Annotated in this window: 143 protein-coding genes and 1 pseudogene; 69 read left to right on the forward strand and 75 right to left on the reverse strand. The window is 70.2% G+C overall.

All coding sequences use genetic code 11. The features are described 5' to 3' along the window. Positions 1-230 precede the first annotated feature (230 nt). From ABIC63_RS20545 to ABIC63_RS20565, 5 genes are all read right to left on the reverse strand, one after another. Positions 231-1,367, reverse strand: a complete 1,137-nt coding sequence (locus ABIC63_RS20545) for a metallophosphoesterase family protein (protein WP_354321150.1) — start codon at positions 1,365-1,367, stop codon at positions 231-233. After that, complete coding sequence (locus ABIC63_RS20550; RefSeq protein ID WP_354321151.1) at positions 1,364-2,692, reverse strand: MFS transporter; 1,329 nt, start codon at positions 2,690-2,692, stop codon at positions 1,364-1,366. The genes ABIC63_RS20545 and ABIC63_RS20550 overlap by 4 nt, the downstream gene beginning before the upstream one ends. A gap of 24 nt (positions 2,693-2,716) precedes the next feature. Then, a complete protein-coding gene (locus ABIC63_RS20555; protein ID WP_502935898.1) occupies positions 2,717-3,967 on the reverse strand; it encodes an arsenic transporter in 1,251 nt (416 codons plus the stop codon). Between the two features lie 10 nt (positions 3,968-3,977). After that, entirely contained in the window at positions 3,978-4,652 is a 675-nt protein-coding gene (locus ABIC63_RS20560) for a CHASE3 domain-containing protein (protein WP_294370854.1), read from the reverse strand. Between the two features lie 198 nt (positions 4,653-4,850). Next, on the reverse strand, positions 4,851-5,285 hold the full coding sequence (locus tag ABIC63_RS20565; protein WP_354321153.1) for a hypothetical protein: 435 nt from the start codon (positions 5,283-5,285) through the stop codon (positions 4,851-4,853). A gap of 284 nt (positions 5,286-5,569) precedes the next feature. Here ABIC63_RS20565 and ABIC63_RS20570 point away from each other — a divergent pair, with 284 nt between their 5' ends. After that, complete coding sequence (locus ABIC63_RS20570; protein ID WP_354321154.1) at positions 5,570-6,586, forward strand: CysB family HTH-type transcriptional regulator; 1,017 nt, start codon at positions 5,570-5,572, stop codon at positions 6,584-6,586. 79 nt (positions 6,587-6,665) lie between these two features. On the opposite strand, the gene ABIC63_RS20575 is transcribed toward ABIC63_RS20570, so the two are convergent. Genes ABIC63_RS20575 through ABIC63_RS20585 form a run of 3 tightly spaced genes read right to left on the reverse strand, consistent with a single transcriptional unit; the run spans position 6,666 to position 10,291 of the window. Further along, a complete protein-coding gene (locus tag ABIC63_RS20575) occupies positions 6,666-7,862 on the reverse strand; it encodes an alpha/beta fold hydrolase (protein ID WP_354321155.1) in 1,197 nt (398 codons plus the stop codon). Positions 7,863-7,884: 22 nt separating this feature from the next. After that, the gene (locus tag ABIC63_RS20580; RefSeq protein WP_354321156.1) at positions 7,885-9,282 is read right to left on the reverse strand and encodes a lyase family protein; all 1,398 of its coding nucleotides are present in this window, start codon (positions 9,280-9,282) and stop codon (positions 7,885-7,887) included. Positions 9,283-9,310: 28 nt separating this feature from the next. Beyond that, positions 9,311-10,291: a Bug family tripartite tricarboxylate transporter substrate binding protein gene (locus tag ABIC63_RS20585; protein WP_294370866.1), complete on the reverse strand. Its 981-nt coding sequence runs from the start codon at positions 10,289-10,291 to the stop codon at positions 9,311-9,313. Between the two features lie 101 nt (positions 10,292-10,392). On the opposite strand from ABIC63_RS20585, the gene ABIC63_RS20590 reads away from it, so the two are divergent. Then, positions 10,393-11,271: a LysR family transcriptional regulator gene (locus ABIC63_RS20590; protein ID WP_294370869.1), complete on the forward strand. Its 879-nt coding sequence runs from the start codon at positions 10,393-10,395 to the stop codon at positions 11,269-11,271. Positions 11,272-11,308: 37 nt separating this feature from the next. Here the strand turns inward: ABIC63_RS20590 and ABIC63_RS20595 are convergent, their stop codons facing one another. Together ABIC63_RS20595 and ABIC63_RS20600 are read right to left on the reverse strand one after the other, a co-directional pair. Beyond that, positions 11,309-11,536 (reverse strand): DUF1289 domain-containing protein, encoded by a 228-nt coding sequence (locus ABIC63_RS20595; protein WP_255697487.1) that lies wholly within the window; start codon positions 11,534-11,536, stop codon positions 11,309-11,311. Between the two features lie 323 nt (positions 11,537-11,859). Continuing rightward, positions 11,860-12,249 carry a RidA family protein gene (locus ABIC63_RS20600; RefSeq protein ID WP_295381474.1) on the reverse strand — a complete coding sequence of 130 codons (390 nt, stop codon included), beginning with the start codon at positions 12,247-12,249 and terminating at the stop codon, positions 11,860-11,862. A gap of 132 nt (positions 12,250-12,381) precedes the next feature. Between ABIC63_RS20600 and ABIC63_RS20605 the strand changes: the two genes are divergently transcribed. After that, complete coding sequence (locus ABIC63_RS20605) at positions 12,382-14,772, forward strand: acetamidase/formamidase family protein (protein ID WP_354321157.1); 2,391 nt, start codon at positions 12,382-12,384, stop codon at positions 14,770-14,772. 28 nt (positions 14,773-14,800) lie between these two features. Here ABIC63_RS20605 and ABIC63_RS29935 read toward each other — a convergent pair. The 17 genes and pseudogenes from ABIC63_RS29935 to ABIC63_RS20685 form a co-directional block, all read right to left on the reverse strand. Further along, positions 14,801-16,036, reverse strand: a pseudogene (locus ABIC63_RS29935) (acetamidase/formamidase family protein); the annotation flags it as partial. Positions 16,037-16,073: 37 nt separating this feature from the next. Next, complete coding sequence (locus ABIC63_RS29940; RefSeq protein ID WP_502935896.1) at positions 16,074-17,660, reverse strand: amino acid ABC transporter permease/ATP-binding protein; 1,587 nt, start codon at positions 17,658-17,660, stop codon at positions 16,074-16,076. Positions 17,661-17,704: 44 nt separating this feature from the next. Then, complete coding sequence (locus tag ABIC63_RS20615; protein ID WP_294370889.1) at positions 17,705-18,637, reverse strand: ABC transporter substrate-binding protein; 933 nt, start codon at positions 18,635-18,637, stop codon at positions 17,705-17,707. A gap of 166 nt (positions 18,638-18,803) precedes the next feature. Then, the gene (locus ABIC63_RS20620; RefSeq protein ID WP_354321158.1) at positions 18,804-20,855 is read right to left on the reverse strand and encodes a family 2A encapsulin nanocompartment cargo protein cysteine desulfurase; all 2,052 of its coding nucleotides are present in this window, start codon (positions 20,853-20,855) and stop codon (positions 18,804-18,806) included. Between the two features lie 15 nt (positions 20,856-20,870). Further along, the gene (locus ABIC63_RS20625) at positions 20,871-21,809 is read right to left on the reverse strand and encodes a family 2A encapsulin nanocompartment shell protein (RefSeq protein ID WP_354321159.1); all 939 of its coding nucleotides are present in this window, start codon (positions 21,807-21,809) and stop codon (positions 20,871-20,873) included. A gap of 117 nt (positions 21,810-21,926) precedes the next feature. Beyond that, positions 21,927-22,268 (reverse strand): helix-turn-helix domain-containing protein, encoded by a 342-nt coding sequence (locus ABIC63_RS20630; protein WP_502935897.1) that lies wholly within the window; start codon positions 22,266-22,268, stop codon positions 21,927-21,929. Further along, positions 22,265-23,173 carry a serine O-acetyltransferase EpsC gene (epsC, locus tag ABIC63_RS20635; protein ID WP_354321160.1) on the reverse strand — a complete coding sequence of 303 codons (909 nt, stop codon included), beginning with the start codon at positions 23,171-23,173 and terminating at the stop codon, positions 22,265-22,267. The genes ABIC63_RS20630 and epsC overlap by 4 nt, the downstream gene beginning before the upstream one ends. Positions 23,174-23,289: 116 nt before the next feature. After that, positions 23,290-23,775, reverse strand: a complete 486-nt coding sequence (locus ABIC63_RS20640) for a rhodanese-like domain-containing protein (protein ID WP_354321161.1) — start codon at positions 23,773-23,775, stop codon at positions 23,290-23,292. Between the two features lie 95 nt (positions 23,776-23,870). Then, positions 23,871-24,647 carry an ABC transporter ATP-binding protein gene (locus ABIC63_RS20645; protein WP_354321162.1) on the reverse strand — a complete coding sequence of 259 codons (777 nt, stop codon included), beginning with the start codon at positions 24,645-24,647 and terminating at the stop codon, positions 23,871-23,873. An 18-nt stretch (positions 24,648-24,665) separates the two neighbouring features. Then, positions 24,666-25,673, reverse strand: a complete 1,008-nt coding sequence (locus ABIC63_RS20650) for an ABC transporter substrate-binding protein (protein WP_354321163.1) — start codon at positions 25,671-25,673, stop codon at positions 24,666-24,668. A gap of 53 nt (positions 25,674-25,726) precedes the next feature. Beyond that, on the reverse strand, positions 25,727-26,593 hold the full coding sequence (locus ABIC63_RS20655) for an ABC transporter permease (protein WP_354321164.1): 867 nt from the start codon (positions 26,591-26,593) through the stop codon (positions 25,727-25,729). Next, positions 26,502-27,935 (reverse strand): NtaA/DmoA family FMN-dependent monooxygenase, encoded by a 1,434-nt coding sequence (locus ABIC63_RS20660; RefSeq protein WP_354321165.1) that lies wholly within the window; start codon positions 27,933-27,935, stop codon positions 26,502-26,504. Before ABIC63_RS20660 ends, ABIC63_RS20655 begins: the two co-directional genes overlap by 92 nt. A gap of 177 nt (positions 27,936-28,112) precedes the next feature. Next, positions 28,113-29,459, reverse strand: a complete 1,347-nt coding sequence (locus ABIC63_RS20665) for an LLM class flavin-dependent oxidoreductase (protein ID WP_354321166.1) — start codon at positions 29,457-29,459, stop codon at positions 28,113-28,115. 105 nt (positions 29,460-29,564) lie between these two features. Then, complete coding sequence (locus tag ABIC63_RS20670; protein ID WP_354321167.1) at positions 29,565-30,146, reverse strand: hypothetical protein; 582 nt, start codon at positions 30,144-30,146, stop codon at positions 29,565-29,567. Between the two features lie 38 nt (positions 30,147-30,184). Further along, positions 30,185-31,000, reverse strand: a complete 816-nt coding sequence (locus tag ABIC63_RS20675) for a MetQ/NlpA family ABC transporter substrate-binding protein (RefSeq protein ID WP_354321168.1) — start codon at positions 30,998-31,000, stop codon at positions 30,185-30,187. 41 nt (positions 31,001-31,041) lie between these two features. Continuing rightward, a complete protein-coding gene (locus tag ABIC63_RS20680; protein WP_294370892.1) occupies positions 31,042-31,704 on the reverse strand; it encodes a methionine ABC transporter permease in 663 nt (220 codons plus the stop codon). Beyond that, positions 31,697-32,626 carry a methionine ABC transporter ATP-binding protein gene (locus tag ABIC63_RS20685; RefSeq protein WP_354321169.1) on the reverse strand — a complete coding sequence of 310 codons (930 nt, stop codon included), beginning with the start codon at positions 32,624-32,626 and terminating at the stop codon, positions 31,697-31,699. The genes ABIC63_RS20680 and ABIC63_RS20685 overlap by 8 nt, the downstream gene beginning before the upstream one ends. A 280-nt stretch (positions 32,627-32,906) precedes the next feature. Between ABIC63_RS20685 and ABIC63_RS20690 the strand changes: the two genes are divergently transcribed. From ABIC63_RS20690 to ABIC63_RS20705, 4 genes are read left to right on the forward strand one after another with little or no spacing between them, the layout of a single operon-like run. Further along, the gene (locus ABIC63_RS20690) at positions 32,907-33,722 is read left to right on the forward strand and encodes a MetQ/NlpA family ABC transporter substrate-binding protein (RefSeq protein WP_354321170.1); all 816 of its coding nucleotides are present in this window, start codon (positions 32,907-32,909) and stop codon (positions 33,720-33,722) included. After that, positions 33,719-35,002 (forward strand): acyl-CoA dehydrogenase family protein, encoded by a 1,284-nt coding sequence (locus ABIC63_RS20695; protein WP_354321171.1) that lies wholly within the window; start codon positions 33,719-33,721, stop codon positions 35,000-35,002. Before ABIC63_RS20690 ends, ABIC63_RS20695 begins: the two co-directional genes overlap by 4 nt. Positions 35,003-35,037: 35 nt before the next feature. Further along, positions 35,038-36,270, forward strand: coding sequence for an acyl-CoA dehydrogenase family protein (locus tag ABIC63_RS20700; protein WP_354321172.1), 1,233 nt, complete (start codon positions 35,038-35,040; stop codon positions 36,268-36,270). Next, positions 36,267-37,610, forward strand: a complete 1,344-nt coding sequence (locus ABIC63_RS20705; RefSeq protein ID WP_354321173.1) for an LLM class flavin-dependent oxidoreductase — start codon at positions 36,267-36,269, stop codon at positions 37,608-37,610. Before ABIC63_RS20700 ends, ABIC63_RS20705 begins: the two co-directional genes overlap by 4 nt. 61 nt (positions 37,611-37,671) lie before the next feature. On the opposite strand, the gene ABIC63_RS20710 is transcribed toward ABIC63_RS20705, so the two are convergent. Then, a complete protein-coding gene (locus tag ABIC63_RS20710) occupies positions 37,672-38,640 on the reverse strand; it encodes a LysR substrate-binding domain-containing protein (RefSeq protein WP_354321174.1) in 969 nt (322 codons plus the stop codon). 55 nt (positions 38,641-38,695) lie between these two features. Between ABIC63_RS20710 and ABIC63_RS20715 the strand changes: the two genes are divergently transcribed. Next, positions 38,696-39,916: an MFS transporter gene (locus ABIC63_RS20715; protein WP_354321175.1), complete on the forward strand. Its 1,221-nt coding sequence runs from the start codon at positions 38,696-38,698 to the stop codon at positions 39,914-39,916. Positions 39,917-39,991: 75 nt separating this feature from the next. Here ABIC63_RS20715 and nikE read toward each other — a convergent pair whose 3' ends face one another. Genes nikE through ABIC63_RS20735 form a run of 4 tightly spaced genes read right to left on the reverse strand, consistent with a single transcriptional unit; the run spans position 39,992 to position 45,146 of the window. Beyond that, positions 39,992-41,686, reverse strand: a complete 1,695-nt coding sequence (gene nikE, locus ABIC63_RS20720) for a nickel ABC transporter ATP-binding protein NikE (RefSeq protein ID WP_354321176.1) — start codon at positions 41,684-41,686, stop codon at positions 39,992-39,994. Continuing rightward, positions 41,683-42,570, reverse strand: a complete 888-nt coding sequence (locus ABIC63_RS20725) for an ABC transporter permease (RefSeq protein WP_354321177.1) — start codon at positions 42,568-42,570, stop codon at positions 41,683-41,685. The genes nikE and ABIC63_RS20725 overlap by 4 nt, the downstream gene beginning before the upstream one ends. Continuing rightward, on the reverse strand, positions 42,567-43,487 hold the full coding sequence (locus ABIC63_RS20730) for an ABC transporter permease (protein WP_354321178.1): 921 nt from the start codon (positions 43,485-43,487) through the stop codon (positions 42,567-42,569). The genes ABIC63_RS20725 and ABIC63_RS20730 overlap by 4 nt, the downstream gene beginning before the upstream one ends. Positions 43,488-43,496: 9 nt before the next feature. After that, on the reverse strand, positions 43,497-45,146 hold the full coding sequence (locus tag ABIC63_RS20735; RefSeq protein WP_354321179.1) for an ABC transporter substrate-binding protein: 1,650 nt from the start codon (positions 45,144-45,146) through the stop codon (positions 43,497-43,499). 284 nt (positions 45,147-45,430) lie between these two features. On the opposite strand from ABIC63_RS20735, the gene ABIC63_RS20740 reads away from it, so the two are divergent. Continuing rightward, on the forward strand, positions 45,431-45,922 hold the full coding sequence (locus ABIC63_RS20740; RefSeq protein ID WP_354321180.1) for a hypothetical protein: 492 nt from the start codon (positions 45,431-45,433) through the stop codon (positions 45,920-45,922). 12 nt (positions 45,923-45,934) lie between these two features. On the opposite strand, the gene ABIC63_RS20745 is transcribed toward ABIC63_RS20740, so the two are convergent. Next, on the reverse strand, positions 45,935-47,227 hold the full coding sequence (locus ABIC63_RS20745; RefSeq protein ID WP_354321263.1) for an LLM class flavin-dependent oxidoreductase: 1,293 nt from the start codon (positions 47,225-47,227) through the stop codon (positions 45,935-45,937). A gap of 121 nt (positions 47,228-47,348) precedes the next feature. Further along, a complete protein-coding gene (locus ABIC63_RS20750; protein ID WP_354321181.1) occupies positions 47,349-47,573 on the reverse strand; it encodes a TOBE domain-containing protein in 225 nt (74 codons plus the stop codon). 306 nt (positions 47,574-47,879) lie between these two features. Here ABIC63_RS20750 and ABIC63_RS20755 point away from each other — a divergent pair, with 306 nt between their 5' ends. From ABIC63_RS20755 to ABIC63_RS20845, 19 genes are all read left to right on the forward strand, one after another. Then, positions 47,880-49,094 carry an acyl-CoA dehydrogenase family protein gene (locus ABIC63_RS20755; RefSeq protein ID WP_354321182.1) on the forward strand — a complete coding sequence of 405 codons (1,215 nt, stop codon included), beginning with the start codon at positions 47,880-47,882 and terminating at the stop codon, positions 49,092-49,094. A 9-nt stretch (positions 49,095-49,103) separates the two neighbouring features. Next, complete coding sequence (locus ABIC63_RS20760) at positions 49,104-50,015, forward strand: TauD/TfdA dioxygenase family protein (RefSeq protein WP_354321183.1); 912 nt, start codon at positions 49,104-49,106, stop codon at positions 50,013-50,015. Between the two features lie 72 nt (positions 50,016-50,087). Beyond that, positions 50,088-51,440: an LLM class flavin-dependent oxidoreductase gene (locus ABIC63_RS20765; protein ID WP_354321264.1), complete on the forward strand. Its 1,353-nt coding sequence runs from the start codon at positions 50,088-50,090 to the stop codon at positions 51,438-51,440. 3 nt (positions 51,441-51,443) lie between these two features. Beyond that, the gene (locus tag ABIC63_RS20770) at positions 51,444-52,661 is read left to right on the forward strand and encodes an SfnB family sulfur acquisition oxidoreductase (protein WP_354321184.1); all 1,218 of its coding nucleotides are present in this window, start codon (positions 51,444-51,446) and stop codon (positions 52,659-52,661) included. Positions 52,662-52,673: 12 nt separating this feature from the next. Further along, complete coding sequence (locus ABIC63_RS20775; protein WP_354321185.1) at positions 52,674-54,284, forward strand: ABC transporter substrate-binding protein; 1,611 nt, start codon at positions 52,674-52,676, stop codon at positions 54,282-54,284. Next, a complete protein-coding gene (locus ABIC63_RS20780) occupies positions 54,281-55,306 on the forward strand; it encodes an ABC transporter permease (protein WP_354321186.1) in 1,026 nt (341 codons plus the stop codon). Before ABIC63_RS20775 ends, ABIC63_RS20780 begins: the two co-directional genes overlap by 4 nt. Then, on the forward strand, positions 55,303-56,151 hold the full coding sequence (locus tag ABIC63_RS20785) for an ABC transporter permease (RefSeq protein WP_354321187.1): 849 nt from the start codon (positions 55,303-55,305) through the stop codon (positions 56,149-56,151). The genes ABIC63_RS20780 and ABIC63_RS20785 overlap by 4 nt, the downstream gene beginning before the upstream one ends. Beyond that, on the forward strand, positions 56,148-57,170 hold the full coding sequence (locus ABIC63_RS20790) for an ABC transporter ATP-binding protein (protein WP_354321188.1): 1,023 nt from the start codon (positions 56,148-56,150) through the stop codon (positions 57,168-57,170). Before ABIC63_RS20785 ends, ABIC63_RS20790 begins: the two co-directional genes overlap by 4 nt. Continuing rightward, entirely contained in the window at positions 57,164-57,997 is an 834-nt protein-coding gene (locus tag ABIC63_RS20795; protein WP_354321189.1) for an ABC transporter ATP-binding protein, read from the forward strand. Before ABIC63_RS20790 ends, ABIC63_RS20795 begins: the two co-directional genes overlap by 7 nt. Positions 57,998-58,182: 185 nt before the next feature. Then, entirely contained in the window at positions 58,183-59,439 is a 1,257-nt protein-coding gene (locus ABIC63_RS20800) for an acyl-CoA dehydrogenase family protein (RefSeq protein ID WP_294370927.1), read from the forward strand. Between the two features lie 92 nt (positions 59,440-59,531). After that, a complete protein-coding gene (locus ABIC63_RS20805; protein ID WP_354321190.1) occupies positions 59,532-61,145 on the forward strand; it encodes an ABC transporter substrate-binding protein in 1,614 nt (537 codons plus the stop codon). A gap of 172 nt (positions 61,146-61,317) precedes the next feature. Beyond that, positions 61,318-62,949, forward strand: coding sequence for an ABC transporter substrate-binding protein (locus tag ABIC63_RS20810; protein ID WP_354321191.1), 1,632 nt, complete (start codon positions 61,318-61,320; stop codon positions 62,947-62,949). Further along, complete coding sequence (locus tag ABIC63_RS20815) at positions 62,946-63,944, forward strand: ABC transporter permease (protein ID WP_294370932.1); 999 nt, start codon at positions 62,946-62,948, stop codon at positions 63,942-63,944. The genes ABIC63_RS20810 and ABIC63_RS20815 overlap by 4 nt, the downstream gene beginning before the upstream one ends. Continuing rightward, positions 63,941-64,840 (forward strand): ABC transporter permease, encoded by a 900-nt coding sequence (locus ABIC63_RS20820; protein ID WP_354321192.1) that lies wholly within the window; start codon positions 63,941-63,943, stop codon positions 64,838-64,840. The genes ABIC63_RS20815 and ABIC63_RS20820 overlap by 4 nt, the downstream gene beginning before the upstream one ends. 3 nt (positions 64,841-64,843) lie before the next feature. Further along, complete coding sequence (locus ABIC63_RS20825; RefSeq protein ID WP_354321193.1) at positions 64,844-65,845, forward strand: ABC transporter ATP-binding protein; 1,002 nt, start codon at positions 64,844-64,846, stop codon at positions 65,843-65,845. Continuing rightward, positions 65,842-66,822 carry an ABC transporter ATP-binding protein gene (locus ABIC63_RS20830; RefSeq protein WP_354321194.1) on the forward strand — a complete coding sequence of 327 codons (981 nt, stop codon included), beginning with the start codon at positions 65,842-65,844 and terminating at the stop codon, positions 66,820-66,822. Before ABIC63_RS20825 ends, ABIC63_RS20830 begins: the two co-directional genes overlap by 4 nt. Before the next feature lie 48 nt (positions 66,823-66,870). Next, complete coding sequence (gene mgrA / locus ABIC63_RS20835; RefSeq protein ID WP_354321195.1) at positions 66,871-67,911, forward strand: L-glyceraldehyde 3-phosphate reductase; 1,041 nt, start codon at positions 66,871-66,873, stop codon at positions 67,909-67,911. Between the two features lie 154 nt (positions 67,912-68,065). Then, a complete protein-coding gene (locus ABIC63_RS20840) occupies positions 68,066-68,881 on the forward strand; it encodes a MetQ/NlpA family ABC transporter substrate-binding protein (protein ID WP_354321196.1) in 816 nt (271 codons plus the stop codon). A gap of 88 nt (positions 68,882-68,969) precedes the next feature. Beyond that, positions 68,970-69,725 (forward strand): sulfite exporter TauE/SafE family protein, encoded by a 756-nt coding sequence (locus tag ABIC63_RS20845; protein WP_354321197.1) that lies wholly within the window; start codon positions 68,970-68,972, stop codon positions 69,723-69,725. 62 nt (positions 69,726-69,787) lie between these two features. On the opposite strand, the gene ABIC63_RS20850 is transcribed toward ABIC63_RS20845, so the two are convergent. Genes ABIC63_RS20850 through ABIC63_RS20880 form a run of 7 tightly spaced genes read right to left on the reverse strand, consistent with a single transcriptional unit; the run spans position 69,788 to position 76,735 of the window. Then, complete coding sequence (locus tag ABIC63_RS20850; protein WP_354321198.1) at positions 69,788-71,119, reverse strand: sulfatase family protein; 1,332 nt, start codon at positions 71,117-71,119, stop codon at positions 69,788-69,790. Further along, entirely contained in the window at positions 71,116-72,225 is a 1,110-nt protein-coding gene (locus tag ABIC63_RS20855; RefSeq protein WP_354321199.1) for an ABC transporter substrate-binding protein, read from the reverse strand. The genes ABIC63_RS20850 and ABIC63_RS20855 overlap by 4 nt, the downstream gene beginning before the upstream one ends. A gap of 43 nt (positions 72,226-72,268) precedes the next feature. Then, positions 72,269-73,210: a TauD/TfdA dioxygenase family protein gene (locus ABIC63_RS20860; protein ID WP_354321200.1), complete on the reverse strand. Its 942-nt coding sequence runs from the start codon at positions 73,208-73,210 to the stop codon at positions 72,269-72,271. A 25-nt stretch (positions 73,211-73,235) separates the two neighbouring features. Beyond that, positions 73,236-74,030: an ABC transporter ATP-binding protein gene (locus ABIC63_RS20865; RefSeq protein WP_354321201.1), complete on the reverse strand. Its 795-nt coding sequence runs from the start codon at positions 74,028-74,030 to the stop codon at positions 73,236-73,238. Positions 74,031-74,078: 48 nt separating this feature from the next. Beyond that, the gene (locus ABIC63_RS20870; protein WP_354321202.1) at positions 74,079-74,900 is read right to left on the reverse strand and encodes an ABC transporter permease; all 822 of its coding nucleotides are present in this window, start codon (positions 74,898-74,900) and stop codon (positions 74,079-74,081) included. Between the two features lie 3 nt (positions 74,901-74,903). After that, the gene (locus ABIC63_RS20875) at positions 74,904-75,737 is read right to left on the reverse strand and encodes an ABC transporter permease (protein WP_354321203.1); all 834 of its coding nucleotides are present in this window, start codon (positions 75,735-75,737) and stop codon (positions 74,904-74,906) included. 29 nt (positions 75,738-75,766) lie between these two features. Then, positions 75,767-76,735: a sulfonate ABC transporter substrate-binding protein gene (locus ABIC63_RS20880; protein WP_354321204.1), complete on the reverse strand. Its 969-nt coding sequence runs from the start codon at positions 76,733-76,735 to the stop codon at positions 75,767-75,769. A 297-nt stretch (positions 76,736-77,032) separates the two neighbouring features. Here ABIC63_RS20880 and ABIC63_RS20885 point away from each other — a divergent pair, with 297 nt between their 5' ends. The 10 genes from ABIC63_RS20885 to ABIC63_RS20930 all read left to right on the forward strand — a co-directional run bounded on the left by ABIC63_RS20885 (position 77,033) and on the right by ABIC63_RS20930 (position 87,451). Further along, complete coding sequence (locus ABIC63_RS20885) at positions 77,033-77,926, forward strand: TauD/TfdA dioxygenase family protein (protein ID WP_354321205.1); 894 nt, start codon at positions 77,033-77,035, stop codon at positions 77,924-77,926. Between the two features lie 111 nt (positions 77,927-78,037). Next, a complete protein-coding gene (locus tag ABIC63_RS20890; protein WP_017759169.1) occupies positions 78,038-79,048 on the forward strand; it encodes an ABC transporter substrate-binding protein in 1,011 nt (336 codons plus the stop codon). 67 nt (positions 79,049-79,115) lie between these two features. Beyond that, positions 79,116-80,066 (forward strand): ABC transporter substrate-binding protein, encoded by a 951-nt coding sequence (locus ABIC63_RS20895; protein ID WP_354321265.1) that lies wholly within the window; start codon positions 79,116-79,118, stop codon positions 80,064-80,066. A gap of 70 nt (positions 80,067-80,136) precedes the next feature. Continuing rightward, positions 80,137-81,036 carry an ABC transporter ATP-binding protein gene (locus tag ABIC63_RS20900; RefSeq protein WP_081682194.1) on the forward strand — a complete coding sequence of 300 codons (900 nt, stop codon included), beginning with the start codon at positions 80,137-80,139 and terminating at the stop codon, positions 81,034-81,036. After that, entirely contained in the window at positions 81,033-81,911 is an 879-nt protein-coding gene (locus ABIC63_RS20905) for an ABC transporter permease (protein WP_017759172.1), read from the forward strand. Before ABIC63_RS20900 ends, ABIC63_RS20905 begins: the two co-directional genes overlap by 4 nt. 157 nt (positions 81,912-82,068) lie before the next feature. Beyond that, on the forward strand, positions 82,069-82,560 hold the full coding sequence (locus ABIC63_RS20910; protein WP_354321206.1) for a MarR family winged helix-turn-helix transcriptional regulator: 492 nt from the start codon (positions 82,069-82,071) through the stop codon (positions 82,558-82,560). A 1-nt stretch (position 82,561) separates the two neighbouring features. Then, complete coding sequence (locus tag ABIC63_RS20915; protein WP_354321207.1) at positions 82,562-84,727, forward strand: FUSC family protein; 2,166 nt, start codon at positions 82,562-82,564, stop codon at positions 84,725-84,727. Continuing rightward, entirely contained in the window at positions 84,724-84,939 is a 216-nt protein-coding gene (locus ABIC63_RS20920; protein ID WP_017759557.1) for a DUF1656 domain-containing protein, read from the forward strand. The genes ABIC63_RS20915 and ABIC63_RS20920 overlap by 4 nt, the downstream gene beginning before the upstream one ends. After that, positions 84,936-85,988: an efflux RND transporter periplasmic adaptor subunit gene (locus ABIC63_RS20925; protein ID WP_354321208.1), complete on the forward strand. Its 1,053-nt coding sequence runs from the start codon at positions 84,936-84,938 to the stop codon at positions 85,986-85,988. Before ABIC63_RS20920 ends, ABIC63_RS20925 begins: the two co-directional genes overlap by 4 nt. Beyond that, a complete protein-coding gene (locus ABIC63_RS20930) occupies positions 85,985-87,451 on the forward strand; it encodes an efflux transporter outer membrane subunit (protein WP_354321209.1) in 1,467 nt (488 codons plus the stop codon). The genes ABIC63_RS20925 and ABIC63_RS20930 overlap by 4 nt, the downstream gene beginning before the upstream one ends. Positions 87,452-87,466: 15 nt before the next feature. On the opposite strand, the gene ABIC63_RS20935 is transcribed toward ABIC63_RS20930, so the two are convergent. Next, positions 87,467-87,820 carry a hypothetical protein gene (locus tag ABIC63_RS20935; RefSeq protein WP_354321210.1) on the reverse strand — a complete coding sequence of 118 codons (354 nt, stop codon included), beginning with the start codon at positions 87,818-87,820 and terminating at the stop codon, positions 87,467-87,469. Between the two features lie 230 nt (positions 87,821-88,050). On the opposite strand from ABIC63_RS20935, the gene ABIC63_RS20940 reads away from it, so the two are divergent. Continuing rightward, on the forward strand, positions 88,051-88,515 hold the full coding sequence (locus tag ABIC63_RS20940; RefSeq protein ID WP_354321211.1) for an antitoxin Xre/MbcA/ParS toxin-binding domain-containing protein: 465 nt from the start codon (positions 88,051-88,053) through the stop codon (positions 88,513-88,515). 96 nt (positions 88,516-88,611) lie between these two features. Here ABIC63_RS20940 and ABIC63_RS20945 read toward each other — a convergent pair whose 3' ends face one another. Beyond that, positions 88,612-89,430: an IclR family transcriptional regulator gene (locus tag ABIC63_RS20945; protein ID WP_354321212.1), complete on the reverse strand. Its 819-nt coding sequence runs from the start codon at positions 89,428-89,430 to the stop codon at positions 88,612-88,614. A gap of 100 nt (positions 89,431-89,530) precedes the next feature. Between ABIC63_RS20945 and ABIC63_RS20950 the strand changes: the two genes are divergently transcribed. From ABIC63_RS20950 to ABIC63_RS20965, 4 genes are all read left to right on the forward strand, one after another. Further along, positions 89,531-90,484, forward strand: a complete 954-nt coding sequence (locus ABIC63_RS20950) for an MBL fold metallo-hydrolase (protein ID WP_354321213.1) — start codon at positions 89,531-89,533, stop codon at positions 90,482-90,484. Positions 90,485-90,581: 97 nt separating this feature from the next. Further along, positions 90,582-92,231 carry an FAD-dependent oxidoreductase gene (locus tag ABIC63_RS20955; RefSeq protein WP_354321214.1) on the forward strand — a complete coding sequence of 550 codons (1,650 nt, stop codon included), beginning with the start codon at positions 90,582-90,584 and terminating at the stop codon, positions 92,229-92,231. Positions 92,232-92,246: 15 nt separating this feature from the next. Then, on the forward strand, positions 92,247-92,444 hold the full coding sequence (locus tag ABIC63_RS20960) for a DUF2783 domain-containing protein (RefSeq protein ID WP_017761266.1): 198 nt from the start codon (positions 92,247-92,249) through the stop codon (positions 92,442-92,444). 102 nt (positions 92,445-92,546) lie between these two features. Beyond that, positions 92,547-93,509, forward strand: coding sequence for a Bug family tripartite tricarboxylate transporter substrate binding protein (locus tag ABIC63_RS20965; protein WP_354321215.1), 963 nt, complete (start codon positions 92,547-92,549; stop codon positions 93,507-93,509). A gap of 182 nt (positions 93,510-93,691) precedes the next feature. Here the strand turns inward: ABIC63_RS20965 and ABIC63_RS20970 are convergent, their stop codons facing one another. Then, positions 93,692-94,657 (reverse strand): LysR family transcriptional regulator, encoded by a 966-nt coding sequence (locus ABIC63_RS20970; RefSeq protein ID WP_354321216.1) that lies wholly within the window; start codon positions 94,655-94,657, stop codon positions 93,692-93,694. A gap of 68 nt (positions 94,658-94,725) precedes the next feature. On the opposite strand from ABIC63_RS20970, the gene ABIC63_RS20975 reads away from it, so the two are divergent. Genes ABIC63_RS20975 through ABIC63_RS20985 form a run of 3 tightly spaced genes read left to right on the forward strand, consistent with a single transcriptional unit; the run spans position 94,726 to position 97,548 of the window. Continuing rightward, positions 94,726-95,712 carry a 3-hydroxyacyl-CoA dehydrogenase family protein gene (locus ABIC63_RS20975; RefSeq protein ID WP_354321217.1) on the forward strand — a complete coding sequence of 329 codons (987 nt, stop codon included), beginning with the start codon at positions 94,726-94,728 and terminating at the stop codon, positions 95,710-95,712. Further along, the gene (locus tag ABIC63_RS20980; protein ID WP_354321218.1) at positions 95,709-96,533 is read left to right on the forward strand and encodes a beta-keto acid cleavage family enzyme; all 825 of its coding nucleotides are present in this window, start codon (positions 95,709-95,711) and stop codon (positions 96,531-96,533) included. Before ABIC63_RS20975 ends, ABIC63_RS20980 begins: the two co-directional genes overlap by 4 nt. 37 nt (positions 96,534-96,570) lie before the next feature. Continuing rightward, positions 96,571-97,548: a tripartite tricarboxylate transporter substrate binding protein gene (locus ABIC63_RS20985; protein ID WP_354321219.1), complete on the forward strand. Its 978-nt coding sequence runs from the start codon at positions 96,571-96,573 to the stop codon at positions 97,546-97,548. Positions 97,549-97,632: 84 nt separating this feature from the next. Here ABIC63_RS20985 and ABIC63_RS20990 read toward each other — a convergent pair whose 3' ends face one another. The 11 genes from ABIC63_RS20990 to ABIC63_RS21040 all read right to left on the reverse strand — a co-directional run bounded on the left by ABIC63_RS20990 (position 97,633) and on the right by ABIC63_RS21040 (position 119,069). After that, positions 97,633-99,396: a ShlB/FhaC/HecB family hemolysin secretion/activation protein gene (locus ABIC63_RS20990; protein ID WP_354321220.1), complete on the reverse strand. Its 1,764-nt coding sequence runs from the start codon at positions 99,394-99,396 to the stop codon at positions 97,633-97,635. Positions 99,397-99,736: 340 nt separating this feature from the next. Further along, on the reverse strand, positions 99,737-100,315 hold the full coding sequence (locus ABIC63_RS20995) for a hypothetical protein (protein ID WP_354321221.1): 579 nt from the start codon (positions 100,313-100,315) through the stop codon (positions 99,737-99,739). Continuing rightward, on the reverse strand, positions 100,312-109,884 hold the full coding sequence (locus ABIC63_RS21000; RefSeq protein ID WP_354321222.1) for a two-partner secretion domain-containing protein: 9,573 nt from the start codon (positions 109,882-109,884) through the stop codon (positions 100,312-100,314). The genes ABIC63_RS20995 and ABIC63_RS21000 overlap by 4 nt, the downstream gene beginning before the upstream one ends. Positions 109,885-110,127: 243 nt before the next feature. Next, positions 110,128-111,528, reverse strand: coding sequence for an amidase (locus ABIC63_RS21005; protein WP_354321223.1), 1,401 nt, complete (start codon positions 111,526-111,528; stop codon positions 110,128-110,130). After that, positions 111,525-112,229 (reverse strand): ABC transporter ATP-binding protein, encoded by a 705-nt coding sequence (locus ABIC63_RS21010; RefSeq protein WP_354321224.1) that lies wholly within the window; start codon positions 112,227-112,229, stop codon positions 111,525-111,527. Before ABIC63_RS21010 ends, ABIC63_RS21005 begins: the two co-directional genes overlap by 4 nt. 16 nt (positions 112,230-112,245) lie before the next feature. After that, positions 112,246-112,962, reverse strand: coding sequence for an ATP-binding cassette domain-containing protein (locus ABIC63_RS21015; RefSeq protein WP_234195272.1), 717 nt, complete (start codon positions 112,960-112,962; stop codon positions 112,246-112,248). Continuing rightward, positions 112,959-114,056, reverse strand: coding sequence for a branched-chain amino acid ABC transporter permease (locus ABIC63_RS21020; protein ID WP_354321225.1), 1,098 nt, complete (start codon positions 114,054-114,056; stop codon positions 112,959-112,961). Before ABIC63_RS21020 ends, ABIC63_RS21015 begins: the two co-directional genes overlap by 4 nt. Further along, positions 114,053-114,919, reverse strand: a complete 867-nt coding sequence (locus tag ABIC63_RS21025) for an ABC transporter permease subunit (protein ID WP_234195274.1) — start codon at positions 114,917-114,919, stop codon at positions 114,053-114,055. The genes ABIC63_RS21020 and ABIC63_RS21025 overlap by 4 nt, the downstream gene beginning before the upstream one ends. Before the next feature lie 33 nt (positions 114,920-114,952). Then, entirely contained in the window at positions 114,953-116,179 is a 1,227-nt protein-coding gene (locus ABIC63_RS21030; RefSeq protein WP_354321226.1) for an urea ABC transporter substrate-binding protein, read from the reverse strand. 115 nt (positions 116,180-116,294) lie between these two features. Continuing rightward, the gene (locus ABIC63_RS21035; protein ID WP_354321227.1) at positions 116,295-117,812 is read right to left on the reverse strand and encodes an amidase; all 1,518 of its coding nucleotides are present in this window, start codon (positions 117,810-117,812) and stop codon (positions 116,295-116,297) included. A 144-nt stretch (positions 117,813-117,956) separates the two neighbouring features. Beyond that, positions 117,957-119,069 (reverse strand): substrate-binding domain-containing protein, encoded by a 1,113-nt coding sequence (locus ABIC63_RS21040; RefSeq protein ID WP_354321228.1) that lies wholly within the window; start codon positions 119,067-119,069, stop codon positions 117,957-117,959. A gap of 130 nt (positions 119,070-119,199) precedes the next feature. On the opposite strand from ABIC63_RS21040, the gene ABIC63_RS21045 reads away from it, so the two are divergent. The 10 genes from ABIC63_RS21045 (at position 119,200) to ABIC63_RS21090 (ending at position 135,338) form a co-directional block, all read left to right on the forward strand. After that, complete coding sequence (locus ABIC63_RS21045; protein ID WP_234195278.1) at positions 119,200-119,634, forward strand: MarR family winged helix-turn-helix transcriptional regulator; 435 nt, start codon at positions 119,200-119,202, stop codon at positions 119,632-119,634. 356 nt (positions 119,635-119,990) lie between these two features. Further along, positions 119,991-121,118, forward strand: a complete 1,128-nt coding sequence (locus ABIC63_RS21050) for an efflux RND transporter periplasmic adaptor subunit (protein ID WP_354321229.1) — start codon at positions 119,991-119,993, stop codon at positions 121,116-121,118. Next, a complete protein-coding gene (locus ABIC63_RS21055) occupies positions 121,111-124,227 on the forward strand; it encodes an efflux RND transporter permease subunit (RefSeq protein WP_294371047.1) in 3,117 nt (1,038 codons plus the stop codon). Before ABIC63_RS21050 ends, ABIC63_RS21055 begins: the two co-directional genes overlap by 8 nt. Continuing rightward, the gene (locus tag ABIC63_RS21060; RefSeq protein ID WP_354321230.1) at positions 124,224-125,705 is read left to right on the forward strand and encodes an efflux transporter outer membrane subunit; all 1,482 of its coding nucleotides are present in this window, start codon (positions 124,224-124,226) and stop codon (positions 125,703-125,705) included. The genes ABIC63_RS21055 and ABIC63_RS21060 overlap by 4 nt, the downstream gene beginning before the upstream one ends. A gap of 84 nt (positions 125,706-125,789) precedes the next feature. After that, positions 125,790-126,362, forward strand: coding sequence for a hypothetical protein (locus ABIC63_RS21065; RefSeq protein ID WP_294371053.1), 573 nt, complete (start codon positions 125,790-125,792; stop codon positions 126,360-126,362). Then, positions 126,359-127,756: a carbohydrate porin gene (locus ABIC63_RS21070; protein WP_354321231.1), complete on the forward strand. Its 1,398-nt coding sequence runs from the start codon at positions 126,359-126,361 to the stop codon at positions 127,754-127,756. The genes ABIC63_RS21065 and ABIC63_RS21070 overlap by 4 nt, the downstream gene beginning before the upstream one ends. A 254-nt stretch (positions 127,757-128,010) precedes the next feature. Next, positions 128,011-129,822, forward strand: coding sequence for a glycosyltransferase (locus tag ABIC63_RS21075; RefSeq protein ID WP_354321232.1), 1,812 nt, complete (start codon positions 128,011-128,013; stop codon positions 129,820-129,822). Positions 129,823-129,873: 51 nt separating this feature from the next. After that, entirely contained in the window at positions 129,874-133,452 is a 3,579-nt protein-coding gene (locus ABIC63_RS21080; protein ID WP_354321233.1) for a class I SAM-dependent methyltransferase, read from the forward strand. A 195-nt stretch (positions 133,453-133,647) separates the two neighbouring features. Next, positions 133,648-134,706, forward strand: coding sequence for a sensor histidine kinase (locus ABIC63_RS21085; protein WP_354321234.1), 1,059 nt, complete (start codon positions 133,648-133,650; stop codon positions 134,704-134,706). Next, positions 134,703-135,338 carry a response regulator transcription factor gene (locus tag ABIC63_RS21090; protein WP_354321235.1) on the forward strand — a complete coding sequence of 212 codons (636 nt, stop codon included), beginning with the start codon at positions 134,703-134,705 and terminating at the stop codon, positions 135,336-135,338. Before ABIC63_RS21085 ends, ABIC63_RS21090 begins: the two co-directional genes overlap by 4 nt. 70 nt (positions 135,339-135,408) lie before the next feature. On the opposite strand, the gene ABIC63_RS21095 is transcribed toward ABIC63_RS21090, so the two are convergent. Then, complete coding sequence (locus ABIC63_RS21095; RefSeq protein ID WP_354321236.1) at positions 135,409-136,146, reverse strand: transporter substrate-binding domain-containing protein; 738 nt, start codon at positions 136,144-136,146, stop codon at positions 135,409-135,411. 248 nt (positions 136,147-136,394) lie between these two features. Here ABIC63_RS21095 and ABIC63_RS21100 point away from each other — a divergent pair, with 248 nt between their 5' ends. The 4 genes from ABIC63_RS21100 to ABIC63_RS21115 are packed head-to-tail and all read left to right on the forward strand — an operon-like array spanning position 136,395 to position 140,660. Further along, the gene (locus ABIC63_RS21100; RefSeq protein WP_354321237.1) at positions 136,395-137,408 is read left to right on the forward strand and encodes a Bug family tripartite tricarboxylate transporter substrate binding protein; all 1,014 of its coding nucleotides are present in this window, start codon (positions 136,395-136,397) and stop codon (positions 137,406-137,408) included. A gap of 52 nt (positions 137,409-137,460) precedes the next feature. Next, positions 137,461-138,126, forward strand: coding sequence for a response regulator (locus ABIC63_RS21105; protein WP_354321238.1), 666 nt, complete (start codon positions 137,461-137,463; stop codon positions 138,124-138,126). Next, positions 138,107-139,621 (forward strand): sensor histidine kinase, encoded by a 1,515-nt coding sequence (locus tag ABIC63_RS21110; protein WP_354321239.1) that lies wholly within the window; start codon positions 138,107-138,109, stop codon positions 139,619-139,621. The genes ABIC63_RS21105 and ABIC63_RS21110 overlap by 20 nt, the downstream gene beginning before the upstream one ends. Continuing rightward, positions 139,590-140,660: a Bug family tripartite tricarboxylate transporter substrate binding protein gene (locus tag ABIC63_RS21115; protein ID WP_354321240.1), complete on the forward strand. Its 1,071-nt coding sequence runs from the start codon at positions 139,590-139,592 to the stop codon at positions 140,658-140,660. The genes ABIC63_RS21110 and ABIC63_RS21115 overlap by 32 nt, the downstream gene beginning before the upstream one ends. Positions 140,661-140,683: 23 nt before the next feature. On the opposite strand, the gene ABIC63_RS21120 is transcribed toward ABIC63_RS21115, so the two are convergent. The 4 genes from ABIC63_RS21120 to ABIC63_RS21135 form a co-directional block, all read right to left on the reverse strand. Further along, on the reverse strand, positions 140,684-141,616 hold the full coding sequence (locus tag ABIC63_RS21120) for a 2-hydroxyacid dehydrogenase (RefSeq protein WP_294371080.1): 933 nt from the start codon (positions 141,614-141,616) through the stop codon (positions 140,684-140,686). After that, a complete protein-coding gene (locus tag ABIC63_RS21125; RefSeq protein WP_354321241.1) occupies positions 141,616-142,602 on the reverse strand; it encodes a Bug family tripartite tricarboxylate transporter substrate binding protein in 987 nt (328 codons plus the stop codon). Before ABIC63_RS21125 ends, ABIC63_RS21120 begins: the two co-directional genes overlap by 1 nt. A gap of 20 nt (positions 142,603-142,622) precedes the next feature. Then, entirely contained in the window at positions 142,623-143,783 is a 1,161-nt protein-coding gene (locus ABIC63_RS21130; protein WP_354321242.1) for an alpha/beta hydrolase family protein, read from the reverse strand. Positions 143,784-144,197: 414 nt separating this feature from the next. Next, positions 144,198-144,857 (reverse strand): DUF1345 domain-containing protein, encoded by a 660-nt coding sequence (locus ABIC63_RS21135; RefSeq protein ID WP_354321243.1) that lies wholly within the window; start codon positions 144,855-144,857, stop codon positions 144,198-144,200. 125 nt (positions 144,858-144,982) lie between these two features. Between ABIC63_RS21135 and ABIC63_RS21140 the strand changes: the two genes are divergently transcribed. Both ABIC63_RS21140 and ABIC63_RS21145 read left to right on the forward strand, forming a co-directional pair. Next, complete coding sequence (locus ABIC63_RS21140) at positions 144,983-145,192, forward strand: hypervirulence associated TUDOR domain-containing protein (RefSeq protein ID WP_114803656.1); 210 nt, start codon at positions 144,983-144,985, stop codon at positions 145,190-145,192. A 4-nt stretch (positions 145,193-145,196) separates the two neighbouring features. Further along, on the forward strand, positions 145,197-145,544 hold the full coding sequence (locus ABIC63_RS21145; RefSeq protein WP_294371110.1) for a DUF3140 domain-containing protein: 348 nt from the start codon (positions 145,197-145,199) through the stop codon (positions 145,542-145,544). A 37-nt stretch (positions 145,545-145,581) separates the two neighbouring features. Here the strand turns inward: ABIC63_RS21145 and ABIC63_RS21150 are convergent, their stop codons facing one another. The 10 genes from ABIC63_RS21150 to ABIC63_RS21195 all read right to left on the reverse strand — a co-directional run bounded on the left by ABIC63_RS21150 (position 145,582) and on the right by ABIC63_RS21195 (position 155,054). After that, positions 145,582-146,187, reverse strand: coding sequence for a glutathione S-transferase (locus ABIC63_RS21150; RefSeq protein ID WP_354321244.1), 606 nt, complete (start codon positions 146,185-146,187; stop codon positions 145,582-145,584). Then, on the reverse strand, positions 146,184-147,911 hold the full coding sequence (locus ABIC63_RS21155) for an FAD-dependent oxidoreductase (RefSeq protein WP_354321245.1): 1,728 nt from the start codon (positions 147,909-147,911) through the stop codon (positions 146,184-146,186). Before ABIC63_RS21155 ends, ABIC63_RS21150 begins: the two co-directional genes overlap by 4 nt. Further along, a complete protein-coding gene (locus ABIC63_RS21160; RefSeq protein WP_354321246.1) occupies positions 147,908-148,645 on the reverse strand; it encodes an SDR family NAD(P)-dependent oxidoreductase in 738 nt (245 codons plus the stop codon). Before ABIC63_RS21160 ends, ABIC63_RS21155 begins: the two co-directional genes overlap by 4 nt. A 14-nt stretch (positions 148,646-148,659) precedes the next feature. After that, complete coding sequence (locus ABIC63_RS21165; RefSeq protein ID WP_354321247.1) at positions 148,660-149,412, reverse strand: SDR family NAD(P)-dependent oxidoreductase; 753 nt, start codon at positions 149,410-149,412, stop codon at positions 148,660-148,662. A 37-nt stretch (positions 149,413-149,449) separates the two neighbouring features. After that, positions 149,450-150,169, reverse strand: a complete 720-nt coding sequence (locus ABIC63_RS21170) for an ABC transporter ATP-binding protein (protein ID WP_294371126.1) — start codon at positions 150,167-150,169, stop codon at positions 149,450-149,452. Further along, positions 150,162-150,998 (reverse strand): ABC transporter ATP-binding protein, encoded by an 837-nt coding sequence (locus tag ABIC63_RS21175; protein WP_354321248.1) that lies wholly within the window; start codon positions 150,996-150,998, stop codon positions 150,162-150,164. The genes ABIC63_RS21170 and ABIC63_RS21175 overlap by 8 nt, the downstream gene beginning before the upstream one ends. After that, entirely contained in the window at positions 150,995-151,987 is a 993-nt protein-coding gene (locus ABIC63_RS21180; RefSeq protein WP_354321249.1) for a branched-chain amino acid ABC transporter permease, read from the reverse strand. The genes ABIC63_RS21175 and ABIC63_RS21180 overlap by 4 nt, the downstream gene beginning before the upstream one ends. Further along, positions 151,984-152,886, reverse strand: coding sequence for a branched-chain amino acid ABC transporter permease (locus ABIC63_RS21185; protein ID WP_294371134.1), 903 nt, complete (start codon positions 152,884-152,886; stop codon positions 151,984-151,986). Before ABIC63_RS21185 ends, ABIC63_RS21180 begins: the two co-directional genes overlap by 4 nt. A gap of 70 nt (positions 152,887-152,956) precedes the next feature. Then, on the reverse strand, positions 152,957-154,165 hold the full coding sequence (locus ABIC63_RS21190; RefSeq protein WP_354321250.1) for an ABC transporter substrate-binding protein: 1,209 nt from the start codon (positions 154,163-154,165) through the stop codon (positions 152,957-152,959). A 37-nt stretch (positions 154,166-154,202) separates the two neighbouring features. Further along, positions 154,203-155,054: an SDR family NAD(P)-dependent oxidoreductase gene (locus ABIC63_RS21195; RefSeq protein WP_354321251.1), complete on the reverse strand. Its 852-nt coding sequence runs from the start codon at positions 155,052-155,054 to the stop codon at positions 154,203-154,205. Between the two features lie 137 nt (positions 155,055-155,191). Here ABIC63_RS21195 and ABIC63_RS21200 point away from each other — a divergent pair, with 137 nt between their 5' ends. Further along, positions 155,192-155,923 (forward strand): GntR family transcriptional regulator, encoded by a 732-nt coding sequence (locus ABIC63_RS21200; RefSeq protein ID WP_294371142.1) that lies wholly within the window; start codon positions 155,192-155,194, stop codon positions 155,921-155,923. Here ABIC63_RS21200 and ABIC63_RS21205 read toward each other — a convergent pair. Together ABIC63_RS21205 and ABIC63_RS21210 are read right to left on the reverse strand one after the other, a co-directional pair. After that, on the reverse strand, positions 155,894-157,132 hold the full coding sequence (locus ABIC63_RS21205; protein ID WP_354321252.1) for a CaiB/BaiF CoA transferase family protein: 1,239 nt from the start codon (positions 157,130-157,132) through the stop codon (positions 155,894-155,896). The genes ABIC63_RS21200 and ABIC63_RS21205 overlap by 30 nt on opposite strands. 215 nt (positions 157,133-157,347) lie before the next feature. Further along, the gene (locus ABIC63_RS21210; RefSeq protein ID WP_354321253.1) at positions 157,348-158,256 is read right to left on the reverse strand and encodes a LysR family transcriptional regulator; all 909 of its coding nucleotides are present in this window, start codon (positions 158,254-158,256) and stop codon (positions 157,348-157,350) included. A 135-nt stretch (positions 158,257-158,391) separates the two neighbouring features. On the opposite strand from ABIC63_RS21210, the gene ABIC63_RS21215 reads away from it, so the two are divergent. The 6 genes from ABIC63_RS21215 to ABIC63_RS21240 all read left to right on the forward strand — a co-directional run bounded on the left by ABIC63_RS21215 (position 158,392) and on the right by ABIC63_RS21240 (position 163,260). Next, a complete protein-coding gene (locus tag ABIC63_RS21215; protein WP_354321254.1) occupies positions 158,392-159,153 on the forward strand; it encodes a glucose 1-dehydrogenase in 762 nt (253 codons plus the stop codon). After that, positions 159,153-159,983, forward strand: coding sequence for an HpcH/HpaI aldolase/citrate lyase family protein (locus ABIC63_RS21220; RefSeq protein WP_354321255.1), 831 nt, complete (start codon positions 159,153-159,155; stop codon positions 159,981-159,983). The genes ABIC63_RS21215 and ABIC63_RS21220 overlap by 1 nt, the downstream gene beginning before the upstream one ends. 210 nt (positions 159,984-160,193) lie before the next feature. Then, a complete protein-coding gene (hppD, locus tag ABIC63_RS21225; protein WP_354321256.1) occupies positions 160,194-161,303 on the forward strand; it encodes a 4-hydroxyphenylpyruvate dioxygenase in 1,110 nt (369 codons plus the stop codon). After that, complete coding sequence (locus ABIC63_RS21230) at positions 161,300-161,635, forward strand: 4a-hydroxytetrahydrobiopterin dehydratase (RefSeq protein WP_017757976.1); 336 nt, start codon at positions 161,300-161,302, stop codon at positions 161,633-161,635. Before hppD ends, ABIC63_RS21230 begins: the two co-directional genes overlap by 4 nt. 9 nt (positions 161,636-161,644) lie before the next feature. Continuing rightward, the gene (gene phhA, locus ABIC63_RS21235; protein WP_354321257.1) at positions 161,645-162,547 is read left to right on the forward strand and encodes a phenylalanine 4-monooxygenase; all 903 of its coding nucleotides are present in this window, start codon (positions 161,645-161,647) and stop codon (positions 162,545-162,547) included. Positions 162,548-162,561: 14 nt separating this feature from the next. After that, complete coding sequence (locus ABIC63_RS21240) at positions 162,562-163,260, forward strand: SDR family oxidoreductase (RefSeq protein WP_354321258.1); 699 nt, start codon at positions 162,562-162,564, stop codon at positions 163,258-163,260. 108 nt (positions 163,261-163,368) lie between these two features. Here the strand turns inward: ABIC63_RS21240 and ABIC63_RS21245 are convergent, their stop codons facing one another. The 3 genes from ABIC63_RS21245 to ABIC63_RS21255 are packed head-to-tail and all read right to left on the reverse strand — an operon-like array spanning position 163,369 to position 166,155. Then, positions 163,369-164,175: a shikimate dehydrogenase family protein gene (locus tag ABIC63_RS21245; RefSeq protein WP_354321259.1), complete on the reverse strand. Its 807-nt coding sequence runs from the start codon at positions 164,173-164,175 to the stop codon at positions 163,369-163,371. Next, positions 164,172-165,230 (reverse strand): transketolase family protein, encoded by a 1,059-nt coding sequence (locus tag ABIC63_RS21250; RefSeq protein ID WP_354321260.1) that lies wholly within the window; start codon positions 165,228-165,230, stop codon positions 164,172-164,174. Before ABIC63_RS21250 ends, ABIC63_RS21245 begins: the two co-directional genes overlap by 4 nt. Next, entirely contained in the window at positions 165,223-166,155 is a 933-nt protein-coding gene (locus tag ABIC63_RS21255) for a transketolase (protein ID WP_354321261.1), read from the reverse strand. Before ABIC63_RS21255 ends, ABIC63_RS21250 begins: the two co-directional genes overlap by 8 nt. Between the last annotated feature and the right edge of the window lie 87 nt (positions 166,156-166,242).

A 166,242-nucleotide genomic window follows, 5' to 3' on the forward strand; every position in this document is an offset into this window, starting at 1 on the left:
GGGTCTGAAGCTACCGCCGATGCCTGTCGATGTCCCTACATCCCGGCTCCTCGCCCTTTCTTACGGTTTGGTTGATGGAAACCAAACCATACAAGGCCTGGCGAAGCCAGTTCCTCGGGTGCCCTGGCATGGCCTGCTCCGCGGCAGTCTGATGCCCTGCGCGCCACCGGCTTCAAGCGATGCGCTTGGCACTCGACGTCATGAAGAGCGGGGTGTGGGCCTTTCCGCGATTACCAGTCGCCGCCGTTGCGATTGGGCCCCAGCTGCAGGCCGTCGATGCCGGCCACCGGCCAGGCACCGATCGCGTGGCAGGCATGGCCCGGCGCGACCAACGGTCCGCGCCGGGGCACGCCGTCGGACGCGCGCACCAGCACCTCGACGGAATCCGCCGCGCGGCCACAGCTCACATCGATGCGGTGCAGGCCCGGCGCGTCCACCGGCAGGTCGATCTCCCAGAAGCCCGGTGCGCCCGCGCGCATGGGGTGCGGGGCGGCATCGTCCAGCGCGGCCATCATGGGCGCGTCGGCAGCGCCGAAGCGTCGGGCCACCACGCGCATCACGCCCGGCCGCGGCACCTGCCGGGCCTGCGAGGCCCGCGTGACCAGCCGAAGATCGCAGGGCGCGACGATCTGCACATGCGGCCAGCACGCGCTCAGTGGCCGGAAGCGCCAGCTCGGCACGCCGTCGTGCACGCACACCACCGAGAAGCCGGGCGCGCCACCGCCCTCCTCGATCTGGGCCGTCGAGCGGGTGGCGCCGTAGACCACCGCGCCGTCATTGAGCAGCTCGTTGTAGTGGGTGTGGCCGGTGTCGACGAAGGGCACACGTGCATCGGCAAAGAGCCGGGCCAGCGCCTCGCCATCGGCGGCCATGTCGCCGGGATAGCAGTGCATGAACACCAGCGGCACCTCGCCCGCCGCCTCGGCCAGCGCCAGCTGGCGGGCGATGCGGTGGCGGTGGTGCGAGTTCAGTCGGAAGTCCGGGCCGCCCGCGCCGCTGCCGACCACGTCCACGAAGATGCAGCGGTGGCCGGCGATCACCTCGTGCTCCGGCCGCTGCGCCGGCGCGAAAGCGGCCTCGTAGGCGGCCAGGCTGCCGCCCTCGAAGTCATGGTCGCCCGGGATCACGCGCCAGGGCAGCGCGAGCGGGCCCAGCGCCTCGGTGATGGCGGCGTACTGCGCGGGCGTCGCATGGTTGGCGTTGTCGCCGGGCAGGTAGACGAAGTCGGCCGCACGCGCATGGGCGTTGAGCTCGTCGACGATGGCCTGCAGTCGCGGCCGGGCGGCCCAGCCGTCGGCCTCGTCCATGTGCAGGTCGCCGATGTGGATCCAGGCGATGGAGGAAGGATGAGCGGAAGAATCTTTCATGACGAAGCAACTCCCAAGGCGGGCTGGCCGGCATGCGGTTCGCACACGCCCGCGCAGGCCGGCCGCAGCATCGTGGCGAAGCCGATCCACAGCGCCAGCGACGCGAGCGCGAAGCCGCCCAGCACATAGAAGGCGACCTGGTAGCCGAAGAGCTGGGCCAGCCAGCCGCCGATGGCGGGCGACAGGCTGGCGCCCAGGCCCTGTACCGTCATCACCGCGCCCTGGCCCACGTTGACGCGGCCGGTGCCGTCGAGCAGGCAGGCCACGAGGCCCGGCACGGCCACGCTCTGCAGGCCGGCGCCGATGCCATCGAGCGCCTGCACGGGCCACACGCCCCAGCTGTCGATCACGCTGCCGGCGATCAGGCCGCGCAGTGGCAGCGAGGCGAAGGAGACCAGCATCACCAGCCAGTAGCCTCGCGAGGCCGACAGGCGCATGGCAGCCAGGGCGGTGACGATCATGACGGCCTGCGCCACCACCACCGTGAGCGCGGTGAACATGGCCGGGTTGCCCTTGCCGGCGCCGACCACCGCCAGGCCATACAGCGGCAGCATGGCGCCGTTGCCCAGATGGAAGCAGGCCAGCGCCGCGGCCAGGATCAGGAGCGGCCGGTTCTGCAGCAGCGTGCGCAGGCCCTGGGCCTGGCTGTCGTCGGCCGCGGCGGCCTTGCCGTCGTGTGGTCCTTCAAGACCGCGCGCGGCGCGGTGGTCGATGGTCCGCTCGGGAATGGCCAGCACCGAGAGGATGGCGAACACGCCGAACAGCGCCGCCAGGAAGAAGATGGCCGGCATGCCGTAGCGAAAGCCCAGCCAGCCCGACAGCGCCGCGCCCACCATGTTGCCCGCGTGGTTCCAGGCCTGGTTGCGGCCGTTCTGCGCATTGAAGCCGCGCTGGCGCACCACGCCCAGCGTGATGCCGGCCATCGCCGGGCCGATGGCCGCCCCGGCGATGGCCGTCGCCACCTGGCTGATCGTGACCACCCACCCCGCCTGCGACCAGAGGATGAGGAAGGAGGCCAGCACCGTGCAGATGCCGGTGATCACCACCACCCAGCGCTTGCGCGCCGTGTGGTCGATGAAGGCGCCCGCCGGCACCGTCATGAGCATGCCGGCCACGCCGCCGGCCGTCATCACCGAGCCGATGGCGCCCGGCTGCCAGCCGCGCTGCTGCAGGAAGACGCCGAGGAAGGGCCCGATGCCGGCCTGCATGTCGGCCATGAAGAAGTTGAGCGCGCACAGCGCGCGCGTGGCGCGGCGCTTGTCCCCGCCCGACGCATCCCCGACGGCTGCATTCGCGGAAGCCGCGAGGGTGGGCGAGCTGCTCATCGGGGAGGTCTCCGGTTGCGTGGGTCAGCCGATCAGGAGCCGCGCCCCGATGGCCAGGACGAGGGCGGGCGGCATGACCACCACGCCCACCTTCAGGAAGCGGAAGAAGCCCACGTCGTCGCCCTCGCGGCGGATGGCCGCCAGCCACAGGATGGTCGCGAGCGAGCCGGTGATCGACAGGTTGGGGCCCAGGTCCACGCCGATCAGCGTGGCGTCGATCACCACCTGCGGCGGCCTGGCCTGCTGCAGCACCGTGCTGGCCAGCAGGCCTGCCGGCAGGTTGTTGACGACGTTGGAACCCACGGCAAGCACGGTGCCGACCACCGCCGCGGCGCCATGCACACTGCTCTGCACGCCGGCCATGAGCCACTGGGCCAGGGCCGCGATCACGCCCGTCTGCCGCAACGCCTCCACCAGCACGAACAGGCCCGCCACCAGCGGAAGCACGCTCCACGAGATGTCCTTGACCAGCGGCCACGGGTTGGCCCGGTCGCGCACCAGCACCACGGCCGCCGTCAGCCCGCCCATGATGGCCGTGGGCAGGCCCAGGTCGATGCCCTTGAAGGACACCGTCATCAGCACGACGGCCGTCACCACCAGCGCGCCCAGCGCCGTCCAGCCGCCGGCATGCAGGGGCTCGACCTCGACGCGCGGCTCGCAGCCGCCGGCCAGTTCCTTGCGCATGACCAGGCGCAGGCAGACGTAGGTGGCACCGATGGCCAGCAGCGAGGGCAGGCCGAAGCTCTTGATCCATGGCCACAGCGAGGGCACATGCGCGCCATAGAGCACCAGGTTGGCCGGGTTGGAAATCGGCAGCACGAAGCTCGCCGCATTGGCGATGAAGGCGCAGATGAACAGGTACGGCAGCGCCGGTGTGCGGGCCTTGCGCGCCGCCGCATACACCGCCGGCGTCAGCACCACGGCCGTGGCGTCGTTGGAGAGGAAGGCGGTGATGACCGCGCCGATGGCGTAGACCAGCGTGAACAGCCGCATCTGCGAGCCACCGGCCATATTCACGGCATGGCCGGCCACCCAGTCGAACAGCCCCTCGCGCCGCGCCGTCTCGGACAACAGCATCATGCCGATCAGGAAGAGGTAGACGTCGTTGCCCTTGGCGACGGCGCCCAGCGCCTCGTGCGCCGGCAACAACCCGAGCACGACGACGAGGGCCGCGCCGGCCACGGCCCAGATGGCCTCGGGCAGCTTGAAGGGCCGGATCAGCACGCCGGCCGTGGTGGCAGCGGCGATGGCCCAGATGGTGAGGTGGGAAGACAGCATGAAGGATTCAAGAGGCGCCGGTAGCCGGAGCGGCCGGCAGCGCCGCACGCGAAACATGGAAGCGGGCGATCATCGCAAGCCCGAGCCGGGCCAATACCGACAGCGCCGTGCAGGCCAGCGTGATCGCCAGCAGCCAGCGCTCGGTGGCGTGGGCCTGGGCGTTGCGCTGGTCGAGCAGCTCGGATTCGGCGACGCGCATCTCGGCCACCACGGCGCGAACCTCGTCCATGGTGCGCTTGCCTTCGTCGCGCAGCACGAGGGCGCGGGCGGCCTCCAGGCCCTGGTTGCGGCGGGCCTGCACCGTCTCGTGCAGCTCGGCCAGCTTCAGGGCCACGGCGTATTCGAGCCGGTCCACGCGCCGCTGCTGCACGGCGCTGTCGCTCACCAGCGCGCGCAGCCGGTTGGCCAGCGGCCCGATCTGCGCCAGGGCGCGGTCATAGGGTTCGAGGTAGCGGTCTTCGCCGGTGATGATGAACCCGCGCTGGCCAGTCTCGGCATCGATGGCGTAAACGAGCGTGGATTCGAGCGTGGTCAGCACCTGGTAGGTGTGCTCGATGGAGGCGCGTTGCGACAGCAGCAGTTGGTGGTAGCGAAAGGACAGGATGCCGGCGACCACCAGCAGCGCGACGAAGGGCGCCGAGCGCAGCAGGCTGCGGAGATCGGGGTCGCCGGGAAGTCGCATGGCAGGAGGCTTGGGACGGGGTGTGACAGCAGAACGCCGTTGTCGCTCCAAGAAGCGTGCCAAAGGCGGGGACACGTCAGATCAAGCACTTGGCCGCGCGGGAGACTCGCCGATGCATGAAAGGCAGACGGCGGGCTGTCCATAAAACGGACAGCCCGCCGCCGAAGAACAGGCCGCACGCGGGCGTGCCCTGCAGGATCAGCGCTTGCTCAGCGCCTGACGACCCTGCTCCTCGTCCGCCTTCAGCGGCACGAAGATGCTCCATTCCTCTTCGGGATTCTTCTTGTAGCGCACATGCTTCTTGTCGAGGTCGAACTCGTAGTACGGGTAGACCTCGCGCAGGTTGAAGAAGGTGGCGGGCGCGAAGAACAGGATGTCCAGGGCCAGGTAGCCGCCGTTGAACTTGAGCGGCAGGATGCCGTAGAAGGGCTCCTTGCCGGGCGCCTCGGCCTTGAACTCGTAGTTGCCGAAGCTGGTGGTGGAGAAGCGCTCGGAGCGCGGGGTGGTGGTCTCCTTGGAGGTCGCGATGCTCACCTGGGCATCGGGCTGGACGGTCGTGATGTGGGTCATCGCGGTGCAGGCGGCCAGGGGCACGGTGGCCGCCAGCGCCAGCAGACGGGCTGCTTTCTTCATGGTTCTCGGGGTGTGTTGTCTTGACTCTTCCGGACACGCCTGGCGGCGCGCCGGCTCCTCGTGCCTCGGGCTCCCTCGCCTCGGGCGGCCGGCAGTTTAGGAGGCATGGCTGCTGCGCTGGCGCCCAAACGTCCTACGGCCGTGACATTGGCCACAGATGTTTGGCTCATGAAGAACCAACGATTCGGTCGTTCGTGCCGGGCCCCGTTCTTTCCACAATGGATGGCCCAGCGCCTTGACCCGCATCAGAAGCGCGAAGAACACAACCATAGGGCCCCGCCGCCATGAATTTCCAGCAACTGCGCTCGGTCCGCGAAGCCGTGCGCCGCAACTTCAACCTCACCGAGGTGGCCCAGGTGCTGCACACCTCCCAGCCCGGCGTGAGCCGGCAGATCCGCGAACTGGAACAGGAGCTGGGCATCGAGCTGTTCATCCGCGTCGGCAAGCGCCTGACCGGCCTGACCGAGCCCGGCAGCCATGTGCTGCCCATCATCGAACGGCTGCTGGTCGAGAGCGGCAACCTGCGCAAGGCCGGCGAGGAATTCGCCACCCAGAACGAAGGCCTGCTGTCCATCGCGGCCACGCATTCGCAGGCGCGCTACGCGCTGCCCGAGGCGGTGCAGGACTTCCGCCGCCAGTTCCCCTCGGTGCGGCTGCACATCCACCAGGGCTCGCCGCGGCAGATCGCGCAGATGCTGCTGGAGGGCGAGGCCGACGTGGGCATCGCCACCGAGGCGCTGGCCGACTATCCGCAACTGGCCGCGCTGCCCAGCTACCGCTGGACCCATGCCGTGATCGCGCCGCCGGGCCATCCGGTGCTGGCCGAGCCCCTCACGCTACAGTCGCTGGCGAAGCATCCGCTCATCACCTACGACAACGGCTTCACCGGCCGCCAGCGCATCGACGACGCCTTCGCCCAGGCGGGCGTGCAGGCCGACATCGCCCTGGCCGCGATGGACGCGGACGTCATCAAGACCTACGTGCAGCTGGGCATGGGCGTGGGCATCGTCGCCGGCGTGGCCTTCGAGGCCGAGCGCGACACCGGCCTGCGCGCGGTGGATGCCGGCGCCCTGTTCGGCATCAACCACACGCGGCTGGCCGTGCACCGGGGCAGCTACCTGCGGCGCTATGTGTATGCCTTCATCGAATCGTTCTCGCCGACGTTGACGCGCGAGGTGGTGGAGGCCGCCGTGCGCGGCGAGTCGGGCGAAACCACCGCCGTGGTGCCGCCGGGCGATGGTGCGGCCGATGCCCTGGAAGAGGCCTCGGGGCAGCGCCAACCCTGGCCCCTGGCCGCTTGAGTCGTACCTGCGAGCGCGCAGGGCACGCGCACCCGCGCCAGCGTCGGCCTGGCCCCGGCGCACGTCGCCGGTCGCGGTCTCAGGCCTGGCCGCGCTCCTTGAGGATGCCGCCTGCGATACCCATCGCATGGTTCGCGGTCGGCACGCCGCAGTAGATCGCAGCCATCAGGATCACTTCCTTGATCTCGTCCGGCGTGAGCCGCGAATCGTCCCGCCCGTCCAGCGCCGCGCGCACATGCAGCGCGAATTCCTCCCAGGCGTGCAGGCCCAGCATCATCGACAGCACCATGAAGCGCCGCGTGCGGTCGCCCAGGGCCGGACGGCCCCAGATGTCGTTCCACGCATGCCGCGTGATCAGTTCCTGGAACTCGGTGTTGAAGGCGGTGCGTCCGGTCAGCGAGCGGTCCACCCAGTCGTCGCCCAGCACGCGGCGCCGCTGCTGCAGGCCGCGCGCATAGCCGTCGCCTTGCTCGGCGGCCGGCTCGCCGGTACCGGGCGCCATGCAGCGGTCGCGCACGAAGGCCCGCAGCAGGCGGGCGAAGGCCTCGGGCTGCTCGACGGCACCGATGTGGGACGCCTGCGGCAGCACGGCCAGCTCGGCCCCGGGCACGGCCTGCGCGATGGCCTGCGACATGCCCAGCGGCGTGCCCTCGTCCCGCGCACCGGCGATCACCAGCACCGGACAGCCCACGGACGGCAGCCCATCGCGCCAGTCCACGTCGCGCACCGCCTCGCAGCAGGCCGCATAGCCGGCCGGCGAGGTCGCCAGCAGCGTGGCACGGGCCTGCGCCACGGCCTCGGGCCGGGCCGCCCGGAAGTCGGCGTGGAAGTAGCGGCCCATCACGGCGTCGGCGATGGCGGCCATGCCCTCGCGGCGCACGGTGGCGATGCGGGCATCCCAGAGCGCGCGTCCGGCGTCGGGATAGTGCGCGGTGCTGTGGGCCACCACCAGGCCGCGCAACAGCGACGGATGGCGAATGGCCAGCCCCATGCCGACCATGGCCCCCATCGAGATGCCGACCCACACCACGGGCTCGCGCGCCACCTCGCGCAGCAGGGCGGCGGCGGCCTCCACCAGCGCGTCCATGCTGCCGGGGCCCTGCAGCGGCGGCGAGCCGCCATGCCCCGGATGGTCGAAGGCCAGGATGCGGGCCTGCGGGCCGACCTGCGCGCGCAGGGGCGCCCAGGCCTCGCGGTCCATGCCCAGGGCATGGCTGAGCACCAGCAGCGGGCCGCTGCCGCCGTCGTGCAAGGTGTAGGAAAGCAGGGACGTCATGGTGTTCGGGGCAGTGCGAAGTTCAGGATGGGTCCTCGGGATCATCGCCGTCCTCGTGCAGCCATTGCAGGCATTGCCGCGCCGAGGCCTCGACGGCCCGCTCCAGGTCGCAGGCCGCATGCAGCGCCGCCTGCAGGGCCGCACGCTGTCCGGGCGGCAGCGCCAGCACGCAGGCGTCCGCGCACAGCAACTCAGGCAGGGGCGTCTTCGTGGCCATCGCCTGCGGCCCCAGCGACTGGATGCGCGCGCGGGCGGCCTGCGGGCCCAGCGCCTTCGCCAGCGCCTGCGTGAGCGATTCCGAATGCACCAGCCCCCAGGTGCGGCCGATGTTTTCGGCCATGCGGGACGCATCCACCCGCAGGCCGGCCAGGGCGTCGCGGATGGCGCTGGTGGCACCGAAGACCTGGATCCACAGCTGGGGCCACACGGCGACCTCGGCCTGCCATTCGCCCAGTGCACGTTCATGAGCATGCGCCATGGTGGCCAGCAGCGTGGCCGCGATGCCGGGCACGGGCGCGCAGGCCGCGATGGCCTGCATGCAGGCCACCGGATTGCGCTTGTGCGGCATGGCGCTGGAGCCACCGCGGGCCGAGCCCTGCGCTGCCTCGCCGGGGCCCGGTCCCTCGGCCACCTCGTCTATCTCGGCCTGCGAGAGCAGGGCCAGGTCTTTGGCGATCTTGGCCAGCGAGCCCGCCAGCACCGCGGCCTCCAGGCCCAGGCGCAACCAGGTGTCGCGCTGCGTGTGCCAGCTGCCCGCTGGCGCGGCCAGGCCCAGCAGCGCCGCCATGCGGGCCGCGACGCGCTCGCCCGCCTCACCCATGGCCGAGCGGTTGCCCACGGCGCCGCCGAGTTGCAGCGCCAGGGCCTGCACCGCCAGGGCCTGCAAGCGGACATGGCTGCGCTGCAGCGGCAGCAGCCAGCCGGCGCACTTGAGGCCCCAGCTGGTCACCTGGGCCGGCTGCAGCAGCGTGCGGGCCAGCATGGGCGTGCGCGCATGGTCCGCCGCCTGTTGCCGCAGCAGCGCGATGGCCTCCTCCAGCGCCGCGAGCAACGGCGCCAGCGCGGCGCGCGTCATCAGCACCTGGGCGGTGTCGACCACGTCCTGTGTGGTCGCACCCTTGTGCAGATGGCGGGCGGCATCGCCCGCGCCGCGCGCCTGCAGCGCCTGCGTCACCATGGCCACCAGCGGCACGGCCATGGCACCGCCGTGGCGGGCGGCGTCGGTCAGCGCCTGCGCGTCCAGCACGAGGCCGGCGCAGGCATCCGCAATGGCTTCGGCCGCGTCGGCGGGGATCAGGCCCTCCTCGGCCTGTGCCCGGGCCAGGGCCGACTCGAAGTCGAGCATGGCGCGGCACAGCGCCTCGTCATCGAACAGGCCGCGGGCAGCGGCGGGCAGGAGGGCATGGGCGAAGGCGTTCACGGGCAGGCGGTGCGGACGACGGAACCCGTCAGATGCTCGCGCCCGAGGCGCGGACCACGGCGGCCCACTTGCGCGACTCCTGCTGGATGCGCGCGGCGTACTGGGTGGCGTCGCCGAGCAGCGGCTCGGCGCCTTCGACGCCCAGCTTGGACTGGAAGGCCGGCGTGCCCGCCACCTGCAGGATCTGCCGGCCCAGCGCCGCCACCTGCGGTGCCGGCGTGGCGCGCGGCGCCAGCAGGCCATAGGTGAGCGTGCTCTCGAAGCCGGTCAGCGCCGCGATGCCCGATTCGGCCAGCGTGGGCACCTGGGGCAACTGGGCCAGGCGCCGGCTGCTGGTCACCGCCAGTGCGCGCAGCTTGCCGCCGGCCACCAGCGTCTGGGCGGGTGGGATCACGCTGAACATCATCTGCACCTGGCCGCCCACGAGGTCGGTCAAGGCGGGGCTGGTTCCCTTGTAAGGGATGTGGCTCATCTTCACGCCCAGGGCATCGGCCAGCATCTCGGCCGTGAGATGGCCGCCGGTGCCGGAGCCGCTGGAGGCGAAGGCGTACTGCCCGTTGGCCTGGCGGATCGCCTCCACCAACTGCGGCACCGTGCGCACCGGCGAGCTCTCGGGCACCACCAGCATCAGCGCCGAACTGGCGAACATCGCCACCGGCGCCAGGTCCTTCTGCACGTCGAACTTGAGGCCCTTGTAGAGCGCCGGGTTGATGGAGACCGTGCCGGTGTGCCCCAGGAGCAGCGTGGTGCCGTCGGCCGGCGCGCGCACCACGGCCTCGGTGCCGATGTTGCCGCCCGCGCCGGCCTTGTTGTCGACCAGCCAGGTGCGGCCGAAGGTCGAGCTCAACCCGTTGGCCAATTGCCGCGCCAGCACGTCGTTGCCGCCACCGGGCGCGAAGGGCACCACGATGCGCACGGGCCGGCCGCCCTCCTGGGCCCAGGCCGGGGCAGCGGCCAGGGCAGACAGGGCCAGCCACTGGCGGCGGGTGCAGGAAGGGATGGGGCGCATGGCGGTCTCCGGGTTCGTTCTAGGAAAGGAGCGAGTCTGCGCGGTTCGGAACAAAGAAAAAACCAGATATGGCGACTTTCACACCACACATAATGTTGGAGATGGAGACCGCCTTCCTGAACACCTTCCTGCTGGTCGCGCGCCGGGGCTCCATGTCCGAGGCCGCGCGGCAGCTGGACCTGAGCCCCACGGCCGTGGCGCAGCAGATGCGGGTGCTGGAGCGGGAGCTGGGCACGCCGCTGCTGCTGCGCGCCGGCCGCACGGTGCGCCCCACCGAGGCGGGCGACCGGCTCATCGAACGGGCCGAAGCGCTGGTGCGCGACGCCGGCCAGTTGCGCGCCTGGGTGCATGGCCAGGCACTGCAGCACGAGCTGCGCGTCGGCACCCTGGCCACCGTGCTGCACAGCGCACTGCCGGACATCCTGCAGGCCTTCGCGCAGCGCCATCCGCAAACCCGGGTGTCGATCCGCGCGGGGCTGGCGAGCCAGCTGTACGAGATGGTGGCCGAAGGCGGGGTGGACCTGGCCCTGACGCTGCGGCCGGCCTTCGACCTCGCCAAGCCCTTCTGCTGGCAGCCCCTGCGCGAGGAAGCGCTGGTCCTGCTCGCGCCCGCCGCGCTTGCGGGCCAGGACCCGATGCAGCTGCTGCGGGAAGAGCCGCTGATCCGCTACGACCGGACGCTGGGCGGCGGCAAGCTGGCGGACCAGTTCCTGCGCGATGCCGGCATCGCGCCCAGGGAGCGCTTCGAGCTGAACTCGCTGCTGGCCGTGGCCATGATGGTGGCCCGCGGGCTGGGCGTGTCGATGGTGCCGGACATCGACGCGCCCTTCATGCGCGAGCCGACCCTGGCCCGCATCGCGCTACCGCAGGCACGCACGCGTCGTGCCCTGGGCCTGCTGTGGCTGCGTGCCTCGCCGCGCCAGACGCTCGTATTGAACTTCGGCGAGTGCGCCACCGCAGCCATGCGGCCGGCGCCTTGAGACGGTGTGAGCGAACCCGCCATGTCCGCACGGTCGCTCATGGGCGCTTGCCGACGGACTTGGCAACCTCCCGCAGGATGCGCTTGCGCACCTTCTTGCCCTGGGTGACCAGCAGCCGGATGTTCACGTCATGGCGCTGCTCCGGCGCCATGGACTTCCAGGATTTGATTTCGGAGCGAAGGCGGCCGCATCCCAGGCATCGCGCCTTGTCCGGGCTCAGTTCGCATTGCCCGATGCAGGGCGTCGCCGTCAGAAGAATGGTCATTGCCGAACACGCTGCCACTGGGCGGCGGGCAGCGCAATCGGACACAGGCAAAAAAAAGACCCGCACGAGGCGGGTCCAAGGAGACAGCCGACTTTCGTCGGCCCCGCGAATTCGCGGCCCGCTCCCCAGCGAGTACCCCGAAGATCCCCGGCGGGCGCGAAGAGCACCCTGGAGAGCAATCTACCCGTGCGGGCGGTCAAGACCTACGAAGGAAAACGCGCTTGGTTATGCGGCAGATACCGGGGCCATCATGCGCGGGCAGTGTGCCGACGCACTGCGCCAGATCAAGGGTCGCCCATAGCGGCCATGGCCGCCGGCCCACCTCAGCGCCGCGCCACGAAGTCGATCTCGACCCGCGCGCCCTTGGCCAGCCCGGTCACGCCCACGCAGGTGCGCGCCGGCAGGCGGCCGGGCGGGAAGTGGCTGCGGTAGGCCTCGTTCATGCGCGCGTAGTCCTCGTCGAAGTGGGTCAGGAAGATGCGGGCCGACAGCACGTGGGCCAGGCCCAGGCCGCAGCCTTCGAGCACCGTCTTCAGGTTGGCCATCACCGCATGGGTCTGGGCCTCGATGCCCTCGGGATAGCCGCTGTCCAGGTCCGTGCCGGTGAAGGGCATCTGGCCCGTGACGAAGACCCAGCCGTCGCATTCGACGGCATGGCTGAAGGGCGCGACCGGGTCCGGCGCGCCACTGATCATGTGGAAGATGGGGTTCATGGGTCAGGCTCCTGAAAGTGAGTCGATGGAGGGAAGAGAAGGAATGGCATGCCCGCGCGGTGGAAGGCCGGCGCCAGGGTGCGTGGCATGTGTCTTGCGACGCGGTCGTGTTGCCTTGCAGGGATCCCGACGTTGCAGCTCGAACAGTTCACGACCGAGTCCTACCCGGTGCACCAGCGCCCGCAGGCGTGGCGTGCCGCACTCGAGCCGCACCAGCTTCGCGCCTGCGAGACGCCCTCGGCCGCGCCGCTGCACGGCCGGCTGGCAGCGGGTCGGACGGCGCGCGGCGTGGGCCTGGCGCGCGTGGCCTCCTCGCCGCAGACGCTGGAGCCGCTGCACGGCGACGCGGGCCATGTGTGGATCGCGCTGCTGCAGGCCGGCGAGGCGCATCTGCAGCCCGGCGACGGCCAGCCGGCCCTTGCCCTCGCCGCGGGCGATGTGGTGTGGGGCGCCACGCGCAGCGCGGCGCAGTTGGTGTTCCAGACGGACTTCCGCCAGTTCCACGTCTCGCTGCCCGCGCGTGCCTTCCCCGCCGGCCTGCGGGGCGGCCAGGGCACGGCCCTGGGCCACCTGCCCGGGCGCAGCGGCATGGGCCGCCTGCTGGCCGGCACCCTCGGCGCGCTGGAGGACGCTCTCGACAGCCTGGGCGACGACGACATCGCGCCGCTGGAACATTCGCTGTCCGAGCTCATCGCCGCACGCATGGCCGCGCGGCCGGGCGACGCCCCCGCCGGCATCAGCAACACGCAGGCCGCAACGTTCCGGCGCGTGTGCCAGTTCATCGAAGGGGCGCTGAGCGACCCCGCGCTCTCGCTGGCGGCGGTGGCCGCCCAGGAGCGCGTCTCCGAGCGCCTGGTGCAGAAGCTCTTCGAAGGCCAGGGCCTGACCTTCACCACCTACCTGCGCCAGCGCCGGCTGGAGCGCTGCCGCGCCGACCTGGCCAACCGCCAGTACGGCCACCTGTCGATCTCGGACATCTGCTTCCGCTGGGGCTTCAACGACGCGGCCCATTTCAGCCATGCCTTCCGCGACCGCTACCGCATGTCGCCGCGGCAGTACCGGCAGCAGGCCAACGAGGCCAGCCAGCAGAGCCTGCGCAAGCGCATCCAGCGCGGCTGGCCCTCGGGCTATTTCGAGTCGGGCGGCCGGTCCGAGCCGCAGGCCGATGCGCCACGCGGCGCGCCCGGCGGTGCGGCGAGCGCACAGGCACCGGCCCCCTCGGCCGCCGCCGGCCAGACCGGCCGCCACCACCACCTGCCGGCCACGCCCGAGACCATCCACTGGGGCTACTTCAGCCGCACCATCCCGCCGGTGCTCACCGTGGCCTCGGGCGACATCGTGACCATCGAGACGCTGACCCAGCATGCGTACGACGACCACGAGCGCATGATCAAGGGCGACTCGGGCGCCGAGCGCGTCTTCCACTGGACGCGCGAGCACAAGGCGGTGGACCGGCGCGGCGCCGGCCCCACCGACGCCTTCATCTACGGCCGCGGCAACGGCGAGGGTTTCGGCGTGCACATCTGCACCGGCCCCGTGGCGGTGCAGGGGGCCGAGCCGGGCGACGTGCTGGAGGTGCGCATCCTCGACCTCGCGCCCCGCCTGGCCGCCAATGCGCGCTACGAAGGCCGTGCCTTCGGCAGCAATGCGGCCGCCTGGTGGGGTTTCCATTACGACGACCTGATCGAGGAGCCCAGGCCGCGCGAGGTCATCACCATCTACGAGGTGGACTGCCACCCCGGGCGCATGTGTGCCCATGCCGTCTACAACTTCCGCTGGACGCCGCAGCGCGATCCGCACGGCGTGCTGCACACCACCATCGACTACCCCGGCGTGCCGATCGACCGCAGTGCCATCGTCGAGAACCACGGCGTGCTGGAGGGCGTGAAGATCCCGGTGCGGCCGCACTTCGGCGTCATCGCGCTGGCACCGGCCGAGACGGGGCTGGTGGATTCGATCCCGCCCTCCTCCTTCGGCGGCAACCTCGACAACTGGCGCATCGCCAAGGGCGCCACGGTGTACCTGCGGGTGGCGGTCGACGGTGGCCTGCTGTCGGTGGGCGATCCGCATGCGTCGCAGGGCGACAGCGAGCTGTGCGGCACCGCCATCGAATGCTCGCTGACCGGCGTGTTCCAGCTCGTCCTGCACAAGGCCAAAGATCTGCGCGATGAGCCCTATGCCGACATCGACTACCCGCTGGTCGAGACGGCCGACGAATGGGTGCTGCACGGCTTTTCGCATCCCAACTACCTGCAGGAGTTCGGCGACCGGGCGCGCAGCCTGGTGTACGAGAAGTCCTCGCTGGACCCGGCCATGCGCGACGCCTTCCGCAAGACACGGCGCTTCCTCATGACGGCCATGGGGCTGACGGAGGACGAGGCCATCTCGCTGATGTCGGTCGCCGTGGACTTCGGCGTCACGCAGGTGGTGGATGGCAACTGGGGGGTGCATGCCGTGATCCGCAAGGCCCTGTTCGCGGAGCGGCTGGCGAAGGCCCGGACCGGCGCCTCCTCCCGCGCCTGACCCTGGCGGCACGTCGCCGGCCGCGCGCTCAGCGCGGCCCGAAGACGCACTTGCGGATGGACCCGTGCACGCCCCAGTTGCCGTCCACCACCTGGGTCACGCCGAAGTCGGCCGCCACGGACATGAGGGCGATGGCCTCGTCCTCGCTGAGCTTGTGCACCGTCATCAGGAAGCGCCGCAGCTTGCGGAAGGCGTCGCGCATGGCCGGGTCGAGCGAGGCGGTTTCGGCCACCGTGGTCTGGCCCTCGGGGCCCAGCGTCGCCAGGTAGTTGGCATAGGTGAAGCCGTACACCGACCACAGCTCGTCGGTCTCCAGCAGCGGATGGTCCAGGCCTTCGAGCACGGTGCCGGGAAGGTCGGCCTTCTTGTGCAGCACCAGATCGAACTCGCCCGTCAGCGAGCATTCGATGGCCGTGCCGCCGAGTTCGCTGTCGCCCTGGGCCGCGTGTGGGTCGCCCACCGAGAAGTAGGCACCGGCCACTGCCACGGGGTAGTACATGCGCGCGCCCTTGCCCACGCGCCAGTCGTCGATGTTGCCGCCGCTGTAGCTGGGCGGGATGGAGCTGACGAAGTCGGCCTCGGCCGGCGCCAGCCCCATGGTGCCGAAATGCAGCCGGGCGGGCACCTGCACGTTGCGCAGGACGTCCTCGCGTCGGCGCACCGTGGCCGGGTCCACCTTCACGCCGGGATAGTCGATGGTGGGATGCACCACGCCGTCGGGGTCGGTCTGCGGCGTCCACACGTAGTTGTAGACGGCGCGTGCCGTGGGCTCGGCGGTGGTGTCCAGCTCGAAGATGGTGATCACCTCGCGCGGCTTGGGCTCCTCGATCAGGTCGCGGTACTGGAAACCCCAGGAGGCCGCCGCGTTGGAGCCGAAGCTGCGGCCCAGGAAGGCATGGTTGCAGCTGGGGCGCGGCATCACGTCGAGGATGCGCACCTCCAGCACGTCGCCCGGCTCGGCGCCTTCCACCACCACCGGACCGGTCAGCAGGTGCACGCCCACTCCCTCGCCTTCGCCATAGGTGAAGGGGCCGGTGGTGGGCCCGGCGCCGCGGCGCGGAACGGCCTTGTGCTCGCAGGTCCAGGCGAACACCGATTCGGCGCCCGGGTCGCCGGCCACCATGCGCTCGTGGTCGTCGTTGGCATGGTGGGTCAACGTCTCGATGGTGACGCGGTCGCCCGAGCGCACGGTGAGCGCGGGCGCCACGGCCTTGCTGAAGTAACCCCAGTGCACCGTTTGGGGAGAGACACGGAGAAGGTGATGCATCGTCGGTTCTGCAGGAAAGAAGGAGGATCGATGGTCAGCGCTCGGCCGCCATCACGTTGAGGAAGCGGGCCGTCTGCGGATGCTGTGGCCGGGTGAGGACCTCGCGCGCGGGCCCGCTCTCGACGATGCGGCCGCCCGCCAGGAAGACCACGCGGTCGGCCACGTCGGCCGCGAAATGCAGCTGGTGGGTGGAGATGACCAGCGCCAGCCCGCCGTCCTGCGCCAGGGAGCGGATCACCTCCAGCACCTCGTTGACCAGGGCCGGGTCGAGCGCGGAGGTGGGCTCGTCCATCAGCAGCACGCGCGGCCCGGGCGCGATGGCCCGTGCGATGGCGACGCGCTGCTGCTGGCCGCCCGACAGGTGCCGCGGCAGCGCATCGGCGCGGTGCGACAGGCCCACGCGTGCCAGCAGCTCGCGCGCCCGCTGCTCGGCCCGCTCGGCCGTCCAGCCATGCACCCAGCGCAGCGGCCCGGCGATGTTCTCGAGCGCCGACAGATGCGCGAACAGGTTGAACTGCTGGAACACCATGCCCACGCCCACCCGGGCCCGCTCGCGCGCCAGGTCGGCCGGGCTCATGCGCTCGCCGCCGGCCTGGTAGCCCAGGCGCTGGCCATCGACCACGATGTGGCCGGCGTCCCAGTCCTCCAGGTGGCTGATGCAGCGCAGCAGCGTGCTCTTGCCCGAGCCGCTGGGCCCGAGCAGGGCCACCACCTCGCCCACGGCGACGTCGAGCGCCAGGTCCGCCAGCACCGTCTGGCCGCCGTAGGTCTTGCTGAGCCCGCTGACGCGGACCACGGTCGGCGCCTGGGCCAGCACGGCCGCGCGCTCGGCACGGGCGGCGTCCGAGGCGCCGGTGGTCGTGCGCGGACTCTCATCGTCATGCCCGACTGACAGCTCCGGGGCCGGCGTGGCCGCCAGCACCGGCGCGCGCCGCCAGGGAAGCCAGCGCGCCAGGCCCTGCAGCGTGGCCTGCCGGTCGAGGTCGAAGCGTGCCTCCAGGCACAGCTGCACGAGGCTGATGCCGCCGGTCAGCACCAGGTACAGCAGGCCCGAGGCGAAGAAGACGGAGAAGAAGTCGAAGGTGGACGAGGCCAGCTGCGTGCTGCGCAGCGTCAGCTCCTGCACCGCGATGACCGAGGCCAGCGACGAGTTCTTGAGCGTGCTCACCGCCTCGTTGCCCATGGCCGGCAGCATGGCGCGCAGGGCCTGCGGCGCGATGATGCGGCGCATGAGCATGCGCGGCGTCAGGCCCAGCGCCTGCCCGGCCAGCACCTGGCCGCGCTCCACGCCGAGCACGCCCGAGCGCACCATCTCGGCGATGAAGGTGGCCTCGTTGAAGGCCAGCGCCAGCCCGGCCGCCACCAGGCCCGGCATGCGGATGCCCACGTGCGGCAGCGCGTCGTAGAAGAACACCATCTGCAGGATCAGCGGCGTGCCGCGGAAGATCACCGCATAGGCGCGGGCGAAGGCGGCCAGCGGGCGGAACCGGCTGAGCTGCATCGCCGCCAGCAGCAGCCCGATCAGGGCCCCGCCGGCCAGGCCGATGGCCGTCGCCGCGAGCGTGAATCCGATGCCCCACAGCAGGTAGGGCATCGTCAGGTAGTGAAGAAACAGGTCCATCGGGCCACTCCCGGGCGGCCGGGGCCGCCCGGGACCAGGTCATCTCACTTGGCCAGGACCAGGCGCGGGGCTTCGAGGTTCTCGACCGGCAGGCCGTTCTTCTTGAGCATCTCGGCGTGCGCGCCGGACTTCTGCAGCGCCACCAGCGCGGCCATCACGGCATCGCGGAAGTCGGTCTTGCCCTTGGGCACGGCGATGCCCACCGAGTAGGGAATGGTCACGGCCAGGGCCTTCTCCAGCTTGTCGGGATAGGCCTTGACGGCGCTGTCGACGGTGTTGACGTCGTTGATGTAGGTGTCGGCGCGGCCGGCCAGGATGGCCTGGATGCAGTTCTGGTTGTTGTCGTAGAGCTGGATCTGCGGCTCGGGCTTGCCCGCGGCCTTGCACTGCGCGGCCAGGGCCTGGATCAGCGGCACCTCCACATAGCCGGTGTTCTCGGCCGCGACGGTGCCGCACAGCGAGGTGTCGATGCCGGTGATCTTCTTGGGGTTGCCCTTGGCCACCAGCACGCCGTCGAACACCTTGGAATAGGTGATGAAGTCGGCCGCCTTGGCGCGCTCCTCGGTGGCGTAGATGTCGGAGATGACGATGTCGGCCTGGCCCGACTGAAGCGTGGTGAGCAGCGCCGCGAAGGTCACGGGCTTGTAGCTCACCTTGAAGCCCAGGCAGGCGCCGATCGTCTCGCCCAGGTCGATGTCGAAGCCGATGTAGCGCTCGGGATTCTTGGGGTCGATGGTCTCGTAGCCGGGCGTGTGCGGATTGATGGCGTTGACCAGCGTCTTGCCCTTGAACTGCGGGTACTTGGCCTGCAGCGCCGCGCATTCGCCGGGCGTGGGAAAGACCTCGGCATGGGCCGCGCCGGCGGCACCCAGCGCCAGGGCGACGGTGCCCAGGGCAGTGGCCAGCAGCCGGCGCAGGCGCACCGGCCAGGCAGGGCGGGACGGGCGCTGGCCCGGGACGACGAGGGGGCTGTTCATGGGACGGAAACTCCTGGTGAGGCGGCCCGGCCGGACACCATGTCCGGCTTTGCTGCACCGCGTCAAACCAGTTTAGGAACGGCCTCCCGTGCGCACTTGTCTGGGAGCGCACGAGTCCTTGTGTGGCGCACCTCCCGGTGCCGGGCCGTCCGACCCGACCGCCCCGCTACCCCGCCCGCCGCGCGTCCGCCAGCCGCCGCACCACCGCCACCAGCCGGTCCACCTCCTCCATCGTGTTGTAGAAGGCCAGCGAGGGCCGCACGGTGGTCTCCACGCCAAAACGACGCAGGATCGGCTGCGCACAGTGGTGGCCCGTGCGCACGGCGATGCCTTCCTCGTTGAGGGCGCGGCCGACCTCCTCGGTGCTGTAGCCGGCCAGCACGAAGGACATCACGCTGGCCTTGTCCGCCGCGGTGCCGATCAGGCGCACGCCGCGCACCTCGCCCAGTTGCTGCATGCCGTGGCACAGCAGCGCATGCTCCCAGTGGGCGATGTTCTCCATGCCCAGGCGCTGCACGTAGTCGATGGCGGCGCCCAGGCCCACCGCGTCGGCAATGTTGCCGGTGCCGGCCTCGAACGTGTTGGGCAGCGGCTGGAACACCGTCTTCTCGAAAGTGACGTCGGTAATCATGTTGCCGCCGCCCTGCCAGGGCGGCATGTCCTCCAGCACCTCGCGTTTGCCCCACAGGGCACCGATGCCGGTGGGCCCGAAGACCTTGTGGCCCGAGAAGACGAAGAAGTCGGCCCCGATGTCCTGCACATCCACCCGCATGTGCGACACCGACTGGGCGCCGTCCACCAGCGCCCTGGCACCCGCCCGGTGCGCGAGATCGACGATCTGCTTGACCGGCACCACGGTGCCCAGCGCGTTGGACACCTGCGTGACCGAGACGATCTTCGTGCGGTCGTTCAACAGCTTCTGGTACTCGTCCAGGCGCACCTGCCCACTGTCGTCCACCGGGATCACGCGCAGCTTCGCCCCCTTGGCCGCCGCAAGCTGCTGCCAGGGCACGATGTTGGCGTGGTGCTCCAGATGGCTGACGATGATCTCGTCGCCCTCGCCCACGTGCTGCCAGCCCCAGCTCTTGGCCACCAGGTTGATGGCCTCGGTGGTGCCGCGCACGAAGATCACCTCGTTCACGTCCGGCGCGTTGAGGAAGGCGCGCACCTTCTCGCGCGCCGCCTCGTAGGCGTCGGTGGCCCGCGCGGCGAGCGCATGCGCGGCGCGGTGGATGTTGGAGTTCTCGTGCTCGTAGAAGTACGAGAGCCGCTCGATCACCGACCGGGGCTTGTGCGTGGTGGCCGCGTTGTCCAGCCAGGCCAGCGGCCGGCCGTTGACGCGCTCGGCCAAGATGGGGAAGTCGCGCCGCACCGCATGCACGTCGAAAGGCGGATGCCGGTCGGCAGCGCCCGCGTGCGAAGGCTGGCGCGCGCCGGGCGTGGCGGGGGTGCGGTAGCCGCTGGGCAGCACGACCGGGTCCACGAAGTAGAAGCGCGGTTCGGCCGACGGCGGTGCCGGCGGCTGGGCGCCTGCCGCCGTGGCCGGCGTCGCACGCGGCACCTCGGGCGTGGCGAAGGGCAGTTGCGCCAGCGCATCCAGCGGATCGCCCGCGAGCGGCGCCTGCGCCGGCTGAGGCGCGCCGCCGGGCGAGGGATGCCCGTGCCCGTCGGCCAGGAAGTAGAAGGGTGCGCCGGCCGAAGCCAGCGGATGGCGCTGCGCCTGCGAGGCGGCCGCGGCGTGGCCTTCGGGCACACCCTGCACCCCGCTGCCCAGCCGCGGCTCGTAGCCGGGCACGGTGGTCAGCACCGTGTCGGGCACGCCGTTGCCGGCCGTCGCATGCGGGGCCAGCGCAGGTGCGCGATGCGCCAGCGAGAGCACCGGCGTGGGCGAGGCCGGCAGCAGGTTGCTGCCCGGCACCTGCCCCTGCGGAATCGGCGTGCCGGGCACCGAAGGCCCCAGCCCGGCAGGGCTGGCCAGCGGCGAGCCCGGTGGCGCGATGTTGACCGGTGCCTGCACGCCCGGCACGCTCAGCGGCAGGCTGGCCGCCGACAGGGCGGAGGACGGCGGCGTGGGCGACACGCCCGCCAGGCCGGGCGCCAAGGGCGAGCGCAACGCATCGCCCGCCTCGCCCGGCAAGGCGGCGAACAGCGCATTGGCCATGCGCGCCAGCACGGCTGGATCGATGGGTGCCTCGAAGGCGCCCGGGACTGCGGTCATGCCTGTCACCCGCCCTTACTTGTAGGTGTCCAGGACCGAGTAGTCGTGGTAGCGGTTGACTTCCACGTCGTCCAGCACGGCCAGCGCGTCGCGGGTGAGCACAGCCAGCGAGCAGTACTGCGAGATCAGGTAGGACGCGATGGCATGGTTGTTGATGCCCATGAAGCGCACCGACAGGCCGGGACCCTGCTCGCCGGGCACGCCGGGCTGGTACAGGCCGACGACGCCCTGGCGCTTGTCGCCCACGCGCAGCAGGATGAACTTGGTCTTGCCGTCGGCCACCGGCACCTTGTCCGAGGGGATCAGCGGGATGCCGCGCCAGGTGATGAACTGCGAGCCGAACAGGCTCACGGTGGGCGGCGGCGTGCCGCGGCGCGTGGCCTCGCGCGCGAAGGCCGCGATGCCCAGCGGATGGGTGAGGAAGAAGGCCGGCTCCTTCCAGACCTTGGTGAGCAGCTCGTCCAGGTCGTCGGGCGTGGGCGCGCCGCTGAGCGGAAAGATGCGCTGCTCGTCCGTCACCTGCGACAGCAGGCCGTAGTCCGGGTTGTTGATCAGCTCGCTTTCCTGGTTCTCCTTGATCGTCTCGATCGTCAGGCGAAGCTGTTCCTTGATCTGGTCATGCGGGCTGCTGTAGAGGTCGGAGACGCGGGTGTGCACGTCCAGCACGGTGCTGACGGCATTGAGGAAGTACTCGCGTGGATGCTCCTCGTAGTCCACCCAGGTGCGCGGCAGCTGGTTCTCGGACTCCTTGGCGGTGCAGGTGACCTTGATCGCCTCGGGGTTCTTGACCTTGTTCAGGCGGTAGATGCCCGCCTCCACCGGCACCCACTGCAGCAGGTGCGTCAGCCAGCGCGGGCTGATCGTCTCGAGCTGGGGAACGGTCTTGGTGGCATTGGCCAGCTGTCTTGCGGCGATGTCGCCCAATGCGGCGGTGCCGCCCACGGTTGCGCTCATGAAGGAACTCCGGTGCTCAGTGAAGAAAGAGGGAGGGCAGGTGGAACGGGCCGCTGTCCAACGCGGCCGCCACAGGCTGCTGACGGCGGGAAGTGTCTGTGCCGGTGCGTGGCGCCATCAACTGGCTATAGCCGCCAAGTTGATGCGTTGCGCGATGCGGTGCCGGCCGGTCTGCTCGCAGCGCACCAGCAGCGTGGCCAGGTTGAGCTCCAGCGCCGCGGCCAGCTTCTGCGCCGTGGCCAGCGAAGCCACCACGCGGCCGCGCTCGACCTCGCCCACATAGCTGCGATTGAGTTCGGAGCGGGCCGCCAGCTCTTCCTGCGACCAGTGCTGCTGCTCGCGCAGCTGGCGCACCGTCAGCCCGAACAGTTCCACCAGTTCGGCTACCGCGGCCTCGCGGATGGCCCGGGACGCCTCGGCAGGTGCCGCCCAGCCGTTGGACGATGGCAAGGTGCTCACGCCGCGGCTCCGTTGCGCAGCGTGGCCTGGGTGACGCTGGCGCCCGGCGGCACGTCGTCGATGACCCAGACGTTGCCGCCGATCACCGCCCCGCGGCCGATGGTGACCCGCCCGAGGATGGTGGCACCGGCATAGATGACGACGTCGTCCTCCACCACCGGATGCCGCGGCAGGCCCTTGCGCAGCGCGCCGTTCTCGTCGGTGGGAAAGCGCTTGGCCCCCAGCGTGACGGCCTGGTAGAGCCGCACCCGCTCGCCGATGATGGCCGTCTCGCCGATCACGACGCCCGTGCCGTGGTCGATGAAGAAGGCGGCCCCGATCTGCGCGCCCGGGTGGATGTCGATGCCGGTGGCCGCATGCGACTGCTCGGCCACGATGCGGGCGAGCAGCGGCAGCCCCAGGCCATACAGCGCATGGGCGAGCCGGTGGTGGATCAGTGCCAGCACGCCCGGATAGCACAGCAGCACCTCGTCCACGCTGCGCGCCGCCGGGTCGCCCTGAAAGGCCGCCTGCACGTCGGAATCCAGCAGGCGGCGAATCTGCGGCAACTGCGCGGCGAAAGCACGCACCGCGGACTCGGCGCGGCCCTGCACATCGGCGTGCGTGACGGTCTCGTCGTGCCGCAGCGCATGCGAGACCTCCAGCCGGGCCTGTTCCAGTAGCGCCTGCAGGGCGGTCTCGAGGGTGTAGCCGACGTAGAAATCCTCACCGTCGTGCCGCAGCTCGGGCGGCCCGAGCCGCATGGGAAACAGCGCGCCCTGCAACTGCTCCAGGATCGCCGCCAGCGCCGTGCGCGAGGGCAGCTCGCGGCCGCCGGGTTCACGCGAGCGTCGGTGCGTAGCGCGCCAGTCGGCGCGCGCCTCGTGCAGGGCGCGCACCACGCCCTCGATGTCGAACTCCGCCATGTGGCCTCCCTCATTCGTTCAATGCGCTGCTGCGTCTGCCGGCACTGGAGCGCGTGCGCGCGGGTTCGATGGCCCGGGCGTCACACGCGCAGCCGAAGCCGCCGGCGCTGGCGTGTTCAGTCCTGCACCCAGGGCAGGCCGTGGAAGCGCCACCCGTCCGCGTGCCCGCGCTGTTGCCGCGCGTCGAGCTCGCCCTCGAAGCCTTCGAGCACGTTGAACACATGCCGGAAGCCCGCCTTGGCCGCGGCCTCGGCCGCCTGCGCACTGCGCTTGCCGCTGCGGCACAGCAGCAGCACCGTGGCGTCCTTGCCGCCGACCTTGGCTTCGAGCTCGCGCACGAAGCGCGGGTTGCGGGTGAGCGATGTGCCGGTGGCCCAGGGCACATGCACGCTGCCTTCCACATGCCCGACGAACTTGCGCTCTTCGGCCGTGCGCACATCCACCAGTTGGGCCTGCCCGGCCTGAACCAGCGTCCAGGCCACGGGCGGCTGGACGCCGCCGGCGTAGGGAAGGTTGAGTTCGGCCGCCAGCGCCTGCGCCTGTTCCAGGGCGGCGGGCAGCGGCGGGGTCTGGCGAAGAGGGGCTTCGCTGTCGATCGGCATGGTCGCGGGTTCCTTGTCTGTGGTTGTCTGTCCGGTGGCGATGGCCATCACTCTAGGCGGCCGACCCCGGAACGCAAACGACGGAAAAGTGGGTTTCAAACAACTGCAGGCTCTAAACGCTCTGTCGACGGCGAATCGTGAAGAAGAGAATAAATTTGGGCTTCGATCTTCAACAAGTCCGCCTGGCCACGTACTCGGGCCCGGGGCGCGGGCACGTCGACGATGCACCGGATGCGACCGGGCCTGGGCGACAGCAGGACCACGCGATCGCCCAGGAAAACGGCTTCCCCCACGTCATGGGTCACAAACACCACGGTCTGCCTCTCGCGCTGCCAGAGCTCAAGAAGTTCTTCCTGAAGGGCGACGCGGGTCAGATGGTCCACGGCCCCGAAGGGCTCGTCCATGAGCAGCGCACGTGGCTGGTTGGCCAGAGCGCGCGCGATACCCGCACGCTGGCGCATGCCTCCCGACAGCTGGTGCGGATAGGCGCTGGCGAACCGTTCCAGCCCGACCCGTCCCAGCGCATCCAACGCCGCGGCTGCGCACGCCCGGCGCGACTCGCCACGCAGCTCCGGCCCGAGCGCCACGTTTTGCAACAACGTACGCCAAGGAAAGAGCGCTGGATCCTGGAACACGAGGCCGCGTGCAGGATCGGGGCCCTGGATGGGAGCGCCCGCATACTCCGCCACACCGCCCGTGGGCGCGAGCAGACCGGCCAGGATGTCCAGCAGCGTGCTCTTGCCGCATCCGCTTGCACCCAGCAGGCAAACGAACTCGCCGTCGCGCACGTGCAGGTCCACGTCCTGCAGCGTCTGGACGGGAACGGGCCCCTTGTGGACGTGGCTCACCGAGCGCAGGCGGAAGTCCGGCATGGCAGTGCAGCGCGCGGATCAGGGCGCCACGCTGGCGGGTGCCAGGCGGGTGTCGATGAACTTCGAGGCATCGTAGATCTCGGGCTGGAAGCCCAGTGCGTGCTGGATGCGCTGTGTCTCATCCACCGCCTCCAGCGACACCTGCGGGTCGTTGCTCCAGATCGGGAGCTCGCGTGCGACCGCCGCATCCACCACCTTGGGATCGACCTTCAATCGACTGGCGTAGAACGCCTTGTATTCGTCCAGGTGGGCTTTGGCGTAGGCATTCGCGCGGAAGTAGGCCCGCAGGAATTTGCGCACCGTGTCTGGCGACTGCGCCAGGAAGTCGTTGCGCACGACGATCACGCCGGTATGGAAGCGAGGCAGGTAGTCATAGCCGGCTGCAATCACCCGGCCCTTGCCGGTGGCCTCTGCCAGGGACGCGAACGGCTCGTGGATGATGGTGGCGCTCACCGCGCCGTTCTCCAGCGTGGCGAGGGCCGCGGCATTGACGCCGTTGGCGACAAAGCTCACCTGGTCTGCAGGCACGCCCTCTTTCGTCAGGATGGTCCGTGCGTAGACATCGAGGCCCGTACCGAAGGCGGCGGCGCCGACGGTCTTGCCCTTGAGCCGGGACACCTGGGCAATGTCGGGCGCGGCCACGAGGTAGAACGGACCGACGTGGCGGAACAGCGAAGACACGATGGTGAGCGGAACGCCTTTGCCCGCCGCGACGATGGCACCGGTGGTGTTCCAGTCCGCGATGTCGATGTCCTTGCTGGCCAGGCCTGAGATCGGGTCGCGGGTGTCGATGAATTCCAGCGCCAGGCCCTCTTCCTTGAAGAAGCCTTTTTCGATGCCCAGTTGCACCCCGAGCCCTGTCACGCCGCCGTAACCCGCGTAGCGGACGGCCTGCAGCGCGGACGGCGCAGCCGCTGCGGGCGGCGCGGCCTCGGTATCGCCGGTGCGAGAGCACGCACCCAGCAGCAGAGCGAGACCCAGCAGAAGCGAGCTGCCGGCGGCGCGGCGCGAAGAAAGAAGAGTCATGGATATCTCCAGGAAGCGATGGAAACCGGGAAGACGATGCGCGCGGGCGACCCTCAGGCCAGGCGCCAGCGCAGGAAGAACATCCGCTCGATCAGGTCCAGGGCCGCGACCATCGCAACGGCCAGGGCCGTCACCACGGTCACAAGGGCGAAGGTGGCGGGCGTATCCAGGGCGGCGGCAGACCGGGTCAGCAGATTGCCCAGGCCCGCCTTGGACGACAGCATCTCCGCGAACAGGGCGCCCACGAGCCCCACCGACGCCGACACGCGCAGTGCGGCGAACACCGTCGGTACCGCGGAAGGCAGCAGCACCTTCCGCACGACCTGCCCCCGAGAAGCACCGAAGGCCTGCGCCACGCGCAGGTGGTCCCGACGGGCCTGCTTCACGCCGGCCAGCGTGCTGTAGTGGATCTGGAAGACGGAGAACAGGAACACGATGGCCACCTTGTGGCCGAAGCCGATGCCAAGCCATAGCGCAAGCAGCGGAACGACGGCAACCTTCGGCACGGACATCAGTGCAGCCACATAAGGACTGGCGAAGCGCTCCAGTCCCGGCATCAGCGCGAGCACCACGCCGCCGGTCATGCCCGCCACCACGGCAGCCCCATAGCCAGCAGCGAATTCGCCCAGGGTGATGCCGGTGTGCCGGACCAGTGCGCCTTTCTGAAAGAGTTCCAGCATCGAAGCACCAATGGCCGATGGCGTCGGCAGGTAGAGCGGATTCACGCCGCCTGCGCGGACCGCGAACTCCCAGACTCCGAGCAGAAGACAAAGGGCCACCCACTGGGCAAGACGCAGGCGCCACGACCGGCGGTGCCCGCCCGCGCGTTCAAACACCCCGGCGCACCACGTCGTCGAGACGATGGTGGACCTCGGTGAGCGCGGCTGGCACTGCTGCCGGCGCCGCCAGCGGGGCGGCATAGCGGCTGGCGGGCGCAGGCTTCGCACCGAAATGCTCGCGAAAGGTCACGCCTGTGTATTCCGTCCGGAACAGTCCCCGTTCACGAAGAAGGGGCACCACCAGATCCACGAAATCGTCCAGCCCTCCCGGCAGATGGGGCGGACAGATGTTGAAGCCATCCGCGGCACCGTGCTCGAACCAGTGCTGCATCGTGTCTGCCACCTCCTGTGCACTGCCGATGGCCAGGAAATGCCCGCGACCGCGAGCGATACCGTAGGCAAAGACCTGCTGCACCGTGGGCGTCTGGGTCTGGTTGAGCAGTCGGGCCTGCGCCACGAAGTGGCGTGCCAGGGCAAGCCCAGGCACATGGGGATCGACGGCAGGAAACGGCGAATCCGCCTGCAGCCCCGCCAGCGGCACGCCCAGTTGCTGCTCCAGCGCCTCGATGTCGAGGGGGGTGGCGATCAGCTCGCTCAGCCGGCGATACAGGCTGAACGCCTCCTCGCGGGTACGGCCGACATAAGGCACCAGGCCGGGCAACACATGCACATCCTGCGGAAGGCGGCCCTGCGCGGCGGCGCCTGCCTTGATCTCGCGATAGAACGCCTGCGCCGATTCCAGCGTCGGAACGCCTGCAAAGACGACGGAGGAACGGGCAGCGCCGAATGCCCGTGACCTCGCGGAGGTGCCGGCGTTGACCAGCGGGATCTGGCCCTGAACCGGCCTGAGCACGTTCAGCGGGCCGCGGACCTGGAAATGCTCGCCCTCATGCCCGATCGTGTGCACCCGTTGCGGGTGAACGAGCACACCCGCGGCCTTGTCGCCCTGCAGGGCATCGTCCTCCCAGCTGTCCCACAGCTTCTGGACGACATCCACCAGTTCCTCGGCCCAGTCGTAGCGGCGCGGGTTGTCCCAGTGCTGCTCGCGGCTGAAGTTCGCCGCCGCGCGCGGGTCGGCGCCGGTGACCACGTTCCACGCAAGGCGCCCGCGGCTCAGGTGGTCCAACGACGCGGTCTGGCGCGCGATGTGGTACGGGTCGGCATACGTGGTGTTGGCTGTGGCGATCAGGCCGATGCGCTGAGTGACCGCCGCCACATAGCCCAGCATGGTGAAGGGCTCCAGCCTGACGGTCTGGGAGGGAAAGACGTATTGCTGCTCGGCGCTGGTGGCCAGGGCATCGCCCAGGAAGAAGAAATCGAACTTCGCCGCCTCGGCCTTGCGTGCGATGCCAGCAATGAAATCGGGGTCGTGCGAGGCCCGAGGGTCCACGTCGGGCAGGCGCCACGCGCCCGGGTGGTAACCGAGCGAAAAAAGGAAGATCCCGAGGTGGAGTTGTCGTTCAAGGTCGGCGGAGCCTGGCATTCGGCGCAGTGGGAAAAGGACGTAAGCCCTGCAGTCTCCTTCGGCGGGTGCCGGCGGCGAAGCACAAAGCGCGCAGCTTCTTATGCGGGAAACAGCTTTGCGGTCGATGCATGCGCGGGCAGTCTCCGCGCCCGAGGACGCTGCCGTCCGCGCACACCCGGCGACGGCACGCCAGCTTCAGTGCGCACCAGCTGCGGGATGCGCAGGTCGCGCCAGCCCCAGGTTGCCGCGCAGGGTGCGGTGCGCGTACTCGCGCCGGAACAGCCCGCGCCGCTGCAACTCGGGCACTACAAGCCGGGCAAAGTCCTCCAGCCCGTGCGGCAGCGTCGGCGCCAGAATGTTGAAGCCGTCGGCCGCCTCGTTGCGGAACCAGTGCTCGATCTGGTCGGCGATGGATTCGGGCGTTCCCACCACCGTCCAGTGCCCGCGCGCGCCGGCCACACGTTCGTAGAGCTGGCGGATGCTCAGGCTCTCACGCCGGGCCAGGTCGGCGAAAAGCGCCTGCCGGCTTTTCCAGCCTTCGGTGACGGGCAGGTCCTGCGGAAAGGGGTCGTCCACCGAATAGGCCGACAGGTCGACATTGCCCAGGAAGGTCGACAGCAGTCCCACGCCCAGCACCGGGTCGATGAGCGACTGCAGTTGCTCGAACTTCTCCTGCGCCTCCTGCGCGCTGCGGCCAATGAAGGGCGAGAGTCCGGGCAGGATCTTGAGCGAATCGGGTGCCCGTCCGAAGGCCGCGAGCCTGGCCTTGAGGCCGCGGTAGAAGGCCTGCGCCTGCTCCGGCGTCTGCTGGGCCGTGAACACGAGTTCGGCGGTGGCGGCCGCCAGGTCCTGGCCGTCATCGGAGGAGCCGGCCTGCACCACCACCGGCCGTCCTTGCGGCGAGCGCGGCGTCTGCAGGCCGCCGTGCACGCGGTAGTGGTCGCCGTCGACATCCACCCGGTGCAGCTTCGCCGGGTCGAAGAAGCGGTTGGCGGCGCGGTCGTGGATGAAGGCGTCGTCCTCCCAGGTGTCCCACAGGCCCTGGACGATGCGCACGTATTCACGGGCACGGGAATAGCGCTCGGCATGCGGAAGCTGCTGGGTCAGGCCGAAGCTGCGCGCCTCGAAGTCGCTGCCGGAGGTGACCAGGTTCCAGCCGCTGCGGCCACCACTGAGCTGGTCGAGGGTGGCGAACTTGCGCGCCAGCTGATAGGGCGGCAGGTAGGTGGACGAGACGGTGGCCACCAGGCCGATGTGCGTGGTGGCCTGCGACAGGGCGGCCAGCGTGAGCGTGGGCTCCATCGGATACCACAGCGCGTTGCGGGCGAGCACATCGTCGGGACCGCCGGGCAGGCCGACGTTGTCGGCGAAGAAGATGGCATCGAACTTCGCGTCCTCGGCGATGCGTGCCCACTGCCGCAGCGATTCGATGCGGCTGGCCGCACCCGCATCCAAGCGGGGATCGCGCCATGCGGCCAGATGGTGGCCGACGCCGAAGAAAAAGGCACCGAGGTGCAGCTGGCGAGACGTGGAACTGGGCATGGGGAGGATGCGGCGGGCGGCGAATGTGGCGAGGGTCGGCGTGCTCAGACGGTGTGAATGCGTCCGGCGTGGCCGAGCGGGCATGGCGGCTTCGTTCGCACCGTCTCATTCCCACTCGTCCAGCGCCTGGCCGCTGAGGCTGAGCAGTTGCACGGCGAAGTCGTCCAGCAGGGGCAGGCGCGGCCCCCTGGCGCCGGTCGGCCGGGCCACCCAGCCTTCGCTGCTGCCGAAGAGTCGCAGCGCATCGAAGTCGGGCTGCTCACCGCCGTCGAAGGTGTGGGCCATGCCGGCCGGCACGCTCACCCAGTCGCCGGCTTCGCACAGCAGGCCCACGAAGCCGTCGGCATGACGCAGATGGAACAGGCCGGTGCCGGACAGGAAAAGCCGGATCTCTGCCTCGGCATGCGTGTGCTCCGTCAGGAAGCTGCGGCGCAGCCGCGGCCAGTCGAAGTGGCCGGGCCGGAGCGTGATGCGGTCGATGCTGCGAACGTCCAGAACGCGTTGCAAGTCGGCCAGCTCGGCCGCGTAGACATTGCAGACGGCCTCGAGGCCCTCGCCCAGGTCCTCGTGCACCGGCACGCGGCCGCTGCGAAGGCCCAGCGCTGCGAGGGCGCCGGCGATGCGGTGCTCGCACACCAGGGTCTCGCCCCAGCGTCCCCGCTTGTCGAAATGCACCAGTGCCGCCATGCCGACGTCCCCGTTGCGGTGGCCTGGTGTGCGAGGCCCTACTGCAGCGCCGCCGGGCGCGCGTAGCCGGGGAAGTCGCGGTCCAGCACCTGCTTGAAGAACGGCGACCTGAAGGCCGCCTGCAGGTCGGCCACCCAGGGCGCGCCCTTGTCGGGCGTGCGCACGGCCGCCACCAGCAGGTAGTAGTCGGGCGTCTTCTCCAATGCCACCGCGTCGGTGAGCTTGAGGCCGGAGGAGATGGCGAAGTTGCCGTTGATGACCGAGAAGTCGGTGTCGTCCAGCGCTCGCGGCAGCTGGGCGGCTTCGAGCGGCACGAAGCGCAGCTTCTTCGGGTTGTCGGCGATGTCCTTCTCGGTCACCTTGAGCGGGTCGACGCCGGCCTTGGTCTTGACCAGGCCGTACTGCTCCAGGAAGACGAAGGTGCGGGCCAGGTTGGTGGGGTCGTTGGGCACGGCGATGCGGGCGCCCTCCTTCACCTCGGCCACGGTCTTGAACTTGCGCGAGTACAGGCCCAGGGGCGCGATGGGGCCCTGAACCACGTCCGCGAGGTCGAGCTTGTTCTTCTCGGCGAAGTTCCTGAGGTAGATGATGTGCTGGAAGTAGTTGGCGTCCAGCGAGCCCTGGGCCAGCGCATGGTTGGGCTGCACGTAGTCGCTGAACTCGACCAGCTTGACTTTGTAGCCCTTCTGTTCGAGCTGCGGCTGGATGCCCCGGCGCAGCACCTCGATGTTGGAGCCGGCCGTGGTGCCGATGACCAGCTCCTTCTTGGCGGCGGCAGGCTGCTGCGCCAGCGCGGGCAGGGCCAGGGAAGCGGCCAGGCTGGCCAGGACGACATGACGGCGGAACAGGGACATGGAAAGGAGCCGAGGGGAGAGGAAGGAAAGGAGAGAAGCGGTCAGCGCTTGTCCAGCCGGTGCGCGATGGCGTTGCCACCGAACTGGATGATCTGCACCAGCACCACGAGCAGCGCCACGGTCAGCAGCATCACGTCGGTCTGGAAGCGGTAGTAGCCGTAGCGGATGGCCAGGTCGCCGATGCCGCCGCCGCCCACCACGCCGGCCACGGCCGAGTACGACAGGAAGCTCACGGCCAGCACGGTGAGGGCCAGCACCAGGCCCGAGCGGGCCTCGCGCACCAGCACCCGCCACACGATCTGCAGCTCGGAGGCGCCCATGGCATGGGCTGCCTCTATGACGCCGCGCGGCACCTCGCGGATGCTCTGCTCCACCAGCCGCGCGAAGTAGGGAATGGCCGCCACCGACAGCGGCACGGCCGCCGCCAGCGGCCCGATGGAGGTGCCCGCGATCACCCGCGTGAATGGCACCAGCGCCACCAGCAGGATGATGAAGGGGAAGGAACGCACGGTGTTCACCACCCAGCTCAGCACCAGGTAGGACGGCCGGTGGTCCAGCGACTGCCCGGGCCCGAGCAGGAAGAGCAGCACGCCCAGGGGGCCGCCGAGCACGATGGCCGCACCGAGGCCGATGGCCAGCATCAGCAGGGTCTGCTGCGTGGCGGTCCACAGCTCGGGAAGGATGGCAACGATGTTCTCAGACATGGGCAAGACGGGCGGTGGAGAGGGAAGCCGTGGCAGCGTCGGCCGCAGGCGATGGGCGAGCGGCCGACGCCGTCGCAGCGGCTGTGGCGGCGTCGGCGGCGGCAGGAGACGCCGCAGCCGGGGGCGACCAGGGCCGCTGCGCGATCTGCTCGGCCAGCTCGCGGCCCAGGCTGCTGTGGCGCGGCTGGGCCGCCACCTGGTCGACGTCGAACTGCTCCACCAGTGCGCCCTGCTCCAGCACGGCGACGCGGCGGCACAGCTGCTGCACCACGGGCAGCTCGTGCGTGACGATGACGATGGTCACGCCCAGGCGCGCGTTGATCTCGCGCAGGGTGTGCAGCAGGGCGCGCGTGGTCTCGGCGTCGAGCGCCGAAGTGGGCTCGTCGCACAGCAGCACGTCGGGCCGCGGCGCCAGGGCGCGGGCGATGGCCACGCGCTGCTTCTGGCCGCCCGAGAGCTGCGCCGGATAGGCGCCCGCCTTGTCCGCCAGGCCGACGAGGGCGAGGCATTCCTGCACCCGCGCCTCGATGTCGGCGCGCGAATGGCGGCCGTGGATGCGCAGCGGAAAGGCCACGTTCTCGGCCACCGTCGCGTTCTGCAGCAGGTTGAACTGCTGGAAGATCATGCCGATGGACTGGCGGGTCTCGCGCAGCTCGCGACGCGACAGGCGGGTGAGGTCGCGGCCGTTGACCAGCACCCGGCCGCCATCGGGCCGCTCCAGCAGGTTGATGAGGCGCAGCAGCGTGGACTTGCCGGCGCCGCTCTTGCCGATCAGGCCGAAGACCTCGCCGCGGCCGATGGCCAGCTGCAGCGGCTGCACGGCGGTGAAGCGCCGGCCGTCGGGCAGGGCGAATTGCTTGTGCACGCCGTCGAGCCGGATCAAAGGCTCGTCGGTGGCGACGTTGTGGGGGACAAGGCTCATGGGGCTGGCAGGAAGGGCCGACGCGGCGAGGCACCGCATGGCACGGCATGGCGAAGGCCCCGACTGTGGGCCGGCGCGGTTCCAGAACAAACGAATGAATCCGGCGTTGCTCATGCGGAAAACGTCTTTGGCGCGCCACCGCACGCCACGCCGCTCAACGCAGCGCCGTTATGCGCCGCCCGGCTAAGCAATGGCGGAATGCTTCGTTCATGCCGGACGGCCGTCGACGCACAGTGCGCCTCCCAGGCTGCTCCAGGCCGCATTCCCGACGATTCGCGCCATGTCCTTTCCCCTCCGTCCCCGCCGCCTTGCGGCGCTCTCGCTCCTCGGCCTCGCGGCCTTCGCGACGCACGCGGCCGAACTGGCCGTGGGCTTCATGCCCGGCCCCTACCGAGACGCCTTCGCCAAGGGCATCGCGCCCCAGCTCGAAAAGAAGGGCTACCAGATCCGCTACGTCGAGTTCAGCCAGGGCGTGCAGCCCAACGACGCGGTGCAGCGCGGCCAGATCGACGCCAACATCTTCCAGCACACCCTCTACCTGCAGGCCACCAACAAGAGCCAGGGCTTCGACCTGGTGCCGGTGGTGCATGTACCGACCCCGCCCATGGGGCTGTATTCGCAGAAGCACAAGAAGCTGACCGATGTGCCCGACGGCGCGACCGTCACGCTGCCGGCCGATCCGGTCAATGCGGCGCGCGCGCTCAACATCCTGGCGGCGCTCGGCTGGGTGCAGCTCAAGCCGGGCGTGGACCCGATCAGCGTCTCCGAGCGCGACGTCGTCGCCAATCCCAAGCGGCTCAAGCTGGTGCCGCTGGACGCCGCGCAGGCGCCGCGCTCGCTGGCCGATGCCGACCTGGCGGCCGTGCAGGGCAACTTCGCCGTCGCCTCGGGGTTGAAGCTCACCGAGGCGCTCAAGCTCGAAGACATGACGCTGCCCTACGTGAACGTGGTGGCCGTCAAGCGCGGCAACGAGAACGCGGCCTTCGCCCGCGACATCGCCGAGGCCTACCGCTCGGTCGAGTTCCAGCGCTTCTTCCGCGCCAACCCGGTGTGGGCCGGCTACCGGCTGCCCGACTACTTCACCGCGGCCCAATGACCGCCCGCACCGAAGACGAAGCCCCGACCCGTTCGTCGAGCGCCAGCGCCCAGGCAGTGACCATGAGCACGCAAGCCTTCTTCGACGGGCCCACCGCCGACACCTGGCAGGCCCGCGCCCATGGGTTGCGACAGGCGCTGCAGGCGGACGCGCCCATGCGCGACCGGGCCGGCGGCCGGCCCGTGGCCGCGCAGGCACTGCTCAAGGGCAGCGGCCTGCTGCCGGCCCTGGTGCCCGTGCATCAGGGCGGCGGGGGCGCCGCGGTGTCCAGCCTGCTGCGCGCCGTGCGCGAGCTGGCCCGCACCGATGCCTCGGTCGCCTTGCTGTTGGGCCATCACATCGCGGCCGTGCTGGGCCTGGCGGTGCACGGCAGTGCACAGGCCCAGTCCCTGCTGAACGCCACGGCCCGGCAGCGCTGGCTGTGGACGCATCCGCTGGACACCGACCTGCCCACGCTGGGCGCCCGGCGCATCGGCGCGGGCTGGCTGCTCGACGGCCAGTTGCATGCCACGGCCGGCCTGCATGCCGCCGATCGCCTGCTGCTGAGCTGGCCCGACGTGCGCGGATCGCGCGTGACGGCCAGCCTGCGGCTGGACCATCCCGGCGTTGGCGAGGCCCTGCTGGACGATGGCTTCGGCCTGCGCCAGGCCGGCGGCGGCACGCTGCCCCTGTCGGCCGTGCAGTTGGGCGAGCCCGAACTGCTCGGCCCCGCGGTCCGTCCCACCTCGCCGCGCGCCGACCTGCCGGCCCTGCTGCAGCAGGCCGCCCAGCTGGAGGTCTTCATCGGCAGCGCCTGGGGTGCGCTGGACGAAGGCCGCGCCTACACCCTCACCGCCTCGCGGCCCTGGATCCATTCCGGCGTCGAGCGCCACGAGGACGATCCGTGGATCCAGCGCCGCTACGGCGAACTCGCGCTGCGCGTGCAGGCCGCCACCGAGCTGGCCGAGCGCGTAGCCCGGGACTTCGACCTGGCCCGGGCGGCCGGGGACGACCTGAATGCCGCCGCCCGCGATGCGCTGGCCGTGCAGATCGCCACCGCCCACCTGGAAGCCGCCGAGGCGGCCGACGCCGCCGGCAGCGGCATCTTCGAGCTGATGGGCGCACGCTCGGCCACCGTGGCCAACGGCTACGACCGCTTCTGGCGCGACACGCGCACGCTGCGCCTGCCTCAGCGCACCGACGCACGCCAGCGCGCCCTGGGCCGCTGGCTGCTGGGGGGCGCCGCGCCCCTGTCCACGCCGGCCACGCCCACGGCCGTCTTCGCGGCCCCATCGCCATGAGCGCCCGCCGCACAGCCCACGCCGGAGGTCTTCCCTTGAGCGCCGTCATCCTGCCCCACCCCACCTTGCAAGAACAGGCACCGCCCGCGCTCTTCGAGCCCGAAAGCGCCAACCCGTACATCACGCGCGCCGCCGCGCTGCGCCCGCTGTTCGCCCGCGACGCGGCCGAGCGCGACCGCGCCGGCGGCCGGCCCTCGGCGCAGATCGCCCTGCTGCGGCAGGAAGGCCTGCTTGCCCTGCTGCTGCCCACGGCCGTCGGCGGCGAGGCCCAACCCTGGTCGACGGCCCTGCGCATCACACGCCTGCTGTCGCAGGTGGACAGCTCCGTCGGCCACCTCTACGGCTACCACTACGTCAGCCTGCTCGGCCTGGGGCTGCGCCAGGTGCCGGCCCAGGTCGAGCCGCTGTGGCGCCGCTCCGCGCAGGCCCAATGGTTCTGGGGCAACACGGCCAACAGCTTCTCCAAGAGCCTGTTCGGCCGGCGCGAGGGCGACCACTTCGTGCTCGACGGCTTCCGGCCCTTCACCTCGGGCTCGCACGTGGCCGACTGGCTCTCCATCGCCTGGGAAGATCCGGCCACCGGCGAGCGCCGCGCCGCCGCCATCGAGGCTGGCCGCGCGGGCGTGGTGATCGAGGACGACTGGGACGGCATCGGCCAGCGGCAGACCGGCAGCGGCCGGGTCAGCTTCCATGGCGTGCGCGTGCATGCCGACGAAGTGCTGGGCCCGCCCGCGCCGCTGGACCCGACCCGCGCGCCGGCCGAGCCCTGGCGCACCGTCACGCCGCTGCTGCAGCAGAGCGTGCTGCTCAACGTCTTCGTCGGCGTGGCCCAGGGCGCCCTGCGCACGGCCCGCGACACGCTGCTGGACGCGCCCGCCTCGCGCCGGCTGCAGCACGACCCCGGCGTGCAGCGCCTGCTGGGCGAACTGTGGAGCCGCACCCGCGCCGCCATCGCGCTGGCCGACCGCGCCCTGCGCGCCCTGGACGCCGCCGCCGCGCGCGGCGTGCATCTCACGGCCGAAGAGCGCGGCGAAGCCGCCGTCGCCATCGCCGCGGCCAACGTGCTGGCCGGCGAGGTCGCGCTGCAGACCGCGGCCGGCCTGCTCGAAGCGCTCGGGCCCCTGGCCGCCGACCGCGGCGCCGGCTTCGACCGCTTCTGGCGCAACGTGCGCATCCACACCCTGCACAACCCGGCCGAATACAAGGTCCGCAACGTCGGCCGCCACTTTCTTTCGGGCCAGCCGCCCGCCCCTGGAACCTTCCAATGACCGCCCCACGTCCCCGTCAGCTGCACCTCAACATCAACGCCCTGCATTCGGGCTTCGTGCCCTCGGCCTGGCGCCTGCCCGAAAGCGCGCCCGACGCCTTCATCGACGTGCACCACTACGTGCGCCTCGCGCGCATCGCCGAGGCCGGCAAGCTCGACGCGATCTTCCTGGCCGACAACGCGGCCATCGTCGACCAGATCGACTTCCGCCCCATCACCGCGCTGGAGCCCACGGTGCTGCTCACCGCCGTGGCCGCCGCCACCAGGCACCTGGGCGTGATCGGCACCGCCTCCACCAGCTACAACGAGCCCTACAACATCGCCCGCCGCTTCGCCTCGCTGGATCTGGTGAGCGGCGGTCGCGCAGGCTGGAACGTGGTGACCACCGCCGATCTGCCCTCGGCCCGCAACTTCGGCCTGGAGGCCGTGCCCGACCATGCCCAGCGCTACCGCCGCGCCGACGAGTTCACCCAGCTGGTGAAGGACCTGTGGGACAGCTGGGAGGACGATGCCTTCATCGGCGACAAGGCCACCGGCCGCTTCGTGGACCTGGCCAAGGTGCATCCGGTGCGGCACCGCGGCGAGTTCTTCTCGGTGCAGGGCCCGCTCAACCTGCCGCGCTCGCCGCAGGGCCGGCCGGTGCTGGTGCAGGCCGGTGCCTCGGCCGATGGCCGCGAGCTGGCGGCGCGCCATGCGGAGGCCGTGTTCAGCGCCTCGCAGTCCTTCGAGGAATCGCTGGACTACGCCCGCGGCCTGAAGCAGCGGGCCGAGGCCCTGGGCCGCGGCCCCGACGCAGTCAAGGTGCTGGCCGGCCTGACCACCATCATCGGCAGCACCGAGGCCGAGGCCCGCCGCCGGCGCGACCAGCTGGTGGACCTGATCCCGTGGAACTACAGCCTGACCCGCCTGGCCGGGACGCTGGGCGTGCCCGTGGACCGGCTGAAGCTGGACGAGCGCCTGCCCGAGGATTTGGCCCTTCCGGGCGGCGGCAACGGCAACCACACCTTCTTCCATGCCACGCTGGCGCATGCGCGGCGCGGCCAGTTCACCGTGCGGCAGCTGATCCGCGAGCTGGCCGGCGGCGGCGGCCACCGCGTCATCGTCGGCACGCCCGAGCAGATCGCCGACGACATCGAGCACTGGTTCAGGGCCGGCGCGGCCGATGGCTTCAACCTGATGCCCGACCAGCTGCCGGGCGGACTGCAGGACTTCGTGGACGGCGTGGTGCCGATCCTGCAGCGCCGGGGCATCTTCCGCACGGCCTACGAGGGCCGCACGCTGCGCGAGCACCTGGGGCTTGCGCGGCCCGCCGGGCGCGAGGCGACGCGTCGGGCAGCCTGAGCGCTGGGGCAAGCACCCCGCTCGGCGCTGAGCCCTTCGGGCGCCCCGGCCGTGCACCCTTTCACCCCGAGGCCGGCTGGCCCTGCTCCTGCGCCGCCGCCTCCAGCATCCAGTCGCGCAGCGCGGAAACCGCGGCGTCGCCTTCGCGTTCGACGTTGAGCACCAGGGTGTAGTCGGGCGCACGCCAGGTGGTTGTGCGCAGCGGGCACACCAACCGGCCGGCCGCCAGATCGCGCTGGATCAGCGGCAGGGAGACCAGTGCCACGCCCAGGCCTTCCACCGCGGCAGCCTGCTGCAGGAACACATGCTCGAACTCCATCTGGCGCTGCGGCAGAAGCCGGGGAACGCCGGCCTGGCGCAGCCACTGCGTCCAGGCGCCCCGGGTGCTCGCGGAATGCAGAAGGGTGTGCTGGCGAAGATCCTCCACGCTGCCGATGGGACGGTCGCTCAGCAGCGCCGGACTGCAGGCCGGCAGCCGCTCGTCCGCCATGAGCCTGAGCGAGACGAGGCCGGCGCCCTGCTCAGGCCCCGACCGCACGCCGATGTCGAAGGCATCGCCCACGTAGCGCAGCTTGCGAGAGGTGGTCGACACCAGCACGTCGACCTCCGGAAAGCGCCGGTGAAAGTCGGGCAGTCGCGGCAGCAGCCAACTCAACGCGAAGCTGACCAGCACATTGACCTTGACCGTTCCCGACACGCGCGCGGCGGGCCTGCGCTCGCGCAGCCGGGCCGAGCCCGCGGCCAGCCGGTCGAAAGCGGCGCCGACATCGGCGAACAGAGTCGCGCCCTCGGCGGTCAACTGCACACCGCGCGCGCGGCGCTCGAACAAGGGCTTGCCGAACCACTGCTCCAGCAGGCGGATCTGCTTGCCGACCGCCCAATGGGTCACGTTCAGCGCCACCGCCGCGGCCGCAAAGCTTCCGTGCGTGGCCACCGCTTCAAAGCTGCGCAATGCGTTGAGGGGCGGCACCTGGCCACGGCCCGGTGCGCGCTCGGCAGGCTCAACGGAAGAGGGACTTTTTCTCCCCATAGGCGCGAGATTATGTCTGTGGTGAGGCAGACCACGCGGACTTAGCATCGAGCCCATGACGACACATCGCCTCCTCCCTGCCGACGTGGCCGAAGGACGGCGAACCCTGTCGCAGCCGAAGCGCGTGCTCTGGGTGTCGTGCGTCGCCCATGCGCTGCACGACGGCTACACCGACCTGATCTATGTGCTGCTGCCGCTCTGGCAGACCGAGTTCGGTCTGAGCTACGGCGCCCTGGCTGTTCTGCGTGCGGTCTATGGCGGCACCATGGCCAGTCTGCAGCTTTCGGCAGGTCGGCTGTCGCAATGGATCGGACGGCGCGCCACGCTCGCGCTGGGGACGCTGCTGGCCGCCCTGGGCTACGCGGTCGCCGGCCTGTCGGGCAGCCTGCTCGGCCTGTGCGTGGCACTGGCGATCTCGGGCGTCGGTTCGAGCACGCAGCACCCGTTGGCTTCCGCCGCCGTCTCCCAGGCGTACGGCGCGCGCGCCCGCGGTCCGCTGGGCATCTACAACTTCGCCGGCGATCTGGGCAAGGCTGCCCTGCCGGCCGCCATGTCCTTCCTTCTGGTCTGTATGCCCTGGCGCCATGCGCTGTGGACGGTGGCCGGGGCAGGCCTCGTGGCTGCCGTCGCCATTGCACTTCTTCTCCCGTCTCAGGCACGGCCTGCGCGGCCGAAGCAGGCGCAGGAGCACGGCCGCGGCCTTCCGGCATCGAACACGGGATTCCGGCTTCTGCTGTCCATCGGCGTGCTCGACACCGCCGTGCGCATGGGCATGCTGACCTTCCTGCCCTTCCTGCTGCAGAGGAAGGGCATCTCGCCAGCCATGCTGGGCACCGCCCTGGCACTCGTGTTCATCGGCGGCGCAGCGGGCAAGTTCCTCTGCGGCTGGCTCGGCGAGCGTCTGGGCCTGACCGGCACCGTGCTCGTCACCGAAGGCGGAACCGCGGCGTGCATCGTGGCCGTGATGCTGTGCCCGCTGTGGCCAGCCTTGGTCCTGCTGCCCTTGCTGGGGCTGATGCTCAACGGCACCTCGTCGGTGCTCTACGGCAGCGTGCCGGACATGGTCGCGCCGGATCGGACCGAGCGCGCCTTCGCGGTGTTCTACACCGGCACCATCGCCTCGGGTGCCGTGTCGCCCATCGCGTACGGCCTGCTGGGCGACCATGTGGGCGTCGTTGCGGCGACCTTCGCCACCGCGCTGACAGCCCTGGCGATCATTCCCCTGGCCTGGGTACAGCGCTCGCACATGCACCCTCCTGCACAAGCGCAGGTCTAGCGGCCCGGCGCGCGAGGGCTGCCTGTGTCGGCACGCCCCTGGCTCCTCCACGTCCGTGCGGGCGGAACGCCGGCCTCACCCCACCAGCGGCGCCGGCACGGCGGCCAGCAGGCTGCGCGTGTACGCATGCGAAGGATGCGCCAGCACCGCGTCCACCGGCCCCTGCTCCACCACGCGGCCCTGGTCCAGCACCACGACGCGGTCGGCCACGTGCCGCACCAGGTTGATGTCGTGCGAGATGAACAGCAGCGCCGTGCCCAGGCGCGACTGCAGCTCGCCGATGAGGTCGATCACCTGGGCCTGGATGCTGACGTCGAGCGCGGAGACCGGCTCGTCGCACACGATGAGCTGCGGCTCCGCTGCGAGCGCGCGGGCAATGGCGAGGCGCTGGCGCTGACCGCCGGAAAGCGTGCGCGGAAGGCGGTCGAGCAGGTCGGTCGCGAGACCCACCTGGGCCAGCAGGGCGCGCACGCGGGCGTCCCGCGCCTCGCCGCGCAGACCGGGCAGGTTCTGCGCCACCACATCGCGAACGCGGTAGCGTGGATCGAAGCTGCTGAGCGGATCCTGCGGGATGTACTGCAGCCGGGGCCGCAGGGCGCGCCGCGACGTCTCGGGCCGGCCCGACCAGGGCTGGCCCAGCAGCTGCACCTCGCCTTCGTCGGGCTCATCCAGCCCGAGCACGATGCGCGCGCAGGTGGACTTGCCCGAGCCCGAGGCACCGACCAGCCCCAGCACCTCGCCCGCCCGCACCTCGAAGGACACGTCCGCCAGCGCAACGAAGGGCGCCTGTGCGCGAAGGCCGCGCCGTCGGTAGCGCTTGCCGATGCCCTGCACGCGCAGCACCGGCTCGCCCGTCGGCGGCTGCCGGGGCGGCAATGGTTCGCGCTCGATGTGCACGCGCGCCTGGTCCTGCGCTTCTTCGCGAACGAAGCGGGCCGAGGCCAGCCGGCTGCCGCGCGACGACGCCGAGGGAACGGCGGCGATCAGTTGCCGCGTGTAGGCCTCGCGCGGCCAGGCCAGCACCTCGCGGGTGGGGCCCGACTCCACCACGCGACCGGCCCGCATCACGATCACCCGGTCGGCGATGCCGGCCACCGCCGACAGGTCGTGGCTGATCAGCAGCAGCCCCGCCCCGCTCGCACGCACGCGCTCGGCCAGCAGGCCGATCACCTGCTGCTGCAGCGCGGCGTCCAGTGCGGTGGTGGGCTCGTCGGCAATGATCAGGCGCGGGCCCGCGGCGATGGCCGCGGCGATCAGCGCACGCTGGCGCAGACCGCCGGAGAGCTCGTGCGCATGCTGGCGCAGGCGCTGTCCGGGCTCGGGCATGCCCACCTGCGACAGCGTGTCGATCACCCTGCGACGCACGGCCGCGCGGCTGCGCAGCAGGCGGTGCTGGGTCAGCACCTCGCCCACCTCGGCGCCGATGGGCCGCAGCGGGTCGAGCGAGACCAGCGCGTCCTGCATCACCAGCCCGGCGAAGGTGCCGCGCAGGCGGCGCCAGTCGGCTGCGGCGAAGGCGCGCGTGTCGGCGCCGTCGATCAGGAAGCGCTCGGCCTGCACCTGCGCGCCCGGGCCGGCCAGATCGATCAGGGCGCGGGCGGTGACGCTCTTGCCCGAACCCGACTCGCCCACCAGCGCGACGCACTCGCCGGCCTCGATGCGCAGGTCCAGCCCCTCCACGACGGTGCGCAGGCCGCCCGCGGCGGGAAAGCGCACCTGCAGGCCGCGCACATCCACCAGCGGCGTCGCCGCTTGTGCTGCCGCGCTCATGACGACCGCCCCTCGAAGCGCCGCTGCAGCGCCTGCCCCAGCACGGTGAAGGCCACCACGGTGAGCGTGATCGCCACGCCCGGGAACACGCCGGGCCACCAGGCCACGCGCAGCACGTCGCGGCTCTCGGCCAGCATCACACCCCATTCGGGCGTGGGCGGCTGTGGTCCCAGGCCAAGGAAGCTCAACCCCGAAGCCGCCAGGATGGCTGTACCGACGTGCACCGTGGCCGTCACGGGCACCGCCACCAGCACATTGGGCAGCAGATGGCCCAGGAACACCTGCCGGCGGCTGCGGCCGTAGATGACGGCCTGGGTCACATAGTCGGCGCGAAGCACGAGCTGCGTCTGCGCCCGCACCACGCGGCCGAACTTGGGGATGCCGGCGATGCCCACGGCGATGGCGATGTTGGCCAGGCCCGGACCCAGGAAGACCACCACCAGCATCGCCAGCAGCACGCCGGGAAAGGAGGAGATGACGTCGAACACGCGCGACAGCCCCTCGTTGACCAGGCGATGGCGCTGGCCGGCCAGCAGGCCCAGCAGCACGCCCGCGCCCACGGCCAGCGCGGTGCTGCCCAGGCCGATGGCCAGGGAGTAGCGGGCCCCATGGACGGTGCGCGCCAGCACGTCGCGGCCCAGCCGGTCGGTGCCGAAGGGATGCTCGGCCGAAGGCGGCTGCAGCACAGCCAGGAAGTCGCCCTCCAGCGGATCGTGCGGCGTGAGCCAGCGCGGCGCCAGTGCCGCCACCGCCAGCAGCATCAGGAACGCAGCCGACAGCAGCACGGCCACGGCCGTGGCGGAGGGACGGCGCAGCCGCCCGACGACACGCCGCGGCGCGTCCACACGGGCACGGGGCAGAAGAAGATCGGGAATCGCACTCATGGGGAAGACGCCAGACGGGGATCGATGAGCAGGGCCAGCAGGTCCAGCAGCGTGGAGGCCACCACATGGACGAAGGCCGCCAGCAGCACCACGGCCAGCACCACCGGCACGTCGTGGCTGAGCACCGCGTTGAGGGTGACGGTGCCCAGGCCGGGCCGGCCGAACACCTTCTCGGTGATCACGGCGCCGCCCAGCAGCCCGCCGATGATCCAGCCGCCCAGCGTGAGCAGCGGCAGCGCCGCATGTCGCAGCACATGACGAAGACGCACGGCCGCCTCGCCCAGGCCGCGGGCACGCACGGTGACGACGAAGGGCTGCTCCAGCGCCTTGTCCATGGCCTCGCGCAGCACCTGGGCCAGCAGGCCCGCCGTGGGCAGCGCCAGGGCCAGCGCCGGCAGCACCAGCGAACGCCAGCCCTCCGCGCCCGACACCGGGAACCACGGCAGCGTGAACGAGAAGCCGATCAGCAGCAGGATGCCCAGCCAGAACACCGGCGTGGAGGCGAAGGCCAGCTCCAGCGTGCCGGCCACGCGGCGGCCGCGGCGCCCCGGCCCGGCCGTCAGGCTGCCCACCAGCACGGCCAGCACCAGCGCGATGAGCCCGGCCGCCAGCGCCAGCTCGACGGTCGGACCGACCTGCGAGGCCACCAGACCAGCCACCGGCTGGCGCAGCGCGTACGAGGTGCCGAAGTCGCCCTGCACGATGCGACCGAGGAAGGCCAGGTACTGCGCGCCCATGCTGCGGTCCAGGCCCCATTCGGTCGCGATGGCCTCGCGCAGACCCGGATAGTCCAGGTCACCGGCCAGGATGTCCTGCACCTCGCCCGGCAGGGCATGCAGCGCAATGAAGGCCGCGGTGGTGCTGCCCCAGGCCACCAGCAGGCCGGCGGCCAGCCGTGAGAAGACGATGCGCCACATGGCGGTCACTCAGGGCGCCGCGGCCAGCCACACGTCGTGGAAGTTCGACGGCGAGTCGAGCTGCGTCTCGAACGACAGGCCGCGCACCGTGCTCTTGGCCGCCAGCTGGTAGTTGGCCGCGAACAGCGGCACGATGATGGCTTCGTCCACCGCATGGCGCTGGGCCTCGTCCACCAGCTTCTTCTTCTGCGCCGGGTCGGTGGAGGCCAGCGCATCGTTGATGTAGCCGAACAGCACCTTGTCGCCCTTGTCGGCCACGGCGCGGATGAAGCCGCCGTCGCCGATGTTGCCCTGCAGCTCCTGCGCCGCATCGGCCGGCAGGTAGGTGTTGGGATAGATGGTCCAGGTGCCCTTCTGCAGCTGCTGGGCCCATTCGCCCGCGGTGATGAAGCGCAGGCGCAGGTCCAGCCCCACGTTCTTGCGCAGCTGCGCCTGCAGGCCCTGGATCAGCACCTCGCGGTTGTCGCGCACGAAGGGTTGCGGATAGCCGACCTCGATGGCCAGGCGCTGCCCCTCCTTGTTGGTGCGGAAGCCCTCGGCATCGCGGCCCGTCCAGCCGGCCTCGTCCAGGGCGCGGTTGGCGGCCTTGGCATCGAAGCGCCAGCGGCCCTCCAGCGTCTTGTTGTAGAAGTAGTTGTCCGGCCCGATGTTGGACCAGGCGCGGCGGTAGGTGCCGCGGTAGACGCTCTTGACCAGCGCGTCGATGTCGGCGCCGTCGCGCAGCGCACGGCGCACCCGCACGTCGGTGGCCGGCGCGATGGTGTAGTTGATGTTGAGCGTGAAGGCCGTCTGCGCACCCGCCGGTCCCACCAGGAACTGAAAGCCCGGCTGGTCCTTGAACAGGCCGATGTCGGTGGGCTGAACGCCCTCGATCACGTCCACCTGGCCCGACTTGAGGGCGCCCGCGCGCACCGCGTATTCGGGCAGGAAGCGCACCGTCACCTTGTCGAGGTAGGCGGGCCCCTGGTGGGTCGCATAGCCCGGCGCCCAGTCGTAGCGCGGGTTGCGCACGAAGGTGGCCGACTGGCCGCGCGTGTAGTTCTCGAACACGAAGGGCCCGCTGCCGGCCAGGGCCGGGCCGCCGCCGCACAGCCCGTCGCCCGAGCGCAGCGACTTGGGCGAGATCAGGCCCAGCCGCACGCTGGCGATGGACTCCAGCAGGCTCGAATCGGGCCGGGACAGCTTCAGCTGCACCTCGGTGGGCGAGAGCACCTGCACCTCGTCCACCGCCCGCAGCAGCTCGCCCGAGCCGTTGGTGTTGCGCGTGTCGCGCACGAAGTCCAGGTTGAACTTCACGGCCTCGGCATCCAGCGGCGTGCCGTCGTGGAACACGATGCCCGGCTTGAGCTTGAAGCGGTAGGTGCGCCCATCGGCCGAGACCGACCATTCGCGCGCCAGCCAGGGCAGGAACTTGCCGCCCTGGCCCTTGGCCACCAGCGAGTCGACGTAGTTGCGGATCAGGATGTAGGAGTTCTGCTGCGAGGAGCGGTGCGGGTTGAAGCAGATGGGATCGGTGGTCACGCCGAAGGCGATCTCGCCGCCGCTGCGCGGCGCCTGGGCCTGGACAGCGGCCGTGCCGGACAGCAGCAGTGCCGCGCCGAGCGCGCGCCATGCGGGTGCGCCGCGGCGCCGGGTTGCGAAGGGGGAGGAAGAGAACATGAAGACCACCAGCGGAGCAGGAAGAAGTTCTGCAGACACGCAAGGCCTGCAGCGAAAGCCCGCGATTGTTGGAAGCGAACGCCGCGTCGCCAACGAAGGCTTTCGCAGAAGCATCCTCGCGCCGGGCAGAAGCAGACGAGGTGTGCCCAGCCGCCGTGGCCTGCGCGGCCGGCAGCGTCTATCGACCTGCGGATATCTTCTTTGCCGACGGCCATGGAGCCGGCGCAGCATCGGCGGCTTCCGCATTCGACGGCCATCAGCACATGCGGCCGCTTCCCTTTCCCATGACCGCCGCCCGCCTGTTCCCTGCCCTCGTCCTGTGCCTGGCATTGCCCCCCAGCGGCGCTGCCACCCTGGCCGACCTTCAGCCCCCCATCCGCAGGGACGACGGTGGCATGGAATACATGGCCGGCGGACAGGACGGCCGCCAGCGCGCTTTCCTTGAGCGCGTGGCGCCGCAGTGGGGCGCCACGCTGGAATTCGTGGCCCCGGCCGCCCTGACGCCGACGGACGCCCTGCCGGTGGAGGTGCGGATCGTGGATCGCTACCGCGGCGGACAGGTGCTGTCGGCCCGCGCGGAAGGCCCGCTGCTGCTGGCTCGCCTGCCGCCCGGCACGTACGAGGTGGAGGCGCGCATCGGCCCTCTGGCCACCACCCAGACCTTGACCGTCATGCTCGGAGTGCCGGGCCGCCTTCGCTTCGCGTGGCCGTCGAACGTGGACTTCGCCACCCTGGCCCAGCCGCGCCGCACCCTGGCGCAGGGCGGGCTGCCCTGAGGCACCTCGATCTCACGCGGGAAAGAAGCGGTTTGCCGGACGCGGCAGCCCCAGATGCTCGCGCAGCGTGCGGCCTTCGTAGCGGGTGCGGAACAGGCCGCGCCGCTGCAGCTCGGGCACCACCTGCTCCACGAAGTCCACCAGCCCGCCGGGCAGCCACGGGAACATGATGTTGAAGCCGTCGCAGGCCTCGCCTTCGAGCCAGGCCTGCATCTCGTCGGCAATCGACGCGGCGGTGCCGACGAAGGCCAGGCCCGCATAGCCGCCCAGCCGCTGGGCCAGCTGGCGCACGGTGAGCTGCTCGCGCCGGGCCAGCTCGATGGCCCGCTCGCGGCTGGTCTGGCTCGCGTTGGTCGGCGGTATCTCGGGCAGCGGCCCGTCGAGGTCGAAGCCGGACACATCGTGCCCCAGGGCGATGGACAGCGAGGCCAGCGCGCTCTGCTCGTGCACCAGCGAATCCAGCCGCGCGCGGATCTCGCGCGCCTGCGCCTGCGTCTCGCCCACCACCACGAAGGCGCCGGGCAGGATCTTGAGGTGCTGCGGCTCGCGCCCCGCGGCCGGCATCCGGCCCTTGACGTCGGCATAGAAGCGCTGCGCGTTCTCGAAGGTGCCCGGCGCCGCAAAGACCACCTCGGCCGTCTCGGCCGCCAGCTGGCGCCCGGGCTCGGAGGCGCCGGCCTGCACGATCACCGGCCAGCCCTGAACGGGCCGCGCGATGTGCAGCGGCCCCCGCACGGACAGGTAGCGGCCCTTGTGGCCCAGCACATGCAGCCGCGCCGGATCGAAGAAGCGGCCGCTGTCGGCGTCGCGCACGAAGGCATCGTCGGCCCAGCTGTCCCACAGGCCGGTGACCACGTCGTAGAACTCGCGCGCGCGGTCATAGCGCTCGTCGTGCGCCATGTGCTCCTCGCGGCCGAAGTTCAGCGCCGCGTCGGGATTGGAGGTGGTGACGATGTTCCAGCCGGCGCGCCCGCCGCTCAGGTGGTCCAGCGATGCGAAGCGGCGCGCGATGTGGAAGGGCTCGTCGAAGGTCGTCGAGGCCGTGGCGACCAGCCCCAGGTGCGTGGTGTGCTGCGACAGCGCCGACAGCAGGGTGAAGGGCTCGAAAGAGCTGACCGTGTGGCTGCGCTGCAGCGCCTCGACCGGCATGTTGAGCACGGCGAGATGGTCGGCCATGAAGAAGGCGTCGAAGCAGGCCGCCTCCAGCCGCTGCGCGAGCTCGCGCAGGCGCTCGAAGTTGAAGTTGGCATCGCGCCAGGCGCCGGGATAGCGCCAGGCCCCGGTGTGGATGCTGACGGGGCGCATGAATGCGCCCAGGTGGAGTTGGCGTCTGGGAGTGCTCACGGGTGGACCTGCGGGGCGGATGGAGGCGCCATGATGCGCAGGCCCGGCAACCCATGCCTGCGCATGGGCATGCGGGGCAACGTCAGCCGAGCAGCGCGACCGACACCTCGGTCGACTTCACCAGCGCCACCACGCTGGCGCCCGTGCGCAGCTGCAGATGGTCGAGGGAGCGCGTGGTGATGGTCGATGTGACCGTGCCCCACGAGGTCTCGACGTCGACCTCGCTGAGCACGTCGCCGCGCTTGATGGCACGGACGGTGCCGCGGAACTGGTTGCGCACGTTCACGGCCTTGGTTTCGATGGACATGGAAGCTCCTTTGTCGGGACTCGGAAATGCCGCTGCAGCAGCTGCACGGTCGCGAATGGTCAAGGCCGCGCCCTGGCCTGCGAACAAAGGCTTTGGCAGATGCTTACTCGCTGCGCACAGAAGCCAGGCCACCTGGGGACGAGGGCCGGCCTTATGCGCACCGGCAGCAAGCAAGCGCGAAAAACGTCGTTGGCGTCACCGGCTGCTCCACCTAGGCTTCGACGCTTTCCGCATCGCACGGATGCGCGGCACACGCCAACGCCCAAGCGCGGGGCCTGCGCCAGGCACCGGCCCTACTGTCTCCCCATGCCCTCCGCCCCTTCCGACGCCGGCGCCCTGGCGCAGCGCTTTCGCCCCCTCTTCCAGCAGATCGCCGAGGCCGCGCCGCAGCGCGAACACGAGCGCAGGCTGGCGCACGATGCCATCGACCTGCTCAGGCAGGCCGGCTTCGGCGCGCTGCGCGTGCCGCGCGCCCACGGTGGCCTGGGCGCCACGCCGGAGCAGCTGTTCGACCTGCTGATCGAACTGGCCGAGGCCGACTCGAACCTGCCGCAGGCCCTGCGCGCGCATTTCGGCTTCGTCGAGCGGCTGCAGGCCGAGATCGATGTCGAGCGGCGCGTGCCCTGGCTGCGACGCGTGGCCGACGGCGCCCTCTTCGGCAATGCCACCACCGAAGCGGGCGACGGCACGCTGGGCCGGCTGCAGACCCGGCTGTTCCGCGAGGACGGACGCTGGCTGCTCGAAGGCGAGAAGTTCTACAGCACCGGCACGCTCTACGCCGACTGGGTCAGCGTGACGGCGCAACGCGAGGGCAACGAGCCCGGCGCATACCGCACGCTGGCCGTGGTGCGCACCGACGCGGCAGGCGTGGAACGCCTGGACGACTGGCGCGGCTTCGGCCAGCGGCTGACGGCCTCGGGCACCACGCGGCTGCACCGCGTCGAGGTGCCCGAGGACCACATCCTCGAATTCCCGGCGCGCGAGGCCACCTCGCTGCCCGCCGTGTTCCAGCTCTTCCACGTGGCCACGCTGGCCGGCATCGCCCGCGCCATCGTGCGCGACGCGGCCGCCTTCGTGCAGGGCCGCAAGCGCGTCTTCAGCCATGGCAGCGGCACCGCGCCGCGCGAAGACCCGCTGGTGCAGCAGGTGATCGGCCAGCTCGAAGCCACGGCCTACCTCGCGCGGCTGGCCGTGCAGGACGTGGCCCGCGCGCTGGGCGACATCGACCGGCTGCGCCAGGCCGGCCAGCCTGTGCCCGAAGCCGCGCTGCTCGACGTCGAGCTGCGCGCCACCAAGGCGCAGGTGGTGACGACCGATGCCGTGCTGCAGGCCGCCACGCGGCTCTTCGACGTAGGCGGTGCCACCGCGCTGCAGGAAGACCGCCGCCTGGACCGCCACTGGCGCAATGCGCGCACGCTCGCCTCGCACAACCCGGTGATCTACAAGGCCCGCGTGCTGGGCGACCACACCCTCAACGCCAGCCGGCCCACCTTCTACTGGGCCGTCGGCACCACGGCCTGAACACGCGCCATGACCAACCTTGCCATCGCCCCCTCACCCGCCCGAACCGCCGCTGCCAGCACCTGGCGGATCACGCCCCTGGATGCGCCGCTGGGCGCGCGCGTCGAGGGCCTGGACGTGCGCCAGCCCTTGCGCGGCGAGCAGGTGTTCGCGCTCAAGGCTGCCCTGCGCGAGCACCGCATCCTGCTGCTGCCCGGCCAGTGGCCGGACGACGCGCAATACCTGCGCTTCGCGAGCCATTTCGGCACCGTGTTCGCCCCGCCGCGCAATGCACCGGTGCTGGGCTCGGACGCGCAGGGCATCCCGCCCGACATCGTGTGGGTCTCCAATGCCGACGAAGGCGGCGTGCTGGGCCATGCCGAGCTGAGCGCCCACGCCGATCACCACTGGACGCCGCAACCCTCCTCGGGGTCGATGCTGCACGCGCTGGAGGTGCCCTCCGTGGGCGGCGACACCACCTGGATCGACCTGGTGGCCGCCTACGAGGCCCTCGACGACGCCACACGGCACGAGATCGACGGCCTGCAGCTGATCACCTACAACCCCTTCCTGCGCCGCCTGCATCCGCTGCCCGGCACGGCACGCATCCCGCGCTACCGCACGCCCGACATCGAGCCGCTGACGCCGTGGGAAGCGCACCCGCTGGTGCGCACCCATCCCGACACCGGCCGGCGGCTGATCTTCCTGGGCGAGAGCACCGAGGTGGAGGTGGTCGGCTGGGGCCCGACCGAGGGCCAGGCGCTGGTGGAGCGGCTGCGCGCGCACATCCTGCAGCCGCGCTTCGCCTACACCCATCGCTGGCAGCCCGGCGACATCGTGTACTGGGACAACCAGGCCACCCTGCACAGCCGCACCGGCTTCGATGCGGCGCAGCGCCGCCGCCTGCGGCGCATCAGCCTCTCGGGCAGCCGCCCCTTCTGAGACACCGTGAGCGATTCCGCCCTGCCGCCGCATGAGCCTCTGTCGCAGCACCTGCAGATCAACGCCTTCGAGATGAATGCCGTGGGCCACCTGGCCCATGGGCTGTGGCGCCATCCGCGCGACCAGGCCCGCCGGCACAACGACGTCCACTACTGGCAGCAGCTGGCGCGCACGCTGGAGGAATGCCTGTTCGACGGCCTGTTCCTGGCCGACGTGACCGGCGTGTACGACGTGTTCGGCGGCAGCGCCGACGCGGCCGTTCGGCATGCGGTCCAGGTGCCGGTGGGCGATCCGGCGGTGCTGCTGCCGGCCATGGCCGCCGTCACGCGGCACCTGGGCTTCGGCCTCACCGTCAACCTGAGCGAGGAGCAGCCCCACCTGTTCGCGCGGCGCATGTCGACGCTGGACCACCTGTGCGGCGGCCGGCTGGGCTGGAACATCGTCACCGGCTTCCTGGACAGCGCGGCACGCGCCACGGGCGCCGCGGCGCAGACCGGCCACGACGAGCGCTACGACCGCGCCGAGGACTTCATGGCGGCCGTCTATCAGCTGTGGGAGGCCGGCTGGGATGATGGCGCCGTACTCGCCGACGCCGCGCACGGTGTCTATGCCGATCCCGCACGGGTACACCGCATCCGCCATGACGGGCCCTACTACCGCGTCGATGCGCTGCACCTGAGCGCGCCTTCGCCGCAGCGCACGCCGGTGCTGTTCCAGGCCGGCGCCTCGGCCCGCGGCATGGACTTCGCGGCCCGGCATGCCGAGGCCATCTTCATCCCCAACCTCGGCCTGCAGGCCACCGCCGCGCTGGTGCGCCGGCTGCGCGAACGGCTGTCGGCCGCAGGCCGGGCCGAGGCCCGGGTGCGCATCCTCACCACGGCGCAGGTCGTGGTGGCGGCCACCGAGCGCGAGGCGCATGCCCGCCTGGAGGAATACGCCCGCCATGCCCAGCCCGAGGCGGCCCTGGTGCAGCTGGCCAGCGCCACCGGCATCGACTTCGCCCGCTACGGCCCGGACGAGCCCATCGCCACCGAAGGCACGGCCGGCAACGGCATCCGCTCGATCCAGGAAGGGCTGGCACGCGGCGGCACGCCCACCGTGCGCGGACTGCTGCAGGGCATGCGCCTGGGCGGCAATTTCACGCCCACCGTGGGCAGTGGTGCGCAGGTGGCGCAGGCGCTGATCGACTTTGCAGACGCCACCGGCGTCGACGGCTTCAACCTCGCACGCACCGTGACGCCCGAGTGCTTCGAGGACTTCGCCCGCTGGGTGGTGCCCGAGCTGCAGGCCCGCGGGCGCTTCAAGACCGCCCATGCCCCGGGCACGCTGCGCGCGCGGCTGCGCGGCGACGGCCTGGACCATCTTCCTGCCGGCCACCCCGGCGCCGCGTGGCGCCGCACCGCCCCACCCACGACCCAGGCCTGACCGATGAGCGCCGTACCGACCGACCTTTCGTCCACCACCACCTCCGCCGACCGCATCCGCGACGACGCGCATGCCCTGGAGGTGGCCCGTGCCCTGGCCACCGAGTTCGCGGCCGGCGCCGCCGCGCGCGACCGCGAGCGCCGCCTGCCCGTGCAGGAGGTCGAGCGCTATTCGCGCAGCGGCCTGTGGGGCCTGACCGTGCCGCGCGAATTCGGCGGGCCGGGCGTCTCGCACGCCACGCTGTCGGAGGCGACGGCCCTGGTCGCCGAAGCCGACCCCTCGCTCGCCCAGATCCCGCAGAACCACCACTGCCTGGTGGATGCGCTGCGGCTCATCGGCTCGCCCGAGCAGCAGCGCTTCTTCTATGCCGAGGTGCTGGCCGGCCGGCGCTTCGGCAATGCCGTGTCCGAGCTGGGCACGCCCAACGCCAAGACGGTGACCACCCGCCTGTCGCGCACGCCACGCGGGTTGCGCCTGAACGGGCGCAAGGCCTATGCGACGGGCGCGCTGTTCGCCCACTGGGTGCCCGTGGCCGCCGTCGACGACGGCGGCCGGGCGGTGCTGGTCTACGTGGAACGCGATGCGCCCGGACTGGCCGTGGTGGACGACTGGGAGGGCTTCGGCCAGCGCACCACCGCCAGCGGCACCGTGGTGGCCGAGGACGTCGAGGTGACAACGCTGCAGGTGCTGCCCCGGCACCGCCTGTTCGAGCCGCCCACCATCCACGGCGCCTTCGCCCAGTTGCTGCACTCGGCCATCGACCTGGGCATCGCCCGCGCCGCGCTGGCCGAGCTGCGGCACTGGTTGCGCGAACGAACCCGGCCCTGGGCCGACAGCGGCGTGGACCATGCCGCGCGCGACCCGCTCACACTGGCCCGCGTGGGCGAACTGGTGATCCGCCTGCATGCCGCCGAGGCGCTGCAGACGCGCGCCGCCGGCTTTCTGGACGCGGCGCGCGACCGGCCGGGCCCCGAGGCGGTGACGGCGGCCTCCATCGCCAATGCGGAGGCCAAGGTGCTGACCACGCAGCTGAGCCTGGACGCGGCCAGCAGCCTGATCGAGCTGGCCGGCACGCAGTCCACGCTGAACCGCCACAACCTCGACCGCCACTGGCGCAACGCCCGCACGCACACCGTGCACGACCCCGTGCGCTGGAAGTTCCATGCCATCGGCGACCACTGGCTCAACGGCGCCGCGCCGCGACGCCATGCCTCCCTCTAAGGACACCGCACCATGCAACGACGACATCTCTTCCAGGCCGGTGCTGCTGCCGGACTGCTGGGCGGCCTGCCCGGCATGCTGCCCACCGCTGGCGCGCAGGCGCGCAAGGACGCCCTGCGCGTGCTGGCCGAAGGCGCGCCCAACTCGCGCGATCCGCATGGCGAGGGCGTGAGCCGCGAGTCGCTGGGCGTGTTCACCAATGTCTACGACCGCCTGATCGCCTTCGAGCGCCAGCCGCTGCCGGGCGGCATCTTCCGCTACGACTATTCGCGCTTCCGGGGCGAGCTGGCCGAGCGCTTCGAATCCACCGAGGGCGGCCGCGTGCTGACCTTCCACCTGCGCCGCGACGCGACCTTCCACGAAGGCCGGCCGGTGACGGCGGCCGACGTCAAGTGGTCGCTCGACCGGGCCGTGTCGCTGCCGGCCTCGAAGCGGCAGCTGGCCACCGGCTCGCTCACCAACCCCGCGCAGTTCGTGGTGGTGGATCCGCACACGCTGCGCATCACGCTGCCGCGCGCCGACCGCTACACCCTGCCCAACCTGGCCCTCACCTTCGCCTCGATCCTCGATGCCGAGCTGGTCAGGCGCCACGCCACCGAGCAGGACCCCTGGGGCGCGCAATGGGTGCGCAACAACGCGGCCGGCGGCGGGGCCTACCAGATCGAATCGTGGACGCCGGGCCAGCAGGTGGTCTACACCCGCTTCGATGCCTGGAAGAGCGGCCCGCTGCCCGCGCTGCGACGTGCGGTGTTCCAGACCGTGCCCTCGCCCGCCACCCGCGCCGCGGCGCTGCAGCGGGGCGATGCCGACGTGGCCCTGCAGCTGCCCCCGCGCGAGATCGATGCGCTGGCCGAGCGCAAGACGCTGCAGGTGCATTCCGTGCCGGTGACCAACGCCTTCCGCTTCGTGGCCTTCAACACGCGCACCAAACCCTTCGACGACGTGCGGGTGCGCCAGGCCATCGCCTATGCCCTGCCCTACACCAGCCTGTTCCGGGGCGCGAGCCTGGGCCATGGCCAGCCGCTGTTCGGTGCGGCCTCGGCGACGCCGTCGCGCAGCACCTTCCCGCAGCCCTATCCCTACGAGACGCAGCTGCAGAAGGCGCGCGAGCTGCTGGCCCAGGCCGGACATCCCGAGGGCTTCGAGACCCGCTTCAGCTTCAACGTGGGCGACGCCACCATCGGCGAGCCGGCGGCGCTGCTGATCCAGGAGTCGCTGGCGCGCATCGGCGTTCGCGTGACCATCGACAAGGTGGCCGGCGCCCAGTGGGGCACGCTGCAGACCGAGCGGCGGCTGCCCTTCTACATCGACAGCTCCAGCGCCTGGTTCAACGACCCCGACTACTTCTTCCGCATCTTCTTCCAGGGCGACTGGCGCTGGAACTTCGGCGCCTACGACAACCCCGAGCTGAATGCCCTGGTCGAGGCCGCCCGCTGGGAAAGCGACAAGGCCCGCTACGACACCGCGATCCGCCGCGCCATCGCCATCGCCTTCCGCGACGTGCCGCTGGTGCCGCTGTGGCTGCCTTCCTTCGACATCGCCCTGCAGCCGGACGTGGCCGGCTTCACCTACTACATCCACGGCCAGGTGGACTTCCGCCCCCTGGCGCGCACGGCCGCATGAGCGGACGCCGGGGTGCGCTGCTGCTGCGGCGGCTGGCCGCCGCGCCGCCGGTGCTGCTGGCGGCGGCGGTCTTCACCTTCCTGCTGATGCGCTGGCTGCCCGGCGACCCGGCCGCGGTGCTGGCCTCCGGACAGGCGACACCGCAGGATCTGGCGGCGCTGCGCACCCAGCTGGGCCTGGACCGGCCGCTGCCCGAGCAGCTGCTGCACTACCTGGCGGACCTGGCGCGGGGCGACTGGGGCCAGTCGCTGCTGACGGGGCAGCCGGTGCTGTCGGACCTGCTGGCGCGCCTGCCTGCCACGCTGGAGCTGACGGGCTTCGCCTTCGCCATCACCGTCGTCTTCGGCCTGCCCCTGGGCGTGGCCGCGGCGCTGCGGCCGCAGGGCTGGCCCGACCGGCTGTGCCGCTGGGTCACCACGGCCGGCGGATGCGCCCCCACCTTCGTCGTCGGCCTGCTGCTGATCCAGCTGTTCTACGTGCTGGCGGGATGGGCAGCCGAGCCCATCGGCCGCATCGACCCCGCCCTGGAGCTGCCGCCGCTGCGCAGCGGGCTGCTGCTGGTCGACGCGGCTTTGGCGGGCGACGCGGCGGCCTGGCGCTCGGCCCTGGGGCATCTGCTGCTGCCGGGCGTGTCGATGGCGCTGTTCTCGCTGGCCCCGCTGGCCCGCATCACGCGCTCGGCCATGCTCACGGCCCTGGCCAGCGACTATGTGCGCAGCGCCCGGGCGCTGGGCCTGCCCGCGCGGCAGGTGGTGCTGGACTATGCGCTGCGCGGTGCGCTGCTGCCGGTGCTCACCACGCTGGGCATGGTGTTCTCGTACATGCTGGGTGCCAACGTGGTGGTGGAGAAGCTCTTCGCCTGGCCCGGCATCGGCAGCTACGCCCTGGACGCCCTCATGGCCGCCGACCGCGCACCGCTGCAGGGCTTCGTGCTGCTGGTCGCGCTGCTGTTCACCGCGGTGAACCTGGCGGTCGATCTGCTGGCCCTGGCCGTCGACCCGCGCGCACGGGGGCTGGCATGAACACCCGCACCGGCAGCATCGGGCCGGGCATCCGTCTGCGCCTTCGTCTGCCACCTGCGCCGCTGCTGCCGTTGATCCTGCTGCTGGCCGTGGCGGCGCTGGGGCCGGCGCTGCTGCCCCACGACCCCCTGGCCACCGACGTGGCCCAGGCCCTGGCGCCGCCCTCGGCGTCGCACTGGTTCGGCACCGACGCGCTGGGCCGCGACGTCTTCAGCCGGGTGGTCGTGGCCGCGCGGCTGGACCTGGGCATCGCCGCTGCGGCCGTGGCGCTCTCGGCCACGGCGGGGTCGCTGCTCGGCGCGGCCTGCGGCTACGCGGGCGGCGCGCTGGACCGCTGGGTGGGCCGTGTGGTCGACGTGCTCATGGCCTTCCCGCTCTTCGTGGTCGCGATGGCGCTGGTGGCCGTGCTCGGCAATTCGGTGGGCAGCGTGGTGTGGGCCACGGCGCTCATCAACCTGCCCTTCTACATCCGGCTCGCCCGCGGCGAGGTGGCCATCAAACGGCACGCCCCCTATGTGCAGGCGGCGCAACTGGCCGGCGCCGGACCGACCGCGCTGCTGCTGCGCGTGCTGCTGCCCAACGCGCTGCCGGTGCTGGCGGTGCAGGCCTCCCTCAACCTGGGCTGGGCCATGCTCAATGGTGCCGGCCTGTCCTTCCTGGGCCTGGGGGTGCGGCCGCCCACGGCCGAATGGGGCGTGCTGGTCAACGAAGGGGCGCAGCACATCCTGGGCGGGCAATGGTGGGTGGCGCTGTTTCCCGGGCTGGCGCTGTTCGGCGCCGTGTATGCCTTCACCCTGGCCGGCGACGCCCTGCGCGACCGGCTCGATCCACGTCGTCGGGCATGAGCAGTTCGGCCTCTCCCTTGCCCACGGCGGCTGGGTCAGCGGGTGCGACTACCGCGCCGCTGCTGGACGTCGACGGCCTCAACGTGGAGTTCCGGCGCCGCGGCGCGCCGCCGGTGAAGGTGCTCGACGGCCTGAGCCTGCAGCTGCAGGCGGGCGAAACGGTGGCGCTGGTGGGCGAGTCCGGCTCGGGCAAGTCGGTGGCCGCGCTGGCGCTGCTCGGCCTGCTGCCGCCGACGGCCCACATCGACGCCGGCAGCCTGCGCCTGGACGGGCGGGAACTGCGCGGCGCGCCGGCCGCGCAGTGGCAGGCCCTGCGCGGCAGCAGCCTGTCCATGATCTTCCAGAACCCGCGCCGCGCCCTGCACCCGCTGCTGCCGGTGGGCCGCCAGCTGGAGCATGCGCTGCAGGCCCGTCGTGCCCGCCCCGCCGCGCAGGCGCGGCGCGATGCCCTGGCCCTGCTGGCGCAGGTGGGCATCGCCGATGCCGAGCAGCGCTGGCGCGCCCTGCCGGGTGAACTCTCGGGCGGCCTGTGCCAGCGGGTGATGATCGCATTGGCGCTCGGCGGCGAACCGCGGCTGCTGGTGGCCGACGAGCCCACCACGGGACTGGACGTGCGTACGCAGGCCGGCGTCATGGACCTGCTCGCCCGCCTCGTGCGCGAACGCGGCATGGCGCTGCTGCTCATCACGCACGACCTGGCCCTGGCGACCTCGCGCTGCGACCGCATCGCCCTCCTGCATGCGGGCCAGTTGCTGGAGGACGCGCCGGTGCTGCGGCTTCTGGCGGCGCCCGCCCATCCCTACACCCGGCACCTCATCGCCGCCACCCCGCGGCCTGGCGTGACCCTGGCCGGGCTGCAGGCGGTGCCCGGCCGCGTGCCGGACCTGGACCGCGCCGACCTGCCCGCCTGCCGCTTCGCCGAACGCTGCGAGCGGCGCCTGGCACAGCGCTGCGATGCACGGCCGCCGCTCGCGGCCCGCGAGGACGGGCACCGCGTGGCCTGCTGGAACCCATGCTGAGCGAGAAGCCGCCGCTGCTGCAGGTCCAAGGCCTGACCAAGCGCTTCGACGTGCCGGGTCGGGCGGCCCGCGTGGCCGTGGACGCGCTGGACTTCAGCCTGCGCGCCGGCGAGGCACTGGGCCTTGTCGGCGAATCCGGTTCGGGCAAGTCGACCACGGCCGCGCTGGTGGCCCGGCTCGCCGATGCCGACGCCGGCCGCATCCTGCTGCGCGGCACCGACATCGCCGCCGTGCCGGCGCGGTCGGCCGCACGCGCGCCCTGGCGCGGCGAGATCCAGATGGTCTTTCAGGACCCGCTGGACAGCCTGGACCCCCGCGCCACCGCGCGCGAAGCCATCGCCGACCCGCTGCGCCGGCTGCGCGGCCTGCGCGGCGCGGCGCTGGCCGCGGCGGTGCGCGATGCCGCCGACCGCAGCCAGATCGCCTCGACCCTGCTGGACCGCCGGCCGCACGAACTCTCCGGCGGCCAGGCCGCACGCGTGGGCATCGCCCGGGCCATCGCACCAGCGCCCGCACTGCTGATCCTGGACGAGCCCACCAGCGCTCTCGATGTCTCGGTGCAGGTCGGCGTGCTGCAGCTGCTCGAGCAGCTGCGCCGCGACAGCGGCATGGCCTACCTCTTCATCTCGCACGACTTGCAGGTGGTGCGCCTGCTGTGCGAGCGGGTGCTGGTGATGCACGAGGCCCACATCGTGGAGCAGGGCCCCACCGAGCAGGTGCTGGCGCGGCCCGCCCATCCCTACACCGCGGCCCTGGCGGCGGCGCTGCCGAAGCTGCCGCTACTGCCGGAGCACGCGCCCGCGCACCGCGTATCGGCCGTCCCCTGAACGACGCAGGCACGCCGGTGCCCGGCTCGTCCTTGCCGGCCTTATGCAGCGCCCGGCTATCGATGGACGCACAACTTCGTTCCCCGCCGCAGCCGCGCGCGCCATAGTCGCCGGCTGCCTGCGCTGGGCGATGTCCGCGCCGACCCCGGCGGACCTGCACCCGCGCCCTCTTCCGATCCACGCCCATGAGCACTGCCGCGACTCTCTCGCCCCCTCCACGCACCGCCCCGGTCCCCAGCCCCCACCCCGCCCCGCTGGGCCGCGCCCAGCCGCCCGCACGCGACGTGGCCGAGCTCTTCGCCCGCGCGCAGGCCCTGCTTCCCGACATCGCCGAAGGCGCGGCCCAGCGCGAGCTGCGGCGCGAACTGCCCTTTGCGCTGGTGCGCCGCATCGCCGAGGCTGGGCTGCTGACCTTCCGCATTCCCGCGGCCTACGGCGGTCCCGGTGGATCGGTGCGCGACCTCACCCGCTTCCTGATCGACCTGGCGGCGGTGGACTCCAACATCGCGCAGGCGCTGCGGCCCAACTTCGGCTTCATCGAGAGCCTTCTTTCCGGCCAGGACGAGGCCGCCCGCAAGCGCTGGTTCGACCGGCTGCTGGCCGGTCACATCCTGGGCAACGGCGGGCTGGAGCGCGGCGGCGCGCACGGCGCCACAGCCGCGCGCATCCTGCCCGAGGGCGACCACTTCCGCGTCAACGGCACCAAGTACTACAGCACCGGCGCCCTGTTCGCCGACTGGATCACCTCGCTCGCCCTGGACGAGAACGGCAAGGAGACCGCCTTCATCGTGCCCCGCGAGCGCGCGGGCGTCGAGCTGATCGACGACTTCGACAGCAGCGGCCAGCGCCTGACGGCCAGCGGCACCACCCGCTTCGTGGACACCGAGGTCGCCGCCGAGGAGGTGCGCGCCAGCCACTTCGCGCGCGACCGCCGCAACCCCGTGACGCCGCTCTACCAGCTGGTGCTGGCAGCGGTGGAGGCCGGCATCGCCCGCAACGCCCTGGACGACGCGGTGCACTACGCGCGCCACCATGCGCGCCCCATCCGCCACAGCAGCGCACAGGCCTCGGTGGACGACCCCTATGTGCGCGAGGCCGTGGGCCAGATCGCGGCCCAGGCCTTCGCCGCGGAGGCGGTGGTGCTGCGCGGTGCCGAGGCGCTGGACGCGGCCTGGGCCGCGCAGCTGGACGACGCGGCACTCAACCGCGCCTCGGTAGAGATCGCCCAGGCGCAGCACTTCGCCGTGGAGGCGGCACTCAAGGCCGCGGAACTGGCCTTCGATGTCGGCGGCGCCTCGGCCGCCGACCGCCGCTTCAACCTCGACCGCCACTGGCGCAACGCACGCACGGTGGCCAACCACAACCCGCGCCAATGGAAGGCCGCGGCGGTGGGAGCCTGGCTCCTCAAGGGCGAAGCACCGCCGACCACCGGCCTGTTCTGAGGACAGCCCCCGCGCAGCGCCGCACACACCCAGCCGCCCCGCCCATCGGCGCGCGGGCATTCATCCAGACGCCATCCGTTCTTTACGCTTCCATGTCCTCTCCCCTTTCCTCGCGCCGCCGCACCCTGCTGCAGGGCGGCCTTGCGCTGGGCGCACTGCCGCTGGCCGCGCCCTGGGCCGCAGCCCAGACCGGCGCCACGCCGAAGCGCGGCGGCACGCTGTCGATTTCGCTGGCGCCCGAGCCGCAGATCATCTCCGCCGCCTTCCTCACCACCATGCAGACCACCATGGTGGCCGGCAAGATCAGCGAGGGGCTGGTCTGGTTCGACGACAAGCTGCAGCCGCAGCCCGAGCTGGCCGAATCCTGGTCCTTCGCGCCCGACGGCCTGTCGCTCACGCTGAACCTGCGCCGCGGCGTGAAGTGGCATGACGGCCAGCCCTTCACCTCCGCCGACGTGGCCTTCTCGCTGCTGAACGTGTGGCAGAAGTTCCACCCGGGCGGACGCTTGGCCTATGCCTCGGTGACGGCCGTCGACACGCCCGATGCACACACGGCGGTGCTGCGCTTCTCGCGTCCCACGCCCTACCTGCTGAGCTTCATGAACGTGTACGGCGCCCAGGTGCTGCCGCGCCACATCTACGAAGGCACCGACCTGCAGAAGAACCCGGCCAACAACGCGCCCATCGGCACCGGCCCCTTCCGCTTCAAGGAATGGGTCAAGGGCAGCCACATCGCGCTGGAGCGCAATCCCGACTACTGGAAGCCCGGTCTGCCCTACCTGGACGGCGTCGTGTTCCGCTTCATCCCCGAGGCGGCGGCGCGCAGCGTGGTGCTGGCCAGCGGCGAGGTGCAGGTGGCGCTGGCTTCCAACATCCCGGTGTCCAACCTGAACCAGTTCTCCGATGCGAAGAAGTGGCGCATCAACACCACCGACGGCAACTACCTGGCGTCGATCAAGCTGATCCAGGTGAACACCCGCCGGCCGGCGCTGGCCGACCGCCGCGTGCGCCAGGCGCTGCTGTATGCGCTGGACCGCGAGGCGCTGCTGCGGGTGGTCTTCCGCGGCATCGGCCGCGTGGCCACCAGCCCCATCCCCTCCACCGTGCCGGCCTTCCACAGCAAGTCGGGTCGGCAGTACCGCCACGACCCGAAGCAGGCCGAGGCGCTGCTGGATGCGGCCGGCTTTGCGCGCAAGGGCAGCGCGCCGCGTCTGTCGCTCAACCTCGACCTGGGCGCCGGCTCGCTGGAGGACGTGCGCACGGCCGAGTTCTTCAAGCAGTCGCTGGCGCGTGTGGGCGTGGACGTGACACTGCGCGTCTCGGACGCCGGGGTCTACCTCAAGCGCGTGTTCGGCGACGCCGACTTCGACCTCTTCCTCACCAGCCTGCACAACCTGCCGGACCCCACGCTGGGCGTGCAGCGCTGGTACTGGAGCAAGAACATCGCCAAGGGCGTGCCCTGGAGCAACGGTTCGGGCTACGCCAATGCGGAGCTGGACCGCCTGATGGAAGCCGCGTCGTTCGAGGCCGATCCGGCCAAGCGCCGCGCGCTCATCGACCAGTGGCAGGCCTTCGTGCAGGAGGAGGTGCCCATCCTCGATCTGATCGAGATCGACTGGACCACCGTGTCGAGCACGCGCTTCCACAAGAAGACGCCGCAGGGCGATGGCCTCTATGCCTCCCTGGCTGACGCATGGCTGAATTGAAGAAGCACCCCCCATGCCGCTTCGCGGCTCCCCCCTCCCTGGCGCCTTCGGCTTGGAGGGGGGCGCACCCAGAGGCCTGGCGAAGCCAGTTCCTCGGGTGCCCTGGCATGGCCTGCTCCGCGGCCATTCGTTCCTCGTCATGGCGCATCACGCGCCGCCTTCCGACCTCATCATGAACCGACGCGACCTGATCACCTCCGCCGGCGCCCTGGGCGCCTTGTTCTCGCTCGACTTCGCGCTGGCGCCGACGGCCTATGCCCAGACCGTGGGCAAGACGCCCGTGCGCGGTGGCGTGCTCAACGTGGCCGTGGCGCCCGAGCCCACGCAGCTCACTTCGGCCAACCTCACCACCATGAACGTGGGCATGGTCTCCAGCAAGGTGCTGGAGGGCCTGGTGAGCTACGACCTGGATCTCAAGCCGGTGCCGGCGCTGGCCGAGTCCTGGCAGGTCGCGCCGGATGGCCTGGCGCTCACCTTCCGCCTGCGACCCAACGTCAAGTGGCATGACGGCAAGCCCTTCACCTCGGCCGACGTGGCATGGACGCTGGAAGAGGTGTGGCGCAAGCTGCATCCCTTCGGCCGCGCCGCCTTCGCCAACGTGGAGAAGGTGGAGACGCCGGACAAGCTCACCGTGGTGATCCGGCTGTCCTCGCCGGCGCCCTACATCCTCAACTACATCAACACCTACGGCGCGCAGATCCTGCCGAAGCACATCTACGAAGGGACGGATGTGCTCAAGAACCCCGCCAACAACGCGCCCATCGGCACCGGCCCCTTCGTCTTCAAGGAATGGGTGCGCGGCAGCCATGTGCGGCTGGAGCGCAACCCCGATTACTGGGGCCGCGGCCCGGGCGGCGAGCGCCAGCCCTACCTGGACGGCCTGCTCATCAAGTTCATTCCCGATTCGGCCGCACGCACCGTGGCCATCGAGGCCGGCGAGGTCGACGTGGCCCTGGGCTCGATCGTGCCGCTGACCAACCTCAACCGCTTCGCCGACAAGAAGAAGTACACGATCAACCTGGACGACGGCCGCTACCTCTCGACCATCTTCCTGCTGCAGTTCAACGTGCGCCGGCCGCAGTTCCAGGACAAGCGGGTGCGGCAGGCCTTCGCCCATGCCATCGACAAGAACGCGCTGCTCAAGGTGGTGTTCCTGGGCTACGGCAAGGCCGCGACGGGCCCGATCCCGTCCTCGGTCGTCAACTACTACAGCGACGACGTGCGCAAGTACCCCTACGACCCCAAGCGGGCCGAGGCGCTGCTGGAGGAGGCCGGCTTCAGGAAGGGTGCCGACGGAAAGCGCCTGAAGGTCACGCTGGACTACGACGGCTCGGGCGGGCCCATCGGCTCGCGCTCGTCCGAGTTCCTCAAGCAGTCGCTGGCGCGCGTCGGCGTGGACCTGGAACTGCGCTCGGGCGACACGGCCACCTACCTGCGCCGCATCTTCACCGACCAGGACTACGACCTGATGACCTCCAGCCTGCACCGCCTGCCCGACCCCACGCTGGGCGTGCAGCGGCTGTACTGGACCAAGAACATCGTCAAGGGCGCGCCCTGGACCAACGGCTCGGGCTATTCCAACCCGGTGCTCGACAAGGTGATGGAAGCCGCCGCCGCCGAACCCGACGAGACCAGGCGCAAGGCACTCATCAAGCAGTGGCAGCAGATCGTGCAGGAGGACGTGCCGCTGATCGAGCTGATCGAGCAGACCTGGGTCACCGTCTCCACCGCCCGCCTGCGCAAGCAGGCGCTGCAGGGCGACGGGCTGTTCGCGTCCTACGCCGACGCCTGGCTGGAGAAATGAGGGCGCTTCCCTTCCTGCGCTTCCTGCGCCGCCGGCTGCTGCTGGCGGTGCCGGTGGTGGTGGGCATCGCGCTGCTGAACTTCCTGATCCTGCAGGCCGCGCCCGGCGACGTGGTGGACGTGATGGCCGGCGAGGCCGGCGCGGCCACGCCCGAGTACATGGCCCAGCTGCGCCAGAGCTTCGGCCTGGACCAGCCGCTGGCCGTGCAGTTCTGGCACTACATGGTGCGCCTGGCGACGCTAGACCTGGGCTGGTCCTTCCGCCAGAACCTGCCGGTGTTCGACCTGATCGCCGAGCGCATCCCGGCCACGCTGCTGCTGATGGGCGCGGCCATCGCCGTCGCGCTGCTGCTGGGCGTGGTGTTGGGCGTGCTCTCGGCCCTGCGCGTGCACGGCTGGCTGGACGACGCGATCTCGGTGCTGGTGCTGGTGAGCTATGCCATGCCCACCTTCTGGCTGGGGCTGATGGCCATCGTCATGTTCTCGGCGCGGCTGGGCTGGCTGCCTTCGGGCGGCATGGTCGACCTGGGCGTGCGCCACGAAGGGCTGGCCCTGGCCTGGGACGTGGCACGCCATGCCCTCATGCCGGCGCTCACGCTGTCCACCTTCTACCTGGCGGTCTACACCAAGCTCGTGCGCACGGCCATGCTGGAGCTCTACGGCGCCGACTTCATCCGCACCGCCCGGGCCAAGGGCGCGGGCGAATGGCGCATCAACCTGGCCCATGCGCTGCGCAACGCGCTGCTGCCGCTGGTCACCATGGTGGGCTACCAGGTGGCCTCGCTGCTGTCGGGCGCGGTGCTGGTGGAATCGGTCTTCAACTGGCCGGGCATCGGCCGGCTCGCCTTCGAGGCCGTCATGGCCCGCGACTTCAACCTGCTGCTGGGCATCCTGCTGCTCAGCTCGATCCTGGTGACGCTGATCAACGTGGGGGTGGACCTGCTCTACGCCTGGCTGGACCCGCGGGTGCAGCTCGCCGGCGGGAGGCCCGCATGACGGCCGCCGCATCGCTGCTGCGCCGCCTGCGGTGGGCGCCACGCGCCGGCGCCACGGCGCAGCAGCCGTCCTTCGCACGGCGGGTGCTGCACAGCCGCGCGTCGGTGCTGGGGCTGGTGCTGCTGCTGCTCGTGGTCGCGGCCGGCACGCTGGGCCGGCTGTGGTTTCCCGGCGATCCCTGGGAGATGAGCGGCCCGCCCATGCTGTGGCCCGGCGAAGACCGCGCCTTTCCCCTGGGCACCGACTTCATGGGCCGCGACCTGGTCACCGGCCTCGTCGCCGGTGCCGGCGTCTCGCTGCTCATCGGCCTGGTCAGCACGCTGCTGTCGGCCACCCTGGGCGTGGCGATCGGCGCGCTGGCCGGCTACTTCCGCGGCGGCGTGGATGCGGTGCTGCTGCGGCTGATCGAGCTGTTCCAGACCGTGCCCAGCTTCGTGCTGGCCGTGGTGCTGGTCTCGCTGTTCAAGCCCTCGGTGGCCACGGCCGTGTTCGCCATCGGCATCGTCTCCTGGCCGCCGACGGCGCGGCTGGTGCGCTCCGAGTTCCTGCAGCTGCGCGAGCGCGAGTTCGTGCTGGCCGGCCGCACGCTGGGCATGGGCCATGCCCGGCTCATCCTCACGCAGATCCTGCCCAACGCACTGCCGCCGGTGGTGGTGGTCTCCACGCTGTCGGTGGCCCATGCCATCCAGACCGAGGCCGCCCTCGCCTTCCTGGGCCTGGGCGACCCCAACGTGATGAGCTGGGGCACGCTGATCGGCATCGGCCGCGAGCAGGTGGTGGACGCCTGGTACATCTGCGGCCTGCCGGGCCTGGCCATCATCGTCACGGTGCTGGGCTTCAGCCTGCTGGGCGAAGGCCTGAACGACGCGCTCAATCCCCACCTGCGCAAGAGATAAGCCATGGCCCTGCTCGACATCCAGCAACTGCAGACCACCTTCGACACCCGCGCCGGCCCGGTGCGCGCCGTGGACGGCGTCTCCCTGCGCGTGGAGCGCGGCGAGACCGTCGCCCTGGTGGGCGAAAGCGGCAGCGGCAAGTCCGTCACCGCCTATTCGGTCCTGCGGCTGCTGCCGCGCGGCCAGGGCCGCATCAGCGGCGGTCGCATCCTGTTCGACGGGCAGGACCTGACGACGCTGCCCGAGGCCGCCATGCGCGCGCTGCGCGGCAACCGCATCTCGATGATCTTCCAGGAGCCGCTGTCGGCCCTGAACCCCGTGCGCTCCGTCGGCTGGCAGATCGTGGAGGCCATCCGCCTGCACCGCCCCGTGCGCGAGCGCGAGGCCTGGGCCCGGGCGGTGGAGCTGCTGGCGCAGGTCGGCATCCCCTCGCCCGAGCGGCGGGTGCACGACTTCGCCCACCAGCTGTCGGGCGGCATGCGCCAGCGCGTGGTCATCGCCATCGCCCTGGCCTGCGAGCCCGACCTGCTGATCGCGGACGAGCCGACCACCGCGCTGGACGTGACCACCCAGGCGCAGATCCTGGCGCTGCTGCGCACGCTGCAGGCCGAGCACGGCATGGGCCTGCTGCTGATCTCCCACGACCTGGGCGTGGTGGCGGAGGTGGCCGACCGGGCCGCCGTGATGTACGCCGGCCGCGTGGTCGAGCAGGCGCCGGTGGATGTGCTGTTCGAGGCGCCGGCCCACCCGTACACCGCGGGCCTGCTGGCCTCGCTCGCCATCGAGCACCTGCCGCCGGGCTCGCGGCTGCCCGAGATCGGTGGCACCGTGCCGTCGCCCGCGAACATGCCGCCAGGTTGTGCCTTCGCGCCCCGCTGCAGCCGGGCCGTGGCACGCTGCCACGCCCAGGCGCCGGTGCTGCAGGACGCGGGCCACAGCGTCCATGTGGCCTGCCACCTGCCGCTGCCGGCTGGGCAGGCCGCACCGTGGGAGCAGGCGGCATGAGTGCCCTCCCAGTCACGCTGACCACCGCCGAAACGCCGCTGCTGCAGCTGAGCCGCGCGGTCAAGCACTACCCCACGGCCGGCGGCGTCGTGCACGCACTCGACGGCGTGGACCTGGCCGTGGGCCATGGCGAGACGCTGGGCCTGGTGGGCGAAAGCGGCTGCGGCAAGTCCACGGTCGCCCGTGTCGCCCTGCGCCTGGTGCCCCTGGACAGCGGCCAGCTGCACTTCGACGGCCAGGACCTGAGCCATGCCGGCGGCGCCGCCCTGCGCGACCTGCGCGCGCGGCTGCAGATGGTCTTCCAGGACCCGTACGCCTCGCTCAACCCGCGCGCCACCATCGGCCGCGTGCTGCGCGAGCCGCTGATCGTGCAGGGCCGTGCCGGCAGCGCGGCCGAGCAGCGCGAGCAGGTGGCCTGGGCGCTGGCGCGCGTGGGCCTGTCGCCCGACATGGCCGAGCGCCATCCGCACGAGTTCTCCGGCGGCCAGCGCCAGCGCATCGGCATCGCGCGGGCGCTGATGCTGCGGCCGGCCATGATCGTCTGCGACGAGGCCGTCTCCGCGCTCGACGTGTCGGTGCGGGCCCAGGTGCTGAACCTGCTGCTGGGTCTGCGCGAGGAATTCGGCGTGGCCTACCTGTTCATCTCGCACGACCTGGGCGTGGTGCGCCACATGGCCGACCGCATCGCCGTGATGTACCTGGGCCAGGTGGTGGAACAGGGGCCGCGCGACCGCGTGTGGGGCGCGCCCCTGCATCCCTACACGCGCGCCCTGATGGCCGCGATGCCCGTGGCGCGCCCGCAGGCCGTGCGCGCGCCGCGCGCCCTGCTCCAGGGCGATCCGCCGAACCCCATCGATCCGCCCGCGGGCTGCCGCTTCCATCCGCGCTGCCCGCTGGCCGCCGCGCAATGCCGCGCCGAGGCACCTCTGCTGCGCGATGCCGGCGACGGCCACCAGGTGGCCTGTCACCTGGCCTGAGGCACAGCCCTCGCGCCGTGCCGCCCTTGTTCTTAGACCCGCCCGACCATGACCTACCTCGCCAAGTCCGACCGCTACGAACGCATCCCCTACCGCCGGGTGGGCCGCAGCGGCCTCGTCCTGCCCGCCCTGTCCCTGGGCCTGTGGCACAACTTCGGCGACAGCACGCCGCTCACGCTGCAGCGAGCGCTGCTGCAAACCGCCTTCGACCTGGGCATCACCCACTTCGACCTGGCCAACAACTACGGCCCGCCCTACGGCAGCGCCGAGATCAACTTCGGGCGGCTGCTGCGTGAGGACTTCAAGGCCCACCGCGACGAGCTCGTCATCTCCACCAAGGCCGGGTGGGACATGTGGCCGGGGCCCTATGGCCGTGGGGGCGGCTCGCGCAAGCATGTGCTCGCCAGCCTCGACCAGAGCCTGCAGCGCCTGGGGCTGGACCATGTGGACATCTTCTATTCGCACCGCTTCGATGCCGATACGCCGCTGGAAGAAACGGCGGGTGCGCTCGCCCAGGCCGTGCGCCAGGGCAAGGCGCTCTACGTGGGCATCTCGTCGTACTCCGCCCGCAAGACGCGCGAGATCGCGGACCTGCTGGCGGCGTGGAAGGTGCCGCTGCTGATCCACCAGCCGGCCTACAACCTGTTCAATCGCTGGATCGAACCCGAGCTGCTGGCGACCACCGAATCGCTGGGCGCGGGCGTCATCGCCTTCACGCCGCTGGCCCAGGGCCTGCTGACGGACAAGTACCTGGACGGCGCGGCAGCCGATGCGCGCATCCACCGGCCCGGCGGCGGCTCGCTCAAGCCGGAGCACCTTTCCGAGGCCAACCTCGCGCGGGCGCGGGCGCTGCGCGAGATCGCCCGCCAGCGCGGGCAGAGCCTGGCGCAGCTCGCGCTGGCCTGGACGCTGCGGGATCCGCGGGTGAGCTCGGCCCTCGTCGGCGCCAGCCGGCCCGAGCAGCTGGTCGAGAACGTGCAGGCGCTGCAGCGGCTCGACTTCCAGCCCGAGGAGCTGGCCGAGATCGACCGTCACGCGGTGGACGGCGGCATCGACCTGTGGCGCAGGCCGGCGACGGACTGGCAGTGAGCGCGGGCCGGCGCGCCGCCGCGAGGCCGTCGCGACCGCAGGCCCTGGACATGCGGACACCGGATATCGACATGCACCATGCTTCGTTGTGGTGCAGCGGCTGGCCCGGCACAGTGGCGACCCCGTGTTCGCACACTCTGCTTTTCACTGCTTCATGCCTCTCTTCCTCCGCCGCCGTGCCGCCATCGCCGCGCTCTCGCTCCTCTCCCTCGGCGCCCTCGTGCCTGCCGCACATGCCCAGGACAAGGCGGCCATCAAGGTCGGCATCTCGATCGGCAACGCCGAGAAGATCTTCGAAGTGGTCAAGAAGGTCGCGGCCCGTGACGGCCTCGACGTGCAGGTGGTGGTGTTCAGCGACTACCAGCTGCCCAATGCGGCACTGGCCGCCGGCGACCTCGACGCCAACGCCTTCCAGCACCAGCCCTTCCTGGACAACCAGATCAAGTCGCGCGGCTACGACATCGTGCCCGTGGGCCTGACGATCACCGCGCCGCTGGGCTTCTACTCGCGCAAGATCAAGTCGGTGCAGGAGCTGCCCGAGGGCGCCTCGGTGGGCATCCAGAACGACCCGTCCAACGGCAACCGCGCGCTGCTGCTGCTGCAGTCCGCCGGCCTGCTCACACTCAAGCCCGAGGCCGTCAAGAACAACACCGCCACGCCGCTGGACGTGACGGCCAACCCCAGGAAGCTCAAGCTGGTGCCGCTGGACGCCGCGCAGCTGCCGCGCTCCCTGGACGACCTGACCCTCGCCTCGATCAACAACGACTACGCCGAGAAGGCGGGCCTGTCCTTCGTGCGCGATGCGGTCATCAAGGAGTCGCCGCAAAGCCCCTATGCCAACCTGATCGCGGTGCGCCGCGCAGACAAGGACAAGCCCTGGGCGAAGAAGCTGGTCGCGGCCTACCAGTCGGCCGAGGTGCGGCAGTTCATCGAGACCACCTTCAAGGGCGCGCTGATCCCGGCGTTCTGACGGCGGCAGGACAGCACCTGCCGCGCTGGACGCGGGCCTCGCCCCGGCGAAGGGTGCGCGCACCGCACATAGAACCGGAATTCGTCGCATGAGCTCCACGCTGTTCATCGTGGCCATGGGCGCCGCTGCAGGCGGCTTCGTGCAGGGCTTGTCCGGCTTCGCCTTCGGCCTGGTGGCCATGAGCGTCTGGGCCTGGACGCTGCCACCTCCGCTGGCTGCGGTGCTGGCGGTCTTCGGCTCCCTCGCCGGCCAGTTGATCGCGGCCACCGCGGCCGGCCGAAGGCCGGTTGACCTGCCGAGGCTGTGGCCTCTGCTGGCCGGAGGCCTGGCGGGCGTCCCGCTGGGCATGTGGTTGCTGCCCCGCATCGATGCGCCCCTCTTCAAGGCCGGACTCGGTCTGCTGCTCGTGGTCTGGTGCCCCGCGATGCTCATGGCCCGCCGCCTGCCGCGCGTGCGTGGCGGCCGCGCCGCAGATGGCCTGGTGGGACTGGCCGGCGGCGCCCTCGGCGCGCTGGGTGGCCTCACGGGCACGCTGCCGACGCTCTGGTGCCAGTTGCGTGGCATGGACCGCCAGGCGCAGCGTGCGCTGATCCAGAACTTCAACCTCATCATGCTGGCGGTCGCGGCCGCAGGATACGCAGCGCGGGGCGCCGTGACGGCTCCGATGCTGCCGCTGCTGGGTGTCGCCGCGGTGTCCATGCTCCTGCCGTCGCTGATCGGCGCGCGTCTCTATCACCGGCTGGACGAGGCACAGTTCCGCCGACTCGTGTTGGGCCTGCTGACGCTCTCGGGGCTCGCGTTGCTCGCGGGCGGCCTGCCTTCCCTGCTGGCGCGCTGGCACTGAGCGGGCTGCGTCCGGCGCCGGCTCGCTCTGGCAAAGGCCCCCGTGCATGGCCCGTCAGGCGCTCACAGCGCCCGCGTGGCCCGCTCCGGCACGTAGCGGTCCGCCTGCACGTCGGGCGTCACGCCGTGGGTGAACACCTCGTCGGTGATCGGCAGGAAGCCCTCGTTCCAGTCCAGCCACTGCTGCCGCAGCCGTGCGAACACCTCGGGCTGGCGCTCGCGCAGGTTGGCGCGCTCGCGTGGATCGGCCACCACATCGAACAGGAACTCGTTGTCGTTGATCTTGAGGTACTTCCAGTCGCCGTCGCGCACGGCGCGCTGGGCCTGCGCCTTGTAGCGCCAGTACAGCGTGCGCGGGTGCACGGGCGCCTGCCCTTCGAGCACGGGCAGCAGGTTCTCGCCGTCGCTCGGATAGTCGGCATGGGGCGCACCGCCGGCGGCGGCCAGCAGGGTCGGCAGCCAGTCGGCGGTGATGGCCACCTGCTCCTGCACCTGCGGCGCGATGCGGGCCGGCCAGCGCAACAAGGTGGGCACGCGCAGGCCGCCTTCGAGCAGCTCGGTCTTCTGGCCCACCAGCGGCCAGGTCTTGGAGAAGCGCTCGCCGCCGTTGTCGCTGGTGAAGACGACGATCGTGTCGCGCGCCTGGCCCGTCTGCTCCAGCGCCGCCAGCACCTGGCCGATGGCGGCGTCCAGCGCCTCGACGATCTCGCCGTACTTGCGCAGGCTGCCGCCGTCGTAGTGGAAGAGGTCGCGCAGCTCGCGCGACACCGCTTCGTCGCCCGGTCCTTCCCAGGGCCAGTGCGGGGCGGTGAAGTGCAGCGAGAGGAAGAAGGGCCGCGCCTGGCCGGCCCGGCCGCGCACATAGGCCTCGGCCTCGTCGGCCAGCACCTGGGTGTAGTAGCCCACGCGCTCGACCGGCACCTCGCCCTCCCACAGGTCGGTGGGCACGGCGTCGCCCACGCCCGGCTTGTGGGTGAAGTAGTCCACCGCGCCGCCCAGGTTGCCGAAGAAGCGGTCGTAGCCGCTGCGCAGCGGCCCGAAGGCCGGCGGATGGCCCAGGTGCCACTTGCCGATGAGCGCCGTGTCGTAGCCCTGGCCCTTGAGCAGCGAGGGCAGCGTGGGGTGCTCGGGCGGCAGCCCATGCACATGGCCGCTGCGGGCGATGGGCTCTTCGAGGCCGCCGCGCAGCCGGTACTGGTAGCGCCCCGTGATCAGCGCGAAGCGCGTCGCCGAGCACACGGCCGAGTTGGCATAGGCCTGGGTGAAGCGCACGCCCTCGCCAGCCAGGGCGTCCAGGTGCGGCGTGGCGAAGTCGGTGGCGCCATAGACGCCGAGGTCCGCCCAGCCCAGGTCGTCGGCCAGGATGAACAGGATGTTGGGCGCGGCGCGGCTCATCGGGACGCGGTCGTGGCAGCGCGCGCGCTGGCGGCGCTGGTGGGCGTCCAGAAGCCTTCGAGCTTCAGTTCCTTGAGTGCCTGGTTGACGAAACGCGCATCGGCCCAGGTCTTGGGGTCGAAGCTCTGGCGCACGATGCCGGCGGCCTTGGCGCCCTCGATCACGTCGTCGAAGTGCGCCACGTAGCCTTCGTCCAGCAGCGGCGAATAGCGGGACTTGATGTCGGTGCCCTCGAACTCGCTCGAGAAGAGCTGCACCGGCAGCCCGCTGATGTCGGCGAAGCGCTGGAACAGCGCGTCCCGGGCGATGGCGCCGCTGCTGGCCGCATGCGCCTGCTGCACCAGCACCTTGACGATGCGGGTCAGCGCCTCGGGATGCTGGGTGGCGAAGGCGTCCGTGGCGATCACGGTCGAGTGGATGGCGTACAGGTCGCCCCGGCCCTTGGTGCTGACCGGGATGTCGGCCGTGCCGGCCAGTTTGAGCAGTTGCAGGTCCGAGCCGCCGAAGGTGGCGTCGATGTCCTTGCTCACCAGGGCCGCCTTGGAGGTGGGCCAGTCGAGGTTGGTGAAGCGCACATCCTTCTCGGTCAGGCCCTCGGCCTTGAGCAGCCGGTCGAAGGGCAGCTGGTAGGCGGTGCCGCGCAGCACGGCCACGCGCTTGCCCTTCAGGTCCTTGAAGCCCTGGATGTTGCTGCCCAGCGCCGTCGCCAGGTAGCTGTTGGCGCCGCGGCCGGAGGCGGCCACCAGCCGGGTCTTGAGGCCGCTGGCGCGGCCGATGACGGCCGCCAGGTCGCCCAGGAACACCACGTCGAGCTGGCCGGTGGCGATGCCCTCGTTGATGGCGGGACCGGCGCCCTTGAAGAACTTCCACTCCACCTGCACGCCGTCCTTGGCGAATTCGGCCTCGATGGCCTTGGCCGCATAGGCGAGCGACACCGGGCCGGCGCCCGCGAAGGACTTGCCCTGGCTGCCCTGTTCGGGCGCAGCCAGGCGGATGACCTTGGGCAGGCCAGCGCCCTGGGCATGGGCGAGGGGCAGCGCCGTGGCGGCGATGGCGAAGGCGCCGGCGGCCAGGAGCGTTCGGCGGCGGGGGTAGGCAGCAGTCATGCGGGCAGGAGGAATGAAGGAGTCGGAATACGGAAGGGGGCGCTCAGGCGGTGGCCGTGCTCTCGTCCACCACCGCGGCGCGGGTGGTCTGGGTGGTGGGCGTGGTGCCGAAGGCATTGAAGGTCACGCGCTGCGTCACCCGGCGGTGCGGCCAGTAATCGGTCAGGGCGTAGTGCTGGGTGCTGCGGTTGTCCCACACGGCGATGCCGTGGGGCTCCCACTTGTGCTGGTAGACGAATTCGGGCTGCACGATCCATTCGCGCAGGAATTCGAGCAGCCCGCGCCCTTCGCGGAAGTGCACGCCATCGATGTGCCGGGTGAAGTTCTCGTTGACGAACAGCACCTTGCGCCCCGATTCGGGATGCACCTGCACCACCGGCCGCGACACCGGCGGGTACTTGCGCAGCGCATCGGTCAGGCCCTGCAGGCCGGCGTACTTCTCCAGCGCCTGGCGCCAGCCGCTGATCTCCCAGGTGTGGGTGGCCGTCAGGCCTTCGAGATAGGTCTGCAGGCCGGGCGACAGGGCCGCGAAGGCCTTGCTCAGGCTGGCCCAGGCGGTATTGCCACCCTGGGCCGGCAGCTCGGTGATCTGGATCACCGTGCCGTTGGGCGGCTGCGGCAGCCAGGTGAGGTCGCTGTGCCAGATGTTGATCTCGGGCGGACGCTTCTCGTCGAACTCGATCACCTCGACGAAGGGATGACCGTCCTTGCGCGGGAAGAAGGCGCCGGGCGCCAGCTCGCCGAAGACGGCGGCCAGTGCCACGTGCTGCTCGGGCGTGAGCGGCTGGGCCGGGAAGAACAGCACCTCGAAGTCCAGCAGTGCCTGCTGCAGTTCGGCCCGCACCTCGGGGCCGATGGGCTGCGTCAGGTCCACGCCCTCGATGCGAGCCGCGAAGTTGGGCTGTTGCGGCTGCGGCCGGATGTGGCGGTAGCGGCCGGCGATGTCGATGGGCTCGATGCGGACGGGAAATTTCTGGACGGACATGGACCTCTCCTGTTGACGAAACGAATCAGGCCGCGAGAGCGACTTCGCCTTCGACCTCGGCGGGACCGGTGAACTCGGCCAGCACGGCATCCTTGATCTGCACGAAGGCCTGGTCGGCGCGGCGCCGCGGATGGGCCAGCGGCACCGGCACCACGCGCTGGATGCGCCCGGGCCGCGGCGCCATCACCACCACGCGGTCGCCGAGGAAGACGGCCTCTTCCACGTCGTGCGTGACCAGCACGGTGGTGATGCCCTCGGCCTGCCAGATGCGCTGCAGCTCCTGCTGCAGGTGGGCGCGGGTCATGGCGTCGAGCGCGCCGAAGGGCTCGTCCAGCAGCAGCACCTCGGGCCGGCTGACCAGCGCGCGCGCAATGGCCACGCGCTGCGACATGCCGCCCGACAGCTGGTGCGGCCAGGCGCGCTCGAAGCCGCGCAGGCCCACCAGCGCGATGTGGTCGGCCACCTGCCGGGCCTTCTGGGCCTCGGTGAGCGGCGCGTTGATCAGGCCCAGCGCCACGTTGTCCTGCACCGTGAGCCAGGGAAAGAGCCGGTGCTCCTGGAACACGATGCCGCGCTCCAGGCCCGTGCCGGCGATGGGGCGGCCGTCGAGCAGAAGCTCGCCGTCGAAGCCGGCCTCCAGCCCCACGATGAGCCGCAGCAGCGTGGACTTGCCGCAGCCGCTGGTGCCGACGATGCTGACGAATTCGCCGGGCGCGATGTCCAGCGAGATGTCCTGCAGCACGGGCAGCGGCTGGCCCTCGACCTCGTACTGCTTGGAGAGATGGCGGATGGCCAGCGTGCCGGCCTCGGAATGGCTCATGGGGAACCCGGATCGAAGAAGAGGAATGGGAGCGAGGCCGTCACGCCGTCACTGGAAGCGCGCCACCGACTGCCCGCGCCAGGCCAGCAGGCGCCGCTCGATGCGGGTGGCGATCCAGTTCAGCGCGAAGCCGACCAGCCCGACCACCACCACGCCGAAAAGCACCAGGTCCATCTTGAAATGCTCGCGGCCATCGATCATGGTGTTACCGATGCCCTGGCCCGAGACCAGCAGGTACTCGGCGCCCAGCGTGGCCAGCCACGCATAGATGAGCGCCAGGTGGATGCCCGCGAAGATCGAGGGCGTCGCGCCCGGCAGCACCACGCGCCACAGCAGTTGCCAGCGGGTGAAGCGCAGCACCCGCGCCACCTCCACCAGCTCACGCGGCACGCTGCGGATGCCCTCGTAGGTGTTGAGCACCACCGGAAAGAAGGCCGCCAGCGACAGGAAGGCCACCTTGGCCGCATCGCCCAGGCCGAACCACACGGAGATCAGCGGGATCCAGGCGAACAGCGAGATCTGCTTGAGCGTGTGGAAGCTGGGGCCCAGCGCCCGCTCGGCCGGCCGCGACAGACCCAGCAGCAGTCCGAAAACGAGCCCGCCGCTGGCGCCGATGGCGAAGCCGGCCAGGTCGCGCCACAGGCTGGCGCCCAGCGCCACGCGCAGTTCGCCGCTGGCGGTGTAGGCGACGGCGCGCTGCCACACGGCCTGGGGCGACACGAGCAGCGGCGAGTCGATCCATTTGAACTGCACGGCGGCCCACCAGAGCAGCAGCAGGGCCAGGGGCAGCACCCAGCCGCGCAACGCGGCCGGCACGGGGTGGCGGTCGGCACGCGCGGTGGCGGCCTGGGTGTTCGACGGGGATGTCATGGCTCAGAACCCCGGGCGACGCCAGCGCGTGAGGCGGGATTCGACGGCCGCCAGCAACCGGTCGAGCGCGAAGCCCACCGCGCCGACCACCACCACGGCCGCCAGCACCACGTCGAGCTGGAACAGCTGGCGCCCATAGACGATCAGGAAGCCGATGCCCTCGCTGGAGGCCAGCAGTTCCACCACCACCAGCGCCAGCCAGGCATGGGTGAAGCCGTAGCGGATGCCGTTCCAGATGGGCGCGAAGGCCGCGGGAAACACCACCTTGGCGAGCAGCTGCCAGCGCGTGAAGCGCAGCACCCGCGCCACCTCGATGTAGCGGGTGGGCACGCCCTCGATGCCCTTGAAGGTGTTGAGCGCCACCGGCACCAGCGCCGCCTTGGCGATGAGCAGCACCTTGAGCGTCTCGTCGATGCCCACGAGCAGCATCAAAAGCGGCAGCCAGCCCAGCACGGGGATCTGGCTGAAGGCCTTGAAGAAGGGATAGACGTAGTCCTTGAAGCGTGGCCACAGACCCATCGCCACGCCCAGCGGCAGGCCGATGGCGGTGCCGGCGGCAAAGCCGGCCAGCACGCGCGCCAGGCTCACGCCCAGATGCGGCCACAGCTCGCCGGTGCGCACCAGGTCGACCAGCGTGGCCCAGACCGCGGCAGGAGCCGGCAGCACCTGCGGTGCCACCCAGGCCCGATCGGCCGCCACCCACCAGAGCAGCAGGACTGCCAGCGGAAAGGGCCAGCCGGCAAGGCGCAGCGCTGAAGCCTTCAGCCGCTGGCGCCATGCCGAAGGTGCCGGCACGGCACGCGCCGGCAGGGGAAGATGAAGGGCGGGTGTGCTCATCGCAGGCGGGGACGCAGGCAGAGCGCCGCTCACGCCAGGCCCGAGGCCGCGGCCTCCAGCACCTTGATCGGCTTCGGGATGAGCTTGAGCGCGTAGAAGGTGTCGGCGATCTGCTGCTGCTCGGCCAGGATGGCGCGGGTGATGGGACCGGTGCCGAACTGCACGCGAGCGAAGGTGGTGTCCACCACCGGCTTGGGCAGGCCCCAGATGGCCGCCAGCTCGGCCGAGAAGGCATCGCGGTTGGCCGCGCCCCAGCTGTCGATGCGGGAGATCTCCTCGATCAGCACCTTGGTGATGTCGCGGTTCTTCTCGGCATAGGGCAACGACGAGAAGTAGTAGGCCCGGTTGCCCACCACGCCCGTGGCATCGGCCAGGATGCGGCCGCCCAGCGTCTTCTCGGCGGCGGCGAGGAAGGGGTCCCAGATCACCCAGGCGTCGATGGAGCCCTTCTCGAAGGCCGCCCGCGCATCGGCCGGCGGGAGGAAGACCGACTGCACGTCGCCATAGGCCAGGCCGTTCTTCTCGAGCAGCTTGACCAGGAAGTAGTGGACGTTGCTGCCCTTGTTGTAGGCCACGCGCTTGCCCTTGAGGTCGGCCACGCTGCGGATGGGCGAATCCTTGGGCACCAGCACGGCCTCCGACGCGGGCCGTGGCACCGTGGCCGCCACATAGGCCAGCGGCGCACCGGCGGCCTGGGCAAAGATCGGCGGCGCCTCGCCGACATCGCCGAAGTCGATGGAACCGACGTTGAGCGCTTCCAGCTGCACGGGGCCGGCCGTGAACTCGGTCCAGCTCACCTTGACGCCCAGCGGCGCCAGCCGCTGCTCCAGCGTGCCGCGGGCCTTGAGCAGGCTCAGGATGCCCTTCTGGTTGCCGATGCGCAGCTCGCGCGAAGCGGACTGGGCGAAGGCGGGCGCACCCGCGAAGGCCACGCCGCCCGCAGCGGCAGTGCCCACCTGCAGCAGGCGACGACGGGAAAGGGGAAGCGGGAAAGTCATGTCGGAACAGGCGCTCGCAGCAAGGAAGGGATGCGGATTCTTGGGCCGCCTGCCTTGCATGGGAAACGCGCAGTTCGCAGGTCCTTATTCGCAAAGCGAGCAAGGCGGTGTGACGCCGAAGAGCCGGCTCCGCCCCTCGACGGCCTTGCTTGCTGGCCGCATAAGCAACGTCGTTTTCCGCCTTAGATGATTCCCTTGTTTACAAGCGAGAACTCTGTCGTTCCCGCTTCGAAGGCGCGTCCCTAGAGTCCTGTCCATCGCCACCACGCCGGTGGCGCCGACACCGACAGCCCCGCCATGACCGCTCACGCCCTTCTCGACGACGCCCACTCACTTCTCCAGGAATTCGACATCCGGCCCCTGCCCGGCAGCTTTGCCGCCGAGGTGGTGGGACTCGACCTCGGCCGGCCGCTGCTGGACGAGGACTTCGCCCGCCTGCGGCGCGCCCATCTGGCGCATCCGGTGCTCGTCTTCCGCGACCAGCGCATCACGCCGGCCCAGCACGTGGCGTTCAGCCGCCGCTTCGGGCCGCTGCAGATCCATGTGCAGAAGAAGTTCCAGCTCGCCGGCCATCCCGAGGTGCTGATCGTCTCCAACATCAAGGAGAACGGCGCGCCCATCGGGCTGGGCGATGCCGGCCACTTCTGGCACTCGGACCTGTCGTACAAGGAAAAGCCCAGCCTCGGCTCGCTGCTGCATGCGCAGGTGCTTCCGGCCGAAGGTGGCGACACGCTCTTCGCCGACCAGCATGCCGCCTGGGACACGCTGCCCGAGGCGCTGAAGGCCCGCGTGGCCACGCTGCAGGCCGAGCACAGCTACCTGGCCAAGTACGAGGAGCTGCGGGCCCGCAGCCCCTGGCGTCCGGCCCTCACGGCCGCACAACTCGAGGAAGTGAAGCCCGTGGTCCACCCGGTGGTCCGCACGCATCCCGAGACCGGCCGCAAGGCGCTGTTCGTCAGCGAGCACTTCACGACCCGCATCGTGGGCCTGCCCGAGGACGAGAGCCAGGCGCTGCTGGCCGAGCTGTTCGCGCACAGCACGCAGCCCGCCCTGCAGTACCGCCACCAGTGGCAACCGCATGACCTGGTGTTCTGGGACAACCGCTCGGTCACGCACCTGGCCGCGGGCACGCCCGACCACCTGCCACGCAAGCTCTACCGCACCACCATCGAGGGCGACCAGCCCTTCTGATCACCCCAGGCGGCCGAACAGCCGCCTCACTCGGCCGACAGGGACGGGAAGACGACCCCAGGTCGGCTTCCGAAAAAGACCCGCGCCCAACACATCCTGGAGAGGAAGCCCATGAAACCCATCGCCCGCCGCCTGGCCGCGCTGCTCACCGCCGCCGGCCTGGCCACCGCCTCGCTGGCCGCCCATGCCGAAGGCCAGATCCGCATCGCCCAGCAGTTCGGCATCGTCTACCTGCTGCTGAACGTGGCGCAGGAACAGAAGCTGATCGAGAAGCACGCCAAGGCCGCAGGCATCGACGCCAAGGTCGAGTTCCTGCAGCTGTCGGGCGGCTCGGCCGTCAACGACGCGTTGCTGTCGGGCAGCATCGACATCGCGGGCGCCGGCGTCGGCCCGCTGTTCACGCTGTGGGACCGCACCAAGGGGCGCCAGAACGTCAAGGGCGTGGCCTCGCTGGGCAACTTTCCCTACTACCTGGTCACCAACAACCCGAACGTGAAGTCCATTGCCGACTTCACCGACAAGGACCGCATCGCGCTGCCGGCCGTCGGCGTGTCGGTGCAGTCGCGCGTGCTGCAGCTGGCCTCGGCCAAGCTGTGGGGCGACAAGGACTTCGCGCGGCTGGACAAGATCAGCGTCGCGCTGCCGCACCCGGATGCCGCCGCGGCCATCATCAAGGGTGGCACCGAGATCACGGGCCACTTCGGCAACCCGCCCTTCCAGGAGCAGGAACTGGCCGGCAACCCCAACGCCCGGATCGTGCTCAATTCCTACGACGTGCTGGGCGGCCCCTCGTCGGCCACGGTGCTGTACGCCACCGAGAAATTTAGGGCCGAGAACCCCAAGACCTACAAGGCCTTCGTCGCCGCGCTGGACGAGGCGGCCCAGTTCATCCGCAGCCAGCCCGAGCAGGCGGCCGACATCTACCTCAAGGTCAGTGGCGCCAAGACCGACCGCGCGCTGCTGCTGAAGATCATCAAGAACCCCGAGGTGCAGTTCAAGACCGAGCCGCAGAACACGCTGGCGCTGGGCCAGTTCATGCACCGCGTGGGCGCCATCAAGAACCAGCCGCAGTCGGTGAAGGACTATTTCTTCGACGACGTGCTGAACGCGCAATCGAACTGAGATGGCCGTGCTGAATCGACGCGACATCCTGAAGACGGGCGCCGCCGCTGCGCTCGGCCTGGGCGCCATGGCGGCCCGCGCCGAAGGGCGCATCCGCATCGCCCAGCAGTTCGGCATCGGCTATCTGCTGCTGGACGTGGTGCGTGACCGCAAGCTGATCGAGAAACACGCCAAGGCACTGGGCGTGCCCGTGGTCGAGGTGGAGTGGTCCTCCATCTCCGGCGCCACGGCCATGAACGAGGCCCTGCTGGCCGGCTCGCTCGACATCGTCTCGGCCGGCGTGCCGCCCATGCTCACGATGTGGGACCGCACGAAGGGCCGCCAGAACGTCAAGGCCGTGGCCGCGCTGGGCGCGTTGCCCAACTACCTGCTGAGCAACAACCCGCAGGTGCGCACGCTGAAGGACCTGGGTCCCAAGGACCGTATCGCGGTGCCTGCGGCCGGCGTGGGCTTCCAGTCGCGCGTGCTGCAGATCGAGGCCGAGCGCGTCTTCGGCCGCGAGAACTTCAAGCGCCTGGACGACATCTCCGTGAGCCTGCCGCATCCGGATGCGACGGCCGCGCTCATCAAGGGCGGCTCGGAGGTCAACACCCATTTCTCCAGCGCGCCCTTCTACTACCAGGCCCTGGCCGCCAACCCGGCGGTGCACAAGGTGATCAGCAGCTACGAGATCCTGGGCGGGCCGGCCACCTTCAACGTGCTCTACACCACGCAGAAGTACCGCGACGAGAACCGCCTGGTCTACAAGGCCTTCTACAACGCGCTGGTGGAGGCCGAGCAGATCGTGAAGGCCGACAAGGCCGCCGCGGCCGACATCTTCATCCGCGTGCAGAACTCCCGGCTCGACCCGGCCCTGGTGCGCCGCATCGTGCAGGACCCGGAGAACGACTTCACCGTCTCGCCGCAGCGCAGCCAGGTCTATGCCGACGCGCTGTTCAAGCTGGGCGTGCTGCGCAACCAGGCGGCCTCGTGGAAGGACTTCTTCTTCGAGGAGGCGTGGAGCCGGCCGGGCAGTTGATGCTGCTGCCCACCCTGCCACCCAACCGCCCCCGGACGACCCGCGCCACCCTTTTCTCTTCATCCTTGCCATGACCGCCGCTGCCACAGCCACTCTGCGTGCCGCGCCCTCCCCGGCGCGTGCCGCTGCACCCCTGCCACGACGCCGGTCCGAGCCCCCCGCGGCCCACGCGGATGCCGCCCGCACCGCCCTGCTCCAGGTGCAGGGTGTGAGCCTGGAGTACCGCACGCCCGAGCACGTGGTGCGCGCGACCCACCAGGTCAGTTTCGACGTGCATCAGGCCGAGCGCTTCGTGCTGCTGGGGCCCTCGGGCTGCGGCAAGAGCACGCTGCTCAAGGCCATCGCCGGCTTCATCCCGCCCGCCGAGGGCGAGATCCACCTGGACGGCCGCCGCGTGCAGGGCCCGGGTCCGGACCGCATCGTCGTGTTCCAGGAGTTCGACCAGCTGCCCCCATGGAAGACGGTCAAGCAGAACGTGATGTTCCCGCTGCTGGCCTCGCGCACGCTGGGCCGGCGCGAAGCCGAGGAGCGCGCCCTGCACTGGCTGGACCGTGTGGGCCTGGCCCGCTTTGCCGACGTGCATCCGCACCAGCTGTCGGGCGGCATGAAGCAGCGGGTGGCCATCGCCCGCGCGCTGGCCATGCAGCCGCGTGTGCTGCTGATGGACGAGCCCTTCGCCGCCCTGGACGCGCTGACGCGCCGCCGCATGCAGGAAGAGCTGCTGGCCCTGTGGGAAGAGCTGCGCTTCACCCTGCTCTTCGTCACCCACTCCATCGAAGAGGCGCTGGTGGTGGGCAGCCGTATCGCGCTGCTGTCGCCGCACCCGGGCCGCATGCGGGCCGAGATCAACAGCCACGGCTTCGACCTCGCCAGCCAGGGCAGCCCCGAGTTCCAGGCCACCGCCCAGCGCATCCATCACCTGCTGTTCGACGCGCCGGCGCGCGGCGCCGACCAAGGCCCCACGCCATGAGTGCCATCCTTCCCCCGCTGCCGCCCGTGCGGCCCGAGTACGAACACGCGCTCGAACCCTTCACCGCCAGCGCCGTCGAGCGGCCCCTGCCGTGGTCCACGCGGCTGTGGCGCCAGACCTGGCTGCGCAAGGGCCTGATCCTGCTGGCGCTGGCGCTGCTGTGGGAGCTGCTGGCACGCTGGCAGGACAACGACCTGCTGCTGCCCACGGCCAGCGCCACCGCCCGCGCGCTCTTCGATGGGCTGGCCAGCGGCGAACTGATCGCCAAGACCGCCATCTCGCTGGGCGTGCTGGTGCAGGGCTATGCACTCGGGGTCGGGCTGGCCTTCCTGCTGACCTCGCTGGCGGTCTCCACCCAGCTGGGCCGCGACCTGCTGGGCACGCTCACCTCGATGTTCAACCCGTTGCCGGCCATCGCCCTGCTGCCGCTGGCGCTGCTGTGGTTCGGCCTGGGCCAGGGCAGCCTGATCTTCGTGCTGGTGCATTCGGTCCTCTGGCCGCTGGCGCTCAACACTTATGCCGGCTTCCAGGCCGTGCCCGAGACGCTGCGCATGGCGGGTCGCAACTACGGACTGGGCGGGCTGCGCTACGTGCTGCAGATCCTGGTGCCGGCCGCGCTGCCGGCCATCCTGTCGGGCCTGAAGATCGGCTGGGCCTTCGCCTGGCGCACGCTGATCGCGGCCGAACTGGTGTTCGGCGCCAGCTCGGGCAAGGGCGGGCTTGGCTGGTACATCTTCCAGAACCGCAACGAGCTCTACACCGACCGCGTGTTCGCCGGCCTGGCGCTGGTGGTGATCATCGGGCTGCTGGTGGAAGGGCTGGGCTTCGCCACCCTGGAGCGCCTGACGGTGCGCAAGTGGGGGCAGCAGCGCTGATGACGGGCGCACGCGCCGAACCGTCGGCAACCGGGCGGGACGACCGCCTTGTCGGTCTGCGTGCCGCGGGCCCGGCCCGCAGCGAAGACCGCCTCACGGACAAGGGTTAACCCTTGCTCGTCGGCAAATAGATAGCTAGCTAACTATATTGGAGGGCATGTCCGATGCCGCCCTCCCCGCTTCCGCCGCCGATCCCGCCGAGCTGCGCAACCTCACCTTCACGCTCAGCCTGCTGCAGCGCGCCTATCGCGCCGCAGCCGACCGGGCGGTGGCGCACCTGGGCATCTCGCAGGCGGCCGGCTGGGCGCTGGTGACCATTGGCCGGCAGGGCGACGGCACCCGCCAGGGCGTGATCGCCGACCTGCTGGGCATCGAAGGCCCCACGCTGATCCGCACGCTGGACCAACTGGTGGGCGCCGGCCTGGTAGAGCGGCGCGAGGACCCGACCGACCGCCGCGCCCGCACGCTGCACCTGACCGAGTCCGGCGCCGCGATCCAGGCCCGCATCGAGGAAGCGCTCAATGCCCTGCGCACCGAGCTGTTCCAGGACATTCCCGCCGAGGACGTGCGCGCCTGCCTGCGCGTGTTCGGCACGCTCTGGACCCGCCTGGGCAAGGCCGACCGGGGCGGCGCCGCCTCGGAGTCCTGACATGCGCCTGCCCCGCCAGTTGCCGCGCTTCAGCGCGGCCGAGATGCTTTTTTCCGCGAAATGCTTCGGCGCCGCCATGCTCGCGATGACGGTGGCGAGCTGGGCCGGCCTGCCCCGGCCCTTCTGGGCGCTGATGACCACCTACATCGTGGCCAATCCGCTGGCTGGCGCGGTGCGCTCCAAGGCGGTGTTCCGCCTGCTCGGCACCCTGCTCGGCTGCGCGGCCACGCTGCTGCTGGTGCCGGCGCTGGTCGACGCGCCCGAGCTGCTCACGCTGGCGCTGGCCCTGTGGGTGGCGCTGTGTCTGTTCGTCTCGCTGCTCGACCGCACGCCCCGCTCCTACCTCTTCATGCTGGCCGGCTACTCGGCGGCGCTGATCGGCTTTCCGTCGGTGGGCGCGCCGCTGGGCGTGTTCGACACGGCCTCGGCCCGCGTGCAGGAGATCGCCATCGGCATCGTCTGCGGCACGCTGGTGCACAGCCTGGTGTGGCCGGTGAGCATGGCGCCCACGCTGATCGGCCTGATGGACCGCACGCTGACCGATGCCGGCGCCTGGCTGCGCGGCATGGTGCAGGCCGCGCCGAACGCCGCCGCCGGCCGGCAGGCCGCGCGCCGCAAGCTGGCGGGCGATATCTCGCAGCTGCGCGTGATGGCCACGCATGTGCCCTTCGACACCAGCCACCTCAAGTGGACGGCGTCCGCCGTGCGGGCCCTGCAGCACGAGGTGGCGGCGCTCACGCCCTTCGCCTCGGCCGTGGACGACCGGCTGCAGGCCCTGCGCGATGCCGACGGGCGCCTGCCGGCCGACGTGGAACGCACCGTGGGCGAGGTGCTCGCCCGCCTGGCCGACAGCGGCCGCACGGCGCCCGGCAGCACGCCCACGCCCCTGCCCGACGCTGCGTTGGCCGAACTCCACGCCGCCGCCCGGAGCCTGGGCGCAACCGCAACCGCAACCGCGGCCGAGCCCGATGCCTGGAGGCTGGCCCTGCGCACCGGCCTGGCCGTGCGGCTGGAAGCCCTGATCGACGCCTGGGCCGCCTGCGTGCAGCTGCGCCAGCAGATCGACGCCGGTCTGGCCGGCCGCCCGGTGCCGCTGCCTGCGACCACCGGCCGCGCCGCACCGGCGGCGCGCGACGTGCTGCACCGCGACGTGGGCATGGCCGCCTGGTCCGCGCTGGCGGCGGCGCTGGCCATCTGCCTGTGCTCCGCCTTCTGGATCTTCACCGGCTGGCCCGGCGGCTCCGCCATGGCCATGATGGCGGCCGTCTTCTGCTCCTTCTTCGCGGGCATGGACGACCCGGCGCCGTCGATCTACGCCTTCCTCAAGGTGCTGCTGCTGTCGCTGCCGCTGGCGGCCCTGTACGTGCTGGTGCTGATGCCCCTGGTGGTGGACCTGCCCACGCTGGCCCTGGTGTGCGCCCCGGCCTTCCTGGTGCTGGGCGTCTACCTGGGCCGGCCGGCCACCTTCATGAAGGCGATGGCGCTGCTGCTGTCGGGCGTGATCGGCACGCTTTCGCTGCACGACACCGGCCAGGCCGACTTCGCCAGCTTCGTCAACGCCATGATCGGCCAGGTGCTGGGCGTGGCCGCGGCGGCCGTGGTGACGGCGCTGGTGCGTTCGGTGAGCGCCGACTGGGGCGCACGCCGCATCCAGCGCATGACCTGGCGCGAACTGGGCCGCCTGCCGCGGCAGGCCGACGACGCGCAGGCGCGGCTGCATGCGGCACGCGTGCTCGACCGCATCGGCCTGCTGGCGCCGCGCATCGCGCAGGCCGGCGGCACGGTGGACGGCGTGAATGCCGACGACGCGCTGGTGGACCTGCGCATCGGCACCGACCTGCATGCGCTGCGCCGCCATGCCGCGCTGCTGCCGGGCCGGCTGGGGCCGGACATCCTGGCGCAGGTGGCGCGGCTGTTCCGCGAGCATCCCGCCGGCCTGACCACCGGCCAGGCCGCGCAGGACCGCCCGGCCCTGGCCCGGCGCATCGACGAAGGCCTGCAGGCGCTGCTGCCTTCCGGCACGTCGCCCCCTGGGCCCGACCTGGCAGCCGATGCCGCCGACGGGCGCCGCGCGCTGCTGGCCGCCCTCGTCGGCCTGCGCCGCAACCTCTATCCCACGCGGCCCTGGCCGGCCGCGCCTTCAACCCTCCAGGAAGTCCCCGCATGACCGGCGAAGCCACGTTCTATGGCGTCTACGTCCCCTGGCTGCTGGTGCTGGCCGTGGTGGCCTGGGGCCTGTGCTGGGGCGCACGCCGCCTGCTCGGCGCCCTGGGCGTCTACCGCTGGGTCTGGCATGCCGCCCTGTTCGACACCGCGCTCTATGTGCTGATCCTCTTTCTGCTGAGCCGACTGACGGCCGCCCAAGGATTCCTCTCATGACAACGACTTCAACGACAACGACGACACGCAGCCGCGCCCTGGCGGCCCAATCCGCCCGGGTGCTACTGACACTCGGCATGGTGGCCCTGGCCGTCTGGGCCGGCCTGCGCCTGTGGGACCACTACGAACTCGCGCCCTGGACGCGCGACGGCCGCGTGCGCGCCAACGTCGTGCAGGTGGCGCCCGACGTGTCGGGCCTGGTGAGTGCCGTGCGCGTGCAGGACAACCAGGCCGTCAAGGCCGGCGAGGTGCTGTTCGAGATCGACCCGGCGCGCTTCGCCCTCGCCGTGCAGCAGGCGCGCGTGGGCGTGCAGTCGGCGCAGGTGAGCCTGGCGCAGGCCCGCCGCGAGGACGCCCGCAATGCCAGCCTGTCGGACCTGGTGCCGCGCGAGCTGCGCGAGCAGTCCCGCACCCGGGTCGATGCGGCGGCCGCCACCCTGGCACGCGCCGAGCTCGAGCTGCACACGGCCGAGCTCAACCTGCAGCGCGCCACGGTGCGGGCGCCGGTCGATGGCTGGGTCACCAACCTGGAGTTGCGCACCGGCGCCTACGCCGCCGCCGGCCGCGGCGCCATGGCCGTGGTGGACCGCGGCTCCTTCTACGTCGAAGGCTATTTCGAGGAGACCAAGCTGGCCCGCATCCACCCCGGCGACGCCGTGCGCGTGACGCCCATGGGCAGCCGCGTGCCGCTGGCCGGCCGGGTGCAGAGCATTGCCGCCGGCATCGCCGACCGCGACCGCTCCACCGGCGCCAACCTGCTGCCCAGCGTCAACCCCACCTTCAACTGGGTGCGGCTGGCGCAGCGTGTGCCGGTACGGGTGCAGCTGGACGCGCAGCCGGACGCAACGGGCCTGGTGGCGGGCCAGACCGTGCTGGTCGAGGTGGTGGCGCAAGGCGATGCCGCGGCGGCGCACGGCACGGCGACCCACGCGCGCGAACACGCCCCTGCGGCCGACGCCGGGGCCGCCCTGGCCGCCCCGCAGGACCAGGGCCATGCCGCTCCGGCCACGGCGGGCCACGGTGATCGCGCCCAAGGGGGACGGGCATGACCCGGCGCCCCGACCGTACGGCCGCCGCCTTCGGCCGACGCGCACCCGCCCTGCTGGGTGCGCTGCTGCTGGCCGGCTGCGGCAGCCTGGCCGTGGGCCCCGACTATCAAGTGCCGCCACAGGCCGCAGTGCAAAACCCGGCCGCGGCCCAGCCTTTCCAGGAGGCGCAGGCCCCGGGCGCCCAGGCCGCCGTCTCGGCCGAGCCGTTGCCGGCACGCTGGTGGCACCTGTTCCGCGACCCGACGCTCGACACGCTGGTGCAGGAAGCGCTCGCGCACAACACCGACCTGCGCGTGGCCGCCGCCAACCTGGAACGCCAGGAGGCCACCCTGGCCCAGGTGCGCGCCGAGGAACAGCCGCAGCTGTCGGTGTCCGGCGGGCCGGCCTTCGGCCATGTCTCGGGACTGTCGGAGCTGGCGCCCGGCGTCAGCCCACCCGACCAGTTCGCCTACAGCCTGGGCGCGGGCCTGTCGTACCAGGTCGACGTGGTCGGCGAGCTGCGCCGCGCGGCCGAGGCGGCGCACGCCGACACCGCGGCCGCCGCAGCCGCGGTGGACCTGGCCCGCGTCAATGCCGCGGCCGGTACCGCGCGCGCCTATGCGACCGCCTGCGCCACCGGCCAGCAGCTGAAGGTGGCCGAGCACTCCGTCGCCCTGCAGAAGGAACAGCTGGCCGTGGTGCAGCGGCTGCACGACGCCGGTCGTGCGGGCGCCACCGACCTCGCCCGCTCGCGCGCGCTGCTGGCCCAACTGCAGGCCGCGCCCCCCGCGCTGCGCGCGCAGCGCCAAGCCGCGCTGTACCAGCTGGCTGCCTGGCTGGGCCGCACGCCCGGTGCGCTGCCGGCCGAGGTGCAGCAGTGCGCCACCGTGCCCCAGGTGGCCGGCGCGCTGCCGGTGGGCGACGGCGCCGCCCTGCTGCGGCGCCGGCCCGACATCCGGCGCAGCGAACGGCAACTGGCCGCCGCCACGGCCCGCATCGGCGTGGCCACGGCCCAGCTCTATCCCAAGGTGTCGCTGGGCCTGTCGGCCAGCTCGTCCGGGCCGGCCGACGACTTCCTGGGCCGGGACACCTTCGCCTGGAACATCGGCCCGCTGATCCGCTGGAGCCTGCCCAACACCGGCGCCGCGCGCGCCCGCATCGCCGGGGCCGAGGCCTCGGCCCGGATGGCGCTGGCAAGCTTCGACGGCACCGTGCTGCAGGCGCTTCGCGAAACGGAGACCGCCCTGTCGGCCTACCGGCAGGAGCTGGTCGGCGTGGAGGCGCTCCAGCGGGCGCGCGACGACAGCGCGCAGGTCGCCAGCCAGGCACAGCGCCTGTACGTGGGCGGGCGCAGCGCCTACCTGGACACGCTGGATGCCCAGCGCTCGCTGGCCAGCGCCGAAGCCAGCCTGGCCGCCGCGCAGACGCGCGTGGCGCAGGAGCAGGTCGCCGTGTTCATGGCGCTGGGCGGTGGCTGGGAATGAGCCGGCCGGCGCCGCTCAGCGGACCGCCGCCATTTCCACGCCCAGGCGACGCATCGGGGAAGGAGCCAGCGGTGCAGTCCAGCCGACCTGCACAGAAGCGCCCATGGCCAACGGTGCCCCGGAGGAAGGGCGAACGGACCGATCCGACGTCGGCGCCCCCATGGGCGAGGGCCGCGGGTCGGCCGTGAACAAGGGGATGCGAACCGCGTCGCCAGCGGCGGCCTGAGGCGATTGCGCCGTCGGCGCCTGCGCCAATGCCGCCGCGCTCGCGCCCAGGGCCAGGGCGGCCAGCACACCGCTGCGCCATCGGACCGGCGACGCCCGCTCGCGCAGCAATGCAGTGCAATGGGTGGGAATGTCGAAGTGCATGGCGACCTCCTGAGGCATGGCTGCGGAAATCGGGATGGTCCCTCTTGCGGCCGTGCAGGCACTGTCGAGCGCATCCAGGCACGCCCATGTCGGCAGCCCCAGTGGCACCCTGTAGGCCGCCGGGAGACACGCCCTGTCGCCAAGTGCCAGGGCCGACGCCGGTCGCCAGGCATTTAGACTCGCCAGCTTCCCCTCACAACAAGGCGCCCCCGAGGCGCCCGTACTCCTCCATGACAGCACGTGCCTCGAGCGTCGAAGCACTGGAAGCCGAAATCGCGCGCCTCACCCAGGAGCGCCGCGACCTCGAACGCCAGCAGCGGCAATTGCGGGTCGACGAACTCAAGGCCCTGGTCGACCACTTCGCCCAGCAATTGGGCGCCGCCGGTTTCGGCCTGCAGGATGGCATCGACGCCCTGCAGGCGCGCGCCCGGCCGGCCCCCCCGCCTGTCGAACAACCCGTGCGGCACTCGGTCATCAAGCCGGCACCCTTCGTGACGGCACCCAAGTCGCAGCCGCGCCCGCCGATGGACGCCGTGCACCTGCGCGCCCAAAGCGTGCTGGGCAGCGATGCCATCGACTGGCTCCAGCGGGCGCATCCGCTGCTGGGTGGCATGACACCGACACAGATGGCCGCCACGCCGCGCGGCGAGGAAAAGGTGCTGGCCCTGCTGGCTGCCTACGCACGCGGCGCCTGAGGCACGCGTTTCGGCTTCCGGGCACCCGGGCCAGCAGCAGCCTGGCCCAGCTGGCGCAGCAGCTCGGCCCGCACGGCATCCGGCACCGCCGCGGCTTCAAGTGGAAAGCTGACCCGACAACCGCCGCGTCAGCTGTCCCGCCACCTCTGCCACCGCGCGCGCCGCGCTGTTTTCCCAAGCGCTGGACAGACGGTCCTGGTGATCTGTGACGGTGATTGCGAGCACCGGCCGGCCGTGCATGTCGAACACGGGGGCCGAAAAGGCATTCACCCCGGGGATGGGGCTGCCCACCGCGCGCGCCACCCCACGTTGCCGCATCTCTTCACGGATGCGCGCCAGTGCCGCCTCCCGCCCGTCGAAGCCCGTGGCATCCATCTTGCCCAATGGGCCCGCAATGGCCTGCCGAAGCGTCTCGTCCGGCATGGCAGAGGCGAATGCACGCCCGGTCGCGGTGTCGAACAGGGACAGCACGCTGCCCACCCGCAGCGCCACATGCAGGGGCTGCCGGGCCTCGATGAGCCGAACGACAGTCGGGCCGAAATTGCCCCACACCGAAAGCGCAACAGCATGGCCCGTCTGCGCCGCGAGCTGCAGGACCGCCGGCTCCGCGGCCTTGAGCGGATCCAGCCGCTGAAGGCATGCCAGCCCGATCTTCAGGGCCGCCGGCCCCAGGTCGTACCGCCCGCTTGCATCCTGCTCGACGAGACCCAGTCGTCCGTAGCTGACCAGGTACGGATGCGCACGCGACGGCGTGAGTCCGGCCAAGGCGGCCAGGTCTTTGAGGTTCATGGCGCCTTCGCCCTCGGCAAGCGTCAGTAGCAGCCGCCCGCCAACTTCGACGGATTGAACCGCGCGCTGGAGCTTGGCGTCGGGCTGTGCTTCAGAGGCGGGAGCCGCCAGCTTCTTCGTTCTCATGGAACAAACGAGTTTGACATACGCACACGACAACCGTACATTCTTTTCCAACAAATGAGTTCGCCCTTTGCGAATTCAAAGTCCTTTCAAGGAGACATCCGTGAGCAAGACCTTCGCATCCGCCGCCGACCTCGAAGAAAAGAAAGTCAGCTTCACCCAGCTCTCGGAGCACGCCTGGGCCTACACCGCCGAGGGCGACCCCAACACGGGCGTGATCATTGGCGACGACGCCGTGCTGGTGGCCGACACCCAGGCCACGCCCGCCATGGCACAGGACGTGATCCGCCGCATCCGCGAAGTCACGGACAAGCCGATCCAGTACGTGGTACTCACGCATTACCACGCCGTGCGCGTCCTTGGCGCCTCGGCCTACGGCGCGCAGCAGGTGATCGCCAGCCAGGACACGCGCGATCTGATCGTCGAACGCGGCGAGGCCGACAAGGCCAGCGAGATCGGGCGCTTCCCGCGCCTGTTCCGCGACGTCGAATCGGTGCCCGTGGGCATGACCTGGCCCACGATCACCTTCACCGGCCGCATGAGCCTGTGGCTCGGCAAGCTCGAGGTGCAGCTGCTGCAACTGGGCCGCGGCCACACCAAAGGGGACACGGTGGTCTGGCTGCCCGGCGAGAAGACGCTTCTGTCGGGCGACCTGGTGGAGTTCGACGCCACCCCCTATGCCGGCGACGCCTACTTCCGCGACTGGCCGGCCACGCTGGACAACATCGCCGCCCTTCAACCGCAGGCGCTGGTGCCGGGCCGCGGCCCGGCCTTGCTCGGGCAGGAACGGGTGCAGGCCGGCCTCGCGTCCACGCGCGACTTCATCCGCGACCTGTGGGCCAGCGTGCAGGAAGGCGTTGCCGCCGGCAAGGACCTGCGCGCCACCTACGAGCACAGCTTCGCCACGCTGCAGCCCAAGTACGGGCATTGGGTCATCTTCAACCACTGCATGCCCTTCGACGTGACGCGGGCCTACGACGAGGCCACGCAGCATGCCGATCCGCGCATCTGGACCGCAGAACGTGACCGTCAGATGTGGGAGGCGCTCGAAGGCTGAACAGAGCGCGACGAGCGTGCATTGCGCCCACCCCGGCTGGCGACGGGCACGCTCGATCGCCCCGCCGCGAAGACAAGAACGACAGGAGACATCGGCCATGAAGCCATCCGACATCCCGCCCCACCTCTTTCGCGGCACCGGCGAGCAGGTGCAGGCCATCCAGTTCGCCTACCGGCGCTCGCCGGACCAGGAGGCGCCCTCGCCCGTGCGCCACCCGGTCGTCATCGTGGGCGCCGGCCCCGTGGGCCTGACGCTGGCCATCGACCTGGCCCAGCGCGGCCAGCCCGTGCTGGTGGTGGACAACGACGACCGGCTGTCCACGGGCTCGCGTGCGCTGTGCTTTGCCAAGCGCACGCTGGAGATCTGGGACCGGCTGGGCGTCGGCGACGCCATGGTGGCCAAGGGCGTGTCCTGGAACCTGGGCAAGGTGTTCCTGCGCGACCAACAGCTCTACCAGTTCAACCTCCTCCCGGAGGACGGCCACGAGCGCCCCGCCTTCATCAACCTGCAGCAGTACTACTGCGAGGCCTACCTGGTGGAACGCGCGCTGCAGTTGCCCGGGCTGCAGATCCGCTGGAAGAACACGCTCGCTGGCATCGCACCCCGCCCGGACGGCGCCACCTTGACCCTGGACACGCCCGACGGCCCCTACCGCATCGAGGCCGACTGGGTCGTCGCCTGCGACGGCTCGCGCTCGCCGACGCGGCAGCGGATGGGCCTGGAGAGCCAGGGCCGCGTGTTCCGCGATCGATTCCTGATCGCCGATGTGCGCATGACGGCCGACTTTCCGACCGAGCGCTGGTTCTGGTTCGACCCGCCCTTCCATCCCAACCAGAGCGTGCTTCTGCATCGCGAGCCCGACAACGTCTGGCGCATCGACTTCCAGCTCGGCTGGGATGCCGATCCGCAGGCGGAGCGCCAGCCCGAGAAGGTCATCGCGCGCGTGCGTGCACTGCTCGGTCCCGACGCCGAGTTCAGCCTCGAATGGGCCAGCGTCTATACCTTCGCCTGCCAGCGGATGGAGCGCTTCGTGCATGGGCGGGTCGTCTTCGCCGGAGACAGTGCCCACGGCGTCTCGCCCTTCGGTGCGCGGGGCGCCAACAGCGGCGTGCAGGATGCGGACAACCTCGGCTGGAAGCTCGACCGCGTGCTGCGCGGCCAGGCGAGCGCCGCGCTCATCGACACCTATGGCAGCGAGCGCGAGGCGGCGGCGGACGAGAACATCCTCAACTCCAGCCGAGCCACCGACTTCATCACGCCCAAGAGCGAGATCAGCCGGCTCTTCCGCGACCAGGTGCTGGCCCTCGCCCGCTCGCACGAGTTCGCCCGCCGGCTGGTCAACAGCGGAAGGCTGTCCGTGCCCTGCGTGCTGCGGGCGTCGCCGCTGAACACACCCGACGTCGCGACCTTCGACAGTGCGATGGTGCCCGGCGCGCCGCTGTGCGATGCGCCCCTGCAGACACCCCAAGGCGACCCGGCCTGGCTGCTGCGCAGCCTGGGGCCGGACTTCACACTGCTCGTCTTCGGCGAGGCGCCGCATTGGGTTCGCGAACTGCCGGGGGTGGCCGTGCGCTGCCTGGGGCAGGACCTGATCGACGCGCAGGGCGTGCTCGCCCGCCGCCTCGATGCGCAGCCGGGCACCGCCTACCTCGTGCGGCCCGACCAGCACGTGTGCGCGCGGTGGCGTCGGCCATCGCTGGAGGCCGTGCGCGCCGCACTGCGCCTCGCCAATGGCCTGCGCGACTAAGGCCGGAGACCCACCATGCTCAACACGCAACCGAACATCGCCCGCTTCGACGACTTCTACGAAGCGCTGCTGGCCGCACACCAGGACCTGCCGCTCGACCAGAGCCACGCGCTGAACGCCCGTCTGGTGCTGCTGCTGGCCAACCACATTGGCGATCTCGACGTGCTGCGCGATGCGCTCGCGCGGGCCCGCGAATCTGCATCCACGCGCTGACCTCAAGGGCGCCGGACAGGCACATGGGGCCATGGCCGGCCACGGACGGGCCATGCCGTGGTGCCGCCACCTTTTTCACGACAACACAACGGAGACAAAACCATGATCAATCGCAAGCAGTTCCTCGGCCTCGCCGCGGCGGTCCTTGGTGCACCGGCCTGGTCGCAGAGCACGGGCAAGCCGGTCGAATGGGTGGTGGGCTATGCCGCCGGAGGCGGCTCCGACGTGGTGGCCCGCACCATTGCCGAAGCCATGGGCCGCACCCTCAACCGTCCCATCGTCATCAACAACAAGCCCGGCGCCGGCACCAACATCGCCGCCGACTACGTGGCCCGGTCGAAGGACTTCGGCAACATCCTCTTCACGGCCGACTTCGCCACGCTGGCCGCCAACCCCTTTCTCTTCAGCAAGCTGAGCTACGACGCGCAGAAGGCGTTCCAACCGGTCGGGCTGCTGGTGCGCTTTCCAATGTTCCTGGTGGTGGGCAGTGAGGTGCCGGCGGACAACCTGCAGCAGTTCACGGCCTGGGCCAAGGCGCAGAAGGATCCAGTGAGCTGGGGCTCTGCCGGCCCTGGCAGTCCGCACCACCTGGTCGGCGAACTCTTCCGCGAGCAAACCAGCCTGGCGATGCAGCACGTGCCTTACCGCGGCGCCGCGCCCGCCATGCAGGACGTGCTGGCAGGACAGATCCCTGCCATGTGGATCGACAGCGCCACCGTGCTGCCCTTCCTTGCCGGCAAAAAGGTAAAGATCATCGGCGTGGCATCGGCCAGGCGCCTGGATCTGTTGCCGGAGGTGCCCACCTTCGCCGAGCAGGGCCTCAAGGGTTTCGAGGGCTACGCGTGGCAGGGTCTGGTCGTGCCGACCGGCACCCCGGCCGAGGCCACGGCCGCCTTCGCCGATGCCTTGCAGAACGCGCTGGGTTCTACGCAGGTTCGCGCCCGCCTGCAGGCGCTGGGCGTCGAGCCGATGCCTGGCACGCCCGACCAGATGGCACGCTTCTCCGCCGCCGAACGGGACAAGTGGGGCGCGGTCATTCGGCGTGCCGGCGTCAGGCTGGACTGAGCGACTTCTTGCGTCGGTCGAACGAGTGACGCAAACCAGTAGAGGCCGCGCGCTGGGCCATGCCGCCGGAGAGCCGCCACGAGCAGAGATGCTGCGCACGACCGAGGCCGCTGACGCCCGACTCGCGCGCGGCACCCTGACGGGCCGCTTGACGAGGAAAAGGTGCTGGCCCTGCTGGCCGCCTACGCACGCGGCGCCTGAGGCGCGCGTTTCGGCTTCCGGGCACCCGGGCCAGCAGCAGCCTGGCCCAGCTGGCGCAGCAGCTCGGCGCGCAACGCCTCGGCCACTGCAGAAGCCGCCGTCGACAGGCTCCGCTCCTGCCGCATCACTTGGCCGATGGGCCGCTGCACATCCGGCGCGGTCAGCCGCCGCTGCACCACCGGCCCGCCCAGCGCCACCTGCGCCGCCAGCGCCGGCAGCACCGACACCCCCAGCCCCGCCGCCACCATGGCATTGATGGTGGCCAGGTGTTCCACCTCGAAGCGCGGTGCGAAGCGCTGCCCCAATGAGAGCAGCGCCGCCTCGGCGTACTGCCGCACGCTGGTGGGTGCGGGCATCGAGATGTGCGGCAGGCCCGCCACCTCGGCCCAGCGCAGCGGGCCGCGCCGCGCGGCCAGCGCATGGTCCGCGGGCAGCAGCAGCACCAGCGGATCGCTGGCCAGCGTCTCGTAGGCCAGGTCGGCATAGGCCGGGTTCTCGGCCGTGAGGGCGAAGTCGACCTGGCCCGCGCGCACCAGGTCGAAGGAAGCGCCCGACAGCGAATCGACCACGCCCAGCTGCACGCCCGGATGCGCCGCCATGAAGCGCGCGAACACCGGCGGCACCACCGTCGCCGCCAGCGAGGGCAGCGCCGCGATGCGCACCCGGCCCTCGCGCAGCTCGACCACGTCGCGCACCGCGCTGGCGGCCGTCTCGGCCTGGGCCCGCAGGATGCGCGCATGCGCCAGCAGCGCCTGCCCGGCATCGGTGAGCTGCACGCTGCGCGTGTTGCGGGCGAACAGGCGCGCGCCCAGCGTCTCCTCCAGCCGGCCGATCACGCCCGAGACGGCCGACTGCGACAGGTGCACCCGCGCCGCCGCGCGCCGGAAGTTCAGCGTCTCGGCCAGCTCGATGAAGACCTGCAGTTCGCGCAGCGAGAGATTGATCATGGCGGCCGATCAGTCTATCGGCCAATAGCGTTGGACCGATCAGTGCCATCTTCCTAGACTGCGCCGCCATGACGACCCTCTCCCTCTCCCGCGCCCCGGGCACCGCCGTGATCGGCGGCGGCACCATGGGCGCCGATGTCGCCGTGGTGCTCAGCCGCGGCGGCCTGCCCGTCACCGTGGTGGAACGCGACGCCGCCAAGGCGGCCCGCCTGCCGGCCTACATCGGCGCCCAGCTCGAAGCCGCCGGATGCGCCGCACACGCCGGGCCGATCGCCGTCGTGCAGCAGCTGGAGGACGTGGCCTGGGCCGGCATCGGGCTGGTGGTGGAATGCATCGTCGAGCAGCTGGCGCCCAAGCAGCAGCTCTTCGCGCGGCTGGTCGAGCTGGCGCCGCCCTCGGCCCTGCTGACCAGCAACAGCTCGGGCCTGCCCATCAGCCGCATCGCCGACGGCCTGCCCACGCGCGGGCGCATGTTCGGCCTGCACTTCTTCATGCCTGCGCATCTGGTGCCGCTGGTGGAGGTGGTGATGGGCCCGGACAGCGACGCCGACGCCGCCCAGGCCCTGATGCAGACGATGCGCCGCTGTGCCAGCGTGCCCGTGCTGGTGCGCAAGGACCGGCCGGGCTTCCTCGCCAACCGGCTGCAGCATGCGCTGGCGCGCGAGGCCTTCGCGCTGCTGGACGACGGCGTGGCCAGTGCCGAGGACATCGACGCCGCGGTGCGCTTCGGCTTCGGCTTCCGCTTCCTGGCGGCCGGGCCGATCCTGCAGCGCGACCATGCCGGGCTGGACGTGCACTGCGCCGCCGCCGCCACCATCTACCCCAGCCTGTGCAACGACGACCAACCCGCGAAGGTGCTGCAGCAGCAGGTGCAGGCCGGCCGCGTGGGCATGAAGGCCGGTGCCGGCTTCAGCGACTGGCCGGAGGCCGAGCGCGCTGCCGAACGGGCCCGCTACGACCGCCTGCTCCGCGCCGGTCTGCAGTTGCTGGCCGACGAACTGCCGCCGCTGCCGGGTGCCGCTGGCGCCCCTTCCTCCGACCGGAACCCGACGTGACCGCCGCCCCCCTCATCCTCACCGTGGCGCCCAACGGCGCCTACAAACAACACAGCGACCATCCCGCCGTGCCGCTGACGCCCCAGGCGCTGGCCGACACCGCCCGCCGCTGCCTGGACGCCGGCGCCGCCATGCTCCACCTGCACATCCGCGATGCGCAAGGCCGCCACAGCCTGGACGTCGAGGGCTACCGCGAAGCCCTGCGCGTGGTGCGCCAGGCCGTGGGCGATGCGATGGTGCTGCAGGTGACCAGCGAGGCGGCCCGCGTCTACCAGGCGCCGCAGCAGATCGCCATGGTGCGCGAGCTGCAGCCCGAGGCCGTCTCCATCGGCCTGCGCGAGGTGGATGTGCCCGCCGTCGGCGAGGCGGGGCTGGCCGCCTTCTTCGGCGAGCTGGCCGCGCGCGGCACCATGGTGCAGGTGATCCTCTACGACGCGGCCGACGTGGCGCGCTGGCAGGCGCTGCGCGCGGCGGGCACCATCCCCGATGCGCCCTGGTTCCTGCTCTTCGTGCTGGGCCGCTACAGCGCCGGCCAGACCTCCGACCCGCGCGACCTGCTGCCCTTCCTGGCCGCCCATGGCGACGGCCCCGAGCCCTGGGCCGTGTGCGCCTTCGGCCCTACCGAGCAGGCCTGCGTCACCGCCGCGGCGGCCTTCGGCGGCCACGCGCGCGTGGGCTTCGAGAACAACCTGCGGCTGCGCGACGGCAGCCTGGCGCCCGACAACACCGCCCTGGTGGCGCAGGCCGCCGAGGCCGCGGCCACGCTCGGCCGGCCGCTGGCGACCGCAGCGCAGATCCGCGCGCGCTTCCGGCCGCGCTGACGCCCCATCCCCCCGCCACAACAACCGGAGACTCCCCATGATCGATCGCCGCCAATGGCTGGCGGGCGCGGCCGCCGGCCTGCTCGCCCCCTCCTTCGCCTTTGCCCAGTCCGACGCCGCCAAGGGCCCGGTGCGCATCGTGGTGCCCTACCCGCCCGGCGGTCCCACCGACCTGATGGCGCGGCTGCTGCAGCCACAGCTGCAGCGCCGGCTGGGCACCACCGTCATCGTCGACAACCGCGGCGGCGCGGGCGGCAACCTGGGCAGCGCCTACGTGGCGCGGCAGGCGCCGGCCGACGGCCTGACGCTGCTGCTGGCGGCCAGCGGGCCGATGGCCGTCAATGCGGCGCTGTACAAGTCCATGCCCTTCAATGCGCAGGAGGACCTGCTGCCGGTGGTGCAGCTGTCGGCCTTTCCGCTGGTGCTGGAGGTGCATCCCTCGGTCAAGGCCCGCACCCTGAAGGAATTCATCGCCTATGCGGGCAGCCAGAAGGCGCCGCTCAACTTCGCCTCGGCCGGCAGCGGCACGCCGCAGCACCTGGCAGGCGAGCTGTTTGCCCGCGAGGCCAAGGTGCCGCTCACCCATGTGCCCTACCGCGGCGCCGGTCCGGCCCTCAACGACGTATTGGGCGGCCAGGTGCCGCTGATGTTCGACATCCTGGCCAGCTCGCTGCAGCACCTGCAGGCGGGCAAGCTGGTGCCCATCGCCGTCACCTCGGCCACGCGCAGCCCTGCGCTGCCGCAGGTGCCGACCATGGCCGAGGCCGGACTGCCCGGCTTCGAGGTGACCGCCTGGCACGGTATCGCCGTGCGCAGCGGCACGCCCGTGGCCACCGTGCAGCGGCTCAATGCCACCTTCCTGGACATCTTTGCCGACCCGGCCTTCCGCAAGTCCTGGGAGGCACTGGGCACGCCTGTGGTGGCCGGCTCGCCCGAGGCCTTCGGCCAGCTGATCCGCAGCGAGACAGCGCGGCTGGGGCGCATCGTGCGGGAGACGGGGGCGACGGCGGATTGAGGCGGCGCTTCGACACTGCCGTGAGCAAAAAAGATGGCACGGCAGCAGTCGATCGCATCGCCATCTTCCCTATCTCCAACCCCTTCAGAAGCTCACACTGGTGCTGAACCCCAGCGTGTACCGCCCCGTCCTGAAGCCCTCGGGCTTCCACAGCGGCGCACCAATGAACAGGTCGTAGTTCACCTTCTGCCAGGCGCCCCGCACGCCCACGGCCATACCGGCCAGGTGATTGCCCAGCAGGTACTGCGTACTCGGGCCGCCCACATGGCCGTAGTCCATGCCCAGGTACAGTTCCGCCCCGCTTTGGCCGACGGCCCAGCCCAGGTCGTTGCGCACGAACCAGCCGCGTTCGGCCATCAGGCTCGATTCGCCGTCGAAGCCGCGCACGCTGAAGCGCCCACCGATGGAAAAGCGGTCCTGGGGCAGCAGCGGCGTGCGGTTCCACTGCGCACGGATGAGGCTCGTGTAGCGCAGCTTCTCGTCGCCCAGCTTGAAGGGCACGTTGGCACTGACCTCGGCCGTGTACAGCCGCATGCGCGAGGTGCCTTCGTCGAAGGCGTCCTCCGGGGCGGGCTTGGATCCGAAGGCCCCCGTGCCGCGCCGGTAGGCCAGCGTGCCCTCCAGCGTCGCGTCGCCGATGAATTCCTTGTGATTGACGGCCAGTTCCCAGCCGCCGGTCACCCGGTGCTGCACGTCCAGTTCGGCGTCGTCCACGAAGTTGCGGGATTCTTTGCGCCAGCCCCGAATGCTCAGCAGCGTCTTGCGGTGCTGATCGCGCCAGACCATGCGCGAGAGCTTCACCTCGGCGTTGTTGGTCTTGCCCGCATAGATGTAGTCCTGCGAGTAGCCCTGCACCGTCTGGAAATACTGGCTGTTGGAGGCCGTGAAGCCCAGCGTCCACCAGCCATAGGGCAGCGAGTAATGAACGGTCTGGCCTTCTGTGCCCTTGCCGTCGTCGTTCAGGAAGCGCCCGCCGATGTTGTGGTTGGCGTTGACGTAGAAGAGGTCGTTGAGGCCCAGCGGGTTGTCCAGGGAGGCCGTGATGCCCGCCTGGTAGCGCCCGGTGGCCTCGGTGCCGCTGTCGTCCAGGCTCATCGCGACCCGCCACTTCTTGGCCTGCACGTACTTCACCACCAGATCGCTCTCCCCCGGACCCGCACCCGGCGCCATAGAAGGCTCGATCTGGATATCGGCTTCGGCCGTGGGCGAGCGCTTGAGGTTCTCCAGGCCCTGCTCTATCGCACGCAGGTTCAGCAGGTCTCCAGAGCGAACAGGAATCGCGGAAGCGAGAAAGGCACCTGAGCCCAGAAGCGGAACGCTGGAATCCGACGACAGGCGAATCGCAGCGATGCGCCCAGGCACGAGGGTCAAGGTCAGAACGCCACCTGTAAGGTCCTGCGGCCCGGCCAGCACACGGGTGGTAGTCCAGCCCCGGGCGATGACTTCCGCTTGGGCGCGAGACAGCACCGCATTGACGCCGCCGGTGCCGAGGCAGCGGCCAATGGGGGAATCGTCGCCAGCAGCACCCGACAGCACAGAAGGCGACACTGCCCACTGGAACGAATCAGCCTCGTCACCGACGAGCACCACGCGGTCTATGCGAAAGCATGGGGACTCGGAATAAGGAATGCGTGACACGGCAGCCGAAGCAGGCACCTTCAGCCGCTCATCCACACCGCGTTCATTGGCCTCACGGAGTGCCCGCTCTCGCTCCTGCAGACGCTGCTGCTCGTTGAACGATTGAGGACTGGTGGGTGATTGCTGCGCGAAGGCGAGCGAAGAAATGGTGGCGTATAAAAGCACCACCGAGCGTGACAGTTTATTCAATTTCCTCCCGGGCGACCTCATCGTTCGCGAGATCAACTTTTTTCTAGGCAACAAATAAATGGTCTAGATTTATATATTCTCTTAACGGAAAATCCGCTTTCCAAAACTCCACGTTGATGGTCTAAAAACGCTTGCCGGCTGACAGCCTGATTCATAATTAAGCCATCCGCATGAATAAGTCGCGCGTCTATATCGATAGTGATGGAAGAATCGTCGGCTGTAAGAATCTTTGTAGTTGTCAGAAGCCAATAATAATAGCGCCTTATTTAACTTTTAAGATGAATCAATGGGGGACATTAAAACTTAACAAATAGTTTGGCGCCATCCAGACACCAGCGCAACACAAAAAATTATAAATATTTTATAGAGAACTCAATATCAGCCTGACAGGAGTATGACTTTTCCCCCATTCATCTGTGGAAATATCTAATTCAGGCAAATACGCACACTCTCTTTTTTTCAAAATGGTAAAATCATAACTAAACCACCACGCCAATTCATTATTTTGAAGAATCTCTTCTGCCTTGACATTTATGATCTCCTCGGGCAGCTCTTCAAAATCTCCTCTATGGAATTCAATTGTCGCGACAGCAATCCAAGGCAGGTTGAGTAGAAGCTGGGAATTAGCTACTGCGCTTACAAGGCTAGAATAGCAGTCCGCAACTGCTTCGACTACTTTCGAGTAGCGCCTCGAGTCTGGGCTTGAAATTTTGTTATTAGAAAACTCCCATGCCATCTTGGCACAATCGATTTCTTTTATATTCATAAAATTAGCATATGCCTGTATATTGACTGCTCCTTTTTTAAGGGAAATAACGTCATCGTTGACTGCGTAAATATCCAGATGTTTGGCATGATTTTCAACGTGCACCAGATCTTCTATTCTAAGCCCAGATAAAGACATAATGTCTACCAATCCGCCAGAGAATGTTGCTTTCATTTGAAGTATGGCCTTTCACCAAGATAACGCAATGCCGTATTTATACCTCTTTGTACGCCTGGATTTTGCAGAAGCCGATTAACATAGTTAGGCACCGGGCCATCTGCTCCAGGCGCAGGCTCAAACAACCCTGTATTAGAATTGAAATAATATTTTTCTCCGTCAAGTTGAATATGAATTTGCCCTGCTCTTTGGCCCGGAGCGGGATTCTCAATATCAATTCGGACCCCGCTGTTATTGTACGTGGTTCGACTACTTATCCTTGGGCCATTTTCACCCAACAGCTCGCCATCAGAATTATATCTTCTATCATTATTGGGGTTCTTATCTCCGTCGCTCCCAGGAGGGGGAGAGGCCCCGTTAGGCGGCGTTCCATATGTATCGGCTCCAGGTACATTAGGGGTATTTTGAGCACTTGCGTTACCTCCATTTGAATTCTGCAAAGCAGAACTCATCATCGCGTCAACACCTAATATGATCGCCTGAACAACTGGCGGCAGGGATGTAAAAATATTATCAAGGCTGGCCGACGGTAGGCGGGGAGCGGATATGCTGATCTCCCCTGTGTCCGGGTCCACGGATATCGTACTTCCCGGCACTCCTGCAGCTGCAGGCGCCAAGCTCATGTTCCAGGCAGGGTTCAGCGGAATGAACTGAGTTCTCTCCACATTCGGATCCAGTTCGTCAGTGTACGTGTCGTATTGCGACCTGTACGCTTGGTAAAGCTGAATCAACACGTCTCGATACGCCGCAAGGGCGTTTTTCTGCTCTACCGAAAGATCCGATTCAGAAATTGCGCGATTAAACTCATCCAGTTGGTTATTGTAATTTTCAGCAGGAGTCTGGGACTCAGCGCCGATTGACGAGAACAGTTTTTTTCCTAGATCTTTAAGGATGTCTGGCGCAAGCTGAACAACATATCCAGTTGTGGTGGCAACTATTGACGCCTGCGCCTGAACATCCCTCAGGATGTTCTGCGTGTTCCAATCTTTGACAAGCGTCCCGACAGTCGAGTTGTCGCCCGTGCGAACCGACTGGCTGCCCGCAATTCCGCTGATACCGGCCACGGTTACGCTTTGAGTGGAACTGCTCGTGCTTCCAATGCCAGCACCTCCTCCGGGTGGCGCAGCCGACTGACCTTTCTTCGGATCCCAAGTCGGATTCGGATCGTCCTTGGTCGTGTATCCCAGGCTCAAGCTGCCATTCGCCGCATAACTGCTCCCGCTGGACTGACTCACGTTCTGCAAGTCCCGAATCGTCAGCGTGCCTCCGGTTTCGAAGCTGTTGCGGCCCTTGTCAATGGCAGCCTGCGTGCTCTCGATCACGCCACCCACCAGGGTCGTGTCCCCCTTCACGCTCACATCGAAGCCACCATCTCCTGCCTTCAGACCGGATTGCGTGTTCGGGCTGATGGTCACGCCATTGGCCTTGGCACCCGCGACGTTTGCGCTCACGGTCGCCACCGTCCCGACGCACCACGGCGGTATGCACAGGCTCACGTTCAGCCCGCTGCTGGACTGCTTGCTGTTGCCCACACTCACGTCCTGCGGCGTGTTGATCGTCAGGTTGCCGCCCACGTCGGCCTTGATGCGGTTCGCATCGACCACGGCGCCATTGAGCGTCAGATCGCCTCCACTCTGGATATTGACGGCATTGCCAGCGCTGACCTGCGAGGCGTTGTAGCGGGTGTCGTTCTGGTTGTCGCTGCCTTTGCTGCTGCTGACACCCAGTTGGATGCTGAAACCATTCTGGGCACCGACACCGTAGGTGACACCAACGCTCTCGCCGCTGCCCTTGCTCTGGCCCACCGACACGCTGGTGTCTTTGCTGGCCTGCAAGGTGATATCGCCGTCTGCCGACAGAGTCACGTTGTTCCCGGCCGCCACCGTGGAGCCGCTCACCAGGATGTCCGAGTCCTTGCCGCCGCCCGTTGCCACGATGTTCACATTGCCCGCACCCACCACGCTCGAGCCCACCGCCGTGCTGCTGTTGGTCGCGCTCGTGCTCTGGCTCGTGTTGCGGCTGACGTTGACGCTGACGCCATAGTTGAGCGAGCCCGACGGATTGGGTGACGTGGCCGCATCTGCCATCTGCTTGGCACCCATGGCGGTGGTCAATGCGCCCAATGCCTGCGCCCGTTTGTTGTCGGTTTCACCCATGGCCTGCAGCGCACTCAGAGGGCCCGTGGCCGAGACCTTGTTGCCGTCTGTGCTCACGCCCACACCAGCGAAATTCACATAGGCACTGCCGCCCACCAAGGTGCTGCTGTTGCGCTGCACCGAAAAGCTCTGTTCGGTGTTGTAGGCTTCCTCGATGCGGACGTTCTTCGCAAGGATGTTGACGTCCCCACCGGCCAGCGTTCCGTTCTGCCCCGCCGCCATGACCTGGCTGGCCGTCTGCTGGTAGTTGTTGCCAGCCACCAACGTGACATCACCGCCCAGGCTGACCACCTGACTGGGTGCCTGTGTCGTGCTGTTGCTGTTCTCGGCGCCAAAGCTCTTGACGTTGCCGATGGTGGGATTGGTCCACTTGCCCACCATGCCGCTGGCCGAGCTGCTGTTGGAGGTCTGGGTGCTGCTGGTGTTCTGGGCGCTCTGGATGGTCAGATCCTTGCCCGCCACCACAGTGATGTCGCCGTCTGCCAGCAGGGTGCTGCCGGTGATTGTCGTGTTCCTGCCACTCGCCACCATGAGGCTGCCCGCCGAGATGGTGGTCCCCACCGCCTGTGTGGTGTTCTCCACACTGGTCTGTGAGGACGACTTCTTGTTGCCAGCCGCAGCAATGGCCGTGGCGTCGGAGGAGAACATGGCGCCGGCCATCGCTTGCCCAAACGCGGTGCCGCTGCTGCGGCTTTGGCTGGCGCTCAGCCTTTGCGAGGTACTCGTCGCGGTACTCAGGTTCACGTCCCGGCCTGCGGACAGCGTGGCGGCGTCCAGGGCGCTGATCTGCGCCGCCTGAGCGTTGATGTCGTTGCCGGCCACGACCGAGACCGTGTCTGCGCTGAGCTGGCTCGAAAGGGCACTCGTTTCGCTCGTGCTGTCCAGGTTGGCCGAACTGGTCTCCTTGGTCAGCGTCCTGGTGCTGCCGACGACGCCCGTGGAGAGGGATGCGCTTCCCTGTCCGGCCGTGATGTTGATGTCGTGCTTGGCCGTAGCAACCAGTGCGCCCTCGCTGCTGGCGACGGCGCTTGCATGGATGTTGAGGTCATTGCCAGCGGCGATCCTCACGGAGTCCGTCGCCACGACCGCGGAGCCCACTTCGCGGCTGTTGCTTTCCACGAAGGCGCCCGCCGCGCGGTTCTTGCCCGTGCCGCCCGCCACGGCCATGGAACGGCTTGCCGATTCGGTGACGGTCCCGAGATTGACGTCGCGCACCGCCCCCAGTGCCGCACTGCCGGCGCTGCTGATGACGCCCCCAACGACGTTGAGGTCGCGCCCGGCCGAGGCCACCAGCACACCGTCGGGATTGCTGACGTACAGGCCCGCCACCCGGTCTATGTTCGTGCGACTGGCCGCTGCGCCGCTCGTGCTTTGCGTCGTGGTCTGCACATTGATGTCACGGCCGGCCGTCAGCAGTGCGCTGTTGGCCGCCGTAATGCTGCCGCCGATGTTGTTCAGGTCCGTCTGCGCCTTGATGCTGACATCGCCGCCCGCAATGCGACCGAGGTTGTTGACGTTGTCCGCGGTGATGGAGACCGCGGTGCGACCGGCTATCGTGCCGCCGTTGACGAGATTGCCCTCGCCGTGCATCACCATGGCGTCTGCGCTCAGGAGCGAGCCGCCGCCGGTGATGTCTCCGGGCTGCACGCGCACATAGACCTGGGGCACCAGCACCTTCCGGGTCGTCCCGTCGGGCAGTGTCACGGTCTTCTCCACCAGCCAGACGATGTCGCTGGTGAGCTGGGCCATCTGCTCGGCCGTCAGCGCGACGCCTGGGGTGAGGCCGTACTTCTGCGCGAACGTCATGCCCGCATTCATGAGGGCCGTGTACTGGTCCTCGTCGTTGTTGAATCCTTCCAGGAAGCGGTAGCCGGTGAGCTGCTGGACCTGGTCGCGGATGAGCTTCTGTTCGTAGAAGCCGTCGCCCAGTCGCTTGAGGGTGGTGTCGGGGTTCAGGCCCAGGTTGTTCAGCAGGTAGTCGCTGCTGAGCCAGTTGCGGTAGTTCGCAAACCGGGGATCCGTTTCGACCAGATAGTTGCGCCCAGCGCTGCCCGCCGTCGAGAACAGGCTGGCATTGGGCACCGTCGGTGCCGCCGCGCTGGTTCGCACGACCATGTCGACCGAACGCGATGAAGCCGCGCCGGTGGCGCCGCTGCCGGTACTCGATGAAGACACCTCTGCGCCATCAGCGCTGGCACCGCCCTTCACGGCAGAGGCGACTTCCACGATGGTCGGTGCGCGGGCACCTCCTGCCGTCTGCCCGGCGGCGCCCGCCTTGTCCGTGACGTTGCCGCTGGCGGCGGACCCTGGTGCAGTGCCCGACGCTGCGCTCACGAACTCGGCGCGCTCGCTGGTTCCGATGTCGACGGTATAGACGCCCTGCTGCGTCGGGATGATTCCCGGCACGAGGTTGTTGCCCTTGACGCCGGGCACCAGGATCATGGTGCCGCCCGATTCGACGATCCGCTGGCCCTGTGTGGGTGTGTTGTCCACGACGCCTGGGTCCACCGTCATCTTGCCGCCCGAAAGCACCTGGCTGTCACGGTTGCGAAGCAGACCGGTGTCGATGGTCATGTCGCCCCCCGAGACGATGCGCCCCGGGTCCGCAGGGTTGGCGGCCACGTCGGTGTAGGTGGTTTCGGTCCGCATCATGACGGTCCAGCCCTTGCCGCTGCGGTATTGACCGTTGTAGTTCACCGCCCAGTTGCGGTTGTCGTCCGTGTAGACGCTGGAATCCCAGGGAATCTCGACGCCCAGCCCCGTGGGAATGATGGTGGCGGGCTGCGCCACCGTTCCCGAGTCCACCCGTACCACCTGCATGTGCGCGTCGGTGTTGTAGATGGCGTTGGCGGCCAGTGCCATGTCGCCCAAGGACTCGATGGTCGCGCTGGCATTGTTGATCGTGCCTGCGCGTCCTGTGGCGTTGCTGGCTCCGTCCAGGCTGCCACCGATGGCCATGTCCCCCGCACTGAACACCAGCGCATGCTCCCGGTTGTTGAGGGTGCCCACGCCCAGGTCCAGGTCGGCACGGGCGGCAATGGTGGCCGCGCTGTTGCCCTCCTCCTGGTTGTTGAGCGTGCCCGCCGCAATGGCCACGTGGTCGCCGTAGATGCGGCCCGTGCCCACGTTGTTGACAGTGCCTGCGTCGATGCGGGTGAGGCCGTTGCTGTCGATCAGGCCCCGGTTGTCCAGCGTGCCCGCAGTGACCTGGGTGTCGGTGCCCGACATCTCGGCGCCGGCGGCGTTGGTGACCGTGCTGCCGCTCACCGTCAGTTGCTGGCCGGCCAGCAGCTTGCCGTTGTTGGTCAGGTTGCCGGTGGTGCCGTAGCTGAGGTTGCCGTTGGCAATCACCTCGGCGTTGTTCACGAGATCCTGCGAGGTGGAGAGGGCAAGGTCCTTGCCCGAGACCAACTTGCCGTCCCCACTGAACCTGGCGGCATCGACCACCACGCTCTGGTCCGCCACCAGCGTGCCACCCGTGTTGACCAGGTTCAGCGTCTTGGCGCCCGGATTCGCCGCATTCGGATCGGCCACCCTCAGCGTGTCGCCCGCCGACAGCAGCCCGCCCGTGTTGTCCACCATGCCGCCGCTGGTGACCGTGGTGTTGCCGTTGGCCCGCACCGCGCCCTGGGTGTTGTCCAGGCTGCCTGCGGTGATGGCGACGTTACTGCCCTCGATGCCCTGGTCGGTGCCCTGCGTGCCGCGGTTGCCCACGCTGCCGCTGGCCGTGACGGTGGTCGTCGCCCCCGAGCGCAGCAGGCCCGCGGTGTTGGTCACGCTGCCTGCCGTGAGGGAGAGGTTGCCCGCCGACTGGATCTGCCCGCCGCCGTTGTCGAAGCTCGCCGCGCCGGCCTGCCAGTCGATGGTGCTCCGGCCCAGCACCTGGCCCGCGGCGTTGGTCACTTCACCGGTGGTGGCGCTCATCGCTCCCTTGCTGCCGATGAAGCCACCGCTGTTGTCCACCGCGCCGGCGTGGAGCGTGAGCGTGTCGCCGCTGGCCAGGCCGCCCTGTCCGTTGGCATAGCCTGCCGCATGGGTGTTGCTCAGCGCCTGCCCATGGGTGTCGATGGTGAGCGCGCCACCGGCCTGGACGAGGCCGGCTTCGTTGCGCAGCGCGCCGGTCTGCAGCTCGACCGCATGCGTGGCCGCGATGGTGCCTTGCGCGTTGCCCAGTTCCTGGCCCTGGGTGTCGATGCGCAGGCGGTCGCCGAAGACCTTGCCGCCGCTGTTGTCCAGCCCGGCGTTGATGAGCGTGGCGCTGCCGCCCGCTTGCAAAGCGCCGCCTGCGTTGGTGGTGGCGCCCGAGGTGGTGACGGACAGGTCGCCCTGCACGGCGGCCACGGTGCCGCCGCTGTTGTTCAGGCTTGCCGCCGTGAGCGTGGTGTTGCCGTTGGCCGCCAAGGTGCCGCCCTGGTTGCTGGCCGCGCCCGAGACGGTGGCGTTCAGGTTCTGGACGGCCGTGATGCTGCCGCCGTCGTTGTTCAGGCTGGACGCGTTCACGGTGGTGTTGCCGCCCGCAGCGATCGTGCCCTGGTGGCTGTTGTCCAGCACACCCGTGGTGCTGACACTCAGGCTGGCGGTGTCGGCCGTGCGGATCTGGCCGCCGCCGTTGGTCAGCGTGCCGGCCGTCACTGCCGTCTGCCCATTGCTCGCGATGGCCCCATTCGTGTTGTCGAGGACCCCGCTGACGCCGATGTGGGTCGCACCCGCGCCGGTCTGCACGATCTGGCCGGCCTTGTTGCTCAGGCTGCCGGCGTCGATGCTGATCGCCGTGGCGCTGGTCGTGCCGCCATCCTGGTTGAAGGCTCCGGTGAGGCTCACGGCCAATGCGCCGTTGCTGGCCACCTCGCCGCCTGCGCCATTGAAGCTTCCGCCGCTCAAGGTGAGCGTGCCCGTGCCCGCGTGCGCGATCTGGCCACCCGCGTTCACCAGGCTTGTGGCCGACAAGCTCAGGTCCTGGCTGTTGGCGGCAATCACACCGCCGCTGTTGTCCAGCGTGCCGCTCACCGCAATCGCTGTTGCGGCCGTGCCGGTCTGCACGAGCTGGCCGCCTGCGGTGTTGGCGATGTTGGAGGCATTGATGTTCAGTTGCCCGCCGTTGAGGATGCCGGCCGTGTTGACCAGCGACTGGGCCGCGTTGGCATTGGCCGTGATGGTGAGGGTGCCGGGCGTGACCACCTTGGCGGCGCTCGTGTCCACGTTGCCGTTCGTGGCGATCAAGCTCACATTGCTGGCACTGGTGGTGCTGTGGGAGACGTCGACGTTGCTGCCCCGCAGTGCAAGGCTTCCAGCCGCCAGGTTCGAGCCATTGGCTGTCAGCGTGTTGGAAGCTGTGACGGTCAGATCACCGCTCGCGGCCAGCGTGCCGTCCTTGTTGATGCCTGCGCCCATGACACTGCTGGTGCCGGCGCTCACACTGCCTGCCGTGATTGCCGTGTTACCTGCGGCGGTGATGGTGCCCTCGTTGCTCAAGGCACCCGACGTGCTAAGTTGAAGACTGCCTTCTGCCCGCACGCTGCCGCCCTGGGCGTTGCTCAGGCTGCCGGACTGAATCTGCAGGCCTGTCCCCGCACCCAGACTGCCTTGGCCGTTGGTGATCGCCCCCGTCACGTTCAACTGGGTCAACCCATTGGCTGAGCCCACGCCGCCCTTGTCGTTACTTAGACTTGCCGCGCTCCAGCTCAGGCCGCTGTTGGCCGCCAGGGTGCCGCTCGTGTTGTCGGTGGCACCCGCGACGGCCCCCGTCATGGCGGCTCTGGCCGACAAGGTTCCTCGCGTGTTGTCCGCCTTGCCGCCGACCTGCAGGCTTGCATCGGTGTCGCTGGTCAAGGTGCCGTCGACGTTGATGAGGTCACCAGAGGTGGCAATGTCCAGGCTACCGGCGTGAAGCGTGCCGCCCGTGTTGTCCAGCGTACCCAGGTCTGCAGTGAAGGCGCCCGAGACATTGATGGTGCCGCCCTGGTTGCTGAAGCCCGGCTGCTTCAGGCTCATGCTCGCCACGCTCAGCGTGCCGCCGTTGTTGACCAGGTTCTGGGTCTGCAGGGTGATGGGGCCACCCGCATAGATCTTGCCGCCATCGTTGAGGATGGCGCCCGCCGCCGTGAGGGTGCCCGGCTCGGGCGCGGACGCGGCTCCCCCAGAAGAGGTGCCTGTGCTGCTGGACGAGCCGCCCGAGGAAGAACTCCCCGAGGACGTGCCCGATGAACCACCTGAAGACCCACCCGAGGTGGTCCCGCCAGAAGACCCTGAACTGCTCCCCGAGCTGCCCGACACCGGCTCGCTGCCGATCTGCCCGCCATTGGTGTTGGAGACCGTGGGTGCCGCGAGGGCCAAAGACGCCGAACTGGTCTGCCTGATCGTTCCCCCACGGTTGTCGATGTCGCTTGCGCTCGTGAGCTGGACGCTCTGACCTTCCAGGATGCCGGTGTTCTCCAGCCGCCCTGCCGAGGTCACCACCAGGCTGCCTGCACTCGCTCCGAGCTTGCCGGCATTGCGCACGCCCAGCCCGGCCTCCGTCCCCACCAAAACGATGTGCCCCGCGTACATTCCGCCCAAGGCAGCGACGTCCAGTGCATACGCAGGTGCAGGCCCATTGGCCGAGGCCGCCGTGACCTGGCTGTGGTCGGCACTGATCTGATTGGCACCTGTGACCACCTTGAGGTCATTCGCATAGATGGCCGCATTGACCTGCAAGGCCCGGCTGAGGATGGCGGCGTAGTCCGTGGTGCTCAGATCCAGCCCCTTGCCGTCCACGCTGACGGTGCCGCCATTGACCACATAGCCGTCCAGCGAGCCGCCCAGGCCGTACTGCGGGGTGCCGGTGGTCAGCGTGACGCGCGAGGCATTGATGAAGCCGCCGCCATTGACGCTGATGCCGCTGGGGTTGGCGATGATGACTTCGGCCCGCTGGCCAGCGACTTCGACGTAGCCATTGAGGTAGCTCGGGTTGCTGCTGGCGACCTGGTTGACGATGACGCGCGCCGGCCCCGTGGCGAGCCAGGGGTTGCCCTGGATATAGCCGCCAAGCTGACTTTGCACGGGCGTGCGGCTGTTGTTGAGGATGGCACCCGGCGTACCGACATCGAACTGGCTGTAGTGGTTGACGCTGACGCCACCCGCAGAAGGCGTGGTGATGTTGACCAAGGGCACCCCGTTGGGCGCTACCAATGTCTGGGGACGCTGCGAGGGCAGTGCCAAAGGGTTGGGCACGATCTGGGCATGCACGACAGGCAGCCAGCCGATCAATGCGAGGGCCGCGACCAACCCGCGAAGCACCCAGGGCCGTTGCCCTTCACCCGTCCCAGCCGAAGCGCCGTTGCGGCCCTTGCCTGTGCTCGTTGCCGTTTCCTGAACCACCATGCGCTGGCCACGCACGGCATTGAAGATGACTCGGTGGAAATTCTTGTTCATGTGCGCCCGAGCACTGGGCAAGCACATTCCCGCCCAGCGTCGCTCCCTGATTCATTGAGCGAAGAATTCTGGGCGCCGCCTTCAAAGGCGAGGCGGACTTATTCCACACCGACGACGGTTGATCGCGCCAAACACGAACACCGACGCGCAACCGCGTCGGATCTTTAATTTCTTGCGAACTGATCAGTCGAAGCCGAAACACCAGGCACGCTTACGGAGAAGCCAGGCCGATACCGCCCCGGCTCAAAGCGCCGGATGCCTCCGATGCCAATCCGTCATCTGCTGATAGGCCCAGCCCGCTCGCACCAGCAGCGCCTCGTCGAAATGGCGCGCCACGAACTGGAAGGCGATGGGCGTGCCCGCTTCGGTGAAGCCGCCGGGCAGCGTGATCGTGGGGCTGCCGGTCATGTCGAAGGGGCAGGTATAGCGCAGCATGGCCGACATCAGGTCGGCATCGGTGCCGAAAGTCAGCATGCGTTCCAGCGTGGGCGAGGCCACGCCCTGCGCGGGCACCAGCAGCAGGTCGATGTCCTGGAACAGGGCGCGGACCTTGCCGCTGAAGTCGTGCCGGTGCAGCACGATCTTCTGGTAGTCGGTGCCCGTCTGCGCATGGCCCAGGTCCAGCAGGCCCGAGAGCGCAGGACCGTACATGTTCTTGCGCGCCGGATAGGTGGACTCGTGCACCACGGCCGCCTCGACGGCGCACAGCGGAAACCAGTCGGCGATGGCCTGCGTGGGATCGGGGAAGACCACCTCGCGCAGCTCGCCGCCCAGATCGCGCACGGCGGCCAGCACGCCCACCATGACCTGGCGGGTGGCCTCGTCGACGCCCTCGCTGTTCCAGCGTGCATCGATGCCGATGCGCAGCCCCTGCAGGCCGCGCTCCATGCCGGCCAGGTAGTCGGGCACGGCCGCGAGGCTGGCGGTCGGGTCCTTCGGATCGGCCCCGGCAATGGCGCCCAGCATGGCGCCCGCGTCGGCCGCGCTGCGGGTCATCGGCCCGATGTGGTCCAGCGTGGCGGCGAGCTCGAAAGCGCCGTAGCGGCTGACGCGGCCCCAGGTGGGCTTGAGCCCCGTGAGGCCGTTGGCAGCAGAGGGGAAGCGGATCGACCCACCCGTGTCGGTGCCCAGCGAGCCGTAGCACAAACCCGCGGCCGTGGCCACGCCCGAGCCGCTGGACGAGGCGCCCGACCAATGCGCGGCGTTCCACGGATTGACGGGCGGCACCACCGTCGGATGGTGATCGGCGTAGGCACTCTCGGTGAGCTGCAGCTTGCCCAGGATCACGGCGCCGGCCTCGCGCAGCTTGCGCACCGCCGTGCCGTCCTCGCTCGGCACGAAGTCCTGATACAGCGTCATGCCCGCGGCCGTGGGCACGCCGGCGGTCCAGCACAGGTCCTTGACGGCCACCGGCACGCCATGCAGCGGGCCGCGGATCTCGCCGCGGCCGATCTCGGCCTCGGCCTGCCGTGCATCGGCCAGGGCCTGATCGGCCATCACGCGCACATAGCTTTGGAGCGCGCCGTCCTGCGCGGCGATCCGCGCGAGCTGGGCCTCGGTGACCTCCACCGGCGACAGCGCCTTGCGCTGGATCTGCTGGCCGACTTCGACCAGCCCGAGATAATGCAGTTCTTGGTTGCTCATCCATGGACTCCTGTGTATTGGCTCATGATTTCGAAATCGCCCAGGTGCTCGCGCGGCACTTCGCCGCCGATGTGGCCGCGCTTGATCACCAGCACCCGCTGCGAAACGGCGGCGATGAATTCGAGGTTCTGCTCGACCAGCACGATGGTCAGGCCCGTGCGGTCGCGCAGCGCGGCCAGGGTCTCGGCGATCTCCTCGATGATGGAAGGCTGGATGCCCTCGGTCGGCTCGTCGAGCAGCAGCAGCGTGGGCTTGCCCGCCAGTGCGCGCGCGAGGGCCAGCAGTTGCTGCTCGCCGCCGGAGAGCGAGCCGCCCGGCCGGTCGAGCAGTCGCTTGAGCCGCGGGAAGTGCTCCAGCAGTGCCTCGACCGTGTCCATGCTGCGCTCGCCGGTCTTGACCAGGCCCATGCGCAGGTTGTCCAGGGCGCTGAGCGTCGGGAAGATCTCCCGCCCCTGCGGCACATAGGCCATGCCCAGCCGCGCGCGGGCAAAGGGGGCCAGGCGCGTGATGTCTGTGCCATCGAAGCGCACCGTGCCCGCAGTGGGCCGGATCACGCCCATCAGCGTCTTGAGCAGCGTGGTCTTGCCCATGCCGTTGTGGCCCAGGATGCCCACCGACTCGCCGGCGGCGATGTGCAGCACAACGTCGTTGAGCACCGGGATGGCGCCGTACCCGGCATGCAGATTCGAGACTTCGAGCATCGGTCCGTCTCCGCACTCAGTGGGGCTTCTTGCCCAGGTAGATCTGCTGGATCAGCGGGTCGCTCATGATGCGATCGGGCGTGTCCTCGCGGATCACGGCGCCCTGGTGCAGCACCGTGACCTTGCGCGCGATCATGCGGATGAAGTTCATGTCGTGTTCCACCACCACCAGCGCATGCTGGCGGTTGATCTCCAGGATCAGCTCGGCCGTGCGGGCCACCTCGGCATCGCTCATGCCTGCGGCCGGCTCGTCCAGCAGGATCAGCGGCGGATCGGCCGCGATCACCACGCCGATCTCCACCCACTGGCGCAGGCCGTGCGCCAGCAGGCCGGCCTGCACGTCGCGGTAGGCCGACATGCCCACGCGCTCCAGTGTCTCGCGCGTGATGCGCTCGGCCTGCATGCTGCTGTTGAGCCGCCGGGCCGACAGCCAGACGTTCTCCCACACCGTCAGCCCGTTGAAGAGGCTGGGCACCTGTGTCTTGATGCCGATGCCCAGGCGCCCCGGCTCGTGCGGCTGCATGCGCGAGATGTCCTGGCCACGGAACAGGATCTGGCCCGAAGTGGGTTTGACCTGTCCGGTCAGCAGCTTGAAGAAGGTGCTCTTGCCGGCGCCGTTGGGACCGATCACGCAGCGCAGCTCGTTCTCGGCCAGGGTGAAGTTCACGTCGCGCGTCGCATGCACGCCGCCGAAGCGCACGTTGAGGTCGCGGGTCTCGATCAACGGCGTCATCGCGTGGGCTCCATGGGGGCCAGGGGGGAAGCACCTGCACCATCAGCAGCAGAGGCCGCCGAAGGCCGCGTCGCAGCAGGCACGGCAGGCCGGGAGCGCCGCAGCCTGCGCCATGCCGCTTCGATCAGTTGCCCGGCCGTGGGCACGATGCCCCTGGGCACCAGCAGCACGAAGACCACCAGGATGCCGCCGAGCACGAGGTTGGCGTTGAGCGTCTGCTGGGTGCCGATCTGCGTGGTCAGCCACTGGATGCCGACCGCACCCACCACCGGGCCGACCAGCGTCCCGAGCCCGCCGACGATGACCCAGATGATGATCTGCGCCGACTGGGCCAGGCCGAAGATCGTCGGGCTGGTGAAGGCGCCCCAGTTGGCGAACAGGCAACCCGCCAGGCCCGCAATGGCGCCGCCGAGCGTGAAGCTGAAGAGCTTGTAGGCCCGTGCGTCGTAGCCCAGCAGCAGCACGCGCTGCTCGTTCTCCTTGGCCGCCACGATCACCCGGCCGACCTTCGAGGCAAGCAGGGCACGCAGGCCGACGTAGACGACCAGCAGGCAGGCGAAGGCCAAGTAGAACAGGTCCTTGGGCGTGAGCACCTCGTCCTTCAGCCCGGGCCAGTTGAGCGTGGGGATGGCCGGGATGCCGTTGAAGCCGCCCAGCGGCGCATCGCCGATGCGCCATTCGGGCCCGGCCGTCGAATTGACCAGGTTGAACAGGATCAGCGTCACGGTGAGCGTGATCACGCCCATGTACACGTCCGACAGCCGGCCATAGAAGATGACGTAGCCCAGCAGCGCCGCGAAGAGCGCCGGCACCACGATGGCCAGCAGGAAGGGCAAGGTGCTGTCGCCCAGGTTCATCACCGCGATGGCATAGGTGTAGGCACCCAGCCCGAAGAAGGCCGCCTGCCCGAAGCACAGGATGCCGCCGTAGCCCCAGATGAAGGCCAGACTGACCGACAGGATGGCCATGACCACATAGATGGTGACTTCGATCAGCGTGTAGTCGTCGATCACGACGGGCAGCCCCAGCATCAGCAGCAGGCCGAGGGCCAGGCAGACGATGGCGCTCGCCCACGAATTGGCGAAACGGTTCACAGGGACCCCTTGAAGAAACGGCCGGTGATGCCCTGCGGCAACACGCGCAGAAGCACGATGGCGGCCACGAGCAGCGCCACCTCGCCCAGCACGGGCGTGGTGGCGAAGGTGGCGAGCTGGTTGATGGCACCGAACAGCGACGAGGCGCCCAGCAGCCCGGCGAGGATGGCCGGCCCGCCGCCGATCACCGTGATGAAGGCCTTGGCCACGAAGGCCGCGCCCATGGTCGGCACCACGCCCGTGAGTGGCGCCAGCAGCCCGCCCGCCAGCCCCGACAGCGCAGCGCCGACGGCGAAGGTGACCGAATACACCCGGCTCGGACTGATGCCCAGCGCATTGGCCATGTCAGGCTTCTGCATGGTGCCGCGCGCGATCAGTCCCCACTGGGTACGGGTGAGCACCCAGCGGATGGCCAAGGCCACCACCACCGCCACGGCGATGATGACCAGCGTATAGCCGCTGACCGAGTAGGCCCCCACCGAGAAGCTGCCCAGCGGCGCCGACACGCCCGCCGTGGTGTTGCCCGCGATGGAGGTCACGATGCCCACCAGCAGCAGCGACAGCCCCCAGGTGGCCAGCATGGTGTCGACCATGCGCCCATAGAGCCGCCGGATGACCAGCCGCTCCAGCACCACGCCGATGGCGCCGACCGCCACGGGCGCCACCACCAGCATGGCGACCCAGAGGTTGATGCCCAGCTTGAGCGCCAGGATGACCGCATAGGCCCCCAGCATCATGAACTCGCCATGCGCCAGGTTGATCACCTTCATCATGCCGAAGATGACGGCCAGCCCGGCCGAGACGATCACCAGGCCCGCCACGGCGTACAGCACCTGGATGACCACGATCAGCGCAAGATCCATGTCGATTGACTCCTCGGTCCGGGTCGTTCCACTTCAGGCTTTGATGACGTACTGCTGGTTGTCTTTCGGGTTCTTCTGGAGGTTGCACACCGCGCTGGTGTCCACCGGCGGCTGCTGCTGGAAGGTCTCGACGATGTTCAGCTGCTTGTTGCGCACCTCGGCGATGCTCACGTTCAGCACGCAGTGGTGGGTCTGGGCATCGACCGTGACCTTGCCGCTGGGCCCGTCGATGCTGATGCCGCTCTCCAGCGCGGTGATCATCTTCTCGCGGTCGATGGAGCCGGCCTTCTTCACCGCCTCGGCCCAGAGCTTGAAGCCCTGGTAGGTTCCCATGGCCAGCTCGGTGATGTTGGGATAGTCGCTGCCGAAGCGCTTGTAGAAGCGCTCCTTGAAGGCCTTGTTCTGCGGCGTGTCGAGGTTCTGGAAGTAGTTGTACGAGACCAGGAAGCCGTCGGTCTCCGCGGGTGAGAGCACGATGTGCTCGTTGCCGCCGGCGAAGGTGGTCGAGGCCAGCGGGATCTTCTTGGTCAGGCCGGCCGCCGCCCACTGGCGGTAGAAGGAGATGTGCGCGCCACCCACCAGGGCCGAGACGATCATGTCGGGCTTGGCGGCCTCGATCTTCGAGATGGTCGGGCCGAAGTTCGTCACATCCAGCGGGAAGAAGTCGATGGAGGCGACCGAGCCGCCGTTGTCCTGCACGAACTTCTTGACCCACTGCGAGGTGATCTGGCCGTAGTTGTAGTCGGCCGCCACCACGTAGACCTTCTTGCCCCACTTCTTCATGGCGTAGGGGATGAGCTTGGCCACCGTCTGGCCGGGCGTGACGCCGGTGCAGAAGGTGTTGCGGTCGCACACGCCCCCTTCGTACTGCGTGTTGTAGAAGTAGAGCGTCTTGTTGCGGGTGAGCACCGGCCGGATCACCTCGCGCGAAGCGGAGGTGATGCCGCCCATCACCACCGTGGACTTGTCCCGCAGGGCCGACTGCTGCGCGAACTGCGCATACAGCTGCATGTTGGACTGCGGGTCGTAGGTGACCAGCTTGATCTTCTTGCCGAGCAGGCCGCCGGCCGCGTTCTGCTCCTCCACTGCCAGCGTCATGCAGTCCGCCATGGGCTTGCCGTAGATGTCGAGGCCGCCCGACATGTCGATGATGCTGCCGACGACGATCTCGTCGGCCGCCATCGCGGCCATGGGCAGCAGCGGCAGCGCCGTGCCGGCCAGGGCGGTGGCAGAGCCTTGAAGGAAGGATCGACGATCCATGGGAACACTCCTCGTTGATCTGACGGACGCAGCCCGTCGTTGTGTGTGAAAGGGATGAAGGAACGGGAACGCTGGGGTCCGGGGCGGGCGCAGCGCGCCGCCCGGGTCGGATGGCTCAGAGGCTCTTCCAGTCGCCGGCCTGCTCGAAGGCATAGGCGGCGCGGTAGATGGTCTCTTCGTCGTAGTTGCGGCCGACGAGCATCATTCCGACGGGCAGGCCGTCGACCAGGCCGCAGGGAATGCTCATGGCGGGGTGCCCCGTGACGTCGAAGGGGCAGGTGTTGGGCAGCACCTCGAAAGCGCGCGTGATCACTTCTTCCAGCGACGCGCCCGGCTTCGGGATGGGCGTGGCCGTGATCGGCAGCGTCGGCATCAGCAGCAGGTCGAAGTCCGACAGGGCGGCGTCGTAGGCCGCCGTCAGCTTGCGGGCGAGGTTCTGCGCCTTGGCATAGAAATGGCCGCGGTAGTGCTGGATGAAGTACTCGCCCAGCACCATGGTGATCTTGAGCGTGTCGGACAGCTCGTCGGCACGCTGCTTCCAGCCGGCATGGAAGTCCACCAGGCTGGTCACGTACAGGCCCTTCCAGTTGAAGCCGTGGCCGTTGTCCTTCATCATCTGCTGCGTCGCCCCTTCGGCGGCGATGGGCAGCCAGATGGCCGGGCCCAGTGCGTGCATCGGCACCGACACCTCGCTCACGGTGGCCCCCAGACGCGTGAACACCTCGGCGGCGTTGCGCACCTTCTCATTGACCGCCGCGTCCGACTGCGGCCAACCGAAACCTTCGGTCACGATGCCGATGCGCAAGCCCTGCACGCCCGTCTTCATCAGTTCGCTGTAGGGCTTGGAGCCCTGGCCCGCATGCTGGCGCGGGTCCAGGCCGTCCGGCCCCGCCAGCGCTTCGAGCATCAGCGCGTTGTCGGTCACGTTCGCCGTCATCGGTCCGGTGTGGTCGATGGTCAGCTCGATGGGCATGACGCCGGTGTAGGGCACCAGGCCATGCGTGGCCTTCATGCCGTAGATGCCGCAGTAGGAGGCCGGCATGCGGATGGAGCCGCCCTGATCGCCGCCGATGGCCATGTCGACCTCACCGGCCGCAACCAGCGCAGCGCTGCCCGAGGACGAACCGCCCGCCGAATAGCCCATGCGCCAGGGGTTGTGCACCGGCGAGGGCGAGCTGGTGTGCGAGCCGCCCGAGAAGCAGAAGTACTCGCACTTGGCCTTGCCCACGATGGTGGCGCCGGCATCCAGCAGCCGCGTGACGACGGTGGCGTCGACGTTGGGCACATAGCCCTCCAGCGTGGAGGCGCCGTTCATCATGGGCACGCCAGCCAGGCAGACGTTGTCTTTCAGCACCACCGTCTTGCCGGCGAGCTTGCCGCCGGGCTTCCCCTGGATGGTGGTCTTCACGTACCAGGCACCGTACTGGTTCTCCTCACCCGCGGGGAAGTAGCCGGGCGTGCGGGCATAGGTGACAGCCGGCTGGTAGTCGGGCATCGCGTCCACGGCGTCGTAGGCGTCGAAGTTGGACTGCAGCAGCGCGTTGTAGCTGGCGGCCTGGGAATCGGACAGATGGATGCCGAGGCTGAGTGCGACGTCCTGCAGCTGCTCGACGGTGGGGCGCTTGATGGCCATGAAGGGACTCCGTGTCACGAGGGAAGAAGAGGTGCCCGAAGCAGACGGACACCCTGCGTTTCACGGATCGATTCTGTGAACTTATATTTTCCTGGTCAAGCTTTTTGTTTGCTTTGGAAAATAAAAAGCGGTGCCGAAGCCGAGTCAGAGTCGTGTCAGTACGCGGAAGGCATTGCCCTCGGCGCGCGCGAGATAGATGGGCACACCGCTCGGTTCGCCGGCCTCGAAGGCGGCGTCGCGGGCGCTGCGGTAGGCGATGGTGCCGACGCTGGTGGGGCGGCTGCGGCCGGTGCATTCGCCGCGGTCGAGCAGCGCGGCCAGGAAGTGCATGCCCTCGTAGGTGGACTGGCCATGGGTGCTCAGCGTGGGCGCGCGCTCGCCGAAGTGGGCGCGGTAGCGCGCCTTGAACGCCAGGTTGGCGTCGGTGTCCAGCGTGGCGAAGTAGCCGCAGGCGGCATAGAACTCCTCGGCGTTGTCGGCGCCGAAGCCCAGCAGCTCGTTCTCGCCGGCGCCGCAGGTCAGGCGCAGCATGTGGCGGTGCAGGCCCGCACGGCCGAATGCACGGTTGAACTCGATGGAATCCTGCCCCACCAGCGACACCAGCACCGCGTCGGCACGGGCCTTGCGCACGGCATCCAGCACGGCCGAGAAGTCGGTCGTCTCGAAGGGCACGTAGCTTTCGCCCACCAGTTCGGCCCCGGTCTCGGCGATGCAGGTGCGCGCGATGCGATGCGACATGCGCGGCCAGACATAGTCGTTGCCCACCGCATACCAGCGCCGCGGGCGCTTGCGCTCGCCCAGCCAGCGGATGGCCGGCCGCAGCTGCCGCTCGGCGGTCTCGCCGATGGCGAAGACGCCGGGGCTGGCCTCGCCGCCCTCATACAGCGGCGTGTAGACGATGGGAATGCGCCCGCCCACGGCGCGCAGGATGCGGTGGCGCACGGCACTGGTGTGCATGCCGACGATGGCATCGATGTCGCCGGCCTGCACCAGCTCCGTCAGCGTGGCCTCGATGTCGGCCGCGTCGTCCGCAGCGTTCACCGTCAGCAGCCGGCAGGCCCGGCCGCCCAGCCCCGCCTCCCGGTTGAGTTCGGAGACGGCCAGCTTGGCACAGGCCAGCGCCGACGGCGCCCAGATGCCCGCGAAGCCGCCGAGCGGCACGCACAGCGCGATGTTGAGTTCATGGCTCGCGAGCAGCGGGCGCTGCAGCCGACCGGCGGGCAGGCGCGGCGTGGCGGGTCCTGAGGATGGGAACATCGAGAACTCCGGGACAGTGCACCAAGTTGGCAACAGGAGGGACAGCGTCGCAAAAACTGCGCCAATGCTTTCCAAGGCAAGGGTTGCGCGCTACCATCGGAAACCCTTCCCCCACGCGCCGACGTGAGCCATGCCTGAGAAAGACATATCGCAGTACCTGGCCTATCTGCTGGCCTCCGCCAACCGGCGCATGCGCATCGGCTTGGCGCAATCGATCGCCGCGGAAGAGGTGACCGAGGAGCACTGGCGCATCCTGCAGGTGCTCGCCGACGAGCAGGGCCGCTCGATGGGCGACTTGGCCGAGGCGGTGCTTCTCAACCACCCCGCGCTGACCAAGAACATCGACAAGCTGGTTGCCCGCGGCCTCGTCCAGCGCGCGGCCGATCCGGCCGACAGCCGGCGCGTGCTGGTCTACATCAGCGACCTCGGCCTGGAGACGGTCGCCCGCCTGCGCAAGAGCGTGGATGCCCATCACAGCCAGATCGAAGAGGCGCTGGGCCCCCGCAAGACGAGCCAGCTCAAGAAGCTGCTCGAATCCTTCATCGACGAGACCGAGCCGCACTGAGGCACGCATCGCGCCGCGGCCTGATTCCGCCGCCGGTGGCGCGGCGTCCGCGGGTCCGCCGCTATACCAAGGTATAGCCGCGCCATCCTTCCCGCATCCCTGACCGACCGAATGCGCGCTGGCTCCTGCGGCGCGTCACGGCGACCATTGCCGCATCGGCCCGGCCATGGCGGCAGCACGACAGCGGCACGCACCCGCCGCCGTTGACGCACGACCCGCCCTGCCGATGCGGCGACGCCCTGCCGGGCGCGTCCGGCTGACATCCATCTGACCTGACCCTGGCGACGCCCGCTGCCGAGCAGCGGGCGATGGCCGCGCCACGTCCGTCGTTCTCTCACACCGCCCGGAAGACGCCCATGAAGCCGATCCCCGCCCTCGCCCTTCTGCTGTGCCTGGCCACGCTCGCCGGCTGCGATGCCGGCCGCTCCGCACCCACCGCCCAAATTCAGGCCACGCCCTCCGATGGGGCGCGCCAGCACCAGGACACCCTCATCCGCGTGCCCGAAGGCTCCGCCCTGCGGCAGGCTCTGGTCGTGGCGGCCGTGGCGCCGCAGCCCTTTGCCCCCACGCTCGAAGCCCCCGGCACCATCGAGGCCGCACCCGAGCGCCTGGTGAAGATCGTGCCGCCGCTGGCCGGCCGCATCGTGCGGCTGCATCACCAGCTGGGCGATGCGGTGAAGGCAGGCGATCCGCTGGTCACGCTGGATTCGCCCGACCTGGGCGCCGCCTATCGGGACGACGCCAAGGCCCAGGCCGCCCTGCTGCAGGCCCGCCAGGATTTCGAGCGCCAGCAGACGTTGAACCAGGCCGACATCGCCGCCGCCAAGGACCTGCAGGCCGCCCGCCAGACACTCGTCGCCGCCGAGAGCGACGCCCGCGCCGCGCGGGAGCGGCTGGCTCAACTGGGCGCGCCGGTGGATGCCGCATCGCGCCGCGAATACGTGCTGCGCGCCCCCATCGCCGGCCGCGTGGTCGACATGAGCGGCGCCCTGGGTGGCTACTGGAACGACACCACGGCCTCGCTGATGACCATGGCCGACCTGTCCACCGTCTGGCTGGCGGCCAGCGTGCCCGAGAAGGACATCGCCGCCCTGTCGGTGGGCCAGGCGGTGCACATCGCGCTCGATGCCTATCCCGGCCGCAGCTTCGAAGGCAAGGCGCGCTACATCGGCGACCTGGTCGATCCCGACACCCGCACCGTGCGCGTGCGCGTGGCCATCGACAACCGCGAGCGGCTGTTCAAGCCCGGCATGTATGCGCATGCCACGCTGGAAGGGCCCGCGCAGCCGGCGCTGCTGATCCCGGCGACCGCCGTGCTGCAGAGCGGGCTGGCCACGCGCGTCTTCGTCGAGCAGGCGCCCTTCCAGTACGAATCGCGTCTGGTGGTGCTGGGCCGCTCGTCCGACGACAAGGTGGAAGTCATTTCGGGCCTGAAGGCCGGGGAGCGCATCGTGGTGCAGGGCGGAGTGCTGCTCAATGATTGAGAAGCTCGTCGCCCTCGCCTTCCAGCGGCGCGGCATCGCCTGGCTGCTGTTTGTCTTCGTGGCGCTCTACGGCTACTGGAGCTGGAAGCAGCTGCCCATCGAGGCCTATCCCGACATCGCCGACGTCAGCTCGCAGATCGTCACGCAGGTGCCCGGCCTGGGCGCGGAGGAGGTGGAGCAGCAGATCACCGTGCCGCTGGAGCGCGCCCTGCTCGGCACGCCCGGCATGCACGTGCTGCGCTCGCGCAGCCTGTTCGCGCTGTCGCTGATCACCGTCGTCTTCGAGGACGGCACCGACGGCTACTTCGCCCGCCAGCGGCTGCAGGAGCGCATCAACGCGGTCACCCTGCCCTACGGCGCCTCGCCGGGGCTGGATGCCTACACCTCGCCCACCGGCGAGATCTACCGCTACACGCTCGAATCGAAGACGCGCAGCCTGCGCGAGCTGTCGGAGCTGCAGTTCTGGACCGTGATCCCCCGCCTGAAGAAAGCCACCGACGTGGTGGACGTGGCCAACTTCGGCGGCCTCACGACCCAGTTCATGCTGGAGCTGGAGCCCGACAAGCTTCAGCAGTACGGCCTGTCGCTGCAGGACGTGAAGGATGCGCTCAACAACAACAACGCCACCGGCGGCGGCAGCATCGTCGACCGTGGCGAGCAGAGCTACGTGGTGCGCGGCGTGGGCCTGCTGCGCTCGCTGGACGACATGGGCAACGTGGTGGTCAAGACCAAGGCCGGCGTGCCCGTGCTGGTCAAGGACCTGGGCAGCCTGAGCTACGGCAACGTCGAGCGCCGCGGCGTGCTGGGCAAGGACGCCAACCCCGACACCATCGAAGGCATCGTGCTGCTGCTGAAGGACCGCAACCCCTCCACGGCCCTGGCCTCGGTGCACGAGGCGGTGCAGGAGCTCAACGAGCACATCCTGCCCAAAGACGTGAAGGTGGTGCCCTACCTGGACCGCACCTCGCTGATCGAGGCCACGCTGCACACGGTCTCGTCCACGCTGATGGAGGGCATGGTGCTGGTGGCGGTGGTGCTGCTGCTCTTCCTGGGCAGCCCGCGCGCGGCAGCCATCGTGGCGCTGACGATCCCGCTGGCGCTGCTGATCGCCTTCATCTTCATGCACCAGTTCCACATCCCGGCCAACCTGCTGTCGCTGGGTGCCATCGACTTCGGCATCCTGGTGGACGGCGCGGTGGTGCTGGTGGAGAACATCCTGCGCCGGCGCGAGGAGGCGGAAGGCCGGCCGCTTTCGGCCAGCGACGCCATCGAGGCCACGCTGCAGGTGGCGCGGCCGATCTTCTTCGGCATGGTGGTGATCGTGTGCGCCTACCTGCCGCTCTTCGCCTTCCAGCGCATCGAATACAAGCTCTTCTCGCCCATGGCCTATGCGGTGGGCGCGGCGCTGGCGGGCGCGCTGCTGGTGGCCCTCACGCTGATTCCAGGGCTGGCCTGGCTGGCGCTGCGCAAGCCGCGGCGCATCGTGCACAACCCGGTGCTCGAATGGCTGGCGGTGCGCTATGGGCGCTTCCTGGCCCACACGGTGGGCCGCGCGCGCGGCGTCCTCGTGGCCTGCGCCCTGTCGCTGGTGGCGCTGGTCGGCCTGTTTGCCACCACCGGTCACGACTTCCTGCCCTACCTGGACGAAGGCTCGCTGTGGCTGCAGGTGCAGATGCCGCCGGGCATCACCCTCGCCAAGGCCGCGGCCATGGCCGACGAGCTGCGCACGGCCACGCTGGCCTTCCCCGAGGTGTCGTACGTGGTCACGCAGACCGGCCGCAACGACGACGGCACCGACTACTGGACGCCCTCGCACATCGAGGCCAGCGTGGGGCTGCATCCGTACAGCGAATGGACATCGGGCCTCACCAAGCAGGAGCTGATCGACCGCATGGCGCAGCGCTTCGCGCAGATGCCCGGCTACACGGTGGGTTTCATGCAGCCCATGATCGACGGCGTGCAGGACAAGCTCTCGGGCGCCCACGGCGACCTCACGGTCAAGGTCTTCGGCGAGGACCTGGCGCAGATCCGCAATGTGGCCAACCGCGTGGCCCAGACGCTGCGTCGCGTGCCCGGCGCCGCCGACGTGGCAGTGGATGTGGAGCCGCCGCTGCCCAACCTCAAGATCGAGCTCGACCGGGCCGCCGCCGCGCGCCACGGCATCAACGCCGCCGCGGTGGCCGACCTGATCGCCACCGGCGTGGGCGGCACGCCCATCGGCCGGCTCTACGTGGGCGAGAGGAGCTACGACATGACGGTGCGCTTTCCCGAGAAGGCCCGCGCCAGCGTCGATGCCATCGGCAACCTCACGCTGAAGTCGGCCACGGGCGAGCAGGTGCCGCTTTCCGCCGTGGCCAAGTTGAGCACCGTGGCCGGCGAAAGCGTCATCGTGCGCGAGATGGCCGAACGCAACATCATCGTGCGGCTGAATGTGCGCGGCCGCGACCTGGCGGGCTTCCTGAAGGACGCGCAGGCCGCCGTCGCCCACGACGTGACGCCCGCCGACACGCATGTTCAGCTGCGCTGGGGCGGCCAGTTCGAGAACCTGGAGCGGGCCCAGGCCCGCCTGGCGCTAATCCTGCCGATGACGCTGGGCCTGATGTTCCTGCTGCTCTTCGGTGCCTTCGGCAACCTGCGCCAGCCGCTGCTGGTGCTGGCCGCGGTGCCGCTGGCCATGCTGGGCGGGCTGGCGGCGCTGCACCTGCGGGGCATGACGCTCAACGTGTCGAGTGCGGTGGGCTTCATCGCGCTCTTCGGCGTGGCGGTGCTCAACGGCGTGCTGATGCTGTCGCAGATCAACCGGCTGCGCACCGAAGAAGGCCGGTCGCTGCGCGAGGCGGTGCTGGAAGGCGCCCGCAGCCGCATGCGGCCGGTGCTCACCACCGCCACCGTGGCCGCCCTGGGCCTCACCCCGGCCATGCTGGCCACGGGGCTGGGCAGCGACGTGCAGCGGCCGCTCGCCACCGTGGTGGTGGGCGGGCTGGTCAGCGCGACGGTGCTGACGCTGGCGCTGCTGCCGGCGCTCTACCACCTGATCGAAGCGCGGCTGGAGCGGCGGCGTGCCTCGCCCGCCTCACATGACATCCCGACGCAGGAGGTCCAGCCGTGACAACCCTCCGACTCCGCTCACTTCTTCCCGTGCCGCTGCTGGCCCTGCTCGGCCTGGTTCAGGGCTGCGCCGTCGGCCCGGACTTCCACGCGCCGGCCGCACCCGCCACACCGTCGGTGGCCGCGGCGCCCCTGCCCGCGCGCACGGCCGAGGCCGAGGGCCCGGCCGGTGGGGCGCAGCGCTTCGCCCTGGGCCAGGGCGTCGCCTCGCAATGGTGGAAGGCCTTCGGCTCCCCCGGCCTCGACGCCCTTGTCGATGCTGCGCTGGCCGCCAGCCCCGACCTGCAGGCCGCCGAGGCCGCGTTGCGCAGTGCGCAGGAGACGGCCCTCGCCCAGCGCGGCGCCTTCTGGCCCACGGTGGACGCGAGCTACACGCCCACGCGCCAGAAGACCTCCGGCGCCCTCTCCAGCCCGCTGGCCGACGGCGACATCACCCGCTACACGTTGCACACGGCGCAGCTCAGCATCGGCTACGCGCCCGATGTCTTCGGCGGCACGCGCCGCGCCGTGGAGGCGCAGGACGCGCAGGTCGACGTGCAGCGCTGGCAGCGCGAAGCGGTGGGCACCACGCTGGTCACCAACGTGGTGAGCACCGCGATCCAGGAGGCCGCGCTAAGCGCGCAGATCGACGCCACGCAGCAGCTGGTCGAGCTGGCCACCCGCCTGCTCGACGGTGCCCGCCGCCAGCATGCGGCCGGCCAGATCGGTGGCGTCGACATCGCCGCCCAGGAGAGTGCCCTGGCCCAGGTCCAGGCCACGCTGCCGCCGCTGCAGAAGCAGCTGGCCGCGCAGCGCAGCCGGCTGGCGGTGCTCACCGGCCGGCTGCCGGGCGATCCGCTGCCGCAGCAGTTCACGCTCGATGCGCTGCAGCTGCCGGCCGAACTGCCGGTGAGCCTGCCCTCGCAACTGGTGCAACAGCGCCCCGACATCCGCGCCGCCGAGGCCCAGCTGCACGCGGCCGCCGCCCAGGTGGGCGTGGCCACGGCGGCGCGCCTGCCCGACCTCACGCTCACGGCCACGCTGGGCGGTTCGGCGCTGGGCGTGTCGCAGCTGCTGCGCAGCGGCGGCTTCTGGTCGGTGGGCGGCACGCTGCTGCAGCCGGTCTTCCACGGCGGCACGCTGCTGCACCAGCAGCGCGCCGCGCAGGCCGCCTACGAGCAGGCCGAGGCGCAATACCGCAGCACCGTGCTCACGGCCTTCCAGAACACCGCCGACACGCTGCAGGCCATCGTGAGCGATGCCGACACGCTGCGCGCCACCGCCGCGGCCGAGGCGGCCGCGCGTCGCAGCCTGGCCGCCGTGCAGCGGCAGCGCGAGGCCGGTGCTGCCGCCCAGGCAGACTTGGTCCTGGCGCAGCAGACGCTGCAGCAGGCGGTGCTGGCCACCGCCCAGGCGCGCGCCGCCCGGCTCGGCGACTGCGTGGCGCTCTACCAGGCCCTCGGCGGCTGGTGGCAGGTGGCCGACAGCTCGGCGCGATAGGCTGGCGCCGCGGTGCAAAGCCGAGCCTGGAACGCCCTCTCCATCAGCCATGGGCGCGTGCACCCACGATCCGGAGACAAGACCATGAAGGCTTCACGCTGGCATCGCCTCGCCCTGCTCACCCTGCCCGCCACCCTGTTCGGCCTGGCGGGTTGCGCCGCCCTGCCCGGCCGCGAGGTGCAGGCCGGCGGCGCCTACTGCTTCCTCAACCCGCTGGCACATGGCCACCACGGGCCCTGCCTCGACGGACCGCTGCCCGACGCCGACACGGCCCAGCAGGCCTGGCACTTCGCACCCGACCCGCAGGCCCTGACCGTCTACGTGGTGCGTCAGAACTGGAGCGACGGCCCGCACCGCGTGGCCGTGTCCCTGGACGGCCAGCCGCTGGCGGACACGCTGCCCTCGACCACACTGCGCCTGCGCGTGCCGCCGGGTGCGCATGCGTTCACGCTGCACGCCGAAGGCCACCCGCCGCACACCATCTCGCTCGATGGGCGTGCGGGCGAGGTGCATTACCTGCACATCGCCACCCTGGCCGGGCTCTGGCACATGGACTACGGGTGGGAGCTCGAGCCCGACGCCGTACTGCAGGCCCGGGCACGCCGCACGCGGCTGGTGGCCGATCTGCGGGAGGACCCCACGCGACCGACGAAATGAAGCCATCGATCCCCCCGGCACGGCGTGCCGCTCTTCTTCGGGTGCGCGGTCGCGGCGCACCGCGCGTCACGTCCGCCATCGCCGCCGCCCTCGCCCTGCTGCTGGCCGGCGCCGCCAAGGCCGAGCCGGTCGAGGCGCCCGCCGCGACACCCGAGCAGGAATGGGGCACCGCCTTCCAGTCCACCTACGTCTGGCAAGACAAGGCCGCTTTCCCCGCCGCCTATTCCGGCAACAACAGCCTGGGCACCGAGCGGGCGCTGAGCTATTCGTTCACCGTCACCGCCATGGTCGGCATGCGGCCCTGGCGGGGCGGCGAGCTGTATTTCAATGCCGAGGGCGCCCAGGGCGTGCCGCTGTCGGGCCTCACGGGCCTGGGCGGCTTCACCAATGGCGAGATGGCCCGCTCGGCCACGCCCAACCTGGGCCTGTACCGCGCCCGTCTCTTCCTGCGCCAGACCTGGGGAGAGGGTGGCGGCGAGGAAGTGCAGGCCTCCGGCCTCACCCAGCTCGCCGGCACCGCCGACCGGCGCCGCTGGGTGCTGACCGCCGGCAACCTGTCGGTGCTGGACGTGTTCGACAACAACGCCTATGCCCACGACCCGCGCACCCAGTTCCTCAACTGGGCCTTCATGACCTACGGCGCCTACGACTATGCGGCGGACGGGCGCGGTTACTCCTGGGGCGCGGTGCTGGAGCGCTACCACGACGACTGGGCCCTGCGCGCCGGCCGCTTCATCCAGCCCTACGAGCCCAACGGCCAGCCGCTGGATCCGCGCTTCCAGCGCCACTACGGCGACCAGGTCGAGCTGGAGCATGCCCACCAGCTGGACGGCCAGCCCGGCAAGCTGCGGCTGCTGGTCTTCCGCAACCGGGCGCGCATGGCCAGCTTCAAGGACGCGCTGGCGCTTGCGCAGGCCACGGGCGACACCCCAAGCCTCGACGCCGTGCGCGGCGGCGACCGCAGCAAGCGCGGCATCGGCCTGGGGCTGGAGCAGGCCGTGGGCGACGACCTGGGCCTCTTCGCCCGCTGGAGCCGGGCCGACGGCGGCACCGAGACCTATGCCTTCACCGAGATCGACCGCTCGCTCTCCGCGGGCGCCCTGCTGCGCGGCAGCGCCTGGGGCCGGGGTCAGGACACGGTGGGCGTGGCCGCCGCGGCGAACGGCCTCTCGCACGCACGCCGCGACTACCTGGCGGCAGGCGGCATGGGCACCTTCCTGGGCGACGGCGCATTGCGCTACGGCACCGAAACGGTGGTGGAGGTTTTCTACGCCATTCAGGTGACCCGGGCGTTCTGGGTGACGCTCGACTGGCAGCACATCCGCCATCCCGGCTACAACGCCGACCGCGGGCCGGTGCATGTCGGCTCGGTGCGGCTTCACACGGAGTTCTGACCGGACTGAGGGGCCGCACAGCCTCGCGGAGCCCCACCTCCACGCGCCCCGGGGGACGAGCCGGCCCCTGTCACCCTGGTCCGTCCTGTCCTACACCGAATGGGGAGATCTTGTGACGACCAGTGTCATGAAATTTCATCAATGTTCACGCCACTAAAGAATTGCAATCTGCCAAAAGGTGAGGTTGCGTTCTTCGGACCAGCTGTCGCAGCGATCGACGGGTGGCGCGTTCATGGCCATTTCGGGGAGTTTCGTTGTCCGTTGTTTCGTCTCTCGACCCCGCCCGGTGCGCGCACTGGTCGGCGGCCTGTGCGTTTTCACCCTTCGCGAGCGCCGAGTACCGGGCCTGGATCGCACGCGAATCATCGTCTGCCGACGCCGAGCGCGAAGCGCTGCGCGCTGCCCTGACGGCGGTCCCCCACCCCGCTGGCATCACCTTCGTCGTCGCCGACGACACACATGATCGCGCGGTGCGGGCGACGCTGTCGTCGCTCGCCGCGCAGGTGTGCCTGCAGTTCGACGTCCTGCTCAGTTGCAGCCCCGCACGCCAGGCGGCGATGTCGGGTGTCCTCGCCCTGGTGCCGCAGTCGCTGAAGGTGCGTGTCATCGTCGCCAGCGAGGACGATGTCACCGTGCCGGCGCTGCAGCAGCTGGCACTCACCCATGCAGGCGGCGAACATGTCGGCCTGCTCAGCGCAGGCGACCAGCTTGCGCCCACGGCGGTGGCTGCCCTGCGGATGACGCTCGCGCGCTGGCCCGAGACCGACATCGTCTACGCCGACGAGGACTGGATCGCCGCCGACGGCACGCGCTGCAGGCCGCGCTTCAAGCCGGGCTGGGATCCAGAGGCCCAGCTGGGCTTCGATCTGCTGGAAGGCCTGTGCCTGTTCCGCCGCGCCGAAGTGCTGCACAGTGGCGGGCTGCGCCCCGAGTTCGGGCCTGCCGCGCGCTATGAACTGGGCTGTCGGATCGGCCTGCCGCTGCCGGCCTGGCGGGTGCGGCACATTCCTGCCGTCCTTTGCCATCGGCGCATACCGCTCGCACCGGACAGTGCCGCGACGGCCCGCGCGATCGAAGCCTATGCCGCGGCGGCACGTCGGGCCGCCCAGCAGGTGGCGTCGATACAGAGCGGCACCCCCGTCGAGGTGGCCCCGTCGGTCCTGGCCCCCGTCGTCAACTGGGTGCGGCGCCCGTTGCCGCAGCCCGCGCCGCGCGTCAGCATCCTGGTGCCCACGCGGGACCGCGCGGATCTGCTCGCCAACTGCCTGAGCAGCCTGCTTCGGCATACCGACTACCCCGATCTGGAAGTCGTGGTGCTCGACAACGACAGCACCGAGCCCCAGACCCATGCCCTGTTCGCACAGCTGCGCCAGGACCCCCGCGTACGCATCCTGAAGACGCCGGGCGCGTTCAACTTCTCGCGCATCAACAACCTCGGCGCCCGTGCGGCGACCGGCGCGGTCCTGCTGTTCCTGAACAACGACACAGAGATCCTCGATGCGAACTGGCTCAAGGAGATGGTGGCGCAGGCCATGCGACCGGACATCGGCTGCGTCGGCGCCAAGCTGCTGTACGCCGACGGCACCGTGCAGCATGCCGGGGTGATCCTCCAACCCGACCGGCTGGCCATGCACGTGTCCCGCACGGACGATGCGATGGCGCCCGGCGCGGACGGCAGACTGGCCGGCGCCCGCGGTTACCTCGCAGTCACCGGCGCCTGCCTGGCCATCCGGCGCGAGGTCTTCCAGCTTCTCGGTGGCTTCGACGAGAAGCACCTGGCCATCGCGTTCAACGACGTCGACCTCTGCCTCAAGGCCACCGACGCCGGCTACCGCAACGTGTGCACGCCGTTCGCGACCCTGTTGCACCTCGAAAGCGTGTCGCGCGGGCACGACCACGCCAACGAAGAAAAGCAGCAGCGCGCCGCGCGCGAGCTCGGACACATCACCGCCAAGTGGCCGGACCGCTTCGCGGAAGACCGGTTCCACAACCCCAACGTGCGGCTGGACTGGTACACGGGCACGCAGCTGGCCGCCTATGAAGCGCGGTGGCAGCTCGCCCGCTAGTGAACGCCATCGATCTGAAGAGAGGCCTCGGCACACGCCGAGCGGCAATACATGCAAGACACCCCCGTTCATCTTCCCGCCGTCGAGTGCACGCGCCTTGACCGCTCTCTCGACGTCCTGACGGACCCGGCGCTGGCGCCGCTGTTCTGGACACCCCATCTGCTGGGAAAGCCCAGCGCGTGGTGGACCCACACCCCCTTCGCCTTCTGGCTGGTGTCGGCCTGCAGGCCCCGCACGCTGGTGGAGCTGGGAACGCACAACGGCGTGTCGTACGCCGCCTTCTGCGAGGCCGTGGCCCGACTGGAGACAGGCACGCGCTGCTACGCGGTGGACACCTGGGCGGGCGACGAGCACGCGGGGCACTTCGACCCCCAGGTCTACTACGCGCTGCGCGATTTCCATGACAAGCACTTCAGCGCCTTCTCCGAGTTGCTGCAGTCCACCTTCGACGACGCCCTGCCCTATTTCGCCGACGGCTCGGTCGACGTGCTCCACATCGATGGCTTCCACACCTACGAAGCGGTGCGCCACGACTTCGAGACCTGGCTGCCCAAGCTGTCCGACCGGGCCGTGGTCCTGTTCCACGACACCAACGTCCGCAGCCGCGACTTCGGGGTGTTTCGCTACTTCGCCGAGCTGATCGGCCAATACCCGTCGTTCGAGTTCCTGCACGGGCACGGCCTGGGCGTCCTGGCGGTCGGCCGCAACGCGCCGGCCGCGATCAAGGCCCTGTGCAAGCTCGAGGCCGACAAGGCGGACGCCGTGCGCACCCGCTTCTCGCACCTGGGCACGCGATGGTTCGTGACCACACGCGAGCAACTGGGCAGTGCCGAGCTCAATCAGCGCCTGCAAGCGGCACAGACCCAGCAGGTGCAGGCCGAGGCCGAGCTGGCGCAACTGCGCGCCGAGCGGTCCGCCGCGACGGAAAGCAGCACCGTCGAGGCCGACTCGCAGCGCAGTGCCGAACTCGAGACACTGGCGCAGCAGGCCCAGGCGGCCGAGGCACGTGCCGCGCAGTCCGAGGCGCGGGCCGAGCGCGCCGAGGCCACCACGCACGCGACGCAGTTGGTGCAGCAGCAAGCGGGACGCCGGGTGGCGGAACTGCGCCGCATGGTGGCCCAGCTGACCACGGAACTGGCCCAGGCGCAGGAACGCGCGGTGACCGCGGACCGGCAGGCAGGCCTTCAGCAGCAGATCGCCGTCGCCTGGAAGGAGCGCGCCCAGGCACAAGGCGAACACTCCCGTGCGCTGCTGCAGCGCTTTCGCGACGTCCAGACCGATCCCGCTGCGCAGGCCAAGGCTGCGGAGCCGGGACGGCTTCGCCGCATTGCGAAGCGTCTGCGCAACCGGAAGATCGCCATCGGCGAGACCTGGGAGACCGAGACCATCCGCCGCTCCCCGTACTTCGATCGCGCCTGGTACCTGCTCACCTATCCCGATGTCGCGTCAGCGGGGCTGGACCCCGCGGACCACTACCTGAGATACGGTGCGATCGAGGGCCGCGACCCGGGCCCCCTGTTCTCGTCCGCCACCTACCTGTCCCAATACACGGATGTGGCAGCGGCGGGCCTCAATCCGCTGCTGCACTACATGGAGCACGGCATCGAGGAAGGGCGCCACGCCGCCGTGCACGGCCTCTCGCAGGGCGAGCCCGCCCTTCCAGCCCTGTCGGCCCGGCCCTTCTCCATCTTCTACGTGTCCGGCGAACCCGACACCCCCGGGCACATCTACCGCGTGACCCGGTACATGGAGGCGGCGCGGATGAATGGCGTGCCCTCGGAGTGGGTGCGCCTGGACCAGCTGCAGGACAAGCTGTCGCTGACCGCCCAGCACGATGTGATGATGCTGTGGCGCACGCCCTGGACGCCCGCACTGCAGGAGGCGGTCGCCCGCATGCGCGCGCAGGGCAAGATGGTCGTGTTCGACATCGACGATCTGATGGTCGAGCCGGACCTCGCCCAGATCAAGTTCATCGATGGCATCCGCTCGGACGGCCATGTGCCCGAGCATGTCCGGGCGCATTTCGCCAACATCCGCCGCGCGATGCTTGCCGCCGACATCTGCCTGGCCAGCACCCAGGAACTGGCCTACCACATGCGCTGGGCCGGCAAGAGCACCCACGTCGTGCCCAATGGCTTCGACCACGGCACGCTGGAGCTTTCGCTTCGCAGCGCGCAGGCGTGGCGCAGCACGCGCAGCGACGACCTGATCCGCATCGGCTACGCCGGCGGCTCACGCACCCACCAGCGCGACCTCGGCCTGGCCATCGAGGCGATTGCGCGCGTGCTGCGCGAGAACGCGCGTTGCCGGCTGGTCCTGTTCCAGACGCTGGCGGGCGTGCGCCTGGTCGAAGTGGAGGAATTCCCGGCGCTGGAAGGACTGGAGGACCGCATCGAGTGGCGGCCCTTCCAGACGCTGGAGACCCTGCCGCAGGAGATGGCGCGCTTCGACATCAACATCGCACCGCTGGAGTTCGGCAACCCCTTCTGCGAAGCCAAGAGCGAACTCAAGTTCTTCGAGGCGGCACTGCTGCATGTGCCCACGATCGCCTCGCCCACCGGCCCCTTCCGCCGCGCCATCTCGCACGAAGCGACCGGCCTGCTGGCCTCCGACGGCGACGACTGGTACCGCTGCCTGTCCCGGCTGGTCGACGAGCCGGCGCTGCGCGACGGGCTCGCCGCCGCCGCACATCTCAGCGCCCTGGCGCAGTTCGGTCCTCTGCAGCGCGCGGCGCGGTTCGGTTGCGTGCTCGATCAACTGCGTGGCGACGTCCAGGCCGCGCGGGGGTTTGCGCTGGACGCGCGCATCCGAGCGACACCGTGGCGCAGCCCCACGCTGGTGCCGTCCACCGTGCTCTTCGAGCATTGGGCAGCGGAGCCGGAGGTGGCCGAGATCTCGGTGATCATCCCGCTGTACAACTACACGCAATTCATCGTCGAGGCGCTGGAGTCGGTGCAGGCCCAGAGCCTGGCGGTGCTGGACCTGATCGTGGTGGACGACTGCTCCACGGACGCCTCCCTGGACACGGCACTGGCCTGGGTCCGCGAGAACGCCCACCGCTTCAACCGGGCAGTGGTGGCGAGGAACGCGGTCAACAGCGGATTGGCCATGACCCGCAACGTGGGCTTCGGACTTGCACGGACACCCTACGTGCTGCCGCTGGACGCCGACAACCGGCTGCTGCCGACCTGCTGTGAAACGCTGCATGGCGTCATGCGGGCGAACGCCGTGGCCTTTGTCTATCCCACCATCCAGCACTTCGGCGCCTCGCGCCGCACCATCAGCGACGCGCGCTACGAACCGCAACGCTTCGTGGCGGGCAACTACGTGGACGCCATGGCCCTGGTGGCCAAGGAGGCCTGGGCCATCGTCGGCGGCTACGACCACGTGAGGCACGGCTGGGAGGACTACGACTTCTGGTGCCGGCTCGCCGAGCAGGGCCAGCGCGGCCTCTGGGAGCCCCAGACACTCGCCGAATACCGCGTGCACGCCGCCTCGATGATCAAGACGGAAACCACGGCGCCCGAGAACTACCGGCGCCTCATGGACGACTTCAAGACGCGGCATCCCTGGGTGTCGTTGATCGACGAGCAACTCGCGCTGCAGGCAGCGCGCGCCAACCGCAGCTGACCAACCGTCGTCACACGGGCAAAGGCGGTGAGCCCCTGCACCGCCGGAACCGGCGTGTGCAGCATGGCATCGTCACGACAGGGCGCGCCCGTGCGGCTGCGCGACGGCCGCCAACCTGGCCACGTCGCGCACAATCCCGCCTGGCCGCATGCCGCACTCCCGGCGTGCATGACGGTCCTCGCTGCGCGCCGCACCATGCTCCTCCTGGCCCAAACCCGCTCCGTCCTCCGCGTCGCCCTCGTGGCCGTGGCGATGGCGGCCATCTTCGTGGCGGACACGCTCACCAACTACGAGGTGGCGGCGGCGGTGCTCTATGCGGTGGTGGTGCTGTCGGCCGAGCGGGCGCTCCAGCCGCGGGCGCTGCGCGCCCTGGGCATGGCGTGCATCGCGATGACGGTGCTGAGCTTCATGCTCACGCCGCGCGGCCACTACCACGCCGGCCTGATCAACATGGGCCTGAGCGTGTCGGCCATCGCCATGGTGACCTGGCTGGTGCTGCGCATGCAACGCGCCCGGGCCGCGGCGCAGGCGGCACAGGCCCGGCTGGAACGCATCGCCCGGGCGCAGAACCTGTCGGGCCTGACCACCTCCATTGCGCACGAGTTGAACCAGCCGCTGGCGGCCATCGTGACCAGCGGCAATGCCGCCCAGCGCTGGCTGGCGCAGGCACCGCCGCAACTCGACAAGGCGCGCCAGGCCCTGCAGCGCATGCAGGCCGATGCCGAGCGGGCCAGCAGCGTCATCGCCCGGGTGCGCCGCCTCACGCGGGGCGAACCGCCCCAGGCCAGCCGCTTCGACCTCAACGCCAGCGTGCGCGAGATCGTGGCGCTGTCGCAAGACCGGCTGCAGGAAGAGGGCATCGACCTGCACCAGGCATTGGCCGCCGGACTGCCGCCGGTGTGGGCCGATCCGGTGCAGGTGCAACAGGTCATCGGCAACCTGCTGCTCAATGCACTCGACGCCATGCCCGCCGCGCCCGGCGCGCGGCGCGAGGTGCACATCGACACCGCCCGCGAGGGCGACACCGTGGTCTTCTCCATCCGCGACTCGGGCATCGGCCTGGCGCCGGAGGTGCAGGCCCACCTGTTCGACGCCTTCTGGACCACCAAGCCCCAGGGCATCGGCATCGGCCTGAGCATCAGCCGCACCATCGTCGAAGCCAACGGCGGCCGCATCTGGGCCGAGCCCGCCGCCGGCCTGGGGGCGGTGTTCCGGTTCAGCCTGCCCGCCGCCCTGCAGGAGAAGCTGCCTTGACCCCGCCGACCTCGCCCGCCGACGCGGAACCCATCGTCTATGTGGTCGACGACGACCATTCGGTGCGCGCCGCGCTGGAAGACCTGCTCGCCTCGGTCGGGCTGCGCGCCATCGGCTTCGGCGCGACGCGCGACTTCCTGGCCCATCCCCGCGAACCGGCCCCGGCGTGCCTGGTGCTCGACGTCCGCATGCCGGGCCAGAGCGGCCTGGACTTCCAGCGGCAGATGCGGGCCACCGGCATCGGCCTGCCCGTGGTCTTCATCACCGGCCACGGCGACATGGCCATGGCGGTGGAGGCCATGAAGGGCGGCGCCATCGAGTTCCTGCCCAAGCCCTTCCGCGAGCAGGACCTGCTCGATGCCATCCACCAGGGCATCGCCCGCGACCGCGAACGCCTGGCGCAGGAAGCCGCGGGCGCGGACCTGCGGGCGCGCTGGGCCCTGCTGACGCCGGGCGAGCAGGCCGTGGTGCGCCTCGTGGTGCAGGGCCAGCTCAACAAGCAGATCGCCTGGCAGCTGCAGCTGAGCGAGGTCACGGTGAAGGTGCGGCGCGGCCAGGCCATGCGCAAGATGCAGGCGGCCTCGCTGGCCGAGCTGGTGCGGATGGCGGACCGGCTGGGCGACGTGGGCTGAAGCGCCGAGACTCACCGGCCAGGAGGGCACGCGCTGCGAGCGGCGCGCTCGCAGCCACCCCGCGCGGCCCTCAGGCCGCAGGCGCCACCGACGCGCCCTCGATCCCGTGCCGCGCCAGCGCCTCGGCCACGAAGCCGCTGGCCTTGGCCTCTTCCACGAAGGCGGCCAGTGCGGTGGCCGCGGCCTCGCCCCGGCTGTTTGGCGTGCCCATGGCCTGCTGGATCACCATGAAGCGACCCGGCAACAGCCGCAGGCCGCCGATGCGCGCGGCATCCGCCTGCAGCTGCTGCTTGACGCCGGCCGCGACGTCGGCGCCTTCGGCGATGAAGCTGTCGACCACCGCCGGCGAGGTGGGCGCGCGTTCGATGGTGGCGGCCTTGAGTTCGCGCGTCAGGTACAGGTCGTACGCGCTGCCCTTGCCCACCATCACCCGGGTGCCGGCGCGGTCCACCTCGTCGTTGGACTGCAGGGGCGAGGCATCGCGCACCAGGTACGCGCCCTCGATCAGCACATAGGGCGCGGTGAAGCGGATGCCCTCGCCGCGCAGCGGGTCGATGGCGAAGAAGCCGATGTCCGCGTCTTCGGCCTTCACCGCTGCCACCGACGCGGCCGCGGTGTCGAACACCGCCAGCTCAAGGCCTACGTCCAGCTTCTGTGCGAACGCGTGGGCCAGATCGACCGAGACACCCCCCACCTCGCCGGTGTCCGCGTCGCGGCGGGCCAAAATGGGATTGCCGAGGTTGATGGAGGCGCGCAGCACGCCGCGCGGCGCAAAGGCGGCCGCGACGGCCGGATCGATGAGGGACATGGTGGACTCCTTGGAAGCGGGCCAAAAAAGACGGGGCCGGCAGGGCCGCCCCCGAACCGACCCGATCATCGTCGACGTGCCTGACGCCTGGCGTTGGCGCAAGCGCCACTGCCAGGCGCTGAAAGCCTTTTGACAGCTTGCCTTGTGCACCATGCGCTCCAGCCCGGCCGGCATCGCGCTGGCCGGGCCGAATTCTTTTCTGGCGGACCTCGCCGCCGCGCCCCTAGAACAGTTCCGGAGACGACGCCATGACGCACCACGACCCGCTCGCCCAACCCGCCCTGCCCACCCGCCGCCGCCTGCTGCAGGGCGCCGCCGCGTCCGTGGCCGCCGGCGCCCTGCCCCATCTGGCCTTTGCCCAGGACGGCTGGCCCACGCGCCAGGTGCGCTTCGTGGTGCCCTTCGCGCCGGGCGGCTCGTCCGAGATCGTCGCGCGCTCCACCGCGGCCGAACTGGGCAAGACCCTGGGCCAGAGCGTCTACGTCGACAACAAGCCGGGCGCGGCCGGCAACATCGCCATGCAGGACGTGGCCCGCGCCGACGACCAGCACACGATCATCCTGGGCCACATCGGCACGCTGGCGGTCAATCCGTACATCTTCGCCAAGCTGCCCTACGACCCCAACAAGGACTTCAAGCCCGTCAGCCTGCTGGCCAAGGTGCCCAGCCTGTACGTGATCCATCCGGACGTGCCGGCCAAGAACCTCAAGGAATTCGTCGCCTATGCCAAGACCCGCCCGGGCCGCCTGAGCTACGGCTCGGCCGGCAACGGCAGCGCCGGCCACCTGGCCATGGAATACCTGAAGATGAGCGCGGACATCTTCATGCTGCACGTGCCCTACAAGGGCACCGGCCCCATGCTCACCGACCTGATGGCCGGCCGGCTGGAGGCCTCGGCCATCGGCGCGGCGGCCGTGATTCCCTTCATCAAGTCGGGCAAGCTGCGCTGCATCGGCACCGGCTCCACCCGTCGCCTGCCGCAGTTGCCCGACGTGCCCACCGTGGCCGAGCAGGGCTTCCCGGGCTTCGAGATGACACAGTGGTACGGCATGATGGCCCCGGCCTCGATGACACCGGCCCACCTGGCCAAGCTGTCGGCCGAAACGATGAAGGCCGCCAAGTCGCCACCGGCCCTGGAGCGCATGAGCGCCGATGCAGCCGAGGTGGTGGGCGGCACGCCGGAGCAGTTCGCGCAGTTCATCGCGGCCGAGCAGGCCCGCTGGCAGAAGGTCATCGCGCGGGCCAACATCAAGCCCGACTGAGCGGCGCCGCCGGCTGCCGACGCGGCCCGGGCCGCAGCTAGCATCGGCCCCCATGCGCATCCTCCTGGCGGAAGACGAACACACCCTCGGCACCTGGCTGTGCCGGGCGCTGGAGCATTCGGGCATCCAGGTCGAATGGGTGGACGACGGCCGCCTCGCCGACCGGGCCCTGCAGCAGCGTGACCATGACGCCCTGGTGCTGGACCTCGGCCTGCCGGGCCTGGACGGCCATCGCGTGCTGCAGCGCCTGCGCGAGCGCGACCAGCGCATTCCGGCGCTGATCCTCACCGCACGCGATTCGGTGGACGAAAGGGTGGCGGCCCTGAACGCGGGCGCCGACGACTTCCTGGCCAAGCCCTTCGCCCTCGCCGAGCTGGAGGCACGGCTGCATGCGCTGGTGCGCCGCGCCCGCGGCGTGGAGCATCCGCGCCTGGCGTGCGGGCCATTGGTCTACGACAGCACCCGACGGCAGTTCACGCTGCACGGCGAAGTGCTCGCGCTGTCGCCGCGCGAATCCGCCGTGCTGCGGGCGCTGGCGCAGCGCACCGGCGAGCCGCTGTCCAAGCAGCAGATCATCGACCGCGTGTTCTCGGACCAGGACGAGGTGAATCCCGAGGCGGTCGAGGTGCTGGTTTACCGCCTGCGCAGGCGGCTGGAAGGCAGCGGCGCGCGCATCGTCACCCTGCGCGGGCTGGGCTATGTGCTCGAGCCGGACTGAGCCGGCCGCAACCGCGGGACGAGGACTGCGGTCGCGCGTCGCGCGCTGGCTGCAGCGCAGCAGCCTGTGGCAGCGGCTGGCCCTGCTCCTGCTGCCGGGGCTGGCGGCGGTCACGGCGCTGGAGCTGTGGATGACCCGGCACGATGCGCTCGAATCCGCCAACGCGGCCTACGACCGCTCGCTGCTGGGCGCCCTCAAGTCCATCGACGCCAACATCTCCACCGCCTCGGGCGGCCTCTCGCTGGAGATGCCCTACACCATGTTCGAGTTCTTCGAGCTGACGGCGAGCGGCCAGGTGTTCTTTCGCGTCGCCACCTCCGACGGGCTGGTCGAACTGGGCAGCGCCGACTTCCCGCAGCCGGGCACCCCGCCGCCCCTGGGCGTGCCGGTGTTCTACGACGCGGTGTACTTCGGCGAGCCGGTGCGGCTGGCCGCCTACGAGCGCGAGCTGGAGCGCGCGCCCGCCGGCAGCACGGCGCGCCGCGTGATGATCCAGGTGGGCGAAGGCACCCAGTCGCGCGAGGTCTTCAGCGCCCGCTTCGTGCGCAGTGCCGCCTTGCGCGACCTGCTGGTGCTGCTCCTGCTGCTGGGCGGCACCACGGCCGCGCTGCTGGCAGCGCTGCGGCCGCTCTCGCGGCTGGCGCAGGAGGTCGAGGAACGCGCGCCCGACGACCTGAACCGCATCTCGCAGGAGAACCTGCCGGCCGAGATCCGCCCGCTGGTGGCGGCCGTCAACCGGCAGATGGCGCGCACGCAGGAGCTGGTGGCGCTGCAGCGCCAGTTCCTGGACGACGCGTCGCACCAGCTGCGCACCCACCTCACCACGCTGCAGATGCAGGTGGACTATGCGCGGCGCGAGCAGGACGCGGGCATGGTGCAGGATGCGCTTGCCGCCCTCAAGGCCGAAATCGCCAGCGCCACGCGCAGCGCGCAGCAGCTGCTGGCGCTGGGCCGAAGCGACACGGTGCCGGTGGAGGCCGCACTCTTCGACGCTGGGGAGTTGCTGCGTGAGGTCGCGCTGCAATGGCTGCCGGCCGCCCGCCGCAAGCGCATCGACCTGGGCATCCAGCCCGAGGAAGGCGCACCGGCCGCCTTCGGAGACCGCCATCTGCTGCGCGAGGCTTTCGCCAACCTGGTGGCCAATTCCGTGGCGTACACGCCCGAAGGAGGAACCGTGACGCTGCTGTCCGGCAGCGACGCGCAGGGCTGGCAGCTGGCCGTCGAGGACAACGGCCCCGGCCTGGATGCCGAGGACCTTGCGCGCCTGGGCCAGCGCTTCCAGCGCGGCAGCGGCGCGCGGCCGGGCGGCTTCGGCCTGGGGCTGGCCATCGCGCGCTCCATCGCCCAGCGGCATGGCGGCGAACTGCGGCTGCTGGACCGTGCGCCATCGTCCGGCCTGCATGCCGAGATCTGGTGGCCCCGCGACCGCCGCGCCGACACTGCAAGAACGACAGGAGACACCCATGAGGCATCGCACCCCGGCACGCCCACGTGATCGCCGCCAGTTGCTGCTGCGGGCCGTCGCAGCCCTGGTGCTGCCTGCGGGCACGCCAGGCGCTGCCCTCGCCGCCGCAGCCGCCGCCCCCTTGCCGGCCATCCCGGACCCAAGCGTCCTGGCTGCCGAATGCGTCATTCCGGCGAAGGCCGGCGGGGGTTTCGCGCTCACCTGCGCATTGGCGCGCGACGCCCTGCAGGCGGTGCGGCCGCAGCGGCCCTCGCTGGGCCAGCGCTTCCTGCCCGGCGGCATCGGTGCCCTCGCCTTCGACCAGATCGCCACCGGGCGCATCGGCGGCCCCGGCACGCTGGTGGCCTTTTCCGGCGGCTCGCTGCTGAACATCGCGCAGGGCCGCTTCGGTCCGCACCCCGTCTCGGCGGTGCGCTGGCTTGCGTTGCTCGGTGCCGACTATGGCGTGATCGCCGTGCACCGCGACTCGCCCTACCGCCGGCTTCAGGACCTGGTGGAAGTGCTGCGCGCCAAGCCCGGGCGCATTGCCTTCGGCGCCGGCGGTACCGTCGGCAGCCAGGACTGGGTGAAGGCCGCCCTGCTGGTGCGGGCCAGCGGCGGTGACCACAAGGCCATGCGCTTCGTGGCCTTCGAAGGCGGCGGCGATGCACTGAATGCGCTGCAGGGGCGTCATGTGGACGTGTTCTGCGGCGACGCCGCCGAAGCCGCCCAGGCCGTGGCTGCCGGCGCTTCACTGCGCTTCCTGGCCGTCTTTTCGGCCCAGCGCCTGGGCGGCGTACTGCAGGGGGTGCCCACGGCGCGCGAGCAGGGCATCGACATCGTCTGGCCCACCGTGCGCGGCGTCTACCTCAGCGCCGATGTGCCCGAGCCGGCGCTGCACGCCTGGACCGCCGCGTTCGAGGAGGCGATGAAGGCGCCAGGCTATGCGCAGCTGCTGGCCCGCCATGCGCTCTATCCCTTCGCGCTCACCGGTCCAGCCCTGGCGCGCTTCGTGGAGGCGGAGCTGGACAAGTACCAGAAGCTGGCCGCGGAACTGGGCCTGCGCCGCTGGAGCCGCACAGGCAGCTGAGGGGCTGCCCCCCGCGGCCAGCGTCAATAGCCGGCGCCGCGGTCCACCGCACGCAGCGGCGCCAGGCCTGCGCGCACCCGCGCGACCTCTTCGGCGAACTGTGCCACCACGGCCTCGATGTCCACGCTGCGGCAGGCATGCGGGGTCACGACCACGCGCGGGTGCTGCCAGAACGGACTTTCGGGTGGCAGCGGCTCATGCCGGAAGACGTCCAGCACCGCGGCGGCGAGGTGACCGCTGTCCAGCGCGGCCAGCAGGTCGGCGTCCACCACGTGCTCGCCGCGTCCGACGTTCAGCAGCGAGGCGCCCGCCGGCAGTTGGGCCAGCAGGCGCGCGTCGATCAGGTTCTCGGTGTCGGGCGTCAGCGGCAGCAGGTTGACCAGGATCTGCGAGCGGGCCAGCAGCGCCCGCAGGCCCGCGGCGCCTTCGAAGACGTGGATGCCGTCCTCCGACCGGCCCCGGCGCGCCCACGCGGCCACATCGAAGCCCACCTGCCGCAGCAGGCGTGCCGCGGGCGCCGCCATCGCACCGAAACCGAGGAAGCCGACGCGACGCACGCGCAAGGGCAGCGGGGCCCGTTTGCACCAACGCCGCGCGCGCTGGTCCTGCGCATAGGCCGGCAGCTCGCGATGCAGCTGCAGCACCTGGGTCAACACGTACTCGTTCATGAGCACATCGCCGCCCTGGGGTACCGGGCGCGTCAGTGGCACCCCGGCGGGAATGCCGCCGTCGCGCAGCAGGTGGTCCACGCCGGCATGCAGCGAGCCCACGAGGCGAAGCCGGGGCAGCGCCTGCAGCGCGCCGTGCGGGATGCGCGAGACGAGCGCGAACTCGATCTCCGTCGCATCTCCCACGTCGGGCCAGATGCGCACGGGCAGTTCGTCGCCGCAGTGCGCCTGCACCGCGGCGCGCAACTCCGGCAGGGGCACGGGCCCCGCATGCAGCAGCAGCGCCATCACTCGGCGCGAATGTTGTTGCGGCGGATCACCTCGCCCCAGCGCCGCTGCTCATTGGCCAGCAGCTTCGCAAACTGCTCGGGGGTGCCGGTGCTGATCTCGCCGCCCCCGTTGGCCGCGAACTGCTGCATCTCGGCCGAGGCCATCCCCCTGGCCGCCGCTTCGCGCACGCGCGCGATGACGGGCGCGGGCGTGCCCAGCGGTGCCATCAGCCCCATCCAGTAGTCTGCGCCGGCGTCCAGCACGCCCAGTTCCACCAGCGTGGGCACCCCGGGCATCAGGCTCGAGCGGGCGTCGCTGCTCAAGGCCAGCACCTTGACCTTGCCCTGCTTCATCCAGATCTGCGCGTTGGGCACGGTGTCGAAGTACATCTGCACCTCGTCGGCGGCCAAGGCCTGCACCGCGGCGGCAGAGCCCTTGTAGGGCACGTGCACCAGATCGAGCCCTGTACGGCTCTTGAACAGCTCGCCCAGCAGGTGGTTGGTGCTGCCCACGCCGGAGGAGGCGTAGTTCAGCTTTCCGGGCCGCTGCTTGGCGTAGGCCATGAAGTCGGCCAGGGTCTTGCCCGGCACCGAGGTGCTCACCATCAACACGCCCAGATAGTGGATGAGCAGCGTGATCGGAGCGAAGTCGCGCGCACCGTCGTAGGGCGGCTTCTCCAGCAGGAGCGGCGCGATCACCTGGTTGGTCGAGGTCGTGAACATCAGCGTGTAGCCATCGGCCGGCGAGCGCATCGCCGCCTGAGTGCCGATGGTGCCGGTAGCACCGGGACGGTTGTCCATGACCACGGGCTGGCCGAGCTCGATGCGCAGGCGGTCCGCCACCATCCGGGCGGTGATGTCCGTGGCGCCACCGGGCGCGAACGGCACGATCAGCTTGATGGGCCGGTCGGGATAGCCACTCTGGGCCGAGGCCCCGAAGGCGAGCGAGGCGGCACCGGCGGCTGCCGCCGTCAGCACGCGGCGGCGTGGGATGGAAGTGGGCATGCTCTGTCTCCTCGTGGCGGTCATCGCGCGGGCGCGGTGTGTCCGCCCAGCACCTCGGCCACCCAATCCGCCATGTAGTCGGTGGCAGGCGCTTGGTTGTCGACGTGGCAGTGCTCGCAGCCGCCTTCTTCGGCGGTGAAGACCCGCAGTTCGCGCCGCGCGCTATGGACGGCGGCGGCGTAGACCTGGTGCGCCTCGGTCACCGGCGTCTGCCGGTCATTGCCGCCGTGTGTGATGAGCAGCGGGCAGCGGATGCGCTCGGCGATGCCGCCCAGGTGCATGGGCGCCATCTTCGCGACGACGTCCTCGACGCCCTGCGCGCCGTACACCCACTCGGCATGTTCCAGATGGAAGTGCACCGCCTGTGCGAGTTGGCCCTTCAGGCGCTTCTCGAAAAGCGAGCCCCAGTCCCACACGCCGGTCCAGGCCACACAGCAGGCGAAGCGCGGCTCCAGTGCGGCCGAACGCACGGCGTGGTAGCCGCCCGCCGATGGCGCAATGATGCCGATGCGCGCAGGGTCCACGTCATCGCGACCCAGCAGGTATTCCAGGCTCGCGCGTGCCGGACGCTCGGTCTCGGGCATGCCGAGCAGGCCCTGCAGGCGCAGTGCCTCGCCCACGCCCGGATGGTCCACGATCAGCATCGAGATGCCGCGGCGGCGGAACTCCTCGTGGATCTGCATCAGGCAGATCGTCTCCTTCATGATGTCGAAGCCGTCGAACATCACCATGCACGGGCCCCGCCCGTCGCCGGCGCGCACGAACAGCGCCGGCAGCGTGCTGCCTTCGTAGGGCACGGCGCAGCGCTCCACGGGCTGCTCCAGCGTGGCCTGCCAGCCCGCGAAGCTGTCGAGCATGCGGTGGTAGACCGGCATGCGCTGCGGGTCGGCGTGGCGCATCTGACGCTCGGCCATCATGTAGTAGGTGCAGGCGCGCTGCAGCTTGCGCCCGGCGCTGAAAGCACGACCGGCGCGCAGGTCGACCTGGGCATGCTCCGACACGCGGTCTGCGACGCGCAGCCAGCTCTGCGTCCATGCGAGCGACGACGCCTCGCCTTTGACCGAGGCCAGCGGCCGCAGCGGCCTGCACGCTTCGTCGATCTCGCCGATGGCACCACCACAGGTCTCGGCCATCATTACCGCCAGGCTCCAGGCGTAGTTGTCGGGAAAGTATTCGAACATCGTCTCGTTTTTTTGAAGATTGCGGACGCACGCCTGCCACCCGGAGGGACCGCGCGGGTCCGGGACGGTGAGCGGCGGATCTGAAGCCGTCGGCCGGCTGGGGGGGGGTTCAGCCTCCCGAAGGAGGGCAGCAATGGATGTCTCGGTCTTCTCGTCTCCTTGTCCGATCAGCGTCGCGCGTGCAGTGCTGTCGTTGGCCCATCGGCGACGCCGGGTGACGCCTCAGTGAGCAGCACCCAGCATAGGAGTGCGGCCAGGTCGGGACCAATGGAATCTGACGATGGTTCGCATCACCACCGGCGATGCATGCGCGCATCCCAGCCGCGCTCAGTGGCGCAAGCGGGCTGTCTCGGCCTCTGCGGACGGCCGCTTCATGCTTGTCCGATGAAAGCTGCCGTCGATCAGGCGCGGGCCCTACTGGATCACCCCTGCCGCCACATTGATCGACAGCGCCAGCACCACCATGTTGAAGCCGAAGGACAGCACGCTGTGCAACAGCGTCAGCCGCCGCATCTCGCGCGTGGTGACCTGCACGTCGGAGACCTGCGAGGTCATGCCGACCACGAAGGCGTAGTACATGAAGTCGGTGTAGTCCGGGTCGGCCTTGCCCGGAAAGTCCAGCCCGCCTTCGTCCGGCGTGCCATCGTCGCGGTAGTAGCGGTGGGCGTAATGGAAGGCGTAGACGGTGTGGATCATCAGCCAGGACCCGGCCAGCGCGACCATGCCCAGCACGATGTGCGCGCCGCGCTCCACGCCGCCCAGTTGCTTGACCTGCTGCAGCAGCAGACCGATGGCGATCACGCTGCTGATGATGGCGGCCGACACAATGGCCAGGATGATCGGCCCTGGTGGATCGAGCGATCGGGCCCGGGCCTTGACCTGCGCCGCGTCGAAGATGCGCGCCTGCCAGGTGGCCCAGCCCAGGTAGGCGCCCACCGCGGCGCACCAGCCGAGCAGGCTGGCGGGCCGTGCGGCCATGCCGCCCGCCATGCACAGGCCTGCCACGGTCAGGCCGGCCAGGCCGCCGTAGGTCAGTCGCTGGGTGCCGTTGACATGTTGAAAGTGCCGTCGCATGCGACCACTTTAGCGGGCGCCGACTGCCGCCCATCTGACCCGCGGCGCGCTCGGCGCGCCGGCCTACACCAGGGCGCAGCTTCGCTGATAGGTTGCACGCCGATCAGCACTTCAGGAGCGGCACGATGACATCCAGCCTCAAGACGGGCGACAAGGTGAAGTGGGACACCTCCCAGGGTCAGACCACCGGCAAGGTGGTGCGCAAGGTCACGCACACCGCCCATGTGGCCGGGCACGAAGCCAAGGCCTCACCGGCCCACCCTCAGTACGAGGTCAAGAGCAGCAAGACCGGCAAGAAGGCGATCCACCATGCCGATGCGCTGAAGAAGGCCTGATCCGATGTCGCAGCCGAAGAGTGAGGACGTCTCGGAGATCGTGCGCGCGTTCAAGCATGCCGTGAACATGACGCCGGCCCAGTTGGAGAAGTGGCTGGAGACGGAAGCGTCAAAGACCGTCGGCTTCAAGGGTGCCGCAGGGGGTGAGTCCGTGGGCCACCGCTCCGGCCGCCGCATCGTGCGACTGCTGCACAAGAAGACGGACGACTTGACCGCTGGCGACGTGGCGCATATGCGCAAAGTGGTGGGCTATGTGAAGCGGCACCTGGCGCAGCGCCCCGACGGGTCGGTGCGCGACACACCTTGGCGCCAGTCGTTGATGAACTGGGGACACGATCCCATGCGGCACTGAGTGCCCGCGTGTGGGCTGATGCCGCCCGCCTCCTGCATCACAAAGACCAGCTCGCTGCCATGCTGGGACGCTGGCGGAAGCCTTCGTACCAGCTGGCCGTGGGCGCATGGCGTTCGCGCCAACTGAGGTCCGGAAAGCGCAAGTCGAGGTACCACATCGCACAGCCGATGGTGAGCGAACCCAGGTCCACGCGGCCGGCGAGCAGGTCCGGATGGGCATCGAGGTGGGCGAGCGAGGTTTCGATCTTGTCGAGCTGTGCGGCCCGCCATTCCGGCCAGCGGATCGATTCGGGCCGCGCGACGTCTTCATAGCGCGCGAGCAGTGCCGCGTCCAGCATGCCATCGCCGAGCGACTGCAGCGTGAGCGTGGTCCAGCGCGCCGCACCCGAGGCAGGGATCAGGCGACCGCCTGCCTGCACATCCAGGTATTCGCAGATCACCCGGCTGTCGTAGAGCACCTGACCGTCGTCGGTGAAGAACGTGGGCACCTTGCCGAGCGGGTTGTGGCCGATGATGGCCTGGTCGCGCTGGACCGGATGCGCGTTGGAAGGCAGCAGCTGGATCTGCCCATCCAGGCCGAGTTCGTGCGCGGTGACCAGGCACTTGCGCACATAGGGGGAGAAGGGCGAGAACAGGATCTTCATGCGTGGGACTCCGCAGGTAGGGTGTGAGCCAGGTGCTGGCCGGCCAGCCAGCCGAAGGTCAGCGCCGGGCCGAGCGTGATGCCGGGCGCAGGATACTGCCCGCCCATCACCGAGTGCATGTCGTTGCCGACCACGTGCAGGCCGGACACAGGCGTGCCATCGGCCGACAGGGCCTGAGCGTTGGCGTCGCAGCGGATGCCGCAGGCTGTGCCGATGTCGCCGGCGACCACGGCCACGGCGTAGAACGGCGCCTGGCGCAGCCGGCCCAGACACGGGTTGGGCTGGTGCTCCGCGTCACCCAGGTAGCGGTTGTAGGCGGTGCTGCCCTTGCCGAATTCCGGATCCACTCCATTCACACCGGCCTGGTCGAAGGCCTCGGCCGAGGCGCGCAACGCGGCGGGGTCGACCTTGATCTGCGCGGCCAGCGCCTCCAGCGTGTCTGCCTTGGCCAGGTAGCCCGCGCGCACGAGGTGGTCACGCGGTCGCCCGCCCGGCAGCGCCAGCCCCAGGCCCCAGCGCTCCATGAAGTCGCTGTCGCAGACCAGATAGGCCGGCAGGCTCGGCACCTCGGCATGCGAGCGGTACATGGCCAGCACGAACTCGTGGTACGAGGTCGATTCGTTGACGAAGCGCCGGCCCGCGGCATTCACCGCCATGAGCCCGGGCTTGGCCCGGTCCCACACCAGGTGGGGATACCGCACCTGCGTGCCATCCGGCTGGGTGAGGATCGACACCGGCGCCCAGAAGGCCGGGCTGAAGTGCCCCGTCCCCATGGCGGCGCCTGCCGCCTGGGCCAGCGTGATGCCATCTCCGGCATTGCCTGCGGGTGCCATGGACCAGGGCCCGGTCGGCGAGGGATACAGCCGCTCGCGCAGCGCCGCATTCCAGGGGAAGCCGCCCGTGGCCACCACGACGCCGCGGTGCGCCCGCACCCAGGTGGCCCGCCCGTCGCGCTCGATGCAGGCCCCCACCACGCGGCCCTCCTCCACATGCAGGGAAAGCAGCGGCGCGCGCAGCCAGTAGGGAATGCTGCGGTCCAGCACCGAGCGGAACAGCCGGCCCGCCAGCGCATTGCCCAGCACCAAGCGCGTGCCGCGGTGGTAGCCACGAAGCCGGTCACCGAAGTAACGCAGGACCAGCTTGACGCCCTCCTTCCAGGCCGTGAACGAGCGGGTGACGGCCAGCAGGTGCTTCACGTCGGTCATCGTCACCATCATGCCGCCCAGCACCATGAACTCGGGCAGCGGATCGCGCAGCTCCTTGAAGTGCGCGCCGAGGGTGCGGCCGTCGAACATCAGCGGGTCGAGCGAGCGCCCGCCCATCGCCGCACCGGGCCGGTCGGGGTAGTAGTCGGGCGAATGGGTGCGCGCGGCGAGCCGCACCTGCGTGTGCTGCGCCAGCGCATCCATCACCGGACCGGCCGCGCGCAGGAAGGCCTCCTGCATCTCGGCCGGCGCGGCGTCGCCGACGGTGTGGCGCATGTACGTCCACACCTTGTCGAAGTCGTCCGGATGGCCGGCGCCCGCGCTCTGGCTGTTGAGCGGCGCCCACACGGCGCCGCCCGACACCGCGGTGGAGCCGCCGATGCGCTCGGTCTTCTCGACCAGCAGCACACGGCAGCCGCCCACGCTGGCGCCGAGCGCCGCACTCATGCCCGCGGCGCCGCTGCCGATGACCAGCACGTCGACCTCTTCGTCCCACGTCGGTACAGTGACGCCGCTCATGCGCCGGCCCCTCCGAGCGACTTGCCACCGTCCACGAACAGCACCTGACCAGTGATGAAGCCGGTCTGCGGCGAGACGAGGAAGGACACGGCCTGGGCGATGTCCTCCGGCCGGCCGGCCTTGCCGGTGGGCTGCAGCGCCAGTTGCGCGGCCAGCCGCTCGGGCGTGAGTGCGCGCAGGATGGGCGTGTCGATCAGCCCCGGCGCGATGGCATTGACCAGGATGCCACGCGGCGCCAGCTCCATGGCGCTGGCCCGGGTGTAGCCCACGATGGCGGCCTTGGACGCCACGTAGTGCGGATGGTTGCGCGCACCCAGGTAGGCGCGCGAGGCGATGTTCACGATGCGGCCGCCCTCGGGCATGGTGCGTGCCACCTCCTGCGTGAGCGTCGCGGCCGCAATCAGGTTCACCTCGTAGGCGCGGCGGAAGTCGTCACTGCTCACCTCGCCGAACCTGCGCTCGTCGAACACGCCCGCGTTGTTGACCAGGGCCGTGACCGGCCCCAGCGACTGCACCAGCGCACGCACGGCCGGCTCGTCGGTCAGGTCCAGCACCCGGCCTTCCACGGCCAGGCCCTCGGCGGCGAGCCGGCCCGCCTCCTGGGCCACCAGCTCGGCCGCGCGGTCCAGCATCACCACCCGGAAGCCGTCACGGGCCAGACGCTCCACGGTGGCCAGGCCCATGCCGCTGGCACCGCCGGTGACCAGGGCCAGGGGAAGTCGGTCGTCGCTCATCGATGCACTCCTGCTCATGCCGAAAGAAAGCCGCCGTCCACCGGCAGCACGGCGCCATTGACATAGCTGGCCATGGACGAGGCCAGGAAGACCACCGGGCCCACGATCTCCTCCGGCTCGCCGCCGCGCTTCATGGGCACGCGGTCCATGTACCAGTCGGTGCCGCCCGGCACCGCCAGCTGGGGCCGCACCATCTCGGTCAGCATCAGGCCCGGTGCGACCGCATTGGCCCGCACGCCGTGCGGCGCCAGGTCGCGCGCCAGCGCCTGGGTGAAGGAGCGCACTGCGCCTTTTGACGCGATGTAGCCCGCAGAGGAGATGCCGCTCACGAAAGCCACGATCGAGGACAGGTTGACGATGCAGCCTCGCGTCTTCTTGAGCGCCGGCACGAAGGCATGCGTCACGTTGAACAGGCCCTGCAGGTTGACGTCGATGAGCCGGTCCCACACGTCGGCGGCCTGCGGGTCGTCGATGCGCGCCCGGCCGGAGATGCCGGCGTTGTTGACCAGCACGTCGATGGCGCCGATGCGGGCCTCCAGCCCCTGCGCCAGCGCGGCGGTGGCTGCCCGGTCGGTCACGTCGATGGCCTCGGCCCAGGCGGTGCCGCCGGCCGCGCGGATCTCGCCCGCCACGGCCTCGGCGCGCGGCAGGTCGAGGTCGGCCACCACCACGCGGGCACCCTGGCGCGCGAAGCCCAGGGCCATGGCGCGGCCCAGGCCGCCCCCGCCGCCCGTGATGAGGGCGAGCTTGTCGTCAAGAAGGTGCATGTCGTTGTCGTTGTTGGATGAAAGGACGCGCGGGCCTTCAGACGCCCAGGTAGGCGCGGCGCACGGCCGGGTCGGTCAGCAGGCGGTCCGAGGGCCCTTCCAGGCTTAGCTCGCCGTTCTCCAGGATGTAGGCGTGGCTGGCCACCCGCAGCGCCAGCCGCACGTCCTGCTCGACCAGCAGGATGGTCAGACCCTGCTCGCGGTTGAGCCGCTGGATGGTCTCGAAGATCTGCTCCACCAGCAGCGGCGACAGGCCCATCGACGGCTCGTCCAGGAGGATCATGCGCGGCCGCGCCATGAGGGCCCGGCCGATGGCCAGCATCTGCTGCTCGCCGCCCGACAGGGTCGAAGCCTTCTGCTCGCTGCGCTCCTTGAGCCGCGGAAAGGTCTGGAACACGCGCTCCAGGTCCTGCGCGATCTCGGCACGCGCCCGGCGCAGGTAGGCGCCCAGCTCCAGGTTCTCGCGCACGCTCATGTCCTTGAACACCTCGCGCCCCTCGGGCACCTGCACCAGGCCGCGGCGCACGATCTCGTCCGAGCGCAGCCGGCGGATGGGCTCGCCGTCGAACAGGATCTCGCCTGCAGACGGCTCGATGAGGTGCGAGATCGCGTTGAGCGTGGTGCTCTTGCCGGCCCCGTTGCTGCCCAGCAGCGCCACGATGGCGCCCTGCCGCACGCGCAGCGACACGCCCTGCAAGGCCTGGATGGCGCCATAGGAGGCGCTGACGCCCTTGAGTTCGAGCATCCATTCACTCATTCGCCGCTCCCTTGCCGAGGTAGGCCTCGATCACGCGCTCGTTGCGGCCGATCTCGGCCGGCGTGCCCTCGGCAATCTTCTCGCCGAAGGACATGACGGTAATGCGGTCGGAGATCGACATCACCAGCTGCATCACATGCTCCACCAGCAGCACCGTGATGCCGTCGCGGCGCGCCAGGTCGGACAGCAGATGGTCCAGGCTCTCGATGTCGCGGTTGCGCAGGCCGGCGGCCGGCTCGTCCAGCAGCAGCAGGCGCGGCTTGAGCGCCAGCGCGCGGGCCAGCTCCAGCAGCTTCTGGTGACCGAAGTCGAGTTCGCGCGCCACGGTGTCGCGGTCGTGGGTCAGGCCCACGCGCTCGATCAGGCTGTCGACCAGGTCGCGCGTCTCGCCCGTGGCGCGGCGCAGCAACGCGCGCGGACCGCGGGCACTGTGCGAATGGCAGCCCAGCAGCACGTTCTCGTACACGCTCAGCTCGCCGAACAGCTCCAGGTTCTGGAAGGTGCGGGCCACGCCCATGCCGGCCATCTGGTGCGGCCGCGCCCGGCTCACGTCCACGCCATCGAGCACGATGGCGCCCTCGGTGGGCTGGTAGTAGCGCGAGATGCAGTTGAAGGTGGTCGACTTGCCGGCGCCGTTGGGACCGATCAGCGCATGCACCGTGCCCTGCGCCACCTGGAACGACAGGTTGTTCACCGCCGTCAGGCCGCCGAAGCGCACGGTGATGCCGCGCACGTCGAGGAAGGGCTGCGTCGTCGCCGCCGGCTGCGCGCCGGCGGACCGGGTGGGGGCCTGGGCCTGCAGCCCGGCGTCCATGACCAGGGCGTTCATGCGGCACCGCCCTTGAGTGCGGCAGCGCCGGCGGCCGCCTGCGCGTGCGGTCGGGCGACGCGCTTCTTCGCATCGGCGAACAGCCCGCGCGGCTTGAACATCATGAAGCCCAGCAGGATGGCGCCATACAGGATCTCCTGGATCGACAGCGCCTGGCGCAGCATCTCCGAGATGATGCCGAAGGCCAGTGCGCCGGCCACCGCGCCGCGCACCGAGCCGATGCCGCCGACCACCACCATCGTGAGGATGAGGATCGTGGTCTGGAAGCCCAGGCTTTCCGGATGGATGAAGGAGATGAACAGCGTGTAGGTGCCGCCCGCGATGCCCGCGAAGGCGGCCGACACTGCAAAGGCCGACTGCTTCATCGCCCGCGCATCGATACCCATGGCCATCGCAGCAACGTCGCTTTCGCGCACCGCGCGCAGGGCCGAGCCGAACTGCGAGCGCGACAGCCACACCGTCACCCCGAGCATCAGCGCCGCGATGCCCACCACGAAGGGATAGGCCTGCAGGTCGTTGGTGAGCGTGAGGCCCAGCATCTGTGCCGGCTGCATGCGCATGCCGTTGGAGCCACCCGTCACCGACTCCCAGTTGAGAAACACCCACTGCATGGCCTCGCCGAAGGCGAAAGTGGCCAGCGCCAGGTAGATGTCGCGCATGCGCAGCGCGAGCAGGCCGATCACGTAGCCCAGCGCAGCCGCGACCAGGCCACCGGCCAGGATCGACAGCACGAAGGGCGGATGCCAGTGCGTGTTGATGAGCCCGGCCACGTAGATGCCGATGCCGTAGAAGGCCGTGTGCGAGAGGGCGAACTGCCCGGCTTCGCCGATCACCACATGCATGCCCAGCGCGAGGATCACGAAGACCATCAGCAGGTTCACCACGTACAGCACGTAGCCGCTGGCGAAGAAGGGAATCGCACAGAGCACAACGGCCAGCACGGCCAGCGCCCAGGCGTCCAGGGGGAAACGTCGGGAGGGGGTCGTCATACTTTCTTCACCTGCACCTTGCCGCCGAGCAGGCCCTGGGGCCGCACGATCAGCGTCACGAGGATCGCCAGGAAGGGCGCGACCACGATGGCGTTCGTCGAGATGAACAGGCCCACCATGTTCTCGACCACGCCGATCAGCAGCCCGCCCAGCACGGCGCCGGGGAGGCTGGTGAAGCCGCCCACGATGGCCGCCGCATAGGCCAGGATGGCGATGTGCGCGATGTCGGGCGTGACCAGCACTTTCGGCGTGATCAGCAGCGCGGCGATGCCGGCGATCAGGCCCGCGAGCGCCCACACCATCATGCGGATGCTCGACAGACGGATGCCCACGATCTGCGCCGCCTTGGGATTCATGCCCACCGCGCGCATGGCCTTGCCGATGCGGGTGTGCGTGAACATGAAGTAGATCAGCAGCATCACCGCCACGGCCACGCCGAAGATGGCGATGTCCAGGTGCGTGAGCGCGGCGTCGCCGATCATCACCGTGTCGTTGGAGACCAGGGCCGGCAGCGACCGGGGCGTGTCGCCCAGGCCGGTCTGCCGCACCAGGCCCTTGAGCAGGTAGGCCAGGCCCAGCGTCGCGATGACCAGTTGCACGCCGACGCCACGCGAGCGGGTGACGCGTTCCATCACCACGCGCTGGAACAGCGCCCCGCCCACCGCCATGGCGACCAGCGTGATCGGGATCACCGCGGCATAGGGCAGCTTGACCAGCAGCAGCAGGCTGAGGGCGACGTAGCCCGCCATCATCAACATCTCGCCCTGGGCGAAGTTGGGCACGTCGGTGGTCTTGAAGATGGCAACGATGGCCAGCGCCAGCAGCGCGTACACGCTGCCGGTCACCAGGCCCGACAGCAGACCCTGCTGCAGGAACAGCCAGATTTCATCGAGGCTCATGCGTGGACCTTGTGCGTCGACTGCAGGCGGGCCGCCCCGCGGGGCGGCCGTGGGTGGCGATGCGGTGCACTCACTTGGGCTGGTACGTCCAGGCGCTGGCGTAGCTGCCGGGCACCACCGTCTTGTTCTCGCCGTCGAACTTCAGGTAGATGGCGGACTTCTGCGCCGCATGGTCCGACGGCGTGAAGACGATGGGACCGGCCATCACCTTGGAGTCGAAGTTGGTCTTCGACATGGCATCCAGGAACTTCTCGCGCGTGGGCTGCGGGCCGGCGGCCTTCAGCGCATTGACCACGGCCATCGCCGACGGGATGCCGTAGGGCATGTAGGTCTGCGGATAGCCGGGTTTGGCGGCCAGTTCGGGGTAGTACTGCTTGTACATGTCGTACACCCACTTGAGCTTGTCGCCCCCGGCCACGTCCAGCATCACCTCCTGCAGGTAGACGTTCTTGAAGGCGTCCTTGCTGCCCACGTTCTCGACCAGCTGCTTGAGGTCGGCCGTGCCGTTGACGGCGATCACGATGGGCTTGTTCCAGCCCAGCTCCTGCGCCTTCTTGACCAGCAGGCTCACGGGACGGGCGTAGGTGGTGACCAGCAGCACGTCGGGGTTGGCGGCGCGGATCTTGAGCATCGGCGCCGTCACGTCGGTGATGTTGGGATTGATGGACTGCACCTGCAGCGTGGCGCCCAGCTTCTTGGCCTGGAATTCGGCCGCCTCCAGGTTCCATCCGCCGTAGGCGTCGTCGTGATTGAGGTAGCCGATCTTCTTGGCCTTGAGGTGCTCCGCCGCGAACTGCACCATTGAGCCGCCCACCGCACGCTGCGAGATCGAGAAGGCGCCGTAGATGTACTTGGACGGCGGATACAGCGCACCATCGCCCGAGGCGTTGAGCATGATCATCGGGATCTGCGAGCGCTCCACGTACTCGCGCGCACCCACCACCGGACCCGAGCACGAGCCGCCGTTGAGCAGGAACACCTTGTCCTGCTCGGTCAGCTTCTTGACCGCGGCCAGCAGATCGTTGGCGTTGCAGCGGTCGTCCTCGACCACCAGTTCGATCTGCCGGCCGTGGATGCCGCCTTCCTTGTTGACCTTGTCGTAGTACATCTTGGCGGCATTGATGACGTCGAAGCCGTAGGCCATCGAGTTGCCCGAGAGCGGGCCGAACATGCCGATGCGGATGGTCTTGTCGGTCAGGCCGGGCTCGGCCTGCGCCTGGGCACCGAAAGCCGCGGCCGTGAGCGCGGCGGCAAGCAGTCTCTTGAACAGGGGGGTCATGCGTGTCTCCTTGGGATGGATGGGGCGGAACGCGGCGTCAGGCCTGCACGGCGGCAGGCGCTGCGGCGTCCTCTTTCTGGAAGCCGGGCCGGGGGATCAGGCCCAGCCAGGTCTGGGTGAGGCCGCCGTCGACCAGGATCTCCTGGCCATTGACATAGGCGGCCTGGTCGCTGGCCAGGAACAGCACCGCCTGGGCGATGTCCGCTGGCGTGCCGATGCGGCCGGCCGGCACGATGCGCTCGCGCAGCGTGCGCACGGCGTCCTGGGCATAGATGCCCTCGCTCATGGGGGTGCGGATCATGGCGGGGCTGACGAGGTTGCTGCGGATGCGGCTTTCGGCCAGCTCCACCGCCAGCAGGCGCGACAGCATGGCCACGCCGGCCTTGCTGACGCTGTAGGCACCGCTGAAGGGCTGGGGCACGCTGCCGGAGACGGAGCCCACATGCACCATCGCCCCGCCGCCCTGCTCGCGCATCTGGCGGCCGAACTGCTGGGCGCACAGCAGGTAGCCACCCAGGTTGACGGCCAGCAGCTGGTTCCACCGGTCGATGGGCAGGTCCAGCAACGCGCCCGCGTACAGCGCACCGGCGTTGTTGACCAGCACCTGCGCAGGCCCAAGCTGGCGGTGCACGGCCTCGGCCGCGGCCTGCACGCTGGCTTCGCGGCTCACATCGCAGGCCAACGCGATGGCGCGGCCGGCGGGGGCGCCGAGCGTGTCCAGCGCGCGGGCCGCCTGGGCACCGTCGAGGTCGAGCAGGGCCACGCGCGCACCGGCGCCCAGCAGTTGCCGCGCCACCTCGGTGCCGATGCCGCCGGCGGCGCCGGTCACCACGCAGACGCGGTCGGTCAGGCCAAGCCAATTCGGCGCAGTGGCCGGGTAATCGTTCAACGTTGTCTCCGTCGGATCATCACAGGCGGCGAATTATGTATACCTGACACGAATAAAACGTCCGGGTTAACCCGTTGAATCGGCGTTTTAGGCCTCACATGTATACTCAATGCCGACTAGAAACAGAGGGTATTCCGATGAAGACGCTGGCGCAGAACGTCACGGACACGCTCCGCGACTGGATCCTCCATGGCCAGTTCAAGCCCCTGACGCGGCTGGAGGAACTGCCGCTTGCACAGCAGCTGCAGGTGTCGCGCACGCCCGTGCGCGCGGCACTGGCCACGCTCGCCAGCGAGGGCCTGATCGACCACCAGCCCAAGCGCGGCTATGTGGTGCGCGGCTTCGACCTGGAGGCGATCGCGGCGGCGTACGAGGTGCGGTCGGTGCTGGAGGGGCTCGCTTGCCGCAATGCGGCCCAGCGCGGCCTGGACGCCGCACAGGTCGGCCGCCTGCGCGAGAACCTGGCCATCGGCGACGCGATCCTGGCCAAGGGCAGGCTGGAGCCGGCGGACCACGAGCCCTACCAGCGGATGAATGTCGAGATCCACGACACGCTGCTGGAGGCCTCGGGCAACGACTGGGTCTGCCGCTTTGCCGAGCAGGCGCAGAACATCCCTTTCGCGTCGGACCGCATCATCCTGTGGGACGACCATCCGATCATCCTGCGCTCGCACGGCGACCATCACCGCATCGTCGAGGCGGTGATCGGCGGCGACGCCGCACGTGCCGAGCAGCTGATGCGCGAGCACGTCTACTACGCCGGCCTCATCCTCCGTCGCAACTACGAGGCGTTGCTCGACGCCGGCAAGGACGCGCCGGGGCTGCGCCCTTCGCGCCGTTCAGACGATGGCGCCCCGGGCGCCGGCTGAGACGGGCGAGGCGTCCGCAGTCGCAGCGGCGTCCCCGAACTCGCGGCGGATCGCACTGCCCTGCGCGTCCAGCGCCGGCGCGGGCGCAAACTCTTCCGCCTCCCAAGGCACCGACCAGGGCGACGCGGGCACCTGGGCCGTCATGCCGTTGACGGCCATGGGCCGCGTCTTCAGCTGGGGGTGGGCGATCAGGTCGTCCACCGAATTGATGCTGCCGTAGGCCGTCTGGGCCTGCCTCAGGCGCCGGCGCATCTCCTCGCTGGTCTGGGCGGCGAACACCTCGGCCACCGCGCCGTCCACATAGGTCCGGTTGGCCACGCGCACCGCGTTGCCGGCGCACCGCGGGTCCTGCAGCAGCTCGGGCCGCTGCAGCACGGTGCGGCAGAAGTCGGCCCACTCGCGTTCGTTCTGGATCGACAGCACGATGTCGCGGCCATCGGCACAGCGGAAGGCACCATAGGGCGCGATGGTCGGATGCCTGAGGCCCACCCGCTGGGGCGCGCTGCCGCCGTAGCGGGTCTGCAGGTAGGGCACGCTCATCAGCTCGGCGGCCGATCCGAACAGCGACACCTTGACCGCCGCGCCCTCGCCGGTGCGCTCGCGCTGCATCAGCGCCTGCTGGATGCCGATCAGCGCATTCATGCCCGCCGTGATGTCGCACAGCGACACGCCGATGCGGCCCCATTCGCCCGGCGCACCGCTCACCGACACCAGGCCGCTCTCGGCCTGGACCAGAAGGTCGTAGGCCTTGAGCTCGCGCAGCGCGCCCTCGTCGCCGTAGCCGGTGATGTCGCAGGTGATGAGGCGCGGGTGGCGCTCGCGCAGCGTGGCCGAGCCGATGCCCAGGCGCTCCGTGGCGCCGGGCGCCAGGTTCTGGATGAACACGTCGGCGCGGGCGAGCAGGCGCTCCAGCAGGGCCAGGTCGTCGGCCTTCTTGACGTCGAGCGCGATGGATTCCTTGCCCCGGTTGATCCACACCCAGTAGGACGACTCCCCGCCCACGGTGCGGTCGTAGCCGCGGGCGAAGTCGCCCTCGCTGCGTTCGATCTTGATGACGCGGGCGCCTGCATCGGCGAGGCGGCTGCTGCAGTAGGGGGCGGCCACGGCCTGTTCCAGGGCCACCACGAGGACGCCCTCCAGCGGGCCGGCGGGCCGGCGGTCGGCGGCGCGGGAGGAAGTCGGGTCCGGGGCTTGGTCATGGGTCGTCATGGGCTGGATTCTGGAAGCGCGCCACCCTGCGCCGGAATTGCTTTCGTGCAAATCCAGCCTTGCCGGGCAGGCAAGGCTGCCCTTTCCCAAAGGCGGGACGACCATCTGCTGGACACCCACATCGTCATCGACGTGCTGAAGCGGCGCCCCATCGCGAGAACGGGGTGAGCCCGCGCAGCTGACCGCTGAAGTGCCCATGCGCCTGCGGGCACCCGTCAGCCGCCTCGCTCCTGGGGCGCCGCCGCGCACGCCTCCAGGTGGGCCATCAGCGTGCCCAGCGGCGTCTGCCCCGGCGGCTGGGCGCGCGTGCACAGCTGCATGCGGCGCACGGCCCAGTCGTCGGCGAGCGGCAGCACCTTGAGCTGCAGCGCATGCGCGAAGCTGCCAGCCGCCGCCAGGGGCAGGATGCCGACGCCCAGGCCGGCCTGCACCGCGCGGCACACGGCCTCGAAGCTGCGCACCTGCACCCGCAGCGCCATCGGCCGGCTCTGCGCCGAGGCCTGGGCGGTGATGAGGCGCGTGAGCGTGCTGCTGCCCTCCAGGCCCACCAGGTCGCGGTCCAGCAGGTCGGCGAAGGCCACCGTCTCGCCCACCGGCGCATCGGCTTCGCGGGTGACGGCGGCCAGCCGGTCGCTGCGGTAGGGCCGCACCCACAGGCCCGACACGTCGCAGCCTTCCACCACCACGCCCACATCGGCCTCGCCGGCACGCACGCGGCGGGCGGCCTCGTCGCTCCAGCATTCCTCCAGCACGATGCGCGCCCCGGCATGGCCTGCCTGGAAGCGCGCCACGTCGCCGGGCAGGAACTGCGACATGGCCGAGGTGTTGCCATGCACCCGCAGCACCGCGAAGTTGCCGGCCGCGTAGTTGACCATCTCGGCGCGCATCTGCTGGACGTCGGCGATCACGTTGCGCGCCAGTCGCAGCAGGTGCTCGCCGGCCGGCGTGAGCTCCAGGCCGCGCGAATGGCGCGCGAAGAGCGTGGCATTGAACTGGTGCTCCAGCTGCATGAGCCGGCGGCTGGCCGCCGGCACCGTGATGTGGCTGGCCTCGGCCGCGCGGGTGAGGTTGCGCAGCTCGGCCGCGCGCACGAAGAGGGCCAGAGAATCGATGTCCGGGAGCATGGCGGCCGATTCTGCCGCCGCACCGGCTTGTCTTGCAGTTCGTGCAAGGCGGCGTTGATCGCTTTCCAATTCACGGCTGCCGCCGCGCTGCCTACATTGCGATGCGTTGCATGCACGAGACCACGGGTGAACACCATGAGCCAAGGCCAACTCCAGGACAAGATCGCCGTCGTCACCGGCGGCGCCGCCGGCTTCGGCGAAGGCATCGTCCGCCTCTACGTGGCGGAAGGCGCCCGCGTGGTCATCGCCGACCTGGACGCCACCAAGGGCGAGGCGCTGGCCGCCGAGCTGGGCAGCGCAGCGCGCTTCTGCCGCTGCGACGTCTCCAGCGGCAGCGACGTGCAGGCGCTGGTCCAGACGTGCGTCGCGGCCTTCGGCGTGCCCGACATCGTTGTCAACAACGCCGGCACCACGCATGCCAACCAGCCCATGTTGAACGTGGACGAAGCCACCTTCGACCGCATGTTCGCGGTCAACGTGAAATCCATCTTCCACATGGCGCATGCCGTGGTGCCGAGGATGCGCGAGCGTGGGCAGGGCGGTGTGATCCTCAACGTGGGCTCCACGGCGGGCATCCGGCCGCGGCCCGGACTCACCTGGTACAACGGCAGCAAGGGCGCGGTGAACCTGCTGTCCAAGTCGATGGCGGTGGAACTCGGCCCCGACCGCATCCGCGTCAACGCCATCTGCCCGGTGATCGGCGAGACCGGCCTGCTGGAGAAGTTCATGGGCGTGCCCGACACGCCCGAGAACCGCGCCCGATTCATCGCGACCATTCCGCTGGGCCGCATGTCGCGCCCCTCGGACGTCGCGGCCACGGCCCTGTTCCTCGCCAGCGACGCGGCCGGGTTCCTCACCGGCATCGAGATGCCGGTGGACGGCGGGCGCACCGTCTGATGGCCGCCCTGCACCGCCCGCCACGCAGCTACCTCTTCGTGCCGGGCGACCGGCCCGAGCGCTTCGCCAAGGCCTGGGACAGCGACGCCGACGCCGTCATCCTCGACCTGGAGGACGCCGTCGCGCCGCAGGACAAGGACGCCGCCCGGGCGGCGGTGGCCGGCTGGCTGTCGGCCGAGCGACCGGTGTGGGTGCGCATCAATGCCGGCGACACGGCGGCCTTCGAGGGCGACCTGCAGCTCATCGGCCGGCCGGGCCTGGCAGGGCTGATGGTGCCCAAGGCCGAGGCGCTTGCGCCCGCCCTGCTCGCCGCGGCCACGGCGGCCGACTGCCCGCTGCTCGCCCTGGTGGAGACGGCCCGTGGCATCGCCCTGGCCCAGGAGATCGCCCGCACGCGGGGCGTGGCCCGGCTGGCCTTCGGCAGCATCGACTTCCAGGCCGACCTGGGCATCGAGAGCGAGGAAGGCCTGCTGCCCTTCCGCAGCATGCTGGTGCTGGCCTCGCGGCTGGCAGGCCTGCCGCCGCCCGTGGACGGCGTCTGTACGGCGCTGGACGACGCCGCCGTGCTGGACGCCGACAGTCGCCGCTCGCGCGCCCTGGGCTTCGGCGGCCGGCTGTGCATCCATCCGAAGCAGGTCGGCACCGTGCATGCCGCCTGGGCGCCCACACAGGCCGAACAGGCCTGGGCCCGGCGCGTGGTCGAGGCCATGGACGCCAGCGGCGGCAGCGCGGTGCGCGTGGACGGCAGGATGGTCGACCAGCCCGTGCTGATCCGGGCCCGCCAGCGGCTGGATGCGGCCGACATGGGGCGGCGCCCGCGCGGCGGCTGACGGGCGCGGGCGCGTGCAGGCGGCTTGGCCGCCTGAGCGTTTTCCTTGCACAACAAAGGCCAATCACGCTCCAGACACGCATGCCTACCTCAACATCCGCAGGAAATCGTTGATCCCGGTCGAAATCGATCCAGAAGTTGCAGGATATGTGCGCAGCCCTCTGCCTACAGTAGAGCCTTTCCGACCATCCCTACGACTCTGGAGCCAACGATGTCCGACCTCTTCGACAACCCCATGGGCCTGTGCGGCTTCGAATTCGTCGAATTCGCCTCCCCCACGCCGAATGTCCTGGAGCCGCTGTTCGAGAAGATGGGCTTCACGCTGGTGGCCAGGCACCGCTCCAAGGACGTGCTGCTCTACCGCCAGGGCGGCATCAACTTCATCGTCAACCGCGAGCCGCGCAGCCCGGCCGCCTACTTCGCCGCCGAACACGGTCCCTCGGCCTGCGGCCTCGCCTTCCGCGTGAAGGACTCGCACCACGCCTACAGGCGCGCCCTGGAGCTGGGCGCCCAGCCCGTCGAGATCGCCACCGGCCCCATGGAACTGCGCCTGCCGGCCATCAAGGGCATCGGTGGGGCGCCGCTCTACCTGATCGACCGCTACGAGGACGGCAAGTCCATCTACGACATCGACTTCGAATTCCTGCCCGGCGTCGAGCGCCATCCGCAAGGCCACGGCTTCCAGGTGGTGGACCACCTGACGCACAACGTCTACCGCGGCCGCATGAGCTACTGGGCGGACTTCTACAGCAAGCTCTTCAACTTCCGCGAGATCCGCTACTTCGACATCAGCGGCGAGTACACCGGCCTCACCTCCAAGGCCATGACCGCACCGGACGGTCTGGTGCGCATTCCGCTGAACGAGGAATCGCGCCAGGGCGGCGGCCAGATCGAGGAATTCCTGATGCAGTTCAACGGCGAGGGCATCCAGCACATCGCCCTGCTGACGGACAACCTGCTCGAGTCCATCGACCGGCTTCAGATGGCCGGCGTGCCGCTGCTCACGGCGCCCAACGACATCTACTACCAGAACCTGGACAAGCGCCTGCCCGGTCACGGCCAACCCGTCGGCGAACTGCAGGCCCGCGGCATCCTGCTGGACGGCACCACGGAAGGCGGCCAGCCGCGCCTCCTGCTCCAAATCTTCTCGGAGCCCACGCTGGGCCCGGTCTTCTTCGAATTCATCGAACGCAAGGGCGACTACCGCGAAGGCTTCGGCGAGGGCAACTTCAAGGCCCTGTTCGAGTCGCTGGAGCGCGACCAGATCAACCGCGGCGTGCTGAAGGTGGACGACAAGGCCGCCGAGAAGGAAGCCGCGTGAGCGCAGCGCCCGCTCGGCTCGACGGCGAGGCATTGACCGCGCAGCTCCAGGCGCTGCCGCACTGGCGCCATGCGCCGGATCGCGGCGGCCTGATCGTGCGCGAATTCGTCTTCGCCGATTTCGTGGCCGCCTTCGGCTTCATGGCCCAGGCGGCCCTGCATGCGGAGCGCATGAACCACCACCCCGAGTGGTTCAACGTCTACAACCGCGTGCAGGTCACCCTGACCACGCACGATGCCAACGGCCTGTCGGCCAAGGACATCGAGATGGCCGGCCTGATGGACCGGCTGGCCACCGCCCTCGGCGCCCGCGCCCCCGCCTCCTCCACCTAGGAGCCCTCCATGCTGCAGACCACCGACACCGCGCCGGCCAAGCATGGCCTGGCGGCGGGGAGCGAACACGCCCCCGCGCGACCCGACTGGACCATCGACCAGGACTGGGGCCGCTACACCGCCGAAGAACACGGCGTGTGGCGCACGCTCTTCGAGCGCCAGAGCCGCTTGCTGCCTGGCCGGGCCTGCGACGAATTCATCCGCGGCATGCAGGACCTGCCCATCGGCCCCGAGCAGATTCCCGACTTCGAACAGATGTCCAAGGTGCTGCGCCAGCGCACCGGCTGGGAAGTGGTGGCCGTGCCGGGCCTGGTGCCCGACGACGTGTTCTTCGAGCACCTGGCCAACCGCCGCTTTCCGGCCGGCCAGTTCATCCGCAAGCCGCATGAGCTGGACTACCTGGAAGAGCCCGACGTCTTCCACGACGTGTTCGGCCATGTGCCCATGCTGATGAACCCGGTGATCGCCGACTACATCCAGGCCTACGGCGAAGGCGGCCTCAAGGCCAACCGGCTCGGCATGCTGGAGAAGCTGGCCCGGGTGTACTGGTACACGGTGGAGTTCGGCCTGGTGCAGCAGAGCGATGGGTTGCGCATCTATGGCGCGGGCATCGCCTCCTCGGCCAGCGAGACGCGCTTCGCCGTCGAGGACGACTCGCCCAACCGCATCCGCTTCGAGCTGGCGCGGGTGATGCAGACGCACTACCGCATCGACGACTTCCAGGAGACCTACTTCGTGCTGGGTCACCTGGACGAACTGCTGGAGCTGGCCCGCATCGACTTCGCGCCGCTCTACCAGCGCCTGGCCGATGCGCCGGAGCATGAGCCGGGCGACGTGCTGCCCGGCGACACGGTGCTCACACGCGGCAGCGGCCGCTACCACGCGGCGCGTCGCAACGCGGCCACGGCCTGAAGGAACTGCCGTCCATGACACCCTCCTCCCCTACCCGGAAGATCGTGCTGATCACCGGTGCTTCCGGCCAGCTGGGCCGCGCCGTCGCGCAGGCCTTCCTCGACCAGGGCGCGCGGCTCATCCTGCTGGACCGTCACCGCGGCGAGCTGCCCGATGGCGAGGACCTGCGCCATGTGACGGCGGACCTTGCCGACCGCGCGCAGGTCGTGCAGCACATCGGCGAGGCTGCCGCACAGATGGGCGGCCTGCACACGGTCTGCCACATCGCCGGCGGCTTCCGCATGGGCGAGGCGGTGCACGAAACCAGCGCCGCGAACTGGGACTTCCTGATGGACCTGAACGCCCGCTCGCTGCTGCATATCGCCGCGGCCACCGTGCCGCTGCTGCTCAAGCAGGGCGGCGGCCAGATCGTGACGGTGGGCGCCGGCGCCGCCGCCCGTGGCGGTGCGCAGATGGGCGCCTACAGTGCGTCCAAGAGCGCGCTGATCCGCCTGACCGAGTCGATGTCGGCGGAACTGAAAGACCAGGGCATCCGCGTCAATTGCGTGCTGCCCTCGATCATCGACACGCCGGACAACCGGCAGTCCATGCCCGATGCCGACTTCGGCCGATGGGTGACGCCCCAGGCCCTGGCGGAGGTGATCGCCTTCCTGGCCTCCGACGCGGCGCGCGCGATCCACGGCGCGGCGATCCCGGTCAGCGGTCGGGTCTGACGGCCGCCCAGGCGCTCGGCGCGAGCGGCGCCCCGCTCCCTCGCGGCCTGGCATCGGGGTAGTTGCGGTCCTCGTGACCCCATTGATCGAGCCGCTGCCCCATTCGGTTCAGCTCGGAATGCCCAGCAGCTGCTTCACCAGGCCGTACTGCGCATCGAGCATCGAGGTGCCGAGCGAGATCCGGCAGCCGCGGGCCTGCGCCGCCATCAGCAGCGGCGTGAGCGCGGGCGTCATGATGATTTCTGCCACATCGGTGGAAGCGGCGAGCCGACCGACGTCCATGGGCAGCGGATCGCCCTCGTGCATGCCCATCGAGGTGGTGTTGATCACCACGTCGAATCCACGCGGATCGTCCGGCCCCGACTCGGCGGCGCAGCTTGGCCATGCTGCCTCTACCGCCTGAGCCAGTGCCTGCGCGCGCGCCGCCGTGCGGTTGTGGATGACCAATGCGCTGGCGCCCGCTTCTGCGACGGCGAAAGCCACCGCCCGCCCCGCGCCGCCCGCGCCCAGCTGCAGCACGCGGCGGCCTGCCAGGCCGATGCCGCTGGCGGCCAGGCCGCCCACGAAACCCTGACCGTCGAGGTTGTCGCCAGTGAGGCGGCCTTCGGGATCGCGGCGGACGAAGTTGACCGCGCCGATCAGGCGCGCGCGCGGCGTGACCGCATCCAGCAGCGACATCACCTCGATCTTGTGCGGGATGGTGACGCCGAAGCCCCGCACGTTCTGCAGCAGCCGCAATGTGCCGATGACGGTGGGAAGGTCCGACGGGCGCACATGCAGCGGCGACACCGCCATGTCCAGCCCCTCGGCCGCGAAGCGCGCGTTGAGCCGGTCCGAGCCGACCACATGCGCGACCGGATCTGCCAGGATGAACAGGATGCCGGTACGGCCTGTGATGCGAAGGGCGGCGCTCAACGCGCGTCCCCTGCGGCCAGCGCACGGCGCACCGCCTCGGCCACCGCGGGCGGCGTGAGGCCATGGCGCTCGAACAGCCAGGGCATCGAGGCGCCCTGCGCGAACTGGTCGCGCACGCCCAGGCGCAGCAGGCGCGCGCCGCCCCCGGCCTCGGCCATCGCCTCGGCGACGGCCGAGCCCAACCCGCCGATCACCGAATGGTTCTCCAGCGTCACGATCAGCCGGCGCTGCCGGGCCTGCGCACGCACGAAATCGTCGTCGAAGGGCTTGCGCGTGTGGGCGTTGGCCACGGCCACGCCCAGCCCCCCGGCCCGCAGGCGCGCGGCGGCGGCCAGTGCCACCTCGACCATCAGGCCACTGGCGAGCAGCAGCACCTCGCCCTCATCGGCTTCCAGCGGCTGGATCTCGCCGATGCGCAGCGGCATCCAGGGCGTGCCCGCGGGCAGGGCCTGGCTGGCGCGCAGCAGGCGCAGGTAGACGGGCCCCTTGTGGTCGGCGGCCGCGCGGACGGCGGCGGGCACCTGGGCCGGCCCGGCCGGCTCGATCACCGTCATGTTCGGCAGGGCCCGCATCAGCGCCACGTCGTCGATGGCCTGGTGGCTCACGCCGAGGATGGTGGCGAGCCCGGGCAGGAAGCCCACGATCTTCACGTCGGCCTTGGGGTAGGCCACCTGCATGGCCACCTGGTCGTAGGGCCGCCGCGTGGCGAAGACGCAGAAGGTGTGGACCCACGCCTGCATGCCGCTGCGCGCCAGTCCGCCCGCCACGCCGACCATGTTGGCCTCGGCGATGCCGGCGTTGATGAAGCGCTCGGGCAGCGCATCGCGGAACAGGTCGGTCTCGGTGGAGCTGCTCAGGTCGGCCGACAGCGCCACGATGTGGCCGCGCTCGCGCGCCAGGGCCAGCAGTGTCTCGCCGTAGTAGCGTGGCACGGCGGCCGGACTGGTGGCCGCGGCATCTGCGGCCGGCGCGACGGCATGCGCGCCGCCCTGGGTGAAGTCGTCGACGACGACGGCATCCGCCTGCGCCGACGGGGAAAGGGTGGCATCACGCATGGGGGGCCTCCAGTTCGGCCAGGGCCGCATCGGCCAGATCGGCAGGCAGCCTGGCGTTGTGGCTGATCACCCCCTCCAGCGCACGCACGCCCTTGCCCGGCACCGTGGTGGCGATCAGGATGGTGGGCTGGGCCCGGTTGGCCCGGGCCAGGCCGAAGGCCGCGACCAGGGCATCCAGGTCATGGCCATCGACCTCGATGGCCTGCCAGCCGAAGGCGCGCCACTTGTCGGCGATGGGCGCGAGCTTCAGCACCTGGTCGGTGTGGCCCTCCACCTGCATCCAGTTCAGGTCGAGGATCACGCACAGGTTGCCCAGCTTCTGCGAGCCCGCGAACATCGCGGCCTCCCACACCTGGCCCTCTTCGAGTTCGCCGTCGCCGAGGATGACGTTGACCCGCCAGTCCCCACCCGACAGCCGCGAGGCCAGCGCCATGCCGGCGGCGGCCGAGACGCCCTGCCCCAGCGAGCCGAAGGTGCCTTCGACCACCGGCCCCAGGCGCTCGGAGACGTTGATCTCCAGCGCGGAGCCGTCCACGACGTAGCCGGCCAGATCGGCCTCGGGAATCATCCCGCGCAGCGCCAATGCCGCATGGAAGAGCGCCGAGTTGTGGGCGGTCGAGAGGATGCAGCGGTCGCGCCGCGGCCAACGCGGCTCGGCCGGATCGATGGCCGCCTCGTGGAAGTAGAGGCTCGCGAACAGCTCGGCGGCACCCAGGCCCTGCTGCACATAGCCCTGGCCGTGGCGGCGCACCAGTTGCACCACCTGGCGGCGCAGCAAGCGGGCCACCTCGCGCAGCTCGGAGGTCGGCAGGACCAGGCGGCCTGCCGCCTGCCAGCGCGGATCGACACCGGTCGCCGTGGCTGTCCGACGCCCGGCTTCACCCGCGCCGCGGGCACCGTCCGGCTGGATCGGGCGGGCGCTCATAAGGCAACCTCCATCTTGACGCTGCCCCGGACAGGTGCTGAGGTGGCGAACCGACTTCCGTGCCCTCGTGGTGACTGCCCGTGGCGC

Origin of the sequence: Pseudacidovorax sp. 1753, assembly GCF_040544975.1 — a bacterium.
Lineage (GTDB): Bacteria > Pseudomonadota > Gammaproteobacteria > Burkholderiales > Burkholderiaceae_C > Xenophilus.

Excerpts from the sequence above, each read along its gene's own strand:
- ABIC63_RS21155 (WP_354321245.1), bottom strand. The coding sequence starts at position 147,911 with ATGAGCGGCGTCACTGTACCGACGTGGGACGAAGAGGTCGACGTGCTG.
- ABIC63_RS20755 (WP_354321182.1), top strand. The coding sequence starts at position 47,880 with ATGCCCTCCGCCCCTTCCGACGCCGGCGCCCTGGCGCAGCGCTTTCGC.
- ABIC63_RS21035 (WP_354321227.1), bottom strand. The coding sequence starts at position 117,812 with ATGGCCATCAAGCGCCCCACCGTCGAGCAGCTGCAGGACGTCGCACTC.
- ABIC63_RS20975 (WP_354321217.1), top strand. The coding sequence starts at position 94,726 with ATGACGACCCTCTCCCTCTCCCGCGCCCCGGGCACCGCCGTGATCGGC.
- nikE (WP_354321176.1), bottom strand. The coding sequence starts at position 41,686 with ATGAGCGCGGCAGCACAAGCGGCGACGCCGCTGGTGGATGTGCGCGGC.
- ABIC63_RS20705 (WP_354321173.1), top strand. The coding sequence starts at position 36,267 with ATGACCGCCCCACGTCCCCGTCAGCTGCACCTCAACATCAACGCCCTG.
- ABIC63_RS20645 (WP_354321162.1), bottom strand. The coding sequence starts at position 24,647 with ATGCCGGACTTCCGCCTGCGCTCGGTGAGCCACGTCCACAAGGGGCCC.
- ABIC63_RS20970 (WP_354321216.1), bottom strand. The coding sequence starts at position 94,657 with ATGATCAATCTCTCGCTGCGCGAACTGCAGGTCTTCATCGAGCTGGCC.
- ABIC63_RS20990 (WP_354321220.1), bottom strand. The coding sequence starts at position 99,396 with ATGAGGTCGCCCGGGAGGAAATTGAATAAACTGTCACGCTCGGTGGTG.
- ABIC63_RS20920 (WP_017759557.1), top strand. The coding sequence starts at position 84,724 with ATGACCGGCGAAGCCACGTTCTATGGCGTCTACGTCCCCTGGCTGCTG.
- ABIC63_RS20775 (WP_354321185.1), top strand. The coding sequence starts at position 52,674 with ATGCAACGACGACATCTCTTCCAGGCCGGTGCTGCTGCCGGACTGCTG.
- ABIC63_RS20945 (WP_354321212.1), bottom strand. The coding sequence starts at position 89,430 with ATGAGAACGAAGAAGCTGGCGGCTCCCGCCTCTGAAGCACAGCCCGAC.
- ABIC63_RS21120 (WP_294371080.1), bottom strand. The coding sequence starts at position 141,616 with ATGGCGCTGCTGCTGCATGCGGGGCCCGTGCCCCTGCCGGAGTTGCGC.
- ABIC63_RS20665 (WP_354321166.1), bottom strand. The coding sequence starts at position 29,459 with ATGCCCAGTTCCACGTCTCGCCAGCTGCACCTCGGTGCCTTTTTCTTC.
- ABIC63_RS21045 (WP_234195278.1), top strand. The coding sequence starts at position 119,200 with ATGCCTGAGAAAGACATATCGCAGTACCTGGCCTATCTGCTGGCCTCC.
- ABIC63_RS21200 (WP_294371142.1), top strand. The coding sequence starts at position 155,192 with ATGAAGACGCTGGCGCAGAACGTCACGGACACGCTCCGCGACTGGATC.
- ABIC63_RS21185 (WP_294371134.1), bottom strand. The coding sequence starts at position 152,886 with ATGAGCCTCGATGAAATCTGGCTGTTCCTGCAGCAGGGTCTGCTGTCG.
- ABIC63_RS21070 (WP_354321231.1), top strand. The coding sequence starts at position 126,359 with ATGAAGCCATCGATCCCCCCGGCACGGCGTGCCGCTCTTCTTCGGGTG.
- ABIC63_RS20995 (WP_354321221.1), bottom strand. The coding sequence starts at position 100,315 with ATGAAAGCAACATTCTCTGGCGGATTGGTAGACATTATGTCTTTATCT.
- ABIC63_RS20575 (WP_354321155.1), bottom strand. The coding sequence starts at position 7,862 with ATGACGTCCCTGCTTTCCTACACCTTGCACGACGGCGGCAGCGGCCCG.
- ABIC63_RS20585 (WP_294370866.1), bottom strand. The coding sequence starts at position 10,291 with ATGCGCCCCATCCCTTCCTGCACCCGCCGCCAGTGGCTGGCCCTGTCT.
- ABIC63_RS21115 (WP_354321240.1), top strand. The coding sequence starts at position 139,590 with ATGAGGCATCGCACCCCGGCACGCCCACGTGATCGCCGCCAGTTGCTG.
- ABIC63_RS20550 (WP_354321151.1), bottom strand. The coding sequence starts at position 2,692 with ATGAGCAGCTCGCCCACCCTCGCGGCTTCCGCGAATGCAGCCGTCGGG.
- ABIC63_RS21130 (WP_354321242.1), bottom strand. The coding sequence starts at position 143,783 with ATGTTCGAATACTTTCCCGACAACTACGCCTGGAGCCTGGCGGTAATG.
- ABIC63_RS21025 (WP_234195274.1), bottom strand. The coding sequence starts at position 114,919 with ATGGATCTTGCGCTGATCGTGGTCATCCAGGTGCTGTACGCCGTGGCG.
- ABIC63_RS20885 (WP_354321205.1), top strand. The coding sequence starts at position 77,033 with ATGACCGCTCACGCCCTTCTCGACGACGCCCACTCACTTCTCCAGGAA.
- ABIC63_RS20795 (WP_354321189.1), top strand. The coding sequence starts at position 57,164 with ATGCTGAGCGAGAAGCCGCCGCTGCTGCAGGTCCAAGGCCTGACCAAG.
- ABIC63_RS20745 (WP_354321263.1), bottom strand. The coding sequence starts at position 47,227 with ATGCGCCCCGTCAGCATCCACACCGGGGCCTGGCGCTATCCCGGCGCC.
- ABIC63_RS20570 (WP_354321154.1), top strand. The coding sequence starts at position 5,570 with ATGAATTTCCAGCAACTGCGCTCGGTCCGCGAAGCCGTGCGCCGCAAC.
- ABIC63_RS20595 (WP_255697487.1), bottom strand. The coding sequence starts at position 11,536 with ATGACCATTCTTCTGACGGCGACGCCCTGCATCGGGCAATGCGAACTG.
- ABIC63_RS20615 (WP_294370889.1), bottom strand. The coding sequence starts at position 18,637 with ATGAACAGCCCCCTCGTCGTCCCGGGCCAGCGCCCGTCCCGCCCTGCC.
- ABIC63_RS20810 (WP_354321191.1), top strand. The coding sequence starts at position 61,318 with ATGAACCGACGCGACCTGATCACCTCCGCCGGCGCCCTGGGCGCCTTG.
- ABIC63_RS20545 (WP_354321150.1), bottom strand. The coding sequence starts at position 1,367 with ATGAAAGATTCTTCCGCTCATCCTTCCTCCATCGCCTGGATCCACATC.
- ABIC63_RS21000 (WP_354321222.1), bottom strand. The coding sequence starts at position 109,884 with ATGAACAAGAATTTCCACCGAGTCATCTTCAATGCCGTGCGTGGCCAG.
- ABIC63_RS21145 (WP_294371110.1), top strand. The coding sequence starts at position 145,197 with ATGTCGCAGCCGAAGAGTGAGGACGTCTCGGAGATCGTGCGCGCGTTC.
- ABIC63_RS20845 (WP_354321197.1), top strand. The coding sequence starts at position 68,970 with ATGAGCTCCACGCTGTTCATCGTGGCCATGGGCGCCGCTGCAGGCGGC.
- ABIC63_RS20730 (WP_354321178.1), bottom strand. The coding sequence starts at position 43,487 with ATGTGGCGCATCGTCTTCTCACGGCTGGCCGCCGGCCTGCTGGTGGCC.
- ABIC63_RS20780 (WP_354321186.1), top strand. The coding sequence starts at position 54,281 with ATGAGCGGACGCCGGGGTGCGCTGCTGCTGCGGCGGCTGGCCGCCGCG.
- ABIC63_RS20905 (WP_017759172.1), top strand. The coding sequence starts at position 81,033 with ATGAGTGCCATCCTTCCCCCGCTGCCGCCCGTGCGGCCCGAGTACGAA.
- ABIC63_RS20640 (WP_354321161.1), bottom strand. The coding sequence starts at position 23,775 with ATGCCGATCGACAGCGAAGCCCCTCTTCGCCAGACCCCGCCGCTGCCC.
- mgrA (WP_354321195.1), top strand. The coding sequence starts at position 66,871 with ATGACCTACCTCGCCAAGTCCGACCGCTACGAACGCATCCCCTACCGC.
- ABIC63_RS20855 (WP_354321199.1), bottom strand. The coding sequence starts at position 72,225 with ATGACTGCTGCCTACCCCCGCCGCCGAACGCTCCTGGCCGCCGGCGCC.
- ABIC63_RS21010 (WP_354321224.1), bottom strand. The coding sequence starts at position 112,229 with ATGCTCGAAGTCTCGAATCTGCATGCCGGGTACGGCGCCATCCCGGTG.
- ABIC63_RS20925 (WP_354321208.1), top strand. The coding sequence starts at position 84,936 with ATGACAACGACTTCAACGACAACGACGACACGCAGCCGCGCCCTGGCG.
- ABIC63_RS20715 (WP_354321175.1), top strand. The coding sequence starts at position 38,696 with ATGACGACACATCGCCTCCTCCCTGCCGACGTGGCCGAAGGACGGCGA.
- ABIC63_RS20660 (WP_354321165.1), bottom strand. The coding sequence starts at position 27,935 with ATGCCAGGCTCCGCCGACCTTGAACGACAACTCCACCTCGGGATCTTC.
- ABIC63_RS20850 (WP_354321198.1), bottom strand. The coding sequence starts at position 71,119 with ATGAGCCGCGCCGCGCCCAACATCCTGTTCATCCTGGCCGACGACCTG.
- ABIC63_RS21030 (WP_354321226.1), bottom strand. The coding sequence starts at position 116,179 with ATGGATCGTCGATCCTTCCTTCAAGGCTCTGCCACCGCCCTGGCCGGC.
- ABIC63_RS20900 (WP_081682194.1), top strand. The coding sequence starts at position 80,137 with ATGACCGCCGCTGCCACAGCCACTCTGCGTGCCGCGCCCTCCCCGGCG.
- ABIC63_RS21220 (WP_354321255.1), top strand. The coding sequence starts at position 159,153 with ATGGCCGCCCTGCACCGCCCGCCACGCAGCTACCTCTTCGTGCCGGGC.
- ABIC63_RS21005 (WP_354321223.1), bottom strand. The coding sequence starts at position 111,528 with ATGAGCAACCAAGAACTGCATTATCTCGGGCTGGTCGAAGTCGGCCAG.
- ABIC63_RS20620 (WP_354321158.1), bottom strand. The coding sequence starts at position 20,855 with ATGACCGCAGTCCCGGGCGCCTTCGAGGCACCCATCGATCCAGCCGTG.
- ABIC63_RS20895 (WP_354321265.1), top strand. The coding sequence starts at position 79,116 with ATGGCGGCCCGCGCCGAAGGGCGCATCCGCATCGCCCAGCAGTTCGGC.
- ABIC63_RS21190 (WP_354321250.1), bottom strand. The coding sequence starts at position 154,165 with ATGACCCCCCTGTTCAAGAGACTGCTTGCCGCCGCGCTCACGGCCGCG.
- hppD (WP_354321256.1), top strand. The coding sequence starts at position 160,194 with ATGTCCGACCTCTTCGACAACCCCATGGGCCTGTGCGGCTTCGAATTC.
- ABIC63_RS20865 (WP_354321201.1), bottom strand. The coding sequence starts at position 74,030 with ATGAGCCATTCCGAGGCCGGCACGCTGGCCATCCGCCATCTCTCCAAG.
- ABIC63_RS20880 (WP_354321204.1), bottom strand. The coding sequence starts at position 76,735 with ATGACTTTCCCGCTTCCCCTTTCCCGTCGTCGCCTGCTGCAGGTGGGC.
- ABIC63_RS20870 (WP_354321202.1), bottom strand. The coding sequence starts at position 74,900 with ATGACATCCCCGTCGAACACCCAGGCCGCCACCGCGCGTGCCGACCGC.
- ABIC63_RS20675 (WP_354321168.1), bottom strand. The coding sequence starts at position 31,000 with ATGTCCCTGTTCCGCCGTCATGTCGTCCTGGCCAGCCTGGCCGCTTCC.
- ABIC63_RS29940 (WP_502935896.1), bottom strand. The coding sequence starts at position 17,660 with ATGGACCTGTTTCTTCACTACCTGACGATGCCCTACCTGCTGTGGGGC.
- ABIC63_RS21065 (WP_294371053.1), top strand. The coding sequence starts at position 125,790 with ATGAAGGCTTCACGCTGGCATCGCCTCGCCCTGCTCACCCTGCCCGCC.
- ABIC63_RS21085 (WP_354321234.1), top strand. The coding sequence starts at position 133,648 with ATGCTCCTCCTGGCCCAAACCCGCTCCGTCCTCCGCGTCGCCCTCGTG.
- ABIC63_RS20930 (WP_354321209.1), top strand. The coding sequence starts at position 85,985 with ATGACCCGGCGCCCCGACCGTACGGCCGCCGCCTTCGGCCGACGCGCA.
- ABIC63_RS21015 (WP_234195272.1), bottom strand. The coding sequence starts at position 112,962 with ATGACGCCGTTGATCGAGACCCGCGACCTCAACGTGCGCTTCGGCGGC.
- ABIC63_RS20800 (WP_294370927.1), top strand. The coding sequence starts at position 58,183 with ATGAGCACTGCCGCGACTCTCTCGCCCCCTCCACGCACCGCCCCGGTC.
- ABIC63_RS20690 (WP_354321170.1), top strand. The coding sequence starts at position 32,907 with ATGTCCTTTCCCCTCCGTCCCCGCCGCCTTGCGGCGCTCTCGCTCCTC.
- ABIC63_RS20750 (WP_354321181.1), bottom strand. The coding sequence starts at position 47,573 with ATGTCCATCGAAACCAAGGCCGTGAACGTGCGCAACCAGTTCCGCGGC.
- phhA (WP_354321257.1), top strand. The coding sequence starts at position 161,645 with ATGCTGCAGACCACCGACACCGCGCCGGCCAAGCATGGCCTGGCGGCG.
- ABIC63_RS20670 (WP_354321167.1), bottom strand. The coding sequence starts at position 30,146 with ATGGCGGCACTGGTGCATTTCGACAAGCGGGGACGCTGGGGCGAGACC.
- ABIC63_RS21170 (WP_294371126.1), bottom strand. The coding sequence starts at position 150,169 with ATGAGTGAATGGATGCTCGAACTCAAGGGCGTCAGCGCCTCCTATGGC.
- ABIC63_RS20770 (WP_354321184.1), top strand. The coding sequence starts at position 51,444 with ATGAGCGCCGTACCGACCGACCTTTCGTCCACCACCACCTCCGCCGAC.
- ABIC63_RS20710 (WP_354321174.1), bottom strand. The coding sequence starts at position 38,640 with ATGGGGAGAAAAAGTCCCTCTTCCGTTGAGCCTGCCGAGCGCGCACCG.
- epsC (WP_354321160.1), bottom strand. The coding sequence starts at position 23,173 with ATGGCGGAGTTCGACATCGAGGGCGTGGTGCGCGCCCTGCACGAGGCG.
- ABIC63_RS21150 (WP_354321244.1), bottom strand. The coding sequence starts at position 146,187 with ATGAAGATCCTGTTCTCGCCCTTCTCCCCCTATGTGCGCAAGTGCCTG.
- ABIC63_RS20915 (WP_354321207.1), top strand. The coding sequence starts at position 82,562 with ATGCGCCTGCCCCGCCAGTTGCCGCGCTTCAGCGCGGCCGAGATGCTT.
- ABIC63_RS20685 (WP_354321169.1), bottom strand. The coding sequence starts at position 32,626 with ATGAGCCTTGTCCCCCACAACGTCGCCACCGACGAGCCTTTGATCCGG.
- ABIC63_RS21160 (WP_354321246.1), bottom strand. The coding sequence starts at position 148,645 with ATGAGCGACGACCGACTTCCCCTGGCCCTGGTCACCGGCGGTGCCAGC.
- ABIC63_RS20600 (WP_295381474.1), bottom strand. The coding sequence starts at position 12,249 with ATGAACCCCATCTTCCACATGATCAGTGGCGCGCCGGACCCGGTCGCG.
- ABIC63_RS20650 (WP_354321163.1), bottom strand. The coding sequence starts at position 25,673 with ATGACTCTTCTTTCTTCGCGCCGCGCCGCCGGCAGCTCGCTTCTGCTG.
- ABIC63_RS20830 (WP_354321194.1), top strand. The coding sequence starts at position 65,842 with ATGAGTGCCCTCCCAGTCACGCTGACCACCGCCGAAACGCCGCTGCTG.
- ABIC63_RS21240 (WP_354321258.1), top strand. The coding sequence starts at position 162,562 with ATGACACCCTCCTCCCCTACCCGGAAGATCGTGCTGATCACCGGTGCT.
- ABIC63_RS21210 (WP_354321253.1), bottom strand. The coding sequence starts at position 158,256 with ATGCTCCCGGACATCGATTCTCTGGCCCTCTTCGTGCGCGCGGCCGAG.
- ABIC63_RS20785 (WP_354321187.1), top strand. The coding sequence starts at position 55,303 with ATGAACACCCGCACCGGCAGCATCGGGCCGGGCATCCGTCTGCGCCTT.
- ABIC63_RS20805 (WP_354321190.1), top strand. The coding sequence starts at position 59,532 with ATGTCCTCTCCCCTTTCCTCGCGCCGCCGCACCCTGCTGCAGGGCGGC.
- ABIC63_RS20590 (WP_294370869.1), top strand. The coding sequence starts at position 10,393 with ATGGAGACCGCCTTCCTGAACACCTTCCTGCTGGTCGCGCGCCGGGGC.
- ABIC63_RS21105 (WP_354321238.1), top strand. The coding sequence starts at position 137,461 with ATGCGCATCCTCCTGGCGGAAGACGAACACACCCTCGGCACCTGGCTG.
- ABIC63_RS21135 (WP_354321243.1), bottom strand. The coding sequence starts at position 144,857 with ATGCGACGGCACTTTCAACATGTCAACGGCACCCAGCGACTGACCTAC.
- ABIC63_RS20815 (WP_294370932.1), top strand. The coding sequence starts at position 62,946 with ATGAGGGCGCTTCCCTTCCTGCGCTTCCTGCGCCGCCGGCTGCTGCTG.
- ABIC63_RS21110 (WP_354321239.1), top strand. The coding sequence starts at position 138,107 with ATGTGCTCGAGCCGGACTGAGCCGGCCGCAACCGCGGGACGAGGACTG.
- ABIC63_RS21215 (WP_354321254.1), top strand. The coding sequence starts at position 158,392 with ATGAGCCAAGGCCAACTCCAGGACAAGATCGCCGTCGTCACCGGCGGC.
- ABIC63_RS21255 (WP_354321261.1), bottom strand. The coding sequence starts at position 166,155 with ATGAGCGCCCGCCCGATCCAGCCGGACGGTGCCCGCGGCGCGGGTGAA.
- ABIC63_RS20940 (WP_354321211.1), top strand. The coding sequence starts at position 88,051 with ATGACAGCACGTGCCTCGAGCGTCGAAGCACTGGAAGCCGAAATCGCG.
- ABIC63_RS20825 (WP_354321193.1), top strand. The coding sequence starts at position 64,844 with ATGGCCCTGCTCGACATCCAGCAACTGCAGACCACCTTCGACACCCGC.
- ABIC63_RS20960 (WP_017761266.1), top strand. The coding sequence starts at position 92,247 with ATGCTCAACACGCAACCGAACATCGCCCGCTTCGACGACTTCTACGAA.
- ABIC63_RS21095 (WP_354321236.1), bottom strand. The coding sequence starts at position 136,146 with ATGTCCCTCATCGATCCGGCCGTCGCGGCCGCCTTTGCGCCGCGCGGC.
- ABIC63_RS21050 (WP_354321229.1), top strand. The coding sequence starts at position 119,991 with ATGAAGCCGATCCCCGCCCTCGCCCTTCTGCTGTGCCTGGCCACGCTC.
- ABIC63_RS20625 (WP_354321159.1), bottom strand. The coding sequence starts at position 21,809 with ATGAGCGCAACCGTGGGCGGCACCGCCGCATTGGGCGACATCGCCGCA.
- ABIC63_RS20935 (WP_354321210.1), bottom strand. The coding sequence starts at position 87,820 with ATGCACTTCGACATTCCCACCCATTGCACTGCATTGCTGCGCGAGCGG.
- ABIC63_RS20910 (WP_354321206.1), top strand. The coding sequence starts at position 82,069 with ATGTCCGATGCCGCCCTCCCCGCTTCCGCCGCCGATCCCGCCGAGCTG.
- ABIC63_RS21250 (WP_354321260.1), bottom strand. The coding sequence starts at position 165,230 with ATGCGTGATGCCACCCTTTCCCCGTCGGCGCAGGCGGATGCCGTCGTC.
- ABIC63_RS21100 (WP_354321237.1), top strand. The coding sequence starts at position 136,395 with ATGACGCACCACGACCCGCTCGCCCAACCCGCCCTGCCCACCCGCCGC.
- ABIC63_RS20740 (WP_354321180.1), top strand. The coding sequence starts at position 45,431 with ATGACCGCCGCCCGCCTGTTCCCTGCCCTCGTCCTGTGCCTGGCATTG.
- ABIC63_RS20955 (WP_354321214.1), top strand. The coding sequence starts at position 90,582 with ATGAAGCCATCCGACATCCCGCCCCACCTCTTTCGCGGCACCGGCGAG.
- ABIC63_RS20965 (WP_354321215.1), top strand. The coding sequence starts at position 92,547 with ATGATCAATCGCAAGCAGTTCCTCGGCCTCGCCGCGGCGGTCCTTGGT.
- ABIC63_RS21180 (WP_354321249.1), bottom strand. The coding sequence starts at position 151,987 with ATGACGACCCCCTCCCGACGTTTCCCCCTGGACGCCTGGGCGCTGGCC.
- ABIC63_RS20890 (WP_017759169.1), top strand. The coding sequence starts at position 78,038 with ATGAAACCCATCGCCCGCCGCCTGGCCGCGCTGCTCACCGCCGCCGGC.
- ABIC63_RS21140 (WP_114803656.1), top strand. The coding sequence starts at position 144,983 with ATGACATCCAGCCTCAAGACGGGCGACAAGGTGAAGTGGGACACCTCC.
- ABIC63_RS21205 (WP_354321252.1), bottom strand. The coding sequence starts at position 157,132 with ATGACGACCCATGACCAAGCCCCGGACCCGACTTCCTCCCGCGCCGCC.
- ABIC63_RS20680 (WP_294370892.1), bottom strand. The coding sequence starts at position 31,704 with ATGTCTGAGAACATCGTTGCCATCCTTCCCGAGCTGTGGACCGCCACG.
- ABIC63_RS20695 (WP_354321171.1), top strand. The coding sequence starts at position 33,719 with ATGACCGCCCGCACCGAAGACGAAGCCCCGACCCGTTCGTCGAGCGCC.
- ABIC63_RS20760 (WP_354321183.1), top strand. The coding sequence starts at position 49,104 with ATGACCAACCTTGCCATCGCCCCCTCACCCGCCCGAACCGCCGCTGCC.
- ABIC63_RS21080 (WP_354321233.1), top strand. The coding sequence starts at position 129,874 with ATGCAAGACACCCCCGTTCATCTTCCCGCCGTCGAGTGCACGCGCCTT.
- ABIC63_RS20765 (WP_354321264.1), top strand. The coding sequence starts at position 50,088 with ATGAATGCCGTGGGCCACCTGGCCCATGGGCTGTGGCGCCATCCGCGC.
- ABIC63_RS20735 (WP_354321179.1), bottom strand. The coding sequence starts at position 45,146 with ATGTTCTCTTCCTCCCCCTTCGCAACCCGGCGCCGCGGCGCACCCGCA.
- ABIC63_RS20560 (WP_294370854.1), bottom strand. The coding sequence starts at position 4,652 with ATGCGACTTCCCGGCGACCCCGATCTCCGCAGCCTGCTGCGCTCGGCG.
- ABIC63_RS20875 (WP_354321203.1), bottom strand. The coding sequence starts at position 75,737 with ATGAGCACACCCGCCCTTCATCTTCCCCTGCCGGCGCGTGCCGTGCCG.
- ABIC63_RS20820 (WP_354321192.1), top strand. The coding sequence starts at position 63,941 with ATGACGGCCGCCGCATCGCTGCTGCGCCGCCTGCGGTGGGCGCCACGC.
- ABIC63_RS21175 (WP_354321248.1), bottom strand. The coding sequence starts at position 150,998 with ATGAACGCCCTGGTCATGGACGCCGGGCTGCAGGCCCAGGCCCCCACC.
- ABIC63_RS21055 (WP_294371047.1), top strand. The coding sequence starts at position 121,111 with ATGATTGAGAAGCTCGTCGCCCTCGCCTTCCAGCGGCGCGGCATCGCC.
- ABIC63_RS20860 (WP_354321200.1), bottom strand. The coding sequence starts at position 73,210 with ATGTCCGTCCAGAAATTTCCCGTCCGCATCGAGCCCATCGACATCGCC.
- ABIC63_RS20840 (WP_354321196.1), top strand. The coding sequence starts at position 68,066 with ATGCCTCTCTTCCTCCGCCGCCGTGCCGCCATCGCCGCGCTCTCGCTC.
- ABIC63_RS21040 (WP_354321228.1), bottom strand. The coding sequence starts at position 119,069 with ATGTTCCCATCCTCAGGACCCGCCACGCCGCGCCTGCCCGCCGGTCGG.
- ABIC63_RS20790 (WP_354321188.1), top strand. The coding sequence starts at position 56,148 with ATGAGCAGTTCGGCCTCTCCCTTGCCCACGGCGGCTGGGTCAGCGGGT.
- ABIC63_RS20655 (WP_354321164.1), bottom strand. The coding sequence starts at position 26,593 with ATGCCGCCCCGCTGGCGGCGCCGGCAGCAGTGCCAGCCGCGCTCACCG.
- ABIC63_RS21165 (WP_354321247.1), bottom strand. The coding sequence starts at position 149,412 with ATGCACCTTCTTGACGACAAGCTCGCCCTCATCACGGGCGGCGGGGGC.
- ABIC63_RS20725 (WP_354321177.1), bottom strand. The coding sequence starts at position 42,570 with ATGAGTGCGATTCCCGATCTTCTTCTGCCCCGTGCCCGTGTGGACGCG.
- ABIC63_RS20565 (WP_354321153.1), bottom strand. The coding sequence starts at position 5,285 with ATGAAGAAAGCAGCCCGTCTGCTGGCGCTGGCGGCCACCGTGCCCCTG.
- ABIC63_RS20985 (WP_354321219.1), top strand. The coding sequence starts at position 96,571 with ATGATCGATCGCCGCCAATGGCTGGCGGGCGCGGCCGCCGGCCTGCTC.
- ABIC63_RS21125 (WP_354321241.1), bottom strand. The coding sequence starts at position 142,602 with ATGCCCACTTCCATCCCACGCCGCCGCGTGCTGACGGCGGCAGCCGCC.